This window comes from Nonomuraea sp. NPDC005692 (genome assembly GCF_040631115.1).
Classification (GTDB): Bacteria; Actinomycetota; Actinomycetes; order Streptosporangiales; family Streptosporangiaceae; genus Nonomuraea.
Map to the genome: position 1 here is coordinate 1 of NZ_JBEXYU010000011.1, position 226,329 is coordinate 226,329.

Consider the following 226,329-nt stretch of genomic DNA (forward strand, 5'->3'; position numbering starts at 1 on the left):
TCAAAACCCACAGCCACTACGACCAAGCAACCGCCTGGTCACACCACGACTACGACCTCACCGCTTGACACTCAACGTCCAGGGATGTCTGACCCCGGCTCCCACCGCCTGGCCCTGGCTTCACCGGCTGGCCCTGGCCTCACCGGCGTGCGGCAAAGGACAGCGGGGGCCGGTCCGTCACCGCGGACCAAGCCCCCGCCACCGACCCGCCGACTCAGGCCAGCGTGTCCCTGATCTTGATCTGACCCGCGTCGATCACGAACTTCTGATTGTTGTTGTTGGCCTGACACTGCCACTGGTAGATCCGGACCCCGTTACCGCGGTCGTTGGTGACATCGACACACATCGGCCGCGACGTCCCCAGAGTGTCCTTGATCTTGATCTGACCCGCGTCGATCACGAACTTCTGATTGTTGTTATTGGCCTGACACTGCCACTGGTAGATCCGGACCCCGTTGCCACGGTCGTTGGTGACATCGACACACATCGGCCGCGACGTCCCCAGAGTGTCCTTGATCTTGATCTGACCCGCGTCGATCACGAACTTCTGATTGTTGTTGTTGCTCTGGCACTGCCACTGGTAGATCCGGACCCCGTTGCCACGGTCGTTGGTGACGTCGATGCACATGGGGTTCGGAGCGGAAGCCGCAGCGGGCAGGACGAGGCCCGCACTGACGGTGGCGACGAGGACGGCTCCAGACAGAAGGCGACGAACCAGCATGAGTGTCCCTCCGAGGGTGCGTTGAACAGGGCTCATGCACCATGTCGCAACTCACGGTGTTCGATCAATCACCATCTGTTTACAGTTCCCTTCCCTCCCGGCATGCACAAGGAGGCGCTCACTCCGGCCGGCCGCCGATGGCGAGACCGACGAGCTTGGCGAGGAAACGATCGACCTGCTCCTCCAGCGGCGGCCACGGCAGGTCGGGCTGGTTGACCCGCATCGACACGGCCCCGTGCACCGCCGCCCGCAGATCCAGCGAGACCACAGCGGCGTCGTCGTCCGGTGCGAGCCCGGCGTCGATGCACCGCTGCACCGCGGCGGTGGTGCGCTCGGCCAGCTCCTGCTTGAACGACATGGCCACCCGCTGGTTGAGCGTGCTCTCGTGCAGCACCTTGTACAGGCCGGGGTGCTGCTGGACCCACCTGCCCAGCAGCAGCACGCGGGCGCGCAACTTCCCCGCCGGATCGGCGGCCCCGGTCTCGGCCTCATCGATGGCCGCCACGAGCTCGCCATGGAACCTCTCCAGGGCGGCCAGCACGAGCGCGTCCCGGTCGGCGAAATGGATGTACACCGAGGTCGCGGCGACGCCGACCTCACGTGCCACCGCGCGCATGGACAGGGCCTGGTCGTCGCCGAGCTCGTTCAGCAGGCGCAGAGCGGCGCCGATGACGTCGTCCCGCAGGCGCTCGCCCTGGCCCCGCGGATTGCGTCCCTGCCTGCCGCCGCGAGGGCCGGCCGGGGCGGAGGTGGTCTCGTCCATGAAGGTCCATTGTAGGCGGACGCCCGTTGCACTACAGTCGTAGCGCTACAGTCGTTCACATATGGAGGAGATCCATGGAGAACCAGGTGAAGGCGCTGGACTCGGTGTTCGCCGAGATGAGCGCCGCCACCGACCGCCTGCTCTGGGACGAGATCCCGGAGCTCACCAGGCGCGAGAAGCTCCTGCTGTGCCTCACCGCCGACGTCTGCCAGCAGACCCTCGGCCTGCCCTTCGAACAGCACGTGACGATGGCCGCCGGCTGCGGTCTGCCGGCCGACGACCTGCGCGAGATGCTGCGCTTCGTCGCCTACGACAGCGGATACCCCGCCGCCCTGACGGCCCTCGCCCGCCTGACCGAACTGGAACGGGAACACGCCCTGCCCACCCCCACCGGCCAGGGTCACGAGGTGAACGCCGACGGCACGGGCAGCCCGCTCCCGGAGGCGATGCGACAGGCCGTGGCCGCCCTGGACCGGCCGTTCAGCACCTACATGGACCTGCAGTCCCGCATGCGCGCCGGCATGCGGCGGGTGTCGACCAGGGAGCGCGCGTTCATCACGATGACCGTCGACGTGCTCTTCCAGACCCTGGAGGAGAGCTTCCGCGCCCACCTGACACGCGCCCTCGGCGCCGGCGCAACACCGGAGGAGGCCCGTGCCGTCGTACGGTTCTCCGCGCAGTTCGGCATGACCAAGGCCTGGCGCGCCATGCACGTGCTCGACGCCCTGCTCACCGAACTCGCCCCACAGGAGAGCCGCTCCCGCGCCTGACGCCGTTGCACACGCAGCAGCCCTCCGCGATCCCGCGGAGGGCTCCTGCGTGGGGGTGTCACGGAAGGGCCGGAGAACGAACGCGTAGGCTCGCCGCTGATCCGGCAGCATGCAGGGAGAGGTGCGATGACTTCTGGCTTCGCGGCAGGCGAGGAAGAGTGGCGAGCTCGTCTGGGGACACTCCGGCAGATCGTCCGCCAGGAGCTGGTCGCCCGGCAGTTGGCGGCCCACCTGCCGGACGCGGTGCCGCAGCGTGTTCTGGACGTGGGATGCGGCCAGGGAACCCAGCTGCTGCGGCTGGCGCGACGCGGACACGATGTGACAGGGCTGGACTCCTCGGCCGCACTGCTTGGTGATCTTCGGCGTGCTCTGGCCGACGAGCCGGAGGATGTCCGGGAGCGAGTGCGGCTGCTCCACGGCGACGCAGCGGATATCGCCACCTTGTTCCGGCCTGAGAGCTTCGATGTCGTGCTGTGCCACGGGGTTCTGATGTACTTCGCCGACCCTGGGCCGTTGCTGGACGATCTGGCGCGGCTGTTGCCCCCAGGGGGCATGCTGTCCCTGCTGGTCCGCAACGGCGATGCCTTGGCGATGCGGCCAGGTCTGCTCGGCGACTGGGCGACCGCGCAGCGAGCCTTCCAGGAACTCTCGTACGACAACCGCATCGGCGTCACGGCTCGCGCCGACCGCTTGGACGTCCTGACTGCCGCGCTCGCGGACCGGCGGCTGAAGGTGCGCGCCTGGTATGGCGTACGCGTGTTCACCGACACCGCGCCGGCCGACGCGGAGATCCCCGACGACCAGGTTCTGGCCGCGTTGCTGGACTGCGAGCAACAAGCCGGCGCCACAGATCCTTATCGACGCGTTGCGGCCTTGACCCACGTTTTCGCCGAGCGGGACTAGAGCCGATCGAGCGTCCTGGGATCGACGCTCAAGCCTTCAATCTTCGGCGATCAGTGAACCTGGGGCCGCGGTGCGCCGGCGCCCCTGCCTCAGTCTCCGATCCCTGATCACCGCAAGCACAAGGAGGTGAGCCAACAGGCCGTCCCGCCCACGAGGCCCACCGCTGATGTTGCGGCCACGATCACGCGCTGCGGCATGGTCAGGGCATCGAACCACGACCTCTTCTGATCAACTGGCTCCACGGGCTCACTGTCCCACAAGGGGCCATAAGCGACCACCCACATCGCGACGCCGTCCTGCGACGGGATCCTTGGTCACCCGGTCAGACACGCAGAAGCCCCCCGCGATCTTGCGGAGGGCTTCTGACCTGGAGCCGCCTTGGGGATTCGAACCCCAGACCCCTTCATTACGAGTGAAGTGCTCTGGCCGACTGAGCTAAGGCGGCGTGCCTGTACGGCTTGCAAGAGTCTACAGGAGATCGAAGGGTTCTTGCTCCTCCCGATCACCGGATCCCCGGACAGATCGCGCCATCCTTCGGCGGCACCCCCTCCACGAGATACCGGTCCACGGCGTCGTCCACACACGGGGAGCCGTTCCCGTACGCGGTGTGCCCGTCGCCGTCGTAGCTCAGCAGCACGCCGGACCGCAGCTCCCCCGCCAGCGCCCGGGCCCACCCGTACGGCGTCGCCGGGTCCCGTTTCGTACCGATGACCAGAATCGGAGGAGCCCCGGCGGCGGTCAGGCGATGCGGCGCGAAGATGGGCCGGGCCGGCCAGAACGCACACGGCAGGGACGACCACACGATGTACGGCCCGAACCGGGGCGCCTTCCTGGACGCCTCCGCCGCATCCTCCGCGAAGGCCGCAGCCGTCGCCGGATACGGACCGTCGACGCAGTTCACCGCCAGATTGGCCGCCAGTTGGTTGGAGTACGTGCCGTCGTCCTGCCTGCCCGCGAGCTGGTCGGCGTTGCGCAGCAGCAGTGAGCCGTCGCCGTTCAGCGCCCGGCGTAGCGCCTCGGTGAGTTCCGGCCAGGAGGCACGGTCGTAGAGCGGCGTCAGCGCTCCGAGGGTGGCCAGCGCCTCGGTGACCCGCCGGCCGCCGCCGCCTTCCAGGGGCCGGGCGTCCGCATGGTGGATCAGGGCCCCGACCTCGTCCATCGCCTGCTCGGCGGTCCGGCCGGCGAACGGGCAGTCGCGATCGCCCAGGCAGTCCTCGACGTACGCGCGCAGCGCCTCCTCGAACCCCACGGCCTGCTCGGTGTTCACCAGCACCCGCGAGTCGGCCGGGTCGAGGGCGCCGTCCAGCGCGAGTGCACGCACCTTGCCGGGAAACAGGTCGGCATAGACGGCCCCGAGAAAGGTGCCGTACGACTTGCCGAGATAGGTCAGCTTCTGGTCGCCCAGGGCCTGGCGCAGCAGGTCCAGGTCGCGGGCCACGTCCACGGTGCCCAGGTGGGGCAGGAGCCGGCCGGAGCGCTTCTGGCAGCCGGCCGCGAACCGCCGCGCCGCGGCCTCCAGAGCACTCCGTTCCTCAAGGGTGTCGGGGGTGGTGTCCATGGCGACGAACGCGTCGAGCCCTTCGTCGTCGAGGCAGTCGACCGGCGCCGACCGGCCCACCCCGCGGGGATCGAACCCGACGATGTCGAACCGCTCCCGCACCTTCTCGCCCACGACCAGCCGGGCGGCCCTGGCGTACTCGACCCCGGACGCCCCCGGCCCACCCGGGTTCACCACCAGCGAGCCGATCCGGTCACCCGTCGCGGGCAGCCGGACGACCGCCAGCTCAAGCCGCTCGCCGTCGGGCCTGCCGTGGTCGAGCGGCACCCGCAACGTCCCGCACTGGAACCCGTCCCCACAGTCGGACCAGCCGAGCCCCCGCACCACCCGCTCCTCCGGACGGCCACACCCGCCGGCGAGAAGCAGCACCGGCACCGCGGCCCCGGCCACGACGCGACGCAGCCACCGCACCCGCATCCCCGCGGCCCCGTACCGCGAGGGACCCGGCACGGTCAGCGGGGCTCCCCACGAGCGATGGTTGCGCACCACACCAGCCAACCACCTCCGGCGCGGACACACCCTTGGATGCCATCCGGCGTTGGCGGGACACACGGCGTCACCCCAGGTGACTTCCCGCGATACCAGGAGTTAGCCTGAAAAGGCTGCTCCGTCCCCCCGGTGACGGTCGCTCAGTCGACACGTCCGGAGGCAGTCGTCCGGTATGTCCGGCGAACAACGGAGGCATCGATGAACGGCTACCCGCACATCGCGGACCACGGCATGATCGGAGACCTGCAGACCGCCGCGCTCGTCTCCAGCGACGGCACCATCGACTGGTGGTGCACGCCCCGGTTCGACTCGCCGAGCCTGTTCGCGTCCATCCTCGACAGCGGGCGCGGGGGCCACTGCCGGCTGGCCGCCGACATGGAGGGAAGCGACGAAGCGACCGTACGGCAGCTCTACCTGCCGGACACCGCCATCCTCGTCACGCGGTTCATGGCTCCCGGCGGCGTCGGCGAGGTCGCCGACTTCATGGAACCGAACACCTCCAGCACTCCTTCCGGCCGGCACCGCCTGGTGCGGCTCGCCCGGGTGGTCCGCGGGAGCCTGCCCTTCGTCTTCGCCTGCCGTCCCCGCTTCGACTACGGGCGAGCACCGCACACCCTCGCCCTCGGCGACGCCGGATCGGCGATCTTCCAGGGCCCCGGCACGAACCTCCACCTGCAGGCCGTCGGCCCTGTCGCCCTGCGCCCTGACGACGAGGACGTCGTCGCCGACTTCACCCTCCAGGCCGGCCAGATAGCCGCGATCGTCCTGACCAGCTGCAGCGGCGACGACCAGGCCGTGCCGCCCGTGACCGCCGACGGGATACGCGACAGCTTCGAGGCCTGCCGCACCTTCTGGCACGATTGGCTGCGCGCGTCCCGGTACCGGGGTCGCTGGCGTGACATGGTGAACCGTTCGGCGATCACTCTCAAGCTGCTCACGTACGCACCCACCGGCGCCCCGATCGCCGCGGCCACGATGGGGCTGCCGGAGCAGATCGGCGGCGAGCGCAACTGGGACTACCGCTACACCTGGGTCCGCGACGCCTCGCTGTCCGTCCGGGCCCTGATCGACCTCGGCTTCGTCGAGGAGGCCCAGGCTTTCCGTACCTGGCTGCGTGAACGGCTCGCCGCCGGCCGCGCCTCCGGTGAACCGCTGCAGATCATGTACCGGATCGACGGGGATCCCCATCTGACCGAGGAAGTACTCGGCCATCTGGAGGGATACCGACAGTCCCGACCGGTACGGGCCGGAAACGCCGCCTCCGACCAGCTCCAGCTCGACATCTACGGTGAAGCCGCCGACGCCCTGGCCCAGGCCCAGGAGATCGGCGGCATCCGCGGCTGGCGAGCCTTCGCCGAGCTGCTCGACTGGCTGGCCGACTCCTGGGACCGTCCGGACGAAGGCATCTGGGAGACCCGCGGCGGGCGTCAGGAGTTCACCTACAGCCGGCTGATGACCTGGGTCGCCTTCGATCGGGGCATCCGGATGGCCACCACCTACTCGCGTCCCGCTGACCTGGTCCGCTGGATGAGTGTCCGGGACGCCGTCTTCAACCAGATCGTCGACCGCGGCTGGAGCCCTGATCGGCGGGCCTTCGTCCAGCACTACGGCACCGACGTGCTGGACGCCTCGCTGCTGCTCATGCCCCGGGTCGGATTCATCTCCCCCCGCGACCCGGCCTGGCTGAGCACCCTGGACGCCATCGACGAGGAGCTGGTCAGCGACAGCCTCGTCTACCGTTACGACCCCGCCGCGTCCCCCGACGGCCTGCGCGGATCGGAGGGAACGTTCAACCTGTGCAGTTTCCTCTACGTCGAGGCCCTGGCCCGCGCCGGACGGCTGCAGCAGGCCCGTTACGCCTTCGACAAGATGCTCACCTACGCCAACCACGTCGGCCTGTTCGCCGAGGAGATCGGCCCGTCAGGCACGCAGCTCGGCAATTTCCCGCAGGCGTTCACCCATCTGGCGCTCATCGCCGCGGCCATCGCCCTCGACGAACAACTCGACCGCGCCGAACCGGACGGGCGGTAGACCACACACGGCGTCCCGGGTCACCGGGGGTCGGCGGGGAGCCGGATCGAGGCGCCCAGCCCCACCAGGGCGAAGATCGCGAGAGCGATCATGGCGAGAGCATAGGACCGGTTCCCCTCGGCCAGCCCGGAGATGAGGATCGTGCCTGCGATCGCCGTGCCGAACGACGAGCCGAGATTGGACACGCTGCGCGACAACCCGGAGATCTCGCCCTGCTGTTCCTCGGGAAAGCTGGACTGCACGACGTTGACCGACGGCGTGAGCATCACGCCCACGCCCAGCCCGATCAGCAACAGCCCCGGCACGAAGGCGACGACCCGCGAAGACGCTCCGACCAGGGCGAGCAGGACGGCGATCCCGGTCACGGTCATGGCGAAACCCGCCGAGATCAGGTTCTTCTGGGAGTGCTTCTTGGTGAGCCGCTCCGCCGCCAGGGACGTCACCAGAACGCCCACGGTCGCCGCGGTGAAGACGACACCCGTCTGGATGGCGTTGTACCCGCGGACCTTCTGCAGGAAGACCGCGACGACGAAGGACGTCCCCATGAGGACCAGCCACTGCATGTTCTGGGTGACAAGGCCGAGATTGGACGTACGGTTGCGGAAGAGACGCGTCGTGAGCAACGGCTCCTTCCCGGCGCGTTCCCGGGCGCGGATGTGCAGGAAGAACCAGACCAGGAAGCCCGCTCCGACGACGAGGAACGCCGTCATCAGCACGGCGTTCCTGCTGGCCTGGAGAATCCCGAACACCACGAAGAACATGCCGACGGCCGACAGGACCGCGCCGGTGGTGTCGAAGGGCCGGGTCGGATCCGGCGGCACCGGGTCGGCGATCCGGCGGCTGAGAAAGACGATCACCGCGACCACCACCGCCTGGAAGACGAACGCGGCCCGCCAGGTGATCGCCGTCGCGATGAAACCGCCGATCAGCGGGCCCGCGGCCGCGCCGACACCCCCAAGCCCGCTGATCAGGCCGTAGGCCCGGGCCCGCGACCGCAGATCGTCGAAGGCCATCGTCGCGAGGATGTAGACGGGCGGGATCAGCAAGGCGGTCCCCACCCCTTCGAGAACCGAGTTGCCGAGGATCAGTACCGCGAGGTTGGGCGAGAACGCGCTGGTCAGAGCACCGATCCCGTACAGGATGAGCCCTGCGAGGAAGCATCTCTTGCGACCCCAGCGATCAGTCAGCTTGCTGCACGGGATCATGAGCACCGCCATGATCAACAGGAACAGCGTGATCGTGCTCTGCACGCCCTCCACCGTGGTGTTCAGGTCCCGGCCGATGTCGTTGATCATCACGTTCATGTTCGAGCCGGCGAAGCTGCAGATGAACTGGGCGAGGGCCAGCGGAGCCAGCGGGCTCTTCGAGAAGGCGGCCGAGCTCCCGGGGGCTGCGGGTCCGGTCATGGTCCACCCCGCCGTCGCGCTCGCGGAGCTCGATCGGTGGCGACGGGGTCGGCGCCTTCGCCGTACGAACCGGCGCCGCCCCTCTCAAGGACGGGATCGCCGCGGCACATCATCCACCTGTGCATGACCACCTCGATGTGAATCCGGCATGATTGCTCACCCTTCTCAGCCAGGCCGCCCCCACGTACTCAGCCAGGCCGTGCCCGTATTCAGTCAGGCCGCTCCCACGAGCGAGCGGTCGCGTCGGTGATCGGAGCGGCCGTTCCGGCGGGCGTCCCGGCGGGCGTCCCGTCAATGGTGGAACGCGGCCTTCAGCACCACGATCACCAGTCCGAGCAGCAGATTGATCACGCTGGTGACCAGGACCATGCGAGAAGAGGCGCCGATCCCCACGGCCGCCGCCGCCGACCAGCCGACCTGCCCGGCCACCGCGACCCCGAGCGCCAGCCAGGCGGTGCCCTGCGGTTCGAGGCCCAGCAGCGGCCCGACGGCCACGGCGACGGCCGGCGGAACGGCCGCCGTGACGATCGGCCACTCCTCGGCACAGGCCCGGCGGATATCGGCCACGCTCATGCTCTGGAAGACCGTACGGGCGCCGAACAGGCGGGCGTGGACGTGAGCGGCCCAGAACACCGTGCTGGTCCCCAGCAGCAAGATGATCATCTCCAGACGCGGGAAGTCGCCGAGCGACGCGGCGCCGGCCACCACCGAGGCGGCGAGCAGTGATCCGTAGACGGCACCGGCGTAGTCCCTGTGGGCACCATCGGCCGGCGACCGATGACCGTCGGCCGGATCGGGCACCTTCCCCATGACGACCTCTCTTGGTGGTGACCGGACCATCCCTGGACAAAGGCTGCTCAACCCTCACACCCGCAACGAAGCGGACGCGCTGCGCTCACGCAGCGGGGCAGGTGCGCCGTGCTCAGACAACGAGGCGGGTGCGCCGTGCTCACGCGGCGGGACTGGGCGCGTGGTCGCCATGCCGTCCGCGAGGCGCAGCCGTGCGCGCCGCAGATCCGTGGCGGTGGTGTGCGGCATTCCGTTCACCGGGCGCCGATCCCCTCCATCATCTCGCGCAGCTGCGCCTCCTCCTCACGGTTGAGCGAGGTCTGGATGACATGCCCGCCGTACGACTGGATCTCCGGGATGACCTTGTCCGGTGTACTCTGCACGACCAGGACGAACAGCGCGGCGGTGCCGGGTTCGAGCTTGCCGGCGAGTTCCCTCATGAACTCGTCGTTGACGCCCGCGTCGGTCATGGCTGCGGCGGCCGCTCCGGTGGCGGCGCCCATCGCCATGCCGAACAGGGGCACGAAGAACAACATCCCGATCAGGCCACCCCACAGCGCTCCACCGGCCGCCCCCATACCCGTCGTACCGCTGGTCTGGTGGAGCTTGATCGTCCCGTCGGCCCGGCGTTCGACGATGGCCACGTCCTCCATCGTGATCAGGTTCTGCCGTTGCAGGTCGGCCAGGCGGTCACGGACGGCGATGGCGGTGGGAAGGTCCGGATAGGAGATCGCGATGAGGTTGCTCATTGGGTTTCTTCCTCCTGATCGTTTGCATCGACGAGCAGATGCGGACGGCCCGGAAGCAGTGCGGGCCGCCGCCGGAACAGGTCTGCGACCAGCTTTCCAGGCAGATAGCCCACATACCTGGGACTCCCCGCAGAAGACCCGCAACGGCCGCATCACGACACATATGACGACATCTGAGGACAACGCCCTGCCAGGCCGCCGTCCATCTTCTGATCCCCTCTTCCCGATCGGGCGGCCACCGCGAGAAGGCAAAAGATTTCCCTGGGGCAAATCCGCACATTTCTCGAAACCAGACCTCGGCGCGCCGAGAAAGCACCCGGCAGGCAAATCGAAGCAGGGACTCTCTATGCACAACGTCGAGGGTGAGCAGCCCCGACTGTGGGGACCATCCACTTCGCCTACCTTCCGGCGAGGCGTGATGGAGGGACGTGGGCTGCCATGGGATGTTTGTTCGCGGTCTTCGCGGGTCTCTTTCCGCGACTTGCCGTCTTCATCATCTGGGTGGCGCGGCCCGCTCTGGTCAGCGCCGCTTTCGACACGTGGATCTGGCCTCTCCTCGGGCTGATCTTCCTGCCGTTCACCACGTTGATGTACGTGATCCTGTACGTCCCCGGCGTCGGGCTGCACGGAGCGGACTGGTTCTGGATCGCCGTATCGGTCGCGCTGGACCTCTTCCACTGGGTCGGCACCGCGACCCAACGTCGCCAGATCCCCGGCTATCCCCGCGGCTGACCGGCCACCGCCCGTACCGTCGCACATGACACCGGCCGGACGGCCCGCATCGGCCTCCGCTCGCCACCGCTGCCAGAACGATCGTCCGCCGGGTCCACGTCACTTCGGCGGCGGCGAGCCGGGGCCGCCCTTCGAAGACGCTCCCCCGTCTCCGCCCTTCGGTGGCGCCGATTCGGTGGCCATGGCCTCTCGCAGCTCCTGACGGGTGGCGAACGTGTCGATCAGCGACAGCAGCATGGCCACGATGGGGATGGCCAGCAGCGCGCCCATCGCACCGAACAGCGACGCCCCCGCGATCACGGCGGCGAAGGACACCCCGGGATGGATGTCCACCGCCCGCGAGCTGATCTTCGGCTCCAGCGTCAGGTTCTCCACCTGCTGGTACACGATGCCCCACGCCAGAGCGGCCAGACCGATCCAGGGACGTGACGAGACCAGTCCCACCACCACCGGCAGGGCAATGGAGATGTAGGTGCCGATGGTGGGCACGAGCTGGGCGACCAGCCCCGTCCACGCTCCGAGCGCCAGCCAGGAGGGCATGTCCAGCAGCCGGAACACCAGGGCCGACGCCGTGCCGTTGATGGCGGCCAGGATGAGCCGGGAGGAGACGTATCCACCGGTCTTGATCGTGGAGACGTCCCAGACGCTGATGAAGACCTGCTGGAGCCGTCCGGGCAGCAACTGCGCGAGCCAGCGGCGCAGCCTGGGCCCGTCGGCCGAGAAGTAGAACGTCAGCAGTGCCAGGGTGAACAGGTTGAACACCGTTCCGGTCACCGTGCCCAGCAGACCCAGCACCCCGCCGAGCGCGCCCTGCGCGTACTCGGCCGCCTGCTGCGGGGTGAGTTTGATGGACTTGAGAATGTCGGAGATCTCATAGCGGGTGCCGAGACGGGCGTTGACCCACTCGACGACGCTGCCGATCACTTCGGGCAGAGCCTTCAGCAGCACCGCGACCTGCTGCACGAACATGCTGCCGAACAGGATCATGAAGATCACGAAAGCCAGGATGAACAGCGTCATCACCAGCAGCGTCGCTCTGCCTCGGCGCATGTGCCGCGACATGCGCCGCACGGCGGGCTCCATGGCCAGAGAGAGGAACCACGACATCACCAGCATCGCGATCAACGCACCCGCGTCCGTGATCACGAACCGGACGAAGAACGCCACGGCGACGACGGCCGCCATGGCAAGCCCGGCACGCCAGACGTTGGCAGGTGAAAGCATCACCTGCACTGCGGGCCCGCCGTCGCTCGACTGCACCGGCTTCTTCATGACTCTCCAGAGATCTAGATCCCACCTCCGATGACCACGGTGAACGACGAGACCGCAGCGGACGACGAGTCCGACCTCAATCCGGGCGCACGGACCTCAACCCTCCGCGCGTTCGTCCCATGTAGCCTGCGGCCCGAGCTGCGTCATGCCTGGAAGTGACGCACCCAACGTACGACGACCAGCCGCTCCAGCCCTGCATCTACCACCCGACCGGCTTGTCCACCACCTCGCCCCCTGCTGAACGGCGCACCACACCAAACCCCCCGCCCACACCACCCCACCCAAAGCCCCCCACAACAGCCCCACCAAGGACGCACCTTCCCGAGTCCCCCGAGCCGAGCCCCCCTGAGACACCAGCCCGCACCAGCCCGCCCGGAAGCACCAACTCGCTGCAACCCCACCGGCGAGCCAGCCCCGACCAGCTCCAGCGACGCATCAGCCAACAACAACCCTGCCTGAGCAGCCCGCCGCAGGCCCCCGCGCGAAGCACCAGCCACGAAGCCCACGCGAAACGCCAGCCCTCCGACACCCACCCGAGACACCGGCCCGCAGTAGCCCGGCCAGCGGCGCCAGCCTCGAACAACCAGCGAGGCATCAGCCCACAGCAGCCCGCCCGAAGCGCCGCCTTTCGGCGCCTATCTGAGGCGTCAGCTTTCGGGTCCGCCCAAGGTGCGGAAGCCAGCCATCCGCCCCGCCTGCGCCCCCCTTGCTCCGGGCCGCCCCGGCATGGCCCGGGCCACCACAGTGAGCCTCATCAATGCGCCCGAGGCCGCACGAGGGCCGGAACGGAGCACCACAAGCCGTGCCTCTCGCGCTGTAGCCCCCACACGGCCTCTACGTGCCTTCGGGAAGGCAGACAGCCTGTTACCGGTCGCCCATGAGCACCAGAACGGGATGGGTGTCTAGACGTCCTCCCCGCCGGAAGGCTTGTGGCCGGGCGGTTCCTCCCGGCTGCCGTACATCGTGTCGTGCTGGATACGTGGCGAACACACCGACGCGGAAGGGCACGCACAGCGCCGTCCACCGTCGTCCAGGCGCACCGTCACCGTGTCGGCGGGGACGTTGTGCCCGGTCACGACCCCATCGCCCTGAGGCGTGCTCACCCGGCTTCCCGCGCGAGGCATCCTGTTCCGGCTCTCGACGTACAACGGGTGCTCGTACTTCAGGCAGCACATGAGCCGCCCACAAGCCCCCGCGATGCGCAACGGGTTGACCGGCAGGTCCTGGTCTTTGGCCATGCGCACGGACACGGGCTCGAAGTCCTTCAGGAACGTGGCGCAGCACAGGTCACGGCCGCAGGGACCGATGCCGCCCTGCAGCCGCGCCTCGTCCCTGGGACCGATCTGCCGCAGCTCGACCCTGGCCCGCAGGTTACGGGCCAGGTCGCGGACCAGGGCCCGGAAGTCGACCCGGTGAGGGGCCGAGAAGTAGACGGTGTAGACGTTGTCCTGGTCGAGATAGTCGATGCCGACGACCTTCATCGGCAGCGTGTGTCGTTTGATCAGCTTCTTGGACACGCTGCGGGCCTCGGCCCTGCGGCGTTTGTTGGACTCGTCACGCGAGAGGTGTTCCTCGCCCGCCGGCCCCTCGCACACGGGCAGACCGTCGATGTCCTCGCTCGTGTACTGCGGCGCCCACACACACTCCGCCACCTCGGGGCCCGAGTCGGTCGGCACCAGCACCTTGTCGCCGACCTTGAAGGTGTGCCCGCCCGGATCGAGGTAGTAGAGCCTCCCGTAGCGTGTGAAGCTCACGGCCATGATCATTCCCATGGGCTCGAGCTCGCCTCCCTGACGGCCTCGGGGGTTGTTACGGCCTACCGTTGCCACACTACGTGTGTCCGCCCGGTGAAAGTGAGGGGCGCCGAGCCCGATCTTGAATCAACCGCTCGTCTGGCAGTCCTGGCCCTTCGGCAGCGAGACCCGGTAGCGGGCCATGGCCAGAGCCGCGTCGATCAGACAACGGCGGTCGACGACGGATGCGACACCCCGTTGCTTCCTCAGGGTCTTGAGCAGCGCGCTCCAGTCACCGCGCTCCGACCTCATCTGCAACCGGTACGACTCCGGCATGTCCTCGACCTTGGTGGCGGCGAGCAGTGTCTTGTTGTCCTTGTAGCTGCGCTTGAAGTTCTCGTACGCCGTCGACCGATCCTCGAAGAAGAAGGACTTGACCTGCTTGGACGCGCGCAGGAGTGCGTCGATCTCGTCCTTCTGTTTGGTCGTGGCCCCCTTGCCCTCCTTCACGATCTTCTCGCCGTCCGCCGCGCGTTCGGCACCGCAGGCGGGCAGCGCCGAACCGTCGGCGCAGAGGAAGACGCTGATCTGAGCGTCGGATGCCGGAAGGGAAGCCGCAGAGGGCACCAAGTCGATGTCCTCGATCCCAGGGGTTGGGGCGAGTGCCTGCTTCACCCGCACCGGATCCGTGCCGGGCTCAAGCTGCAGCCGGAACGAAGCACGCAGGTCGTCGACCGTCACCGCGTCGAGCAACCGCTGATTGTGCGCGAAATCGCGCCGGAAGCTCTCGAAGGCTTCGGCTTGGTCCACATACATGAGCGAGGTGAGGCCGGGGACCTCCTCCGCCGCCTTTTGGATCGACTTCACCTGATCAAGCGTGACGCCATGCCCTTGACAGGACGGCGCCTTCCCGCTCGCCGACCTCGAACAGAGGAAGATCGACATCTCCAGCGCGTCGGCCTGACCGCCGGTGGGGCCGGTCAGCGTCGCCACATGCTCGTCACCTCGCACGCCCAGCCAGACGGCGGTCGTCGCCCCCGCGAGCACCACCGCCACGGCTGCGCTCACCAGCCGGAGATCCACCCGGCTCCGGCGCCGCTCGGGCGTGCGCAGCGGCTTGAGCGCGCCGGTGTCCACGGTCGCGCCGGCCTCGACGAGCGCGGCACGAAGTCTGTCTTCCATCGGGCTGTTCATGATTCCTCCCCAAGCGCCCGGCCGAGGGCAGCGAGCCCTCGCGCGATCGTGGACCTGGCCGTGCTCGCGTTGACGCCCATGGTCGCGGCGACCTCCTGGTCGGACAGGTCGAAGTAGTAGCGCAGGGTCAGCGCCTCACGCTGCCTGCGCGGCAGCTCCCGCAGGGCGAGCAGCACCTCCCGCCGCTCCTCGCCCAGCAGCGCGGCGCTCTCCGCCGACCAGACCGGCGGCTCGTAGGGCACCGCCCGCCGGAACACCGTCGCCCGTCTGCGCAGGACGGAACGGCACCCGTTGAGCACGGCGGAACGCACGTAGGCCAGCGCCTTGTCGGCATCGCGCAGACGGGCCCGGCCCGCGTGCGTCCGTGCGAACGCCTCCTGTACGACGTCTTCGGCGGTGGCCTGATCGCCGACCATGATCAGGGCAAGCCGCACGAGGCCCACATGATGCTCGGCGAAGATCGATGCCACATCGACCCGTTGCCGCGCCAGGGCCTGTTGTTGGGAGAGCAGTTCGACTTCCACGCTACAGAGACGCTTCGCGGGCTCACTTGCTGCTCCGGTCACCCAGCTATCTTTTCGCTCTCCTGAAAAGCGAGAAGGCGGAAGCCGCACACCGTCCGCACAGCCTCTCCCACCAGGTCACCCCTCGGACGGCACCGAACCCCGCACACCGCCACCAGCACAACGACGGCCCCGCATCGAGCCACCCAACAGGCGGCCCACCGACCTGATCGCCAGGCTCGACGCCACCACTACCGCAGGCCGCCCCCGAACGCAGGCCGCCGCAGCCAGGCCCCTGAGGCAAGCCACCCCAGGCGAAGCCTCAAGCAGCCACCACAGGCAGTGGCCGGGATCGGCTCAGGCCGCCCCGCGCAGCGACAACATCATCGCCTCCACCGCCATCTGCGGATTGACGTTGGCCCCCAGCCGCTCCCGGCACCGCATGATCGCGTCGATCCGCCGCAGTGTCTCCTCCGGCGTGGACGACCTGGCGAGCTGGTCGAGATCGAACCGGATGTCGTCGTTGGCCAGCTCCACCCCCGCCCCGAACTGCATGGCCAGCACGTCGCGGTAGAACGACACCAGCTCCAGCAGCGCGGCGTCGAGCGAATCGCGTTTGATGCGGGTGGCCCGGGACTTCTGCCGGTCCTCCAGCTCCTTGAGCGCGCCCGCCCCGCCGCGCACCAGCCCCCGGTTGAGCCCCTTGCCCGTGGACCCCTCGCCGTAGAGCTTGCGCAGCTCGGCCGTCTCGTTCTCGTTGAGCGCGGCCGTGGCCGCCGCGGCCTCTTCCTCTGCCGTCTTGACCAGGCGTTCGGCGGCGGACACGCACTCGCCCACCCCGGTCAGCGAGCGCGGGATGCCGAGCACGGCCTCCCGCCGGTGGCGGGCGCCCTCGTCGAGGGCCAGTGACCGCGCCCTGCTGATGTGTCCCTGCGCGGCACGGGCGGCGAACGCGGCGGTCTCCCACGGCACGCTGTCGCGCGTGGCCAGCACGTGCGCGACGGCCTCGGTGGACGGCGTGGTCAGCGTGACCTGGCGGCAGCGCGACCTGATGGTGATCATGAGGTCGTCGGGGGCCGGCGCGCACAGCAGCCAGACCGTGCGCGGCGGCGGCTCCTCGATGGCCTTGAGCAGGGCGTTGGCCGCCGACTCCGTGGCGCGGTCGGCGTCTTCGAACAGGATGACCCGCCAGCGGCCCTGAGTGGGGGCGCCCGCGGCCCGCAGGATGAGCTCGCGGGTCTGCTTGACGCTGTAGGACAGCCCCTCAGGACGTACGGACTCCAGGTCGGGGTGGGAGCCGATCAGCACCTGGTGGCACTGGTCGCAGTGGCCGCAACCGGCGTCGGGGCACAGCAGCGCGGCGGCGAAGGCGCGCGCGGCCTGCTCCCGGCCCGAGCCGGGCGGGCCGGTGAACAGCCAGGCGTGCGTCATGCCGGCGCCGCGACCGCCCTTGACGGCCTCGCCGGCCGCCGCAGCGGCCCGCGACAGCACGGAGATCGCCTGGTCCTGCCCGACGAGGTCATCGAAAACTGTCACGGCGTAAGGCTAGTCGCGGATGGCGGGCATCGTGCCCGTGGCGTCTTCGGACTCCCGGGGCACCGGGTCGGGCAGGATCTCGCGGATGCGGTCCTGGATCTGGCGGGTCAGCACCTCGGGCGGCATCGTGCCGTCGACCACGAGGTAGCGGCCGGGATCGGCGGCGGCCAGCGCGCGGAACTCCTTGCGCACCCGCTGGTGGAACTCCAAAGGCTCGGACTCGATGCGGTCGGCCGCTCCGCCCAGCCGGGTCAGCCCCACCTCGGGTGGCGTGTCGATGAGCACGGTCAGATGCGGCACGAGGCCGCCCGTCGCCCAAGCGTTGATCTTGGACACGTCTTCGGGATCGAGCGCCCGGCCGGCGCCCTGGTAGGCCAGTGACGAGTCGACGTAGCGGTCGCTGATCACCAGCGAGCCCCGGTAGAGCGCCGGGCGGATCACCTTCTCGACGTGCTCGGCCCGGTCGGCCGCGTAGAGCAGGGCCTCCGAACGGGCCGACAGACCTCGCTCGGCAGCGTCGAGCAGGATGGCCCGCAGCCGCATGCCGATCTTGGTGGAGCCGGGCTCCCGCGTCTGGACCACGTCGTAGCCCTGGTCGCGCAGCCAGATGGCGATCAGCCGCGACTGGGTCGTCTTGCCCGAGCCCTCGCCGCCCTCGAACGCCATGAACAGCCCCGGCACGTGCTCGGCCGGCTCGGCGGGGTAACGCTCGCCGCGCACCGCCGCGATCAGGTCGGCCGACAGCGAGACGCCCTGCCTGTCGTCCATGTGGCGCAACGCCAGGATCCCGACGGCCATCGCGAGCCCGCCGCCGATGACCAGCACCAGGTTGGTGCCGTCGAAGCGGTAGGCGATGGCGCCGAGGCCGAACTGGTGGGCGCCGAAGAGCGCCGCCAGCGGGTTGGCCACCGCCACCACGAGCAGCAGGGTGACCCGCGCCGTGGACTGCAGGAACGAGAACGTGCGCCCGCGCAGCGCGTCTTCGACCTCCAGCCCGATCAGGGTGTAGCCGATGATCCACGCGATGCCCGCGCACGCCCCGAGCAGCACGGTCAGCATGACCACGATCGGCAGGTTGTGGATCAGCGCGATGGCCACGAGCACCACCCCGGCCACGGTGATGGCCAGGCCGAACAGCCGCCGCCGCGACAACCCGTGCAGCAGCCTGAGGCCGACGAACATGCCCAGCGCCATGCCGACGAAGACCGCGCCGAACACGACGCCGTAGGCCGCGTCGCCGCCACCGAGGGCCACCACGTAGATCTTGGCCACGCCGACCACGGCCCCACCCGCGGCGAACGCGCCGAGCATGCCGATGATCAGGCCGCGCACGAGCCGGTTGCCGCCCACGAACCGCCAGCCCTCGACGACCTGCTTGAGCACCGAGGGCGTCGAGATCGCGCCGTCGCGCTTGGGGATGCCGCGCAACGTGAAGATCAGGAAGGCCGACACCAGGTAGGCCAGGGAGTTGACGATCAGCGCCGGAGCGGTCGGGTCCATGCCGTTCAGCAGCGGCAGGACGCTGCGCCCCATGTCGCCGACCAGGGACAGCGCGGCGAACAGCAGGGCCGCGATCGGCGCGCTGCCGTAGGTGACCAGCAGGTTGAGCCGGTTGGCGGACTCGAGCTGGTCCTTGGGCACCAGGTTGGGCACCGTGGCGTCCTTGGCCGGGACCCAGAACAGGTTGACGCACTCGACCAGGACGGTCGCGACGATCACCCACTGGTAGGTGCCGATGAGGGGGATCGACAACACGACCGCGAACCTGGCCAGGTCCGCGGTGAACATGGTCAGCCGCCGGTCGAACCGGTCGGCGAACACCCCGGCCAGCGGCCCGAGCAGCACCGCGGGCAACATCTTGGCGATGAACACGCCGCCCACGGCCAGCGACTGCATGCGGTAGTCGCCCTGGTTGAGGTTTCCGGCGAGGGCGGTCAGGGCCAGGAGGTTGAGCCAGTCGCCCAGACTGCACACCGACATGGCCGTCCAGAGACGGCGGAACGGCGCATGGGCCAGCACATGTGCAGCGCGCCTAGGGGCAGTCATGATTTCAGCGTATCCAGGTGTCGGCCGGACATGGGAAGGCAGGAGACAACGCGGAATTACCCGCTTGTCCGTGGCTGAGGGTATTACGTTCGCGGGTCGGCGTGCAGGTTACCCGTGTGGAATATGCCACCGAAAACATCGTCAATTCATTACTCCGGCCTCTTGCCTGATCTCCTCCACCAGAGGGAACCAGGCGGCGCGGACGGCGGCCGGCAGGGCCAGCTCGCCCCAGAGCTCGACGAGCAGCGCACCGTCGACGTGGTCGAGCAGGTCGGCGGGGCCGCCCTGGGTCAGCAGCGCCGAGTAGGCCGCCCGGCGCTGCTCGCGATCGGCCAGGTCGTAGACCCGGCCGCCGAACCGCAGGACGCCCAGCGCCGCGGCCACCGGCAGCCGCCTCAGACGGCTCGGGACGTGGAAGCTGCGCCCGCCCGCCGACTTCACGGCGAACTCGACCTTGGGCTCAAGGGCCAGCCGGAACCCGGCCGCGTCGAGGATGCGCCCGGCCGTCTCCAGCGTCGGCGACTTCCTGCCGTGCTCGTAGGCCGACAGCGTGGTGCGCGAGGTGCCGCTCCTGCTGGCCAGCGCCTTCTGGTTCATGCTCGCCGCGTGGCGCGCCTGCCTGAACAGCAGCCCGCCGCGCCTGGCCCAGAAGGCGACGTCGGGCGCGAGCGAAGCCGCCTGGCGCAACGCCCCTTCGGCCGGGGAGGACACCATGCTCACCTCCTGCGAGTATCCGGTCGGATACTACGCCAAGATGACACCACGTGGCGACCGTGTCGCGCAAAGTCAGGAGTGCAGCTCAAGCATAGTGATCTCCGGCGGCGCGCCGACGCGTACCGGCGGTCCCCAGAACCCCGCGCCCCTGGTGACGTACACCTGCACGCCGTCGATCGTGGCCAGACCCGACACGACGGGCTGCTGCAGGCCCACCACCAGGTTGAACGGCGCGATCTGGCCGCCGTGCGTGTGTCCCGACAGCTGCAGGTCGACGCCGAAGCCGGCCGCCTGGTCCACCTGTACGGGCTGGTGGGCGAGCAGCACGGTGGAGCGCCCAGGCGTCCGTCCGCCGAGCGCCTCGGCGAAGTCGGGCCCGTCGCCCACGGCCTCGCCGTTGAGGTCGTTCACCCCGGCCAGGTCCAGTACGGCGCCCTGGTGGCTGATCTCCACGCGCTCGTTACGCAACGAGCGAACGCCGAGCTGGTCGAGCTCCTCGATCCATTCCTGGGGGCCGTTCTGGGTGTAGTACTCGTGATTACCGGTCACGAAATATGCCCCGTAGCGGGACTCAAGGCTTTTGAGCGGCTTGGCGAGGGCACCCAACTGGGCCACGGACCCGTCCACCAGGTCGCCGACGATGGCCACCACGTCGGGACGCAGGCCGTTGATCATCCTGACGATGCGCTCGGTGTGGCCGACGCCCGTGAGCGGGCCCAGGTGGATGTCGCTCACCACGGCGAAGCGCAGGCCGTTCAGCCTCGGGTCGAGCTTGGGCAGCCGGACCCGCACCGGCTCCAGCACCGGGTCGCCCAGGGCGCTGGTCATGCCGTAACCGACCGTGCCGAGCGCGCCGACCCCGGCCACCGCCGCGGTGGTGCGTCCCAGGAAGAGCCGCCTGCTCATGGTCGGCGCGGGGGCGGACGCAACGGCGGGCTCAGTGGCAGGCCCAGTGGCAGGCCCAGTGGCAGGCTCGGACGGCGCGGGGGCGGACGCCACCGCCGGGACCGGCTCCTGCACCGGGCTCGCCACCGCCACCGCCCCGCGCTCGCCCCTGCGGATGAGCATCGACGCGACGGCCCGCGGCACCTCCAGCACGAGCAGGAAGACCACGAGGTAGAACATCAGCGCCACCCACAGGTAGCCCGGCCAGGCCAGCCAGTTGCCCAGCTCCATCCGCGTGCCCGCGAACGCGGCCACCACGAGCAGGACGAGCCCGACCAGGCCCCAGGTCAGCGCCTTGCGGGCGCGCCCGGGGCGGGTCGCGGAGCGCACCATCCGATGCCACAGATAAAAGTGCGCCCCCACGACGAGAGCGACGAAGACCAGCGCGATCACACGTCGATGCTACTTACGATTTGGCCGCCGGCTTCTTCGCGGTCGTCTTCTTCGCCGGGGCCTTCCGCGTGGTCTTCTTCGGCGCGGGCGCCCGATCGCGGCGCTCGGCCAGCAGCTCGGCGGCCCGTTCGATGGTGATGTCCTCGACCGTGTCACCCTTGCGCAGCGACGCGTTCGTCTCGCCGTCGGTCACGTAGGGGCCGAAACGCCCCTCCTTGACCACGACCGGCTTCTTCGACGCCGGATCGTCGCCCAGCTCCCGCAGCGGCGCCGCCGCGGCGGCCCGCCGCCCGCGCTGCTTGGGCTGCGCGAACAGCTCCTTGGCCTGCTCGATCGTGACCGTCAGCAGGTCCTCTTCCGAGGTGAGCGAGCGGGAGTCGGTGCCCTTCTTGATGTACGGCCCGAACTTCCCGTTGTGCGCCACGACCTCCTCGCCGTCGAGCTCGCCCACCACCCGGGGGATGGCCAGCAGCTTGAGGGCGTCGTCGAGGGTGATCGTGTCCAGGGACATCGTCTTGAACAGGGAGCTGGTGCGCGGCTTGGGGGCGTCTGCCTTCTTCGTCCGCTTCTTCGGCGTCTCGTCCTCGGCCGGCTCGGGCAGGATCTCCGTCACGTACGGCCCGTAGCGGCCGTCCTTGGCCACGACCATGTGCCCGCTCACGGGGTCGCGCCCCAGCTCGCGGTCGCCGGTCGGCCGCGAGAACAGCTCCTCGGCCTTCTCCGCCGTCAGCTCGTCGGGCGTGGTGTCCTCGGGCACGTTGACTCGCGCGCCGTCTCTGTCCAGGTACGGCCCATAACGCCCGACCCGCAGGACGATGTCCGTCCCCTTGATCGGGAACGAGCTGATCTCCTTGGCGTCGATGTCACCGAGGTCGGTGACCATCTCCTTCAGGCCCTCGTCGCCGTCGCCCGCGCCGTAGTAGAAGCGCTGCAGCTCGGGCACCCGCTCGGCGCGGTCGTTGGCGATGTCGTCGAGCACCTTCTCCATCTCGGCCGTGAAGTCGTAGTCGACCAGGTTGCCGAAATGCTGCTCAAGCAGGTTGACCACGGCGAAGGCCAGGAAGGACGGCACCAGCGCGGTACCCTTCTTGAACACGTAGCCGCGGTCGAGGATCGTGCCGATGATCGACGCGTACGTCGAGGGCCGCCCGATCTCGCGGTCTTCCATCTCCTTGACCAGCGAGGCCTCGGTGTAGCGGGCCGGCGGCTTGGTGGAGTGGGCGGCCACGTCGAGCCGCGACACGGTCAGCGCGTCGCCCTCGGCCAGGTTGGGCAGCCGCTTCTCGGAGTCGTCGCGGTCGGTCGAGGGGTCGTCGGCCCCCTCCACGTACGCCTTGAGGAACCCGTAGAAGGTGATCGTCCGGCCCGAGGCGCTGAACTCGACGTTCTCGCCGGCGGCCGAACTGCCGATCACCTTGACGCTGATCGACTCGCCGACCGCGTCCTTCATCTGCGAGGAGACGGTGCGCTGCCAGATCAGCTCGTAGAGGCGGTACATGTCGCCGGAGAGGTTGGCCTCGCCCGGCGTGCGGAACTCCTCGCCGGAGGGCCGGATCGCCTCGTGGGCCTCCTGCGCGCTCTTGACCTTGCTGGTGTAGACGCGCGGCTTGTCGGGTACGTACGCGGCGCCGTAGAGCTTGATGGCCTGCGAGCGGGCGGCCGCGATCGCGGTCTCCGACAGCGTGATGCTGTCGGTACGCATGTAGGTGATGAAACCACCCTCGTACAGCCGCTGGGCCACCTGCATCGTGTACTTGGCGGAGAAGCCCAGCTTCCGGCTGGCCTCCTGCTGCAATGTGGTCGTCCGGAACGGCGCGTACGGCTTGCGCGTGTACGGCTTGCGCTCGACGGACCTGACCGAGAACGACGTGCCCTGGAGCCGCCCGGCCAGCTCACCGGCGGCGGCCTCGGACAGGTGCAGCACGTCGGCCGTCTTGAGCTGCCCGGTGCTGGCGAAGTCGCGCCCCTGGGCCACCCTCTTGCCGTCGACCGAGGTCAGCGTCGCGGTGAAGTCACGCGGCCGCTCCTCGGGCTTGCCCGAGTCGAACAGCGCCTGCAGGTCCCAGTAGTGGGCGGAGGTGAACGCCATGCGCTCCCGCTCACGCTCCACCACCAGCCGCGTCGCCACCGACTGCACCCGGCCGGCCGACAGCCGCGGCTTGACCTTCTTCCACAGGACCGGGCTGACCTCGTAACCGTAGAGCCGGTCGAGGATGCGGCGGGTCTCCTGGGCGTCGACCAGGCGGAGGTTGAGGTCGCGCGGGTTCGCGACGGCGTCGCGGATCGCCTGCGGCGTGATCTCGTGGAACACCATGCGGTGGACGGGCACGGTCGGCTTGAGCACCTCGCGCAGGTGCCAGGCGATCGCCTCGCCCTCCCGGTCCTCGTCAGTGGCCAGGTAGAGTTCGTCAGCGCCCTTCAACAGCTGCCGCAGCTTGCTGACCTGCGCCTTTTTGTCGGGGTTGACGACGTACAGCGGCTCGAACTCGTGCTCGACGTTCACGCCAAGGCGCGCCCAGGACTCCTTCTTGAAGGCCTCGGGGATGTCGTCGGCCCGCTCCGGCAGGTCACGGATGTGGCCGATGCTGGACTCGACGGTGTAGCCGGCGCCGAGGTATTTCTCGATCGTCTTCGCCTTGGCGGGCGACTCGACGATCACCAGGCGTGTTCCGCCGGAGCTGCCGTTCTTGGCTGGCACGCTGCTTCCTACCTCACTGTTCGCTTGCAATCCCCCTGCCGGGAGTCGGCATAGATCTGAAAGGTAACCCGACTCGCGGAAATTTCCTTCCCCCGGGCTACCCACTAGCTTCCGGGTCCACCCACAAGCACGCAGAATAAGCCCCATCGAGCGGCATGGCGCCCTGACTCACCCTGGAGACTAATCGTTGTGCTCGACTACTCCTACATGGATATCTTCATTCCGCGCGACCTCACTCGCGAAGCCGCACGTCAACTGCTGACCGAACATGCAGAGTACGGCCAGTGGGAGCTCGCGCGGGTGCGGGTGCACCCCGACGGGAGCCGGCACGTACGGCTGCGACGCAAGGTCATCCGTGTCCGCAGCACGCTCTGAGCCTGGACATGGCTTTGCCCGCTCCGGGCCGCGCCCCCGGAACGGGCAAAGCATCTATCGCCTACCGCTCCCAGGCGGTGGAGCGGTAGCGGTATCTGTGGCTACCGACCTATGCCGTATATCTACTTACGGCCGAACCGGAACCGGCGGGCGGTCGCGAACAGCGTGGCCGAGGCGGCGAACATCGAGCCGAGCAGCAGCGCGAGCAGCGAGCTGGAGTTCATGCCGGTGAGACCGGCGGGCTGGGCGGCGCTCATCAGGCCCAGGTTGCCGACCGGCAGGCCGCCGGTGGCGGAGGTCACGGCGCCGCCGACCGGGGTGGAGGAGAGCAGGTCGGTGGCCGGGGAGAGCGGCGACGAGGGACGGGCCGGCCCCCTGCGCACGTTGTCGGACCTGTCGGCCATGTGACGCTTGCCGGGCCGGACGGGCACCCGCTTCTCCCAGGACCTGGCCGGCATGTCCACCTCGCCGGGCCTCGCCTGCGCCGGACCCTGCACCGGAGCCTGCGCCTGGCCGGGAAGGCCGGGCAGCTCGGGCAGGGCGGGCAGGCCCAGGGTCTTGGACGCGTCGTCCACGAGCGGCAGCGAGGACAGGCCGCCGCCGACCGGCAGGCCAGAGCCCTGGAGCTGCTGCGTCACGTTGCCGGGAACCGGCAGGCCGCCCGCCTTCGGCAGGCCGCCGACGTCGGGCAGCCCGGGCACGGCGCCGGTGCCGTTGACACCGTTGAGCGCCGGGACGGCGGGCACCGCGGGCAGGAGCCCGCTCTTGGCCGCCGCCTGGTGGCCGGTGGAACGCAGGAACTGGTTGTAGCCGCCGCCCGGGTTGCCCGGCTTGCCGACGTGCGAGCCGCCCAGGCAGCCCGCCGCGGCGTCGCCCAGCACGGCCACGGCGTTGCCGCAGACGTTGACCGGGGCCGTGATCGGCGCGATCGCCTGGTTGCCGCTCAGCACGCCCGAACGCCCGGAGGTCGTGTTGCCGCCGCCGCCCACACCGTTGTGCGGCCAGACGGCCGCGCCGCCCTTGCAGTGGGCGGTGGAGGCGCCGAGCACCGCGGCCGCGTTGCCGCAGACGTTGAGCGGGGCGGTGATCGGGGCCACGACCTGGTTGCCCGCCCCGACGCCCGACTGCCCGGAGGTGTGGTTGCCGCCGGCGCCCCGGCCGCCGTTCTTGACCGAGACGACGCCCCTGCACCCGGCGAACGCCTTGCCGAACGCGGCCACCGCGTTGCCGCAGACGTTGATCGGAGCCGTGATCGGCGCGATCGCCTGGTTGCCGCCCAGCACGCCCGAACGCCCGGAGGTGGTGTTGCCGCCCGCCCCCGAACCGGCGCGGGTGTTCAGCACCGTCGCGCCGCCCCGGCAGTTGGCCACCGCGTTGCCGACGGCGTTGCCGCAGGCCGTGATGGGCAGGGTGACTGGGGCGATCACCTGGTTGCCGCTGCCCGCGCCGTAACGCCCGTCGGTGTCGTTGCCCGTGGAGCCCGGCGCGGCCATGTGGTGCAGCCAGCCGCCACCGCCCGAGTTGGTCACGCTGGCGCCGCCCTGGCAGCCCGCGAACGCCCGCCCGAACACCGCCACCGCGTTCCCGCAGATGTTGATCGGCCCGTTGACCGGCGCGATCACCTGGTTGCCGCCCAGCGCGGAGGAGCGCCCGGACGTACGGTTGCCGCCCGCGTTGCCGACGCCGCTGTTGTGCACGGAGGCGCCGCCCTTGCAGCCCGCGGTCGCGTCGCCGAAGATGGCCAGCGCGTTGCCGCAGGCGTTGATCGGAGCCGTGATCGGCGCCGTGAGCTGGTTCCCGCCGATGAGGCTGGAGTCGCCCGAGGTCTGGTTGCCCCCGGCGCCGCCCTTGCCCTTGTTGTGGACGGTCGCGCCGCCCCGGCAGCCCGCGTCCGACTTGCCGAACAGGGAGACCGCGTTGCCGCAGGCGTTCAGCGGCGCGGTGATCGGCGCGTTGACCTGGTTGCCGCCCAGCACGCTGGAGTTTCCGGAGGTGCGGTTGGGGATGTCGCTCGGGCCGACGTTCTCGACCGAGGCACCGCCCTGGGAACCGGCGGACGACTGGCCGGCCGCGCCGACGGCGTTGCCGCTGATGTCGATGGGCAGGTTGATCGGCAGGTTGACCTGGTTGCCGCCGCCGACGGAGGAGTCTCCCGAGGTGTCGGCGATGGCCGCGCTGCTGCCGAACGACATGACCGCGACCGCCAGAAGGGCCGCAGGAGTAGATGCTTTAGCCCACGTACGCATGGTGAATGCTCCTAGTGGTTCTTGGGGGGATAGCTGAAACGGTTCGCGGGCAGCCGAGGCCGTGCGAGGTCGCACACAACGGTGGCCTCGGATTCGCGAACAGGTTGACTGACGTCTCACCCGCCGACGGAGGGGATCTGACCACGCTCCGCCGTCGCTCTCCGGACGGAACGTCCGGGGCGTGTTGAGATGGCGGGATCAGTCAGGTGAGAAGGAAGGGTCGTCCGCCGCTGTGCGGACGACGGGGGGCAGCACACGCGCCATGACGGCGGACTGGTACTGCAGCCGCGGGTCGACACCGGACCGCGCGACATCCCCCATACCGGGCCCGAACGGGCCGCTGCCACCACCGTTGGGCACCAGTCCATCGGTGTCCAAGATCTTTCCGGCGGAGGATGGTGGTGGCAGGCCAGGATCCTGCTGGCTGTTGAGACCGTCCACGGTGCGGCCCGCCATCGCCTCGGCGTTGTCCGACGCCGAGAGGTAGGCGGGGACCGAAAGCGGAGCGGGGGCCGCGTCGGCGGCTCCTGTGGTGGCCGCGGTGGCATCCGCGGCCGCCGGAGCGGCGGACATGGCTCCGAACACGACGGCGAGCAGCCATCCGGCCGCCACGAGGGCGCCCATCGTGACTGCCCGCACGACAACCCTGCGGGCACCGGCCGCGAACCGCGCCATCCGGTCGGCCCGCTCGGCGGTCGTGTCCTGCTCCGGGAGCGTCGTGGGCACGCGGCGCACAGCGAGGGACGACGCCCTCGACTGCCCGACCTTCGTGCGTGCCACGTGACCTCCCAGCTTCCGGAACCGGCCTCACGTCGTGAGGCCGGTCCGTGGACTCACCCCTCAACGATCTGTAACCGTAGCAGCACCCAAAGTTGCCGCAAGGGCTTTTCAGCAGAGACCCCGAAAATGGCCAAGGACACGCTGGCCCGCTTCACGGAACTCACCTGGGAGGGTCATCCGGACGGTCCGGCGGTGCCGGCGGCGAGCCGCAGGAGAGGCGGCGCCTCTCCCCTGTGCCGATACTTGGTATGACTCACCCCCCAGAGTTTGCTAACCTTACGGAGCCGACGCGAGATGACGGTCCCGCGTGCAGGCACCAAGTCCGGGTGGCGGAATAGGCAGACGCGCTAGCTTGAGGTGCTAGTGCCCAGTGATGGGCATGGGGGTTCAAGTCCCCCCTCGGACACTATGAAGGCCCTGAGAATGTGCAGGTCACAGGCTCGGGGCTTTTTCATTTCTGCCTCCAGAACGAGCCGTGATACTCCGCTGATACTTGTGGGCCTGAGCACGAGGGTTACGCGCTCTCGACCAGGGCCGCGAACCAGTCGGCGGCCTCTCGCTGATTGCCGGGCATGACATGAGCGTAGACCCGCAGAGTGATCGCGGGATCGGCGTGGCCGAGCCGCTCGGAGACCACCTTCACGGGCTTGCCGCCCATGAGGAGGATCGTGGCATGGGTGTGGCGGAGGTCGTGCACGCGGATGCGGGGCAGCGCCTCACGACCGGCCTTCTCGAAGGCCCTCGCGCAGCGCCCGAGCTGGTCCTGAAAACCGCGCGAGAACCGCTCGGGGTGCCGGTGGTTGCCCTCCTGGTCGCCGAAGACGAGCGCGTCGTCCCTGGCGAGCTGTAGTGCCATCCCGCCCCGCTCGCGCTTGTAGGCCCTGAGTAACGCGACGGTGGCCGAGTCAAGATCGACCACGCGGGGCTTGGCGGTCTTGGTGTCGCCCTCCTTCACGACGGCACCCTCCCCCTTGATCCGCACGACGCCCACCGACCGGCGGACGCTGATCGTCCCGGCCTCCAGGTCGACGTGCCGCCACCGCAGCGCGAGCAGCTCACCGCGGCGCATGCCGGTGTGCGCCAGGAGGTGCCAGGCGACGTGAAGGTGGCTGTGATCGCGCGACCAGGCCAGGAAGTCCTTGAGCTGGACAGTCGTCCAGGGGTGCATCTCGGGGGCCTTGGCCTGCTTGGCTGTGGGCGGCTTAGCCTTGTCCGCCGGGTTGCGGGCCAGCAGGCCGGCGTCCACGGCCTCCGACAGCGCGGCGCTCAGGATGGTGTGGACGTACCGGACGGTGCGAGCCGACAGCCCTTCGCCAGCCTTATGGTCCTTCCGGCCGCTCTCCTCCAGGTAGCGGTAGTGCGCGGTCAGCTTCGGCCCGGTGAGGGCCGCGAGGGTTGCTTTGCCGATGTCGTACGGCTTGAGGTGGAGCCGGATGTTCTTCTTGTAGCTCGCCAGGGTGGACGATTCGAGCCTGAGCCCAGCGACCCACTCGTCGAGGTAGGCCCCGAGGGTCTGCTTGCTGGGCTGGACGAACTCGCCCTTGTCCACCTTGCCGAGGGCCTCGCGCAGGGCCTTCTGCGCGTCCGTCTGAGTCAGCCACGGCTGGTTGTTCTCGTCGCGGCGCCGCAGGACCTGCTTGGCCGACCCGTCCGGCAGCGTGGCCATGAACTTGATGCCGTACCGTAACTGCCCCTTGGACAGCTTGTAGCTGAAGACCGACCCTTCCCCGGGCGATCGTCTCCGCTTGGTCGGACTGCTCACTCGATCTCCTCCGTTTCGTCATCCATCAACAGGTCGATGTGGTCCAGTTCGTCAGGCAGCGGCGGTATCGCCGTCCATCCGAGGCGGCGCAACTCCTTCCGGGTCCTGGCGATCTCGTATTCAAAATGGCCGGCCAGTTTGTCGTTGGCCTCCGCCGCTTCAAGGCGAGCACGACGGACGCCCTCGGTCTCCGCCTCCTTCGCGACCTGCCGCTGATGGGCGGCCAGCTTGACCGCTAGTCGCCGCTCGCTGATGTAGCGCTGGTTCTGGCGCAGCAGATCGAGTGGGCGTACCTCCTCACGCCAGACGAGTTCGTCCTTGCCCATGAGCTTTCTCGGCGAAGATGGGTTGCCTTCCTCACGCCGATACAGGGGCGCGCTGCCCACGAACCAGTCGAAGGCGTCCCATACCGTCGCATCGACGCCGGGCGCCATTTCGATCATCTCCGTCCGCCCCAAGGGGAACAGGAGCAGGATCGGGGGGACCCTCAGCACTCGCGCCAGAACCACGACCTCGGCCACGCTGACGGTGGGCCGCCGGCCGTTCTCGAAGTTGGCGAGCACCGACCGGGCGATGGGAAACCCCGCCTCTTCGCATGCATCGGCGAGCTGCTGCGCGCTCAGCCCCCGACGCTGCCGATGTCGGCGTACTTCCCCGGCGATCATGCGGGCCAGGTCGCCCGCCCACTCGTCTTGTGACACACAAGCACAATATGGCCCAAGTTGACATCCCGCAAGCGGCTCTGCATCATCATGATCGTGCATGACAACTTCCCTAAGACCTGTCACCTCGGAGCACAACGCTCGGAGGACTGGCTTACCTCGGCCGAATTGGCCTGTCTCGCCCGCGTATCCCTCAGCACGGTCCGCCGATGGGCACGCAACGGCATCGGTCCTCGGCCTCACCGCGTCGGGCCACGCCTGGTCCGGTACCACCGGCCGGAGGTGGAGACATGGCTGACCGGCACAAGCAAGAAGGGAGAGGGCGCATGACGATCGAGGAACTCGGCGACAAGCTGTTCGCCACCGTGCCCGAGGTCGGTCGCATTCTGCGTGCCGACGAGCGCACCATCCGGAAGGCCATCGGGGAGGGGCAGATCCCTGCCACCAAGGTCGGGGCGATCCACCGCGTTCCGGTCGCCTGGCTACGCGGTCAGGCCCTGCTCAACGCCCCTGAGATCGAAGTCGAGGTCATCAGCAGTGCAGCGTGACATAGAGAGAGGCGCCCCTCGCCACAAGGAGCGCCCCCAGAGTTCGGCAGCCTTCAGCAGCCCCGATCACCCCAGCGTACCCGTCGACGAGCTTCGCCGCCTGCTCAGCGACCTGGAGGAACAGCACCAGCGGGAGCGTGACGCCTTCCGGCAGGGGTACCTCCTCGGTTTCACCGCCGGCGAGGAGACTGGATACGGCCGCGCCGAGAACGACATGGCCGTCTACTGGGCCGCTATCGCCCGCAAGGTTCGTGCCACTGCCGACATGCCGTCCTACCGCGAACTCGAACTCGTCCGGTGGGACGGGCCGCGTGAACGGTTCCGCCAGGGCCGGCCGGGTGACCGCCCGCGCCGTCACGAGCGAGGTGTGGCATGAGCATGACTCCGGCAGAACTGGGCGCTGGAGACGCCGTACGGGCTGCCATTCTCGGGGATCCCGAACCGGCGAAGCCTCGGCGACTTCACGTCACCCGTGCCTCGCTGATCGAACCCGAACTTCTGGACTGGGCATGGCGCGACGGGGACGCTCATCGCATTCCGGCTGGCGCGCTCACTGTTGTCGCTGGCCGTGAAGGCACAGGCAAGAGTTCCTTCGGTATCTGGCTCGCGGCCTGCATCACCCGCGGGACTCTCCCCGGAACGTTCTACGGCACCCCGCGATCGGTGCTCTATGTCGCGGTCGAGGACTCGTGGGCGCACACCCTCGTCCCCCGCCTGATCGCGGCAGGAGCAGACCTGGACCTCGTGTATCGAGTCGAGGCGGTCGAGGCGGAGGGCGTCCACGGTACGGTCAGCCTGCCTCGCGACAACGAGGAACTGCGCGAAGTCATCGCCGAGCACGACGCCGCCCTCGTCGTCCTGGACCCCCTCATGTCGTTGATCGGGGGCGGGATCGACACCCACAAGGAACGCGACGTCCGCAAGGCGCTGGATCCACTTGCTCGTGTCGCCGACAAGACCGGCGCAGTCCTCCTCGGGATCGCACACTTCAACAAGAGCAGCGGGACCGACGCCTCCTCGCTGATCACAGGCTCTGGCGCCTTCAAGAACGTCGCCCGCGCGGTGTTCGGATTCGCCCGGGACCCTGACGACGGCACGCGAGTGATGACCCAGAGCAAGAACTCGCTCGGCGGTGAGGACGCCTTGCCGTCCCTGGCCTACGCCATCGAACAGGTGGAGATCGAAACCCGCAAAGGCCCCACGGGCGTGGGCCGCCTCGTCTTCAAGGGCGAGACGGATCGCAGCGTCTCGGAGATCCTCGGCCAATCGCTGAGCGGCGAGGAGCGCCAGGAGAAGATGACGGCGGTCGAGTTCCTGAAGGCCCGTCTGGCAGGCGGCCAGAAGGTCCCCACACGGGAGATCGAGGACGAGGCCACGCAGGCGCACGGTATAAGCCAGCGCACCCTCCACCGGGCGCGTCGGGCCCTCGGCGTCATCGCCGAGCAGATGCCCACCGGCCACAACCGCAAGCGCGAATGGTGGCTCTCCCTCCCTCAGGATGCCAACAGGTCAGACGCCTGACCTCGGCAGACTGCCAGATTGCCATTTCCCTCTACATCTACGGACGTTGGCAGCCTGGCAGTCTGCCGCCCCGCTTCACCGGATCACACAGTACGGAGGTTCTCGTCTTGACCACCGCGATGGCCGCCACCATCACAGGCGCCCAGCACGCCCTGGCTCTCCTCCTGGCCGAGTGGGGCCTGCCTGACTCGGAGCGGAAGGCTGCCGACGCCGTCACCATCCTCATGAGGTACGGGCTGCGCCCCACCGCTGCACGCCCGGCCCTGCCCGTCCCACGTACGCGAGACGCGGCCGATCCAGGCACCGCCCACCGGGGCGCTGCTCACGCTCGCCGACTGCTGGCCGCTCGCCGTCAGGAGTGCGAGTAATGGGCCGCCCCTCCAAGCTCACCCCGGAACTGCGTGACGAGCTGTGCCGGCACCTTGAGGCGGGCCACTTCCTCGGCACCGCCGCCGACCTGTGCGGCGTGGGCCGATCCACCGTCCACAGATGGATGGCCCGCGGGGAGGAAGAGGACGCGCCCCTCGAATACCGGGAGTTTCGGGAGGCCCTTACGCGCGCACGCGCGCGTGCCGCGGATGTCCTCGTGTCGGCCGCCTTCGCCGACGCCAAGGGCGGTGCGCTCATTCGGGAAGTCGTCCGGCCCGACGGGGCGGAGGAGCGGACATGGACACCTCCGAACGGGCGAGTCGCCCTCGAACTGCTCGCGCGTATGCACCCGGAGGAATGGCGCCCGGTGAAGGCGGTCGAAGTGTCCGGTCCACAGGGCGGGCCGGTGCAGGTGATCCCCGACCAAGCGATCATCGAGAACATCCGGGCGCGGGTCGCGATGTCGAAGGCCCGACGGCAGGCAGAAAAGCAGGAGAGGATCTGACCACCCTCTCGGACTTTTGCGAGGCGCCTACGCGCACGCGCGCGAGCGGAGGTCCCGGGCTGTGATCTGCAACGCAGCCTGATCGGGACCCCTGCAACATCTTCTGGCCGCATGTCGCCCGTAGCGGCTCAGACCTCCCACAGCTACACCGGGCCACCACTCGGAGACTTGGCCGTTCACGAGAAGCAGCCTGCCTCCCGCCGCGCTACGGGGGCAGGCTCAGCCGATCGCAGGTGTCTGGCCTCGGCTGGATGCGTCGGCGGTTTGGGATGTTGGCCGAAGTCCGGAGCACTGGGGAGGGCTATCGTAATTGGATCGCCCGTGCAGGGACGTACGGCGCCCGCTGTTCCATGGCGGGCGCGCCCGAAACTGGGCACCAGTAGGAGCCCTACGGCCTTCAGGTCGCCACCTCTGACGAGCAAGGACACCCCCAACCTATGGCAGTGACCCAGCAGGAGATCGAGAACCGCTTGTGGGATGCCGCCGACGAACTGCGCGTGGCGATGCCCGAGGCGCAGTACGCCTCCGTCATCTTCCCGCTGATGTTCTGGAAGTACCTGTCGGACACCTGGGAGCACCAGCACGAGCAGTTCCTGGCCGACAACGAGGGCCTGGACGACCTGTCCGCCGAGGAAGCCCACGAGATCGAGTACCGCGACTACCAGTCGTTCGAGATCCCGTTCATCTACCCCGGTACCGTCCAGCAGCGTCGCGCCTCCTGGACGTACATCCTCGCCACCATCACCCAGCCCGGCCTCGGCCAGCGCGTCCGCGCCTCCCTGCAGGCCATCGAGACGGCCAACCCTGACAAGTTCTCCCGCCTGTTCGGGTCCATGACCTGGACCTCCGAAGAGGTGCTGCCGGGGGAGGTGCTGGCGGCGGTAATGCAGACGATGGACCGCACCCCGAAGATGCACGAGGGCAACATGTCCCACGACGTCCTCGGTGGCGCGTACGAGTACCTGCTGAAGCGGTTCTCCGACGGGTCCGGCACCCGAGCCGGCCAGTTCTTCACGCCGCGCGAGGTCGTCGAGCTGATCGTCGAGGTCCTGGACCCCAAAAGCTACGAGTCGGTGTACGACCCGACCTGCGGATCGGGCGGCATGCTCATCGCCTCCGCGAATCTCCTGAAGGCCCACGGCGGGCGTGGCTACACCCTCAAGTTGTACGGGCAGGAGGCCGTACCGGACACTGCGGGTGTGGCCCGCATGAACCTCTTCATGCACAACCTCACCCAGTTCAAGGTCGAGGTCGGCGACACCCTGAAGGACCCACGCTTCAAGAAGCCGGACGGGTCCGTCGCGCAGTTCGACGTGATCGTCGCCAACCCCCCCTACAGCCTCAAGTGGAAGCCCTGGACCAATGACCCGCGCACCCTCGGCAGGGTCGCCCCACCGTCAACGGCGGACTGGGCGTTCGTGCAGCACATGATCGCCAGCATGGGCCCGAAGAAGGGACGCGCCGGCGTCGTCCTGCCGCATGGCGTCCTCTTCCGAGGTGGCCAGGAAGCCGCCATCCGCCAGCGCGTCCTGGACGACGACCTGCTCGAAGCAGTCATCGGCCTGCCTGCCAACCTCTTCTACAGCACCACCATCCCCACGGCGATCTTGGTGTTTCGCGCACCTGGCACCAAGGACCCGGAGCGGCAGGGCGGCGTGCTGTTCATCGACGCCTCCAAGCGGTTCACCAAGGCCAAGAACCGCAACATCCTCACCGACGCCGACATCGCCGACATCGTGACCGCCTACCACTCCAAGATGGACGCCGAAGGCAACCCGGTGGACCCCGACGGAGAAGGCGGACTCGCGGCGCGATTTGTTCCCACCGCAGAGATCGCGGCGAACGGGTACGACCTCAACATCGGGCGGTACATCAAGCAGGCCGCCGCCAAGCAGGAGGACCTTGGCACCCTCATCGACGCCTACAACATCGCCCGCGCCGAGCGCCAGAAGACCGAACAGCGCATGCTCGCCGTCCTCGCCGCCGCAGGGATCGAGGGCTTCGATGAGTGACGGCTATCCGCTTCGTCCGCTCGGAGAGGTGATGCGCCTCGACATCCAGCGCATCCCAATGATGCCGGCAACCACCTACCGTCTAGCCGGGGTCCTGAACGCAGGACAGGGGCTTGTCGCTAAAGGGGAACTCGACGGCGGAGACACAGAGTACTCAGCAATGAACGTGCTGCGCGTCGACCAGGTCGTGATGCGAAAGCTGACCGCGTGGGAAGGCCCGATCACCGTAGTACCTGCCGAGTTCGACGGATTCGTCGTCAGCAACGAATTCCCGACATTTACGCTTGGCCCAGAACTGGTGCCCGACTGGATGAGGCACGTCTGCCGCTCACCGCTATTGTGGGCAGAGATGAAGAACCGGGTGAGCGGGACAGTTCAACGGCGTAAGCGCCTCAACCCAGAGCAACTCTTGCAGATCGAACTCCCGATCCCGCCCCGCGAGGTACAAGCGAGGATCGTCGAGATCCTCGTCGCAGTGGACGCCCAGATCACCGCACTCGACGCCGAGGTCGAGGCCATCATGAAAGTCCGTACGGGCCTGGTCGGAAGGTCTGCCGATATCGGGCAGGTTCCCCTCGGAAGCCTGGGGGCTGTTTCGCAGGGGAAAGGGCTGCCGAAGGAGTTCCAGGGCAAGAAAACGGGCGACATTCCTTGGTACAAGATCGCCGATATGACCCGTCCGGGAAACGAGTTCGGCTACACCCTTGCTGATACGCGGCTTACCTCCTCGGAGGTGGCTGAACTTGGCGGTGTTGTGGTCGAGGCTGGCGCGGTGACATTCCCTAGGGTGGGGGCGGCAGTTCTCACCGAGAAGAAGCGGATCATGGACGCCCCCGGAGCGCTGGATGAGAACCACCTCATTATTACGCCCCGGGAAGGAACAAATTCGGAGTATCTGTTGGCGGTCATGGAAAGCTTCGCGCTCTCGGGCCTGGTCCGACCGGGCGCTGTCCCTTCGTTAAATATGGGCCTGATCCGTTCGACGAAGGTGCCTTGGAGTTGGGCGGAAAACCAGTCCCTCGGGGCTGTGCTAGGCGCGCTCCGAGCCCAATCTCGTGTGCTGTCGGCTGAGGCTGCCAGCCTTCGTACAACCCGGGCGGGGCTGCTGAGGGGGTTGGTGGATCGCACCATCGAGATTGAGTCCGCCGAAGTGGAGGTCTGAGCCGTGGCAAAGGGGATTCGGGAGCGTGAGTTCCAGAACCTGATGATCCAGTGGTCCCTCCCCATGGGCTGGGCCTTCACTGCGGGCAGGTCGCTGCCGCGTGAGACGACACAGACGGTGGTGGCCAGCTTATTGAGGGACGCCATCGTCCGGCTCAACCCTGGCGTGATCGGCGGCTTCGACGTGGATGCGGTGGTCGAGGAGATCGTCGCCACGGTCAACGCCGTCGAAGGCGGACTCGTGCGGGCCAACGAGCAGGTGCTGCGCCTGCTGCGCGGGCACAAGGAGTTCCGGGACGCCGACGGCGTGTGGCACACCCTGAAGGTCATCGACTTCGAGCACCCGACCGCCAACACGCTGGTCGTGTCGGACGAGGTGACCATCACTGTCCCCGGCAAGACCTCCCGCCGGTTCGACCTCGTGTACTGGGTCAATGGCCTGCCCCTGGTGGTGGTTGAGGTGAAGTCGCCGACCGCGAATTCAGGTTGGGCGGACGCCGCCCGCGAGATCAACGACGTCTACGCCGCCGAGTACCCGTGGTTCTTCACCCCCAACGTCTTCGCCGTCGCCTCCGACGGGCTGAAGCTGCGGTTCGGTGCCGCCGGCGCCCCCACGAACCTGTGGCAGCCCTTCCGGTCCACTGCCGACGACGAGAACCTGTCCGGGCAGGCCGACGTACAGCGCTCCGTCGAACTGCTGCTCAACCCGGCCACCGTCCTAGACATGCTGGCGAACTTCGCCTTGTTCGACACCTCCGGGGGCGGGGTGGACACGAAGTACCTGCCCCGCTACCCACAGATGGAAGCCGCCCACCTCATCCACGAGCGAGTCCTAGCTGGCGGCCAGAAGGGTCTGATCTGGCACCACCAAGGCAGCGGGAAGACGTTGCTGATGGTGTTCGCCGCCTCACTGCTGCTGGCCGACACCCGCACCGAATCACCCACGATCATCCTGCTCTCGGACCGGACCCAACTCGTCCGCCAGACCTCCGGGGTGTTCACCTCCGCCATGGGGAGCGCCTACTTCCACCAACCCGCCACCAGCCAGGAGCTGCGTGCCCTGCTGGCCGACGACGTGCGCGGCGTCATCTCCACGACCGTCCACAAGTTCGCCGACGCCGGCAAGAACCTGTCGACCCGGGACAACATCATCGTGCTGGTCGACGAGGCACACCGCACCCAGTCCGACAAGGCGAAGTCCCTGGCCGGGCAGATGCGCGCAGCGTTACCGCGCGCGAAGTTCTTCGGCATGACCGGCACCCCCGTCAGGAACCTCGCCACCGACACCTTCGCCCTCTTCGGCGAAGAGACCGACCCGGGCAGGGTGCTGCACCGGTACTCAGTGTCCCGGTCTCTGCTGGACGGGGCCACCGTTCCGGTCATGCTGGACCCGCACCCGGTTGCCTTCGATTTAGACGACCAGGCGTTGCAGGCTGAATTCGACCAGTTCGCCGACGACTTCGACCTCGACGATCCCGACCGTGAGCTCCTGTCCCGCAAGTTCGGGCGCCTCACCTCGGTGTTCGCCAACCCCGACCGCATCCACGCGGTCTGCCAGGACATCGTGGACCACTACTTGGCCGGCGCCTACCGCAACGGCCTCAAGGCCCAGGTCGTCGCCTACAATCGCGAGCTGGCCGTGGCCTACACAGACAAGATCAACGAGCTGCTGGCAGGCTTCGAGGCGTCACAGGTGCTCGCCGAGGTCGGCAAGCATAGCCGGATCACCGCCGAGGTGAACATCTCCGTCTCGGACGCCAAGGACGAAGACCCCGCCATGCGCCCGTTCCGCCTGTCGGAGGCCGAGGAAGAGGAGCAGAAGCGGCGGTTCCTCACCCCGGACGACCCGCTGTGCTTTCTGGTGGTGACCGCGAAGCTGATGACCGGGTTCGACGCCCCCAACGAGGGCGTCCTCTACCTGGACAAGCCGCTGAAGGCCCACACCCTCTTCCAGACGATCACCCGCCCGAACCGTACCTGGGTGTCCCCGACCGGGTTCGTAAAGACCTCCGGCGTGATCGTGGACTACATCGGGCTGGCCGAAGAGGTGCAGCGGGCCGTCGTCGATCCCACCTCGCCGGGCACCGGTAAGGGCGGGGGGTTCGTCACCGACCTGTCCGAGCTCGTCGCCGAGTTCCGCACCACCTTCGCCCGCATCGAAGACCTTCTCGTGGACGTGGACGGCCTGGACCTCACGGTCCACGGATACGAGTCCGTACGGGCCATCAACGCCTTCCTGGACGCCAACCCTGGCACCGCCGAAGTGTTCAGCAAGGACTACCGGCTGCTGGCCCGCCTGTACCCGCTCATCAGCACCGACAAGCGGGTGGCCAAGTACCGGGACGGTTTCGGGCTGTTCGGGTCCGTGTACACGACCCTGTTCAAGAAGTCCTCCGACGAGGAGAGGAAGGAGCGACTGGGTGAGCTGGGACCGATGGTCCTGGAGATCATCAACGCCCACGTCCACTCCTTCTCCGTGGTCGCCACCCGAGAGGAAGCCCTTGTCCTGGACGCGCAGGGCATCGCCATCCTCAAGGAACTGATGGCCCTTGTCCGGCCCAAGCCCGGCAGGGACGGCGAGGACAAAAGGCCGCCGTCCGCAGCGGAGATCTTGGACCACATCAAGGCCGCCCTCGAAAAGGGCGTCGAACCGGGCTCCGCGAAGTACACCGCCCTCGCAGAGCGGATCAAGCAGCTGCGGGACCGGATCATCCAGAACTCACAGGACGCCCTGGAGTTCCTGTCCGAGGCGCTCCGGATTGCTCGCGCCATCGTGAACGCTGGAAAGCACCCCGATGAAGCGGTCGTGCTGGACGACGACCACGTGGGCGTCCTGTCGCGGATCATCCACGACCACGCACCTCCCGGCCTCACCATTACGGAAAGGAACCTGGCCGAGGAGATCGACCAAGTGGTCACCCGCACCCTTGCCCGGTCATGGGACAACGCCGACGCCCGTAACCGCGGCGTCCGTCGCGCCACCGCCGCGGTCTTCCGCAAGTACCTGCTGAAGCCGGTGGGAGAGCCGTATGACTCCACCGTCGCCTACATCGAAGCCCACTATCTAGTCGACTGACGAACGAAGGCCCGGCAACCTGTGGCGACTGTCGGGCCTCGCCGCGCTGCTCGGGCCATGATCCATGGCGCTGGCGCAACCGATCTTCCGCTCGCTTCTGTTCGGATGGCCCCAGCGCTTCCCGCCCCCGGCGTCTCAGTCTCCGCCATCGCGCGGCATGGCCGCCGGCCGGGACAAGTCTCCCGTCGTTCACGGGTACGTCCGGGCGGCCGATAAGTAGCGTGACACCCGATGCGCGGCGTATGGCTCTGAGCCCGTTCAGGGCGGCCGTAAGCGCTGTGTGAGCTACCTGGGCAGGGGGAGGTGATCTTGCCTCTCTCCGTCGTTTCTGGTGGCGCTCACCTTGACGTAGCGGGCTACGCGGACGATGCCAGTGATATGGAAGCCGTCCGGCATCAGATCTTGGTCACCGGTCCATGAGCGGGCGGACGATCCAGGGTCGGGTAGGTAGGTGACGATGTGATCTACGAGATCGGCGGCCAGGAAAGGTGCGGCAAGGTCCAGTCCGCCGTCGAGGAGGAGACGCCGGACTCCGCCCGCGTGAAGTGCCTTCAGCAGTTCGTGCTGTCCGAGCCGGAGGGGATTGCCCGGGAGACGAATCATGCCGGGGCCGTGGCTCTGCGGAATCGCTTCCTCAAGGCGGCCATCGGCGCTCAGAACGACGTCGGCGGCAAGTAGCGACTCGTGCGAGGACGGGATGCGCTTGAGCGCGCTCGTCCGGCCCGCGGCGGTCTCGGTGTAGAGCCAGGTGACCACGGGCCGGCCGAGTGCCAGGGCAGTGTTCCACTGGCCGAGTACGAGCATCGCCTCCTCGGCGAGCACGTCGGTCTCCACGCTCACGCCCGCCTTGCGCAACTCGGCCACCCCACCATCGCCCCGCGAGGTGGGGTCGATGACGGCGATGACCACGCGGGCGATCCCGGCGTCGATGAGGAGTTGCCGACAGGCGGGCGCGTGTCCCACGTGGTTGCAGGGCTCCAGGGTGACCACGGCCGTTCCGCCCTTCGCCGCTGCCCCGGCGGCCAGCAGAGCATTCCCCTCGGCATGGGCTTCGCCCTTGCGGGCGTGGTAGCCCTCGCCGACAGGTTGGCCGGCGGCGTCCAGGATCACGCAGCCGACCGGGGGGTTGGGGCTGGTGGAGGCGAGGCCGTGGGCCGATAGCGCGATGGCGCGCCGCATGGCCTGGAGTTCGAGGTTGGAGGCCATCAGTTGGCCACCGCCTCGGCTAGGGCCAGCCGGAAGGCGGCCACGGCGGGGAGGCGCCGATGGGCGGCCAGCGAGCGTTCGACTGAGGTCAGCACGTTGATGATTCTCACCGAGCCGGCGGCGCGGGCGATGTCGAGCGCCTCGGCGGCCGTCGTGGCCGCCTGTTCGGGGTCACCCTGTCCGGCGTAGGCAGAGGCCAATCCCGCCAGGGCCACGCCGCGGTCCCGGCGGTACACCGACGGGAGGGCGGGCAGCGCGTGCTCGAAGGTGGCGACCGCGCGCTGCGGCTTCTTGAGCTCCAGCCAGCAGCGGGCGCGCTGCATCTCGACGTAGGCGGGCGTGCAGAACGACCCGTGTCCGCTTCGGGCGTCTCCATCGTCGTTGACCGGCGACGCGAGTTCGCGGGCCTGGTCCAGTAGCCGGTGGCAGGCCCGTTCCTCGCCGTCGAGGGCGTGGCCTTGGGCCTGCTGCTGCACGATCGCCGCACGCATCGGTGCCGGCAGGTGGCCGGACTGCCGGAGCGCAGAGGCGGCCAGGCCGAGGACATCACCGGCCCGGCGTCTACCCATGGCCTGCTGACTGCCGCGGAACATTGTCCACGCGATCATCTCGTCGTCGCCGATCTCATAAGCCCACATGGACGCGCGGTCGGTCCAGCGCTCGGCCTGCTCGACGTCTCCGGCGTCCTCGTACAGCCACGCCGCCGACTCGGCGTAGCGGGCCGCGAGGTTGAGGACCTGGACGCGATCGTGTCCACGAGCAGGCACCAGCAGATCCTCCAGGACGGTGATCTGCTCGCAGACGGCCGGAACGGTATGGCGAGGGCCGAGCAGGTTGTCGCGTTGGACGAGTAGATGCCACTGCTCGCGCAGGTGGTCGAGGACGTCGCCGTACTGCTCTTTGCCAGGTGTCGAGAGCGGTGCACGGCGCCGGAGCGACGTGACCGGCTTCGGGGCCTCGCCTCCGAACAGCTCGGCCTCAGTCAGGTCGAGGGCCTTGCAGAGCAGCACCCGGTAGATGGCGTTGGGCTGGTAGGCGCCCTTTTCCCAGAAGCGGATGTTCCGGCACAAGCTCGCGGTCTTGGGCAGCGGCAAGTCATCCCCGGCGGCCTGCCGCATCAGCCGGGCAAGGCCCTTGAGGCTGAGCAACCGCTCCAGCCTGGCCTGGCGGAGCCTTATCGCCCACTCGGGCAGCGCTTGATCGTCCATCCGTATGCACCTCGCCGCAGAGAGGGAGGGAAAGGGGCGGAAAGCCTTCCTCATGCTTCCCCTAGTCTCCCCTGCCGCCCGGGTGTCCCACCAGGCTGTGATGGTTCTGTGCCTGTCCGGCACCGGAGTCCGGTCCCGGGCAGACCGCGTCATCCGAGAACAGAACGATCGCCCGACGCCTGCCCGCCGAGGCAGGCCAGGAAGGTGACACCAGTGACGACCATTACCGGCGGCACGCTCAACGAGCTGTTCGCCAGCGCGGTGCGCCTGACCATCGACGGTGACAAGGTCAGCCCTCGGGGCATGGACACCCGCGAGCTGCTGGACGTGCGCCTACTGCTCGAAGAGCCTCGCGCACGGCTGCTGCATGCTCCGCCTGGTCGCGTGCTGAACACCGCGTTCGCCGTCGCCGAGACCGTCTGGATCCTGTCGGGGTCCGATGCGCCGTGGATCTATGAGTTCAACGGCCGGCTCCGGCAGTACGCCGAGGACGACGGCATCCTGCGCGGCGCCTACGGGCCGCGTATGCGCTGCTGGGACGGCTCGGTCGATCAGCTCGCCCTGGCGCTGTCCACACTTCAGGGCGACCCGGATTCGAGACGGGCCGTCATCCAGCTCTACGACCCGGCCCGTGACGCCGGCGGGCATCGGGACGTGCCCTGCACTCTGGGGTACCGTTTCCACCTCCGCCGCGGTCGCCTGCACATGGCGACCACCATGCGCAGCCAGGATCTGTGGACCGGCCTGCCCTACGACATCTTCGCGGCCACCACCCTGCACGAGCTGATGGCCGGCTGGCTGGGTGCCGAGCTGGGCGAGTACCACCACCACGTGGACTCGCTCCACGTGTACGAACGCGACGTGGACAAGGCGGTCGCCGTCCTCGATACGGCGGTCTCCACGCTCGGCAAGCTGCCCTCCCTGGAGACGCCGTGGGAGGGGTTCGACGCCCTGCTGGCCGATGTCCGGTCCGGCCGGACAGTCGATCATCCCGGCTGGGACATCATGGCCGCCGTGCTGGCCAGCTACCAGCAGTGGAAACGCGGCGACCGCGACGCCGCCGTACGCAGCGCCGAGGACGTCGGCGGCCTCCTCGGGGAGGGCCTGTGCGCCTGGTACGCCGTTCTGAAGAGCCGGTGATCTCTATGCCTCCCCATGTCGTCCTCGGCTTGTGCTCCTTCACGCACGACTCGGCCGCAGCCCTGCTCGTCGATGGCGAGCTGATCGGATTTGTCGAGGAGGAACGCCTGTCCGGGGTCAAGCACACCCGCGCTTACCCCGAGCGGGCGGTCGCCTGGCTGCTGTCCGAGGCGGGCATCAGCCCCGAGGAGGTGAACGCTGTCGCGTACAACTTCCACGGCCTCCACTACTTCAAGGCGGTTCCAGCAGCCTTCGGCCTGATTCTGGACGCCGCCACTCGTGGATTCGCGGCAAGGCGCGCGGCCAGCTTCGCCAAGGTGGGGTTTCGCACCGTTCGCCGCGTCCACGGGTTGAGGCGCCGCTTCCCCCATGCTCGTATCCGTCCGCTCCTTCACCACCGCACCCACCAGATGTACGCCTTCGCCGCCTCGGGCTGGGAGAGCGCGGCCGTCCTGGTCGTGGACAGCCTCGGTGAGGCCCAGACCACCACCATTGCGCTCGGACGTCAGCTACAGCCCGGCCGACCGGCCTTGCGCTCCCTCTACGAGCTGGCCGACCCGGCCTCACTCGGCTACGCCTACGGCGCTGTCACCGAGCACCTGGGCTGGCGCCGGGGCGACGAGGAGGGGACCGTGATGGCGCTGGCCGCGCTGGGTGAACCGGCCCGGTTCCGCGCTCTCTTCGCCGACATGATCCCCGTCACGCCGACCGGATTCTCCCTCAACCCGGCCTACTTCGCGCCCCGGGTGCTGTCGTCGTCCTTCGCCAGGCTGACACCCCGCTTCGCTGCCGAGACCTGTCCACGCCGCGCCGGGAATGCCCCGATCGGCCAAGTCCATCGGGACCTGGCCGTCGCGCTTCAGGAGCGGACCGAGCAGGTAATGCTGCATCTGGCTGGTCTGGCCAGGACACGTACCGGGATGAAGCGGTTGTGCCTCGGCGGTGGTGTCGCCACCAACTGCGTGTCCGTCGGCAAGATCGTGGAGTCGGGCCTCTTCGCCGAGGTGTTCGTGCCTCCGGCTCCAGGCGACGCGGGTACGGCGATCGGCGCAGCCGCCGCCGTCCACCTGGAGAGCGGGACAAGCCCTCTGACCGGCGTCGCGGGCGCGTGCTATCTCGGCCCCGCCTTTCCCGGCCAGATGCCAGAGGTTACAGGGTTCACGGAGCACCGGATCGACGGCGATGTCGCCGCGTTCTTGGCGGAGCGGCTGGCTGACGGTCAGATCGTCGGCCTGTTCCGGGGGCGGGTCGAGGCCGGGCCTCGCGCGCTCGGGAACCGGTCGATCCTGGCCTCGCCGCTGATCCCGGACGTGGTCGCGCGGCTGAACGACACCGTGAAGTTCCGCGAGCCCTTCCGCCCGTTCGCGCCCATGGTCACGGCCGAGCACGCCGCCGACTACTTCACCCTCGGCCAGGAGTCGCCGTTCATGTCGATGGCCTCGGGCGTGACCGAGCTTGCCCGCCGGCGGATTCCCGCCATCGTGCATGTCAACGGCACCGCTCGCGTCCAGACCATCACCGAGGACGGCAACCCCTTCATGCACGCCGTACTGACCGCCTTCGCCGGCCGTACCGGCATCCCCGTCCTGATCAACACCTCACTGAACGTCAAGGGCAAGCCCATCTGCGGCACACCGGTCATGGCGCTCAAGTGCCTGGCGGGCACCGGCCTGGACTCCCTGCTCCTGGAAGACAGGTGGATCACCCGATGAGGATCGGCTACAGCTTCTGGGGTTTTCTGGGGCCCGGCATCACCGACACTCCGGACGGTGGGCGGAGCCATCGACGCCCCTTCATCGACGCCATCCGCGCCGCCGGCCACGAGGTGGTCTTCCTCCAACGGAACCGTGACCTGGTCGAGGCCGGGGATCACATCGCCGACCGGTACGCGTTCGATGTCGGCCTGCCTCAGATCGACGTTCTCTTCGCCGAGTGGCGCTGGCCTATCCCCGGCCGCAACACGACTGCCTGCGACACACCTGGGCACACCTGCGATCTTCATCGACAGGCGGACCTGCTCGACCACTACACGTATTCTCGCGGCACGCCCACGATCGTCTGGGACAAGGATCGGAAGATCCCGCTGGACCACCCCCTGCGCCGACGCCACGGCGTGGTGGTCTGTGAGGCTGCGCTGCTCCCCTCCCTCGGGTCTCGCCCGCTGCTGTTCCCTCTGGACGATGCTCTCCTGGACGAGGCCGCCCCGGGGGTACTCGCCGCGCAGTCGCGCCCCATCCCGTTGGCCTACATCGGCAACCAGTACGACCGCGACCAGGCGTTCGACCACTACTTCGCCCCGGCCGCCGCCCGCCTGCCCCACCAGGTGGCCGGGAAGTGGCCCACCATCGGCCGCTGGCCCAAGGTGACCTTCCTCGGGAGGGTCCCCTTCAACGAAGTGGGCCGGATGTACGGCGAGAGCCTGGCGACGGTCCTGCTGCTCCCGGAGCGGTACGCGGCCGTGGGTCAAATGACGCAGCGGATCTTCGAGGCAGTTCTGGCCGGGTGCCTGCCCCTGGCACCGTCCGACATCGCCTGCGTCCACCGATTCGTGCCAGACGAGCTGATCGTCAACGACGGTCATGAGGTGCTCGCCGCGGTGCATCGGCTGCTGTCCATCGCCGGCACCGCCGCTCACGCCGACCTGATCTCAGCGTGTCTGGCCAAGCTCAACGTGTTCCGGCTCAGCCACCAACTCCGGATGGTGGAGGACATCTTGGCCGCCTTCGACTTCCTGCGCCCTCACACCGCCTGGAGGTGCCGATGAGCGCAACCTGCCATCTCGCCATTGCCGCTCTGACCAGGCCCGTTTCTACTATCGTGGAGCACCATGCAGATGAACCGGGTGGCCATCGTCGGGTCCGGCGGAAGCGGCAAATCCCACGTGGCCCGCGAACTCGGCCGTCTGCTCGATGCGCCGGTCACGCATCTCGACGCGGTCTACTACGACGACGAGTGGAACCCGCTGCCGCCGGAGAAGTTCGAGGCGGCCCAACGGGAGCTGATCGCGGCACCGCGCTGGGTCATCGACGGCAACTACAACTCCTCGCTGCACGTCCGGCTGGAAGCGTGCGACACCGTGGTGATGATGGACGTGCCCACCTGGGCCGCCCTGTGGGGAATCATCTCCCGCCAACTCCGGCACGGCGCCGGCCAGCACACCTCCGGCGTCTACAACCGCATCCACTGGGGCGTGATCACCTACGTGGCCACCTACCGGCGGCGCATGCGGCCCAAGGTGCTGGCGAAGATCCACGAACTCACCGCGGACAAGCAGGTGGTTTTCCTGACCAGCCGCGCCAGAACGCGCCGCTGGCTGGAGCAGGTGGCCGCCGGCCGCTGACCCCTCGTGGAGGTGTGGGCGGGTGGCGCCCATGACGCCGTCCGGAAACGCCTTCACCCACCCGGCCACCGCCTCGGGCCTGTACCAGGAGGAGTCACGCCTGGCTGCCCGTACCTCGGCCTTGCACCAGGCGAAGATCCAGGGACGGGCGGTCGCCGAGGTCATCGCCGACCTGGCCGCCGATCACCTGGCCGAACCCCGGCAGGCGATCGTTGCGGACCTGGGCTGTGGCCGCGGCACCAGTAGCCGAATCCTGGCCGAGCGCCTCCGGCCGCGCCGCCTACTGGCCATCGACACCTCACAGGCGATGCTCACGGCCGCCCGTGCTCGCGTCGCAGACTCCTCGACGAGGGTCACCTACCTCCGCGCCGACTTCCACCATCTGCCCCTCGGAGACGCCACCTGCACGATGGTGGTGGCCGCGTTCTGCCTCTACCACGCACCCGACCCGCGCCCCGTCATCGCCGAAATCGCCCGCGTTCTCGTCGAGGGCGGCATCGCCATCATGGTCACCAAGTCGGCCGACAGCTACCGGACCCTCGATCACCTGGTCGCCGCCGCAGGCATAGACGCCGGCGCGACCCGAAGGCCGAGCCTGTACGGGACCGCGCACAGCGGCAACCTGGCGGCTCTCACCGCGCCGATCCTCCCGATCGTGCACGTGGAGCACGAGGAACACCGGTTCGCCTTCGCCGGGCTGGACCACGTCGCCGCCTACCTTGCCACCACGCCCAAGTACGAGCTGCCGTCCGCCATGGCCACCGACCCGGACGCGATCGCCACGGCACTGCGCTCCCGCGTGATCGACGCCCCGGTCGTGGCCGCCTCCACCATCACTTACCTGATCGCCAGGCGGGGTGACGCGCCATGACCTTCAGCAAGCCGTACGCCACCCGGGAAGCCCTCGAACAGACCATCGCCCACCACGCATGGCTCAACGAATATGCAGGCCCGCTCCGACTCCCCGCCATCAGGACCGTGCGCGCGGACGGCATCGACTTCGCCTCGATCGAAGGCCGCCACGCCCGGTTCACCGACGCCCCGGCCGTGGCCACCGCCCTCGGCCGTGCCCACGCCGCCGCATGGAAGGGCGATCTGCACCGTGCGCTCCTCACCACCGCACACCCACTGGCCGATGGCCGTGAGCTGCCCGACTTCGTCTCGCCCCGCATCGAAGCTCTACGCAGGCACCGCGCCGCCGGGTTGGTCAACGCCCACCAGATGACCGCCGCCCAATCGCTCCTCGCCGCCAGCCCGGCCACCCCGGTCGCCTTCTACAAGGACACCAACCTGCGCAATGTCCTCATCACCGCTGATGGGCCCGTCATGGTGGATCTCGACGACCTCACCCTGGCGCCGTTCGGCTACGACCTCGCCAAGCTGCTGGTCACCTTGGCCATGACGTACGGGCCTCTCCCACCCGCGACCTTCACGACGTCCCTGGCCTGCTACAACCAGCCGCTCATCGACGCGGGCCTACCCGCAGTCCCCATCGGCCGGTTCCTCGGTCACGCCGAGCTGCACCACCTGCTCACCCTGCCCTACCTCGGCAGAAGCGGTTACCGGCATCCATGGCCGACCGTCCGCCCCCGACCAGAGGACCTGACGTGATCTCCACCGAACTCATCTTCACCCGCCACGGCGAGGCGCAATGCAATGTGGACGGCGTCGTCGGCGGCCCGCGTACCTGCACCGGGCTGACCGACCTCGGCCGACGGCAGATGGCCCTGACCGCTGCCCGCCTCTGCATCCACCATGACGCCGAACCGTTCACCCACGTGTACGCCGGACCCCGCCTGCGGCTCCGCGAGAGCGGCCGTATCCTGGCCGACGCCCTCGGCCTGCCGCTGCTCATCAGCAACCCTCTGGACGGCCCCGTCCACGGCGAGGCCGACGGCAAGCCGTGGCACGAGGTCAAGACCGCCTTCCGCGGCGGCCCGCACACTCATCCCGATCAGCCCTGGGCACCGGGCTCCGACACCTGGAACGGCTACCTCAAGCTCGCCGGCGCAGTCCTCGCCGACCTCATCCGCCACCACGAAGGCGACCGCGTCCTGTTCGTAGCACACGGCGAAACCGTGCTCGCCGCGCACACCCTCCTACTCGACCTCCGCCCCGGCCTGATGACCAGCTTCACCCTCGACCACGCCTCGATCACCCACTGGCAGCTCCACCGCAACCGGTTCGGCGACGAGCGGTGGATGCTGCTGCGCCACAACGACACCGCCCACCTGACCACGCCGGCCACCTCGTGAGCGGCACCGACCCCGAACTGTTGGCCATGGCCCGCCGGCACCTGGGGCCCGTCACGCCGCTTCCGCGCCTCGACCTGCCCTCACACCTCCAGGTCCTCACCACGAAGGACAGGCAGCGCTACATCCTCAAGCACCACCAGGCGCCCGACCGGTTCCATGCCGAAGTCCGCGCCTACTCCACCTGGGTCCCCGCCCTGAAGGAACACGCTCCAGACCTCATCCACGCCGACCCCGACACCCTTTCCCTGCTACTGACCGCCATCCCCGGGCAACGCGCCACGCAGCTCCCCGAGGACTCCCCCGCCGAACGTCGGGCACACCGCGACGCGGGCCACGTCCTGCGTCTCCTCCACCAAGCCTCGCCCGGCCCGCACACCGCGAACGACGTACCTGCCTACCTCGCTGAGCGCATGCGCTGGTGGGCCGCCCGCGCGCACCTGGCGGCCCTCATCACCTCCTCCGACCTTCACGTCCTGCACTCCTGGGCGGACGAGATGGCCGCAGAGACACTCGAGACCACGGTGTGCCACCTGGACTACCAGCCACGCAACTGGATCGTCAGAGACGCGGGACGGGTCGGCATCGTCGATTTCGAGCACACCCGCCTCGACGCCCGCATCCGCGACTTCGCCCGCCTCGAACACCGCTACTGGCGTCCGGCGCAGCACCTCCGCACGGCCTTCTTCGACGGCTACGGCCGCCCACTCGATTCCACCGAACACCAGCTCCTCGAACGCTTCCGCCTCCTGGAGGCGGTGACCGCACTGGTACGAGGCCACGAAGCGAACAACGCGGAACTCCTGACCCACGGCCGCACACTCATCGCCAGCATCCACCAACCACCTCAGAGGACCCCTATGCCCACGCCAGCCGCCGCCCACGAACCCCGCGTGTCACTTCCCCGGCGAGCCGTCGTCACCGGCGCCGCCGGTTTCATCGGCTCCCACCTGTGCCAGGCATTGCTCGCGCGAGGCGTGACCGTGATCGGTGTGGACCGCCGCGATCCCAGCAAGCACCTCAGCGCCGCCCACAACCTGGCCGACTTCCGTACTCACCCAGGCTTCGTTTTCGCCACCGGCGACCTGCGCACCTGTGCCATCGAACCCCTGCTGCTCGACGCCGACGTCGTCTTCCACCTGGCCGGCGTCCCAGGCGTCCAGCCCTCATGGGGAGCCGACTTCGACGACTACGTCGCCTCCAACATCTCGGCCACCCAGCGGCTCATGCACGCGGTGACGAGGCTGCGCATCCCGCGCCTCGTCGTCGCGTCCTCCTCCAGCATCTACGGCGCCCCCGACGGCGACCGTCCCAGCGCCGAAACCGATCACCCGCGCCCCGCCTCCCCGTACGCGGTGACCAAGCTCGCGGAGGAACAGCTCTGCCTCGCCCACGCGGCCCGATCGGACTGCGACACCACCGTGGTGGCCTTGCGGTACTTCACCGTCTACGGCCCGCGCCAGAGGGAGGACATGTTCGTCCAGCGTCTCCTGACCGCAGCCTCAACCGGTCTGACCCTCCAGATCTACGGGGACGGCAAGCAGCGCCGCGACTTCACCTACATCGACGACGCCATCAACGCGACCATCGCGGCAGGCACCGTCTACCTGCCCAACAGCGTGATCAACGTTGGGGCCGGCCGCACCATCAGTCTCAACGACGTCGTAGAACGAGCCCACCAGCTCACCGGCCAGCCCGTCAACGTCCGGTCCACCAGCGCACGTAGCGGGGATGTCTCTGTCACCTGCGCCGACGTGACGTCAGCGCGTCGGCTGCTCGGCTGGGCCCCGACCACCGACTTGGTCACCGGCATGGCCACGCAGCTCGACTGGATGGCCTCCAGCCGAAGCCCTTCCCCCATCGCGGCGGAGGCCGTCTGACGGCACCAGAAGCCACGGCGCGGGCAGACCAGCCCACGATCACACTCAGGCTGCCCGCGCCGTCCAGCCTGGTACCCACGTCAGGTACCACAGTCCGTCCCATGAGCGAAAGCTCGGGCACCTAATCGCAGAAGGACTGAATCCGTGACCGGGGAGCCGGAAAATCCCCGCGCGGCGGGCCATCCCGCCGCCCTACGCTTGTTTCATGTCAACCGCCACTAACTCCTCTTGGCGTCCGCTGCGCGAGCGCATGGCCGGCGTGACCGGCGAACGCGCCTTGGTCGAGGGAACGCCCGACTACCTTCTTGAGCCGCTGCGCGCCTGGCTCGGGCGGGCGAGGCACAACGTCTACTCTGACCTGGGAACGAGGCTGCCGCTACGACTCCGCCGCACAGACGTTTTCGTCGGTGACGGCGGCCGCCAGTTCGTGATGCTCGACGGCGAGGACCTTCTGGAAGCCATCGACGCCGCCATGGACCTCAACCACTATCTGTTCGAGCCGGGTGCGGATCCGGAGTCGAACCAGCGGTGGGCCGGGATGCTGGTCGAGCTCCGCATGATGCTGGAGGACGGTGGCTCGGCGTGGAAGCCGAAGGACGACTACAGCGGGCTTACCCGCCGCGTGGACGCGACCGTGACCGAGGCCGCTCGCGCGGCGATGAAGGCGGCGCCGCCGGATGCGTCCGCACATCTACGGCAGGCGTGGGATGCGGCCTACGGGTTCGCCCCGGACGCGACAAGGGCGTACAGCGAGGCGGTCAAGGCGGTGGAGGCCGTTGTGATCCCTCACACCATCCCCAATGATCAGGTGGCCACGCTCGGGAAGGCGATCAACCACATCAAGGACACCGCTGCGAAGTGGACCATCGCGGTCGACCAGTCGGGGACGCCCGCTCCGGCAGATGCGCTGCTCGCAATGCTGCGGCTAGTGTGGCACGGGCAGAGCGACCGGCACGCAGGCCCGAACACGGCCCCGGTAACGCTTGAGTCTGCGCAGACCGCGCTGCACGTCGCGGTGGCGCTGGTGCAGTGGTTCACGTCCGGCGCGGTCAAGAAAGCGCCGTGACTTGGCTGGCCACCTACTACGGGGACCGCGTACACCTGCCGGGCGGCGGCGTCAGTCAGGTACTCCAGGACCAGCCGCCGCTCCTCCGGTGGCAGCCATCAGCTCGACGAAGTTTCACCTTCGATGCCCGACACCCTCACTAGATCCTCCGACTCAGTAGAGGCTCGATCGGCGGACCCACCTTTCCAACGCGCAGCTCTAGCGGGTGCAGCCGCGAGATCTAGCGGCTTGGCTAGCGGAGAACATCCGTCTTGACCTGTGGCCTAGCGTTCTAGCGGCCCCATGCGAACGCCCCTGGAAGCGGCATCAGGGGCGTCCGGTGAGGTGATCGGCGCGCTAGGGCTGGGCCTTCCGCTTGCCGAACGCGTCGGCGATATCGGTCCGGGTGAAGCCCTTGCGGTTGCGGCCCTTGCCGGCGGTGTCACGGCCCCAGGTGTCCTCCGTCCGGACGCCGTACTCCTTCAGCCGAGCGGTCAGTGTGGCGGTCTTGGCGTCGTCCTCCAGCTCCGCCCATTGGCCGTAGGCGTCCGGCCGGAGTTCGGCCAGCCGGTCCACGACCGTGCTGTTCCAGACCTTCTGCTCCTTGGCCGTGGTCACGGTCAGGATGTCGGTCAGCAGGTCGTAGGAGACCCGCTGCGGCCCGTCGAGGCCGACCGCCTGCCCCGACAACGTCCCGGCCGCCTGGCGGAGTAGGAGGGCGCGCTCGGCGATCAGTTCGGAGGTGGGGCCGTCGAGGTAGGCGGAGCGGACGATGGCCGGGTCCTCGGCGATGCCGACGGCCCAGGAGATGCCTTTGTCGTTGAGGGTGAACATGGTGGCCTTGACCCCCGCCTGGTGCATGCCGGTGCCGAGGATCATGTCGTTCTCCTGCCAGCCCATCACCCGCAGGCAGATCCGGATGCCCGCGTTCGCGCTGATGGCCTTGGGCAGGCTGTCCTTGTCCGGGCGTTGGGTGGCCAGGATGAGGATGATCCCGAGGGCGGGGCCGCGCTTGATGATGGCGGTGGCGTACTTGGCGGCCTCCTCGCCGTACTCGTCGTCGGCGAACAGCTCCTGGCACTCGTCGATCGCCACCACCATCGGGTGCAGGCCGAGGTCGCGCCGCGCGGCCAGCTCGGGCGTGACCTTGAACTCGGGTGTCTGGTGGCGGGGCAGGCTGTCGATGACCTCGGCGCGCCGGTCCAGCTCGGCGTACACCTCGGCCAGCGAGGCGACGCAGGCGGCCTTGGCGGAGTCGGTGGCGCCCTTGGCGTAGTGGTGGGCCACCTTCTCCAGCGCGGACAGGTCGCCGGTGCCCTTGAGCTCGAACAGCCGCAGCTCGGCCAGCGGGTCCAGCGCGCAGGCCAGCAGCAGCACCCGCAGCGCGAACGTCTTGCCGTAGCGCGGCATCGAGCCGATCAGCACGTTGGCGAACATCAGCAGGATCGAGATCGGCCGACCGCGCTGGTCGTTGCCATACGGGACCGGCTCGAACAGGCTGACCTGCCCCGACTTGGCCAGCGGCCAGGCGGGCTGCCGGGCTTTGCGCATCTCCTGATCGCCCACCCACAGCACCAGACGGCCGGGATGCTCCTCCGAGACCGGCTCGGGCCACACGCACCCCAGAGCGCGGCGCAGCCCGGAGGCGAGCTTGTCGCGCTTGTCCAACACCTCCGCCACCGTCACGCCGAGCGGGAGATCGACCTCGGCCCGCCAGCCCGGCCCATCGCGCATGATCGGGGCGGGGAAGGTGATGCCGCGCCCGTTCTTGCCGAGCGCCTGGTTGATGGCCGAGACGCCGAGCGAGCCGAGCGCGTCCAGCACCTGGTCACTGGTCAGCTTGCGCACCCGGGTGGGGACGACCGCCCGGTCCAGCAGCGGCTGATCGGCGGGCGTTCCGAGTACGCCCGCCCCGGCGATGAGCACGCCGAGGATCGCCCAGTGCACCCAGGTGGGCGCGGCCACCGCAGCGAAGATGCCGACCAGGACCGCCGTGATCGCGCCGACGAGAAGCGTCCACAGGCGCGCCTTGACCCGGTCGTCACGCTGCCGCGACAGTGCCAGGTACTCCGCGGCCTCCTCCATCGTGGCCGCCGCCCGCCGCACCGGGCGGCCTTCCAGGTCGAATAGCCACCGCACCAGCGCCACCAGCAGCCGCCAGGCGCCGGCCGGGGAGCGGCCCGCGAGCTTGGCGGCGTACTTCGGGGTGCGCAGCGCGTGGTAGGCCAGCACGTAGCCGGTGTGCTCGGCCTGCCACTTGAGCACCTGCAAGGCATCCGCCCGCGACCGCAACCACAGCGGGACCAGTGGCTGCCGCTCCTGGCGGCGCGCTGCCAGCTCGGCGAGCAGGTCCGTCGGTTCGGGCCGGTGCGCCTGATCGACGAGAACCACGGTCCCCTCAAGGACGCTGTCGCCCTGCTCCGGGGCCTCCCGGGCCGCCTTCTCAGGCATGGGCTCGGCGGCGACGCGCACGTCCTCGTCCTGGAGAGCGACCACCATGCCGTCGCTCATTTCCTCCGTGGTAGTCATGCCCGCACCTCCGTCCGTGTGACCAGCGAGCCGAGGATCTCGGTATGCACGGCGAGCGCCTCGACGACGACCCGCGTCCCAACGACGGCGTGCCCGGCCAGACGGCACAGATCAGCCAGGATGAGCAGCACGACCACCACCAAGACACGCACCGCCATGAAGGCCGTGCGGCCCCATCCGGCGCGCCGCATGGCCGTCCACATCTGCCCGGCACTCCGGGCGTCCGCGCCCGCCTCACGGGTCGCGCACAGCAGGAACACGAACACGCCAATGGCGGGAATCAGGAAGCTCGTCATCACGCCGCCTCTGCCTGGCTCGCGCCGATCGGCTGCACGCCGCTGAGCGATGGCAGAGCGGCCTCGGGACCGGGTGCCTCGGCCGCCTTGGCTTCGGCGGCCTGTGCCCGCTCCTTGTCCACCTCGGCGATGATGTCCTCCGCCTCGCGCTGCTCCAGCCCCCACCGGTTCATCAGCGGGCGGCGGCCGATGCGCTGCCTGCCCTCGCCGAGGCTGTCGAGGTAGGCCAGCCGCGCCGCCTCGTACCGGTCGGTGGGCAGGACCGGCACCTCACGCTCCACCTCCACGACGGTCTCGATCGGCTGGCACATGTGCTCCTCCGCCGGGCCCTCGACCGACGGCCTGCGGGTGTTGCGGACGATCCACATCAGCAGCTCGTACGCACCCGCGAACGCCAGCGGCGCCAGAGCGCTGACCAGGCGTGATCCGAGCCCGCCGGACCAGCCGTGCGCCACGTTCGCTGCCAGGGTCACCGCGCCGCCCAGGGTGAGGGAGACCCAGGCGAGGACCGGCACACGGATCCGGCGGCGCGAGCAGTAGACCATCACCAACGACGCCATGACGATCACGCCGTCGGACATGGCCGGATAGAGGATGGCCATGTCGTGCCGCTCACCCAGGGCGATGGCCAGGCCGTAGAAGTGGTGGTACGAGACGTAGGCCGCCGCACCGGCGACAGCCAGCAGAACGGCCACCGCGAAACCGAGGATGACTCGATCTCCGAGACGGCCCGCACCAGTGTCCAAAGGGCGCTCAGCCACCGGCACGGCACGCGGACGACGGCGGCGGAAAGGGGCGGTGAAGGAACGCCGGATGCGCTTCGACGACATGTCGTCGGCTGGAATCGCTTCCTCGCCGATCGTGGGTGTGGAAGGGTGATGGCTCATGGCCTGGCTCCTGGTTTGGTCAGGTGGCTGGGTCGTAGGCCGGGGCCCGGTGTTAGAGTCACCGGCCCCCGGCCGCCTAACTGCCGCTGGGCACGCGGGCCAGCGGGGTCATCTCGTGAGACATGCGACTGGACGGTTCCCGGACCGATTGGGCACGCCGACCGATGGGGCGCGTACCGCTGAAGACTGGGACCTCGTACGGGCAGCGACGCCGAGTCGCCCTTCCGCCCTCATCGCGAGTTGAGGGTGCCTCAACGTGTGCTGGAGGCGCTCGCGTCCGATCCCCCGCGTGATACTCCGACTGATACCGCCGCCCTTGTCCCCGGATGTTCCCGGATGCCTCCGAGAAGATCAGAAACCGGCTTACCAGCAGCTCAAGATGGGTGCGGATGCCCGCCCATGTACCCCAGTGCCCCCATGATCCTGGGAGTTCAAGTCCCCCCTCGGACACACACCCCACACATGTGGAGGCACCGGTTCAACCGGGCCTCCACATTTTGCTTTCCGGGCAGTGATTCAGCCCGAGGTGCGGGCAGCCCGAGCCTGCGGACTCTCCTCTCCATGACGGCGATGCGCCGCGCCACCGTGAGCGCGCTCAGCTCGATTCCGCTGCAAGGCGGCGCATGGCCATTTCCCGTACGGAGGTACTCCGATCTTGGACATCAACGGTGGAGCCGAGGTCACGTTGCGGCTGCCGGACGCGATCGAGCTCTTCAGCGACCTGGAGGAGGTCGTCGTGTCGCTCGACCGGATCCGGTCGAGGATCGCCTTCGCCGACGCGAGCCCGCAGATCCTGGTGGACTACATGGTCGATCGGGAGCTGTTCCAGCGCCTGGCCAGGGCGCGCGGACTCGTCGGCGACGCGGTGGAAGCGGTGATCGGAGCAGCGAGGTTGGAGGAGATCGCCGAGGAGGGATACGTGTACCCCGGCGATCGCTGACCGTTCGGATCCAGGGCCAGTGGGACGCGGCGATGAGTTTCGTCGGTGGGGGTGGTCAGTATGGGGGTGACGAGGACTGCTGACGAGACCGACAACCGCCAGGCCGGCCGTGACGAGGTCAGGCCCGAGACCGATAGAGGTACCGTGTCCAGCCCACAACTCGAATCATCCACCGAGGGCGTGTCCGCCGGTTCGGGGCGTACGCCCGCCGTGATCCGGTTGCTGGTGTTGGCGACGTTCGTGGTCGTGCTCAACGAGACGATCATGATCAACGCGATCCCCCGGCTGATGGACGCCATGCACATCACCGAGCAGACCGCCCAGTGGCTCTCCACGGCCTTCATGCTGACCATGGCCGGGGTCATCCCGATCACCGGCTGGTTCCTGCAGCGGGTCACCACCCGGACGGCGTACACCACCGCCATGGGGCTGTTCCTGCTGGGCACGGCGCTGGCCGCGGTCGCGCCGGTGTTCGGGGTGCTGCTGGGGGCCCGGATCGTCCAGGCGTCCGGCACGGCCGTGATGATGCCGCTGCTGATGACCACGCTGATGCAGGTCGTGCCGGAGAAGGACCGCGGGCGGGTGATGGGCAACGTGACGCTGGCGATCTCCGTCGCCCCTGCCATGGGTCCGGCGATCTCCGGGGTGATCCTGCACTTCGGGTCGTGGCGGCTGCTGTTCGCGGTGGTGCTGCCGATCGCCGGGCTGATCACGTGGAGCGGCCTGCGGCAGCTCAGGAACACCGGCGAGCCCGAGGTCGGCACGATCGACTGGTTCAGCGTGGTGACGGCGGCGGCCGGTTTCGGCGGCCTGGTCTACGGGCTCAGCCGGTTCGAGGGCGGGGACGTGCGCGTCGCCGCCGCGATCACCGCGGCCGGGCTGGTCACCATCGCCGTCTTCGTGGTGCGCCAGCTCGTGCTGCAGAGGCGCGGCGCGCCGCTGATGGACCTGCGCACGTTGCGCCACCGTACGTACACGGTGGCGCTCGTCCTGATGTCGGTGGCCTTCATGGCGATGCTCGGCTCGATGATCCTGCTGCCTCTCTACCTGCAGAACGTCCGGGCGCTCAGCCCGCTGGAGACCGGGCTGCTGGTGATGCCGGGCGGCCTGGCGATGGGCCTGCTCGGCCCGGCCGTCGGCCGGTTGTTCGACAACCACGGCGGCCGGGTGCTGGTCATCCCCGGCGCGATCGGGATCATGCTCGCGCTGGCCGGGTTCACCCAGGTCACGATGACGATGCCCTACTGGCAGCTCCTCGGCCTGCACGCGCTGCTCATGGTGAGCCTGGCCGCGACCTTCACCCCGGTCTTCACGCTGGGCCTCGGGGCGGTCCCGCCGCACCTGTACCCGCACGGCAGCTCGATCCTGAGCACGCTGCAGCAGGTCGCCGCGGCGATCGGCACCGCGCTGGTGGTCACCGTGATGAGCGCGCGGGCCGACACCCTGCGGGCCGAGGGCCTCACGCAGGCACTGGCGACCCTCGGCGGCATGCGGCTGGCGTTCGTGGTGGGCGCGGTCCTGTCGGTGGCGGTGGTGGCGACCGCGCTGCTCCTGCCGTCCCGGGCGGAGCGCGTCGCCGAGCACTAGGGGCCGGTGGCGCCCAGGTAGGTGAGGACGGCGCGCACCCGGCGGTTGGTGTCGTCGTCGGCGGCGAGGCCGAGCTTGGCGAAGATCGTGGTCGTGTACTTGCTGATGGCGCCCTCGCTGAGGAACAGGCGGGCCGCGATCGCCGCGTTCGACAGGCCCTCGGCCATCAGTTCGAGCACCGAGCGTTCGCGTTCGGTGAGCGTGGCGAGGGGGTCGGCGTGGGCGGGGCGGCCGAGCAGCTTCGCGACCACCGTCGGGTCGAGCGCCGTGCCGCCGTCGGCGACGCGGGCGAGGGCGTCCATGAACTGGCCTGCGTCGAGTACGCGGTCCTTGAGCTGGTAGCCGACGCCGCCCTGGCCGTCGGCCAGCAGTTCGCGGGCGTAGAGCTGCTCCACGTGCTGGGAGAGGATCAACACGGGCAGGCCCGGCACCTCGCGGCGGGCGGCGAGCGCGGCCTGGAGCCCCTCGTCGGAGAAGGTCGGCGGCAGCCGTACGTCCACGATCGCCACGTCGGGACGGTTGCCGACCAGCGCTTCGAGCGCCGCGGGCCCGGAGTCGACGGCCGCGACGACGGTGTGCCCGTACGCCTGGACGAGACGGACGAGCCCGTCGCGGAGCAGGAAGAGATCCTCGGCTATGACAATTCGCACGGCACCGCCACTGAGACGCGGGTGGGACCCCCGAGGGGGCTGTCGATCTCCAGACGGCCGCCGAAGGCAGCCATCCGGCGCCTGACGCCGTCCAGCCCGGAGCCGGAGGACGCGGTGGCCCCGCCGGCGCCGTCGTCGGTGACGGTCGCGGTGAGTGTCCGCGCCTGCGGCTCGTAGCCGAGCTCGACGGTCACCTGGGTGGCACGGGCGTGTTTGGCCACGTTCGCCAGCAGCTCGGCGACGGCGAAGTAGACCGCGGACTCGACCGGACGCTCGGGCCGCGCGGGCACGGAACTGCGCACGGCGACCTCGACGGGCGCGTCGAGCGCCAGGGCCCGGACGGCGTCGACCAGGCCGCGCTCGGTGAGCACCGGCGGGTTGATGCCGCGGACCAGCGAGCGCAGCTCGGCCAGCGCCGCGATCGACGAGGCGCGGGCGTCGGCAAGGATGGCGCGGGCGGCGGCGGGGTCGGTCTCCAGGAGGTGTTCCGCGGCCTGCATCGACATGCCCATGCCGACCAGCCGCGCCTGGGCCCCGTCGTGCAGGCCGCGCTCGATGCGTTCGAGCTCGGCGGCCTGGGTCTGGGTCAGGTCGGCGCGCACGGCCTCCAGCTCGGCCACCCGCCGGCCGAGCCGCGAGTCCGGGATCGGGCCGAGGAACCGGCCGGCCAGGGGGCCGAGGACGCGCCACGCGAACGGCGCGGCGGCCAGCCCGGCGACGATCAGGGCGATGCCGGGGCCGCGGAAGCCGGGGACGAGCGTCAGGTAGGCGCCGCCGGCCAGGCCGACCAGCGGCAGGGCCGCGCCCGGCAGCACGGTCAGCCCGGCGAGCACGCACCACAGCCCGTCCCAGTGCAGCTGGGGGTCGTGGAAGCGGGCGTTCATCCGGGCGCGGCGGCGGGCCTCCCGTTCGGACGTGTGGTACTCCTCGCCGTCCCACCAGTGGCCGGTGGCCATGCGGGTGACCGGTGAGGGGGTGCGGTAGGCGACCTCGATGCGCAGGCCGAGCCAGCGCGCGGCGAGCCGGCGGGCGGCCTGGCTGAGGGTGCGGCTGGTCAGCGGGTGCACGACCCACAGGGTCACGGCGATCCACACGATCACCACCAGCGTCTCCCCCAGCAGCGCCAGGGCCACGACGAACGGGGGCGCGGTCAGGTTCGCCGACCAGGAGTAGGCCAGCTTGGCGCCGAAGTGGCCGACGACGACGCCGACGATCGGCATCAGGCAGGTCAGCAGGACCAGGACGGCCGAGCGGCAGAGGCCGAGCACGATCTCGACGCCCCAGCGCAGGGGCCCGCCCCTCGCGGGCGATCTCACCTGCCAGCGTCCTTCGGCACGGCGCCAATTGTGCCAGGGTGCACCTTTTGGTGACGTCCGGGCACCCCATCGGGCTGTCACGTCTGTCTTCTCCGGTTCCCGGGCGGTGCCGCCCGACCTGGGAGAACGTACGACTGAAGAGCCCTCCCCCGGTATCCCGCTACGCCCCCGTACGAAGTGGGCCCAGACCCACCGCGACGGCGACGGCGGCGCGGACGAACGCGGCCACGGCCGGTGAGCGGGACCCCTGCGGCCACCCCACGGCCAGCTCCGACGGCGACAGGTCGGCGACCTCCCGGTAGGCGATGCCCGGCCGGGGATGGCGCCGCGCCACCGAGACGGGGACGAACCAGACGGCGCTGCCCAGCTCCACCAGGTTGCAGATCTGGGCCAGGTCCAGGCCGGTGCGGCGCGGCCGGTGGCCGGGGAGGGGTTCGGCGCCGTCGCGCTCGGCGGGGGTGCCGTCGGGCAGCGGCCGGCCGGCCAGGTCGGCCATGGCCAGGACGGGCCGGGCGGCCAGCGGGTCGGCGGCCGACAGCGCGACCAGGCGGGGCTCGCTCAGCAGCGGCTCGGTGTCGAGGTCGCGGTGGTCGAAAGGGGTGGCCAGCAGTGCGACGTCGGCCCGGCCGTCGCGCAGGGCGGGGGCCTGCTCGTTGCGCCCGCCCAGCAGCAGCTCGACCGGGAGCGCGCCCTCCTCGTCGCGGTAGGCCGCGAGGATCCGCGGCAGCAGCCCGGCGTCGTAGTCGGCCTTGAGCGCCACCCGGAGCTCCGGCTCGGGACGGGCCGCGTGCCGGACCCGGCGGGCCGCCGCGGCGACCGCGTCGAGGGCGATCCTGGCGTCGCGCAGGAAGACCTCGCCCGGCGGGGTGAGCGTGACCTGCCGCGTGGTGCGCTCCAGCAGGCGCACGCCCAGCCGCCGTTCCAGCTCGCGGATCGCCCGGGACAGCGGGGGCTGCGCCATGCCCAGCCGCTCGGCGGCCCGCCCGAAGTGCAGCTCCTCGGCCACGGCCATGAAGTAGCGGAGCTCGCGGACCTCCAGGTCATTCATATCCGCAGGGTATCAATGGTGATCGGATCGGTCCTTCAGGTTCGCCGCCGGGCTCGGTTGACTGGCCGTGCCCCCCAGCACGACATCCCCGATTCCTCCTGGAGTTTTCCTTGATCGTCATCACCACGCCCACCGGCCGGATCGGCCGGCAGGTTCTCGACCTCGTCCTGGCCACGGACGAGCCGGTCCGCGTCGTCGTGCGGGACCCGGCCCGTCTGCCTGCGCCCGTGCGCGAGCGGGTGGAGGTCGTGCCGGGTTCGCACGGCGACGCCCGCGTCGTCGAGGAGGCGTTCGCGGGCGCCGACGCCGTGTTCTGGGTCGTTCCGCCCAATCCGCGGGCCGCTAGCCTCGACGCCGCCTACCTGGACTTCAGCCGTCCGGCCTGCGAGGCGTTCGTGCGCCGCGGGGTCGGCCGGGTCGTCGGGGTCTCGGCCCTGGGCCGCGGCCTGCCGCTGAACGCCGGTCTCGTGACGGCCTCCCTGGCCATGGACGACCTGATCGCCGGCACGGGCGTGCACTACCGGGCCCTGACGCTGCCTTCGTTCATGGACAACCTGCTCGAGCAGGCGGCGGTGATCAGGGACCAGGGCGTGTTCTTCTCGCCGATCCACGGTGACCTGAAGGCCCCCGCCTGCGCCACCCGCGACATCGCGGCGGTGGCCGCCGGGCTGCTGCTCGACCGCGACTGGACCGGGCGGGCCGACGTCCCGGTGCTCGGTCCGGAGGATCTGTCGGGCGAGGACATGGCGCGGATCATGTCCGAGGTGCTGGGACGGCCGGTCGCCCTGCGGCACGTGCCGGTGGCGGCGTTCAGGGCCATGATGGCCGAGCAGGGCAGGTCGGAGGCGATGGCCCAGGGGATGGCCGACATGATGGAGGCCAAGAACCAGGGCCTGGACAACGCCGAGCCGCGCACCCCGCACGCCACCACGCCCACCGGTTTCCGCCAGTGGTGCGAGGACGAGCTGCGGCCGGCCGTCCTGGGCTGAGCGGTCCCTTGTGTGCGGCTCCGGTGCGGCGTAGCGTGACTGATGACCAGATTTCATATCTAGTCATGAGGTGTAGCGCATGGTGGAAAGGGCGGACCGGATCCTCGACGCCGCGGGCGAGCTGCTCCTGCGTCACGGCTACCGGAGGGTCACCGTCGACGACATCGCGGGCCGCGCCGGGGTGGGCAAGGGCACCATCTACCTGCACTGGCGGACCAAGAACGAGCTGTTCGAGGCGCTGCTGCTGCGGGAGTCCATCGAGGTCCTGGAGGAGTTCGCGGCGCTGCTGCGGCACGATCCCGCCCAGGTGCTGCCGCATCGTTTCTCGCGGGCGGCCTTCGTCTCCATGAGCCGCAGGCCGTTGCTCCGGGCGCTGTTCACGACCGACATCGAGCTGCTGGGCAAACTGGTCAAGCACCCGCTGCGCAGCCACGACGCCCTCGCGGCCGAGCGGTTCCAGCGGGTGGCCGAGCGGTACGGCCTGCTCAGGTCCGACATGCCGCACCCCCGGTACACGTGGAGCGCCGCGTCCACGGGGTTCTACCTGCTCGACGGCATCGACACCGTCGGGACGGAGCTGAGCGTGGAGGAGCAGGCGGACGCGCTCGCCTTCACCGTGCGCCACGCCTTCGAGCCCGCCGTGCAGCCGTCCGCCGAGGTTCTGGAGGCGGCGGCGGCGGAGTTCATCGCAATTCTCGAGGAACTGATCCCGCCCTACCGAAAGTGGATCTACGACTAAGGAGAGGCGATGTCCGACATCGTCGAACGGTACAACATCTCCAAGCAGCACTTCTGGCTGCATGGGCCGCGATCGGGCCCGTCCGTCGAGTACGACGCCGCCGCCGGGATGTACAACGTCCACGGCTACCAGGAAGTGCACGACGTCTTCGCCGACCCCGTCACGTTCTCCTCCGACACCATGCGGCTGATCCCCAAGGGGCTGCTGCCGGAGGGCGACGACTTCTCGATGAAGGGGTTCATCACCCAGATCGACCCGCCGGAGCACGGCAAGCTGCGCAAGCTGGTCAGCAGCGCGTTCACCCGCAAGGTCGTCGCGGACCTCGAACCGCGGATCGCCGAGCTCACCCACGAGCTGCTCGACGCGACCGACGGCCGCGACCGCCTGGAGCTGGTGGCCGACCTGGCCTACCCGCTCCCCGTCATCGTCATCGCCGAGCTGCTGGGGGTGCCGAGCAGCGACCGGGCCCTGTTCAGGCAGTGGGCCGACGGGCTGTTCCAGCGCGATGCCAAGGTCTCGCTCGCCGAGCCGGTGGAGAACCAGAGCGCGAACGTGGCGAACACCCTCAAACCATGGCGGGAGATGACGCACTACCTCGCCGGGCACGCCGCGGAGCGCCGCGCGCGGCCCCGCGCCGACCTGCTCACCAAGCTGGTCGAGGCCGAGGTGGACGGCGAGCGCCTGCCCGACGACCAGGTCGTCAACTTCGCGATCCTGCTGCTGCTCGCCGGGCACATCACCACGACGATGCTGCTCGGCAACACCGTGGTGTGCCTGGACGCCTTCCCCGAGCAGCAGGACAAGGTACGGGCCGACCGCTCCACCGTGCCGGCCGTGATCGAGGAGTCGTTGCGGCTCTTCACCCCGTTCGCCGGGCTGGCCCGGTCGACCACCCGCGAGGTCGAGCTGGGCGGGGTGACGATCCCGGCCGACAAGATGGTCATGCTCTGGCTCGGCGCGGCCAACCGGGACCCCAGGCAGTTCCCCGACCCCGACGTCTTCGACGCCGGCCGCGACCCCAACCCGCATCTCGCCTTCGGCCGGGGCATCCACTTCTGCCTGGGCGCTCCCCTGGCCCGGCTGGAAGGACGGGTGGCGCTGAACATCCTGCTCGACCGGGTCGGCGTCCTGCGCACCGATCCCGGCGACCCGGTGGTCTTCATGCCCACGCCGACCATGACGGGGGTGAACCGGCTTCCGCTCGTGCGGTGACCCGCCGCTCCGCGGCCGGGGGTGAACCGGTTCCCGCCCTCGTCAAGGGCGGGTCCAGGTCGCGGCAAAGCGCCGCGCGTCGCCGTGGGCGTCCCGTCCTGTGGGGGCCAAGGTGGCTTGTTCACCTTCGTCGCACCACAAGAGGGGACGATCCTGGCTATGAGCGGCAAGCAGCGGAAACTGGAGCTGAGCGTGCCGCAGATCGCGGGGAGCGCCCTGGCCGCGGTCACCGCCGCGGTCGCGGCCTCCTACCTCGGGACGGCGGGGACGGTGATCGGCGCCGCGATGATGAGCGTGGCCAGCACCGTCATCGCCGACGTCTACACGCATTACCTCAAGCGCACGGGCGACAGGGTGAAGCGGCGCACGGCGGTCGCCCTGCGCGGGAGAAGGCCGCGGTGGGCCAGGGTGGGCGGGGCCGCGGCCCTGGTGTTCACCGTCAGCATGGGGAGCATCGTGATCTACGAGGTCATCGTGGACCGCACGGTGGCCGACCAGGTCGCCGGACGGGCCCCGGACGAGGCCGGCAAGGCTCCCGGCCGCAAGGACCGCCGGGACGGGCGGGCGGCCGGCGAGCCGCGGCACGAACGTCCCGCGACCCGGCCGCCGAGCCCGACGCCGTCACCCGGGCCGTCCACCGGCCCGGCCGCGACACCCACGCCGTCCGTGCCGGCCACGGTCACGCCGACGCCCACGCCGGGCGGGACGGGCTCGGCCGGCCCCTCCCCCACGGCCACGCCGGAGGCCACCCCCTCGGACCCGGCCCCCACCGCCCTGCCCTCGCCGACCGACAGGGACCCGGGCGAGCCGGCCGACCCGAACTTCGGCGACCTCCTCTTCCGCTGACCCGAGTGTCAGGCGGCCGCCGGCGGGCGGTGCGCCGAGCAGTGGATCCCAAGTGGCTTCCAAGTAGGCGTTCCTAGGCTGGCCGGGACTTGAGTGGAGAGGCAGGTAAGCCATGGGGGTGGCGGGCGACGGTTCCAGGCGGGGGGCGCCGGCCTTGAACGATCCGTACGGCACGACGCGCCCGGCCCCGCGCCACGCGGCACCCCAGACGCGGGACCGGCGGGACGCGCAGGGCATCTACCGGGAGGAGGCGTTGCGGCACCGGGCGATGTCGCGGGTCACCCGGATGCCGCCGGTGATCAGCACCCCGTCGTTCCTCGCGCTGTGGCTGCTGGTGGCCGTGCTCCTCGTCACCGGCCTCCTGCTGACCATGGTCGCGGTCGAGGCGGTCGCCTGATGTTCCGCCGCCTGCCCGTACTGCTCCAGAACACCGACACCGAGTGCGGCGCGGCCTGCCTGGCCATGGTGCTGTGCCATCACGGGCAGCGCACCACGCTCCACCAGGTCGCCGAGCGGCTCCAGGTCGGCAGGGACGGCCTGAGCGCCAAGGCCGTCGTGGACGGCGCCCGCGACCACGGCCTCAAGGCCCGCGCCTTCTCCCTGGCCCCCGAGGACCTGGCCCGCGTGCCGCTCCCCGCCGTCGCGCACTGGGAGTTCAACCACTTCATCGTGGTCGAACGCTGGTCCCCCGACCGCGTGGACGTCGTCGACCCCGGGCACGGCCGCCGCAGGCTGACGCCGGAGGAGTTCGGGGCCGGGTTCACCGGCGTGCTGCTGGTGTTCGAGCCGGGCGAGGGGTTCCGGCGCGGCACGACCTCGGCGGCCGGGGCCTGGCGCAGGGAGTTCGTCCGGACGCTGTTCCGGCGGCGCAGGGGGCTGCTCGCGCAGCTCATCGCGGCCTCGTTGCTGCTGCAGGTGCTCGGGCTCGCGCTGCCGATGTTCTCGCAGCTCCTCCTGGACTCCATCGTGCCCAGGCGGGCGGTGGACGTGCTGTCCCTGCTGGGCGTCTCCGTGCTGCTCGCGGGGGCGGCCCAGCTGGTGATCGGGTACCTGCGGGCGGCGCTGCTCGTCGCCGTACGGGCCCGTGCCGACCAGGAGCTCACCGAGAGCCTGGTCGGCCATCTGGTGACGTTGCCGTACCGGTACTTCCAGCAGCGCGGCAAGGGCGACCTGGTGACCAGGGCGGGCAGCGTCTCGACGCTCGGCGACATCCTCACCGGGCAGGTCGTGGCGGCGCTGCTGGACGGCCCGCTGGCCGTGGGCTACCTGGTGCTGGTCTACCTCTGGGACCCGGTGTTCGGGCTGGCGCTGACCGGGCTGGCCGTGCTGCAGACGGTCCTGCTGCTGGCCACGACGAGCCGGATCGCCACGCTGACCCGGCAGGAGCTGACGGCGCTGTCGGCGTCCCAGACCAGTTTGATCCAGACGATCACCGGCATCGAGACGCTGAAGGCGTCGGGCGCCGAGAAGCGGGCCGTGGACCAGTGGTCGTCCCACTTCGCCAGGCAGCTCAGCGCGGACGTGCGGGCCGGGCTGACCAGGGGGCTGCTGGAGTCGGCGCTGGCCGCGATCCGGGTGACGGCGCCGCTCGGGCTGCTGTGGCTGGGCGCCTGGCGGGTGCTCGACGGGCAGCTCACGGTGGGCGCGCTGGTGGCGCTGAACGCCATCGCGCTCGGCGCGCTGACCCCGCTCGGCTCGCTGATGACCGGGCTGCAGAGCCTGCAGCAGGCGGGCGCGCACTTCGACCGGCTGTCCGACATCCTGGCCTCGGAGCCTGAGCCGAGCAACGGCATCGAGGTGCTGCGGCTGCGAGGCGCGGTCGAGCTGCGCGGGGTCAGTTTCCGCCACGACCCGCGCGCCCCCTGGACCGTGCGCGACGTCTCGGTCTCCGTCCGCCCTGGTCAGAAGGTCGCCCTGGTGGGTGCGTCCGGCTCGGGCAAGAGCACGCTGGCCCGGCTGCTGCTCGCGCTGCACACGCCCGTGCTCGGCGAGATCCGTTACGACGGCGTCCCGGCCGCCGAGCTGAACCTGCGCACGCTGCGCCGCCAGTTCGGCGTGGTCACCCAGGACCCGTCCCTGTTCAGCGGCTCGATCAGGGAGAACATCGCGCTGAACGAGCCGGGCGCGTCCCTGGAGCGGGTGGTCGCCGCGGCCCGCCTGGCGGCGCTGCACGACGAGATCATGGACATGCCCATGGGGTACGAGACGATGCTCACCGACGGCGGCGGCCTGTCGGGCGGGCAGCGGCAGCGGCTCGCCCTGGCCCGCGCCGTCCTGTCGCGCCCGAAGGTCCTGCTGCTCGACGAGGCCACCAGCAACCTCGACAGCGCCACGGAGGCGGTCATCGAGGCCAACCTGAGCCGGCTCGTCCAGACCAGGATCGTGATCGCCCACCGGCTCAGCACGGTCAGGGACGCCGACCTGATCCTCGTGATCGACGCCGGCCGGGTGGTGCAACGCGGCACCCACGACGAGCTGACGGCCATGGGCGGCAAGTACGCCGAGCTGGTCGCCGCCCAGGCCGTGCTCTCCTGACCGTCACGACAGCCGGACGGTCACCGTCACCGAAGCGCCCTCCAGGCCGGCCGTCGGCCCGAAGGTGAGCGCCAGCCGGTCGCCCGTCCTCGCCCCCGCGAGCGGCGGGTCGCCGCGCAGCACACCGGCGACCGGCCGGTCCCAGGTCACGGTCAGCCCGTCCAGGTCGCGCCTGGGATCGGCCACGGTCACGGTGGCCGTGCCCGCGGCGTGCTCCCTGACCAGCACGGCGCAGGGCCCGGAGGCGGAGAGCGGGCCGGCGGCGCCCGCGTTCCAGAAGGCGGCCGCGGTGACGCCCAGCGCGTCCACCCGGACGGCCTGCCGCCGCGCGGTGTTGACGAGCACGCGGGCCCACCCGGGATCGGCGGCCCTGGCGACCGTGCGCTCGCGGCTCGCGCCCGGCAGGAGCAGGTAGACGTAGCCGGCCTGGTCGGGGTCGACGCCGTGGTCGAGCCAGAGCGTGACGTAGTCGCGGTCGCCGCGCCGTCCGCGCCGCTGATCCCCGCGCCGAGGCAGACCACCGCGTCGTCGAGGAAGAACCACGACTTGAACGCCTCCATCGTGCTGTCGAGGCCATTGAGGTGCTGGCCGACGACGGCGTACGTGCCGTCCGTGGCGCCGCCGACCCAGCGGCCGGGCGGGCAGGTGTCGCCCCAGGCCGGGCCCGCGCCGTCGGGCAGCCGCCGGGTCGAGACGGTCGTGCCGGGCAGCCGGTAGGGGTCGACGGTCGTCCAGAACGAGTCGGAGTACTGGTCGGCGTGGCCGCCGGCCCACCAGTAGAGCATGCCGGAGCCGGTGTGCCAGCCCCGCAGGTTCTCGCCGTTGCCGTGCTCGTAGTGGCCGATGGTGGCGGAGGCCATGCTGAGCGCCGCGCACCAGCCCGGCCTGCGGTGCACGGCCCGCGCGCTCATCGGGAACAGCCGGTGGCCGACGGGCTCCGGCGCGGCGGGCACGGCATCGTCGGCCAGGGCGGCGGTCAGGCGGGCGTGGAAGGCCGGGTCGGCCTCGTCCGACATGGGCCGGCACGTCCGGCGTACCGCCCAGCCCTTGACCATCGCCTGCCAGCGGGCCCGGTCGGCGGCCGGGGCCACCTCGCCGAGCAGCAGGATCGCGGCGGCCAGCTCGCGGCCCCTGTCGTGGTCGCCGAACGGCTTCCTGCCGATCCCCCTGCCGCGCACCAGGTCCATGCAGAACCCGTCGTGCACGAACGGCGCGAACGACCGCTCCACCATGGCGAACACGGTCGGGTCCACCACCTCCCACGGCGTGCCGCGCAGCACCGCGAACAGCGTCGCCAGCCCGGTGAGCAGCGTCACCCCGTAGGCCCCTTGGTAGGGCACGGTCGAGTGCTGGACGAACGACCCGTCCCGGTAGAAACCATCGCCCTCGGAGACTGTGCGGAACACCGGGGCGAGCGCCGAGACCGCCAGCGCCGCCTTGCCGGGGTCGGCCCTGAGCATGGCGCGCAGCAACATCACCACGCACAGGTCCACCCGGTTGGCGGCGGTGCTGGTGCCGCTGTAGTCGCCGAGGCGGCTCTCGGGCACGAAGTGGTCGACCGCGTCCCGCAGCGCGGCGCTGCGCCGCTCGTCCAGGTGCGGCCCGACCAGCACGGCCGCGTCGAGCAGCGCCTTCGGCACGCCGATCTCCCAGTGCCACCAGTTGCCCGCCGGGTCGGCGCCGTCGGCGTAGACGTGGCGGCGGTAGTGGTCGATCCCGGCGGCGACAGCGGCGGCCAGGGTCGCGTCGCCGGTCAGCCCCGTCCCCGGCAGCGCGTACGCGCGGGCCATGGCCAGCAGCCGCCGCGGCGTCGCGGCGAACGACGGGAACGGCTGGTCCGCCCAGAGCGACGTGCCCGTGTACGCCATGGCCGCGCGGTGCCGGGCCGCCCGCCGCCCCATCTCGGCCAGCCGCGTCCGGTACGGCTCCGCGCCCGCGTCGAACCCCGACCCCGCCGTCACCTCCCGCCACCGGCGGCGCAGCCTGACGAAGGAGTCGTCGGGCGTGTGGGCGGGCTCGGACCGGGCGAGCGCCCCCGCCACGGCGGCCACGGCGACCGCGCCCGCCTGGAGGAGGAGTCGCCTGGACGGCCGGTGCACGCCTCGATTATGACCCCGGCACCCCCACCGAGCGCCCGTGGGCGGTCAGACCTCCAGCAGGGTCTTGCCGTTCACCGCGCGGGCCTCGATCGCCGCGTGCGCCTCGGCCGCCCGCTCCAGCGGGAACGTGCGCCCGACGACCGCCTTGAGCCGCCCGGCCGCCGCCTCGGCGAGCGCGCGCACGGTCCGCTCGTTCCCGTCCTGGCCCAGGGTCGCCAGTTGCTCCAGGCCGATCACGGTGACGCCGCGGCGGTCGGCCTCCGCCGGATCGACGGTCGTGGCGCTGCCGCTGGACGCGCCGTGCACGGAGAACCGCCCGCCGCGCGCGGTCACCTCGAACGCCTGGCGGCCGAGCTCGCCGCCCACACCGTCGAAGACCACGTCGGGGCCGCGCCCGCCAGTCGCGTCGAGCACCTCCTTGGTCCAGCCGGGACGCGAGTAGTCGACGGTGGCCTCGGCGCCGAGCCCGGCGACCACCGCCAGCTTGGCCGCGCCGCCCGCCGCCCCGACCACCCGCGCGCCGGCCCCGCGCGCGAGCTGCACGAGCAGGCTGCCGAGCCCACCGGCGGCGGCCTGGACGAGCACCCATTCGCCGGGCCGGATCGCGGCGTTCGCGAACAGGCCCACGGCCGTGTTGCCGTCGACGAGCAGCGCCGTGGCGTCGGCCAGCGCGAGCCCGTCCGGCACCTCGATCAGGTCCGCGGCCCTGGCCACGACCAGTTCGGCGTTCCCGCCGCCGAAGCCCGGCGTACGGGTCACCACCCGCCGCCCCACCAGCCCGGCATCGACGTCATCGCCCACGGAGAGCACGAGCCCGCCGACGCCCGCACCCGGCACGTACGGCAGCTCCGGCAGCGGTGGCCCCGGCGTGAACCCCCGCCTGAGCTGCGTCTCGATGAAATTGATCTCGGCGAAGCCGACCCGCACCACGACCTCGCCCGGCCCGGCCACCGGATCCGGGACGTTCCGCGTCTCCAGCACCTCGGGCCCGCCGAACCTCGTCACCTGCACCACTCTCATGACCACTCCTCATCCGGAACGACTCCACGCCCAGCGTGCAACCTCAAGACGACTTGAGGTCAACTCGTCAGCCCGGCGCCCGCCCGCTTGACGGTCCTGATGATCGGCGCGGTCTCGATGTGCCGGATGGCGGGCAGCGCGCCAAGGCTGTCGGTGAGGTAGCGGTAGAAGGCGGTGTCGTCGCGGCACACCACGTTGGCCGCCAGGTTCGTCGGGCCCGTGGTCGCCCCGGCGAAGGCGACCTCCGGGTGCTCGGCCAGCGCCCGGCCGGTCGCGTCGAGGTCGGCGGGCGGCACCGACATCCACAGCTGGGCCTCGACCCGGTAGTCCAGCAGCCGGGGCAGCACGTCCATGTCGAAGAACAGGGCGCCGGCCGCGCAGAGCTGGTCCATCCGCCGCCGGACCGTGGACTCCGACCAGCCGGTCACCGCCGCCAGGTCGGCGTGGCTGGTGCGGCCGTCACGGGACAGCTCGGCCAGCAGCGCGTCGTCGCCGGGGCCGAGCGTCACGTCCTCGCCGGTGTCGCGGGGGCCGTGCACGCGGCCGGCCCGCAGGTGGGCGACCTGGTCGGCGGAGAGCGCGGCGAGCCCGGCCCAGCCGATGCGGCCGCCGACGAACATGTGCAGGGTCCGGTGCGCCGACACCGCGAGCACCCGGTTGGTCCTGGCCAGCTTGGTCAGCAGCAGCGGCTCGCGTTCCCGGTCGAGGCGCTGGATGGCGCCGCAGGAGATCTCGGTGCCGCCGGACAGCAGGTGCACCCAGAACGTGTCGGGCCGCCGTCCGAGGGCCTCGGCGATCGAGGCGCCGGCGTCGGGCGTGCAGCGCAACCGGATGGCCCACGACTGGTGGCCGAGCCGCTGCCGGTCCACCACGCCGACGACCCGGACCGTGCCGCTGGAGCGCAGCCGCCGGTAGCGGCGGGCCACGCGCTGGTCGGACACCCCCAGCACCTCGGCGATCCGGCTGAACGAGGCCCGCCCGTCCACCTGCAACGCGTGCAGCAGCCCGCGGTCGACCTCGTCGAGCGTGACGTTTTCCACCAGACGAGGCTACACAGCGCGGAAAACCGGCAGAACGGCCTCGACGGCTAGGGTTATCCCCCGTCCGGGCCGGACCCTTGCCGCCATGACCACGACACTGACCCGTACGAGCTGGTGGCCGCTGGCCGCCGCCTGCCTGGGCGCCTTCATGCTCCTGGTGGACGTGACCATCGTCATGGTGGCCCTGCCCGGCATCACCGCCGACCTGAAGATGTCCTTCACCGACGCCCAATGGCTCCTGGACGGCTACGCCCTGGCCCTGGCCGCGCTGCTGCTGGCGGCCGGCTCGGTCGCCGACCACGCCGGGCGGCGCAAGGTGTACCTGATCGCCCTCGGCGTGTTCGCGCTCGCCTCCCTGGCCTGCGGCCTCGCGCCCACCGGGGGCCTGCTGCTGGCGGCCCGCGTGCTGCAGGGGGCGGGCGGCGCCGCCATGATGGCCACGACGCTGGCCCTGATCAGCGCCACCTACCACGGCCGGGAGCGCGGCATCGCGTTCGGCGTGTGGGGCGGCGTGAACGGGGCCGCCGCGGCGCTCGCCCCCGTGCTCGGCGGGCTGCTCACCGAGCACCTGCACTGGCGGGCCGTCTTCCTGGTGAACCTGCCCATCAGCCTGGCCGCCGCCTGGATGACCTGGCGCACGGTCGGCGAGTCCCGCCTGCCGGGCGGGGGCCGGCTGGACCGGGCCGGGATGGGCACGTTCACCCTGGCGGCGGGCGCGCTCACGTACGGGCTGATCGAGGCCGGCCCGAACGGCTGGACGTCGGCGCGCACGCTGGTGCCGCTCGCGGTGGCGGTGGTCGCGTTCGCCGCGTTCGTGCTGGTGGAGTCGCGCGGCGCGCATCCCATGGTGGACCTGCGGCTGTTCGCGAACCCGGCGTTCAGCGGGATCATGGCGGGGGCCGGGCTGCTCATGCCGGCCGCGTTCGCCTGCCTGGCCTTCACCTCGCTGTGGTTGCAGCAGGCCGGCGGGCTGGGCCTCGGGCCGGTCCAGGCCGGGCTGGCGCTGACGCCGATGGCCGGCACCTCGCTGGTCGTCTCGGTCGCCGCCGCCCGCCTGCTCCCCCGGCTGACGGCACGTGCCGCGGTCGGCGGCGGGCTGCTGCTGATCGCCGCAGGCGCGCTCCTGCAGGGCATGCTCGACGAGCACTCCACCTGGACGGCGCTCGCGCCGGGCCTGGTGGTGACCGGGATCGGCGTCGGCCTGGCCATCCCGGCGCTCAGCTCGGCCGCCATGGCGCACGTCCCGCCGCACCGGGCCGGGATGGCGGCGGGCGCGGTCAACACCGTCAGGCAGCTCGGGTACGCCCTCGGCATCGCCGCGTTCGGCATCCTGTTCCAGGACGGCATGACCGGGCCGGGCTCGTTCCCCTCGGCGCTGAACGCCGTCTACCTGGCCGCCGCGGTCACCGGGCTGTTCGCCGGCCTGCTGGTGCTGGCCGCCGTCCGGCCCGCGCGGTCAGCGTGAGCGGGGCAGCGGCTCGCGGGCCAGCCAGGTGAGGGCGGCCAGCAGGTGCACCCGCCACCAGTAGCCGTCGTGGCCGCCGATCCACGCCTCGCACCGGTGGGCCACGCCCGCCCCGGCCAGGCGGGCGGCCAGCGAGCGCGCGCAGTCGAGCAGGGCCGGTTCGAGCGTGCCCGCCGCCAGGTAGCGGGGCACCCGTACGGAGGTGTCGAGCAGCTGCGGCAGCAGGTTGGGGCTGAGGGCGACCGCCGCGGCGATCCTGCCGGGGCACCGGTCGGCGGCGGTCAGCGCGAAGCCGGCGCCGTCGGAGAAGCCGGCGCTGATCACGTGACTCGCCTCGGGGAAGCCGGGCAGGACCTCGCCGACGACGAAGGCCAGGTGCGCCGCGAAGCGCCGCGGGTCGGCGTAGGGCAGGTACTCCCTGGCCCGCCCGTCCGGGTACGGCCCCGGCGCGTCGGCGGCGTGCGGGCCGGCCAGGATCAGCGGCGGCAGCGTGCCGGCCAGGATCGCCGGCTCCAGCACCCGGGCGTGCGACTCGGCGGCCTGCCCGTCGGCCAGCAGGCACAGGGGCATCGGCCGGATCGGACCGGGCGGCCGGTAGACGGTGATCGCGCGGCGCTCCCCCAGGTGGACGCTGCTGATCTCGCGGGTGACCAGCGTGCCGGCGAGCCGGGCGGCCGTCGCGGGGGCCTGGGCGGCGCGGGAGCCGTGCCAGATGCGCTCCACCGGCCGGCCGCCGGGAGGCACCGCGGTGACGCCGATCACGGCCCGGTCCAGGTGCCGTACGCGCAGGGACAGCTCCCACAGGTCGGCCGCCCCCTTGACCGGCCACATCGGGAACCGCACGCCCGAGACGAGCTGCGCGTTCGGCCCCTGCCAGAGCACGTGCAGCACGTCGTCGTCCTCGCCCCAGACGGCCAGCGGCCCGCCGGTCAGCATGGGCCGCAGCTCGGCCAGGGCACGCCGCCGCCACACGCGCGCGAAGTGCACGCCGTCGGGCAGCTCGTGGGCGTAGCGGCGCCTGGCCCGGCGGCGGTTGCCCCGCAGCAGCGCCTGGTTGCGCTGGGCGAGCGTCTCGCGGCCGGCGGCGGCGCGTTCCTCGTCCGTCACGCCGGCCTCGCCGAAGGCGACCTTGTCACCGTGGAACTCGATGGTCTGCACGGCGAGCCGATCACCTGGGGGCATACCTGTACCAAAGCCTGCCGGCCCGCCCGGCGCAAGAATCCCAGGTCAGTGGACGCGGCTCCGGATCAGCCGGTCGAGCAGGCCGTGCACCTGGGCGGGTGACAGGGCGGCGCCCTGGCGCAGGCACTCGGCCAGCTCGGCGGCGGGCAGCGCGTGCCGGATCAGCTGCTCCCGCTCGGCGCCGTCGGCCGGGTCCAGCTCCGGCGGCGAGAAGCCGACCCGGGCCCCGACCGCCTCGACCGCGCCGAGCAGGCGGGCGCCGTCCCGCGGCAGCCCGCCCGCGGTGAGCACCCCGGCCAGGGTGTGGGCCATGACCAGCCAGGACGTGACGTCCTTGTCCTCGTCGAGCATGCGCAGGATCGGCAGCCCGGACGCCAGCGGCCGGTCGGTACGGCCGCTCAGCAGGTCGATCTTCATCAGCAGCCAGGTCGAGGAGGCGGTGACGAAGCGGTGTCCCGTCCTGGTGGCCACCTCGATCGACCGGGTCAGCCACCCGGCCGCCTCGCCCGTCTCCCGGGCGAACACCAGCAGCATGCCGAGCACCATCAGCGCCTCGGCGTGCAGCCACTCCATGCCGGCCACCTCGGCCAGGTCGAGCGCGGCACGGGCGTCGGCCAGGGCGTTCGGCGCCCCGCACAGGCCGCCGAAGAGCGCGCGGTAGGTGAGGGCGCGCCCCTCGGCGACCAGGTCGTCGGCCAGGCGGGCCATCTCGGCCGCCTCCCTGGCCCGCCGGCTCGCGGCGGGGAAGTCACCGGCCAGGTAGTGCAGGCCGGCCATGCCGATCAGCGCCTGGGAGCGCACGCCGGGCTCGGCGTCGGGGTAGAGCTCCATGGCCGCCGACAGGCTGGCCAGCCCCTCGGCGACGTGGCCCCTGCGGTACCAGAACCACGACAGCAGGCCGGTGAGCCGCAGCGCGTACCCGCCGTCGCCGGCCAGCATCGCCGAGGTGAACGCGGCCCGGTGCTCGGCCTGGTCGGCGAGGAGCACCTCCATCGCGGCGGTCGCCCCCTCGCCGCGGATCCTGGCGTCGGCGGCCTCGGCTCGGCCCAGCACCCAGGCGCGATGCGCGGCCTGGGCCTCGGCCAGCTCGGCCGGGTCCTGCCGGGCGCGGGCGAACTCCTTGATCGTCTCCAGCAGCCGGTAGCGACGCGGCGAGGTGCCGGGCTCGACGGCGACCAGCGACTTGCGCACCAGCGCGCCCAGGCCGCCCAGGACCGGCCGCCCGCACACCGCGGCCGCGGCGTCCAGGTCGAAGCCGGAGGCGAACGCGCCGAGCCGGTGGAACAGCTCGCGCTCGGCGGGTTCGAGCAGGTCGTAGCTCCACTCCACGGTACGGGCGAGCGTGCGGTGCCGCCGCGGGCCGGCGCCGTCGGTGAGGACGCTGAACCTGTCGTCCATCGAGGTGAGGATCTGCTCGACCGACAACATGCGGCACTGCCCGGCGGCCAGCTCGACCGCCAGGGGCAGCCCGTCGAGCCCCAGGCAGAGGCGTTCGGCGTTGGCCAGCTCCGCGGGTGTCGGCTCCCAGCCGGGCGCGGCGGCCCTGGCCCGGCTCAGGAACAGGTCGCGGGCGTCCGCCGTGGACAGCGGCGGCACGTCGTACAGGGCCTCGCCCGGCACGCCGAGCGTCTCGCGGCTGGTGGCGAGCACGCGTACGCCGCCCGCCCCGGCCAGCAGCTCCGACACCGTGTCGCGGACGGCAGCCACGAGGTGCTCGCAGTTGTCGATCACCAGCAGCGGGCTCCGGCCGCGCAGCGCGTACGCCAGGCGTTGCCCGGTGACCGGCCCGGTGAGCCCGAGCACCTGGGCGATGGCCCCGGCCACCAGCGAAGGGTCGGCCAGCCCGGCCAGCTCGACCAGCCACGGCCCGTCGGCGTCGTCCCTGGCCCGCGCGGTCTCCAGCGCCAGCCTGGTCTTGCCGATGCCGCCCGGCCCGCTGAGCGTGACCAGCCGGTGCTCGGCGAGCAGCGCGGCCACCTGCTCGACCTCGGCCGCCCGGCCGACCAACGCGGTCACGGGGAAGGGCAGGTTACCGCCGCGTTCCGGCAGCGGCGCGGCGACGCCGGGGCGCAGCCCGTCGTCCTGGGCCAGCACCGCCGCCTCCAGCTCGCGCAGCCCCGGCCCCGGGTCGATGCCCAGCTCCTCGGCCAGCACGCGGCGGGCGGAGCGCAGCGCGGCCAGCGCGTCGCCCTGGCGGCCCGACCGGTACAGGGCCAGCACCAGCAGCTCCCAGCCGCGCTCGCTCATGGGCTGCTCGGCGGTGAGCTTCTCCAGCTCCGGCACCACGGCCGCGTGCCGCCCGAGCGCGAGCTGCGCGGCGTACAGGCTCTCCCGCGCCGACAGGAACAGACCCTGGAGCCGCGCGATCTCCGGCACGGCGAAGGCCGCGCCCGCGAACTCCCCGTACGGCTGCCCGCCCCACAACTCCACGGCCTCGCTCAGCACGGCCAGCGCCGAGCTGTGGTCGCCCGACTCCAGCAGGAGCTGCCCTTCCGCGACCTTGCGGGCGAACCGCTCGGCGTCCACGGCGTCGGGCTCGACGCGCAGCGTGTAGCCGTTGCCGACGCGGGCCAGCACGCTCTGCGGCGACCGGCTGGTCCGGCCGGGTTCGAGGGCCTTGCGCAGCCTGGTGATGTAGGAGTGCAGGGTGGGCATCGAGGCGGGCTCGCCCTCGTCCCAGGCGGCGTCGAGCACGCGTTCCGCCGAGACCACCTGCCCGCGCGCCGCGACCAGCACGGCGAGCACCGCGCGCTGTCTCGGGCCGCCGAGCGCGACCTCCACCCCGTCGATCTCGGCCACGATGGGCCCCAGCACCTTGACGCGCAGCGCCACTTTCCACCTCGGTTCAGCGGCCCGGGCCACCCCGGGTCAAGGAAGCTTAAATGAGGTTTGGCACCGATTGCTGCTTTGTTACGACTTGACTTATTCGTCATCTCCCCAGTTCGGAGCCAGGTTCCTGGCGATCCGGATGTCGTCGTTGCTCGTGCCGGCGGGCACCATGGGCCACACCATCGCGTCCCGGTGAGTCGATCAGGCGGCCCTTGTCATCCGCTGGTGGCCAGTTGCAGGTGCTTGCGGCCGGGCCCCCGGCGGGCCTCGGCCGCCCGGTCCCGCCACCAGGTCAGGCCATTGCGGGCGGCCAGCCGTTCGAGCTCGGTCAGGTGCCGGAGCGCGCTCTCGTGCCGGCCGGTCGCCTCGGCCAGCAGCGCGAGATGCCAGTCCACCGGCCCCACCCAGGCGCAGGCCGACAGGACGGTGATCCGGCCGCCGAAGGGCAGCAGCGCCTCGTAGAGCACGCGGCACTCGTGCACCCGGCCGAGCGCCGCCGCGGCGGCGGCCCGCAGGCACAGGGTGGACGGGCGCGACCGGTCGAGAAGCGGCTGGCCGTTCAGCTTGCGGGCCTCGTCCATGCGGCCCTGGGCGTGCAGGTGGAGGGTACGCGCGGCCTGGTCGAGGGCGTGGTTCGCGCCGCTCAGGACATCGATGAGCGGCCCTGCGGCGGCCATCGTGCCCCGGTGGTAGGCCAGGGCCAGGCGGCCGGCGGTCACGGCGCGGGTGGCGTGCCAGATGCCGAGGCCGGTCGCCTGGTCGGCGGCATCGGCGTACAGGTCGTCCGCCTCGTCGAAGTGGCCGCCGAGCACCAGCCGGCCCGCCCGCCACAGCGTGTGCTGGAAGCGCGGCCAGGGCAGCGGGAGCCGGTCGAGCAGGTCGTCGCAGCGGGCCGCGGCCAGGTCGGCGCCGGTGACGTCGAAGAGCTCCATCCGGTTGTGGGTGTCCATCATGTTCGCGAGCAGCTGGTAGGCCGGCTCGCCGTCCGCCAGCTCGTGCAGCTCGGCGGCCAGGTCCGTCAGCTCGTGCACGTGCAGGGGACGCGGCAGCGACAGGTGCCTGGCGTTGAGCGCGCGCATCAGCAGCCGCCGGTCACCCAGCCGCCGGGCCATGGCCACGGCCTGCGCGGACAGCCCATGGGCCCGCGGGTCGCCGGAGGCGTCGTAGAGCTCCTGGGCCAGCCCGGCCAGCAGCATCGCGCGCTCTGCGCCGTCCGGTTCGGGCAGCTCGCGCAGCGCGTCCTCGAAGCGGCGGACGAGCAGCGGGTCGGCCGCGCCGTACGGGTCGCGCAGCGTCCAGATCGACGGCGTGTCGAACGAGGTCAGCGCCCGGACCCGGAGCGCCGCTCCCCCGTCCGCGATGCGGTCGGCCGCCCGCACGGCCTGGTCCCTGACCCGGCGGGCCCTGGCCGGCTCGCCCGCCGCGAGCAGCGCGCGCACCTGCCGCAGCAGCAGCTCCACGTGCTCGGCCGGGTCGCCGCCGCAGGCGTCGTGCGCGGTCACCGCGTGCCCCAGCCAGGACGCGGACTCGGCGTAGCCCAGGCGCAGCTCGGCCTGCTCGGCCGCGGCCCGCGCCCACCGCACCGCCTCCCCGTACGCCACCGGCCCGGCCTGCACGGCGTGATGGGCGATCACCTCGACGTCGGTCGCCGGGCGGGCGGACAGGGCGGCGGCGAGGTCGCGGTGCAGCGCGGCCTTGCGCAGCGGCGGCAGGTCCCTGACGAGCGCCTCGCGCACCAGGTCGTGCACGAACGCCAGCCGCCCGCCGGCCCGCGCCGCCAGCAGGCCGCCGCGCACGGCCCGGTCGAGCGGCCCGTACGCCTCCTCCCCCGCGACCCGGGCCACCACGGCCGGGTCGAACTCCCGGCCGGCCAGCGCCGCGACCGCGAGCACGTCCGTGACCCCGGCGAGCGCGTCCAGCCGCAGCCGGACCAGCTCGGTCACCGCTTCGGGCACCCCGTCCACATCCGGGTTCCGAGCAAGCAGCCTGATGCTCTCGCGCAGGAAGAACGGGTTGCCGCCGGTGCGGTCGGCCATCCTGGCGCACGACTCGTCGTCCAGCTCGACGCCGAGATCGGCCGCGATGGCGCGGACCGCCTCGGGGCCGACGCCGGTCAGGCGCAGCCGCGACAGGTCGTAGCGGACCAGCCGCCCGAGCACGTCGCCGGTCCCGGTGCGGAAGGCCGCGACCAGCGTGACCGCGCCGCCGCGCAGCAGCATGACCAGGTGCCTGAGCAGGTCGAGCGAGGCGGGGTCGGCCCATTGGAGGTCGTCCAGGACGATGACGAGCGGCTGGGCGCGTGAGGCCGTGACCAGCCACCGGGCGGCGGCCTGGTTCCGGCGCGACAACAACGCCTCGGCCGGGCCCCCGCCGTCCGGCGGCGCTTCGGGGCGGGCGTCGAGGAGGCCGGACAGGGGCTCGCGGTCCGGCGGCGGGCAGTGCGGCTCCAGCGCCTGGAACACCTGCGTCCACGGCCACAGCGCGGGCGTGCCCTCGGCGTCGTGGCAGCGTCCACGGAGCACGAGCCGGCCGAGCCGCGCGCAGTGCTCGCCGAACGCCTCCAGCAGCCGCGTCTTCCCGATCCCCGGCTCACCGCTGACCTCGGCGACCGCGAGCCCGGCGGGCGCGGCCCGCTCGGCCACCGCCACCAGCTCGGCGAGCTGGGCCGCCCGCCCGTGCGGGATGTCCAGCGGGCGTGGCGCGGCCACCAGCGCCGGGGTGTCGTCCACCGGCGCGAGCGAGCCGGCCTGGCGCAGGATGTCCGACTCCAGTGACCGCAGCTCTGGTCCGGGATCCAGGCCGAGCTCGTCGGACAGCCGCCTGGCCGCCGTGCGCAGCACGGCCAGCGCCTCGGCCTGACGCCCGGTGCGGTACAGGGACAGCGCGAGCAGGCACCACAGGCGCTCGCGCAGCGGGTTGGCGACGGTCTCGGCCTCCAGCTCGGTGATCAGCGCCTGGGGGCGGCCCAGGTCGAGCAGCGCGCGGGCCCGCCGCTCGACCGCGACCAGGCGCAGCTCGCGCAGGCGGCTCACCTCGATGATCGCCCACGGCTCGTCCTGGAACTCCTCGTACGGCGAGCCGCGCCACAGCCCGAGCGCCTCCTCCAGGCAGGCCAGCGCCTCCTCGGCCGACCGGAACTCGGCCCGGTTCACCAGCTCGGCGAACCGGAGCGCGTCCACGTCGCCGGCGGCCAGCAGGTAGCCGGGCGGGCGGGCGATCAGCGTCCTGGGCCGGGCGCGCGGCCCTCGGTCCGGCTCGATCGCGCGGCGCAGGTTGGAGACGTAGGAGTGCAGGGTGGGCAGGGCGCTGGGCGGGGGGGCGTCGCCGTACAGGTCGTCGATCAGCGTCTCGGCGGGGACCACGGCCCCCTGCGCGACCAGCAGCCGGGCCAGCACGGCTCGCGGACGGGGGCCGCCGAGACCGACCGCGCCCCCGTCGGCGTCGCGGACCTCCAGCGGCCCCAGAACTCGGAATTCCACGTTGTCCCACTCATCGGCTTCGTCCTAATTGATCACAGTATGGTCGGGCCGACTTGAAGGAGACTGGAACCCTCTACGTGCCCGCCCTGATCGGCACGACGTTGCCGGGCCCGCCGCGGCGTGGCAGCGCGAACCAGGTGGCCTTGCCGACCAGGTCGGGATGGGTCAGGTAACGCTGGGGATGGCAGCCGTAGAAGCCGTCGGAGAGCCGGGCGACGATGCGCAGCCCCCGTCCGTGCTCGGCGGACGGGTCGGGGACCGAGGGGGCGGGCAGGGGCGGGCCGGCGTCCACGACGACGCACATGACCTCCTTGGCGTCCACGTGGAGGAGCAGCTCGTAGGGGCCCTCGCCGTACATGAACGCGTTGGTGACCAGCTCGCTCACCATGAGGACGGCGTCGTCCACGACGTCGTCGTGCAGGTCGAGCCCGGACAGCTCGTCCCGGATGATCGACCGGGCGTGGCCGACGGTCCGGGCGTCCGGGCGCAACGGCCATACGTACTGCATCCGGCTCCGCCGGGCCGACCGCAGCCTGGACATGGCCTCTCCATCCTGGGAAGGGCGGCGACGAATGCTCGTTTCAGTCAACACGAGACCTGCCTCCGAGTTGTCGGACATGCGGCTGTCCAAACCTGTACGCACGGAACGGCCATTCGGGTCGAACGTTTTCCGAGAAATCCTGACTTTCTTCGCAGCTCGACATGTCCTCCCAGGTCAGCGGGTACGGACAGGGCCATGAGCAGTCCTGACGAGAGCACCCCCGCAACCGACACCACGCCGCTCCTCGACGCGGCCAGGCGTCCGGCCGAACGTCCGGGTGAGCGCCCGGCCGGGCGTCCGGACGAGGCGGGGAAGATCGTGGCCGAGCACAAGCCCGCCGGGCAGGCGGCGCTGGAACAGGCCCTGTCGCAGGCGGGCATACACCTGGAGGACCTGACCGGCGAGACGCCCGACCGGCCGCGCGGCTAGGACCGGCCAGGCCCGGGGCGAGCGCCCCGGAACCGGCCAGGCCCGGGGCTACGGGCGGCCGATGCCCGCGCCCACCTCCTCGATGAGGTCGTCGACCCGCCTGGCCAGCTCCACGTCGAGGGCCGTCACCGCGCCCACGGAGACGGTCCTGACCACGATGGCCAGGCCGCCCTCGGTGTCCTGGAGCTGGGGCTGCCGGCCGTGGGTGACCTTGAGCCGGTCGAGCGCGCGGCGGACGGCACGCAGGTTCTCCCGCGGCAGGGCGATCTCCCGGCGCAGCGCCGAGCGGTCGCCGCTCCACAGCGGCAGGGTGGCGAGGGCCGCGGCGATCTCGCCGGCGGTGAGCGGGGCGGCGTGCCCCTTGGGGCCGGTGATGCCGCCGCCGCTGTCCGGCGGGTCGAACAGGGGGCGTACCTGCTCGGGGATATGCAGCCGGGCGACCAGCTCGGGATCCTGCTCGGCGACGGCGGCCAGCACGGCCTGGGCCCTGATCCTGGCCTGCTCGGGCGGACGGCGGCCGAGCAGCGCCGCCTGCCGGACGAAGCCCTCCTCGGTGCCGTCGTTGCGCGGATGGTCCATGGGGAAGTCGTCGGTCAGCTCGGGCGGCAGGGCGTCGATGAGCTCGCGCCGGTCGTCGTCGTCGAGTGTGCGGGCGAGCGTGGTCAGCGTGGCCTCCGCCGCCGCTCTGGCCGGGCCGGCGCCCAGGCCCGTCATGCGGCCGATGGACGCCAAGAGTGCACGATATTCCATGATTCGTCCCCCGATCCGAACCTTCAGGCTCCCCGTGCCCAGGTCAGAGGTGTCGACACCTCCACACGACCTGCGGGGTGAGGGGCACGTCGGTGAGGCGTCCGGCCAGCTCGGGCATGGCGGCGGCGACCGCGTTGCCGATGGCGGCGGGAGGGCCGATCGTGCCCGCCTCACCCGCCCCCTTCATGCCGCCCGGGGTGAGCGGTGAGGGGGTCTCCAGCAGCACGACCTCGATGTCGGGCACCTCGCGGGTGGTCGGCAGCAGGTACTCGGCGAGCGGCTGCCCCTCCTCGGTGTGGACGATCTCCTCGGTCAGCGCCATGCCGATGCTCTGCGCGACCCCGCCGCGGATCTGGCCCTCGACCAGGGACGGGTTGACCAGCGTCCCGGCGTCGTTCACCACCCAGTAGCGCTCCACCTCGACCGCGCCGGTCTCGGGGTCCACCGCGACGGCGGCGGCGTGCGCGCCGTAGGCGAAGGTGTAGGCGGCCGGATCGTAGCTGACCCGCTCCTCCAGGCCCGGCGTGACGCCTTCCGGCAGGTCCCAGGCCCGCCAGGCGGACGTGGCCAGCTCCCGCAGCGACACCGACGCCCGCGGGTCGCCCTTGACGCGCACGGACTCCTCGGCGATCTCCAGGTCGCCGGGCGCCGCCTCCAGCCGGTGGGCGGCGATGGCCAGCAGCTTGTCCCGCAGCCGGGCGGCGGCCTGGACGAGCGCCCCGCCGCCGACCGCGAGCGACCGGCTGGCGATCGACCCGATCGACGAGTACGGCGTCGCCGCCGTGTCCCCCAGCACCACCCGCACCCGCTCGATCGGCACCCCCATCCGGTCGGCCGCCACCTGGGCCAGCGCGGTCTCGATGCCCTGCCCGATCGAGACCACCCCGGACGACACCACCACCGACGCGTCCGGCTCCATCCGCAGCACCGCCGTCTCGTAACCGCCCGCCTGGATGCCCGACGCCTTCATCTCCATCGACGGGCCAAGGCCGGTGGTCTCGACGTGGCAGGAGTAGCCCACGCCGCGAAGGCGGCCGTCGTCCACGCCGGTGACCGGGGTGACCAGGTCACGCAGGGTGCGCAGGGCCCGGGGGTAGTCGCCGGAGTCGTACTGCTGGTAGACCCGGCTCGTGCAGGGCAGCTCGTCCGGCGCCAGCATGTTGCGCAGCCGCAGCTCGACCGGGTCGAGGCCGAGCCTCCGGGCCGCCTCGTCGATCAGGCGCTCCCTGGTCCAGGTGCACTCGGGCTGCCCGAAGCCGCGGTAGGAGCCGGTCGGGGTGGTGTTGGTGACCACCCCGCGCACGCGTACGCCCACCCGCTCGAACCGGTACGGCCCCGGCAACAGGGTGGCCGAGACCGCGAAGGGCGAGATGCCCACGTTCGAGGGATGGGCGCCGAGGTCGCCGAGGATGTCGGCGTGCAGGGCGACGAACCGGCCCGCGCCGTCGAGCGCCAGCCTGGCCCGGTGGACGGCGGCCCGCGCGGGCAGGGTCGCCGACAGCCGGTCGCCGGGCGACTCGGTCCAGCTCACCGGGCGGCCCGTCCGCATCGCGGCCAGGCAGACGAGCGCCTCGTCGGGGTAGACGTGCTCCTTGCCGCCGAACCCGCCGCCGGTGTCCCGGCTGATCACGCGTACCCGGTCGTGGACGAGCCCGAACGCGTCGGCCAGGTGCTCGCGCACGTGGTGCGGGGCCTGGGAGGAGATGTGCACGGTCAGCTCGTCGTCGGCGTAGGAGGCCACGACGCCGCGCGGCTCGATGGGATGCGGCGAGATCCGGCCCATCCTGAACGTCATCTCGACGACGTGCTCGGCGGATTCGACGAACTCCGCGCAGTCGGCGTCGCCGAGCAGGAAGTCGGTGACCAGGTTCGTGCCCCACTCGGGGTAGAGCAGCGGCGCGTCCTCGTCGAGGGCGCGTTCCGCGCCGACGGTCGCGGGCGACTGGTCGAGCTCCAGGTCCAGCAGGTCCGCGGCGTCCCGGGCGGCGGCGGGGGTGCCGGCCACGACGACGGCGAGCGGCTGGCCGGCGTACCTGATCGTGTCGTCGAGCACCCGGTAGGAGGCCGACCGCTGGCCGGGGGCGAGGGTGACGCAGGGCAGCCGCAGCCCCGAGGCGTCGGCGGGGGTGATGACGTCGATCACCCCCTCGACCGTCCAGGCCGCCTTGGCGTCGCAGCCGAGGAGCCGTCCGTGCGCGACGGGGCTGCGCACCACCACCGCGTACGCCATGCCAGGCAGGCGTACGTTGCCGACGTATCTCCCCTTTCCGGTCAGCAGTCTGGCGTCTTCCCTGCGAGGCGTCCGCGCGCCGACATAGCCCATGGGCCGATTGTGCGCGCCGCGAGGCGTGCGGTCCATATACGAACTCGCCGGGCGGCAGGCGGGAAAGACCAGGTCAGCGAGGGTATCGATGCAGACTTTTCTTCCATATCCGGATTTCACGGCCAGTGCCGGGGTCCTGGACGCGCTGCGGCTGGGCAAGCAGCGGGTGGAGGCCCTGCAGGTGTTGCGCGCCCTGACCGTCCCCGGCTACGGCTGGCGCCACCACCCCGCCGTCAAGATGTGGGCCGGCTACGAGGAGGCCCTCGTGCGCTACGGGCTCGACGTGTGCGACCGCTGGTGCTCGACCGGCCGGGCCGACACCTGCGCGGCCACGATGTCCGTCGAGCTGGGCCGCGCCTGCGGCACCCCCGTCATCCGCACCCAGCACGAGCTGGCGGCGGCCGGCGAGCTGCCGCCCTGGCTCGGCGACGACGCCTTCCACCGCAGCCACCGCTCCGCCCTGCTGCGCAAGGACCCCGGCCACTACCGCCCGCTCTTCGGCGACGAGCCCGACGACCTCGAATACGTCTGGCCCGCCTCCGGCCGCCCGCCCGCCTGCCTACCGGCCTGACCCCGCTCCGGCGCCGACGCGCGCACCCGTGAGAAGGGACTCTGCGTGCCGCGTCGCCGTGGCGGCGCCGAAGGCGACGAGCCGCACCAGGTCCTCGTCCGTCGTCGTGGCCCCGCGCCAGGCGGCGACGTCCGCGTCGGTGACCCGGTAGGGAGCCAGGGCGGCGAGCAGCGCGAGCCGAGCTCCCGGCCGTTCCTCGTCGGGCACGCCCGTCAGCGGGCCCGACAGCCGGTCGCCGCCCATCGGCGGGTGCTCGCCGTCCCAGGCCGCGACCGCCGCGGTGACGGCCGTCCGCGCCGCCTCGCCGAGCAGGTCCCCGCCCGTCCCCGCGACGGCCATGAGCGTGGCGTACGCCGTGCCGACCGGCGTGCCGGCCGCCCAGGCGGGCTCGGCCGAGGAGGGCAGGCCGTCCAGCACGTCCAGGCCCGCCCCGGGCGGCAGCTCCCTGCGTACCGTCCGGGACATGGCCCGGCCGCCCACGCTGCGCACCAGGCGCGACTTCTGCAGGTTGCCCGGCAGCAGGTTCTCGGTGAGCAGGGACGAGGCGATCCGGTTGACGAAGTGGAAGGTCAGCGCGGTGCCGACGTACGCGGGCGCCTGGTCCGCGGGGAAGGGGGCGGGCACGCGCCGGTCCTTGGCCCACCGCAGCAGCGCGGCGTGCCCGGGATCCGCCGGCACGCCCCCGGCCGCGACGGTCTCGGCCAGCCGGTGGTCGCCGGTGGCGTGCAGCAGCGTCGTGTGCGCGGCCACGCAGAACGGGCACCGGTTGGCCAGTGACACCCCCAGCGCCACCACCTCCCTGCCGGTCCTGGACCCCGGCCCGGCCAGCAGCGACTCCCGCAGCAGCGCCCAGGTCCCGGCCAGCACGGCGGGGGCGGGCGACAACGTCAGGAAGACCGCCATGCGGGCCATGCCGAAGTCGTCGGCCAGGCGCGCGTAGACCTGGGCCACCCGGCCCGTGGCGTCCTGCGGCCGGACGGGCGTGACGTAGCGGAACTGGCCTGCGGCCGTCGGCGTCGTGTTCATGGCCGCCATGGTGGGGCGCGGGCAGGGCCGGAGTCGTCCTGCCCGGGATGACTCCCGCGGCTACGGCGCGGGGCGCAGAGGCGGGTGGCGTACGACGGCGGGAGTAGTGCCCCATTCCGCCCACGTGAGGACGATTATCGACACATCAGGCTCTACTGTGCTTGGCATGAGCTTGCGATGGCACCCCGCCGTCATGGACGTGGCGCTCGCGGCGGTGGTGGCCGTGCTGCTGACGGCGACCGTGGTGGCCACGCCGGACGCGGGGCCCGCGGACTACGCCGCCGTGCTCGCCGGGTCGCTCGCGCTCGTCGCCTGGCGGCGGGCGCCGATCCCGGCGCTGCTGGTCACCACGCTGTGCATGCTGGTCTACTCCGCGCACGCGCAGCCCGGCCCGCCGGCCGCCTTCCCCGTGATGGTGACCGTGTTCGCCACGGTCAGGGCCGGTCACCGGGCGCTCGCGGCGGTGGCGGGCGCGGTGTTCCTGGGCGGGACCCTGGCGGTCAACCTGGCCACCCCCGACGGGCAGACCGCGCAGGAGATCGTGCAGAAGACGACGCTGCTGCTCGGCTGGTTCCTGGCGGCCGGGGTGACCGCGACCGTGACCCGGCACCGGCAGGCGTACCTTCTGCAGGTCGAACAGCGGGCCGCCGAGGCCGAGCGGACCCGCGAGGAGGCGGCGCTGCGCCGGGCGGGCGAGGAGCGGCTGCGCATCGCCAGGGAGCTGCACGACTCGCTCACCCACACCATCTCGGTCATCAAGGTGCAGGCGGGCGTGGCCGTGCACCTCGCGCGCAAGCGCGGCGAGGAGGTGCCGGCGGCGCTGCTGGCCATCCAGGAGGCCAGCGGCGAGGCCATGCGCGAGCTGCGCGCCACGCTGGAGGTGCTGCGCGAGGACGACGACGCCCCCGCGGCCAGCGGCCTCGACCGGCTCACCCACCTGGTCGAACGGGCCCGCTCGACCGGCGTCCCGGCCACGGTGACGGTCACCGGCGACCGCCGCGACCTGCCGGCCGAGGTCGACCGGGCGGCCTACCGGATCGTCCAGGAGGCGCTGACCAACGTCTCCAAGCACGCCGGGCCCGCCACCGCCTCGGTACGCGTCGACTACGGCAAGGAGGAGCTGATCGTGCAGGTGGACGACGACGGCCGCGCGAACGGCGGCCCCTGCGACCCCGGCGTGGGCCTGCTGGGCATGCGCGAGCGGGTCACGGCGCTCGGCGGGCGGCTGGCGACCGGGCCGCGTCCCGAGGGCGGGTTCACCGTACGCGCCGAGCTGCCGCTGCAGGAGGCCCGGTGATCCGCGTGCTGCTGGTGGACGACCAGGCCCTGATCCGTGGCGGCTTCCGCGCCCTGCTGGAGGCCGAGGACGACATCGAGGTCGTCGCCGAGGCCGCCAACGGGGAGCAGGCGGTCGCCCTCGCCCTGGAACACCGCCCCGACGTGGCGCTCGTGGACGTGCAGATGCCCGTCATGGACGGCATCGAGGCCACCAGGCGGATCGCCGCCGACGACCGCCTGACCGAGGTCCACGTGGTGATCCTGACCAACTACGGCCTGGACGAGTACGTCTTCCACGCCCTGCGCGCCGGCGCGAGCGGCTTCCTGGTCAAGGACACCGAGCCCGCGGACCTGCTCCAGGGCGTCAGGGTGGCCGCCCGCGGCGACGCCCTGCTCTCCCCCGCCATCACCCGCCGCCTGATCGGCGAGTACGTCGCCCGCCGCCCCGAACCCGAACCCCAGGGCCTGGACGTGCTCACCAACCGCGAACGCGAGGTGACCGCCCTGGTCGCCCGCGGCATGTCCAACGACGAGATCGCCGCCCAGATGGTGATCAGCCCGACCACCGCCAAGACGCACGTCAGCCGGGCGATGACCAAGCTGCACGCCCGCGACCGCGCCCAGCTCGTGGTCTTCGCCTACGAGTCCGGCCTGGTGACGCCGCGCGAGCGCTGACCCGAGGCTTGACCGTCAAGGAACGCGGTCCCTCCGCATACCCGTCCCGGACTGAGTACACTCGGGCACGTTCAACGGCCGAGACTTGTACGGCGAGGCTCTTGGCCCGGGGCGGTGGCCCCTCGGCCCCCGTCCCTCTGGAGTCACGTGAGCAGCGGGCTTGTCGATGCTCCGCCCTCCAGCGACCCCGGCGCTCCCAAGCGGCGCCGCCGGCGCTGGCTACGCTGGGTGATCGCGATCGCGGTCGCCGTCGTCCTCCTGGTCGCCGGCGTGGCCGTCGGCGTCACCGCCAAACTCAGCGGCAACCTCAAGCGCTCCACGGTCACCAAGGAGGACCTCGGCGAGACGCGGCCGCCGAAGGTCGCCACCTCGGCGATGAACGTCCTGATCGTGGGCTCCGACCAGCGCGACGGCAAGAACGCCAGGTACGGCCGCCGCATCGCGGGCGAGCGCACCGACACGATCATGCTGGCGCACGTGTCGTCCAAGCGGGACAACGCCATGGTGATCAGCTTCCCGCGCGACTCGCTGGTCCAGCTGCCCGCCTGCCGGGCCACGGGCGGCCTGCCCGGCCAGCAGCCGCACCTCGGCATGATCAACGAGTCGTTCAACTCCGGGGGCATCGCCTGCACCTGGAAGACGATCGAGTCGCTCACCCGCATCCACATCGACCACTTCGTGAAGGTGGACTTCACCGGCTTCAAGAGCATGGTCAACGCCGTGGGCGGCGTCGAGGTCTGCCTGCCCTCTCCGGTGAACGACAAGAAGGCCCTGCTCCACCTGCCCGCCGGGCGGCAGACGCTCAACGGCGAGCAGGCGCTCGGCTACGTCCGCGCCCGCTACAGCCTCGGCGACGGCTCCGACATCGGGCGCATCCAGCGGCAGCAGATGTTCATCGCCTCGATGCTCAAGAAGGTGATGAGCGGCGAAACGCTCGCCGACCCGTCCAAGCTGTTCGGCTTCCTCGACGCCGGCACCCGGTCGGTGACCGTCGACGACGACCTGTCGGTGGGCGTCATGAAGGATCTCGCCACCAGCCTCCAGGGCCTCAACGCCGGGCAGATCCGGTTCATCACCACCCCCTGGCACTACTCGCTGACCCAGCCGGGCCGGGTCGAGTGGGTGCAGCCGCAGGCGGGCCGGCTGTTCCAGATCGTCGCCAGAGACCAGAGCGTCCAGGGCGTCAAGGGCGGGCAGGCCAAGGTGGGGCGGTCGAAGATCCAGATCGAGCTGCGCAACGGCACCTACCGCGGCGGCCTCGGCACGCAGGTGGCCGCCTTCCTGGAGCAGCGCGGCTACCACATCAGCAAGATCGGCGACACGGCCAGGAAGCCCCAGCCGAAGACCACGCTGCTCTACGGCCCCAACGCCGAGACGCGGGTGCCCACGCTCACCAACGACCTGCTCGCCGCCACGCCCAAGCTGGTCGCCGGCGCCCGGACGAACCACCTGGTGCTGGTGATCGGCGACGACTGGAAGGGACTCAAGCCGCTGCGCGCCGACGACACCGAGGCGATCAAGGGCTTCGACGCCACCCACGACACCTGCGCGGCCTGACCCGGCGTCACCCCGGCTCGGCTCAGCTCGGCTTACAGGGCGTCGGCGAGGCCGCCCCCGTCGATGGCGGTGAACCCGGCGTCCTCGATGAGCGGCACCACGGCCTTCTTGGCGGACTCGTCGTCGCCCCAGTAGGGCATGTCGGCCCGCGGGCCGCCCCGCTGGCCGGCCGTGCCCAGGTCCAGCAGCTCGTTGGGGTACTTGGTGTTGAACGTGCGCACCAGCCGCACCTCGGGGCCGAGCACGTGCTGCTGGTACTGCGGGCTGGTGAGCCCGTCCGGCACGGCCACCACCGCCTCGGCGCCGTCGAGCCGGGTGATCGGGTTGCTGGGGTCGATGACGATCTTGCCGCCCAGCGCCGCGCCCAGCTCCTCGACCACGGTCGGGAACGCCTCCCACCACACCGCCATGACGACGACCTCGCCGAAGCGCGCCGCCTCGATCGGCGAGCCGCCGCCCGCCTGCCCCTCGGCGGCGGCCGCGGCCTCCTCGGCGAGGGCCAGCCGGGCGTCGCTGAAGAGCACGTCGTGACCGGCCGCCGCGAGCAGCCGGCCGAGCGGTGCGCCGAGCCGGCCCGAACCCACGATTCCTACGCGCATGTCTCGATCTCCTTGTCGGCCCGATCGCCACCTGCCCATCGGCCTTCCCCGCATGCCTGGCTTTGCGCCTGCGCAGCGAGACCTTTGCCCGCCGGTGATCCCTACACTCTTCGTCCATGAACGATCCCGACGTCCACGAACTGCGCAGGGGCAGTGCCGAGCGGGCGCACCTGCGTGCGCGGGGGCCCGAGCTGCCGCAGGTGACCGACCTGACCGGGCCGCGCGGGCTGCCGCTGCGGCACTACCGGCCCGCGCCGGAGCGGCGGCCGCTGGTGGTGTACGTGCACGGCGGCGCATGGGTGTTCTGCGACCTGGACACGCACGACCGGATCTGCCGCCTGCTGGCCCGCGAGTGCGGGGTGGAGGTGCTGGCCGTGGACTACCGGCTGGCGCCCGAGCACCCGTACCCGGCGGCCGTCGAGGACGTCGTGGCCGTGCTGCGCGAGGCCCGTCCGGTCGCGGTGGCCGGGGACAGCGCGGGCGGCTACCTGGCCACGATGGCCTGCCTGGAGCTGCGGGACGCGGGTGACCCGCCGCCCGCCGCCCAGATCCTGATCTGCCCCAACACCGACCTCACGCTCTCCCGGCCCAGCGTGCGGGAGAAGGGCACCGGTCACGGCCTCGACGAGAGCTTCCTCGCCTGGGCGGTGCGGCAGTGGGCGCCCGATCCTGCGCGGCGCGCCGACCCGAGGCTGAGCCCGCTGCTCGTGCCCGACCTGAGCGGGATGCCCGCCACGCTGGTGGTCACCGCCGAGCACGACGCCCTCAGGGACGAGGGCGAGGCGTACGCCCGCCGGCTGGCCGAGGCGGGCGTGCCGGTCACGTGCCGCAGGGAGCCCGGCCTCACGCACGGTTTCCAGCAGAACACCGACCCGGTGTCGCAGGCCGCCACCGGCCGCCTGCTCGCCGACGCGCGCCGCCTGCTCGAAGCGGTGACGGGCTAGCCCGCCGGCCACGGCGGCCCGGCCCTGGCCCTGCGGCACGCCGCCGAGCGGGCACGGGAACACCGCCTGGAACTCGTGGCGACCGGTCAGGTGCCGGAGGCCAGGCGGCCCGAGAACGTCGCGGACGCCCCCGCGAAGCCGGCGCGCGTCATTGCGCGCGCTCGGACTCCTGCTCGGACGCCGTAGACGGGTACATCTCCTCGCGCGGCGTGTCCGCGCCCAGCTCCTCGCGCAGCCGGTCGTAGTCGATGTTGTGGTTGGCGTACTTCAGCTGGCGAGCGACCTTCGTCTGCTTCGCCTTGGCTCTTCCTCGGCCCATGGCTACTCCCTAGTCCCCGCTGTCATGCTATCCAACAACATGGTGACTTGAAGAATTATGCAACTGCGCTCGATTAGTCTTGCAATATGCACGTGGAGGTCCACCAGGCCAAGGCCGACTTCTTCAGGACGCTCGGCCACCCCGCTCGCATCAGAGTGTTGGAGCTACTCCAGGAAGGTCCACTGCCCGTCAGGGACCTGCTGGCCCAGATCGACATCGAGGCGTCGAGCCTCTCACAGCAGCTGGCGGTCCTGCGCAGGGCCGGGATCGTTAGCGCAATCCGCGAAGGCAGCACGGTGGTCTACACCCTGGCCACTCCCGAGCTGGCAGACCTGCTCGGAGCCGCCCGCCGCATCCTCGCCGACATGCTGGCCGACCAGGGGGAGCTCCTGGCCGAGCTGCGGGCGGAGGTCACTTAGCGGCGGCCTCGGCGCGGCGCCTGACCACCTTCGGGTAGCGGGCGGTGAAGACGGCGGGGACGACGAACGAGAGCACCTTGATCGCGATGACGGCCATGGTGGCGTGGGGGGCCGCGGCCAGCACGAACGTCAGCGAGACGGCGGCGAGCGTGAACGCCACCGCCCACGCCGTCGTGATCACCACGTTGACGCGGCGGAACGCCGGGGTCTCCCAGATCTCCTTCGGCGCCATCGTGCGCGCGATGCCCAGCGTGAACGGCTTGCCGATGGCCAGCGAGCCCCAGGCGGTGCCGGCCAGCCAGACATTGACCAGCGCGGGCCCGTACGGCGTGAGCGGCGAGTGCGGGGCCGCCAGGGAGAGCACCGTGAGCAGGGCGAAGAAGGCGGCGGCGCTCGTCTCGATCACGATCTCGTCCCAGGCCCGGCCGGACCGGCGGTCGATGGCCACGAGGGCGAGGGCGATCACGAGGCCGGTGATGGCGCCCCAGCGCCACTCGTCGCCGGTGGCGATGACCGCGTAGACGACCCAGGGGAGGAAACCGAGCAGACCGCGCATCGCGCAACTCCTTTGACATTCCTAAGTAGACATGTCGAATGTAGAACCTCCTGTGGAGATATGTCAATATAGGAATATGAGCTTGAGACACGCCGTGCTTGGTCTGCTCGCCGAGGGGCCGGCCAGCGGCTACGACCTGCTGAAGACCTTCGACGTCTCGTTGTCCAACGTCTGGCCGGCCACGCAGAGCCAGCTCTACGCCGAGCTCGGCAAGCTGGCCGACGTCGGTCTCGTGAGCGTCGCGGCCGAGGGCCCCCGTGGGCGCAAGGAGTACGCGATCACCCAGGAGGGCCGGGCCGAGCTGCGCCGCTGGATCACCGATGTCGAGCCGGTCAGGGTCGGGCGCAGCGACATGCTGCTGCGCGTGTTCTTCCTCGGCCAGGTCGATCCCGAGCAGGCCCGCACGTACCTGCGCCGCCAGGCCGAGATGGTGGGCAAGCAGCTGGAGCACATGGAGGCCATCAAGGGCTTCGTCGAGAGCGGCCAGGACAACCTGTCGGTCTACGGCCGGCTCGCCCTGGAGTACGGGCTGCGGCTCGGCGCCGTCCAGAAGGCGTGGGCCGAGTGGGCCGAGGAACAGATCCGTTAGGCTCGCACCCATGGTCTCCGAGCTGTTCGATCCGAAGATGTGGCAGGTCGTCGAGGGCTTCGACTTCACCGACATCACCTACCACCGGGCCCTCGACCAGGGCACGGTGCGGGTCGCGTTCAACCGGCCCGAAGTGCGCAACGCCTTCAGGCCCCAGACGGTCGACGAGCTCTACCGGGCGCTCGACCACGCCAGGCAGGCCACCGACGTCGGCTGCGTGCTGCTCACGGGCAACGGTCCCTCGCCCAAGGACGGCGGATGGGCCTTCTGCTCCGGCGGCGACCAGCGCATCAGGGGCAAAGACGGCTACCAGTACGCCGACGGCACCCCCGCCACCGGGCGCCTGCACATCCTGGAGGTGCAGCGCCTGATCCGCTTCATGCCCAAGATCGTGATCTGCGTGGTGCCCGGCTGGGCAGCAGGCGGCGGGCACAGCCTCCACGTCGTGGCCGACCTCACCCTGGCCAGCGCCGAGCACGCCCGCTTCAAGCAGACCGACGCCGACGTGGCCAGCTTCGACGGCGGCTTCGGCTCGGCCTACCTGGCGCGTCAGGTCGGGCAGAAGTTCGCCCGCGAGATCTTCTTCCTGGGCGACACCTACAGCGCGGCCGACGCCCACCGCATGGGCATGGTCAACGCCGTCGTCCCGCACGCGGAGCTGGAGGCCACGGCGCTGGAGTGGGCGCGCAAGGTCAACGGCAAGTCGCCCACCGCACAGCGCATGCTGAAGTTCGCCTTCAACATGATCGACGACGGGCTCGTCGGGCAGCAGGTGTTCGCGGGCGAGGCGACGCGGCTGGCGTACATGACGGACGAGGCGGCCGAGGGGCGCGACTCCTTCCTGGAGAAGCGGGCACCCGACTGGTCGCCCTTCCCCTGGCACTTCTAGCCGCGGGCGCCCCTGCCGGAGGCAGACTGGGGCGATGAGGATCATGGTTCCCGAGGCGTTGACCGCATCGCATGTGAAGATCGACGGCGAGCGGGGGCGGGCCTGGTCGGCCGGCCTGCCCGCGCTGGCCGAGCGTTACCTGGAGGAGTGGGGGCTGCGGCTGGACGAGGGCCGCCCCATGCACGGCGTGGTCTCCCTCGTGCTGCCCGTCGTACGGCAGGACGGCACCAGGGCGGCGCTCAAGCTCCAGCCCGTCACCGACGAGAACGCCACCGAGGCGCCCGGCCTGCGCACGTGGGCCGGGAAGGGGTCGGTCCTGCTGCTGGACGACGACCCCGAGACCGGCACCCTGCTGCTGGAACGCCTCGACTCCGACCGCCCGCTGTCGGCCGTCCCGGACGACACCGAGGCGCTGAAGATCCTGACCGAGTTGCTGGGCCGGTTGACCGCCTTCCCGGCCCCGCCGGGGCTGCGCCGGTTGGGCGACATCGCCGCGCAGATGCTGGCCGACGTCGACCGCGCGACGGCCGCGCTGCCCCGCGAGCAGGACAGGTTCTGGCTGCGCTGGTGCGCCGACGCGGTCGCCGAACTCGTCGCCGAGCCGGGCGACCGGCTGCTGCACTGGGACCTGCACTACGACAACGTGCTGGCCGCCGAGCGGGAGCCGTGGCTGGCCATCGACCCCAAGCCGCTGGCCGGCGACCCCGGCTTCGACCTGTGGCCCGCCCTGGACAACCGCTGGGACGCCGTCGTCGCCACCGGCGACCCGATCAAGGGCGTGCTGCGGCGGTTCGACCTGATGGTGGATGGATTGGGCCTCGACCCGGCCAGGGCGGCCGGCTGGACCCTCGGCCGGCTCCTGCAGAACGCCCTCTGGGACGTCGAGGACGGCGAGCACGAGCTCAACGAGATCGCCCTGGTGATCGCCGAAGCCATGCGCCACCGCCAGTGACGGGTCACCGCCAGTAGGCGGGATATCTGCGGTCCGGCAGCGCCCTTCCGAGCACCACCCCCGTGGCGATCACCACGACGCTCGCGACGAGGACCGGGTCGAGCAGGTACACCGGGTCGGGGGCGGTGAGCCCGATCAGCGCCGCCGTGGCCCCGGCCGGCGGGTGGGGGGCCCGCAGCAGCAACATCGGGGCCGTGGAGAGCGCCGCCGCGGCGACCGCCGTCCACACCGAGGGGCCGGTGAGGGCGGTGAGCGCCAGGGCGAGGGCGGTGGCGCTCAGGTGGCCGAGGAGGATGCTGCGCGGCTGGGCGAACGGCGCGGCGGGCGCCAGGGCCACGATCCCGGCGGTGGCGGCGAACGGCAGCGCGAACAGCTCCATGCCGGTGAGGGAGGTCAGCAGGGCCAGTAACGACAGTCCGGCCAGCGCCGCCGCGGTGGCCAGGGCCACCGCCCTGCCGGACGGCCGGGCGGGCGCCCCCGATCTCCCGGCCCACCCCCACCTCCGGTAGGGCGGCGGCCCGGCCGTCGGGACCGCCGCGAGCCCGTGGGGGGCGGGCGCGCGGCGGGGGCCAAGGGATCGGTGCGCGTGGGCGGCCGCGGCGGACAAGCCGGTGCGGGCCGTGGTGTTCCCGCGGCGGCGGGGCTGGGCCATCGGAGGCTCCCGTCAGTCGGAGAGGCGGCGGAGGAAGTCGCGGACCAGCGCCGCGATCTGCGGGCCGCGCGTCTCCAGGGCGAAGTGGCCCGCGTCCAGGAGCTGGATCTGCACGCGCTTGGTGTCCCGGTCGAAGGCGAGGGCGCCGTCGGGGCCGAAGATCTCGTCGTGCCGCCCCCACACGGCCAGCACCGGCGTCTGGTTGGTACGCAGGTACTCCTGCCACTCCGGGTACCGGCCCAGGTTGCGGCCGTAGTCCACGAAGAGGGCGAGCTGGACGGCGTGGTTGCCGGGCCGGTCGAGCCGGGCCTGGTCGAGGACCGCCTTGTCCGGGTTGACCAGGCCGGCGTCACGGACGCCGTGCGTGTACTGCCAGTGGGTGGCCTCGGGCGTGAGCAGGCCGAGCAGCGCGGAGGTGTTCTCCTCGGACGGGTCGGCCCACGCCTTGCGCAGCGGCTCCCAGAAGGGCGTCAGACCCTCCTCGTACGCGTTGCCGTTCTGGGTGACGATGCCGGTGACGCGGTCCGGATGGCGGACGGCGAGGCGGAAGCCGACCGGGGCGCCGTAGTCGTGCACGTAGAGGGCGTACCTGGTGAGGCCGAGGGTGTCGAGCAGCTGGTCGACGACGTCGGCCAGGTGGTCGAAGGTGTAGTCCCACTCGTCGGCGGCGGGGGCCGAGCTGTGGCCGAATCCGGGGTAGTCGGGCGCGATCAGGTGGAACTCGTCGGCCAGCTCGGCGATCAGCTCCTGGTAGGCCACCGACGAGGTCGGGAACCCGTGCAGCAGCACCAGCGTGGGCGCCGAGGGGTCACCCGCCTCCCGGTAGAACACGTCGAGGCCGTCGATCACAGCGGTGCGGTACTGAACAGTCATGTCAACACTCTTCCTAACCGGCTAAATCCGTTTTGCTGGTTAAGTGATAGCATGGCGAGAGTTAACCAGTCAAATCGCTTTGAGGGGTTAGAGGCAGTGAGGATACGGCCGCTCCGCGACGAGCCCTTGGCTCTGGACCTGGTGGACACCGTGTGGGTGGACCAGGGCGCCCTCTTGGACCAGTTCGACGACCTGGAAGGCGTGCGCGCCTGGCTCGGCGACCACGGCCTGCCGGGCGCGGACGATCTGGAACGGGTGCGCGACCGCCTCGTCCTGGCACGGGACGCGCTGCGTGGGCTGCTCGAAGGACGTGGGCACGACCGGCTCAACGCGGTGCTCGACGAGGGCGCGACCAGACCGCAGTTGGACGACGACGGGCCGCGCGACACGGTCGTGGTGAGCGATCCGGCCTGGGAGGCGGCCTGGACGGCGGCCGCCGCCGTCGTCCCCCTGCTGCGCGAACGTCCCGAACGGCTGCGCAAGTGCGCGAACCCGGCCTGCGTCCTGTGGTTCCTCGACGTGAGCAAGAACGGCAGCCGCAGGTGGTGCTCGATGGAGGTGTGCGGCAACCGCGCGAAGGCGGGCCGGTTCAACCAGCGCCACAAGAACGCCGGCTGAACCGGCCCGCCCGGAATGCGAGGGGCCGGGAGGGCTCAGTCCGTCACCAGGACGACCTTCCCCCGGCCGTGACCGGTCTCGATCTCGCGGTGGGCGTCGGCGGCCTCCTCCAGCCGGTACGTCCGCCGCACCGGGAAGGCGAAGCGGCCCTCGGCGTACAGGGCGGCGTACCGGCCGAGCCGTTCGGCCGTGCGCTCGCCCTGGACGAGCTTGACGCCCAGCTCGGCCGCCCGGCCGTGCTCGACCAGCGTGACGATGCGCCCCCGGTCGGCGACCAGGTCGAGCGAGACCTCCAGGGCGTGGCCGCCGGCGCCGTCGAGTGCCGCCTGCACACCGCCGGGGGCGAGCGCGCGCACCCGGTCGGCGAGCCCGTCACCGTAGGCGACCGGGATCGCGCCGAGGTCGCGCAGGTGGTCGTGGTTGACCTCGCGGGCGGTGCCGATCACCGTGGCCCCGCGCATGCGGGCGATCTGCACGGCCGCCGTGCCCACGGACCCGGCCGCGCCGTGCACGAGCAGGGTCTCGCCGGCGCCGACCGCCAGGGCGTCGAGTGCCAGCTCGGCCGTCTGCACACCGGAGGTCAGCCCGCCGGCCACCTCCCAGGGCGTCCCGGCGGGCTTGGGAGCCACGTCGGCCGCCGGGACCACGATGTACTCGGCGTAGGCGAACAGGCGCGAGAACCCCAGCACCTCGTCCCCGGCCGACACCCCGGTGACCCCGTCGCCCACCTGGTCGACCACGCCGGCGAACTCGTTGCCCGGGATGCGCGGCCAGGGCACCTCCCCCATGTACGGCGGCAGCCACCCCGCCCGTACGGCCGCGTCGAACGGCTGCACGCCGGCCGCCCGCACGCGGACGCGCACCTGTCCTGGGCCCGCCTGCGGCGCGGGCACCTCCATCACCTTCAGCACCTCGGGGCCGCCCGGCTCGGCGAACGCCGCCGCCCTCATCACGTCAGTCATGTCATCGAGCGTGCTACCTCAACCGCCCTTGAGGTCAAGTCGGCTAACTTTCGATATGAAGTCGGGAACTTTCCGCTTTAGTCGCGCTTTATATGTATATAGTCCGACAGGACACACCGGGGGATGGGGCAAACCGAGGGCTGATGGCCGAGTTCTTCCACGCCGCTCTGGGCTTTCCGACCGTCATTTTCACTTTCCTCCTCGCGGCGGTCCTGGCTTATTGGCTGGCCGTCATCGCGGGCCTGTTGGACCTCGACCACGACGCGCCATGGCTGGGGCTCGGGGGCGTCCCCGCCGGGATCGTGATCTCACTGCTGGTCGCGGTCGCCTGGCTGTTGAGTCTGGTCGGCAGCCAGGTGCTGCCGGACGCCGCGCTGGCCGCCGTGCCCTTCGCCGCGGCGGGAGGCGGCTGGCTCGCCACGCGCGCCCTGATCGGGCCGCTGCGCAGGGCGTTCCAGGACGGCGGCCAGCACTCGCGCGGCGACCTCGTGGGCCGCCCGTGCGTCATCCGCACCGGGGCCGCCACCCCCGACTTCGGCCAGGCCGAGGTGACCGCCGAGGACGGCTCGACCGCCGTCGTCCAGGTCCGGACGACCGGACGGGACCGCCTGGGCCGCGGCGACAAAGCACTCATCTTCGAATACGACAAAGACGGCGAATTCTTCTGGGTCATGCCCTACGAAAGCGAGATCTGATGGACGTCATCTCCACGGGCTTCGGCGTATTTCTCGCCGTCGTCCTGGTCATCGTGATTGGCCTGCTCGTCATCATCGGCCGCCTTTTCCGCAAGGTGGAACAGGGCAAGGCGCTGATCGTGTCGAAGGTCAACAAGGTGGACGTGACGTTCACCGGCGCCATCGTGCTGCCGGTCGTCCACAAGGCCGAGACCATGGACATCTCGGTGAAGACCATCGAGATCACGCGTACCGGCCGTGAGGGGCTGATCTGCCGGGACAACATCAGGGCCGACATCAAGATCACGTTCTTCGTCCGGGTGAACAAGACCGCCGAGGACGTCATCAAGGTCGCCCAGGCCATCGGCACCGCGCGGGCCAGCGACGAGAACACCCTCCAGGAGCTGTTCAGCGCCAAGTTCTCCGAGGCGCTGAAGACGGCCGGCAAGCAGCTCGACTTCGTCGACCTCTACACCAAGCGGGACGAGTTCCGCGACGAGATCATCCGGCTCATCGGCACCGACCTGAACGGCTACAGCCTCGAGGACGCCGCCATCGACTACCTGGAGCAGACCGCGCTCACCCAGCTCGACTCCAGCAACATCCTGGACGCGCAGGGCATCAGGAAGATCACCGAGCTGACCGCGCTGGAGCACGTACGGACCAACGAGTTCCAGCGGGCCGAGGAGAAGGAGATCACCCGCCAGAACGTGGACGCCCGCGAGGCCATCCTGGAGCTCCAGCGCCGCCAGACCGACGCCGAGCTCAAGCAGCGTCGCGAGATCGAGACCGTCAAGGCCCGCGAGGAGGCGGAGATCGCCCGCGTGCAGGCCGAGGAGCGGCTGCGCGCCCAGACGGCCGGCATCAAGACCGACGAGCAGATCGGCGTGCAGCGGGAGAACCAGGCCCGCGAGGTGGCGGTCGCCGAGAAGAACCGCGAGCGGGTGATCGCGATCGAGAGCGAGCGCATCGAGAAGGACCGCCTGCTGGAGGTCATCGCCCGCGAGCGGGAGACCGAGCTGTCGCGCATCGCCAAGGACAAGGAGGTCGAGACCGAGAAGCGGTCGATCGCCGAGGTCATCCGGGAGCGCATCGCGGTCGACAAGACGGTGGCCGAGCAGGAGGAGAGCATCAAGCGGCTGCGCGTGGTCGAGGAGGCCGAGCGCACCCGCCAGCAGGTGATCATCGCGGCCGAGGCCGAGGCGCAGGAGAACCTGGTCAAGGACATCAAGGCGGCCGAGGCCGCGGAGGCGGCCTCGAAGTTCAGGGCCCGCGAGGAGCTGGTGCTGGCCGAGGCCCGGCAGCAGGCCGCCGAGCTGGAGGCACGGGCCAAGATCCGGCTCGCGGAGGGCGTGCAGGCCGAGTCCGCCGCGGCCGGGCTGGCGCAGGTGCAGGTCAAGGAGCGCGACGCGGACGCCATCGAGAAGGTCGGCCGCGCGGAGGCCCTGTCCCTGGGCGAGAAGCTGCGGGCCGAGGCCGAGGGCGCGCGGGCCATGGCGCTGATCGAGGGCGACCGGCTCAAGGCGCAGGCCGAGGGCGAGCAGGCCATGGCGCTGGCCGGCGCCACCGCGATCGGCGAGAAGCTGAAGGCCGAGGCCGAGGGCCTGACCCAGAAGGCCGCCGCGATGGCCGCCCTGGACGAGGCCAGCCGGGGCCACGAGGAGTACCGCCTGCGCCTGGAGGCCGACAAGGAGATCAGGCTCAAGCACATCGACGTCACCCGCCAGGTGGCCGAGTCGCAGGCCAGTGTGCTGGCGGCGGGCCTGGCCAAGGCCAACATCGACATCGTCGGCGGCGACACGATGTTCTTCGACAAGGTGGTCGGCTCGATCACCACGGGCAAGGCGGTGGACGGCTTCGTCGGCCACTCGAACGTGGCCGGGGCCCTCGCGGCGCCGTACCTCAACGGGACGGCCAGCCTGGCGGCGGACATCGCGAGCGTGGTCGGCGGGGTGCGCACCGAGGACATCAAGAACCTGACCGTCTCGGCCCTGCTCATGCGGCTCATCCAGGACGGCGGCCCGCAGTCGTCGGCGCTCGGCGAACTGCTGGACACCGCGCGCCGGCTGGGCGTGGCCGACTCCCCCGTGGCCGCGCTGGCGGCGGCGAAGGGCTGACGTGAGCACCACCGAGCTGGAAGCCGGGACCTACGAGGTTCTCCGGAACCGCCTCCAGTCGCAGGCCAAGGCCCTCGCGGTCGCGACGGAGGAGATCAACGGGCAGCGGCTGCGCGTCTTCGGCGGCGCGGAGCTGCGCCTGCTCGGCACCGAGCGGATCAGGACCGAGAACAACTGCGTCCCGAGGGACATCGTCTCGCTGGGCGAGGTGATGTTGTTCGGCTACAACGTCTTCATCGGGCTCAAGCCCGAGACGACCGTGGCCGACGTGTTCGCCGTGCACCGCTTCACCAGGGACGGGGACGCGTTCACGTTCGAGACCGGGAAGCTGGAGACGCTGGAGGAGCCGGCGTTCAGGAAGGACTTCGCGGAGCTGTACCGGTACTACAAGGAGACCAGGCTCCAGCAGCTGCGGCGGGTCGAGGGCAAGCTGCTGGCGGTGTTCCGGACGGGCCCGGCGGACACGCGGGTGCTCAGGTGGACGGTCAGCAACGGCGGTGTCCCGAAATATCTGGATAACAGGGGGGAGCGGGACCACGTCTTTCCCCCGTCCCACGACTTCGAATGGACGCCGGCCACCCGCGACGACCACGTGCTCGGCCGCCATCCGCACATCTCCATCCAGGGCGAGGTCTTCGTCGAGACGATCGGCGGCGACCTCACCATCAAGGTCGAGAACAACACCGAGACCGGCGCGGGCGTCTACACCGAGCCGGTCACCGAACGCCTCCAGTCGCTGGCCGACGCCGACGTCGAGTACGCCCGGGTCGGGCCGCTCGTCCTCATGCGGATCAGGCCGTACAAGGAGCCGGACTGGCGGCATCTGGTGTTCAACACCCGCACCAAGGCGGTGACCAGGCTCGACGGCATCGGCCAGTCCTGCCAGCGGCTGCCCGAGGACCAAGGGCTGATCTTCCCGGGCGGCTACTACCTGGCCACCGGGATCAGCAAGACCTTCGACACGGACGTGACGGACCTGGAGTTCGAGCGGGTCGTGCGCTCGCCCAACGGCGAGGACGTCCTGTACGTCTTCCACGCCCGGGGCGACGGCCGCTCGCTGCTGCTGCCGTACAACGTGATCAGGAAGGAGGTGGCCAACCCCATCGTCTGCCACGGGTACTCCCTGTTCGACGACGGCACGATGGTGGTCTTCCGCGCCCTCTCCGAGGAGCCGACCCGGGTCCACCCGATGCAGGTGTGGCAGACGCCGTACGTGTCCGACACCTACGCCGCCGCCCAGCCCGCCGGGACCGGGCCGCTGGAGCGCATCGGCAACGCCGAGCTGGTGCGCGGCATCTCCGACTGCCTGTCCGTGGCCCGCATGGTCGAGGAGATGGCGGCCTCGCAGGCCACGTTCGAGGCGCTGATCGCCGCCTGCACCCGCGCCGCCGACTCCTACCACTGGCTCGGCGAGCACGGGCTCGCCGCGCCGCTCGCCGACGTGCGCGCCACCGCCGAACAGGTGCTCGACGAGTACGAGAACGTCGAGCAGCTCACCCGCCAGGCCGCCGACACCCTGGCGGCGGCCGCCGAGGAGACCGCCCACCTGGTACGCCAGGCCGCCGCCGACACCCCCGCCACCGCCGACGCCTGGGTCACCACGCTGGCCGGCCTGCGCAGGCAGCAGGGCCGCCTGGTGACCCTGCGCGACGTCCGCTACCTGGACCTCGCCCGCCTGGACGAGCTGTCCGCCGCCCTGACCGCGGAGCTGGCCGCGACCGGCAGGCGCGCGGTCGCCTTCCTGGAGGGCGCGCAGGCGTTCACCGCCTACCACGCGGCGGTCGAACGGCTGGCCGCCGACGCCGCCGCGATCGCGACCGTGGCCGAGGCCGCGCCCGTCGCCGACCGGCTGGCCGAGCAGGCGGAGGGCCTGGAGGTGGTGACGGAGGTCGTCGGCTCGCTGGAGATCGCCGACGCCACGGTCCGCACGTCGATCCTGGGCCGGATCGCCGAGGTGCTGGCCGGGGTGAACCGGGCGCGGGCCGTGCTGGACGGGCGGCGCCGCGAGCTGCTGGGCTCGGAGGGCCGCGCGGCCTTCGCCGCCGAGTTCGCCCTGTTCGGGCAGGCCGTCTCGGGCGCGCTGGCGATGGCCGACACGCCGGACAAGTGCGACGAGCAGCTCGGCCGCCTGATGCTCCAGGTGGAGAACCTGGAGGCGCGGTTCGGCGAGTTCGACGACTTCGCCGCCCAGCTCGCGGGCAAGCGGGACGAGGTCTACGAGGCGTTCTCGGCCAGGAAGCAGACCCAGCTCGACGGCCTGGCCCGGCGGGCCGACCGGGTCTTCGCCTCGGCCGAGCGCATCCTGGGCAGCGTGACCAGGCGGCTGGCGTCGCTGGGGTCGATGGACGAGGTCAACACGTACTTCGCCACCGATCCGATGGTCGGCCGGGTCCGTACGGCGGCGGCCGAGCTGCGTTCCTTGGGCGACGCCGTCCGGGCCGAGGAGCTGGACGGCCGGGTCAAGGCGGCCCAGCAGGAGGCCGGCCGCGCCCTGCGGGACCGGCTGGACCTGTTCACCGACGGCGGCGAGACGCTGCGCCTCGGCCGTCATCTGTTCGCCGTCAACACCCAGCCGATCGACCTGACGCTGGTCCCGCACGACGGCGAGATGCACTTCGCGATCACGGGCACCGACTACCGCGCGCCCGTGCCGGCGTCGTTCGCCGACACGCGGCCGTTCTGGGAGCAGTTGCTGGTGTCGGAGACGCCGGAGATGTACCGGGCCGAGCACCTGGCCGCCTCGCTCCTGGAGTCCGCAGGGCCCGGCGCTCCCCTGGCCGACCTGGTACGCCAGGCCGCCGAGCAGCGCTACGACGAGGGCTACGAGCGTGGCGTGCACGACCACGACGCGATCCTCGTCCTGGAAAGCCTGGTCCGCCTGCGCGAGGGCGCCGGCCTGCTGCGCTATCCGTCCGAGGCCCGCGCGGCGGCGCAGCTCTTCTGGGCCTTCGGCACGGACGAGGTTTCACGTAAAACATTGGCCACCAGGGCCGCCTCCCTGATCCGCGCCCGCGCGGTCTTCGGCCGGACGCCCGCCCTGGAAGAGCTGGCCACCGAGCTCGGCACCCGGATCGCCGCCTTCTCCCCCGGCCAGGACACCGGTGAGAACACGGCCGCGCTGGCCGGCGAGTACCTGGTCGAGGAGCTGGGCGCGACGCCGTCCGGCTTCGTGACCGGCAAGGCGGCGCGCGACGTCCTCGACGGCTTCAGGCAGGCGCTCGGCCCGGCCAGGACCCGCGAGTTCGAGGAGGAGCTGGCCGCGCTCCCCCTGCCCGAGCGGCTGCAGCTCGCCCACGCCTGGATCGGTGCCTACCGCCAGGGCCCCGAGGTGGCCGAGGCCGTCGCCGTGCTCCTGTGCGACCTGCCCCGCCACGACTCCGGCGCGGCCGTCGAGGAGACCGTCGAGGGACTGCTCGGCGCGCATCCGCGGGTGCAGGACCGCAGGCTGCGGGTCAGGCTCGACGAGCTGCTGACCAGGGCACGCGCCTTCAGGCAGGACCGGGTCCCGGCCTACCGGGCCTACCAGCGCCGCCGCAACGAGCTGATCGAGCAGGAACGCCGCCGGCTGCGCCTGGAGGAGTACCGGCCCAAGGTCATGAGCGCGTTCGTCCGCAACCGGCTGCTGGACGAGGTCTACCTGCCGCTGATCGGCGACAACCTGGCCAAGCAGCTCGGCGCGGCGGGCGCGGGCAAGCGCACCGACCAGATGGGCCTGCTGCTGCTCATCTCACCGCCCGGCTACGGCAAGACCACGCTGATGGAGTACGTCGCCAGCCGCCTCGGCCTGGTCTTCGTCAAGGTGAACGGCCCGGCGCTCGGCCACGGCGTCACCTCGCTCGACCCGGCCGACGCGCCAGACGCCACGGCCAGGCAGGAGGTCGAGAAGATCTCCTTCGCGCTGGAGAGCGGCAACAACACCCTGCTCTACCTGGACGACATCCAGCACACCTCGCCCGAGCTGCTGCAGAAGTTCATCTCGCTGTGCGACGCCCAGCGCCGCATCGAGGGCGTCTGGAACGGCCGGACCCGCACGTACGACCTGCGCGGGAAGCGCTTCGCGGTGTGCATGGCGGGCAACCCGTACACCGAGTCCGGGCAGCGCTTCCGCATCCCGGACATGCTGGCCAACCGTGCCGACGTGTGGAACCTGGGCGACGTGCTCTCCGGCAGGGACGAGCTGTTCGCGCTGAGCTACGTGGACAACGCGCTGACCTCCAACCCGGTGCTGGCCCCCCTGTCGGGCCGCGACCGGGCCGACGTCGAGCTCCTGGTACGCCTGGCCAAGGGCGACCCGGCCGTCCGGCCTGACCAGCTCAGGCACCCGTACGGCAAGGCCGAGCTGGAGCAGGTGCTCGGCGTGCTGGGCAAGCTGGTGCGGGCGCAGGAGGTGGTGCTGGCCAACAACGCGGCCTACATCGCGTCGGCGTCCCAGGCGGAGGCGTCCAGGACCGAGCCGCCGTACCGGTTGCAGGGGTCGTACCGGAACATGAACAAGCTGGCCGAGCGCATCGTGCCCGCCATGAACGACGAGGAGCTGGAGGCGGTGATCGACGACCACTACCTGGGCGAGGCGCAGACCCTCACCCAGGACGCCGAGGCCAACCTGCTCAAGCTGGCCGAGCTGCGCGGCCGCCTCACCCCCGCCCAGGCGGCGCGCTGGGCGGAGATCAAGGCGGCCTTCCTCAGGGCCAGGGCGCTCGGCGGATCCGGCGACGACCCGATGACCAGAGCCGTGGGCGCCCTCGGCCTCCTCGCCGACCGGGTGAGCGAGGTGGGCACGGCCATCAGGGAGTCGGACCGCTGAGCCCGGCCGTCAGCAGGTCCGGCCGGTGAGGGTGGCGGGTGCGAGCTCCAGGTGGGTGCCGGTGAAGGCGGCGCGCAGGCGGCGGTCGTGGGTGACGACCACCAGCGCCCCCTCGTAGTGGGCCAGCGCCTCCTCTAGCTGCTCCACCAGCATCGGCGACAGGTGGTTGGTCGGCTCGTCGAGCAGCAGCAGGTCCACCGGGTCGGTGACCAGGCGGGCCAGCTCGACCCGGCGGCGCTGCCCGAACGAGAGGTCGGCCAGCCGCCGCCGCAGGTCGTCCGGCCGGAACAGGCCCAGGCCGAGCAGCCGGTCGGCGTGCTCGTCGGGGCTGCCCGGCCGTCCCTCGGCGAAGGCCGCGAGGACGGTACGGTCCAGCCGGGCCGCCCGTTCCTCCTGGCGGAGCAGACCGGCCCGCCCGGTCCGGCGTACGGTCCCCGCGTCGGGACGCAGCTCGCCGGCGAGCACCCGCATGAGCGTGGTCTTGCCCGCGCCGTTCGGCCCGGTGACGAGCAGCCGCTCCCCCCGCCGTACGGCGAGCCCGTCGATCCGCAGCCGCCCCGACACCCGCACCCCGTCGAGCACGACCACCATGGGCCGCTGCCCCGTCCCGCACACGTCGTCCTGGGGCCGTTCCGGCAGGCGCACGTCGGCGGGCGGCGGGGGTGTGATGGTGGCGGTGAAGCGGAGCGGCACGGGAGGCGGCGGGACCGGGTGCTCTTCGAGCCATCGCATCCGCGCGTGCGACTGCCGGACGCGCCCGGCGGCGCCGTGCGTACGCGACCGCGCCCGCCACGCGCCGGTGCCCATCCCGGCCTTCGCCATCACGCGCGGGACGGCCGCCAGCCGCCCCGCGTTGGCCGCCACCAGCCCGGCGTGCCGGGCCAGCTCGGACCGCCACTCCTCGTGGGCCCGCACATGCGCGGCCCGTTCGGCGGCCTTGGCCGCGAGGTAGCCCGAATAGCCGTCGCCGTAGCGGCGCACCCGCCCGTCGGAGACCTCCAGGATCACCGTGGTGACCCGGTCGAGGAACGCGCGGTCGTGGCTGATCGCGACGACCGTGCCGCGGTGCTCGCGCAGGTGCTGTTCGAGCCAGGCGACGGCCTGGTCGTCCAGGTCGTTGGTCGGCTCGTCGAGCAGCAGCAGCTCGGGCGCGGCGGCCAGCGTCGCGGCCAGGGCGAGCCTGGACCGCTCGCCGCCCGACATCGTCGCGACCGGGCGGTCCCGGTCCAGGCCGGGCAGGCCCAGGCCGTGCAGCGCGACGTCCACCCGGGTGTCGGCCTCGTAGCCGCCGCGCGCCTCGAACTCGGCGACGGCGGCGGCGTAGGCGTCCAGGTCGGTGCCGGCGAGCGCGCGCATGCGCGCCTCGATCTCGCGCACCTCGGCCAGGGCCAGATCGACGACGTCGGCCACGGTCGCGTGCGGCGGCAGCTCCAGCGACTGCGGCAGGTGCCCCACGCCGCCGGGCGCGACCACGGTCAGCTCGCCGTTGTCCGGACGCTCGACGCCCGCCATGAGCCTGAGCAGCGTGGACTTGCCCGAGCCGTTGTCGCCGATGACCCCGGCCTTCTCGCCGGGCCGGACGGTGAGCGACACACGGTCCAGGACGATCCGGGTGTCGTAACGCTTGGTGATCTCGTTCAGCGCCAATTGGGCAGCGGTACGCATAGAGGCTCCACCTCCTTGTCTCAACGCGGATATGACCGGTACGAGGCGCGGCGGAGCGGTCGGCTCAACGCGTGTGCGCCTCGGGCGTGAGAATCACAGGAAGCAGTAACCCATATCGGCCGACACCGTAGCCCATAAGCGGACTTATGTACAGCCCCTTATTCGGCTATTCGGCGCGCAGCTCGGTGGTGGCCGCCCGTTGCAGGGCCGTGGAGCGCCGGAGGAAGTCGACGATCAGGGCCAGCTCGTCGTCGGTGTAGCGGTCGTACAGGCCGGACATCGCGGCCACGAACGGCTCGAACAGCTCGCCGAAGCCGGCCAGCCGCTCCCAGTTGATCTCGACGATGACCCGGCGCCGGTCTTTGGTGTCGCGGACCCTGCGGACCAGCCATTTGGCCTCCAGCCGGTCGATCAGCCCGCTAACGGAGGCCGGGGCGAGGCCCGTGTGCTGGGACAGCTCCCCCGCGGTCAGCGGCCCGTGGCGTTGGAGCAGGTCGAGGGTCTTCTCCTCGGTCATCCCCAGGCCCAGCCGCTCGCCCATGGCGCTGTGGTACATGACCGCGGCGTTGCTGCTCTCCCGGCCTGCCTCGACCAGTTCGTCCAACAATTTCTTTCGATGCTCCGAAATATCTCTGGACATCCCGCCACCTCTGCTCATATATTTCGTTCGGCCGAACGAAAGGATACCAGCATGAAGGCTCTGATCATAGGCTGCGGGATCGGCGGGCCCGTCACGGCGATGGCCCTGCAGGCGGCCGGCATCGACGCCGAGATCCACGAGGCGTACCCGCGGGGCGCCGAGAACGTCGGCTCGTTCCTCAACCTCGCCTCCAACGGCCTGGCCGCCCTGCGCGTGCTCGGCGTCCACCGCGAAGTGCTGTCGTCGGCCATCCCCACGCCGCGCATGGTCATGTGGAGCGGCACCGGCAAGCGCCTCGGCGAGGTGGCCAACGGCCTGCGCCTCGACGACGGCACGGTCAGCCACACCGTGCTCCGCTCCGACCTCTACGGCACCCTGCGCGACGAGGCCGCCCGGCGCGGCGTCCCCATCGCGTACGGCCGGCGCCTGGTCTCCTACGACGACACCGGCGACCAGGTCGTGGCGACCTTCGAGGACGGCACCTCGGCCACCGGCGACCTGCTGATCGCCTGCGACGGCGTGCACTCGCGCACCCGTTCACTGCTCGACCCCGGCGCGCCCGGCCCGCGCTACAGCGGCCTGTACAGCTTCGGCGGCATCGTCAGGAACACCGGAAACGACGGCTTCGACGGGTTCGGCGGGTTCGGCGGCGAGCCCGGGGTCTACAACATGGTCTTCGGCAAGCGGGCCTTCTTCGGCTGCACGGTGACCGAGTCGGGCGACACGTGGTGGTTCGCGAACCTGCCCAGGCGGTTCGGCGACGTGCCCGCGGACTGGCGGCCCGTCCTGGCGGCGGCGTTCGAGGGGGACGCGAACCCGTCGGCCGACCTCGTCCGCCGCGGCCCCGTGGGCCCGGCGCTGCCGGTGTACGACCTGCCGCCGGTGCCCGTCTGGCACCGGGGCCGTGTCCTGCTCACCGGGGACGCCGCCCACGCCACCTCGCCCAGCTCCGGCCAGGGCGCCTCGCTGGCCGTCGAGGACGCGGTCGTGCTGGCCAGGTGCCTGCGCGAGGCGAAGGGTCATCGCGCGGCGTTCGAGCGGTTCGAGGCCGAGCGGCGGCCCAGGGTCGAGCGGGTGGTGGCCTACTCCAGGACGATCAGCAACAGCAAGGCCGCGGGCCCGGTCGCCCGGGTCTTCCGCGACCTGATGCTGCCGATGTTCCTGAAGCGGAGCGCGAGCCAGGAGTCACTGGCCTGGATGTACCGCCACCAGGTCGGCCTGTGACACCGCGGCGGCGGAGGCGGGCAGCAGCGGCAGCCGCACGTCCGGCGTCGGGATCAGGCCCCTGGCGTGCAGGACGCCCTTGATCACGGTCGGGTTGGGCTCGGCGAAGAGCGCGCGGGAGACCTGGGCCAGCCGGTGCCCGAGCGGGCGCGCGGTGGCCACGTCACCGGCCAGCCAGGCGTCGACCAGCTCGACGAAGCTCCTGGTCAGCACGTGCGCCGAGGCCAGGATGCCGCCGGAGGCGCCGAGCGCGAGCAGCGGCGAGACGAACGCGTCGTCGCCGCCCAGCACCTCGAAGCCGTCGGGCAGGTCCGCGAGCAGGTCCACCGTGTCCTGGTCGATGCCGCCGGCGGCGTACTTGACGCCCGCGACGTTCGGATGCTCCCCGATCGCCCGCAGCGTCGCGGCGCCCACGGCCTGCCCGGTCCGGTAGGGGATGTGGTAGATCACCAGCGGCACCGGTGACGCCTCGGCCAGCGCCTCGAAGTGCGCGATCACGCCGCGCTCGCCGGGCCGCAGGAAGTACGGCACGGTCACCAGGGCCGCGTCCACCCCGGCGGGCAGCTCGCGCAGCGCCGCGGCGGTCGTGCGGGTGTCGTTCCCGGTCACGCCGACGGTCAGCAGCGCCCGGCGCTCCGCGCACACGCGTACGCAGGTCTCGACCACCAGGGCCCGCTCCTCGGGGTCGAGGGCGGCCACCTCGGCCGTCGTCCCCAGCGCCACCAGACCGGCCGCGCCCTCGTCCAGCATCTGCCGGGCGAGCTTCTCGACCGCGTCGGCGGCCACCTCCCCCGACGACGTGAACGGCGTGACCAGCGGTACGTGGATTCCTCTCAGCATGCTTCGAGCCTGCCGCCCGCAGACCTGTTAGGTCCAGTTCGGATTTCTTCGTTCAAGCTTAAGATGGACTTATGCTCGATCCTCGCAAGCTCCACCTGCTCCGCGAGCTGGCCAGGCGCGGCACGATCACCGCCGTGGCCGAGGCGGTCACGTTCACCCCTTCGGCGGTCTCGCAGCAGCTCAGCGCCCTGGAACGGGAGGCGGGCGTGCCGCTGCTGGAACGCACCGGGCGCACGGTCACGCTCACCCCGGCCGGGCTGCTGCTGGTCGAGCACGCGCAGGCCGTCCTGGAACAGCTCGAACGCGCCTCGGCCGCGCTCGCCGCCGCCCGGGGCGGGCCGTCGGGGCCCCTGCGGATCGGCGCGTTCCCGACGGCCACCCGCGTGCTGCTGCCGCCCGCGCTCGCCCGCCTGGCCGCGGACTGTCCGGGGCTCGAGCCGATGGTGGCCGAGATCGACCCCGCCGACGTCTCGGCGGCGCTGCGGGCGGGCGAGCTCGACGTCGCCCTCGTGCACGAGTACGACTTCGTGCCCCCGGTCACCGACGCCTCCATCGAGACCGAGCCGCTGTTCACCGAGCCGATGTACCTGACCGACCGCGCCCGCGTCCTCGACGCCCGCGACGACCCGTGGATCATGAGCAAGCCGGGCACGCTCTGCCACACCATGGCGATCAGGGCCTGCCAGGCGGCCGGGTTCGAGCCTCGGGTCCGGCACCACATCGACGACTTCGACACCGTGCTCGCCTTCGCCGCCGCGGGTCAGGGCGTCGCGCTCGTGCCCAGGCTGGCGGCGCTGACCCCGCCGGACGGCGTCTCGCTGACCCGCCTGCCCCTGAGCCGCCGCACGCGGGCCGCCTTCCGCCGCGGCTACGGCGACCACCCGGCGGTCCGCGCGGCCGTCGCCGCCTTCCACACGGCCGCCACCACCCTCCCCCTCTGACGTCCGTACCCGCCGGTCCTCCGGGCTAAGGGGCGGGCCTGCCGAGCAGGCCCTCGGCGAGGGCGGCGAAGCTGCGAGCGAGCCGCGCGCTGTCCCCCGCCCGCAACCGGCTCGCGATCGGCTCCATGTGCAGGGACCCGAGCAGCAGGTGCGCGATCTCGTCCGCGTCCACGTCGGGCCGCCCCTCGGTGATCAGCGCGGTGACGTGCCGGTGCCAGCCGGCGTAGATCGGGTTGGTCTCGCGGGGTTCGGACCTGCTGGTCGCGACCGCGTGCTCGTGCGCCGCCACCAGGTTGCCGTTGCGCGCCGCCAGCTCGGCCACCGCGCCCAGGAAGGCGACCAGCCGCTCGACGGGCGGCGCTCCGGGGCCGAGCGGCGGCGGGCCCTCGGCCACCGCCTTGTCCAGCTCGCGGGCCCGCTCGCTCATGAGCTCCCGCATCAGACCCGTACGGCTGCCGAACCGGTGGAACACCGTGCCCTTGCCCACGCCGGCGGCCACCGCCACACGCTCGACGGAGACCTGGTCGGGCGGGTGGCGGCGCAGCAGTTCCTCCGCCGCCCGCAGGATCGCCCGCCTGTTGCGCGCGGCGTCGGCCCGCTCTTGACGTTCCATCCGGTCATTGTTGCCCATGGACAAACTTGACCAGCGGTCCATATATTAACTGGACCAATGGTTCAGATGCAGACGGGAACAACCATGCGTGCCATCCAGCTCGACGCGACCGGCGGCCCCGAGACCCTGCGGCCGGTGGACCTGCCCCGCCCGCGCCCCGAGGCGGGCCAGGTCCTCGTCCGCGCGCAGGCGATCGGCGTCAGCTACGCCGAGACGCAGATCCGCTCGGGCGCGCTGCCGTTCCCGCTGCCGCTGCCCGTCGTGCTCGGCGCGGAGGCGGTCGGCGAGGTCGTCGAGACGGGCGAGGGCGTGGACGGCGGCCTGCTCGGCACCGTACGCGTGGGGGTGACCGGCGGCCTCGGCGCCTACGCCGAGTACGTGGCCATGCCCGCCGCCATGACCTGCCCCGTACCCGAGGCCGTGACGCCCCTGGATGCCCTGGCCGGGGCCGCGCCCGGCGCGATCGCCCTCGCCCTGCTGCACCGGGCGCGGCTCGGCGGCGAGGAGACCGTGCTGGTCGAGGCGGGCACCAGCGCGGTCGGCGGCTACGTGGTGGCGCACGCCAAGGAGTTCGGGGCGGCCCGGGTGATCGCCACCGCGGGCTCGCCGGCCAAGCGGCAGCGGACCCTCGATCTCGGCGCCGACCAGGCCCTGGACCACGGCGACCCGGGCTGGCCGGACGCGCTGCCGGACATCGACGTGGCCTTCGAGTCGATCGGCGGCGTGTCGGCCCGGCGGGTGCTCGACCGGCTCGCGCCCGGCACCGGGCGGATGTTGTTCTACGGCATGCTGAGCGGCGAGCCCGCCGCCGTCACGGCCGCCGACCTGATGGACCGGGGCGTGACCGTCATCGGCTGCAGCGGCCCCGGCTGGGCCGGCCAGGTGTTCGGCACGCACTATCCCGAGATGCTGGCCCGGCTCGGCTCAGGACGCAGCCGGGCCGTCGTCCACGAGACCCTGCCGCTGGCCGAGGCGGCCGAGGCCCACCGCCTCCTGGAGTCGCGCGCGGTCACGGGCCGCGTCCTGCTGGTCCCCTGAGCGGCTCAGCGGTCGAGGACGGCGTCCAGCACGGCCGTGGCGCTGACCTGCTCCGCGTTGTAGTCGCCGGCCGTCACCGCGACGACCAGCTCCTCGCCGGCCAGCACGAGCAGCCGCTGGCCGCCGTTCCCGATGGCCTCGGTCCACGGCCGGTCGCCGGTGTTCACGTACCACTGGTAGCCGTAGCGGAAGTCGCCGTCGATGACGACGCGGGGCCGCGTCATCTCGCGCACCCACTGCTCGGGGACGATGCCCAGCCCGCCGCCGAGCACCAGCCGCCCGAGCGCGGCCAGGTCGAGGGGCCGCAGCCGCAGCCCGGCCGCGGCCATCGCCACGCCGTCCGTGCCCTTGACCCACTCGGTCCGGGTGATCCCGAGCGGCTCGAACAGCGCCTTCGCGGCGTACTCCGCCAGCGGTACGCCGGCGCCCCGCTCGATGAGCCCGCCGAGCAGGGCCGAGGCGCCGCCGCAGTACCGCCATCGCTTCCCGGCCTCCTCGACCACGGGACGCTCCAGGATGAACCGGTACCGGTCAGGAGCGAGCTCCATCGCGATCTCGCTGTTGGCCGGGCTCGTGTACGGCAGGTCCTCGTTCCAGTCGATCCCGAGCGTCATGGTGAGCGCGTGCCCGACGGTGAGGTGCGCCCGGCCCGGATCGGCCACCAGGTCCGGATATTCGGGGAACTGCTCCACCAGCCTCGCGTCCGGCGGCGGCACCAGCCCGTCGCGCAGGGCCACGCCGTACAGCAGCGCGACCACGCTCTTGGTGACCGACCGCACGTCGTGCGGCGTGTCGCGGTCGAACACGACGTGCCGGGGCTCCTCGGTGATCCGCTGGTCGACGCCCGCGCCGTAGTGCTCGACGACGACCTCGCCGCCTCGCATGACCACGACCGCGTGCAGATTGGGTGCCGTGCCGGCGTTCAGTACCGCCTCGACCCGCTCCGCCATTCCCATGATGACCTCCTAAGCCCGGGGGACATCCTGTCGTACCGGCCCACACGATGTCAGGGTCAAGGGCTGAGAACGTCCTCAGCGTCTCTCAGGAGCGGCACAGCGGCGCGGGAGCAGGCTTGGTCCCATGGAGCAACTCGTGAACAGCCCCGCCGTCAGCCAAGGTCTGCGCAGGGTCGAGGCCAGGATCAGGCGGCTCAGCGGCTCGTCCGCGCTGCCGGGGATCAACGCGGGCGCCGGGCGGATCGTCAGCGCCGGAGGCAAACGGTTGCGTCCGGCGCTGACGCTGGCGACCTCGCTCGCCCTCGGCAAGGCCCCCGACCGCCGGGTGATCACGGCCGCCGCGTGCGTCGAACTGATCCACGCCGGCTCGCTCGTGCACGACGACCTCATGGACCGGGCGACCGAGCGGCGCGGCACCCGTACGCTCAATGCCGAGCTGGGCGAGGGCAAGGCTCTGGTGATCGGCGACTTCATGCTGGCCAGGGCGGGTCTGGCGGCCATCACCGCGGTGTCCAGGCCGGTCGCCGAGGTGCTCGCGGCCACCGTGGTGGAGCTGGCCGAGGGCCAGTACCTGGAGACGAGCGACCTGTTCAACCCGGCCAGGACCAGGGAGAGCGCGCTGCGTTCGATCACCGGCAAGACCGCCGCGCTGTTCCGGGCCGGCTGCCTGGTGGCGGCCGTCTGCGCGCGGGCCTCCGCCGAGGACCGGGCGCGCGTGTCGGCGTACGGCGAGAAGTTCGGGCTGATCTTCCAGGTGCTGGACGACCTGCTCGACCTGACCGCCTCCAGCGCCCAGCTCGGCAAGCCGGCCGGCAACGACCTGCGGCAGGGCGTCTACAGCCTGCCGCTGCTCCTGTCGGGCACCGACCTCGGCGACCTGCTCGGCCGCGACATGAGCGACGAACAGGTGGACGAGGCGCTGCGCCGGCTGCGCGCGGGCGACCTGGTGGCCAACACGCTGGAGTTCTGCCGCGGCCTGGCCTCGGACGCCCTGGCCGCCCTGCCGGTGATCCACGACAAGGAGATCGCGACCCTCCTGTACGGCCTCCCGACGGCCTACATCGACCACGTCGCGGAGGTGTCGTCGCAGTTGACGGGCGTCAGTTGAGATTTGTTGGAACAATTGGTAGGAATCGCTCCCACAACCCGGCGAATCGCGCTAATACTGGAGTCACGCACTACAGGAGCGCACATGCGAAAGATCCCCCCTCGCATGATGATCCGGGACGACGGGCTTGAGGCCAGTCACTTCCTCCAGCTCGCCGCCGTGGACTTCACCGGCATCTACGCGGTCCACCTGGCCGCGAAGGAAGAACGACTGAAGATGACCAGGCTCGCCATGAGCCTGTTGTCGGGGCCGTTCCTGGCGGCCATCGCCCTGACCAGCGCCAAGGTGGTGGACCCGCAGAGCCTCACGGAGTGGCAGCGCGTGCCGTGGTACCTGTTCGCCCTGGTCACGGCGTTCGGGGTGCTCAGCGTGCTGCCGTTCCTGCGGCTGATCGAGGCGGTCGGCGCGCACGCCAGGACGGCCCGCGCGATCAACAACTTCCGCCTGCTGTACGCCTCCAGGCTCAAGGACCGGCTCGGCTGGAGCCCGAACCTGCCGATCGACCCCCGCTTCCCGGAGACGTACGCGCCACTGGCCTGGCCCGGGATCAACGTGACGACGCTGGCGCTGGCGAACTCGACCTATCTGACGGTGGGCCTCACGGGCCTGTGCGGGCAGGCGCCCAACCTGCCCCTGCTCGCCTTGGGCATCCTCCTCGTCACGCTGGTCCACTACGCCGTCTACTACGTGCGCTGCAACGTGACCAGGCGGCGCCGGCTCCCGCGCGACCCTTACGAGTTCCCGGATCAGGAGACCTGAATGCCCGGCCCTGCGTTATGGGCGTCATGTGGGGAGGCGTGGATGTGGATGATGCGACATGTCTGGACGGCGGGCACGCTCGCCGACGACGACCGCGGCCCCGTGATCGAGGCCCCGTCCGTGCTGTTCGAGATCGCCGAGGTAAGGGGCGACGACCCGATCATCGCACGGTACGGCGACACGGAGCGGCTGGCCCTGTACAGCAGGAAGTTCAGCGAGGACGTGATCGTGCCGCCGTTCAAGTACAGCTACGGCGCCCGGATCAGGGGGCAGCTCACCTGGGCCGCCGACCTGCTGCGGGTCAAGCCGTACAGCAAGAGCGCGTGGATCTCGCTGACCATCCCCGGCGAGCCGTACGACGCGGTGCCCTGCCTGATCGGCGTGGCGTTCCGGATCCGGGACGGCGCGCTCGCCATGACCGCGACCTTCCGCTCCCAGAACGCCTTCACCAGCTACCTCAACTACCTGCCGCTCGCCGAGGTGCACGCGACCATGGCCCGCGACCTGGAACTGGACCGCGGGCCGATGCGGGTGTTCGTGGACGTGCCGCATCTGTACCTGGCCGACAGCACCCAGGTGCTGCGCGTCATGCGGCCCGCGCGGCGGTGAGCGGCGCGGCGATCTCCTCCAGGCCCTTGCGCTCGGCCTTGACCCCGAAGGCCAGCTCGACCAGCCCCGCGACGATCATCACGATCGCGCCGATCGAGAACGCCAGCGCCGTGTCGCCCGGCGCGCCGCTCTCGACCAGCGAGGCGAACACGAGCGGCCCGGCGATGCCGCCGGCGGCCGTGCCGATGGCGAAGAAGAACGCGATCGCCATCGCTCTGGTCTCCATGGGGAAGATCTCGCTCACCGTCAGGTACGCCGCGCTGGCCCCCGCCGAGGCCACGAAGAGCACCACCGACCAGCAGAGGGTCAGCGTCATCGCGGTCAGCGCGCCCTGGTTGAACAGCCAGGCGGTGCCGAGCAGCAGCACCCCGGAGCCGATGTAGGTCGCCGAGATCATGGGCACCCGGCCGACGGTGTCGAAGAGCCTGCCGAGCAGCAGCGGGCCGAGGAAGTTGCCGACCGCGATGATCGCGAAGTAGTAGCCCGTGTGCGAGTCGATCTTGAAGAACGTGGTCAGGATCTGGGCGTACCCGAAGGTGATCGCGTTGTAGAGGAACGCCTGGCCGATGAAGAGCGACAACCCGAGGACCGTGCGCTTGGGGTAGAGCGCGACCATCGTGTGCGCGATCTTCAGGAAGCCGATCGACTTACGCTGGTGGATGGTCATCGACTGGCGCGGCTCGGGCAGGTCCCGGCCGATCTGGCGTTCGATGTCGTCCACGATCTGCTCGGCCTCGCGGTCCCGGCCGTGGATGAACAGCCAGCGCGGGCTCTCCGGGACGTTCCTGCGGACCAGGAGGATGGCCAGGCCGAGCACCACGCCCAGCCCGAACGCCACCCGCCAGCCGATGTTGACCGGCAGGTCGTTCAGCAGCGGCACGGTCAGCAGGGCGCCGCCCGCCGCGCCGAGCCAGTAGCTGCCGTTGATGATGATGTCGATGCGTCCCCGGTGCCGGCTCGGGATCAGCTCGTCGATCGCCGAGTTGATGGCCGCGTACTCGCCGCCGATGCCGAAACCGGTCATGAAGCGGAACAGGAAGAACCACCAGGCGTCGAAGGACAGGGCGGTCATCAGCGTCGCCGCGAGGTAGACCACGAGCGTCAGCAGGAACAGCTTCTTCCTGCCGAACCTGTCGGTCAGCCAGCCGAAGAACAGCGCCCCCACGCAGGCCCCGGCCACGTAGAGGGCCGCGGCGAGGCCGGCCACCTGCGCCTGGGTGATGTCCAGGCCGCTGCCGGGCTTGGCGAGCTGCCCGGACAGGTTTCCGACGATGGTGACCTCTAACCCGTCGAGCACCCATACCGTGCCGAGACCGATGACGATCATCCAGTGCCAGCGGGACCACGGCAGCCGGTCCAGCCGTGCGGGCACCTTGGTAGTTACCGTGCCGGTTTCCACGTCGCTCATAAGGGCATCTGGGTACCCGGTAAACGGACGGCAAACGTTCCCTACAAGGCAGGTTTTCTGGCCTCGACCAGGGTGGTGCCGAACCAGGGGCCGCCGTACCAAAGGCGGGCGCCGAGGTCGCGCCGGCGGATGTCGATCACGCCCAGGTCGCGCAGGACGTCCTCGTAGTCGGGCGCGTACCGGAAGTCCGCGATCAGCATGAGCCCGCCGGGCCGCAGCACGCGATGGGCCTCCCTGACCGCTCTTTCGCGGCCCTCGGCGGAGGGGACGTTGTGGATCGCCAGGCTCGACACGATGACGTCGAACGCGCCGTCCTCGAACGGCAGGTCGCGCATGTCGCCCGTGACCAGGTCGACCCGGTCGGCGACGCCTTCGGCCGCGGCATTGGCCAGGGTGACGGCCGCGGCGTTGCCCGACTGGTCCTTCGAGCTCCACAGGTCGACGCCGGCAGCCCGTCCGGAGTGGAGCCGGGCGGCGGCGGTCAGCAGCACCGCGCCGCGCCCGCAGCCGAGGTCGAGCACCCGTTCATCGCCTTCGAGCGGCTCCAGCAGCTCGGCCCAGACGGCGAACTTGCCCCGGCGCGTGGTGTAGAGGTAGCTGGCCGCGCTGGCCAGCGTGTAGAGCCCGCCGAAGGCGAAGGCGATCCCGGCGGCGGGGATGTCCAGCATGAAGGAGACCGCCGCGAGAGCCAGCGGGACGATCGCCCCGAAGATCAGTCCGCCGAGGGCCCACGGCGCGTCGAATCCGTAGCTACCGTGTCGAGTGCTCACTCTCACGTTATATCTCAAGTGGGTCTTGACCGGGAATTGAGCAAACACTTCCCCTTCACCCTCAATTGGCCCGCAACGCAATAACTATGGTGACTTGGATGGGCTGGCATTGGGGGTTTGACCAGGCATGACAGGGAAACAACGCGAATTCGGCCTAGGAGCGAGCATCGCGCTGACGGTCGCGTCGGCCGCGCTCTGGGGGGTGGCGCACCTGGCCACCCACCGTCACCGGATGGGCATCGCCCTCATGGCAGCCTACGTGCTGATGCTGGGCGGCGTCCTGACGGTGTTCACGGCGTTCAGCACCCGCCTGCTGTCGCTGGCGGTCCAGCCCGGCTGGCTCACGGTGCTCACCGTGGCGCTGGTCGGGATCGCGCTCGCGTGGACCGCCGTGATCATCCGGTCGTTCCTGCTGGTCCGTCCCGAGTCCTCCGACACCGCCGGACGTTTCCTGACCACCACGCTCGCGGCCGCCCTCTGCGCGCTCGTCCTGGCGCCCACCGCGTACGCCACCCGCATGGCCTACCTGTCCCGCGACGTCGTCAGCCACGTCTTCGCCACCACCACCAGCAGCGCCCCCGTCGTCGCCCAGGACCCGTGGAACGGCGCGGAGCGCGTCAACTTCCTGCTGATCGGCGCGGACGCCGCCCCCGGCCGGCCCGGCGTGCGCACCGACAGCATGACCGTGGCCAGCGTGGACACCGAGACCGGCGCCACCACCCTGTTCGGCCTGCCGCGCAACCTGCAGAGGGTCCAGCTCCCGCACGGCCCGGCCAGGAGCCGCTTCCCCTTCGGCTTCACCGGCGACGGCCCCAGCACCCCCGGCCTGCTCAACGAGATCTTCCAGTACGCCGAGGACCACCCGGAGATGGTCCCCGGCGTGTCCAAGGGCAAGCGCGGCCCGTCGCTGCTCAAGCGCACCGTCAGCGACATCCTCGGCATCCCGGTCACCTACTACGCCATGGTCGACATGAAGGGCTTCGCCGAGATCATCGACGCGATGGGCGGCGTCCGGGTCACCGTCAAGGACCCCATCGTGTACGGCAAGTACCGCGAGGGCCTGCTGCCCGCGGGCACCCGCAAACTGTCGGGCGAGGAGGCCCTCTGGTACGGCCGGTCCCGCACCGACAGCGACGACTACGTGCGCATGGGCCGCCAGAAGTGCCTGCTCAACGCGGTCGCCAAGCAGGCCGATCCGATGACCGTGCTCAAGAGCTTCGAGAAGCTGGCCGCGGCCACCAAGCGGGCCATCTCCAGCGACGTGCCCCAGGACCTGCTGCCCGCCCTGATCGAGCTGTCGGACAAGGTGAAGGACACCAGGATCCGGAGCCTCAGCTTCGTCCCGCCGCTGATCAGCACCGTCACGCCCGACTGGTACCTGATCAGGCGCAAGGTCTCCGAGACCCTGGACGAGCGCCCCGCCAACCGGTCGGCGAGCGCGCACCACTCCGCCGCCCCGACCCAGAACCCGGAGACCCCGGTCAACCTGGACGCCGCCTGCGGCTGAACCTCACCTTTCCGACAGCCATCACCCGAGTACGGAGTGTGGCATGATGGTGCGCGGGCCCAACGGAAACGATTTTCATCGTCATTTCAGGAGCGCACGTGAGAGTGGCATTCGTCGGCAAGGGCGGCAGCGGGAAGACGACGATCTCGGCGCTGTTCGCGCGGCACGTGGCGGCCCAGGGCGACCCGGTGGTCGTCATGGACGCCGACATCAACCAGCACCTGGCCCTGGTGCTCGGCCTCGACGCCCAGCCCGAGCCGCTCGGGGCCCACCTCACCGAGATCAAAGACCTGCTGCGCGGCGACAACCCGCGCATCGCCTCGGCCGAGACCATGGTCAAGACCACCCCGCCGGGCCGCGGTTCGCGCCTGCTGCGCTTCGACGACCTGGCCGCGCTCGACTACGCCGTGACCACCCCTCATGGCCTGCGCCTGCTGGCCACGGGCCCGTTCAACGACGACGACCTCGGCGTGGCCTGCTACCACTCGAAGGTCGGGGCGGTGGAGCTGCTGCTCAACCACCTGGTCGACGGCCAGGGCGAATACGTCGTGGTCGACATGACCGCCGGCTCCGACTCCTTCGCCTCGGGGCTGTTCACCCGGTTCGACCTGACCTTCCTCGTCGCCGAGCCGACCAGGCAGGGCGTGAGCGTCTACCAGCAGTACCGCGACCACGCCGCCAAGTACGACGTCGCGCTCGCCGTGATCGGCAACAAGGTCCACGGCCCGTCCGACGTGGAGTTCCTCCGCGCGCACGTGGGCGACGACCTGCTGACCTGGATGGAGCACTCCTCGGCGGTGCGCGCCATGGAGCAGGGCCGCCACTTCACGCTCGACGATCTGGAGCCGGCCAACACCGACGCGCTCGCCGTCCTGCGCAAGACCCTCGACGCGCAGGAGAAGGACTGGCCGCGCTTCGGCCGCCAGACCGCGGAGTTCCACCTGCGCAACGCCCGCGCGTGGGCCAACGCCCGCACGGGAGCCGACCTGGCCGAGCAGATCGATCCTGACTTCGTCTACGGCCCCTAAACCGCACCTCCAGGCATCTGGAGCTACCCCCTTCTCCCACATAACGTCAGATTCGATCCCCTTCGAGAGGAGACAGCATGTCGCTGACCGTCCCGAACGATCTGCTGGACCAGGCCCGAGCCGGAGACGTGGACGACGCCGCGTTCGTCGCCTGCGTCCGCGACTCACTCCCCTACGCGTGGTCGCTGATCAGTGAGCTGGTCACCGAGCGCGCGCAGAGCGGAGCCGAGTTCGCCGACAACCAGGTGCCACCGCCGTCCGAGGAGGCCCGCGGCCAGCTCCTGCGGTGTCTGGCGAGCGACGCGATGCGCGGCGCGCTCGAACGCCACTTCGGCGTACGGCTGGCCTTCCAGAACTGCCACCGGGTCGCCGTCTTCGACCCGTCGGCCACCAAGGCCCTCGACGAGTTCGTCACCCCGCGGGCCCAGATCCTCAACCAGAAACCGGAGCTGGTCGACTGCTGAACCCACGGGCGAGCCGGGCCGTCCCGGCTCGCCCCCCGGCCTCGTCTCCGCGGCCTCAGCTCCGCAGCAGGGGCAGGACCTCCGCGCCGATGCGGCGCACGTCCTCCAGGGCCCGCCGGTGGTCGCCGATGCCCTCCACGGTCAGGATCACGTGCTCGATCCCGGTGCTGTCGGCCGTGCGCAGCAGCACCTCGGCACAGTGGGCGGGCGAGCCCACCGGATGGATGCGCGTCAGCAGGTCGACGTAGGCGGTGACGTCCCGCGAGGGGCGCGGCCGGCCGTCCACCGGCACGTAGCCGGCCAGCCCGGGGCCCAGCCACGCGGGCATCGACTCCTTCAGCTCCCGGACGGCCGCCTCGGTGGAGTCGGCCACGTGGGCCACCCCGGCCGCCATGTGCCCCGCCGGGCTCCCGCCGCCCGCCACGTGCTCGACGACCAGCAGGGCCTTGTCCCGGTCGCCGATGTGCATGCCGAGCAACATCGGCAGCCCGCGCTCGGCCGCCAGCGCCACCGTCGAGCCCGACGTGCACGCCACCACGGGCCGCAGCCTGGCCCCCGGCACCAGGGCGACCTCCCTGAACCGGAAGAACTCCCCCGCGGCCGCCACCGGCCCCTCGGACAGGGCCTCGACCAGCAGGTCGAGCGACTCGGCGAACCCCCGCTCGAACCGGTCGAGCCCGGTGCCGAACACCTCCAGGTCGACCCACGGGCCGCCCCTGCCGACGCCGGGCGTGAACCGCCCGCCCGACAGGTGGTGGAGCATGGCCGCCTGTTCGGCCAGCGCCACGGGATGCTGCGAGGACAACACGCTCACCGCCGTGCCGAGCCCGATCCGGCTGGTCCGCCCCGCCGCCACGGCGGCCAGCGTGACCGCCGACGGGCACACGCCGTAGGACATGAAGTGGTGCTCGGCGATCCAGGCGTCGTGGAACCCGGCCGCCTCGGCGGCCTCGATCAGCTCCACCGAGTTCCGCAGGACCTGCCCTGGGTCCTGGCCGGGAAAGCAGGCCGCGATGACGAAGATCCCGATCCGCACTCCCCCGATCCTACGGCTCAGCCGAACAGCGCGGCCTGCCCTTCACCCACGAGCGGATCCCTGACCTGCTTCAGATGCCGCCATTGCGGCAGGTCGTCCAGGTAGGACCAGGAGAGCCGGTGGTGCGGTGTGGGGCCGAGCCGGGCCAGGGCTTCCTGGTGCGCGGGCGAGGGGTATCCGGCGTTCTCCGCGAAGCCGTACTCGTCATGCCCGATCGTCCCCATGTAGGCGTCCCGCCGCACCTTGGCGAGGACCGAGGCCGCGGCGACCGAGACGCTGGCCGCGTCGCCCTTGATCTCCAGGCGGACCGGCCAGGGGGCGCCGATGTAGTCGTGCTTGCCGTCGAGGATCACGGCGTCGGGGCGCACCGGCAGGGCTTCGAGCGCCCGGCGGGCGGCCCTGCGCAGCGCCTCGGTCATGCCGACGGCGTCGATCTCGGCGTGGTCGGCCTCGCCGAACCCGATGCCGGCCGCCCACGCGGTCAGCTGGTCGGCGAGCGGGCCACGTTTGGCGGCCGAGACCTGCTTGGAGTCGGTCAGGCCGGGCGGCGGCGCGGACAGGTCGGTCACGACGGCGCAGACCGTCACCGGCCCCGCCCACGCGCCCCTGCCCACCTCGTCGACGCCCGCGACCGTGCGGGTGCTCGGCATGGACAGCAGGAGCTGCTCGATCTCGTACGTCGGCGCCATGGGCAGACGCTACCGCTCGGCCGGGGTCACCGGCTCCAGATCGCCGGCGATGTACCGGGCGGCCACGTGGATCGCCCGCAACGTCACCGACACCGACGGCCGGTGCACGCTGGACCTGCGGGCGACCGCGTGCACGTCACGGCCGACCGGGTTGCCGGGGAACTCCCTGACCGACAACCCGCGCACCCCGGCGGCCAGCGCGAGCGCGGGCACCGCCGCGATGCCGATGCCCTTGGCGACGAGGGAGAGGATCGTCCCGAGACCTTCGAACTCCCAGGGCGTCGGCCGGGTGCCGCCGACGTCCACGAACAGCCGGTCGACGGCCAGGCGCGAGGGCTCGCCGTCGGGGGTGGCCATCCACGGCTCGTCGCGCAGCTCGCGCAGGTCGAGCGGCACTCCGGGGTCGGCCAGCCGGTGCCTGCGCGGCACGACGAGCACGATGGGGTCGCGCAGCAGGGGGAAGACCCGCAGGCTCTCGCTCTCGCGGACCGAACCGTACCAGTCGTCGACGAGGGCGATGTCCACCTCGCCCGACTGGACCTCCCGCATGCCCCGTCCCGACCTGCTCTGGCCCAGGCGGAGCGTCAGCTCGGTGTGGCGGCGCAGCGAACGCGCGAGCGCCGGCGCGAATGCCACGGCCGCTGTGGGGAAGGCGGTGACGACGACGCGCCCCGAAGGGGTGCCCGCATGGGCGGAGAGGTCGGACTCGGCCTCCTCGACCATTGACAGGATGCGTTCGGCGTGCTGGACGAGCCGGCGTCCGGCGTCGGTCAGCTCCGCGCTGCGCGCGGTTCTGTCGATCAGCGCGGTGCCGGTCTCCCGTTCGAGCGCCGCGAGCTGCTGGGAGACGGCCGAGGGGCTGTAGCCCAGTGACTCGGCGGCGGCCGCGATGCTGCCCCGGCGAGCGAACTCACAGATCAGCGCCAAACGCCGGAATTCGAGCATCAGACTTCCTTACGCCTACCCACAAAAAGCCTCGCTTGTACTGATGCCTTCATACAACCACCCTGGGAACGTGACAAACATGACCGTGACCTTGTCCGCCACCTTGGCGGCGAACGAAGACATCGAACGAAGACGGCGCGCCGGGGAACGCGTGCTGCACCTGGCCTTCGGCGAGGCCGGTCTGCCCGTGCACCCGGCGCTGCGCGACAAGCTGGCCGCCGCTTCCGAGCGCAACGGCTACGGGCCGGTCGCGGGCGCGTCCGGGCTCCGGGCCGCGGCAGCGGGCTACTGGACACGACGGGGGCTCCTGACCGACCCCGAGCTGGTCGTCTGCGGACCTGGCAGCAAGTCGCTGCTGTACGGCCTGCTCCTGGCGATCGGCGGCGACATCGTCCTGCCCATGCCGAGCTGGGTCAGCTACGCCGCGCAGGCCGATCTGGTGGGCTCCCGTCCGATCCTGGTGCCCGCACCGCCAGGAGAGGGCGGGGTGCCCGACCCCGACCTGGTCGTCGCGGCGGTCCGCCGGGCCCGTTCGGAGGGCAGGACGGTCAGCTCCCTGCTGGTCACGCTGCCCGACAACCCGACCGGCCGGCTGGCCACGCCGGAGACCGTCGCCCGCCTGGCGGCCGTGGCGCGCGAGCTGGACCTGATCGTGATCTCCGACGAGATCTACCGCGACCTGGTCCACGATGAGTCGGCCGACTACACCTCGCCGGCCGACCTCGCGCCCGAGCGCACGATCATCACCACCGGGCTCAGCAAGAGCCTGGCGCTCGGCGGATGGCGGATCGGCGTGGCCCGGCTGCCGGAGGGCGCGCACGGGCTGCGTACCCGGCTGCTGGCGGTGGCCAGCGAGATCTGGTCGGCGCCGGCCGCTCCCGTCCAGGAGGCCGCGTCCTACGCCTTCGACGAGCCGCACGAGCTGACCGACCGGGTCGCGGGCAGCCGGAGGTTGCACGGCATCGTGGCGCGGGCCGTCCACGAGCGCTTCACGGAGATCGGCGCCTCGGTGCCGCGACCTCAGGGAGGCTTCTACCTCTATCCCGACCTGAGCCACCTCAGGCTCGGCGGCTCCGCCGAGATCACCCGGATCCTGCTGGACGAGCACGGCATCGGCGTCCTTCCCGGACACGCCTTCGGCGACGACCCGACGGCCGCCCGGGTACGCGTGGCGGTGAGCCTGCTCTACGGCGACACGCCCGAAGAGCGACTTACCGCCCTGAACAGCACCGATCCCCTTCAATTGCCATGGATCGCAGCAAATCTGAACCATCTGTCCATGGGCCTGAAGGAGCTCGCCCTGGTCCGTCACGGCGTCGTGGGTGAACGTCACCCGGCGCTGGTGCCGGCGCCATGTCACGGTTAGGCGAATCTTTCCCCAAGAGCTGGTTTACCACCTACCAAATCAGCCCTCTGACCTGCGGAAACACCGCACATCCAGAAACCCGGGAAAGATGGCTCCGAGAGCCTGGTTACGCGCGCGCCGCGCGAGCCTCATCATGTGCTCATGCCCGCTCTTGTCACCTTGTCCGGGCGCTCCGTGCGCCTGGAACCTCTCAGCCACGCGGTGATCGACGATCTCGTCGCCGCGGCGAGTGAAGACCGCTCCACTTACGCCTTCACTCGCGTCCCGGACGGCCGGGACGAGATGGTCTCCTATGTGGAGGCCGCCATGGCTGAGCAGGCGGAGGGCCGCACGCTGCCCTTCGCCATCCGGTGGCTGAACACCGACCGCGTGGTCGGTGCCACCCGTCTCATGCACCTGGAGTATTGGCAGGGCCCCATGCCCTGGCCTCCGGGTACACGCGGTGCGGTGGGCGACATCCCGTCCGTGGCGGACATCGGTTACACCTGGCTGGGCGCCTGCGCCCAGGGCACCGGCGTCAACCGGGAGAGCAAGTTCCTCATGCTCTCACTCGCCTTCGAGACCTGGAACGTCCACCGCATCACACTCAAGGCAGATGTCAGGAACGTCCGATCCCGGGCCGCCATCGAGGCCCTCGGCGCACACTTCGACGGGGTGCGGCGAGCGGATAGCCGAGGCGCCGACAACACGGTCCGAGATACGGCCTTCTACTCGATCCTGAACTCCGAATGGCCGCTCGTCCGAGAACGGCTGGCCATGCGGCTCGGACTGGTAGAGGCAGCGTAGGAACATCGGCAACGGCCCCGCCCATACTTTTCCGGGCGGGGCCTGTATTTTTCTGCGTCCCCATCGGCTCTACATGACACGCCCCCGTGTCGGTGCGCCATGTACGGCCTGCCATCAGCATGCGGAGGCACGGTCAACACCTGATCAAAGGCGGATCAACGGTTCGTTCCGGCGATCAGCCCAGTTCTAGGTGGTAAGCGGTACTGGATCTATCATTTGGTCACAAATCGTTCCATTGCCCAGGAGACAGACGGCATGGCTGGTCAGAGCGTTGAGGGCGGGCTGTGGTTCGCCGTGCTCGGTCCCGTCCGCGCGTGGCGCGAGGGGCAGGAACTCGACCTGGGCACCCCGCTGCAACGCTCGATCCTCGGCATGCTGCTCCTGCGGGAGGGCCGCGCGGTCACCCCCGCCGAGATGATCGACGCCGTGTGGGGCGAGGACGCGCCGCCCCGCGCCCTGGGCGCGCTGCGCACGTACGTCTCCCGCCTGCGCACGGTGCTCGAACCCGACCGGCCCGCCCGCTCCCGTCCCGAGCTGCTGACCTCCATCGGCCGGGGCTACGCGCTGCGCCTGCCCGACGACGCGCTCGACCTGACCCGCTTCGAACGCGGCATCGCCGAGGCCGAGGCCGCCCGCAAGTCCGGCCGGCTCTCCGCCGCCGCCGAGGGCATGCGGGCCGCGCTGACCCTGTTCGAGGGCGAGCCGCTGGCCGGAGCCGTCGGCCCGTACGCCGAGCACCAGCGCGACCGCCTGGCCGAACGCCGCGTCAGCGTCATCGAGACGCTCATGGACCTCGACCTGGAGCTGGGCGAGCACGCCGCGGTCGTGTCCGAGCTGATCGCGCTCACCGCCGAGCACCCCCTGCGCGAACGGCTGCGCGCCCAGCTCATGCTGGCCTACTACCGGTGCGGACGGCAGGGCGACGCACTCAACGTGTTCACCGAGACCCGCGAGGCGCTGATCGACGAGCTGGGCATCGAGCCCGGCAGCGAGCTGACCGCGCTCCACCAGCGCATCCTGGCCGCCGACCCGGCGCTCACCCACGTGCCGCCGCCCGCCGCCCCGGCCGAGCAGGCCGCCGGCGAGCTCGAGGCCGAGGAGGAGCCGCCCGCGCTCGAACTGCCCCGTCCGGCGCAGCTCCCGGCCGCGGTCAACGACTTCACCGGGCGCAAGGAGGTGGCCGTCCGCGTCCACACCCTGCTGTCCTCGCAGTCGTCGGCCGAGGGCGTGCCGGTGGTGGCGTTGTGCGGCATCGGCGGCGTCGGCAAGACCACGCTGGCCGTCCACGTGGCGCACGCGGCCGACGACCTGTTCCCCGACGGCCAGCTCTACGCCGACCTGCGCGGCCACAGCGACGAGGTGACCGCTCCCGAGTCGGCGCTCGGCGGCTTCCTGCGCGCGCTCGGCATCCCGCCGGACGTCATCCCCGACGGCCTGGCCGAACGTTCGGCGCTCTACCGCTCGCTGCTGTCCGACCGGCGCATCCTCGTGCTGCTGGACAACGCCCGCGACGCCGACCAGGTCAGCCCGCTGCTGCCGGGCTCGCCGGGCTGCGCCACGATCGTCACCAGCCGGGCCAAGCTGGCCGACCTGCCCGCGGCCCGGCTGATCGACCTCGACGTCATGGAGCCGGACGAGGCGCTGTCGCTGTTCTCCTCCGTGGCCGGGCCCGAGCGGGTGGCCGCCGAGCACGGCGCCGCCATGGACGTGGTCGCCGCCTGCGGTTTCCTGCCGCTGGCCGTCCGGATCGTGGCCGCGCGGCTGGCCGCCCGCCCCTCCTGGACGGTCGCCTCGCTGGTGCCCAGGCTGGCCGACGAGCAGCGCCGCCTCGACGAGCTGCGCGTGGGCAACCTGGCCGTCGAGGCCACCTTCGCCCTCGGCTACGGCCAGCTCGAACCCGCCCAGGCCCGCGCCTTCCGCCTGCTGTCCCTGCCGAAGGGCCCCGACATCTCGATCGGGGCCGCCGCGGCCGTCCTGGCGATGAACATGTACGAGGCCGAGGAGCTGCTGGAGTCGCTGGTCGACATGAGCCTCCTGGAGGCCACCGCGCCCGGCCGCTACCGCTTCCACGACCTGCTCAGGCTGTTCGCCAGGCGCGTCCTGGACAAGACCGAGCGTCCCGAGGACAAGACGCTGGCGCTGCGCCGGCTGCTCGGCTTCTACCTGGCCTCGTCCCGGTCCGCCCACCGGCTGGCCTACGAGGGCAGCATGATCCCCGACAACCTGGCCGTGGTCGGCAGCGGGCTCACCTTCACCACCGTCGACGAAGCCGTGGCCTGGCTGATCTCCGAGGGCGACTCGCTGTTCGCGGCCATCAACCAGGCCGCGACCACGTCCACCGCCGGCGAGCAGCTCCTGCCCGCCGCCGACATGCTGGTGGCCATGGAACCGCTGCTGGAGGCCGGTACCCACACCCGCGAGTTCGACCAGGGCACCCGCGCGGTGCTCGCCGCCGCGCTGGGCCTCGCCGACGAGGCGAGCGAGCTGCGCTCCCGGTACGTGCTGGGCCGGGTGCTGTTCGCCGGCAACCAGCTCTCGGAGTCCGAGACCCACTTCCGCCGCGTCTACGAGCTCTCCGACACCCGCGACGAGAAGATCGTCACCGGCGAGGTGCTCAACGCGCTGGCCGTCGTCGTCGGCCGGCAGCGCCGCCACACCGAGGCCCTCACCCTGTTCGACGCCGCCTCCCGCTACTACCGCGAGAACGGCGTCCCCGCCGGCGAGGCCCTGGTGCTCAGCTACTCGGCCCGCGACCACCTGGGCCTCGGCCACGCCGAGGACGCCATCGCCGCGGCGGAGAAGGGCCTGGCCATCTTCACCGAGATCGGCAGCGGCGCCGGCACCGCCCGCGCCCGCTACCACCTGGGCATCGTGCTCAGCCGGGTCGGCCGGCTCACCGAGGCGGTGCACCACCACGCCGAGTGCCTGGCCTTCTTCCGCTCCAGCAAGCAGCGGGTCTGGGAGCAACGCGTGTGCTCCCGGCTGGCCGAGACGTTCATCGCCGCCGGGCGCTACCCCGACGCCGTACGCCACGCCGAGCAGGCACTCATGGTCTCCCGCGAGATCGGCCACCCCTACGGCGAGGCGCTGTCGCTCACCGTGCTCGGCCGGGCACTACGCGGACTGGGCAGCGTCGCGCGGAGCCTCGACTGCCTCAGGCAGGCCTACGACGTCTTCACCAGGCTCGGCGCCCCCGAGGCCGGTGACCTGAAGCTTCTGCTGGACGGCTTCGCCGTCGAACGGTCCGTCGTCGAGTCCTGAGTACAGCTCGTCGTCCAGACGTGTCATCCACACATGGTTGATCAAGGCTGTCCTTAGTCAATGCCGATGGCAGCCCGGCCGGTCATCCTGACCGCCACGCGTCGCCAGGGGGCCCGGTCATCCGGATGCTTCGCGTGACGGCTAGCCGCCTCACACAGACGACCGGCCGGACTCGACGCGGACCTTCGAACCCCCCAGGCCCGCGTCTCGGTCAGAAGCCTCCACCCGCGTGGTCAACGTCGGATCAACGGTGAATCAAAGCAGGAAATAACCCTCGGCGATGAGCGGCCGGACCGCGTCGGCGTTGGGGATCTCGCCGTCGCCGACCAGCTCGGCGATCACGTTGAGCAGCGGCCCGAGCGCCAGCTCGCCGTCGCACACGCCGGCCAGGGCGGCCTCGACGGTGCCGACCTCCCTGCTGCGCCGCAGCCCCTGCGTCTGGCGCAGCACGATGCGGATCGGGTCCTCGGCGCCGGGCAGGCCGACGCGTTCGTCGAGCACCCCTTCGGCCGTGCGCAGCAGCGCCGCGTCGAGGTCGGCGGCGCGGTGGGCGGCGGCGATGGAGTCGAGCACGTCGTCGACGTAGTCGCCGACCGGGAGGGCCACCTGGTGGGGCAGGTGCTCCACGCGCACGACCGGGTCGAGGGTGCCCGAGTTGCGCATGGTGATCCAGCCGAAGCCGATGCCCTCGACCTTGCGCTCGTCGAACCAGGCCAGCCACCGGTCGTAGTGGTCGGTGTAGCCCTTGGTGCCCTGCTCGGCCGCGTCCTTGAGCCACAGCTCGACGTATTCGGCCGGGTCCTGCACGTCACGCTGGACGACCCAGGCGTCGCAGCCGGTCTCGCGCAGCCAGCCGCCGACCCGGTCGTGCCAGTCTTCGCCCTCGACGTGGAGCCAGTTGGCCAGGAAGTGGGCCTGCCCGCCGGGCGCGAGGTGGCGCGGGGTGCGCCGGACCAGGTCGCGGCAGAAGTCGTCGGCGTCGCCGCCGGACTCGCGGTAGGTCAGCGTGCGCTCGGCCCCGGGGGCGATGACGAACGGCGGGTTGCTGACGACCAGGTCGAACAGCTCGCCCTCGACCGGCTCGAACATCGACCCCACCCGCGCGTCGACGCCGGTCACGCCGGACAGCTCCCAGCTCAGCCGGGCCAGCTCGACGGCACGCGGATTGAGGTCGGTGGCCACCACCTGCTCGGCCCGCCCGTCCAGGTGGAGCACCTGGACGCCGCAGCCCGTGCCGAGGTCGAGCGCGCGCGTGACGGGCCGGCGGCTGACGAGCTGGGCCAGGTTGGCCGAGGCGCCCCCGGCCCCCACGACGTGGTCGGCCCGCAACGCCGGGTCGCCGGGCCGGACCTTGCGGTCGGAGACCACGTAGCCGCCGGTCTCCCACGGCTGGAGGTGCACGGTCGCCCTGATCAGGTCGCCGTCGGCGGACACCAGCCCCGACTCCAGGACCGCGGCCGGCACGGATCTGGCCGGCACCGGCACGCCGAGCCACCAGAGCCTGATCAGGGTGCCCAGCGGGTCGCCGTCGGCGGTCGCCCGCAGGGCGGGGACGAGCTCCTCCCGCGCCAGGGCCGAGGCCGCCATGGCGCCGAGCCGGTCGCGGACGCCGTCGATCGTGTAGCCGGTTTCGAGAAGGTGATGGCGCAGTCGTTCCACGGGCACCATCCTTTCACCAGCCACCGACAGTGCTCATACTGTTACTTACACACCCAAGCGTTCTGCAAGCCATGGACAAGTGGGTGGCGGTATCTCTAGGGGTGCAAGACGCCGTACCGAGGAGCCCGCCCCCATGCTGATCCCCTGCTTGGCCTGCGAGTCGCGATTCGGGCCCGACGAGTACTTCAACGCCTGCTCCGACTACAACCGGGGCCTGGACCTGGTCTCGTGGACCTGCCCGCGCTGCGGCAACCGCGACGACCTGCGGGTGCTGCCCGGCGAGCTGGGGTTCGGCTACCCCTCGCGGGGCAGGTTCGACGTGCACGACCGGCTGCGCGTGCCCGGTCTGCGCAGGCAGCGCGGCGACCTGCGGCTGGACATCTCCCTCGACCGCTCCCGCTGGCAGGTCAGGACGCGGATCCGGCAACCGGCCTGACGGGCGCGTACGCGTACGCGGGCGGCTCGCCCCGCAGCAACCGCGCGATGTCCTCCACCAGCGCCTCCGCCAGCTCCTCCAGGCTCTCCCCGGTGGCCTCGGCCAGTCTGGGCGTGAGCACCACGTTCGGCAGCCTGGTCAGCGGGTGGGCCGGATCGAGCCATTCGCCCTCGAAGTGGTCGAGCCCGGCGCCGCCCACCTGGCCCTGGCGCAGCGCGTCCACCAGGGCGGTCAGGTCGTGCAGGGCGCCGCGCGAGGTGTTGAGGTAGATGGCGCCCTGGCGCATCGCGCCGAACTCGCTGTAGCCGAACAGGCCCCTCGTGTCCGGGGTCAGCGGCACGTGCAGCGACACCACGTCGGCCTCCGCCAGCAGCGCGGGCAGGGTGTGCGTGGCCTCGGGGACGAACGGGTCGCAGGTGACCACCCGCATGCCCAGCCCCTGGCAGCGCCAGCGCATGGCCCGGCCGACCCGGCCGAGGCCGACGATGCCGAACGTGCGTCCGGTGAGCCGTCTGCCGCGGTGGCGCTGGGCGGGAGGCACCCTGCCGCGGTGGGCGCGGCCCCTGCGCACCTCGCGGTCGGCGGTGACGATGTTCCTGCTGACCGCGAACAGCAGCGCGAGCGTCAGCTCGGCCACCGCCTCCGGGTCGCGGTCGGGGGCGTGCAGGACGGTGACCCCGCGTTCGGCGGCCAGGCGCAGGTCAACCCCCGTGGGGGCGCCCAGGCTGGCCACGATGTCGATGTGGAGTCCGAGTACCGAGGTGCGAACCTGGTCGCCGTCGGTGATGAGCACGTTCGCGCCGGTCTCGATGACCAGGTCGGCGAGCTGCTCGTCGGTGAAGCCGACGCTCGGCCGGGGAGGAGCCTCGGCCACGTCGGCGACCTCGCCCAGACGGGCGAGCGCGCTCTCCGGCAGGTCGGGCAGCACGAGAGCCCGAGGTCTTCTCACATTTGGACAATAACACCACAGACGGTACTCAGATCATTGCTCCCCGCGCTGGCGGAGACTCTGCCAGGCCGCCTCGCCCAGGCCCTTGATCTCTTCCTCCGTCGGGGTGTGCGCCCCGGCGAACCACAGGCGGCACATCTCCTGCGCCGGCCCGAGCCACAGGACGTAGCACATGGTGGCGTGGACGGGCTGGAGCTGCCCGTTCTTCATGTGCGGCTTCCACCAGTCGGAGACCTGGCGGAAGAACGCGCGCCTGGCCTCGGCCACCTCGGCGCCGCCCGGCTCGTGCTTGCGCGGCGGGCGCTCGCTGACCAGGATCCTGGCCCGCTCGGGGTGCTCGCCGGCCCAGCGCATGTGGAAGGCGACCACGGCCTCGATGCCGGCGCGGGCGTCGTCGTGCTGGACCAGCTCGGCGAGGAACTCCTGCTGGTAGGCGTCGAGGATCTCGGCGTAGAGGACGCCGTAGACATGCTCTTTGCTGGCGAAGTGGTGGTAGAAGCTGCCGACGCTTACACCGCTCTCCTCGCGCAGACTGGCCAGCGTGGTGGCCGAGACACCGTCCTGGCTGAAGCGGCGGAGGGCGCCCTCGATGATGCGGGTGCGGCCGTCGCGTCCGTTCTTGACACTCTTCACACTGTCAATGGTGTGCTACCAGAACCTTGTTCCGCAAATACTCCGGCCAGATCGATCATAGCGGTCACCTCGACCGTCCCGGACGCGACCTTCATCTCGGCGTCCGGCCACAGCCTGCGGATGAGCCTGAGCACCCGCCGGTTCTCGCCCAGCACGTCCATCCCGACCGTACGCGCCCCCCGCACGGCGGCCCTGAGCAGCAACGTGTCGACGAGGCGCGGGCCGAGCCCGTTCCCCTGCCAGCGGTCGGCCACGACGACGGCCACCTCCACGTCGGCGCAGCCGCCCCGGTAGCTCATGGCGTGCCCGACGATCTCGTCCCCGGCGGTGACGACGAGCGCGTCGCGGCGTTCGTCCAGGGTCAGCAGGGTGCGTACGAGGTGCGCGGCCGGGACGGCCAGGCCGGTGAAGAACCGCAGCGTCTGGGTGTGCAGCGACAACCCCGTCAGGAAGCGTCTGATCCGTTCCTCGTCGTCCGGGCGGACCGGACGGATCTGGGTTCCGTGCATAGACTCAGCCTGCTCCTCGGAGCTGAGTCTGTCAATTGAACTCAGATATAATGCCGAGATGAACGTGCCGTTCCGATTGGGCTTCCGGGTGGACAACTGCTCGATCGAGCGCACCCTGGACATCGTCGGGGAGAAGTGGACCTTCCTGGTGCTGCGCGAGGCGTTCAGCGGCGTGCGCAGGTTCGCCGACATGCAGGCGGTCACCGGCGCCCCCCGCCAGGTGCTCAGCGCGCGCCTGGCCCGGCTGGTCGACGAGGGCCTGCTGCGCAAGGAGCCCTACCGCGAGCCCGGCCAGCGCCAGCGCGACGAATACCGGCTGACCGACAAGGGCCGCGACCTCTATCCGCTGCTCGTCGCGCTCATGCACTGGGGCGACAAATACCTGGCCGACGAGGAGGGCCCGCCGGTCCTGCTCACCCACCGCGACTGCGGCGCCCCCATCGAGCTGCACTTCCGCTGCGCCGAGGGCCACGACGTGGCCGGGCCGCGCGAGGTCACGCCGGTGCCCGGCCCGGGCCCCGGGCTGCGCAGCGTCTAGCGGGCGAGCCGCGTGAGGGAGCACCCGCCCCGGTGCCTAACCTTGAAGGCGTGTACCGGTTCCTGCTGACGCCCCGGTGGCTGGCGCTCCACGTCGTGGTGCTCCTGGTCATCCCCGCCTTCGTGTTCCTGGGCAGGTGGCAGTTCGGGCGTTTCGAGGAGCGGTCCGACAACAAGGACAGGGTGACCGCCAACATCGAGGCCGCCGCCGTCCCGCTCGACCGGCTCGCGGCCCCCGGCCGGCAGGTCGGCGAGGGCGACCGTTACCGCACGGTCGTCGCGTCCGGCACGTACGACACGTCCCACGGCCTGCTCGTCCGCCGCCGCCCGCACGAGGGCCGCAACGGCTTCTACGTCCTTACCCCGCTCGTCACCGGCGACGGCTCCGCGGTGATCGTCAACCGCGGCTGGATCCCGGCCGCCGCCAGCGCCGACGCGGCTCCCCAGGTCCCCGCCCCGCCCACCGGACAGGTAACTGTCACCGGGCGGCTACGTCAGAGCGAGACGGAAGACTCCACCGGCATCCGCGAGCGGTCCGGGCTGCCCGATGGCCAGGTGCTGCTGATCGACGCGGCCAAGATCGGGCAGCGCATGCCGTACCGGCTGGTGGGCGGCTATGTCGAGCTCACCGGGCAGCAGCCGCCGGCCGCTTCCGCGCCCGCTCTGGTGCCCGCCCCCGACGTCGGCTCCGGCGGCGGCCTCAACCTGGCCTACGGGGTCCAGTGGTGGCTGTTCATCGGCATCGCGATCGGCGGCTGGATCCTGCTGATCCGGCGCGAGGTGGCCGAGCGGAAGTCCGGGAGACCCGCCGACGGGTCCGTGGCGACCCAGGAGGCGGAAACCGCCGCCAATTAAGGTGTGGAGGGTGATCCGCCACATTGAGTTCACCAATCTCCGCAACTTTCGTGACGTAGGTGGATATGCCACCGAGGACGGGCGCACCGTCCGGTGGCAGCGGCTCTACCGGGCCGACTCCCTGGGCTGGCTGGCCGGCGACGACCTGCGGGCCTTCCACGCGCTGCGCGTGCGCACCGTGATCGACCTGCGGCAGCCCGCCGAGGTCGAGCGGGCCGGCCGGGTGCCGGAGACCGAGGGGCTGCGCTACCGGAACCTGCCGATCGAGGGCCGGCCCTGGGACATCGCCCAGTTCAGCGAGGAGATCGGCGTCGAGCGCTACCTCGCCGACCGGTACCTGGAGGTGACCGAGGACGGCGTGGAGAACCTGCGCGCCGCCGTGGAGACGGTCGCCGTCGCGGACAACGCGCCGGTCGTCATCCACTGCGCGGTGGGCAAGGACCGCACCGGCCTGCTCACCGCGCTGATCCTCTCGCTCACCGGCGTCGCCGAGGACGACATCATCGCCGACTACGCCCTGACCGGCCTGGCGACCGAGCGCTTCATCGCCGACCAGCGCACGAGGCATCCGGACGCCCCGCTGTGGCCGGGGTTCGGCCGGGCCCCCGCCCAGGCCATGCGCCTGTTCCTGGACGACCTGATCGACCGGCACGGCTCCGTCGAGGGCTACGTCACCGGCGTGCTCCAGGTCGACCGGGCCACCATCGCGGAACTTCGCGAAAATCTCCTGACTGATTCGATCTCCCGCGGGTAGAAGGCGCCGGGGTCCGCAAGGGGCAGCATCCTCAAGGACCCCACAAGCCCGGGATCGCCCCCATCCCCCTCCAGGCGGTCCCGGGTACGAATGCATGGATACCCAACGGATACGTCGCAGCTTGTTCGACGTTATGCCGTCGTCGTACGGTTACCTGCGTGACTACGCCGCTGCTCCCCGACCCTGACCCCCGGCGGCGCGACTATGTGATCATCTCTGCCGACGATCACCTGATCGAGCCTCCTGACCTCTTCGAGGACAGGCTCCCGGAGAAATACGCCGACGTCGCGCCCAAGGTCGTGGAGACGGACGCCGGTCACCAGGTCTGGCGCTACGGCGGGGCCACGTACCCGTGCGCGGGCATCGACGTGGGCGCCGGGCTGCCACGCGAGCAGTGGACCCTGGATCCGGTCAGGTTCGAGCAGATGCGTCCCGGCTGCCACGACATCGAGGCCCGCGTCCAGGACATGGACGTCGCCGGTATCTGGGCCGCGCTGTGCTTCCCCGGCATGCTGGCCGGCCAGGCGGGCATGCCGTTCGCCAGGACCCGCGATCAGGAGCTCGGCCTCGCCCTGGTCAAGGCGTGGAACGACTGGCACATCGACGTCTGGGCCGGCACCTACCCCGAGCGGATCATCGGCCTGCAACTGCCCTGGCTGCCCGATCCCGACGTCGCCGCCAAGGAGATCAGGGCCAACGCCGCCCGCGGCTTCAAGGCCGTGGTCTTCCCCGAGTTCCCGACCAGGCTCAGGCTGCCGTCGATCCACACCGGCCACTGGGACCCGTTCTTCGCCGCCTGCGAGGAGACCGGCACGGTCGTGGCCCTGCACACCGGCGACTCCTCCTGGTCGCCCGTGCCCTCGCCCGACACGCCCATCGAGGCGATCACCACGCTGATGCCCACCAGCGCCATGTTCGCCTGCGCCGACTGGCTCTGGTCGGGCCTGCCGCTGCGCTTCCCCGGGCTGCGCATCCTCATCGTCGAGGGCGGGGTCGGCTGGCTGCCGATGCTGGCCGAGCGCGCCGACTACGCGCTCGACCACCCGGTCGCGGGCGAGGCCGCCTGGGACGGCGGCCTCAAGCCCAGCGAGGTGCTGCGCCGCAACTTCTTCTTCGGCACGCTCGACGACCACGCGCTGTCCGGCGTGCGCCTGGCGGTCGGGCTCGACCACGTGCTGCAGGAGAGCGGTTACCCGCACTCCGACTCGACCTGGCCCGACACCCAGAAGGCCGTGGCCGCGAACCTCGGCGCGCTGCCGCCCGCCGACATCGCCAGGGTCGCCTACGGCAACGCCGCCCGCCTGTTCGGGCACCCGCTGCCCTCGCGCGCCTGGTTGCGGATGGAGGAGATCTAACCCTCGTCCTCGACCAGCCTGGCCTGGATGATCCTGCGCTCGTGCTCGACGTAGCGACCGCTCTCGCCGAGCAGCGAGGCGATCAGCCACAGGAACACGCCGAAGTCGTCGGCCACCCCGATGAGCACCAGGAAGTCGGGGATGACGTCGACCGGCGACAGGATGTAGACCACGCCGAGCGCCATCAGGGCGAGCTTGCCCTTGCCCATGCCTTCGTAGCGGCCGCGGGTGACCGCGCCGATCATGCGCGGGATCGCCCGCACCCTGGTCAACATCCCCGGCGTGCCAGGCTTGGTCACCTCGCGGTACGTCCGCCACGCCGCCGCTGCCCGTGCTGCCTTCGCCATCATGAGGATCCTCCTACCCCCGGCTTCTCACGACATAACGCGTCAGCCGGGTGAGGGGTTCCTGACGATCAGCGCATGGCGGCGTGCTCGAACGGCCTGACCTGCTCGATCTGCGCGGCCACCCGGATCAGCAGATCCTCCCGGCCGGCCGCCGCCACGAGCTGCACGCCGACCGGCATGCCCGCCGCGTTCCTGTGCAGCGGCAGCGAGACGGCGGGCTGGCCGGTCGCGTTGATCGGTGAGGTGTAGGCCACCACCTGCGCGGTCCTGCCGAAGGCGGTGCTGAGGTCGGTGGGCGGGATCCAGCCGAGCGGGAACGGCGCCGCTCCCGACGACGGCATCAGCAGCAGGTCGTTGCCCTCGGCCCACCAGGAGGCCATGCGGCGGCGGAAGCCGTCCACCCACTGGGTGGCCAGGATGTGGTCGGCCGCGCTGTTGGCGCGGGCGGCGGTGACCATGGCCGCGTTGCGCGGTTCGAGCTCGTGCAGCTCCACCGGCCTGCCGCGGGCCGCGCCCAGGCTCACGACGTGCGCGGCGAGGTTGTTGGCGACGATCGCGCCGAAATGCCGGGCGAACTCCGGCTCGGCGAGCGCCGGCGGGCCGCCCGGGGCCACCTCGTGACCGAGGCTCTCCAGCAGCGCCGCCGCCCGGGTGACGGCCTCGGCCAGGGCGGGCTCGGCGGGCACGTCCGGCCTGGGGTGGGCGGTCAGGAAGCCGACGCGCAGCCGTCCTGGGTCGGCGTGCAGTTCGGCGGTCAGGGGGCCGGGCAGCGCGGGGGCGTCGTAGGGGTCGCCCGGCTCGTAGCCGGAGACCGCGTCGAGCGCGGCCGCCGTGTCCCGCACGGTCCTGCTCACGAAGCCGGGGCAGGAGAAGCCGCTCCAGCCCTCGCCCATGGACGGGCCGAGGCTCAGCCGGCCGCGCGTCGGCTTGAGCCCCACCAGGCCGCACAGCGAGGCCGGGACGCGGATCGAGCCGCCGCCGTCGCTCGCCGTGGCCAGCGCGACCATGCCCGCGGCCACCGCCGCCGCCGACCCGCCGCTCGACCCGCCCGCCGAGTACGCCGGGTCGTAGGGGTTGCGGGTGGGGCCGTACGCCACCGGCTCGGTCGTGATCGTGCTGCCGAACTCGGGGGTGTTCGTCCGGCCCAGCAGCACGAAACCGGCCCGGCGCAGGCGGACGACGCCGTGGCCGTCCAGGGCGCCGTCGAGGTCGTCGCGGACCCGTGAGCCCGCGGCGTACGGCTCGCCGGCCTGCCGCCAGCCCAGGTCCTTCAGCAGGATCGGCACGCCGCGGAAGGGCGCGTCCGCCGGGAGGTCGTCGATCTCGGCCAGTGCCCGCTCGAACCGCCGGTGGACGACGGCGTTGAGCTCGCCGTCGTGGGCCTCGACGGCGGCGATGGCGGCCTCGGCCAGCTCGCGGGCCGACACCTGTCCGTCCCTGACCGCCTGGGCCTGGCCGACGGCGTCGAGCCGCAGCACGTCGTCCATCAGCCCTCCCGGACCGGGGCCAGGTCGCGCACGGCCTGCTCGATCGGCACCTCGCCGCCGGGGATGGGCGCGAGCACCGGCGTGTCGAGCCCGTTGTCGACGTACCGGCGGATCCTGGCCCGGCAGGTGGCGGCGTCGCCGTGCACGACGAGGGCGTCGACCACCTCGTCGGGGATGGCCTTGAGCGCGGCCTGGCGGTCGCCCGCCGCCCACGCCTCGTGCATGGGACGCAGCACCTCGCCCCGGCCCAGCCAGTCGTGGAAGGCGGCGTAGGCGGGCACGGTCAGGTAGCTCGCCAGCATCCACCTGGCCATCTCGCGCACCTTGTCGGCGTCCTCGCTCACGCAGACGAACAGGCGGGCGATCAGCTCGGTGTCCGGGCCGATCTCGGCGCGCACCTTGGGCACGTCCTCGGGGGCCAGCCAGTTGGTGATCGCGCCGTCGGCCTCCTCGGCGGCCAGGCGCAACATCCGGGGCCGGAGGGCGGCCAGCACGATCTTGGGGGCGGTCTTCGGCGCCCGTTCCAGCTTGAAGCCCTTGATCTCGAACGTCTCGTACCGCTCGGAGACCTTCTCCCCCGCCAGCGCCCTCCTCAGGAAGCGCAGCGTGTCGCGGGTGCGGGCGTACGGCTTGGCGAACTCCACGGCGTTCCACCGCTCGACGATCGCCGGCGAGGAGGACCCGATGCCGAGCACGAACCGGCCGGGGGCCAGGTCGGCCAGGGTGGCCGCGGACATGGCCAGCAACCCCGGCCCCCGCGTGGAGACCGGGACGATCGCGCTCCCGAGCCTCATACCCGGAGCCCACTGCGTGGCCATCGCCAGCGGGACGAACCCGTCGTTCCCGTTGACCTCGGCCGACCAGGCGTCGGTGTAGCCGAGGCCCGGCAGCTCCGCGATCAGCTCCTGCGACCTGGCCAGGGAACGGTCGTAGAAGGGGATGGTCATGCCCCAGTTCGGCGTCATTCATGGCCTCCGGTTCGGCGACGGTGAGCCGACCATACCAAGCGGCCATACCAAGCGGTATGTCATCGCAAGGAGCCCCCTAGGCCCGCAATTCGTGCACCGCCGCGATGAAGTCCTTCGTTATCCCCTGCAACCCGGGCAGATGCGACAGCCCCACCAGCCGGTCCACCAGCGGCACCGTGACCTCGATCAGCCGGTACGTCCGCGCGCACCCCGGCGAGGTGTCGTGCACCCAGAACAGCACCATGCCCATCGACAACAACCACAGCAGCTCGGGCAGCTCCGCCCGCAACTCCGCGTTCATCCGGTCCTTCGACCCCTCGACCACCTCGCGGTAGATCCCGATGGACGCCTCCCGCGCCGGCGACGACTGCGCGCTGAACGGGCTCAGCGGGTTCGTCGGCTCGGCCGCGTGCTTGAAGAACTTCACCGCGAACTCGTGGTACGGCTCCGACACGCGCACCCACTCGCGCAGCACCCCGCTCAGCCGCGCGGCGAACGACCTCTCCGTGGCCAGGAACTCCCGGCAGGCCTGCTCGTGCTCGGCCTGCGCACGGTCGTAGTAGGCCTGGATCAGCGCCTCCTTGCTCTCGAAGTAGTAGTAGGCGTTGCCCACTGACACCCCTGCCTCGGCGGCGATGGCACGCATGGTCGTCGCGTCGAAGCCACGCTCACGGAACAGTCGCAAGGCCGTCTCGACGATGACCTCTCGGGTGCTCTCCGATCCTCTGTTTCGGGCTTCGGACACGTTCGTCACTTTACGTCTTGAAAGCGCGGTGGGTCATGGAGTGGCACGGTGATCGCCGCCACAGGGCAAAGATGACTATGAGACATGAGTTATCTCCTGGGAATGGTGGGATTGTCGTTTCAGGCGGAAGGGCTCTTTTCCGCGAAAAGGCATCGACATGTGGATACGTGGAACAGCGCGCACCTTCGTGGTGGCGCTCCTCGGCATTCAGATCACCATAATCGCGCTGGCGTCGGCCGCTTCCGCCGCCTCCCACCCATCAGGTGGAGAGCGGGTTCAGGCGCCAACACCGTTCAACCGTCCTGACGAGACCGGGGGGATGCTCGACCTGTCCCTGTGGTTCCCGGAGGGGATCGACGGACCGTGGACGAACATCCGGCAGGCCGCCGTCGAGGCGGCCCTGGCGGAGACATACCAGGTCGAGCACCACCAGGCGGACCCCGCGGCCGCCAAGTCGCAGCTGTCGAAGGAGGATTCCGAGGAGACGGAGGACGCCTGGGCCGAGGCCGAGGAGGCGTTCGCCGAGCAGTCGGACATGCAGGACCGCGCCGAGCGCTCAGAAGCCGTCACGAGGCCCGCGAGCGTCGAGGAGGCGATGACGCCCCGGAGCCGGCCGCAGAGGTCGCAGCAGCGATCTCAGCTTGATCTGGCCCGTGTGCTGCCCAGGCAGGCCGCCATGCACATGACCCACGCCCTGGCCGCCCGCTGGCTGAAGAGCTCGGGCCTGCGCACGAAGTCGTCGGGCCACTGTACGAGCCGCCACATGCACCACTGCACCTCGCTCGACTCCGTAAGGGCCGGCACGATCGCCCGGATCATCGACCTCAAGCATGACAGCGGCTGCCCGGTCATGGTGACCGGCGGCACCGAGGCGGGCCACGCGCCCGGCCAGTACAGCCACGGAAACGGCTACAAGCTCGACATCACGCACAACGCGTGCATCGACCGCTACATCACCAGGCACCACCGCAAGACGGGCGTCCGCGGCGACGGTGCCGCGCTCTACCGCTCCGCCACCGGAACCGTCTTCGCCAACGAGAGCAGCCACTGGGACATCCTCTTCCGGTGACAGGCCCGCCCGCGGGAGGACACGACTCCCCGGGAAGCGCGAATCGCCGGGGAACGCGACTCTTCCGGGACGACAGAACCGTCCGGGAAAACGCGAAGGACGCCGCACCATGGCACGGCGTCCCCACGGAGTCGGCCGGGCTACAGCTCGGAGGCCACCAGCTCGGCGATCTCAGCCGCGTTGAGCGCGGCACCCTTGCGCAGGTTGTCGCCGCAGACGAACAGGTCGAGCGTGTTCGGGAAGTCGATCGCCTGGCGGACGCGGCCCACGTAGGTCGGGTCGTTGCCGACCACCTCGAGCGGCGTCGGGTAGACGCCGTTGGCCGGGTCGTCCATCAGCACCACCGTCGGCGCCGCCGAGAGCACGCGGTGGGCGTCCTCGACCGTGATCTCACGCTCGAAGCGGGCGTGCACGGCCAGCGAGTGAGTGGTGATCACCGGCACGCGGACGCAGGTCGCCGAGACCTTCAGGTCGGGGATGCCGAGGATCTTGCGCGACTCGTTGCGCAGCTTGAGCTCCTCGGACGCCCAGCCGCCGTCCTTGTACGAGCCCGCCCACGGCACCACGTTGAACGCGATCGGCGCCGGGAACGGCGACTCGTCGGGCAGCTTGCCGGCCAGCGCCTTGCGCACGTCGCCGGCCGTCTGGCCGAGCGAACGGTCGCCGGCCAGGGCCTCGACCTCGTCGTAGAGCCGGGCCGAGCCCGCCACGCCCGCGCCCGACACCGCCTGGTAGGAGGCGACGACGAGCTCCTTGAGCACGTACTCGGCGTGCAGCGCGCCCATGGCCGCCATCATCGACAGCGTGGTGCAGTTGGGGGTCGAGATGATGTTCCTGGGCCGCTCGCGCGCGTCGAGCGGGTTGACCTCGGGCACCACCAGCGGAACGTCGGGCTCCATGCGGAACGTGCCGGACTTGTCGATCGCGATCGCGCCGCGCTCGGCCGCGATCGGCACCCACACGGCCGACACCTCGTCGGGCACGTCGAAGATGGCGATGTCGATGCCGTCGAAGACCTCGGGCGCGAGCGCCTGGACCACGACGTCCTCGCCGCGCACGCTCAGCACCTTGCCCGCCGAGCGCGGGGAGGCGACGAGACGGATCTCGCCCCAGATGTCCTCCCGGGTGGACACGATGTCCCGCATGACGGTGCCCACGGCGCCGGTGGCGCCGATCAGGGCGAGATTGGGCCTGCTCATCGTCCGCTACCTCCGTACACCACTGCTTCGACCTGGTCGGCGTCGAGATCGAAGGCACGGTGGGCGGCCGCCACGGCCGCGTCGACACCGTCCTGCTCGACGATCACCGAGATGCGGATCTCCGAGGTGGAGATCATCTCGATGTTGACCCCCGCGTCGGCGAGGGCCGCGAAGAACGTCGCCGTGACGCCGGGGTGCGAGCGCATGCCCGCGCCGATCAGCGACACCTTCCCGATCTGGTCGTCGAAGAGCAGCGACTCGTAGCCGATGCGGCCCTGGATCTTCTTCAGCGCGGTCAGCGCCACCTGGCTGTCGGCCGTGGGCAGCGTGAAGGAGATGTCCGTGCGGCCCGTGGCCGCGGCCGAGACGTTCTGGACGATCATGTCGATGTTGATCTCGGCGTCGGCCAGCGTTTTGAAGATCGAGGCAGCCTCGCCGACCTTGTCGGGGACCCCGACAACAGTGATCTTGGCCTCGCTCCGGTCGTGCGCGACGCCGGAGATGATCGGCTGCTCCATCTCGGTTCCTTCGGTGTAAGGGTCGGAGACGACCCACGTGCCTTCCGTGGTGCTGAACGAGCTGCGTACGTGGATCGGCAGGTCGAACCGCCGAGCGTACTCGACGCAGCGCAGATGCAGGATCTTCGCGCCGCAGGCCGCCATCTCCATCATCTCGTCGTACGAGATCTTGGGGATCTTGCGGGCGACGGGCACGATGCGGGGGTCGGCCGTGAAGATGCCGTCGACGTCGGTGTAGATCTCGCAGACGTCGGCCTCCAGGGCCGCCGCGAGCGCGACCGCGGTGGTGTCGGAGCCACCGCGGCCCAGCGTGGTGATGTCCTTGGTGTCCTGCGAGACGCCCTGGAACCCGGCCACGATCGCGATGTGACCCTGGTCGAGCGCCTCACGGATGCGGCCCGGCGTCACGTCGATGATGCGCGCCTTGCCGTGGGTGGAGTCGGTGATCACGCCGGCCTGCGAGCCGGTGAACGAGCGCGCCTCGTGGCCGAGGTTGGCGATCGCCATGGCCAGCAGAGCCATCGAGATGCGCTCTCCGGAGGTCAGCAACATGTCGAGCTCGCGGCCCGGAGGCAGCGGCGACACCTGCTCGGCCAGGTCGAGCAGCTCATCCGTCGTGTCACCCATCGCAGAGACGATCACGACCACGTCGTTGCCGGTTTTTTTCGTCGCGACGATCCGCTGCGCGACCCGCTTGATGCAGGACGCGTCGGCGACGGACGAACCACCGTACTTTTGCACAACGAGCGCCACGAGAGTCTCCCGGTCTGGACTGTGAACTGCCAGTCTACTGGGGGCCTCTTATGGGCCTGATGGTTCATACCACTATGTGGATGATCATCACACTGTGGTGGCTTCCTCCGCCACGTCGAGCCGCGAGTGCGCGGCGAGGGCCTGCAACGCGCGCATCGCCGCGCCCGCGTGGTTGCCCCAGGTGTTGAAGTAGGAGTACTGCCACCACCACAACGCCTCGTGCGGACGGCCCGCGTGGAAGTGACGCAGCCCGTGGATGAGGTCGGCGGCCACCGCGGTCAGGTCGTCCGACAGCCGGTACGGCGTGACCGACGTGTCCTTGTACGGGTCGAACACCTCGGCGTAGTCGTCGACCGCCTCCAGCCGCTCGGCCAGCGCCGTGCGCACGCCGTCGATGTCGGGGTCCTCGCTCATCGGCGGCTCGTAGTTGCCCGACAGGATCACGTCGCGGTTGGCGCCGAGCTTGGCGCCGGCCAGGCTCACCTGCGCGACCTCCACCAGGAGCAGCGACCAGATCGCGTCGCCGCCCTCACCGCCGGCGACCCTGGTCAGGCCGTCGACGTAGTTCTGTGCGTGCGCGGCGATCTCTTCGGCGAGCACATCCCACATATCAGACATCCAGGAGCCTCCGTCCTTCGAAAGCACGGCCCAGGGTCACCTCGTCGGCGTACTCGAGGTCACCGCCCACCGGCAGGCCGCTGGCGAGTCGTGTCACTTTGATGCCCATCGGCTTGACCAGACGGGCGAGGTAGGTAGCGGTCGCCTCGCCTTCGAGGTTGGGGTCGGTGGCGAGGATGAGCTCGGTGACGCGCCCGTCGGCCAGGCGCGTCATGAGCTCGCGGATGCGCAGGTCGTCGGGGCCGATGCCGTCGATCGGGCTGATCGCGCCGCCGAGCACGTGGTACGTGCCGCGGTACTCGCGCGTCTTCTCGATCGCCACGACGTCCTTCGACTCCTCGACCACGCAGATGACGTGCGTGTCGCGCCGCGGGTCACGGCAGATGCGGCACTCCTCCTCGGCGGCCACGTTGCCGCACACCCGGCAGAAGCGCACCTTGTCCTTGACTTCGAGCAGCGCGTGCGCCAGCCGCCTGACGTCGGCCGGATCGGCCGCCAGCAGGTGGAACGCGATGCGCTGCGCGCTCTTGGGACCGACGCCGGGCAGCATGCCGAGCTCGTCGATCAGGTTCTGGACGACCCCTTCGTACATGCCTAGAACCCTGGCAGCTGTCCGAGTCCGCCGCCGCCCAGACCTTGGGCGAGCGGGCCGAGCTTCTCCTGCTGCAGGTCGGCGGCGGCACGCACCGCGTCGCGGACGGCCGCGATCACCAGGTCGGCGATCGTGTCGGCGGTGTCCTGCGGGTCGGTCGCGTCGATCACGCTCGGGTCGATCTTGAGTTCGAGCAGCTCACCTGAGCCGTTGACGACGGCCGTGACCATGCCGCCGCCCGACGAGCCCTCGATCTGCGCGTCGTTGAGCTCCTGCTGGGCGCTCACAAGCTGCTGCTGCATGAGCTGAGCCTGCTCCAGCAGCTGCTGCAGGTTGACATCCCCTGGGTTCACCGTCGTGCGCTCCTCGTGGCTCCGGTTCTTGACTGCCACGAGCCTACGGTGTTTGGGCGGCGTCATGTACTGGGAGGGCTCCCCATGTTTCCCTCCAGGCATTCGTCATGGACCTTTGTCATGGCCGGATCTCGGCCCCCCTCCAGTGTCCGAGACCCGGCCATCACGTCGGACGGAGCGGCCGCACCACGCCGACGCGTGTTTCGGAACGGTAGTGCGCCCAACGTTGCACACACGTTGCGTTCATTCAATCACCCTACGCAATCCCCCTGAACAGCTTGCACATATCGCCGCCAGGACGGATGCTCGTTGTTGACTACTTGGAGTGACCGATGAGTTACGGCCATCTCGATGCGTACTCCCGCCTTCTACGCGGAGCACACGAAGCGGCGGCTACGGGGCAGACCTCGTCCGATTCGCCCCGCACCCTGATCACGGCCTCGTGGCGGCGATCGCTCGCGGCGGGGATCGACCCGGATGGCCGGAGCGCCCCTTTGGTCTGCGAGTCCTCCGACGTCGTCGACATCCGCGAGGCTCATCCGCTGCGGCCGCTGCTGCCCCTGCTCGCCCAGACGCTCTCCGGCCTGGCCGACGAGGCCGACCACGTCATGATCGTCACAGACCGTGACGGGCGAGTGCTCTGGCGTGAGGGCAAAGGCGGCATCCTGCGCGATGCGGACCAGGTGGGCCTGGCAGACGGCCATCACTGGGGCGAGTACATGGCCGGCACCAACGGCATCGGCACCGCGCTCGCCACCGGCCGGCCGGTCCACGTCTACTCCGAGGAACACCTGATGCGGGTGCTGCACGTCTGGTCGTGCAGCGCGGCGCCGATCAGCGATCCGGAGACGGGCAACGTCATCGGCTGCGTCGACGTCAGCGGCATCGCGCGGTCCCTGCACCCGGCGACGGTCGCCCTGGTCGGCGCGACGGCCAAGCTCGCCGAGTCGCAGCTCGCCGTACAGATGCACGAGCGCGACGAACGCCTGCGCCGCCGCTACGAGTCGCTGCGCAACCGGGGCGGCATCCTGCTGTCGCCCACGGGCCGGGTCATCTCGGGCGATCCCATGGGCCGGCTCGGCGCCCGGCTCCCCCTGTCCGGCCAGCGCATGATCCTGCGGGACGGGAGCGTCGCCTTCCTCGAGCCCTTCTGCGACGGCTACCTGCTGCGCGACACCCCGTCCGCGACGCCGCCCACCCTGCGCCTGACCTGCCTCGGGGAGGGCACCCCTACGGCCGACCTGGGCGAGCGCCCGCGTCCGCTCTCACTGCGCCACGCCGAGATCCTCGCCCTCCTCGCCCTGCACCCCCAGGGTCTGTCGGCCGACCAGCTCTCGTTCCACCTGTACGGCGACGACGGCAACCCGGTGACCATCCGGGCCGAGATCCATCGGCTGCGCGGTCAGCTCGGGGAGGTGCTGGCGGCGAAGCCGTACCGGCTGGTCTGCCCGGTCGAGGCGGACTTCCTCGGCATCCGGCGGCTCCTCGCCTCGGGCGACACCGCCGCGCTGGCCCGCGCCTACCCCGGGCCGCTCCTGCCGCGCTCGGAGTCGCCGGACATCCGGCGCGAACGCGAGGAGCTCGAAGCCCAGGTACGCGCGTGCCTCCTGCGCCACGGCTCGCCCGACGACCTGTGGACCTACGCCCAGACCCCCAACGGCCGCGACGACTACCAGATCCTGGAACGCCTGTCGGCCCTTCCGCCGACGGACCCCCGCTCGGCCGCCGCCCGCGCCCGCCTCTTCCCCTGACCCCGCTCGGGCCGGAGGGAGCCTTCGGTCAGGTGTGGTCGATCTCGCCGATGACCTGGGCGCCGAGTTCGCGTTGCAGCAGGGCCATGCCGGAGACCGCGTCGACGTCGGCGTCGGCGTCGTTCAGCGGGTCGACCTCGTCGGCGTCGGCGGCCTTGTCACGGCCCGGGATCGCGCTCGGCCACGCCGCCGTGCCACCCGCGCGCGACGCCGGGGTACGCGGACCCGCCTGAGCGGCCGCCTTGGCGGCCGACCGCGCGGCGGCCAGCCCCGCTCCGACCGGCGCGGCGGCGGGCTGCCGGGCGGTCACCGTCTGGGTGGGGTCGGGGCTCGGCGGAGAACCGGGGCTGAGGTCGTCGGGCGCGTCGGGCCACGACTCGTCGGTGGTCGGGCGCGCGGCCTCGGTGGCCGGGTGCGCTGACGCGGCGGCCGGAGGTTGGCCGGGGTCCTGGGAGCCCTGGTCGTCCTGGGAGCCGCCGTGCGAGCCGGACCGCCCCTGGGAGGTCGCCTGGACGCCCGTCCCGCCCTGCGGGCTGGTCGTCGCCTGGGCCGCGGCCGGGGCCGCCTGCGGGGCGGGGTTGCCGGGGCCGCCCGACGGCGGCTGCTGGCGTGCGGGGCCGCGGGTGGCCTGGGGCGCCGGAGAGCCGCCGACCACCGCCTCGACCCGCCAGGTGCCGCCGAGCACGTCACCGAGCGCGGTCGCCACGACGGCGTCCTTGCCGCCGCCCGTGAAGTTCTTCATCGCGCCGACCTGGCTGAACCCGAGCGTGACCAGGTTGCCTTCGACGCCCACGACCTGGGCGTTCGTACTGACGTTGGCCCAGACCACGATGCTGCGCTGCTTGAGCGCGGCCAGCACGGCGGGCCACTGCTGCTGCATGCCGCCCGCCCCGCCCGCGACCGGGCCTGCCGCCGCGGGAGCCTGAGCGGCGGAAGCCTGGGCGACGGGCGCCGGTGCGGGCGCGTCGGAGACCGGAGCCGCCGCCGAACCGGGACGTACGGGCTCGGGCCAGTCGTCGGCCCCTCCGCCCGCCGGCCCCTGACCACTGGCGGAGCCGTTGCTCCCACCGGCCGTCGCAGGCTGCGGAACCGCCGCGTCGCCGCCGACCGGCACCGCCGTACCGACGGAGACAGCCGGGGGCGCGGCGGGAACGTGCACGTCGTGGCCGCCGCCCGGGGCGGCCGGACGCGGGATCGTCACCGCGCCCGCCCTGGAGGCCATCTGGGCGACCGTGCCGCCGCGCTCCAGGCGTTCGAGCCGGGCGAGCAGGGACGCCTCGCCCTGCGAGGCGCCCGGCAGCAGGACGCGCGCGCACATCAGTTCGAGCAGCAGCCGCGGCGAGGTGGCGCCGCGCATCTCGGTGAGCCCCGCGTTGAAGATCTCGGCCGCGCGGGTGAGCTCGGCGGGCCCCATCGAGGACGCCTGCCCCACCAGCCGCTCCAGCTCGTCGGCGGGACGGTCGAGCAGCCCGCTGGACGCCGCCTCGGGCACGTTGGCCAGGATCACCAGGTCGCGGAAGCGCTCCAGCAGGTCGGAGGCGAAGCGGCGCGGGTCGTGGCCGCCCTCGATCACCCGGTTGACCGCCTGGAACACCTGGCCGCCGTCTCGCGCGGCGAACGCGTTGACGACCTCGTCGAGCAGGTCGCCGTCGGTGTAGCCGAGCAGGGAGACGGCCTTGGCGTAGGTGATGCCGTCCTCCTCGGCCCCGGCGAGGAGCTGGTCGAGGATGGAGAGCGAGTCACGGGCCGAGCCGGCGCCCGCGCGGACGACCAGCGGCAGGGCGGGCGGCTCGAAGGGCACGCTCTCGGAGGTGAGGATCTCCTCCAGCAGCGCCTTGAGCGTCGCCGGCGGCATCAGCCTGAACGGATAGTGGTGCGTACGCGACTTGATGGTGCCGATGACCTTTTCCGGCTCGGTCGTCGCGAAGATGAACTTCAGGTGCGGCGGAGGCTCCTCGACGAGCTTGAGCAGCGCGTTGAAACCCTCGCGGGTCACCATGTGCGCCTCGTCGATGATGTAGATCTTGTAGCGCGCCGACACGGGCGCGAAGAAGGCACGTTCGCGCAGGTCACGCGCGTCGTCGACACCACCGTGGGAGGCCGCGTCGATCTCGATGACGTCGAGGTGGCCGGGGCCGGTCGGGGCGAGCGCCACACACGACTCGCAGGTGCCGCAGGGGTCGGGCGTCGGGCCCTGCTCGCAGTTGAGAGAGCGGGCGAGAATGCGCGCGCTGGAGGTCTTGCCACATCCGCGGGGGCCGCTGAACAGGTACGCGTGGTTGATGCGGCCCGTACGCAACGCCTGTCGCAGCGGATCTGTGACGTGTTCCTGACCCTTGACCTCGGCGAAGGTCCCGGGTCGGTACTTGCGGTAAAGCGCAAGGCTCATGCGACCATCCCGCCTGCGAGGGGGCTCTCAACGAAGAGACCCCCCGCACACCCGCCAGAGCCCGCTTATCCTTGCTGCCTTCCGGCCCTGGGGAGGTTCACAGGATGACGCCGCGCGAGGGGTCCCTGGACAGTCTAACCGGCCTCAGCAGTGCTCGCTCCACCGTTCGGGGTTGAGCATGTCCTGGAAAAATCGCGGTCACCACAGTGCTGGAAGTCCGGTAAGCTCGTCGGCGGAGGATTCGCCTAGTGGCCGAGGGCGCACGCTTGGAAAGCGTGTATAGGGCAACCTATCAGGGGTTCAAATCCCCTATCCTCCGCCAGTCCAGAAGGGCCATGCCAGGTCAACGGCATGGCCCTTCTGCTTTTCCAGCCTCAGCCGTCCCCTGACGAGGGGCCGGGAGATCGCGGGCATGCGGCCATCTTCGGGTCATCGGCAATCACCAGGACGCGCGACGCGATGAACCGTGAGGGGCCGTGAAGACGAATCGGGGGATCGCCGAACAACGGGTGTTCCGATGCAACCGCCTGAAAGGCCAGCATGCATGCCACCTCCCCCGAACCCGGCGCCGACCAGCCAGGACACCGACGCCCAGGTGATTGCGGCGTCGCGGCGTGATCCGGATCGTTTCGGCGCCGTCTTCGATCGCTACTTCGCATCCATCCACCGCTATGTCCACCTGCGCCTGGGCGAGTCGGCCGCGGACGATCTCGCCGCGGAGACCTTTCTGCGCGCCTTCCGCGACCGGGACCGCTTCGACCTGACCTGCCCCAGCGCCCGCCCCTGGCTGTACGGCATCGTCTCCAACCTGGTCGCCGAGCACCATCGCAGCGAGGCGCGCAGATACCGGGCGCTGGCCAGAAGCGCCGACGCCACCGCGGAGGTCGCCAGTCACGACGAACGCGTGGCGCAACGGGTCTCCGCGGCGGTCATGCAGCCGCTGCTGGCCGCAGGGCTCGCCCGGCTCTCGGCCGGGGACAGGGACGTCCTGCTGCTGGTCGCCTGCGCCCAGCTCGGCTACGACGAGGTGGCCGAAGCTCTCGGCATACCTCAGGGAACGGTGGGCTCACGTCTCAACCGCGCCCGCAAGAAGCTCCGCAAGATCATCGGTCCCGCCGTGGAGGCACCGTGACGGACGAACTCGAAGTGATCAAGGCCCACCACGACAGCCTGCCCGGACCCGCGCCCGAGGTGACCGCCCGTGCATGGGTGCTGGTGGCCGAAGAGATCGACGCGGAGCGCGCCGGCGGTGGTCGACGTCAGCCGACGGGGACACGTCAGCGGCCGGCTCGCGGCTTCCTGAGCGGCCGACTGGCGCTGAGGGCCGGCGTGGCCGTGGGTCTGGCGGCGGCGGTGACCGCGGCACTGGTCATGGTGCGTGGCGGTGACGACGCGGCTCCGTTCGGGGCCACTCCGGCCGGCGCCGCCGAGCTGCTCAGGCATGCGGCCTCGGCCGCGGCGCAGGAGGACGTACGGCCCGGGCCGGGGCAGTACTTCTACGTCGATCAGAAGGTCGTGCAGTTCGCCAGTGGCTCCGAAGGCGAGTACACCCAGGAACTGCGCCGAGAGATATGGATGCCCGCCGGGGATCCCGGCACGGCCGCCCTGACGCGCTCGACGTACGGGCCGACACGCGTCATCAGCGGACGGAAGCCGGAGCACGTGCAGTCGCCGGGAACAGTGGAGTACGAGCGCGCGGGACAGTGTCCCAAGGGCTCCCTGGGCCTGCCTCCGCAGGCCGCCGATCTTCCCGCCGATCCCGACGGGATGCTGGCGAAGATCCGCCAGGGCGCGGCGGCGTTCGTCCGGTCCGACCAGCTCAGACGAGGAGAGACGGACCTGGGCCAGGACGAGATCGACATGCGGGTCGAGAAGGTCATCGCGAGCCAGTTGCTCAAGCTGGCGGAGACCCCGCTCATCCCCTCCCGGACCAGGGCCACGGTCTTCGGCGCGCTGTCGAAGCTGCCGACCGTGACCGTCGTCCCCGACCTCACCGACACCGCCGGACGACACGGGGTGGGTGCCTCGCTCAAGTCGGAGAGCCCCGGCGGCTGGGAGCGTGGGGAGCTCATCTTCGAGCCGGCCACGTACCGGTTCCTCGGGTACCGGAGCTGGATCGGCCGGCCGGAGGGCGGACAGGTCAAGGAGATCCCGAGCGACAGCATGGCGGTGATGACGGTGAAGGTCGTCGACTCCATGCCGGAGGTTCCGAAGAACGCCGGAGCGCCGATGTTCTGCTGACGCGCTCACGGGCCCTCGGACGCCTCGACCGGCAGGTCTTCTATGGTCCGGTTCATGGAGGAGCTGTTCGGCAGCGCCGCGCCCTACTACGCCAGGTACCGCCCTGGCCACGGGCAGGCGGCGACAGAGCACCTGGCGAAGACGTTCGGCGCGGACAGCCGGGTGCTGGATCTCGGCTGCGGGCCGGGGACGATCGCGATCCCCCTGGCCCGGCGGACGAGGGCCGTGCTCGCCGTGGATCCGGCGCGGGAGATGCTCGCGGAGGGCAGGCGGCTGGCCGGAGGCGTCGCGAACATCGTCTGACTGCGTGGTGACTCGACCGATCTGCGGGCGTTGCCGCCGTTCGATCACGTGGTGATGGGGCGGTCCTTCCACTGGATGGACCGCCGGTCCGTACTGGTGGAGCTGGACGGGCTGCTGCCGCCCGGCGGCGCGGTGGCGCTGGTCGGCCCCGCGAGGCAGCAGGGTGAGCCGTGGCAGCCGGACGCGCAACCGTGGCAGCCGATCGAGAGGCGGGTGTGCGAGGAGTTCGGCCTCGACATCCACGCCGCCGCCCGTTCGTTCCACGCCACCGGCGAGCACCACAGCGGCGTGCTCGCCGGCTCACCCTTCGGCAGCCTGGAGTCCCGGGTGTTCAGCCGACGGCTGACGTGGGACGTGGACGGTCTGATCGGGCTCCAGCTCTCCTACTCCTACAGCTCGCCCGCCAGGCTCGGCGACCGGCTGCCCGCCTTCGTCGAAGCGCTGCGACGGGCGCTGCTCGCCGACAATCCCGCGGGCCGGTGGGAGCAGCGGCTGACGACCGAGGTGCTGGTCGCCAGGCGACCGGGGCGCTGAACCGGTCGTGTCAGGCGGTCAGCGAGTCGTGCAGGGCGTCGAGGCCGTCCCGGAAGATGGTGGTGAACAGGGCGACCGCCTCACTGTCACTCACCCCCGCCGGGGTGAAAGAGCCGGACCACTGCACCTCGCAGGCGTCCTCGCGGCCGGGGATCGAGTGCACGCGCAGGCTGGAGAGGTAGCCGGTGACCGGGAAGGGCGCTTCGATGATGGAGTAGGTGTAGTGGCGCTCGGTCTCGCTGCGTGGAGGCGGGCAGCACGCGGCTGACCGAGGTCGATGCCATGGTCGTTCTCCTGTGGTGGCGGGCACGGGGCTCAGGCGCCGCCAGGAAGGGGCGCGTCGGGGCTGACCAGGCCGAGGGCGCGCAGCTCCTGCCAGAACGTGGCTGAGACACCGCCAGGTGGCCGAGACACTGAATCCCGACGACGGATCCTGACGGCCGGCCGCCGCGTGGAGGATATGGAGTGATCACGCTCCTCCCCGACCCGAAGGACGCGCCCGTGGCCCGCATGCTCCGCCACCTCGACGAAGAGCTCTACGTGCAGTACGGACAGCTCTGCCTCTACGGCGGCACCGAGTGCCCGGAGTTCACCGACGAGGAGTCGGAGAGCTACCACGCGAACGTCACCGTCCATCTGGAGGCCTGGGACGACGAGCCACCGGAGCCGGGCCCCGACTGGCGGGCGATCGAGCGGGCCGGCGGTTTCACGGCCGTGACCGGAGTCGTTCAGGTGGGCGTCATGGACGGCACCGGCGCTGATTTCCTGATCGGCCCGCCCTTGTTCGACTACGGCCTGACCGTGCACGTCCACGCCGTGGAGATCCTGCGATGGCTGTTCCGGTTCTGGCCGATCCGTGATGTCTTCGACCCGCTCGTGCACATGAGGCCCACGCAACTGGACGGGGCCGCGTCCCCGCTGGAGCACCGCCGGGTGCCCGTTCCCGTCACGACGGCCGGGCAGTGGGCGGCGATGCGGCCGGACAGGTTCCGGCCCTCGCAGGAGAGCGTGCGGTGGACGGCCACGCCACAAACGTTCTTCGACACCGATCCGGTCGCCCGCATGTTCCGCCTGACTCAGGAGGGCCCGGTCTCCCGTGCGCTGAACCCCGATCACGCGCCCACCTTTCCCCACGACGAGCCTCACCTGCTGGGCAGAGACCCGGGCGACACCTACCGGATGTGGCGCTGGGAGCGGCAGACCGCCGATGGCCGCCCGCCGGACGGCAACCTTCTGACGGGCCGGATCATGCACGTCCGGGACGTCCACAACGGCCGGATCCTCGCGTCGGGCATCGTGACGATGCTCGGCTCGATGGACGGGCACCCCCACGTCAGGGACGCCGAACCCCACGAGGCCGCCCGGGTCCTGTGCTCGGAGCAGACCTGGCCGGGCTGACGCGGACAGGAGCGCGGACGGAAGGGGTGGCGAGAGCTGGAATCGTCAGGATATCTTGACGGTTATGACTTTGAGCACTGCCGATCTTCCCGGGCACGAGGGGTTCGTCGCGCCCGTTCTGCCCGACGGCGAGCTGGCCTCGTCCTCCAGCGCCTTCACCAGGACGTTCGTCGGATACCAGGCCGCCTGTTCGTGCGGATGGACCGATCGGCGGCGGTATCCGGCGACGCCGGAGGGGGCCAAGGAGGCGGAGTACCGGTGGTGGAGCAGGCACACGCCGCCGCTGCTCGCCGCCGCCCCGCCCGGCTGGCTGGTGACCAGGTCGAACCTGCTGTGCGAGCAGGTCGTCAAGCTCGCGGCCGACCGGCCGCTGGCCGCGCTCACCCTGCTGTCCCAGGTGGAGAGCTGGCAGCGGACGCTGCTCGACCAGGCCGTCGCCGGGGCGCGGGACAACGGCGCCTCCTGGGCGGAGATCGGGGAGGCCATGGGGATCTCCAAGCAGGCGGCCCACGAGCGTTTCAGGGCCCAGGTGAGCCAGTAGCGCCCGTTCAGGCCGGTACGAGCGCCTTGGAGCGGTCGGCGACCATCCGTACGGCGAAGATGCCGAGCACGGTGCCCATCGCGTACCGCTGCACCCGCAGCCACACCGGACGGCGGGCGAGGAAGGCGGCGAGGCCGCCGGCCGAGATCGCGATCAGTGCGTTGACCAGCGTGCCGATCGCGATCTGCACCGAGCCGAGCGCGAGGCTCTGCAGCAGCACGTGCCCCATGGCGGGGTCGATGAACTGCGGCAGCAGCGACAGGTACAGGATCGCGATCTTCGGGTTCAGCAGGCAGGTGAACAGCCCCATGGCGAACAGTTTCCGCGGCCTCTCGACCGCCAGCTCGCGCGGCTGGAAGACCGAGGCGCCGCCCGGCCTGACCGCGTTCCAGGCCATCCAGAGCAGGTACGCGGCCCCGGCCAGCTTCAGCGCCGTGTAGGCCACCGGCACGTACGCGAACACGGCCGTCAGCCCGAGGCACGTCGCCGTCAGGTACGCCATGAACCCCAGCGCGACGCCGACGAGCGAGATCAGCCCGGCACGACGCCCCTGGCTGATCGAGCGGGAGACCAGATAGATCATGTTCGGTCCGGGCGTCAGAACCATGCCCAGGGACACCAGCGCGATCCCCACCAAGCCACCCGTCATGGCGGCAGATTAGCTGACAAGTCGCAGAAAATCCCAGTCCCATACATTGCCTTGCGTAATCACCCGACTACGGGGGATGACACAGGGCATGCAGTTCGACGATGACGCGCCCCTCGACCCCTCACAGGTCGAGGACGTCCGGGCCTCCGGCTCCCAGCCCGGCCGGGGCGGTGGCGGCTGGGGCGGGATGCCGGGCGGCGGCTGCATGTTGCCCATCGGCGGCCGTGGCGGCGGCTGCCTGCTGCTGGTCCTGGCGGTGGCCGGGCTGTTCCTGTTCAAGCTCGCCCCCACGCCGTTCAGCGGCGACGAGGGCGGCGAGCAGGGCGGCGGACGCTACCCGAGCGCCCCCGGCCAGCTCTCCCCCAGCGGCAACCTGGCCGAACGCTGCCGTACGGGCGCCGACGCCGACCAGGCGGAGGACTGCCGGATCGTCGGCACGGTGAACAGCATCCAGTCCTACTGGCGGCAGGAGTTCAAGGAACGCGACAAGCAGTACACGCCGGCCAAGACCGTGCTGTTCTCGCGGGCCGTGAACACCGGCTGCGGCCCCGCCGACTCGGCCGTGGGCCCGTTCTACTGCCCGCCCGACCGCAAGGTCTACCTGGACCTGGCCTTCTTCGACACGCTCCAGCGCGACTTCGGCGCCGAGGGCGGCCCGTTCGCCCAGGCGTACGTGGTCGCCCACGAGTACGGCCACCACGTCCAGAACCTGCTCGGCACCATGGACAAGGTCGGCAACAACAGCAGGCCGGGCGCCGGCAGCGCGTCCGTGCGCCTGGAGCTGCAGGCCGACTGCTACGCCGGCGTCTGGGCGCACAACGCGGTCAAGACGGGCTTCTACCGCGAGCCGTTCACGCAGGCCGACATCAACCAGGCCCTCGACGCCGCCGCGGCGGTCGGCGACGACAGCATCCAGCGCCGCTCGCAGGGCCGCGTCACGCCCGACGCGTTCACCCACGGCACCTCGCAGCAACGCGAGAAGTGGTTCAGCGTCGGGTACGACAGCGGCCTCCCGGACAGATGTGACACCTTCTCGAATGGCATCTAGGCGCCCTCCTGGGGAAGTCCTCTAGCGGGCAGCACCCAGAAGGGACGTCAGATATGGATTTCAAGGACGACGTCAACCTCGACTCGTCGCAGGTCGAGGACGTCGGCGGTCGCGGTGGCGGCGGGTTCTCGGGCGGCGGCTTCCCCGGCGGCATGGTCCTCGGGGGCGGCGGCATCGTCGGCCTGATCGCCTTAGTGCTGGTCTTCGTGCTCAACAACCTGGGCGGCGGGGACGGCGGCGGCGAGCCGGCGCAGAAGCAACCCCCGGCCAAACTCGCCGAGGAGTGCAAGACGGGCAAGGACGCCGACCAGTCGGAGAAGTGCCGCGTCGTGGGCGTGGTCAACAGCATCCAGGACTACTGGAAGCAGGAGATCTCCGACTACCGGCCGTCGAAGACGGTCCTGTACTCCGGCAGCCTCCGTACCGGCTGCGGCGCGGCCAGCTCCGCCGTCGGGCCGTTCTACTGCCCGAGCGACCAGCGCGTCTACCTCGACCTGAGCTTCTTCGACCAGCTCCACAGCCAGTTCGGCGCCAAGGGCGGCCCCTTCGCCCAGGCGTACGTGATCGCCCACGAATACGGCCATCACGTCCAGGACCTGCGCGGCGCCCTCCAGTCGGACACCGGCAGCTCGGTCCCCGTCGAGCTCCAGGCCGACTGTTACGCGGGCGTCTGGGCGCACAACGCCGTCCGCACCGGCTTCTACGAAAAGCCGTTCACCCAGACGGAAATCGCCGAGGCCCTGGACGCCGCGGCCGCCGTGGGCGACGACAGAATCCAGCAACGCACGAGCGGCAGAATCGATCCCGAATCGTTTACCCACGGCTCGTCCGAGCAACGCGTCAACGCCTTCCAGCGCGGCTACCAAAACGGCCGGCCGGGCGACTGTGAACAGTCTGAGCTGGGCCGATAGCCCCCGACAACGCAGCAGCTCGAATTCTCTCCTAAAATGAGGTGGGTGATCTTCAAGCTCGTCGGCGACGGACGCCCTTATCCCGAACACGGTCTGACGAACCGAGAGTGGGCGCAGATCCCTCCCAGGCAGGTCCGGCTCGACTCGTTGATCACCACGAAGGCCATGCTGGACCTGCACTCGTTGCTCGCCGCCGACTCCACTTTCTACGGCGACCTGTTCCCGCACGTGGTGCAGTGGCAGGGCGAGCTCTATCTGGAGGACGGCCTCCACCGGGCCCTGCGCGCGGCCCTGCACCAACGGTCGATCCTGCACGCCAGGGTCCTGGATCTGCCCAACTGAAACGCGCCGAAAAAGGGAGCCGCCATTCGCGGCTCCCTTTTTCATGTGTCAACCTGATCGACGTGCCGTGTGTCACGTCCGCGTCTTTCAACATCGTTCGGAGAATGCCGTGTCGTATCCACCGCCACACGGGTCGTGGCCACCACCCGGATACGGTCCGCCGCCCTACTACTCGCAGCCGCCGGCGCACGAGTACGTCGAGGAGCCCGAGCCGCTCGACAATCGCAACCTGATCGTGCTGCTGGCCATCGGGCTGCCGCTGCTGCTTTTGAGCGCCTGCGGCGCGCTGTTCTTCGTCCTGACCGACGACGGCCGCCCGGAGGCCCGCGTCGGGGAGACGGTCCAGACGCAGGTCGTCGAGGACAGCCCGCCGGACATCCAGCTCAACCTGAATCCGCCGGCCGACGGGCCCACCCAGCAGCCCTGAGGGCAAAAGAAAAGGGCCTCCGAGGTCGTCGGAGGCCCGATGGCGGTGGTGGTGGGATTTGAACCCACGGATGAGTTGCCCCATCACACGCTTTCGAGGCGTGCGCCCTCGGCCACTAGGCGACACCACCGCGGACGAGCTTACCGGATTCTCCGAGTAGCGAAGAACTCCTTCAGGACGGCAGAGCATTCTCCGGCCAAGACGCCCATGACGACCTCGGGCCGATGGTTGAGCCTCCGGTCGCGTACGACGTCCCAGAGCGAGCCCACGGCGCCGGCCTTCGCGTCGACGGCGCCGTACACGATCCGGTCGACCCGGGCGAGCACGGACGCGCCGGCGCACATCGTGCACGGCTCCAGCGTGACCACCAGCGTGCAGCCGCTCAGCCGCCACTGCCCGCGCAGCGCGGCGGCCCGCCTGAGCGCGAGCACCTCGGCGTGCGCGGTGGGATCGGCGGCGGACTCGCGGTCGTTGCCCGCCGCGGCCAGCACCTCGCCGAGCGGGCCGAGCACGACGGCGCCGACGGGGATCTCGCCCCTGCCGCCGGCCGCGACGGCCTCGGCCAGGGCCAGGCGCATCGCTTCCTCGTGGGTCAACGCAACCGGTCGAGCTCGTCGGCGAACGACAGCCGTTCGGCGATCACCGAGAGGATGTCGGCGGGCAGCAGGCCCTCCTCCATGCTCAGCTCCAGCAGCTCCTCCGAGCTCACGCCGAGGTCGCTGAGCAGCTCGAAGTCACCGGCGGGACGCACGCCGAGCCCGTTGCCCTCCTTGTCGGGGGCCGCGCCGGCGAACTCGGCGAACAACTCGCCCATGCTGTTGGAGGTGATCGCGTGCACGTCCGACAGGAACACCCGGGGCTCGTCCTCGCCGCGGTAGCGGGCGATCGCGAACCATTCGTCCTCGACCTCGACGCAGAGCAGGGCCAGCTCGTCGCCCGTCAGGCCCAGGGTCTCGATGACGGCGTCACCGAAGTCGTCGACGATCTCCGCGTCCCGCAGATCGACCTCTGCGCCGGTCCAGCCATCAGAAGTCCTGACAAAAGCCGCAGAGAAGGTGTTGGACGCCATGCCCGCACTCCAGGGGGGTCAGCCGAAGACCGATTCGATGGCACGCTCGAACGGCTCGGAGAAGCCGAGCCGCGCGGCGATGCTGGACAGCACATCTTCGGGGAGGAGATCGATGTCGCCGGAGAGGATGCCCAGCTCCATCTCGTCCAATCCGAGATCGGCGAAGATCGACAGATCTCCCGCCGGCAGCACGGTCTCCTCGTCCTGGAGGATCTCGTCGAGCTCCTCCTCGTCGGGGACCGGCACGTCGAGGTAGTGCAGCACCTGGCGGGCGAGCGGGAAGTCCCAGGAGGCGGCGATGTCGGACAGGAAGACGTCGACGCGGTCGCCGAGCACGCGCAGCGCCACGAAGAACTCGTCGCCGACGGCGATCAGGCCGATGGTGCCGCTCTCGCTCGGCTGCTGCCTGAGGGCCTGGATCAGGCCCTGGAGGTCGGACGTGAGCGTGACGGGCAGCAGCTCAGCGTGCCACCGCTCGTCCTCGCGGTAAATCACTATGGCGAAGTCGAGCGCATCTTCGTCTGTCATCGCCATCCCCACCCGAGCCTCTGACACGACAGGTTCGCACCAGACCCCAATCGTTCCAGAACAGGCCACGCGGCGTGTGCTTCTCCGACCAAATTGTGATCAAAACCAAAGGCCCGGGATGCCACCACTCCGTCCACCGGATACCGTTGGCCTCTATGGAAACCCTCGTCGTCGACCATCCGCTCGTGGCCCACAAGCTCACCACGCTGCGCGATGTCCGCACCGACTCGCCGACCTTCCGCAGGCTCGCGGACGAGCTGGTGACGCTGCTGGCGTACGAGGCGACGCGCGACGTCCGGGTCACCGACGTGACCGTCCAGACCCCGGTCTCCCCCGCCCACGGGGTGCGCCTGGCCAAGCCCCAGCCGCTGGTCGTGCCCATTCTGCGCGCCGGGCTCGGCATGCTCGACGGCATGACCCGGCTGCTGCCCACCGCCGAGGTCGGCTTCCTCGGCATGATCCGCAACGAGTCCACCCTCCAGGCCGAGACGTACGCCACCCGCCTGCCCGACGACCTGTCCGGGCGTCAGTGCTTCGTCGTCGACCCGATGCTCGCCACCGGCGGCACGCTCGCCGCGGCCGTGCAGTTCCTGTTCGACCGGGGCGCGGTCGACGTCACGGCCATCTGCCTGCTGGCCGCCCCCGAGGGTCTGGCGTACATGGACAAGGTGTTCGCCAACTCGGGCAAGCCCATCCGCGTGGTCACCGCCGCCCTCGACGAGCGGCTCAACGAGAGCGGCTACATCGTCCCGGGCCTCGGCGACGCCGGCGACCGCCTCTACGGCGTGGTCTGACCCTTCCATCGGCTCCCCTTCTCCTTACGCTGGGTCGTCACTTCGTTACATACTGTGGTTGGGTGGGTACGAAGAGACAGGAAGGGAACTTCCGCATGCGCGTGGGGGAAGCACGATGAGCGACATGCCCGGTGCCGAGGAGTCCTCGTGAACGAGCGAGCGACCGGCAACAGCAGTGCCCCGTCTCATGCGACCGGCACAGGAGGGCGCATGAGCGAGCACACCGAGGCCGACCCGACCCCGTACGCGGAGGTCGAGGCCGCGCTGCGCGACGAGTTCGCCGGCGTGCATTCCTCCACCACCGTAACGCGCTGTGTGGAAGCAGCGCACTACGGCGCGCTGGAGGTAACCGGCTATGCGCATCCGAGCCTTGTGGAGCGCATCGCCCGGAAGCACCTTCACGTCCTGGCGCTGGTCGCCAGCGAACGTGGCTAAGCAAGATCAAAACTAACCCGCCAAGTTACCTTTACCCCGGCTACCGGGTGGGTAATGTATACGGCGGGTGGAGTGGGTTAGTGGCACGGAGGCGACAGTGCAGGTCAAAAAAGTCCTCACATACAGTGGGATCGCATTTGTGGCGTACTACCTGTTCGCACGACCAGCTGATGCCGCAGACGCGGTGAAGGGGGCGTTCGACACAGTGTTCAACGCGGCCGACTCTCTGGCCCAATTTGTGAACAACCTCGCATGAGACTGGTGACCCACGGGGACTCTGCTCCGTCGTCGGTCAACCGCTACCTCCTCCCCAATGAACAACAGGTCATCATGGTGCGGCGTCATCCCGCCGTGCTGCTGCGTCCGGTCGCCGAGGTCTTCGGCGGCCTGATCATCGCCGGGCTCCTCAGCAAGTTCTTCGGTGGAGGGGAGTCCGGCGGCACGGCGCTCGTCGTGGTGTGGTGGCTGTGGCTGCTGCTGCTCGTGCGTTTCGTGTGGAAAGTCGCGGAGTGGTCGGTCGATTACTTTGTGGTGACGTCCAAGCGGATGTTGCTCACCACGGGGTTGATCACGCGCAAGGTCGCGATGATGCCGCTCGGCAAGGTCACCGACATGAGCTTCCAGCGATCTCTCCTGGGCCGCATGCTCGGTTACGGCGAGTTCATCCTCGAGTCCGCTGGTCAGGACCAGGCTCTGTCAACGGTCGAGTACATTCCGTATCCGGAGACCCTCTACCTGGAGGTCTGCCAGATGCTTTTCCCCAGCAAGGACGAGAGCGACGATTAATCTCCGCGTGGCAAATTCTTCACGCGGGGATACCAGATTCGGCTACTTCATGCAATCATTGCGTGTTGTTGACCCTTCCCCGCCTTGAGAGATGAGATGCCGAGTCAGGGAACCATCGGTGACCGCGTCCGTGGACTGCGGCTGAACAGGCGGATGTCCCAGGCCCAGTTGGCCGGACCCGACCTGTCTGACAGTTATGTCTCGCTCATCGAGTCGGGCAAGCGTACGCCGACTCCTGTCGTGGCCCGCCTCCTCGCCGAGCGGCTGGGATGCACCACCGAGTTCCTCCTGCACGGCATCGAGCCGCGACAGCGCATCGACACCGAGCTGGGTCTTCGCCATGCCGAGCTTGAGCTGCAGCACGGCGACCCCGCGGTGGCGGCCGACCGCTTCACGGAGATCGTGAAGGCGGCCGACGAGGAGAACGCCATGCTCACCGCGCACGCCCGCTTCGGCCGGGCCCGTGCGCTGGAGGTCCAGGGGCGTCTCGGTCAGGCCGTCGAGGCGTTCGAACGGCTGCGCAGGGAGGCCGCCGCGCATCCCGAGCGCCTGGCCGACCTGCCGCTCACGATCGCGCTGAGCCGCTGCTACCAACGGGCCGGCGACCGGCTGAGGGCCCGTGACCTGGCCGCGTCCGCGCTGGAGCAGGCCGAGCGGCTGTCCATCTCGCAGGGCGAGATCGCGGTCGACCTGGCCACCGCTCTGGTCGAGGCGCGCAGCGAGCGTCAGGGCGACTCCCCCGAGCTCGAGTACGTCAAGCGGGTGCTGGACAACAGCGGCGTTCCTGAAGTTATGGACCGTTCCGAGGAGATCCACGCCCTGTGGCAGGCGAGCTCCGCCGCCGCCGCCGGCGAGGACTCCGCGCTGGCCGTGCGCCTGGCCGACGACGCCATCATGGCGGGCCGTCAGTCCCGGCTCGCGCTGCAGCTCGCGCGGGCGGCCATGCACTGGTCCAGGCTGGTCACCGCGCCGCTCGACGAGGCCGAGCGGCTGGCCGCCGCGGCGTCGCGCGCCTTCGCGTCCTCCCCCGGCAGCGTCCGCGAGCACGGCGAGAGCCTGGTCGCGCACGCTCGGGTGCGGCTGCGGGCGGGCGACCAGGCGGGTGCCGCCGAGCTGGCCACCGCGGCGCTGGGGCTGGCCCACGACGGTTCGGGCACCACGCCGGCCGAGGCGAACCTCGTGCTCGCCACGGTCGCGCTCGACCTCGACGGCAGTGCCACGACGCAGCTGCGCACCGCGCACGAGATGCTCGACTCGCTCGACCGTCCGGTGTTCGGGTCCGACAGGCAGGCCGCCCGCTGCTGGCGCGAGCTGGGTGACCTCTATGGCAGGGTCGGGGAAAGAGCACAGCAGACCGCCGCATATCGTAAAGCCCTTGAAGCTGCCGGAGTTCGCTCCGCGTTGGCAGGGGTGACGGTCGAGGCCACGGTCGCGCACTGAACCTCCGGGAGCTCCAGATTTGGACTTTTGAGTCTGGAATAATTAGGGTCGACCAGTCATTGACTCATAGGATGATTGGTTTCCCCGGAGGAGGCGGACTGTGAGTCTGCGTACGGCGCAGCGGGCTTCGCTCGTCGACCAGGTGATCGATCAGCTCAAGGAGCAGATCACCTCAGGGTCGTGGCAGATGAACGGCAAGATCCCCACCGAGACCGTGCTCGCCGAGCAGCTCGGAGTGGGACGCAACACCGTTCGCGAGGCCGTGCGCGCGTTGACGCACGCCGGGCTGCTCGAGTGCCGTCAGGGGGACGGCACTTACGTCCGGGCGACCAGCGAGCTGTCCGGGGCGATGCTGCGCCGGCTGCGCCAGGCCGAGCAGCTGGAGATCCTTGAGGTGCGGCGCGCGCTGGAGGTCGAGTCCGCCCGGCTGGCCGCGACCCGCCGCACCGACGAGGACATCCGCCGCATCGAGGCCGCGCTGGCCGAACGCGACCGCGCCTGGGAGCTGGACGACCCCGACTTCTTCGTCGAGGCCGACCTCGCCTTCCACATGGCGGTCGCGCACGCCACCCACAACCTCGTGCTCATCGACCTCTACGAGGACTTCTCGGCGGCCCTGCGGGCCAGCATCACGGCCGCGGGCACGTCGTTCAACAAGAGCTACATCCCGCACGACGCCATCGCCCGCGCCATCGCGGCCGGCGACGCCACCGCGGCCGAGCGGGCCGGGCACGCCTGCATGGAGCACATCCTCATCGCCCTCACCGACTCCTGACCGGCCCTCAGGCGGCGGGGCGCAGCTCGGCCGCATGGTCCTTGGCGAACTCGGCGAAGGTGCGGCCCGGGCGCCCGGTCACGTCGGTGAAGGCCGTCGTCGTGAAGTCCCCCCAGTTCGCGGTGTACGCCGTGAGGTACTCCCTGGTGACGGCCGCGTCCCATTCGCGCAGGCCGGCGTCGATCATCGAGCGGTAGGCGTCGTCGGGGGCGACGGGCTGGTAGGCGATCGGCGTGCCGTAGACGTCGGTCAGGGCGGTGGCCGCCTCCCCCATCGAGATGCTGGCCGGGCCGGTGAGCGTGTAGGTGCGGCCCTTGTGGGAGGCCGGGTCGCGCAGCACCGCGGCGGCGAAGTCGCCGATGTCGCGGACGTCGATCAGCCCGATCCGGCCCTCGCCCGTGCCGCCGTAGAGGGTGTCGCCGGCGACCGAGCCGAACAGGTTCTGCATGAAGAAGGCCGGGCGGATGACGGTCCAGTCGAGGCCCGAGGCGGCCAGCTCGACGTCCGACAGGGCATGCAGGCGGCCGTTGCGCGTGGGGGCGTCGTGAGCGGCTCCGATGGCCGACAGGCGCACGACGTGACGCACCCCCGCCTTCCGGGCCGCCCAGAGGGCGTTCATGCTCGCATGGGGCGCCTGGGGGCCCATGGCGGTCAGCAGCCACAGGGTGTCGACCCCCTCGAAGGCGGCGTCGAGCGTGGCGGGCTGGTCGAGGTCGCCGACGGCCACCTCGACGCCCTCGGGGGCCTTGGCCGCGTCACGCACCAGGACGCGCACGTCGCTCAGGTCGCCCAGCGACTTCAGCACGGCCCCGGAGACGGTGCCGGTGGCACCGGTGATCAGGATGGTCATCGCAATGTCCCTTCTTCTGCGGAGATCAACTCGTCGATCAGGTCGAAGAACTTCTGGATACCGGGCAGGTTCGCGCCCTTGGCACGGGAGGCGGCGAAGTCGTCGCCCGAGCGCCAGTCGACGACGTCCAGCCATTCGTCGTCGGACAGGCGGACCAGCCGGGCGCCGAGGAAGCCGGCGCGGTCGGCCGTGAAGTCGGCGAGCATGCCCGGACGGGCCGCCAGCAACTGGTCGGCGCGTTCCGGGGACACTCTGAATCTGGTGAGTTCCACCGTCGTGGTCATGGCACGACGATATAGTAAGAATCAGTGACAGTCAAAATCAGTGACTAATTGGAGGGCCGACACGTGCGCAGGAGTCATCGCAAGCAGGACGAACCAGATCTCGGGGTCCTGGCGGGGCGCACGCTCTTCGCCCTGCAGCGCGACCTGTTCGCCAAGCTGGCCGAGCAGGGGCATCCGGGGCTGCGGCCGCGGCACGGCGCCGTGCTGGCCTACCTGGACGAGGAGGGCAGCAGGGCGACCGACCTGGCCGCGCAGTCGGGGCAGCACAAGCAGGTGATCGGCACGCTGGTGGACGAGCTGGTCGCGCTCGGCTACGTGGAGCGGCAGCCCGACCCCGCGGACCGGCGGGCCAAGCTGATCGTGCCGACGGACAGGGCGCTGGACCACATGGCGAGGTCGGACGCGATCATCGCCGAGATGGAGGCCGCGCACGCACGGGCCGTGGGCGAGCAGGCGTACGCGGAGTTCAAGAGGGTCTTCAAGCTGGTCGCCGAGCGGCAGACGGGCACGGCGGAGTGACGGCCGCTCAGGTCAGGCGCAGCGACATGACCAGGTAGCGGAAGGCGGGCTGGGCGTCGCCCGGCACGTCCTGGATGAGGGCGGGCCTGGTCGGCGACTCCATGTTGATCCTGGCCAGCTCGCTCTCGATGCCGGTCAGGCCGTCGAGCAGGAACTGCGACTGGAAGGCGATCTGGATGTCGTCGCCGCGCAGCTCGCAGGGGACCACCTCGGTGCCGCGCCCGATGTCGCCGCCGCCCGCCTGGATCAGCACCTGGCCCTGCGAGAACGACAGCCGGATCGCGGTGTTGCGCTCGGCCACCAGGGCCACCCGCTTGATCGCGTTGACGAACGGCGTCACCGCGACGTCGGCCCTGATCGACCAGTCGGAGGTCAGCCTGGCCCGGTAGTCGATGAACTGCTCGTCGAGCAGGCGCACGGTGGTGCTGCGGCCGACGCTCTCGAACCCGGCCACGCCGTCGCCCATCGCGACCGACACCTCGCCGCCGCGCAGTGACTTGGCCACCTCGACCAGCACCTTCGCCGGCACCATGGCCGAGACGGCGACGTCGGGCGCGGCCGGACGCCAGGTGAAGTCGCGGGCGGCGATGCGGTAGCGGTCGGTGGAGGCCATCGCCACGGACTCGCCCTCGATGTCGACCCGGATGCCGGTGAGCATCGGCAGCGTGTCGTCGCGGCTGGCGGCGGGCGCGACCTGGCTCACGGCGGAGGCGAACACGCCGCCGCCGATCGCGCCGATGCTCGGGGGCATCGTCGGCAGGGCCGGGAAGTCCTCGACCGGCATCGTGATCAGCCCGAACTCGGCGCTTCCGCAGGTCAGCACGGCCTCGGCACCTTCGGTGACGATCTCGACGTCTTCGGCCGGCAGGCTGCGGCTGATCTCGGCGAGCAGGCGGCCGGGGATGAGCACGCTCCCGGGCTCGGCCACGTCGGCGTCGACCAGGGCGCGCGCGGAGACGTCGTAGTCGAAGGCGGACAGGGTCAGCTCGTCGCCCGCCTCCAGCAGCAACCCGGAAAGTACGGGCACCACCGGGCGGCTGGGCAGGACTCTGGCGGCCCATGCCACCGCATCTGCCAGTACATCGCGGTTAACCCGGATCTTCACGAGGATCCACCCTTTCGTCGCGCCGTGCCTCTATGAAAATAGCCGCTCCCACCGACAACTCCGGCTGTGTCCGGGCACGGCTGGGCACCCTGTGCACGATGGGCCTGGTGGGACCGGAAGGGCGGTCAGGCGCGGCTGTTCAGGTAGGCGAGCACGGCGAGGACGCGGCGGTTGTCGTCGTCGGAGGGGGCCAGGCCGAGCTTGGCGAAGATGCCGGCCGTGTGCTTGGCGACAGCGCTCTCGCTGAGGAAGAGCCGCTGGGAGATCGCGGCGTTGGAGCGGCCCTCCGCCATGGCCTCCAGCACCTCGCGCTCGCGGGGCGTGAGCGCGGCCAGCGGCTCGTTCCTGGCGTTGCTGGCCAGCAGCTTGGCGATCACCTCGGGGTCCATCGCCGTGCCGCCTTCCGCCACCCTGCGCACGGCGTCGACGAACTGCTCCGCGTTGAACACCCGGTCCTTCAGCAGGTAGCCGATGCCGCCCGAGCCGTCGGCCAGCAGCTCGCGGGCGTAGAGCTGCTCGACGTGCTGCGACAGCACCAGCACGGGCAGCCCCGGCAGCTGCGCGCGGGCGGCCAGCGCGGCCTGGAGGCCCTCGTCGGTAAACGTGGGCGGCAGCCGTACGTCGACCACCGAGACGTCGGGACGCAGCTCCAGCAGGCCCTTCAGCAGCTCCGGGCCGCTCTCCACGGCGGCGACGACCGTGAAGCCGTGCGCCTGCAGCAGATGGACCAGGCCGTCCCTGAGCAGGTAGAGGTCTTCGGCGACGAGCACCCGCTTCATCAGCACGACCCCAGGCCGCCGACGCGGCCGAGTACGAGGCTTCTGTTGTGGACGAGCCGGATGCGCATGGCCGCAATGTACATGAGGGTCCCGAGGGCGATGTTGGCCACGATCATCGGCCACTGCAGGGGCTCGGGCAGGTAGAGGGCGAGGAACCAGCTCCGCTCGTCGATGTGGAACGCCTTGAAGATGGCCGTGACGAGGCCCTGCGGGAAGAGCGGGCACCAGGCCGTGCCGTACAGGACGGCGATCGTGGCGGCCTTCTTGGGGGGCAGCTTCGCCTGGTCCGCCTGGTCGGGGAGGACGTGCGGGATGTCCAGGACGACGGTGGTGGGGCCGCCCGGCGGGCTGTGCAGGGCGAGCACGCCGTCGAAGGCGGCCAGGCGGCGTTCGATGCCGGTCAGGCCGCTGCCCCTGGCCGGGTCGGCGCCGCCCATGCCGTCGTCGCTGACGGTGACGCGCAGGGCCGCGCCGTTGACGCTGATGTCGATGGCCACCGACTCGGCGCCGCTGTGCCGGGCGGCGTTGGCGAGCAGTTCGCTGATCGCGAAGTAGGCCGCCGCCTCCACCGGGGGTTCCAGGCGGTGGGGCAGCTCGACGTCCACCTTGACGCGCAGCGGGCTGTCCATGGCCAGGGCGCGCACGGCGTCGGCGAGGCCGCGTTCGGCCAGCACCGGCGGGTGGATGCCGCGGATGACGGTACGCAGCTCGGTCAGGGTCTCGGCGGAGGCGTCCCTGGTCTTGGCCAGCAGGGCCTTGGCGGCGGCCGGGTTGTCGTCGATGAGCTGCTCGACCGCGCCCAGCGTCATGCCGATGGCCACCAGCCGGGCCTGGGTGCCGTCGTGCAGGTCGCGTTCGATCCTGCGCATCTCGGCGGCCTGGGAGTCGGCGGCGAGGTTGCGCACCTGCCTGAGATGGGTGACCTGGAAGGCCAGGCGGCTGGCGGAGGTGGCGCCGAGCAGGAGGCGGACCATGAGGGCGTACAGCCGCAGGCCGCGCGCCGGGAGCAGGACGAACAGCGGCAGCAGGCCGATCTTGACGATCGGGTCGAGCGTCAGCCAGAGCGTGTCGCGCCAGGTCGCCGGGTCGGTGAGCAGCCACTTGAACCGGTCGTTCCAGGCCGGCATGCGCGGCGACTTGTACAGCGTGCGGTCGACGCGGTAGAGGCCGTCGGCCATGGGGACCGGCGGGGGCGGCTCGGGCAGGTAGGGGGCCTCGATCTCGACGCCGGTCCAGGCGCGCAGCAGGTGGCGGTGGCGCTCGGCCGTCCGTCTGACCAGCCTGGCCTGCCACGGGAAGAAGAAGACCATCCCCAGCGCGAACGACAGCGTGATCATGGCGCCGGCCAGGGGGATCAGCGCCACCTCGACCAGCAGCAGCGCGAACAAGACCGCGACCTGCCCGAACCGTTGAAGCATGCTCCCAGTCTGCGCCAACATCCCCGCCGGGGACATTGCACCTAGATACACCCTTGCCCGGCATCTACCGAGATTCCCCGGAGAACCCGCAGCTCCTAGCGTCGATGCCATGAAGGTGATCGAAGTGCGGAACCTGCGCAAGCAGTATCCGAACCACCTCGCGGTGGACGACGTGTCTTTCGAGGTCGCCGAGGGCGAGATCTTCGGCATCCTCGGCCCCAACGGCGCCGGCAAGACCACGACCGTGGAGTGCGTGGCGGGCATGCGCGCCACGGACGGCGGCACCGTACGCGTGGCGGGCCTGGACCCGCGGCGCGACCGGGACGAGCTGCGCCAGGTGCTCGGCATGCAGCTGCAGAGCGCCGCGCTGCCGGAGAAGATCAAGGTGCGGGAGGCCCTGGACCTGTACGCCTCCTTCTACCCCGACCCGGCCGACTGGCGGCAACTGCTCGAACACGTCGGCCTGGCGCACAAGCGGGACGCCTCCTTCAAGAGCCTCTCCGGCGGCCAGCGGCAGCGGCTGTCGGTCGCGCTGGCGCTGGTGGGCCGGCCGCGGGTGGCGGTGCTGGACGAGCTGACCACCGGACTCGACCCGCAGGCCCGCAGGGACACCTGGGAGCTGATCGAGCAGGTACGCGAATCGGGCGTGACGATCGTGCTGGTCACCCACTTCATGGAGGAGGCCGAGCGGCTCTGCGACCGGCTCGCGCTCATCGACGCCGGCAAGGTGGTGGCCACCGACACGCCCACGGGGCTGATCGCCCAGGTGGGGGCCGAGCAGCACGTACGGTTCCGCCCCTCCGGCCCGCTGGACGACGCCGTGCTGCTGGCGCTGCCCGAGGTGCGCGAGGTCGTCCGGCACGGCGGGCAGGTCTCGGTGTCCGGCACCGGCAACCTCGCCCACGTGGTCACGCTGGCCCTGGCCCAGCACCAGATCATCCCCGCCGACCTGCGCATCGAGCAGGCGACCCTGGACGACGCGTTCCTAGCGCTCACCGGAAGGAAGTTGTCATGACGAAGATCCTGCTCGTGGAGGCCAAGCTGCACCTGCGCGACTGGCCGTTCATGATCTTCACCATCGGGTTGCCGGTCGGTCTGCTACTGGTGCTGGGGCTCAGCGTGCCGGACATGACCAAGCCCGACACCTCCGGGCTGCGGTCGGTGGACGCCCACATGCCGGCCATGATGACCCTGCTCGCGCTGCTGACGCTGGCCTGCAGCGTGCTGCCCACCGTGCTGGCCGGCTACCGGGAGCAGGGCGTGCTCAGGCGCATGTCCACCACGCCGGTGCATCCAGGACGGCTGCTGACCGTCCAGCTCCTGATCAACCTGACCGTCGGGGCCGTGTCCACGGCCGTGCTGATCGTGGCCGGGATGGCGGCGTTCGGGACGTCGGCGCCCAGGCAGTGGCTCGGGTTCGTGCTGGTCTTCCTGCTCGGCACCGCCGCGCTGATGGCCATCGGCCTGGTGATCGCGGCGCTGGCGCCCAACGGGAAGGCGGCCTCGGGGATCGGGTCGGCGGTGATGTTCCCGCTGATGTTCGTCGGGGGCATGTGGCTGCCGCGCGAGATGATGCCGGACGCCCTGCGCAAGGTCAGCGACTTCTCCGTGGCCGGGCCGTTCGCCCAGGCGCTCAAGGACACCTGGGCGGGCCAGAGCCCCCAGCTCCTGCACCTGGTGGTGATGGCCGCGGGGCTGGCGGTGTTCGGGGGCCTGGCCGTGCGGCTGTTCCGGTGGGAGTAGGGACCTCAGCGGCGGGCCCAGACCGGGCGGGCGCCGGTGACGTTGGTCATCAGGGAGTAGAGCGAAGAGGAGGAGGCGATGAACAGCCGATTCCTCTTCAGCCCGCCGAACACCAGGTTCGCCGTGAACTCCGGCAGCCTGAGCCGGCCGATCAGGGTGCCGTCGGGGTCGAAGCAGAGCAGCGCCTTGCCCGCCGCGGCCCAGACGCGGCCGGTGTCGTCGAGGCGCATGCCGTCGAAGTTGTCGGCCTGGGTGCCCTCGGCGAAGACCCTGCCGCCCGACAGCGTGCCGTCCTCGCGCACCTCGAAGACGCGCAGGTGCCTGGCCCTGGTGTCGGCGACGTACAGGAGCTTCTCGTCGAGGGAGAAGGCCAGGCCGTTGGGGCGGACGAAGTCGTCGGCCACCACGCGCACCTCGCCGGTCACCGGGTCGGCGCGGTAGACGTGGCAGCCGTCGATCTCCTGCTCGGCCACGACGCCCTCGTAGTTGCTGGTGATGCCGTACGGGGGGTCGGTGAACCAGACGGAGCCGTCGGAGCGCACGACCGCGTCGTTGGGGCTGTTGAGGCGCTTGCCCTGCCAGCGGTCGGCGATGACGGTGATCGAGCCGTCGGGCTCGGTGCGGGTGACGCGGCGGTTGCCCTGCTCGCACGAGATCAACCGGCCCTCGCGGTCGAGGGTATTGCCGTTGGTGTAGCCGGACGGCTGCCGGAACGGGCCGACGGCGCCGCTCATCTCGTCCCAGCGCAGCATGCGCTCGTTGGGGATGTCGCTCCAGACCAGGAAGCGACCGGCCGGGAAGTAGACCGGGCCCTCGGCCCAACGGGTGCCCGTGTAGAGGCGTTCGATCCGGTCGTCGCCGCCGATCGTGGCGAAACGCTCGTCCAGAACCTCGAACTCGGTGGGGATCGTGTCCATGGCGGTCACCATACGGCATTCAACCATTGACACATTTCACCAGATAGCATTCGGTTGTGGATGAGATCGACAGGACATTGGTCGGGCTGCTGCTGGAGGACGCGACGCAGTCGTACGCCGCGCTCGGCAAGGCGGTGGGGCTGTCCAGCGGGGCCGCGCACGAACGCGTACGCAAGCTGCGCGAGCGCGGCGTGATCAGGCGCACCACCATCGAGGTGGACCAGGACGCCCTCGGCCGCACGGTGACCGCCTACGTGCTGGTGGACGGCGCGAGCTGGATGGGCGACAGCGCCGGCCTGCTGGCGCGGATCCCCGCCGTCGAGGAGGCCCACGTCATCGCCGGGCCCGCGTCGCTGCTGCTCAAGGTGCGCACGTCCAGCACCAAGGAGCTCCAGGACGTCCTGCGCCAGATCTTCGAGGTGGACGGCGTGACCGGCACCCAGACGGTCGTCGTGCTGGAGACGTTCTTCGAACGAAGCCTCAAGTAAGCTTCAGGTATGGTCGCCTGGAACAGCAGAGAACTGACGGTCGGACAGCTCGCCGAGCGCAGCGGCGTGGCCGTCTCCGCGCTGCACTTCTACGAGACCAAGGGGCTCATCGCCAGCCGCCGCACGGCCGGCAACCAGCGCCGCTACCACCGCGACACGCTGCGCAGGGTCGCCTTCATCCGGCTCTCGCAACGCCTCGGCATCCCCCTCGCGACCATCAAGGACGCGCTGTCCGAGCTGCCCGACGGGCGTACCCCCAACCGGGAGGACTGGGCCAGGCTGTCGGCCGCCTGGCGCGGCGAGCTCGACGACCGCATCGAGCAGCTTCAGCGGCTGCGCGACGACCTCACCGACTGCATCGGCTGCGGCTGCCTGTCACTCGACCGGTGCCCGGTGGCCAACCCCCGCGACCGGCTCGGCGAGGAGGGACCGGGCGCCCGTCGCATGGACACCCGGCTGTCCCCGCCCAAGGTCTGCTGCGTCACGCCTTCGGCTGCGCAACCGGCGGAACGATGAGCGTCGGCCGGTGGGCGTGGTGCAGCACATGGTTGGACACGCTGCCGAGCAGCACCGACCTGACCCCCGCCAGACCACGCGAACCGGTCACGATGAGCGAGGCGTCCACCTCGTCGGCCACGTCGACGATCGTCTTCCAGATCGACTCGTTGTCGGCGACCGCGCGGTAGCTCACCTCGGGCAGCCCGGCGGCCGTGGCCAGCTCGGCGCCTTCCTTGGCGTAGTACTCGGCCTGGGCCTGCCCCTCGGTCTCGGTCTCGGGGGAGATCGCCCCCGCCGCCATCGGGTGCTTCCTGATCTGTACGAGCAGCGGCTCCCACACGGTGACGACGACGGTCGGCTGGGCGGCCAGATGCTTGGCGGCGAACTCGATGGCGCTGCGCGAGTCGGCCGAGCCGTCGTAGGCGATCAGGATGGTCATGGCGTTCTCCCCTTTGCTTCAGTCATCGGGTAAAGCGCCCTGATGATCGATCGCCATCCCTTCCGCGCTGTCTGGTTTGTCACACCTTGACCAGGCTTACCTGGTTAGTGCTGGGCCATGTCCACGAAACGGCTGTAATGCCCCTGGAAGGCCACGGTCACCGTGGCGGTGGGGCCGTTACGGTGCTTGGCCACGATCAGGTCGGCCTCACCGGCCCGGGGCGACTCCCGCTCGTAGGCGTCCTCGCGATGCAACAGGATGACCATGTCGGCGTCCTGCTCGATGGATCCCGATTCGCGAAGGTCGCTGACCGCGGGGCGCTTGTCCGTGCGCTGTTCGGGGCCTCGGTTGAGCTGGGAGATGGCGATGACCGGCACCTCCAGCTCCTTGGCCAGCAGCTTGATCGCACGGGAGATCTCCGAGACCTCGTTCTGGCGGCTCTCGGTCTTCTTCGGCGAGCTCATGAGCTGGAGGTAGTCGATGACCACGAAGCGCAGGTCGTTGCGCTGTTTGAGCCGCCGGCACTTGGCCCGGATCTCCATCATCGACATGTTGGGCGAGTCGTCGATGAACAGCGGCGCCTCGGCGACCTCGCTCATCCTGCGCGCGAGGCGGGTCCAGTCGTCGTCGCCCATCATGCCCGAGCGCATCGCGTGCAGGGCGACCCTGGCCTCGGCGGACAGCAGACGCATGGTGATCTCGTTGCGGGACATCTCCAGCGAGAAGATGACGGTGGTCATCCCATGCTTGATCGCCGCAGAACGTGCGAAATCCAGACCAAGGGTGCTTTTGCCGATGGCCGGGCGGGCGGCCACGACGATCATCTGGCCTGGGTGGAGGCCGTTGGTGAGCTGGTCGAGGTCCTGGAAGCCGGTCGGGACGCCGACCATCTGGCCGCCGCGGCTGCCGATGGCCTCCAGCTCGTCGAGGGCGCCCGGCATGATGTCGGCCAGCGGCGCGTAGTCTTCCGACGTGCGGCGCTCGGTGACCTTGTAGATCTCCGCCTGGGCGCGGTCGACGAGGTCGTCGACCTCTTCGTTCTGGCCGCCGTAGCCGAAGGAGACGATGCGGGTGCCGGCCTCGATGAGGCGGCGCAGGATCGCCTGCTCGCGCACGATCTTGGCGTAGTAGCCGGCGTTGGCGGCCGTGGGGACGACCGCCGTGAGCGTGTGGAGGTAGGCGGCGCCGCCCACCCGGGCCATCTCGCCGCGCTTCTGCAGCTCGTCGAAGACGGTGACGGCGTCGGCGGGCTCGCCGCGGCCGTAGAGGTCGGTGATGACGTCGTAGACCATCTGGTGGGCGGGCCGGTAGAAGTCGTCGGACCGCAGGATCTCGACGACGTCGGCGATGGCGTCCTTCGACAGCAGCATGCCGCCGAGCACCGACTGCTCCGCCTCGATGTTGTGTGGCGGGGTGCGCTCGAAACCGGGGCCTCCGCCGCCCTCTTCGTCAATGCTCACCGCGCCCCCTCGAACAACCTTGCAGGCGGTCGCACCACCCCCACTTGTAGCCGACCGGTGTGACAGTTTCGCTGGTTCGGCGCGCGAGGGCAACGCGGCCTGTGGACAACGCTGTGGGCGAGCTGTGCACTATCGCGCCCAGGGTGTGAAAGCTCTGTGGACGAGCCTGGGGATAACTCTTTCGGATATGCACCGATCATCGTCTGACCTGGGCAAACAGTGTCCACCGACTGTGGAGGAAAGAAAGTTGGCCCGACACGCCGTGTAATGGCCATAATAGACAAATGCCCATTACACCCCAGGACCGGGAGATTCTGCGGCTCGCGCTGCCGGCGTTCGGCGCGCTGGTCGCCGAGCCGCTCTTCCTGCTCGCCGACTACGCCATCGTCGGCCACGCCCTCGGCACCACGGCCGTGGGGGCGCTGGGCGTGGCGGGGGCCGTCCTGGCGACGCTGGTGAACCTCTGCGTCTTCCTGGCGTACGGCACGACGGCGTCCGTGGCGCGGCAGAGCGGCGCCGGCAACCACGCGCGGGCCATGCGCAACGGCGTGGACGGCATCTGGCTCGCCCTGTCCATCGGCGTCATGCTCATCGCCCTGGGCTGGCCGCTCGCGCCGGCCATGGTGGACCTGTTCGGAGCCGGCCCCGACCAGGCCGCGCTGGCCGTGACGTACCTGCGGATCAGCCTGCTCGGCGCGCCCGGCATGCTGGTCGTGCTGGCGGGCACCGGGGTGCTGCGCGGCCTCCAGGACACCGTCACGCCGCTGGTGGTGGCCGTGGGCTCGTTCGCGCTGAACGCGGCGCTGAACGCCTGGTTCGTGCTGGGGCTGCATTGGGGCATCGCCGGTTCTGCCTGGGGCACCACGCTGGCCCAGACGCTGGGCGCGGCCGTCTACCTGGTCGTGGTGGTCAGGGGCGCGCGACGGCTCGGCACGCCGCTCGTGCCCGACCTGGCGGGCGTCCGGCAGGCCGGTACGGCCGGTCTGGCCCTGCTCGTCCGTACGGTGTGCCTGCGGATCGTGCTCATCGTGGGCACGGTGGTCGCCACCAGGATGGGCCAGGCCCAGCTGGCCGCGTACGCCATCGCCGGCCAGGTGTGGAACCTGATGGCCTTCGCCCTGGACGCGATCGCGATCGCCGGCCAGGCCATCACCGGACGCTCGCTGGGCGCCGGGGACACGGTCGCCACCAGGGCCGCGACCAGGCGGATGATGCAGTGGGGCCTGTGGTCGGGCCTGGCGCTCGGCGTGGCGGTCGTGGCGGCCAGGCCGCTGCTGCCCGGCCTGTTCGGCGCCGACCCCGCCGTGACCGGCGAGCTCCTGGCCGTGTTGTGGCCGGTCGCGCTGTTCCAGCCGATCTGCGGGGTGGTGTTCGTGCTCGACGGCGTGCTCATCGGCGCGGGCGACCAGCGCTACCTGGCCTGGGCCGGGGTGTGGACGACGCTGGCGTACCTGCCCGCGGCGTTCATGGCCGCCGGGTTCGGCGTGGTCGCGCTCTGGTGCGCGCTCGGGGTGTGGATGATCGCCCGGTTGATCACCCTCGGACGGCGTGCGGCCGGCACGGCCTGGCTGGTGACCGGCGCGTAGCCGATCCGACCAGCCGCGTTACCGCTTCGGACGCCCACAGGCCGGGTCACCGTAATCGTCCTGTGCTTGCCGTTGTCCAAGTGGTGAGACAGAGTGGGCGAGTTCCCTGAGCGGGGTGTTCCGTGTCCACGATTCTTCGACGACTGCCACCGTCAGAGGCGACCGGGTTACGCACCGGCGCCCGGCACAGCCTGTCCGAGGTCTACCGCCCGGCCGACCTCGTCGTTCTCGGTCTCGGCGTGATCATCGGCGCCGGCATCTTCAGCATCGCCGGCGAGCAGGCCCACACCATGGCCGGTCCCGGTGTGATCCTCTCATTCATGATCGCCGGCATCGCGTGCCTGCTCGCCTGCCTGTGCTACGCCGAGCTGTCGTCCACGATGCCGACGTCGGGCAGCGCCTACACCTTCACGTACGTCATCTTCGGCGAGGTCTGGGCCTGGATCATCGGCTGGGCGCTGATCCTGGAGCTGCAGTTCGCCGCCGCGGTGGTGGCCAGGGCGTGGGCGTCCATCGCGGTCAAGGCGGTCGCCGACTTCGGCGTACGGGTGCCGCAAGGCGTGGACGACGTGCTCGTCCTGGTCATCCTGGTGCTGCTCACGGGCATCGTGGCCCTCGGCGCGCGGGTGGGGCTGCGGGCGCTGTGGATCATGGTGTCGGCCAAGCTGCTGGCCATCGGGGCGGTCATCGTCGTGGGCCTGACCCACATCGACGTGGCCAACTACGGCGACTTCTACGTCGAGCCCAAGACCCTGCCCGGCCGTCCGCAGACCATCATCGAGCTCTTCGCCGGGCACGGCCTGGCCTTCGGCTGGTTCGGCGTCTTCGCCGCGGCCTCGGCGATCGCGTTCGCCTACATCGGCTTCGACATCGTCGCGACCTCGGCCGAGGAGAGCGTGAACGCGCCGAAGTCCGTGCCCAAGGGCATGATCCGCAGCCTGGTGATCGCCACGGTCATCTATCTGGCGGTCGCGCTGGTCATGGTGGGCATGGTCTCGTACACGAAGATCAGCGGGGACGCGCCGCTGTCCAGCGCGTTCCGTGCCGTGGGCGTGGACTGGATGGTGCACGTCATCGACGCGGGGGCGGTGCTCGGGCTGACGACCGTGATCCTGGTGCTGATCGTGGGTCAGACGCGGGTGCTGTTCTCGATGGCCCGCGACGGGCTGATCCCGCGCGGCCTGGCCACGGTCAGCCGCAAGTACCACACCCCGTCGCGGGTGACGCTGGTGATCGGGTTCGTCGCGATCGTGCTGGCCGAGTTCGTCCCGGTGCTCACCATGCAGGAACTGGTCGTCATCGGGACATTGTTCGCGTTCCTGTTCGTGGCGGCGGGGGTGATCGTGATGCGGCGGCGCATGCCGCACCTGGAACGCGGCTTCCGCGTGCCGCTCTCGCCGCTGCTGCCCGCTCTCTCGCTGGTCGCCACGCTGTGGCTGATGCTCAACCTGCGGCTGCTCACCTGGGCGTGGTTCGTCCTGTGGATGGCCTTCGGCCTGCTGGTCTACCTTCTGTACGGCCGCCGCCACAGCCTGCTCGCCACCCCGCGGGAGGCCCCGGTCGAACCCGGCCGGGGCCGCCACCGCCGCTAGAGGCGTCCGGATTCGAGCACGCTGCGCAGGAACTCCCTGGTCCGCGGCTGCTCCGGCGAGGCGAAGATCTTCTCCGGCGGGCCCTTCTCCACCAGCACCCCGCCGTCGAGGAAGCACACGGTGTCGGAGATGTCGCGGCAGAAGCTCATCTCGTGGGTCGTGAGGATCATCGTCATGCCCGTCTCCTTGAGCTCCTTGATGATCCCCAGCACCTCCACCACCAGCTGGGGGTCGAGCGCCGAGGTGACCTCGTCCAGCAACATCAGCCGCGGCTGCATGGCCAGCGCCCGGATGACCGCCACCCGCTGCTGCTGCCCGCCCGAGAGCTGGTCGGGGTACGCGCCGGCCTTGGCCGCCAGCCCGAATCTGGTCAGCAGCTCGTGCGCCTGCTCCTCGGCCTGTTCCTTGGACGTCTTGAGCACCCGCCGGGGCGCGAGCGTGATGTTGTCGAGCACGCTCATGTGCGGGAACAGGTTGAACGCCTGGAACACGATGCCGAGCCGCTTGCGCACGTCGTCGACGTCCACGCGGGGGTCGGTGATCTCCTGGCCGTCGAGGTGGATGGCGCCGTCGTCCACGGTCTCCAGCAGGTTCACGCAGCGCAGGAGGGTGGACTTGCCCGACCCGGACGCGCCGATCAGGCTGACGACCTCGTGCGCGCGCACCTCCAGGTCGATGCCGCGCAGCACGCTGTGGCCGTGGAAGTTCTTCCACACCCCTTCGATGGTCAGCAGGCTCATGCGCCACGCCTCCTGCGCGTACGGGCGGCCAGGTGGTCGGTGAACCTGGCCATCGGGATCGTGAGCAGGATGAACACCAGCGAGGCGACCAGGTAGGGGGTGTAGTTGAACTTGTCCTGGACGATGATCTGGGCCTGCCTGAGCGCCTCCAGCGGCCCGATGGTGGCCACCAGCGCGGTGTCCTTCTGCAGCGAGACGAAGTCGTTGAGCAGCGGCGGCACGACCCGGCGGGTGGCCTGCGGGAGCACCACGAACCGCATGGCCTTGACGTGGCTCAGGCCCAGCGAGCGGGCGGCGGCTACCTGGCTCGGATGCACCGACTCGATGCCGGAGCGGAACACCTCGGCCACGTACGCGCCGTACGACAGCGTCAGCGCGATCACGCCCAGCGTCGCCAGGTCGGTCGGGATGCCCTGCAACCGCAGCGCGGGCAGCCCGAACCCGACGAGGTAGATGACCAGGATCGTCGGCACGCCGCGGAAGACGTCGGTGTACAGCGTGGCCAGGGCCCTGATCGGGAAGAACGCGGGCGCGGTGATGCCCCTGGCCAGCGCCACCAGCAGCCCGACGATCAGGATCAGCGGCTCGGCGATCAGGAACATCTTGACGTTGAGCAGGAACCCTTCCAGCACCTTGGGCAACGCGGCGACGAACCACCCGGGCGAGAAGAACGCCTCCCGGACCCGGGGCCAGCCGGGCGAGTTCGTGGCCAGGACGGCGACCAGGACGATGAACACGATCGTCGAGGCCGTCGCGATCGAGGCCGAGCGGCGCGCCCGCGACCTGCGGACACGCTCGCGCTCAAGCTGCCGTTGCGAGGGGACGTGCTCGCTCACGGGCTTACTGGTCGGGCTCACGACAGTTCGGGCGCGCCCGCCGCCGAGCCCAGCCACTCCTGCTCGATCTTGGCCAGCTCACCCTTCGACTTCAGCGAGTCGACGGCCTTGTCGACGCAGGGCTTGAGCGCGCTGCCCTTCTCCATGACCAGGCCGAACTCCTCCGGGGTGCCGCCCGTCGAGCTGAACTGGCCGACGATCTTGGAGTTCTCCACCTGGGCGGCCGTCACGTAGAACGCGGTGGGCAGGTCGACGGCGATCGCGTCCACCTGCTTGTTCTTCAGCGCGTTCACGGCGTCGACCTGGTCGTTGTAGACGTTGGGCTCGGCGGTCGGCTTGACGACGTCCCTGACACCGGCCAGCGACGTCGTGCCCACCTGGACGCCGAACTTGGCGTCCTTGAGCTCGGCCAGGCTCTTGGCCTCGGCGAACTTGCTGCCCTTGATCGCCACGACGGCCTGCTTGACCGTGTAGTAGCCCTTGCTGAAGTCGACCACCTTGGCGCGGTCGGGGTTGATCGAGACCTGGTTGACGTCGAAGTCGAACTGCTTGGCCCCGGGCGCGAACGCGGAGTCGAACTTGACCGTGCTCCACTCCACCTCGGTCCGGTCGAAGCCGAGCTCACCGGCCACCGCGAACGCCACCGCGCTCTCGAACCCCTGGCCGTTGCTCGGGTCGTCGTCCTTGAACCACGGCTCGTAGGCCGGCTTGTCGGTGCCGACGGTCAGCTTGCCGCCGTTGACGAGCTTGAGCTGGTCTTTGGCGCAGGCGTCGGCCGCCGCGGAGCCGGTCGCCGCGGCACCGGTCGCCGTGGGGGCCGGTTGGTCGGCCGGGGCACATGCGACGGCCCCTACCGCGAGCACACCGATCGCGAGCAGCATCGTGGAACGGGCCATGGCAGAGCCTCCAGGGGGAAACACACACAAAGAACGCAGGCATTCTACGCGGCCCCATCAGGAATCAAGTGCGCAGGTCACCAGGCCAGCCGGTGCCGCGGGGGAACGCGTCGCGGCGGCACACCCGTGAAGGCGCCCGGCCCCCGAACCGGCCACAACCACGCGAGGCCGGGCAACGGGCCCGGAACGCGAAAAAGCCCCCCTCCTGGCGGAGGGGGGCTTGATCAGAGCTCGTCAGCCGGCCACGACGTCGACGTCGACGGACGCCGAAACCTCGGGGTGGAGCTTGACGGTGATCTTGTGCGACCCGACGCTCTTGATCGGGTTGCGGATCTCGATGCGACGGCGGTCGAGGATCGGGCCACCGGCGGCCTTGACGGCGTCGGCGATGTCGCCCGTGGTGATCGAGCCGAACAGCCGGCCCGACTCGCCCGCGCGGGTGGACAGCCGCACGCGCAGGGCGCCGAGCTGGCCGGCGACCTCCTTGGCGGTGCCGAGGTCGCGGATCTCGCGAGCGTCGCGAGCCTTCTTGATGGTCTCGATCTGGCGCTCGGCGCCACGCGTCCAGCGCATGGCGTAGCCGCGCGGGATGAGGTAGTTACGGCCGTAGCCGTCCTTGACCTCGACGACGTCGCCAGGGGCGCCGAGGCCGGAGACCTCGTTGGTGAGGATGAGCTTCATGTCGACAGACCTCCTTAGCGCGCGGTGCTCGTGTAAGGCAGCAGAGCCACCTCACGGGCGTTCTTGATCGCGGTCGCCACGTCGCGCTGGTGCTGGGTGCAGTTGCCCGTCACCCGGCGCGCACGGATCTTGCCGCGGTCGGAGATGAACTTCCGCAGCAGCGCCGTGTCCTTGTAGTCGACGTATGAGATCTTGTCGTGGCAGAACAGGCAAACCTTCTTCTTGGGCTTGCGCAGTGCCGGCTTAGCCATCGTGGTGCTCCTCTCAGAGCCCCGCTTTTCGGGCGGGAATGGACTCGGGCTTGTGGACAGGTGTTAGAAAGGCGGTTCGTCGCTGAAGTCGTTGCCGCCGCCGAAGCCGCCGCCCTGGTTGCCGCCGCCGCCACCACCGAAGCCGCCGCCACCGCCGCCGCCCTGGTAGCCGCCGCCCTGGGGCGGGGCGGGCGAGGCAGAGGCCCACGGGTCGTCGGCGGGACCGCCGCCGAAGCCGCCGCCACCGCCGCCACCCTGACGGGTGGTGCGGTTGACCTTGGCCGTGGCGTTGCGCAGGGACGGGCCGACCTCGTCGACCTCGACCTCATAGACCGTGCGCTTCTCGCCTTCCTTGGTCTCGTAAGACCGTTGCTTGAGCCGCCCCTGCACGATGACCCGCATGCCGCGCTGGAGGCTCTCGGCGGCGTTCTCAGCCGCCTGCCGCCACACGTTGCAGGTCAGGAAGAGGCTTTCGCCATCCTTCCACTCGTTGGTCTGGCGATCCATGAACCGCGGAGTGGACGCGATGCGGAATCGAGCCACCGCTTGACCCGTCGGGGTGAAGCGCAGCTCCGGGTCGTCGACAAGGTTGCCGACGATGGTGATTACGGTGTCGCCTGCTGCCATGGCTAGCGCTCGCCTTCCTGCACGCCTTCGCTTGGGTTACGGCTCAGAGTACGGGTGCTCTCCGACAAAAAGCCGGTGGTCGTCAACAAGAAACCCGCTCGTTGAGCCGCCTCCCGGAGGGGCGGCCCGCTTCGCGGCTTTCTTGTGGCTAGTGCACGTCCGGGCGCAGGACCTTGGTGCGCAGGATGCCCTCGTTGAGGTTCATCTGGCGGTCGAGCTCCTTGACCGTCGCGGGCTCCGCGGACAGGTCGATGACGGCGTAGATGCCTTCCGACTTCTTGTCGATGTCGTAGGCGAGACGGCGACGGCCCCAGACGTCGACCTTCTCCACGGTGCCGCCGTCGTTGCGGACCACGGTGAGGAACTGGTCGAGGGACGGCGCGACAGTGCGCTCATCGAGCGAAGGGTCCAGAATGACCATTACTTCGTAACGACGCATGCGGGACTCCAACCTCCTCTGGACTTTTGCGGTCACGACACTCTGCCGTGACAGGAGGACGCTGACGTCAGGCCGCGGCGCCCCATTTCGGCGCCCCGGGGCGATGGGTCACCCATCACAACGCAGCGCTGCCCAGGTTACCAGCCACGAGTAGGTGGGAAGGCCTGTAGGAAACCCAAGGGGGTGGCGGCTGTGCCACATGTGCTTCATCCCTCAGAGAGGGAGCGGTTCAAGCTCACGCTCAACACCGACGGACGCTCTCACCCGGTGGAGAACGGCCTGGCGGTCGCGACACTGGTGTGCGGGCTCGTGGCATTCGTCGCCGCGTTCTTCCCCGCCGCCCACGTGATCTCGTCCTGGATCGGCACGCTCGGTTTCGGGACCGGCCTCTACTCGCAGTACATCTCGGTGACCACGCCGCAGCGCTCGGTCAACATCGTGGGCCTGGTGGCCTCGTTCGTGGGGGCCGTGCTCGGCATCGCCCACGGCGGCTTCCTGCCCCACCCTTGACGGGCCCCGCACACGGCGAACGGCCCCGGTGACGCCGGGGCCGTCGGGTATATGTGACTCACCTGCCGATGTGCAGGTCGATGCCGAGCAGCACCAGGAACCAGAGGAACACCGCGAGCAGAGCCTCGGCGACGTCCCGGAGGAGACCCGGGGTGATGTAGTCGTAGATCCAGGCGACGTAGATTCCGACGATCACGTAGACCAATAAGATCAGCGCCCGCAGCCGCCAGCGTGTCATGTGCGCTCTCCTCGGGGGTAGGGGGTGCCGGGCGTCTTCCCGGAGGCGGTTCCGCCAAACGGATAAGCTCCTTGACATGGTGCGTATCGGAGCTCACGTCGACCAGGACGACCCCGCCGCTCACGCCGAACGGGTCGGGGCGGAGGTCGTGCAGTTCTTCCTCGGCGACCCGCAGGGCTACGCCAAACCGGTGCTGCCGGACAAGCCGGTCGAGGGCGTCGACGTCTACATCCACGCCCCTTACCTGATCAACGTCGCCACGACGAACAACCGCATCAGGATCCCCAGCCGCAAGCTGCTCGAACAGCACCTCAAGGCGGCCGCGGGGCTCGGCGCCAAGGGCCTGGTCGTGCACGGCGGCCACGTCAACAAGAGCGACGACCCGCAGGTGGGCTTCGACAACTGGCGCAAGGTGTTCGAGCGCATGGAGTGCCCGATCCCCGTGCTCATCGAGAACACCGCGGGCGGCGGCAACGCCATGGCCCGCAAGCTGGAGCGCATCGCCCGTCTGTGGGACGCGCTCGACGGCTTCGACGTGGGCTTCTGTCTCGACACCTGTCACGCGCACGCGGGCGGCGAGGAGCTGGTCGACCTGGTCGAGCGGGTCAAGGCGATCACCGGTCGCATCGACCTCGTCCACTGCAACGACTCGCGCGACGACTTCGACTCCGGCGCCGACCGGCACGCCAACCTGGGCCAGGGGAAGATCGACCCCGAGCTGATCCTGGCGGTCTGCCGCGCGGCGGGCGCCCCGGTCGTGGTGGAGACGCCGGGCGAGGGCCAGGCCGACGACATCGCGTTCCTGCGCAAGAACCTCTGAACGTCTCCCGACCGAAAACACACAGCCTGTGGATAACTTCCCTGGATTACCGAGGCGAAGAAACGGGTAGAGACTTCAGCCCGCCCAGGCGCCCGTGAGGAAGCGGGCCGCGTTCAGGTACATGAGCGGCCCGCAGATCATCGCGTACAGCACGATCACCCAGGGCTTCCTGGTCGCCACCTTGGCGACCAGGATCCACAGCGGGAACCACAACAACAGCGAACGCGGGATCGACAGGTAGTACGCCGAGGTCATCAGCGCCGCCGCCTGCAACCCGCAGTAGACGGCCTCGCTCCACCTGCGCAGCGCCAGCAGCCACACCAGCACGCCCACCGCCAGCACGGCCCCGGCGATCTCCATGCGGAAGGCCACCGCGAAGTCGTCGGTGCCCATGGCCGAGTTCCACGTCGTGCGCCACGCCTCCCAGGGCCAGACGAAGTCGCGTCCCCAGCCGGCCTCCTGGGCGTGCTTCCACGCCAGCCAGTCGCCCGACCGCCGGTAGTGGTAGAAGGAGTACGCCGCCAGCGGAAGGAACGGCACCGCCAGCCATCCGGCCCGCCGCCACGACTCCCTGCTCCTGACGAACTCCACCACCAGCGCGACCGCCAGGAACAAGCCGGTGATCCGCACGCACGACGCCCCCGCCGCCAGCAGGACGGCCTGCGGCCAGCGTCCGAGCCGGGCGGCCAGCCACGCGGGGATCGCGAAGGCCAGGAACAGCGACTCGCTGTAGCCCGCCGACAGGAACACGGCCATCGGGAACAGCAGCAGCGCCAGCACCGCCATCCAGCCGGTCGCGCCCTCGAACTCGGCCAGCCTGGCCAGCGCGACCATCGCCACCGCCCCGGCGGCCAGCGAGATCAGCAATCCGCAGATCGCCCAGTCGGGCACCACGAGATGCAGCGCCCGCAGCACGACCGGCAGGCCGGGGAAGAACGCGGGCAGGCCGTCGTCGCGTGGTTTGCCCGGTTCGCCGTCGTACCCGTACTGGGCGATCGTGACGAACAGGCCGGCGTCCCATTGACGCCACTTGCCGGCGTACTCGGCCAGGGTCAGGCCGAGCAGCGTCGACAGCAGGAGCCCGGCCCGCGATCCGAGCCACAGCAGCAGCGCGTCCCGAGCGGCCGAGCGGGTGATCATCTTGTCTTCAGCACGAACCGGTCGGGGGCGTCGTCGAACACCCCGCCTGCCTGGTCGTCGACGCCGGCCTGGCGCACCACGTCCCGTTCAGGACGCAGGATGTCACGGACGACGAACGCCATCATGATGCCGATGGTGATGACCCGTCCCCAGACGGCGGTGAAGTAGGTGTCGTCCCCGATGCCCAGGTCGTCCCTGCTGAGCGGGGACTGGGCGAGCAGGTAGAGCCAGATCGCCGCGAAGTACCAGACCTCGGCGAGCTGCCACAACGCCAGCGGCTTCCACCTGGGCCTGGCCAGCACCGCGAACGGCACCAGCCACAACACGAACTGCGGCGACCACACCTTGTTCGTCATCATGAACGCGGCCAGGGCGAGGAAGCAGAGCTGCGCCAGCCGGGGCCGGCGCGGCGCGGTGAGCGCGAGCACGGCGATGCCCAGGCAGAGCACGGCGAGCGTCACCATGCCGAGCGTGCTGACGTCGCCCTCGCCCAGGATCCCCCAGCCCTTGCGCTGGAAGAACAGCCACGGCGAGCCCCAGTCGATGCCGCGTTCCTGGGAGAAGACGTAGAACCGGCGCCAGCCGTCCCAGGCGAAGACCATGAAGGGCACGTTCACCACGAGCCAGGCCGCCGCGGCCGACCCCAGCGTCACCAGGAACGGCCGCCAGCGCGCGGTCCGCAGCGTGAGCAGGAACAGCGCGCCGAGGAACATCAGCGGGTAGAACTTGGTCGCGATCGCCAGCCCGAGCAGCACGCCCGCGAGCACCTGCCGCCTGCGCGCCCAGGCCAGCAGCATGCCCATCGACAGCGCGCCGGCGACCAGGTCCCAGTTGATGTACGCGGCCAGGATCACGGCGGGCGAGATCGCGTACCACAAGGCGTCCCACCGGCGGGTGGGCCCGGCCACCGCCGCCATCAGCAGGACGCCGGCCACCAGGCAGATGCCGAGCAGCAGGACCGTCAGGTCGTAGAACCGGACGGCCTGCGCGACCTGGTCGAGCTCCAGCTTCCGCGAGATCCAGGCGATGACCTGCATCACCTCGCCGAGCACCACGGGGTACTCGACCTGCTTGTCGAACGGCACGTCGGCGAAGTACGGGTTCTGGGTCGCCAGCTGCCGGTCGAAGTACAGCGGGTAGATGTCGGTGTAACAGAAGTTCGTGTACGTCTGGACCTGGTCGTTCCATCCGCCGGTCCGGCACGGCAGCCGCACGACGTAGCCGAGCACGGCCCCCAGAGCGGCGATCAGCCCCAGGGGCAGGTACGGCACGGCACGCGCCGCCAGCGGGACGCGTGCCTCGGTCGTGGTCACCACTCCTCGTGTCGGGCGCTCATCTGCGAGGTTCCCGTCGGCCGGGAGTCGGGCACCTTGCCGCCTCCGCCGCCGCTCAGGATGCCGTGGTCGTCGGCCTCGGGGATGCCGGTGTCGCCCTGCGAGTCGTCGGTGACGTCACCGCTGTCGTCGTTGCACGGCGCGACCAGGCAGTTCTGCTCGCTGCCGTCGTCGAAGGGGTTGTCCCCGCCGTCGTCGAACGGGTTCGTGGCGGTCGGCGTCGGCGTCGGCGTCGGGCGCTCCACGATGTTCTCCGGCAGGCCGATGTCGGCCTTCTGCGGGAACTGCTCGATCGGCTTGCCCTCGTGCGCGGCGAGCATGAAGCGCCGCCAGGTCGCGGTGGGCGGGCCGGCGCCCTCGAAGCCGAGCGGGGCCTCCACGGCCGTGGTGTACGGGTTGTTCGGGCCGTACTTCTTGCTCGGCTTCTTCTCGTTGGGGACGACGGGACAGTTGGAGTGCCGGGGCTGAACGACCTTGCGGGTCTTGGTCACGCACTGCTCGCGGTAGAACCCCACAGCAGTGGAGATCTGCGGCGTGTAACCGACGAACCAGGCTTCCTTCTCGTTGTTGTTGGTGCCGGTCTTGCCGGCCGCGGGCCGGTTGCCGAGCCCCTGGCCACGGGCGGTGCCGCTCCTCAGCACCTCCTGCATGGCGGTCGTCGCGTCGGCGGCCACCTCCGCGTCGATGACCCTGGACGAGGTCCGCTGCTCGGGGTAGACGACCTGGCCGTTGAGCTTGACGTCCTGGACCACGTGGTACTTGGTGTACTTGCCGCCGTTGGCGAAGATCGAGTACCCGGCGGCCTGCTCGACCGGCGTCACCAGGGCGCTGCCGATGGCGAACTGGAACTGGTGGTCCTTGACGTCCTGGTCCATGCGCCCCTTGTCGAACCCGGCGTTCTCCACGAGCTCCTTCACCTCGTCGAGCTTCCCGGGCAGCTTGTACGCCATCGACACGTACGCGGTGTTGACCGACTCGGCCGTGGCCTTGACCACGTCGACGGCCTGGCCGACGTTGTGGCTGTTGCGGAAGCCGCCGTCCTGCTGGCCGGGGATGACCTTCGGCACGGTCTGGTTGCCCGGCACGTAGCTCTTGAGCGAGTAGCCGGCCTGCAGCCAGGCCGCCAGCACGTACGGCTTGAACGCGGACGCGGCCTGCTTCTCGGCGTCGAAGGGCTCGTTGAACGGGTCGGTGATGAAGTTCGAGCCGCCGTAGAAGGCCAGGACTCGGCCGTTCCGCGGGTCGACGGCGGCCAGACCGGCGTGGAACTCCTTCGACATGTTCGCCGTCGTGGCCTCGACCGCCGTCTTGGCGGCCTTCATGAGCTTCTCGTCGAAGGTCGAGGTGATCTGGTAGCCGCCGCTCCTGACCATGTCAGGGGTGAGCTTGCGCTGCTTCAGCTCCTCCAGCACCTGCGTGATCATGTAGCCGCGCAGGCCCGCGTAAACTTCCTTGATCTCGCCCTTGTAGACCTTGGGGAACTTGGCCTTCGCCGGCAGGTCGCCGTACTTCTGGGGCCACTGCTCGGCCATGTACTTGATGGTCGTGCTCCACCGTTCGCGCAGGCCGGGGTCGTCGGGGCCCCAGCTCGGGCGCTGGATGCGGGCGGCCAGGTAGGCGCCCTGCTCGGGGGTCAGGTCCTTGGCGTGCACGCTCTTGCCGAAGTACGCCTGCGAGGCGGCCTCGACACCGTATGCGAGGCCGAAGTTCACGGTGTTGAGGTAGCGGGCGAGGATGTCTTCCTTGCTCAGCGTCTGGTTGAGCTTGACCGCGACGAAGATCTCCTTGAGCTTGCGCTTGACGGAGACCTCCTGGCTGAGGCCGTCGTAGTAGCCGCGGGCCATCTGCTGGGTGATGGTCGAGGCGCCCTGGAGCTGCTGGCCGGTCGCGGTCATCCACACCGAACGGGCCATGCCCGAGATGGAGACGCCGGAGTCCTCGTAGAACGTCTTGTTCTCGATGGCGACCGTGGCGTCCTTGACCGTTTCCGCCATCTTGTCGATGGTGACGGTCTGCCGGGGCACGCCGAGCTTGGCGAGGACCTTGCCGTTGCGGTAGTAGAGCGTGCTCTGCTGCGCCACCGCCGACGCCTGCGTGCCCTCGGGCACCGGCGTGAGGTTGTACGCGACCATGATCATGCCGAAGATGCCGGCCGCCAGCACGACCACGCTGGCCACGACGATCTTCCAGCTCGGCACGAACCGGCGCCAGCCGCTGCGCTTCCTGCCCGGCGGGCCGGGCGGCTCGGGCGGCTCGCCCTGCCCGCTCGCCCGGCGCGAGCGCCTGGGCGGCGCGTCGCTGACCATCGTCTCCTGGTTGCTCATCGACCGCGTGTCCTGCCGCGCCCGGGAGCGGCTGCGCGGCATCGGCTCCTCGCGCCCCTGGGGCGCCCCGTTCTGGGGCTGCGGCCCGGAGGCGGGGTCGCCGTACGGCTGCGCGGACATCGCACCCGTCTGCTCGTACGCGGCTTCAGGACGACGCTGCTGCTGCGAAGCACCCCAATCGGAATCGCCGGTTTGGGGAGGAGAACCTGGGGGCACAGAACGGGATGAGTTGGAGCGACGGCGCCTTCCCGGGCGGGCCGTCCCCTCATTCATGCTGTTACTCACACGTCCTCGCATCGTCGTCGGATAAAAACGGCGTATGGGCGTGAGGTGACTCGCCGCCCTCGGTGTTCACGGTTGGCCGACGAGGTCTGGCGGTCCGTTGCCGAGGACGAACGAGACCGTCAGGTGGTTCCAGGAACAACCTTGGCAGACCTCGACGACGTACACCCGGAACTCATCGTAATCATGGGCCATTTCGACAAGCTCTGACGTGGCCTTTGCCTGACCGGCATGCCGTCCCAGCGAATCGCCGAAGACATAGGTCACGTTGGTGACGTTCTCCCTCTCGCACACCGGGCAGAGACGTTCGGTCGGTTCGCCGAACACGCGGGCCGCGCGAAGGAGGTACGGCTGTGCGTCACAGAGGTCCCCGCGCGAGGCACGGCCCACCTCCAGGGAACGGACCGCTGCCCGCTTGGCGAGGCCGTAGTCCACCACCCTCCGCTGTGACCACATGAGCGCCAGACTACGGCGTTTTACCGAATCATCCCAACGGCTTGGCAAATCCTTTGATTGCGGCCTTATAGCGAATCGACGTATCCTCTGGATGTATCGACTCGATACATCGACGCGAGAGGGGGCGGTTCCAGTGGCCAGCGGACAAGGCAGAGTTCTGGAGCTAGCCGTGCTCGGGTCGCTGCACGAACAGCCGCTACACGGCTATGAGCTGCGCAAACGGCTCAACGCCCTGTTGGGCATGTTCCGTGCGTTCTCCTATGGATCGCTGTACCCCTGTCTGCGATCACTACTGGCCCAGGGCCTCATCGTGGAGGAGCAGCCCGCTCCCGCCACGATGGTCGGCGGCCGGTCGAAAATCGTCTACAAGCTCACCGCGGAGGGCAAGGAACGCCTCCAGGAGCTGCTGACCCAGGCCGGCCCGTCAGCCTGGGAGGACGAGAGCTTCGGTGTGCACTTCGCCTTCTTCAGGCACACGGAGGCCGAGGTGCGCCTGCGCATCCTCGAAGGCCGCCGCAGCCGCCTGGAGGAGCGCCTCGACAGCGTGCGCACGGCGCTGGCCCGTACCAGGGAGCGGCTCGACAGCTACACGCTCGAGCTGCAGCGCCATGGGCTCGAGTCGGTCGAACGCGAGGTGCGTTGGCTGAACGAGCTGATCGCCACGGAGCGGCGGGCCTCGGAAGGGCCCGAGAGAGATACCACGTCAACTGATGAGTAAGGGAGCGAGTGCGATGGGTTCGGTTCGCGTGGCCATTGTCGGTGTCGGCAACTGCGCGTCTTCGCTGGTCCAGGGCGTCCACTACTACAAGGATGCGGACCCGGCCGCGCGAGTGCCGGGCCTGATGCACGTGAAGTTCGGTGAGTACCACGTGGGTGACGTCGAGTTCGTCGCCGCCTTCGACGTGGACGCCAAGAAGGTCGGCCGCGACCTTTCCGAGGCGATCGTCGCCAGCGAGAACAACACCGTGAAGATCACGGATGTGCCGCCGACCGGGGTGACCGTACTGCGCGGCCACACCTTCGACGGTCTGGGCGAGTTCTACCGCGAGATCATCGAGGAGTCCGACGAGGAACCCGTCGACGTGGTCAAGGTGCTCCGCGACAACCAGGTCGACGTGCTGGTGTCGTACCTGCCGGTGGGCTCGGAGGAGGCCGACCGCTTCTACGCGCAGTGCGCCATCGACGCCAAGGTGGCGTTCGTCAACGCGCTGCCGGTCTTCATCGCCTCCGACCCCGAGTGGGCCGAGAAGTTCACCGAGGCCGGGGTGCCGATCGTCGGCGACGACATCAAGTCGCAGGTCGGCGCCACCATCACGCACCGCGTGCTGGCCAAGCTGTTCGAGGACCGCGGTGTCGAGCTGCTGCGCACGTACCAGCTCAACTTCGGCGGCAACATGGACTTCATGAACATGCTGGAGCGCAGCCGGCTCCAGTCGAAGAAGATCTCCAAGACGCAGTCGGTCACCTCGCAGATCCCGCACGAGATGGGCAAGGCCGACGTGCACATCGGCCCGTCGGACCACGTGCCGTGGCTCGACGACCGCAAGTGGGCGTACGTGCGCCTGGAGGGCCGCTCGTTCGGCGACACCCCGCTGAACCTGGAGTACAAGCTGGAGGTCTGGGACTCCCCCAACTCGGCCGGCATCATCATCGACGCCGTGCGCGCGGCCAAGATCGCCCTCGACCGGGGCATCGGCGGCCCGATCCTGTCGGCGTCGTCGTACTTCATGAAGTCGCCGCCGGAGCAGTACTCCGACGACGAGGCCCGCGAGTACGTCGAGAAGTTCATCAAGGGTGAGGTCGAGCGCTGACCTGTGGGCCCCTCGCGGCCGCGGCTCAGCCGCGCGCGGCGGGGGGCAGTTCGTCGTCGGGGGCCGGACGCCAGGTCATCGGGTCGGCGCCCAGCTCGCTGAGCAGCGGCACCTGCTCCCTGCACCACGGCGAGATCGCCAGCAGGCCGCTGCGCACGCCCTCGGCGAACTCCTTCCACGGCATCCAGCGCACCTCCCCCACCTCGTCGGGGTTGGGCGCCACCGGGGCGTCGACCGTGACGCGGTAGACCGGGCACAGCTCGTGCTCGACGATGCCGTTGCCCATGACGGCGCGGTAGGAGAAGCCGGGCAGCATGAGATCGGCGCCGCCGGCGTGCAGGCCCAGCTCGTAGGAGAGCCTGCGGATGACCGCCCGGCCGAGCGGCTCGCCCGGCAGCGGGTGGCCGCAGCAGCTGTTGGTCCAGACGCCGGGCCAGGTGATCTTGTGGCTGGCCCGCCTGGTGAGCAGCACGCGGCCTTCGGGGTCGAAGACGTAGCTGGAGAAGGCTAGATGGAGCGGGGTCTCCCGGCCGTGCACCGACGTCTTGGGCGCGGTGCCGAGCGCGTGCCCCTCGCGGTCGACCAGCACAACGTGTTCCTCAGTGGTCACGCTTTGAAGCGTACGAGATCGTCATGCGCGTTCGGAACCCGCCCGGCCACCTCCGGCGCATCCTATGCCGCGGTGCGCCCGGCTAGGCTGACGGGGTGTCATTCGTCGCCGATCTCCGCGTCGTCCTCCAGGGCCGTGACTTCCGACGGCTGTTCAGCACGCGGCTGGTCTCCCAGTTCTCCGACGGGATCTTCCAGTTCGGCGTCACGAACTTCGCCTTCTTCAGCCCGGAGAAGCAGACGACCGCCCTGGCGGTGGCCGCCGGCCTGGCCGTGCTGTTCCTGCCGTACAGCGTGCTCGGGCCGTTCGTCGGGGTGTTCATCGACCGGTGGTCGCGGCGGCAGATCCTGGTCGTCGCGCCGTTCGTGCGCGGTGGGCTGCTGCTGGTCGCGGCGGCGCTGGTCGCCTCCGACGTGCCCGACCCCGTCTTCTACACGGCCGCGCTCGGCGTGCTCGGGGTCAACCGGTTCTTCCTGGCCGCGCTCGGCGCCTCGCTGCCGCACGTGGTGCCGTCCGACCGGCTGATGGCGGCCAACGCGGTGACGCCGACCTGCGGCACCGTGGTCACGTTCGTCGGCGTGGGCGTCGGGTTCCTGCTGCGCGAGGTGTTCGGCGACAGCGACCGGGGCATCGGGCTGCTGCTGGTCGTGTCCGGCGTGATGTTCGGGCTGAGCGCCCTGGTCGCCCGCACGATGGACCGCGCGCTGCTCGGGCCGTCCTACGACCCCGATCAACCCCAGGCCCGCGAGGCCCTGCGCAACGTGGTCGCGGGCCTGGTCGACGGCGCCCGCCACCTGGCGCATCGCCGCGACGCCGCCGCGACCATGGGCGCGATGGCCGCCCACCGCTTCCTGTACGGCATGGCCACCGCCCTCGGCATCATCCTGTACCGCTACTACTTCACCGACGGCGATCCCGACGCCGCCCTGCGCGGCATCGGCCTGGTGGTGGCCGCCTCCGGCTTCGGCTACTTCCTCGCGGTGATCATCACCCCGTACGCGACCGAGCGGTTCGGGATCGGCCTCTGGGTGGTCATCGCGCTGTCCTCGGCCGGCGTGCTGGCGGGCGCGCTCGTCCTGCCGTTCCAGACGTGGGGGCTGCCGATCGCCGGCTTCGTGCTGGGCGTGGCCGGGCAGAGCGTCAAGATCTGCGCCGACACGACCGTCCAGCGCGACGTCGAGGACGCCTACCTCGGCCGTGCCTTCTCGCTCTACGACATGCTCTTCAACGGCATGTACGTGCTGGCCGCCGCGCTCTCGGCCGCGATCCTGCCGCCCAACGGCAAGTCGTACCTGGCCGTCGTGATCATCACGGTCGGCTACCCCCTCGCGGGGCTGGCCTACCGGATGGTCACGACGTCGTCGTCACGCTCCCAGGCCGTGTGACCTCGCCCAGTCGAGCAGCGCCTGGGTGGCCGCCTCCTTGCCGAGCACGCCCTTGTCCAGCCTGAGGTCGAGCAGGAACTTGTACGCCTGGCCAACCACGGGCCCAGGGCCCACGCCGAGGACGGCCTGGATCTCGTTGCCGTCGAGCTCGGGCCGCATCTTGGCCAGCTCCTCCTCCTCGGCGAGCCGGGCGATGCGCTCTTCGAGCTGGTCGTAGGTGCGCGACAGCGCCGCCGCCTTGCGCTTGTTGCGGGTGGTGCAGTCGGCCCTGGTCAGCTTGTGCAGGCGGCCGAGCAGGTGGCCGGCGTCGCGCACGTAGCGGCGCACGGCGCTGTCGGTCCACTCCCCCGTGCCGTAGCCGTGGAAGCGCAGGTGGAGCTCGACCAGCTGGGAGACGTCGGCCACGACGTCCTTGGGGAACCTCAGCTCGGTCATGCGCTTCTTGGTCATCTGCGCGCCGACGACCTCGTGGTGGTGGAACGACACCCGCCCGCCGGCCTCGTGGCGCCGGGTCTTGGGCTTGCCGATGTCGTGCATGATCGCGGCCCAGCGCAGGATCCGGTCGGGCTTGCCGTCCTCCTCCTGGGCGATGGCCTGGTCGAGGACGGTCAGGCTGTGCTCGTAGACGTCTTTGTGCCGGTGGTGCTCGTCGATCTCCAGGCGCAGCTTGGGCAGCTCGGGCAGCACGTGCGCGGCCAGGCCCGTCTCCACCAGCAGGCGCAGGCCCTCGCGCGGGTTGGCGCCGCAGAGCAGCTTGTCGAGCTCGTCGCGGATGCGCTCTGCCGAGACGATCTCGATGCGCTCGGCCATCGCGGTCATCGCCGCCAGGGCGGCCCGGTCGACGCCGAAGCCGAGCTGGGAGGCGAACCGGGCGGCCCTGAGCATGCGCAGCGGGTCGTCGGCGAACGAACGCTCGGGGGTGCCGGGCGTGCGCAGCCGCTTGGCGCGCAGGTCGTCGAGACCGCCGTAGGGGTCGACGAACTCGTGGCCGGGCAGGCGCACCGCCATCGCGTTGACCGCGAAGTCGCGCCGCTCCAGGTCGGCCTCCAGCGTCTCGCCGTAGGCGACCTCGGGCTTGCGCGACTTGGGGTCGTAGGACTCGCTCCGGTACGTGGTGATCTCGATCAGCCAGTTGCCCTTGCGCAGGCCGACGGTGCCGAAGTCGATGCCGATCGTCCACACGGAGTCGGCCCAGTCCCTGACGACGTCGAGCACCCTGTGGGGGTTGGCGTCGGTGGTCAGGTCGAGGTCGTTGCCGACGCGGCCCAGCAGGATGTCGCGCACGGGCCCGCCGACGAGGGCCAGCTCGTGGCCGTGGTCGGCGAACAGGCGGCCGAGCTCGTCGGCCACCGGTGCGATCTTGCGGAACAGGTCGTGCATCGCCCGCTGCTGGCTTTCGGTCATTGTTGAGTCGGACAAACCCTGTCGGTCCTTCGATTCCGGAACATATCCCCCGAGCCACATCAGGTCCGGGTTACCTTCGGTCTGGGGACCGTCGGGGGCCATGGAACAGGGCGAGACGGAGGAGGACTTCATGAAGGACGCCCTCGCGATCCACCGCTGGCTCCTCGCACACCAGGTCCATCATGAGATCGTACGCCTTCCGCGCCCCATGACTTGCGCGGAGGAACTGCCGGAGACGGTCTCCGCGGAGCCCGGGCGGTGCGTCGTGGTCACCGTGTTCGACGTCGCCACCAGGATCGGCAGCGAGGTCGTCGTCGCCGTCGTGTCCACCGCGGCGGCCCCGCCCCAGCCCGGCGTCGTCGGGGGCCTGCTGGGCGCCCGCCAGGTGCGGCCGGCCCCGGCCTTCCTGGTCAACTCGGCCACCGACTACACCGACGGGCTCGTCTGCCCGCTGCTGCTGCCGGAGTCGCTGCCGGTGCTCATCGACGACCGGCTCGTCGCCGACGACATGGCGGTCTTCACGGCCACCGGCGAACGGCACACCGCACTCTGTCTTCGTGCGCTCGACCTGCTGAACCTCCTCACCGGCAAGACCGTCGACCTGCGTACGCCCCGACCACGGGGAACACGCGAGGCGGTCGCGCCGCGGCACTGAACCCGTACCATTGCGGGCGTGCGCCGTCGTACCCCAGCTCTGGCATGCGTGTGATCCGTAAGGTCGCGCTGCTCGCCGTGATGTCCGTCGCGTCGCTCGCCCCCATGGTGGCGGCGGCGCCGAACTCTGCTGCCACGGTGGAGGCGGCGCGGGAGACGCTCTCGGTCTCCATCACGTCGATCACGCCACAGGTGACGAGCAGCCCGACCGACGAGATCAAGTTCACCGGCACGGTCCGCAACGACACCGGAACCGCGCTCGGCCCCCTCCGCGTACGCCTGCGCTACACGAGCGAACGTTTCTACGACCGCGCCTCCATGGCGGCGTACCAGACCGACCAGAACAACGCCACGCTGCCCGGCAACGTCTCCCGCACCTCGGCCATGGACATCCCGGCCCTGGCCGTCGGCGGACAGGCCACCTGGACGTTCACGGCGACCCCGATCCAGCTCGGCTACCGCGCGTTCGGCGTCTACCGGATCGCCGTCGACGTCTCCCAGAACGAAGTGCCGATCACGGCGCAGCGCACGTTCCTCACCTATGCCCCGCCCACCACGCCGAAGCTGCCGCGCAACAAGCTGGCCGTCGCCCTGCCCGTCATCGACCAGCCCCACCGGGGCTCCGACGAGACGTTGTTCGTCGACGACAAGCTGAGCCAGTCGCTCAGCGGCAAGGGCCGCCTGGCCGACCTGGCCCGCATCGCGCAGACGGCGCCGAAGAAGGTCACCTGGTTCGTCGAGCCGTCGCTGCTCGACGACCTGAAGGCGATGACCAAGGGCTACCACGTCAAGACCAAAGACGGCACCGAAGGCAAACCGGCCAACGACACCGCCGGCACCTGGCTGTCCACCATGAGCACGGCGCTGGCCGCCTCCCCCGTCATCGCCACCCCCTACGGCGACCCCGACGTGGCGGCCCTGGCCCACCAGGGGCTCGACGCGCAGCCCGGCCGGGCGATCGAGCTCGGCGGCCAGACCGCCAGGGCGCTGCTCAACCGCAACGCGCAGACCTCGATCAACTGGCCGCCCGCGGGCGTGCTCGACGCCGACGCGCTCGACCTGCTCTCGGTCAGCCCCGGCAAGGTCTCCACCGTCCTGCTCAACTCCACCAACCTGCCGCCGCAGCCGCCCGTCAGCCACACGCCCGACGCCGCCGCCACGCTCGACACCGTCGCCGGCCCGGTCAAGGCGCTGGTCGCCGACGCCGAGCTGAGCCGGCTGTTCGAGCCGACCGCGCCCACGACGGTGCTGCTCAGCACGCAGCGCTTCATCGCCGAGACCGCGATGATCGCCGCCGAGACCGGGCAGGTCGAGCCGCGGTCGCTGGTCGTCGCGCCGTCGCGCCGCTGGGACCCCAACCCGACGCTGGTCACCAGCCTGCTGAAGACCGCGGACAAGCTGCCGTGGCTGTCGATGACCACCCTCGACTCGATCAAGCCGAGCAAGACGGCCACGCCGCGGGCCGGGCTCACCTACACCGACCAGGACCGCAAGGAGGAGCTGAGCGCCAAGTACCTGGCCCCCGTCAAGGAGGTCGCCACGCAGGCGCAGCTCACCGCCTCGGTCACCGGGACCAAGGCGCCCTCGGCCTTCGACGCCGCGGTGCTCAGGCTCACCTCGTCGGCCTGGCGCAACAACACCCGCGCCGGCCGCGCGGTGACCAAGCTCGTCGGCACGGCCGTCGACGAGCGGATCGACAAGATCCAGATCACCGACGCGCCGCGCACGCTCGCCGGCAGCAACGGTGTGGTGCCCATCAGCGTGAAGAACTCGCTGGACAAGCCCGTCACGCTGCACATCGACGTCAAGTCCAACGACCGCGGGCGGCTGCAGATCCAGCCTCCGCCGCCGGAGCCGCTGGTGATCGGCGGCAACCAGAGCGGCACGCTCCAGGTCTACATGACCGCCACCACCAGCGGCGACGCCACCGTCACCGTGCAACTGCGCACGATCGACGGCCTGCCCTACGGCAAGCCGCAGCGCCTGACCATCCGCACCACCGGCTACACCGGCATCGCCCTGGTCATCGTGGGCGCCGCGCTGACGGTGATGCTCGCCGCCGTCGTGACGCGGATCCTGCGCCGCCGGTCGGAGCGACGGCTCGCGCGAGCGGGCAAATCCCGGGAGAGTGAGACCGTATGAGCCGCATGCTGCGGGCCAGCGCCATCATGGCGGCGGGCACGATGGTGTCCAGGGTCACCGGGTTCGCCCGCACGATGGTGCTGGCCTACGCCATCGGCACCGCGGCGCTGGGCGACTCCTACAACGCGGCCTACGCGATCCCGTACAGCATCCTCGACCTGCTGCTGCTCGGCGTGCTGAGCAGCGTCGTGGTGCCGATGATCGTCCGGGCGCAGCAGCACGACGCCGACGGCGGCCGCGCCTACGAGCAGCGCCTGCTGACGCTGGCCACCGCCGTGCTGGTCGTGGTGGCCGTGCTCGCCGTGCTGGGCGCGCCGCTGCTCATCGACCTCTACACCGACTGGGACCGCGGCAGCATCAAGTTCGAGACCGGGGTCATGCTGGCCCGGTTCATCCTGCCGCAGCTCGCCTTCTTCGGGATCGGCGCGGTCGCCGGCGCCATCCTGAACACCCGCGACCGCTACGGCGCTCCCATGTGGGCGCCGGTGCTCAACAACCTGGTCGTCATCTGCGTGTTCGTGGCCTACGCCGTGGTCGGCAGCGGGTCCGACATCGAGGCGGTCACCACCGGCGACCTCGCGCTGCTCGGTCTCGGCACCACGGCGGGCATCGTCGCCCAGGCGGTGGTGCTGATCGTCGCGCTCAAGCGGGTGGGGTTCTCGTTCGTGCCGCGTTTCGACGTGCGCAACGCCCGGCTGGGCGAGATGGGCAGGGCCGGAGTCTGGACCATCGGCTACGTGGTGGTCACCCAGCTCGGGTTCATGCTGACGACCAACCTGGCCAGCTCGGCGGGCAACGAGGTGGCCGGCCACGGCATCAGCCCGTACACGCTGGCGTTCCAGCTCTTCCAGCTCCCGTACGGGATCATCGGGGTGTCGGTGATCACGGCGATGCTGCCCCGGATGAGCCGGGCGGTGGGCGAGGGCCGGCTCGACGACGTGCGCACCGAGTTCGGGTCGAGCGTGCGGCTCATCTGCTCGCTCATGGTGCCGGTCTCGCTGCTGCTGATGGTGCTCGGCCCGGCGATCACCGTGCCGATCTACGGCCACGGCGCCAACAGCGTCGCCGACGCCGTCTACATCGGGAACGTGCTGCAGGTCTACGGCCTCGCGCTGGTGCCGTTCGCGGTGTTCCAGCTCCTGCTGCGGGTGTTCTACAGCTTCGGCGACACCCGTACGCCGGTGTTCGTGGGGGCCGGCACGACCGCGGTCAACGCGCTGCTCATGGTGATCTTCTTCGTGCTGCTGCCCGCCCGCTACGCGGTGATGGGCCTGGCGCTGGCGTACGCCGTCGCGTACGGGCTGGGCGCGGTCCTGGCCTGGACGCTGGCCAGCCGCCGCGTCCAGGGCCTGGGCGGCTGGACCATCGGCACGGCGCTGACCAGGATGTACCTGGCCTCGCTGCCCACCGCCGTGCTGGGGCTGCTCACGGTCTGGGTGGTCACTCAGCTGTTCGGCGGTCTCGGTTTCGTCAACTCGCTGATTGTCCTGGCCGTGGGTGGTGGGCTGGGACTGTTGCTCTATCTCGCCGTCGCCCACAGGATGCGCATAGCGGAGGTCAACTCACTCGTTGGTATGGTCGCCAGACGCGTAGGTCGGTAGTAATTGGGAAATCCGGCATATGGACGGACTTGACCACGACGGCTGACGAGTTTCCCGCTGGCAAAGAACGCGGGCGGAATCGACTCGGCACTACCATGGTGCCCGACACGCGCGAATGGAAGCAGGAGGGGCGTGGGCGGATCCACCCGGCATAGCGTGCCTACGTGGGACACCACCACGCAGGTGAGTCGAGTCATGAGCACGCCCGATCGGCCTAGCGGAGAGAGCCTGTGAGCACGTCGGCCGTGGAACCCGGCACCCGACTGGCCGAACGCTTCCGGCTGGAGGACCGCGTCACCGAGTCCGACGGCGCGACCCTGTGGAAGGCGATCGACGAGATCCTCGCGCGCCCGGTGGCGGTGCACACGTTCGGCCCCGACTTCCCGCGCGTGCACGAGGTCGTCACCGCCGCCCGTGCCGCGAGCCGACTCACCGACCCGCGCCTGACGCAGGTGTTCGACGCCGGCGAGGACGACAAGCACTCCTACGTGGTCAGCGAGTGGGTCACCGGCGAGACGCTGACCGACCTGCTCGCCGCCGGCCCGCTGGAGCCCGAGCGCGCGGCCGGCCTGGTGGCCGAGGCCGCCGAGGCGCTGGCGCACGCCCACGAGGCCAAGCTCTACCACCTGTGCCTGCGCCCGTCCCACCTGGTCTGGACGACGGGCAACACGGTCAAGGTGCTCGGCGTGGCCGTCGACGCCGCGCTGTCCGGGCTCACCACCGACCAGCCCGCCCTCGACGACGCCGAGGGGCTGGGCAGGCTGCTGTACGCCGGCCTGACCGGCCACTGGCCCGGCGACGAGGAGGAGGGCGGCCTGCCCGCCGCTCCCATGATCGACGGGCACTTCTGCTCGCCGCGACAGGTCACCGCCGGCGTCCCGAACTATCTGGACACCGTCACCGTCCGCGCCTGCCTTCCCGAGTCGCGCAAGGGCCAGGGCGCGCTGGTGAGCCCGTCCGAGGTCGCCGAGGCGCTGGCCGACGTGGCGCGGCCCATGCCGATCGCCATCTCCTACCCCTCGACGCCGGCGGTCGCCTCCGCCTCGCACACCGAGGGCCTCGACATCGCCCACCGGCAGCAGCGCACCATGCCGCCCCCGCCGCCGGTGCCGCGCCGGCCGCCCAGCCAGGGCGGCGGCAGCGTGCTCAACCGGGTGCTGATGACGCTGGTGGTGCTGCTGGTCATCGCCGCCGTGGGCGTCGGCGCCTGGACGATCGGCCGCAGCCTCGGCAGCCCCGCCACCCCCGAGGCGTCGGTCAGCCCGACCACCGGCAAGTCCTCCGCCTCGGCCTCGGCCCAGGCCGTCAAGCCGGACAAGGCCAAGGGCTTCGACCCCCTCGGCGACGACGGCGACGAGAAGTCCGACATCGCCGAGCTGGCCATCGACGGCAAGCCCAGCACGGCCTGGACGACCCAGAGCTACGGCAACGCCGAGCTGGGGAACCTCAAGAAGGGCGTCGGCCTGCTGCTCGACATGGGCAAGTCCATGCAGATCAGCGACGTGGTGGCCACGCTGGCCAAGGCCGACGGCGCGAGCGTCGAGCTGAAGGTCGGCGACTCCCCCGAGCTCGGCTCGCTCAAGACCGTGGCGACCGAGAAGAGCGCCTCGGGCAAGACCACCCTGACCCCCGAGGACCCGGCAACCGGTCGGTACGTTTTGATCTGGTTTACGCGCGTTCCGGCAGATGCGGGCCAGTTTCGTGGCACCATCTATGAAGTAGTGGTGCATTCTCCCGGATCGGCATAAATCAGGAATCTCTCTTGTGAACTCCCCACCCGAGACACCCTCACCAGCGGAGCGGCCGGCGATCACAGACGCCGAGCTGCTGACCGCGCACATCAACGGGGATCCACACGCGTTCAGCGAGATCGTCAAAAGGCACCGTGACCGCATGTGGGCGGTGGCGCTGCGTACTCTCGGTGACCCTGACGAGGCGGCGGACGCCGTTCAGGACGCGTTCGTCTCCGCATATCGCAAGGCCGCCTCGTTCCGTGGCGAGGCGGCGGTCACCACCTGGCTCCACCGCATCGTCGTCAACGCCTGCCTCGACCGGATGCGGCGCAAGTCCGTCCGTCCGGTGGCCGACGACGAACTGATCGAGGCCGCCGAGCGGGACAGCCCGCTCCCCGACCAGACCGTCGAGCGCGAGGTCTCGATGGAGGTTTCGGCCGCTCTGAAACTGCTGCCCGCCGACCAGCGAGCGGCGCTCGTGCTCGTGGACATGATGGGCTATTCGGTCGAAGACGCAGCTCAGGTGCTACAGGTGCCGAGCGGCACCGTGAAGAGCAGATGCGCACGGGGTCGCGCGAAACTTGCCCCAATTCTTTCGCATCTGCGGAACCGTTCGGACCTCAATCGCGTCTCATCCGCGAAGGGAGCAGAACTTCGTGACGGGTGATACGCACTACGATCTTGAGGTCCTGGCCGAGCTGGCAGAGGATCTCTTGGACGCCGCGACGGCACGCCGGGTCCGCGAGCATCTCGCGGTCTGCGACCCCTGTGGGGAGCTGCTGGCAGACCTTGCGGCGGTTCGCGAGGTGCTCGCGGCGACCCCAACACCGGCCATGCCGATGGGCGTCGCACTGCGCATCGACAAGGCGCTGGCCGCCGAGGCGGAGTCCCGCCGCGGGGGTGTCGACCTCGTGGAAGCACCAGACTGGGACAGGCTCATGCGGGACTCCCCGTGGGAGCAGCCGGCGGCGGAGATCCCCGAGCCGGTACGTCTCGGGGTGGTCTCCGACGACGGCACCATCGTCCCGGCCCGGACCAGGTCGGCACGGCGGCGCAGGTGGGCCATGCCCGCCGTGGCGGCGTCGGCGGCGGCCGCGGTGGTGGTCGGCACGCTGGCGCTCTCGGGCGGGTTGCTGGCCGGCGGGAGCGAGCCGGGCGGTTCGTCCGGGCCCACGGTGGCGCAGCCCGCGACACCGTCGAAGCCCCACCAGCGGGCCAGGGCCTACGCGCTGACCGACAGCAACTACAACTACAGCGACCGGGAGCTGCGCCAGCCGCTGCTCGGGTACTTCGGCGCCGCTCCGGCCCTCGAAGGCCCCACGGACACCGCCAGGGTCGACCGATGCGTCGGCAAGGTGGCCGCCCGTTCGAAGCTGAAGACGTTCGCGGTCGACCAGGGCCAGTACAACGGTCAGGAGGCGCTGATCGTGGCCTCCTGGAAGGACCAGGCCGCCAAGAAGCTGCGCATCGACATCGTCGACCCGTTCAATTGCAAGAACCTGCGCAAGCCCACATTGGGCCGCTGGTAATCGAAAGCCCACGTCAGAGCCCGCTTCGGCGGGCTCTTTCGTTTTGCGGGCAGGGCCGGGAATCAGCGCGGCCTAGGATCTGTTGAGCCCGAAGCAAACAGCAGACGAGGAAGGCGTGGGAGCGTTGAGCGACGTTCGTAACGTGATCATCATTGGGTCGGGCCCTGCGGGCTACACCGCGGCCGTCTACTCCGCGCGCGCCGAACTCAAGCCGCTGGTCTTCGAGGGCTCCGTGACGGCGGGCGGTGCGCTCATGAACACCACCGACGTGGAGAACTTCCCCGGGTTCCCCGACGGCATCATGGGCCCCGATCTGATGGACAACCTGCGCAAGCAGGCCGAGCGCTTCGGCGCCGAGCTGGTGGCCGACGACGTGGTCGAGGTCGACCTGGAGGCCAACCCCAAGGTCGTCAAGACCCACACCGACACCTACTACGCCAAGTCGGTGATCCTGACCATGGGCTCGGGCTACCGCGAGCTCGGCCTGGAGAACGAGAAGCGCCTGTCCGGCCACGGCGTGTCCTGGTGCGCCACCTGCGACGGCTTCTTCTTCCGCAACAAGGACATCGTGGTCGTGGGCGGTGGCGACACCGCCATGGAGGAGGCGACGTTCCTGACCCGGTTCGGGCGCATGGTGACGGTCGTCCACCGGCGTGGTGAGCTGCGCGCCAGCAAGATCATGCAGGAGCGCGCGTTCGCCAACGAGAAGATCCGTTTCGTCTGGGACTCCGAGGTCGTCGACGTGCTCGGCGACACCAAGGTCGAGGCGGTCAAGCTGCGTAACGTCAAGACCGGCGAGGAGTGCGAGCTGGCGACCGACGCGCTGTTCCTGGCCATCGGTCACGACCCGCGCACCGACCTGGTCAAGGGCCAGATCGAGCTCGACGAGAACGGGTACATCAAGGTCGCCTCGCCGTCGACCGCCACCAACATCGACGGCGTGTTCGCGGCCGGCGACGTCGTCGACCACACCTACCGCCAGGCCATCACCGCGGCCGGCACCGGCTGTGCCGCCTCGCTCGACTCCGAGCGCTGGCTCGCCAACAACGAGAAGTAAGGAGCGCACCGTGAAGGCAGTTACCGACGCCACGTTCGAGACCGAGGTCCTCAAGAGCGACAAGCCCGTGCTGGTCGACTTCTGGGCCGAGTGGTGCGGCCCGTGCCGTCAGGTCGCGCCCATCCTCCAGGAGATCGCGAACGAGCACGGCGACAAGCTCGAGATCGTCAAGCTGAACATCGACGAGAACCCCGAGGTTCCCCGCCAGTACGGCGTGCTCCAGATCCCCACGATGAACGTCTACAAGGGTGGCGAGGTCGTGAAGCAGATCATCGGCGCCAAGCCGAAGGCCATGCTGCTGCGCGAGCTCGACGGCATCATCTAGTCGCCCTCATGTGAAGGCCCCCTGCGGCGATGCCCGCGGGGGGCTTTCGTTTGCCCTTCTTCGGCCCCCAAGAGCCGTCAGACGGGACGAAGGGCGCGCTCCGGGCTCATGGACCCCAGAAGCCGTTCGAGGGCCACCTCGACGTCCTCACGCCACGAGATGGCGCTCTTCAGCTCCAAACGCAGGCGCGGAAACCGCAAATGCGGTCGAACCGTCTTAAAACCCACAGAAAGCAAGTATTCAGCAGGAACTACACAACTAGGCTCTTCCCACTTCAGGTCGCCGAACGCCTCAATGGCCTTCACCCCGCGCCGGGTCAGATCCTTCGCCACGCCCTGAATCAGCATCCGGCCCAGCCCGCCGCCCGAGAACTCGGGGATGATGTGGGCCGTCATCAGCAGCACCGCGTCGGCGCTCACCGGCGAGGTGGGGAAGGCCAGCGAACGCGGGCTGTAGAGCGGCGGGCTGTAGAGGACGAACCCGGCCGGAACCCCGTCGACGTAGGCGATTTTCCCGCAGCTGCCCCACTCCAGCAGGGTGCCCGAGATCCAGGCCTCCTTCTCCAGCCCGGAGTCGCCGGAGTGCACGGCGCGCTCGCCACTGACGGGATCGAGCTCCCAGAACACGCACCGCCGGCAGCGGCGTGGCAGATCTTCGAGATTGTCCAGGGTTATGTTGACCAGCCGGCGCGACAACTACGGCCCCTATCGTCGACCCAGAAAAGCGCGCGAAAACCGCGTCCGTTGGTGGCATGGTAGCTCAGTGAAGATGGAGCCAGCGGATACCACGACGGTCGAGCCCGGTCACGAAGGACATGTCCGACTGGCGTAATCTGGTATTTCGGTCCGATATGACACCTAGGAGGTGGGCCGTGACGGAAGAGCAGGATCACGGTCAGACACCCGCGACCCAAGGGTCGCGCATCGACGCCTACGTCGATCGGTACGCCGCGCGAGCTACCGGGATGGTCGCCTCCGAGATCCGAGCTCTCTTCGCCGTCGCGTCGAGACCCGAGGTGGTCTCGCTCGCCGGCGGCATGCCGTACGTCACGGCGCTCCCCCTCGACATGGTCGGCGAGCTGGTCTCCGACCTGGTCACCACGCGCGGCACGGTCGCGCTGCAGTACGGTTCCGGCCAGGGTGATCCGCACCTGCGCGAGCAGATCTGCGAGGTCATGCGGCTGGAGGGGATCGAGGCCGGGGCGAACGACGTCGTCGTCACCGTCGGTTCACAGCAGGCGCTCGACCTGATCACCCGGATCTTCATCGACCCGGGCGACGTCGTGCTCGCCGAAGGCCCGTCGTACGTAGGGGCCCTGGGGACGTTCTCCGCCTACCAGGCCAAAGTGGTTCACATCGCCATGGACGATCAGGGCATCGTGCCCGAATCGCTGGCGCAGACCATCTACGCGCTGGAGACCGCCGGAGCGCCCGTCAAGTTCCTCTACACGATCCCGACCTTCCAGAACCCGGCCGGCGTCACGCTCAACCTGGCCAGGCGGCAGCAGGTGCTCGACATCTGCCAGCGTGCCGGCATCCTCATCATCGAGGACAACCCGTACGGGCTGCTCGGCTTCGACGGCGAGCCCATGCGCGCCCTGCGCGCCGACAACCCCGACGGCGTGGTCTACCTGGGGTCGTTCTCCAAGACGCTCGCCCCCGGCTTCCGCGTCGGCTGGGCGCTCGCGCCGCACGCCATCCGCGACAAGCTGATCCTGGCCATGGAGTCGGCCGTGCTGTCGCACTCGGTGTTCACGCAGCTCGCCGTGGGCCAATTCCTGGCCACGCAGCCGTGGCGGGAGCAGATCAAGTCCTTCAAGGAGCTCTACCGCGAGCGGCGCGACTCCATGCTGGACTCCCTGGAGGCCCTGATGCCGCCCGAGGTCACCTGGACCCGTCCGGCCGGCGGCTTCTTCGTCTGGGCGACCCTGCCCGAAGGGCTCGACTCCAAGGCGATCCTGCCGCGGGCCGTGGCCGAGCGGGTGGCGTTCGTGCCCGGCACCGGGTTCTTCTCCGACGGCAGCGGCGCCCGGCACATGCGACTGTCCTACTGCTTCCCCGAGCCCGACCGCATCCGCGAGGGCGTCCGGCGCCTGTCCGGGGTGATCGAGCAGGAGATGCAGCTCCGGGACATGTTCGGCACCGGCTCCGGTCCCGAGCGGGCCGGCGTCGACACTCCGGGGCCCGAACTGGCCTAGCTTCCTCGGTACGGCCGGCGCTCCCCGGGGACGGGGACGCCGGCCGTACTCGTGTGCGGGCCTCACCTACACCATTCGCCGCCAGCCGCCGGTACGGTTGGACGCGTACGATCAGCGGAGGAGATGTGATGAGCGATCTGGGCCACGTGCTCGTGCTGGCCGGGGGCCTCTCCTATGAGCGGGAGGTGTCCCTGCGCTCCGGCCGCCGGGTGAGCGAGGTGCTGCGCGCCACGGGCATCGACGTGGAGGCCCGCGACACCGACGCCTCCCTCGTGCCCGCCATCCTCGCCGACCCGCCCGAGGCGGTGTTCGTCACCCTCCACGGCGGCGCGGGCGAGGACGGCGCGATCCGTTCCGTGCTCGAACTCCTCGACGTGCCCTACGTCGGCGCCGGCCCCGACGCCTGCCGCGTGGCCTTCGACAAGCCCACCGCCAAGGCCGTCGTACGCTCGGTCGGCCTGCGCACCCCCGAGTCCGTCACCCTCCCCAGGGAGACCTTCCACGACCTCGGCGCCACGGTCGTGCTCGGCCGCATCATCGACCGTCTCGGCCTCCCCCTGTTCGTCAAGCCCGCCCGCGGCGGCTCGGCGCTCGGCGCGTCCATCGTCCGCACGGCCGAAGAGCTGCCCGCCGCCATGGTCGGCTGCTTCGCCTACGGCGACACCGCCCTCATCGAGCGGTACGTCGAGGGCGTCGAGGTGTCGGTCTCGGTCGTCGACCTCGGTGAGGGGCCCGTGGCGCTGCCGGCCGTGGAGATCGTCCCCGACGCCGGCGTCTACGACTACGCCGCCCGCTACACCGCCGGGCACACCGAGTTCTTCGCCCCCGCCCGCCTCTCCGCGGCCGCCGCCGACGCCTGCGCCCGGATGGCCGTGACGGCGCACACGGCGTTGGGGCTGCGGGACATCTCCCGTACCGACCTGATCGTGGACGCGGCCGACGACCCGCACTTCCTGGAGGTCAACGTGGCGCCGGGGATGACGGAGACATCGCTGCTGCCGATGGCCGCGGAGGCAGCGGGACGCGACCTCGGCGACCTCTGCCGCACCCTCCTCCAAAACGCCGCCCACCGCCCCCGCCCCTAACCCCCCTCTCCTCGCCCCTCTTCCCCGCGGCGGCTCCTCTCCACCGCCGCGCGCCAGCTCTTCACGTCCCCGCGCGGCGACTCTTCTCTTCCGCCGCGCGGGCGCTGCTCTCTTGTTCACCGCGCGCCGCCGCCTGTTGTCCACCCCGCGAGGGCTCCCCCTTGTCCGCCGGGCGACGATCACTCTCGTCCCTCACGCTGCTGCTGCTCTCTTGTCCCTTGTGCGGCGACTCCCCTTGTCCATCACACGACAGCCTCCTCATCCACCACGCAGCCACCGCTCACGCCCCATCGCGTGGCTGCTGCGCCCATGTCCCCCGCGCGACGACTCCCGATATCCGCCGCACGACAGCCCCCTCATCCGCCAGGCGACCACCGCTCCTGTCCCTCACACGACCGCTGCCCCCTTGTCCCTCATGCGGCGACTCCTCTTGTTCGCCAGGCGACCACCGCTCTCTTCCGCGGCGCGGCCGCCTTCGTGCACCGCGTGGTGCTGTCCCTGTCCCCCGCGGCGACTCCCCTCGTCCACCACACGACAGCCCTCTTGTCCGCCAGGCGGCGACTGTTTGCGTCCCGCCACGTGGCTGCTGCCCCTCGTCTACCGCGTGGCTGCTCCCTTCTCCGCGCGGCCAGCCCCCTCTTCTGCAGCGATAGCTCCTCCATTCCTCCGTGCGGCAACTCCTGCACTTCCCCCGCGTGGGCCCGCCCCCCTCCCGTCTCGCCCTCCGAATCCGGCCCTGTTTCCTCGCCTCCCCTCTCCGCTCCTTCCTCCGTCTCCCGCTTGAGACGAGCTCCTGTCTCCTCACGCACCCACTTTCGAAGCCGGCCTCCCCTCCCTTGCAGGGTGCCTCTCGCAGCGCGTCACCCACCTCTCCGCCAGAGCCCTGCAACCAACGCCTCTCCTGGTCCCACCTCCTCAGCGCGTTCCTCCTACGTCCCTCGCTCCCCGCGTCCCGGCGCGCTCCCCTGGCCGCTGCTCTCCACCGCTCCCCCAGCCGAGTGCCTCGCCCACCGGATGTCCTTCAGCGTGCCTCTCCTCGACCGCCTGTCACTGACCGCCTTCAGCGCACTTCTCTCTCGGGACGTCTCCCACGGCGCGTCACCGCTTCTCCCGCAGCAGGAATTTCCTCCACGCCGTTCATCAGCGCCTCTCCTTGGCCGTCCATGACTGACCGCTTTCGGCGCCCCTCCCTTAAGACCTCCACCCGCAGCACGCCACCGCTTCTCCTCCAGCGCGCCTCGCTCATGGTTACTGGTCATCAGCGCTCCCGCCCGCCATCCGTCACTGAGCAGTTCTCCCCGACACCTCGACACCTCGCCGCCGCGTCCGCTTCAGCGAGGCTCTCCTCGGCCGTCCCTCGGCGAGGCCTCTTCAGCGCGTGTCCTCTCCAACGCCTTCGGACTCATGGCCCGGCGTTTCCCATCGCGCCCGCCATCCCGTGCGCCGAACTGACGGCGCCTTCTTGAAGGCTTGCTTCCCTTGCGCTCTGCGGCGCCGGAACCGCATGCCTCGGTGTCACCGACCTTCCCCCTCCCCACCGGTCGCCGCCTGATGGGCGGCCCCTCCTCCTTTCGATGCCTCGGCTGGTTGCAGTCGCTTCACCCATGAACAGCGGCCGTGGACCCGCCAGACCCCGCCGACCGCTCCGCCGCCATCCATCGCTATGCCGCAAAGGCGGCCCGGTCGCAACCGCACCGTCCCACAGCCCTGACAACGGCCACCGTTTGAAGCATCAGCGCAACGCCGGCGAGAAGCACCACCGCCAACGCCCACGAGGGAACTGCGAGAACCACCATCGGCGCCCCCGCCCCTCCCAACCTCCCGCCCAAGCACCTTGCATAGCCTTACGGTGTGCCGATCAATCCCGCCCACCCAAAGAGCTTCGCCAGCGACAACCACGCAGGCGTGCACCCCGACATCCTCAACGCCATGACCGTCGCCAACCAGGGAGACGCTCCCGCCTACGGCGACGACACCTGGACCTCAACCTTCGAGCGCAAAATCAAGGAAACGTTCGGCCCCACAGCGGAAGGCTTCGCCGTACTCAACGGAGCCGGTGCCAACATGGTCGGCCTGGCCCTCATGCTCGGCCGCTACGACGCCATCCTCTGCGCCGACACCGCCCACATCGCCACCCACGAAACGGGCGCCACGGAACGCCTCCTGGGCGTGAAGCTCCGAACCATCCCCACCCCGCAGGGCAAGCTCCACCCGGACGACATCAAGGCCCACCTCCACCTCATCGGCCAGCACCACGAGCCCCAACCGACGGTCGTCTCCATCTCCCAGGTGACCGAGTTGGGCACCTGCTACTCCCCCACCGAGATCGCCGCCCTGGCCGAAACGGCCCACGCCTCCGGCCTACGCCTCCACGTGGACGGTGCCCGCCTCGCCAACGCCGCCGCCCACCTGAACTGCTCCCTGAAAGCCATCACCACGGACGCAGGCGTGGACGTCTTCAGCTTCGGCGGCACCAAAAACGGCGCCATGGCTGCCGAAGCGGTGGTCGTCCTGGACCCGTCCTTGACGGACGCAGTCCCCTACCTCCGCCGCCAGTCACTCCAGCTGGCCTCCAAGATGCGCTTCATCTCAGCCCAGCTCTCCGCTCTCCTGACCGACGACCTGTGGCGCCGCAACGCCTCCCACGCCAACCAGATGGCACGCCGCCTGGCGGACGGCCTCGCGGACGTACCCGGCGTCACCCTCACCCACCCCGTGGAGTCCAACGCCGTCTTCGCCACCCTCCCCCACGCCACCTCAGAATCCCTCCTACAGGACTACCTCTTCCACTACTGGGACGAGACCGCAGGCACGGTCCGCTGGATGACCGCCTTCGACACCACCGAAGAGCACGTGGACGACTTCCTGGCCGCCCTCCACAAAGCAGCCACCCCCTGACCTCCGGCCCCGTTTCACGTGAAACACCGCCTCCGACCACGCTCCTCCGACTGGGAGTCCCGCAGGCGTTTCACGTGAAACACGGCCACTCGCCGCTCCAGGAGCGCCGTTCGATGTAGAACCCGCCAAAGGTCCCGCCAGGCGCGGACGCGAGGCGTGGGGCCCGAGACGCGGGGCGTGAGGAGCGGGGCGTAGGGCGCGGAGGCGCGGGGCGTGGGGCGCGGGCGTGAGGGGTAGGGCGCGGGGTACGGGGCGTGGGGTGCGGGGCGTGGCCAGCCGAACCGCCTGATGCCAGCTCGAGAAGGGGCCGTGGCTAAACGAGAACCTCCCCGCGCGACCATCAGCACGCTACTTCGAGAACGAAGCCGCCGAGCAATCACCACGCGGCACTGAGCGAGCTGGGGGCCTAGGAAACCGGTCGAGCCGGTCGAGGCGGAAGCCGGGTGAGCTGGAGAGCCGGTCGAGGCGGAGAGCCGACCGAACTGGAGACCTGGGCGAGCTGTAGCGAGCTGGAGAGAGCCCCAAGGCCGCAGCCCGGCCAGCCATCGCGCTCGCCACACATGCCGCACCCCCGACGCGACACAGTGCACAGGCCCACCGCGACACTGCGGACACGCCCACAAGACGAAGCGAGACCGGACGCAGACGAACAGAAGAGCAGGCGAACAGAAGAGCAGGCGAACAGAAGAGAGAAGGGAAGAGAAGAGGAGGAGGAAAGAGTCGAGGAAGCGGTTTCACGTGAAAGAGCGAGTGGTTTCACGTGAAACAGGCGAGGTCAGTCCTCGCGCTCCCGCATCGCCCGTGCCGCCTCAGGCGCCATCGTCCCGATGATGCGCTCAAGGTCGTCGATCGTCGCGAACTCCACCACGATCCGCCCCTTACGCCGCCCCAAGTCGACCTTGACCTTCGTCTCGAAGTGGTCGGAGAGCCGGTCCGCCAGATGGGTCAGACCAGGAGCCGTAGGCTTGGGCACCTGCCGCTCCCGCGGCGCCTTCTGCGCAGCCTTCGCGCTGCCCATGGCGACGATCTCCTCCACCGCCCTCACGGACAGCAGCTCCGCCACGATGCGCTTGGCCAACTCGACCTGCTCCTCCGCACTGCTCAGGCCAAGCAGGGCGCGAGCGTGCCCGGCGCTGATGGTGCCGGCGGCCACGCGGAGCTGAACCTCCGGCGGGAGGTTCAGCAGCCGGAGCGTGTTGGTGATGTGAGATCGAGAGCGCCCCACCTTGCTGGCCAGCTGCTCGTGGGTCGCCTGGAAGTCGTCCAGCAACTGCTGGTAGGCGGCCGCCTCTTCCAGGGCGTTCAGCTGCTCGCGCTGGAGGTTCTCGATGAGCGCGTCCCGGAGGAGGTCGGTGTCCTGGGTGTTCCGGACGATCGCCGGGACCGGGTCGAGACCGACCTGCTGGCACGCCCGCCAGCGCCGCTCCCCCATGATCAGCTCATACTGGCCGCCCCCCACGGAGCGCACCACGATCGGCTGCAGAAGGCCGACCTCGCGGATGGAGTCGGCGAGCTCCTGGAGGCGCTCGTCGTCGAACACCTCACGCGGCTGACGCGGGTTGGGCACGATCGCGGTCAGCGCGACCTCTCTGAAGTACGCTCCAGCGATCGGCTTCGGACCTGCCTCGACCGTGGAACCGTTCGAGGGAGCGGGCGCCGCACCCGGGCCGTCAACGATGGGTCCGGTCGGAATGAGTGCCCCGAGTCCCTTGCCCAATCCCCGCCGCTGCTGACTCACTGCGTCTCCTCATCCAGCCGGTCGATTCCGGTCACTCCAGGAGAGGTTACCGTTGCGGGCCCAGCGGGGTGCCCCCACGCCACACACAGTCCTGTGGGATTTACGCCGACACGGTTACAAATCTGCCCAACTCACGACTCGCGCCGAACGAGACCACCTACCGCCGACGTTCACCGGGTCCAAGCAGGAGCAGGCACACCGGAGCGCGGGCTACGCCCTCAAGCCGTACCTCTGAGACCCGCGAGCGACCAGAGGTCAGGCCACGGTGGCGCGGTGGGCGATCTCGCGGGCCGCGTCCATGTACGCCATCGCCCCGCTCGACCCCGGATCGTACGTCATGACCGACTGCCCATAGCTGGGTGCCTCCGACAGCCGGACGCTGCGCGGGATGACCGTCTTCAGCACCGTCTCCCCGAAGTGCGACCGCACCTCGTCGGCGACCTGCGAAGCCAGCCGGGTACGCCCGTCGTACATCGTCAGGACGATCGTGGAGAGCCGCAGAGCCGGGTTGAGGTGAGCCTTGATGAGGTCGACGTTCCTGAGGAGCTGCCCCAGGCCCTCCAGCGCGTAGTACTCGCACTGGATCGGGATCATGACCTCTTCGGCGGCGACCAGGGCGTTGACCGTCAGCAGGCCGAGGGACGGCGGGCAGTCGATGACGATGTAGTCGAACTCCTCCTCGTACGCCGCCAGCGCCCGCCGGAGCCGGGCCTCCCGCGCCACCAGGGAGACGAGCTCGATCTCCGCGCCGGCCAGGTCGATCGTGGCGGGCGCGCAGTAGAGGTTCGGCATCTCGGGGACCTGCTTGACGATCTCCACCATGGGCAGATCGTCGACGAGCACCTGGTAGACATCCGGTACGTCACCGCGATGCTCAGTGGCCAGAGCCGTCGAGGCGTTGCCCTGCGGGTCGAGGTCCACCACGAGGACGCGCTGGCCGTGCATCGACAGGGCCGCGGCAATGTTCACCGAAGTGGTGGTCTTGCCGACGCCGCCCTTCTGGTTGGCGACCGCGATCACTCTGCATTTCGCCGGCCGCGGCCAGGAGTTGTCGCCGTCGCCGCTGGTGCCGCCCCTCTGGGTGGCGGCCGGCTGCTCGACGGCTGGCTGGGTGGCGGCCGGTTGGGTGGCGGCAGGTGTTTCACGTGAAACCACTGAACTGAGCGCCTCTCGTACCAACGGCGAATCACCGGGGTTCAGGGGGGTCTGGGTCACGTTGGCCATCCTTTCAACCAGTGGTGTGCCGGTGCCGGGAATTTGCTGTTGCGACACGCCCATTTCGGGCCATCCAACCCCGGTTGGGCTCTCGGACCGACGGCTGTCCGGCCAGCCAAGACCGCAAGACGCGACTGGCACAACCGTCACCTCCTTCGTCGCCGCCTGGCTCGCTCCGGCGCGCGACCCGCTACCACCCGAACCAATGTTGCAGGCGGCTCGACCTTACCGTGCCCGACGGTCACAAGCTCGGCCGTTCGGGCCCCGCAGGCCCGCAATTGGGACTCCGCCTCGGCGAGCTCGCCGGCGGCTCGCTCCCCCTTCATGGCTATCAGTTCGCCGCCCTCGCGCAGAAGAGGCATGGCCCATTTCAGCAGCCGGTCGAGCGGCGCGACCGCCCGAGCACTGGCGACGTCGAACTCCCGCTCCCCCGCCAGATCCTCGGCCCGCCCGCGCAGCACCTCGACGTTGTCCAGCTTGAGCGCCTCGACGCACTCCTCCAGGAACACCGTACGGCGAAGCAACGGCTCCAGCAGCGTGACCTCGATGTCCTGGCGGACGATGGCCAGCACCAGCCCCGGCAGGCCCGCCCCGGAGCCGATGTCCACCAGCCGCACCTCCGGCGGCACGGCCTCGGCGACCACGGCGCAGTTGAGCAGGTGGCGATCCCAGATACGCGGCACCTCACGCGGCCCCAGCAGTCCCCGGACGACGCCCGGGCCCGCCAGCAGCGCGGCGAACGCGTTCGCGCGATCCCATGCCTCCCCGGCGAAGACGTCCCGCGCTATGTCCGGCGGCGCCGGAAGCTCTTCGCTCACTGGATGCTGGCCCTTTCTCGGTCTCAGGTGGTGTTCGTACTCAGGTTGCCTGCTCGGCGATGATGCCGGTGGGCTTTCGACGGTGGATGTCTCGACGTTCTAGGGGCGGTGTCCACCCAAGGCTAGATGTGAGATCACACTGGAAGACTAGCGGGCTGGCATGTGGGTGACGGTCGAGCACGCCGCCGCGTACCCCTCCCGATCCACCCTTGACACCAACCCCCCCATAAACGACATAAAGCGTATATCGCCCGATAGCACCACTCGGAGTCGCTTTCCGGATGAATGCCAAGGCCAGCGCACAAAACCGCACGCTCCCCCACTAACAGCGCCGAACCTAAACGCCAGCGCACGAAGACGCCGGAAAACGCTCCAACAACAAGGAACAGGGATCGATGCGCGCAAGCATGGAGGCCAGCCCGCAAACCCGCTAGTGGCCCACTAAGGCCCCGCATCCCATACGTACAGCTATAGATACGGAAACGGCCGCCCATCAGCGCACCCAAGCGCCGACAGACGGCCGAACCGACTCACCATGCACGTATCAGGCGGGAAGGACCACCACGTACCGCTGCGGCTCCTCACCCTCGGACTCGCTGCGCAGCCCGGCGGCCGCCACCGCGTCGTGGACGATCTTCCGCTCGAACGGCGTCATAGGGTGCAGCGCCTTCGGCTCACCCTTCTCCTTGACCTGGATCGCGACCTCGGTGCCGAGCTTGCTCAGCTCGGCCCGGCGCCGCTCGCGGTAGCCGGCGACGTCGAGCATGAGCCGCGAACGCTCCCCGGTCTGCCGGTGGACGGCCAGCCGGGTCAGCTCCTGCAGCGCCTCCAGGACCTCTCCCGCGGGCCCCACCAGCTCGTTGCCCTTGAGCCCCACGACGGAGACCATGGCGCGGTCGCCCTCGACATCCATGTCGATGTCGCCGTCGATGTCGGCGATGTCGAGAAGGCCCTCGACGTAGTCGGCAGCGATCTCGCCTTCCTGCTCAAGCGCGTTGAGATCAGGAGCCTTCTCCTGCTCGGCCTCGGTCATCGCCGGCCTCTCCTTCGTGTTCAAGACTTCTTGCTGCCGGTGCGCTTGCTGCGGGACTGGCGGCTGGGCTGCTGCCTAATGATCTTAGGCTCCGGGGCGGCGGGAGGGGCCTCCTCTTCCGGAGTGGTCTTGCGCATCTTGGCCACAAGGCCGGGCTTGGGCGTCACGGGGATGGCGTTGCCCTTGGCGTCGAACTGCGGCATCGGGTGCCGGCTGTAGAACCAGTGCTGCTGGCCCAGAGTCCACAGGTTGGTGGTGACCCAGTAGAGGATCAGGCCCAGCGGGAAGTTGAGGCTGAAGAAGGCGAACAGCGGCGAGATGTACATCAGGATCTTCTGCTGCTGCGCCATGGGGTTGTCCGGCATCTGCGCCATCGAGCGGGTCACGCTCTGCCGGACGGTGAGGAACGTGGTCAGCGAGCTGATCGCCACGAAGAAGCCGATGACGACCTTCTGGGCGATGTCAGGGGCCTCGAAGAACGTGGCGGGCAGGGGAGCGTTGATGATCAGCGCGTGCTTGGCGCTGTCGACCAGTTCCTGCGACATGCCGAACTTGGCCTGGTCGGCGGCGATGGCCCGCAGCACGGTGAACATCGAGATGAAGATCGGGAACTGCGCCACGACGGGGAGGCAGCCACCGAGGGGGTTGGCGCCCGCACCCTGGTACAGCGCCATGACCTCCTGGTTCATGCGCTGCTTGTCGTTCTTGTAGCGCTTGCGGAGCTCCTGGACCTTCGGTGCCAGCTCCTGCATCTTCCGCGACGACCGCATCTGCTTGAGGAACAGCGGGAAGATGAGGATCCGCATGCAGACGGTCAGCGTGACGATGGTCAGCGCCCAGGTCAACCCGCTGTTGGGGTCGAGGAAAGTGCTGTAGACCTGGTGGATCCAGGTGATGACTTGGGCGACGGCCGTGTACAGCCAATTGAGCCAGGACAGCTCCACCGAGCTAGCTCCCTTGCGTTTCGTGGGACCGGACCGGGCGTGGGGGCACCGGGTCTATACCTCCGGGATGGAATGGGTGGCACCGCCCGATGCGCCGGACAGTCAGCCATGTGCCGCGCAATGCCCCATGTACGGCAATCGCCTCGAGCCCATACGCGCTGCACGACGGGTAGAACCGGCAGCGTGGACCGAGCATCGGGCTGATGAAGGCCCGGTAGAACCGAATGGGGATGATCAGCGCCCGGGCGGCGAGGCCCGGCATCCCTTGCGGCTGCTCCGTCATCTGTGTCCACCCGTCGAGGACTCGCGCCGCCTGAGCAAACGATCCAGCGCGGCGTCGAGATCGGCGGCCAGTTGCTCGACGCACGCGGACGCGGCCGGTGGATTGGCGCGTACCACCAGCAGGCTACCTCGCGGCAGCCGGTCGAGACGGTCGCGCATCAGGTGTCGGAGCCGTCGTTTGACCTTGTTCCGGGTCACCGCGCCACCAACGGCCTTGCTCACCACGAAACCAACCAGAGGTGTCTCTTCCCCAGAAAAGTTGAGATGCACCACCAGAGTGGGGCGTCCGGCGCGTTTGCCACGCCGGACGGCCGCTTCGAACTCGTCCCCGCGCCGCATGCGGGATTGACGGGACAGCACCGTATACGCCTAACGCCCGTCGGCGAGGTACACCGACGGGCCGGACTTCGGGCGCGGGTCGATCAGGCCGACAGCTTCTCGCGGCCCTTGCGGCGGCGGGCGGCGAGGATGGCGCGACCGGCCCGGGTGCGCATCCGCAGCCGGAAGCCGTGGGTCTTCGCGCGGCGACGGTTGTTCGGCTGGAAAGTACGCTTGCTCACGGGTGGGCTCCAGGCTTGAAGGTGCGCCCAGGGGCGCTTATACACACATGGCTGGCCTGCCGTGGGAGCGAGGGCACGCGAAATAGCCGTCGCGTGGCAAGCCGACCGTCGTACGTTACGGGCCAACGGCGTCTCAGGTCAAACTGAACGGGTTATCCACTGATCCACAGGCGACTTTTCCACCGCCGGGCCCACGTCCACAGTTTGTGCATCCAGGTGCCACTACGCTGTGGACAACGTCTTGAACACAGCTGTGCACATGGATACTGTCGGCCCTTCTGGACCACCGGAAACACCGTGCACAGCCTGTGGATCTCCTGTGGAGGACCTGGGTACGAAGCCCTGCCGCCACGCTGTGGACGAAGGGGTCGCCGACCGCTCGGGGCGGCCACGGTCATGTGGATAAACGATCGCGGGGGGCCGCGAGAGGAAGGAGGGGAGCCGCACCATGAGTGGTGTCGACCTCGGCACGGTATGGGCGAGGGCCCTGGGCAACTTCCTCAACGAGAACGTGCCCATCCAGCAGCGCACCTGGCTGTCGATGGTCCGTCCGATCGCTCTCGCGGACGACACGATCGTGCTCGGCGTCCCCAACGACTTCCTCAAGGACCTCATCGAGGGCAAGTTGCGCCCGCTGGTGGCCCACGCGCTGTCCCAGGAACTCGGGATGACGATGCGGCTGGCCGTGATGATCGACACCACGGCTCCCGAGCAGCCTTTGCCGGACGCCCATCAACAGCCTGTGAATGTGCCTTATCCCCAGAGTGTGGATAGCCAGCCGCGTTACACACAGCCGGTGCAACCCCAGCACTACCAGGCATCCGAGCCCCCGCAGTTCTATTCTCCACAGCCTGAGCAGCCTCCGGCGTCCACCGAATATCCACAGCCTTCGTTCTCTTTTGAACAGGTGCAGCCGTACACACCGCCTGTGGAGAAAGCGCCGGAGCCGGCGCCGAATCGGTGGGAAGCGAAGAGCAACAAGCCGAGCGAGCCGGCCCGGCTCAACCAGAAGTACACATTTGAGACATTCGTCATCGGTGCCAGCAACCGGTTCGCGCACGCCGCGGCCGTGGCGGTGGCCGAATCCCCCGCGAAGGCGTACAACCCGCTCTTCATTTACGGCGACTCCGGCCTGGGGAAGACGCACCTGCTGCACGCGATCGGGCATTACGCGCAGAGCCTGTACGACGGCGCCCGGGTGAGGTACGTGAGCTCGGAGGAGTTCACCAACGACTTCATCAACAGCATCCGCGACCACAAGGCCGACGGCTTCCGCGGCCGCTACCGGGCGATCGACATCCTGCTTGTGGACGACATCCAGTTCCTGGAGGGCAAGGAGCAGACGCAGGAGGAGTTCTTCCACACCTTCAACACCCTGCACAACGCCAACAAGCAGATCGTCATCTCCAGCGACCGCGCGCCCAAGCAGCTCATCACGCTGGAGGACCGGCTGCGCAACCGGTTCGAGTGGGGCCTGATCACCGACGTCCAGCCGCCCGAGCTGGAGACCCGCATCGCGATCCTGCGGAAGAAGGCCATCCAGGAGGGCCTGGCCGCGCCGCCCGAGGTGCTGGAGTACATCGCGAGCCGGATCTCCACCAACATCCGCGAGCTGGAGGGCGCCCTGATCAGGGTGACCGCGTTCGCCAGCCTCAACAGGCAGGGTGTGGACCTTCAGCTCGCCGAGGTCGTGCTGAAGGACCTGATCACCTCGGAGTCCGACACCGAGATCACGATCGCGGCCATCATGACCGAGACCGCCAACTACTTCGGCATCAGCATCGAAGACCTGTGCGGCACCTCGCGCAGCCGCGCGCTCGTCAACGCCCGGCAGATCGCCATGTACCTGGCGCGCGAGCTGACCGAGCTGTCGCTGCCGAAGATCGGCCAGCAGTTCGGCGGCCGCGACCACACCACCGTGATGCACGCCGAGCGCAAGATCCGGTCGCTCATCGCCGAGCGCAGGTCGATGTACAACCAGGTCAACGAGCTGACAATGCGTATCAAACAGAGCAAGCGTGGATCTTGATGGTCGTACACAGCCTGTGGAAAACACTGTGGACCAGCGGAAACGCGAAAACGGCGCGTCGGTACGACCACCAATGCCGGGAAAAATCCACCCACAAGGGCTGGGGACGAATCTGGGGACATCCTGAGGAGAACCTGGGGATGACTCGTGGATAACGTGTGGACGGCCTGTGAACAGTCGATCTGGGACTCCAGAAGGCCCCCTCTTACCCCGTGGACAACCTGTGGAAACCTCGTGGATAACCGGTGGATGAACACACCATGATCTGGGGACGGCCTGTGGGCGACGAAACTTCATCCCCAGGCGGCGAAGTTTCCCCCAGGCGTCACCCACACCCTCGGTGGATGAAAACAGGGGCACTGAGCTGCGAGAACTTCAGTTGTCCACAGTTCCCACAGCCCCTAGTGTGATGACCTCTTATCTCTCTTACTAAGAAAATCAAAGACCCATAGAGGGGTTCTCCCCGAACCGCGGTGCGGGAGAGTGAACACTTGAATCAACGACGAACCCAGGAGGCTGATCACCGTGATGTTCCGAATCGAGCGAGACGTCCTCGCTGAGGCGGTGGCATGGACGGCACGCAGTCTCCCGGCGCGCCCGTCGGTGCCCGTGCTCGCCGGCATGCGGCTGGAGGTGACGGAGGGCCAGCAGCTCAAGCTGTCGGGGTTCGACTACGAGGTCTCCGCCGAGGTCACGCTCGAACTCCACACCGGTGAGGCGGGGGTCGTCCTGGTCTCGGGCAAGCTGCTCGCCGAGATCACGCGCGCGCTTCCCGCACAGCCTGTGGACCTCGTGGTGGAGGGCGCCAAGGCCGTCGTCACGTGCGGCAGCGCGCGGTTCACCCTGCTGACCATGCCTGTGGAGGACTACCCGTCGCTCCCGGCCATGCCGCCGGCCGCCGGGCGGGTGGGCAGCGACGTGTTCGCCTCCGCCGTCAGCCAGGTCGCCGTCGCGGCGGGTCGTGACGACACGCTGCCGATGCTCACGGGCGTGCGCATGGAGATCGAGGGCGACACCGTCACCCTCGCCGCCACCGACCGCTATCGGCTCGCCGTGCGCGAGCTGAAGTGGCAGCCGGGCCAGCCGGACTTCGCCGCGATCGCGATGATCCCCGGCAAGACGCTCGCCGACACTGCCAAGGCCCTCGGCACCACCGGCGCCGAGGTGGAGATCGCGCTCAGCTCGGCCGGCGGCACCGGCGAGGGCATGATCGGCTTCTCCAGCGCGGGCCGGCGCACGACGACGCGGCTGCTCGACCCCGAGTTCCCCAAGTACCGCTCGCTGCTGCCCACGGAGTTCTCCGCGCGCGCCGACCTGTCCACAGGCCCGTTCGTCGAGGCGGTCAAGCGCGTGGCCCTGGTCGCCGAGCGCAACACCCCCGTGCGCCTGGCGTTCAAGAGCGGCGAGGTCGTGCTCGAGGCCGGCAGCGGCGACGAGGCGCAGGCCGTCGAGGCACTGCCTGTGGATTACGAGGGCGAGGAGATGAACATCGCCTTCAACCACCAGTTCCTGCTTGAGGGGTTGGGGGCCATAGACTCCGACATCGCGCGCCTGCAGATGACGACCTCGACCAAGCCCGCCATCCTCACCGGAGGCAAGCCTGTGGACGAAGGCGCAGGTACGGACTACCGTTACCTGATCATGCCCATCCGCCTGTCGGGCTGATCCCGTCATCGGGGATGATGGAAGCCTGACAAGGGGGTAGAGGAGCGTCATGCAGATCGGCATGGTGGGACTGGGCAAGATGGGCGGCAACATGGCCGAGCGGCTTCGCCGCGGCGGCCATGAGGTGGTCGGTTACGACCGCGACCCCGGCATCAGCGACGTGGCCAGCCTGAAGGAGCTGGTCGAACGGCTGTCCGCGCCGCGCGCGGTCTGGGTCATGGTTCCCGCGGGCAAGCCCACCCAGCAGACGGTCGACGAGCTCGGCGAGCTGCTCGACGAGGGCGACATCGTCGTCGACGGCGGTAATTCACACTATGTGGACGACCAGAAGCACGCCGCCGAGCTGCGCGAGAAGGGCATCGGCTTCGTCGACTGCGGCGTGAGCGGCGGCGTGTGGGGGCTCCAGAACGGCTACGCCCTCATGTGCGGCGGCGAGCAGGCCGACGTCGACCGGCTCATGCCGATCTTCGAGACGCTCAAGCCCGAGGGCGAGGACGGCTTCGTCCACGCCGGTGACGTCGGTGCGGGCCACTTCGCGAAGATGGTCCACAACGGCATCGAGTACGGCATGATGCAGGCGTTCGCGGAGGGCTGGGAGCTTCTGGAGGCGTCCGACGTCGTCAAGGACGTCAGGGGCTCCTTCAGCAGCTGGCGCACCGGCACCGTCATCCGCTCCTGGCTGCTCGACCTGATGGTGCGGGCGCTCGACGACGACGAGCACCTCGACCAGCTCCGCGGTTACGCCCAGGACTCCGGCGAGGGCCGCTGGACGGTCCAGGCGGCCGTCGACCACGCCGTGCCGCTGCCGGTGATCACCGCCGCCCTCTACGCGCGGTTCGCCTCGCGCCAGGACGACTCCCCCGCGATGAAGGTCGTCGCCGCGCTGCGCAACCAGTTCGGCGGCCACGCGATCACCTCGACCGAGGGCAGCACCGGCAAGGGCGCAGACTCGCCCGGCGCCGACGTGACCCCGCCGCGCGAAGCCGAGTAGGTCCGGCCGGGCGTCCACAGGCCGTCCGGGGAAGCCCGAGGTTTTCCACAGGACGGCAAGCCGGTGACACGGGCGGCCCCCGCGGCGGACTAACCTTCGTGGGGTGCATGTCGCCCACCTCTCGCTGACCGACTTCAGGTCCTACGCGTCCGTGGAGCTCGGTCTGGAACCGGGCGTCACGGCTCTCGTCGGGCCCAACGGCCAGGGCAAGACCAACCTGGTCGAGGCCCTCGGCTATGTCGCGACGCACTCCAGTCACCGCGTGGCCAACGACGCGCCGCTGGTGCGCCAGGGGGCCGCGCGGGCCATCGTGCGCTGCGCCGTCCACAGGGACGACCGGCGGGCGCTGGTGGAGCTGGAGATCAACCCGGGGAAGGCCAACCGGGCGCGGCTCAACCGCTCCCCCGTGTCCAGGCCGCGCGACGTCATCGGGCTGCTGCGCACGGTGCTGTTCGCGCCGGAGGACCTGGCGCTGTCCAAGGGCGACCCGTCGGAGCGCCGCCGTTTCCTCGACGACCTGCTCGTGGCCAGGGCCCCGCGGTTCGCCGGGGTCCGGGCCGACTACGACCGGGTGCTCAAGCAGCGCGGCGCGCTGCTGCGCACGGCCGCGCAGGCCCGCAGGGGCAGCAGGAGCGCCCGGCGGGCCGAGAGTGACACCGCGTTCACCGCCGCGGGCGCCGGCGACGTCCTGAGCACGCTGGAGGTGTGGGACGCCCACCTCGCCAGGCACGGCGCGGAGCTGTTGCGGGCGCGGCTGGAACTCATCGAGGCGCTGCGCCCGCTGGTGGCCGGGGCCTACGCCGCGCTGGCCCCCACGAGCGCCCCCGCGACGCTGGCCTACCGCAGCACGTTGTCCACAGGTGGGGACGGCGCGGAGGACGAAGTCGCCGGTGAGCGGGGATCTCCCGATGCGCAGACGTTATCCACAGACTTGGGGAAAACCCTTGAACAGCAGCTCCGCGACCGGCTGTCGGAGGTCCGCCAGGCCGAGCTGGAACGGGGCGTCACCCTCGTCGGCCCACACCGCGACGACCTGATCCTGGGCCTCGGCGACCTGCCCGCCCGCGGTTACGCCAGCCACGGCGAGTCGTGGTCGTTCGCGCTGGCGCTGCGGCTGGCCGCCTACGACCTGCTGCGGGCCGACGGCGGCGACCCGGTGCTGATCCTCGACGACGTGTTCGCCGAGCTCGACAGCCAGCGCCGGCGCAGGCTGGCCGAGATCGTCGCGCCGGCCGAACAGGTGCTGATCACCGCCGCCGTGCCCGACGACGTGCCGAAGGAGCTGGCGGGGGCCCGTTTCGACGTCGCTGAGGGGAGCGTGACCCGTGTCCGATGAGCAGCACAACGCGGCGGCCAGGGGGGCCGCCATGGCGAGGGAGAAGCTCGCGCAGGCGAAGGCCGACGCGGCCAAGCGCGGCCAGCTCCCGCGCCGCGAGCCCAGGCGCAAGGCCGGCCCGCGCAGGGAGGCCGGCGATCCCCAGCTGTTCGGCCGGGCCATCGCCGACCTGCTGGCCGACCGCGGCTGGGAGCGCTCGGCGGCCGTCGGGGCGGTGTTCGGCCGGTGGAAGGAGATCGTCGGCCCCGACCTGGCCGCCCACACCCGGCCGGAGTCCTTCGACGAGGGCGAGGTGCTCATCGCGGCCGATTCCACGGCCTGGGCGACGCAGGTCAGGCTGCTTGCGCGCACCCTCATCCGCAGGCTCAACGAGGAGCTGGGTGACGGTTCCGTGACAAAGGTCAAGGTCAGGGGGCCGCAGAACGCACCCCGGCCCGCGGGGGGTTTGCGGGTGACCGGAAGCAGGGGCCCCGGCGACACCTATGGTTAGGCGCCGAGGGCGATCAGACAGCCGCAGACGCGATAGGCCCCCTTTCCGAAGGGGGGATGCTTGAGTGGGGGGCAAATCGAGCTAGGGAGCATCACAGGCGCGTGTATTGCCACCACGGGCTCCGGGAAGCGGTAGAATGAAAAAGGATTCCGGACACGTCCGCTTGCGTGTCACCCCGGCAGCAAGCCGACTCCCCCGGGTGACCGCGCATCGGGGCACTCACGACGGTGACGGGCACGGTAGGGGCAGCATGAAGTTGATGGCCTCCCCCGCCGCGTGTCCGCGGCAGGAGGATTTCGCAGTTGTCCTACGACGCTAGCTCAATCACCGTACTCGAAGGACTTGAGGCGGTTCGCAAACGCCCGGGTATGTATATCGGCTCCACCGGTGAGCGCGGCCTGCACCACCTCGTCTACGAGATCGTGGACAACGCGGTGGACGAGGCGCTGGCCGGTTTCGCCACCAGGATCGACATCACGCTGCTGGCCGACGGCGGCGTGCGCGTCGTCGACAACGGCCGCGGCATCCCCACGGGCATCCACCCTGTGGAGAAGCGCTCGGCCGTCGAGGTCGTGCTGACCACGCTCCACGCGGGCGGCAAGTTCGACAGCCAGTCCTACGCGGTCTCCGGCGGCCTGCACGGCGTCGGCTCGGCCGTCGTCAACGCGCTGTCCACCGCCATGGACGTCGAGGTCAAGCAGAACGGCCACTACTGGCGGCTGAACCTCGTCAACTCCAAGGCGCTGGCCCCGCTGGCCAAGGGCGAGGAGACCGACGAGACCGGCACCACGATCACGTTCTGGCCCGATCCCGAGATCTTCGAGACCACCACCTGGAACTACGAGACGCTCTCGCGCCGCTTCCAGGAGATGGCCTTCCTCAACAAGGGCCTGACGATCACGCTCGCCGACGAGCGTCCCGACCACGTCAACGGCGAGCCCCGCACGGTCGAATACCACTACGAGGGCGGCCTGGCCGACTTCGTCAAGCACCTCAACGCCAAGAAGGAGCCGGCGCACGCGTCGATCGTCGCCTTCGAGGAGGAGGGCGACGGCATCGCGGTGGAGATCGCGATGCAGTGGAACAACTCCTACGCGGAGTCGGTGTACACCTTCGCCAACACGATCAACACCGCCGAGGGCGGCACCCACGAGGAGGGCTTCCGCGCGGCGCTGACGTCCATCGTCAACCGCTACGCGCGCGAGCAGAAGTTCCTCAAGGAGGGCAAGGACGACAACCTCTCCGGCGAGGACGTCCGCGAGGGCCTGACCGCGATCATCTCGGTCAAGCTGTCCGACCCGCAGTTCGAGGGCCAGACCAAGACCAAGCTGGGCAACACCGAGGCCAAGTCGTTCGTGCAGAAGGCCTGCAACGACCACCTGCGCGACTGGTTCGAGCGCAACCCCGGCGAGGCCAAGGACATCATCAACAAGTCGCTCCAGGCCAGCCGCGCCCGCCTGGCGGCCCGCCAGGCCCGCGACCTGACCCGGCGCAAGTCGCTCCTGGAGTCCGGCAGCGGCCTTCCCGGCAAGCTGGCCGACTGCCAGTGGAACGACCCGGAGAAGTGCGAGCTGTTCATCGTCGAGGGCGACTCGGCCGGCGGCTCGGCCAAGGGCGGCCGCGACTCGCGCTTCCAGGCGATCCTGCCCATCCGCGGCAAGATCCTCAACGTGGAGAAGGCGCGGATCGACAAGGTCCTGAAGAACAACGAGGTCCAGGCGCTCATCACCGCCCTCGGCACCGGCGTGCACGACGAGTTCGACATCGCCAAGCTGCGTTACCACAAGGTGATCCTGATGGCCGACGCCGACGTCGACGGCCAGCACATCAACACCCTGCTGCTGACGCTGCTGTTCAGGTTCATGCGGCCGCTGATCGAGGCCGGACACGTCTACCTGTCGTGCCCGCCGCTCTACAAGATCAAGTGGGACCGGAAGGGCGAGGACGCCTCCTACGCCTACTCCGACTCCGAGCGCGACGCCGTCATCAACGACGGCATCGCGCAGGGCAAGGCCGACCCGCGGCCGCGCGACAACGTCCAGCGCTTCAAGGGCCTCGGCGAGATGAACGCCGGCCAGCTCTGGGAGACCACCATGAACCCGGCGACGCGACTGCTGCGCCTGGTCACGCTCGACGACGCGGCCCAGGCCGACGACCTGTTCAGCGTGCTCATGGGCGAGGACGTCGAAGCGCGGCGCGACTTCATCATCCGCAACGCGCGCGACGTTCGCTTCCTCGACGTTTAAGAAGGACCTGAACCTGTGACGGACGTGAACACCACTCCCCCGGCTGAGCGCATCGAGCCGGTGGACATCCAGTCGGAGATGCAGCGCAGCTACATGGACTACGCGATGTCCGTCATCGTGTCCAGGGCGCTGCCTGATGTGCGCGACGGTCTCAAGCCGGTGCACCGGCGGGTGCTCTACGCGATGTACGACGGTGGCTACCGTCCCGACCGCGGCTACTTCAAGTGCGCCCGCGTCGTCGGCGACGTGATGGGCACCTACCACCCCCACGGCGACACCTCGATCTACGACGCCCTGGTCCGCCTGGCCCAGCCGTGGTCGCTGCGCTATCCCCTGGTCGACGGGCAGGGCAACTTCGGCTCGCCGGGCAACGACCCGGCGGCCGCGATGCGGTACACCGAGTGCAAGCTCGCGCCCATCGCCATGGAGATGCTGCGCGACATCGACAAGGACACCGTCGACTTCCGCCCCAACTACGACGGCAAGTCGCAGGAGCCCGACGTCCTGCCGGCGCGGTTCCCGCAGCTGCTGGTCAACGGCTCGGGCGGCATCGCGGTCGGCATGGCCACCAACATCCCGCCGCACAACCTGCGCGAGGTCTCGGCCGCGGTCCGGTGGTACCTGGAGAACCCGGAGACCGACGACGAGGAGCTGCTGGAAGCCTCGATCAGGCTGGTCAAGGGGCCCGACTTCCCGACCAAGGCGCTGATCGTCGGACGCCGGGGCATCGAGGACGCGTACCGCACCGGGCGCGGCTCGATCACCATGCGCGCGGTGGTCGAGGTCGAGGAGGACAAGGGGCGGCAGGCGCTCGTCGTCACCGAGCTGCCGTACCAGGTCAACCCGGACAACCTGGCGCTGAAGATCGCCGAGCTGGTGCGCGAGGGCAAGCTCTCGGGCATCGCCGACGTACGCGACGAGAGCTCCTCGCGGGTCGGGCAGCGCCTGGTGATCGTGCTCAAGCGCGACGCGGTCGCCAAGGTCGTGCTCAACAACCTGTACAAGCACACCCAGCTCCAGGACACCTTCGGCGCCAACATGCTGGCGCTGGTCGACGGCGTGCCGCGCACGCTGCGGCTCGACCAGTTCATCCGCCACTACGTGGCCCACCAGGTCGAGGTCATCGTCCGCCGGACGCGTTACCTGCTGCGCAAGGCCGAGGAGCGCGCCCACATCCTGCGCGGGCTGCTGAGGGCCCTTGAGCGGCTCGACGACGTCATCGCCCTCATCCGGGCCTCGGAGTCGGCCTCGCACGCCCAGCAGGGCCTCATGGGGCTCCTGGAGATCGACGAGATCCAGGCTCAGGCCATCCTGGACATGCAGCTGCGCAAGCTGGCCGCCCTGGAGCGGCAGGCCATCCAGGACGAGTACGACGGCCTGATGGCCCAGATCGCCGAGTACAACTCGATCCTGGCCAGCGAGGCCCGCCAGCGCGAGATCATCGGCGACGAGCTGGCCGAGGTCGTCAACCGCTACGGCGACGAGCGCAAGACCGAGATCATCGCCTACGACGGCGACATGTCGATCGAGGACCTCATCGCCGAGGAGGAGATCGTCGTCACGATCACCCGCGGCGGTTATGCCAAGCGCACCCGTACCGACCTCTACCGGGCGCAGAAGCGGGGCGGCAAGGGCGTTCGCGGCGCCCAGCTGCGCCAGGACGACATCGTCGACCACTTCTTCGTCACCACGACGCACCACTGGCTGCTGTTCTTCACGAACAAGGGCCGGGTGTACCGGGTCAAGGCGTACGAGCTGCCTGATGCCGGGCGTGACGCCCGTGGCATGCATCTCGCGAACCTTTTGGCCATGCAGCCCGACGAAACAGTCATGGAAGTTCTCGACCTCCGCGACTACGACGTCGCCCCCTACCTGGTGCTCGCCACGCGCAGCGGCCTGGTCAAGAAGACACGCCTGTCCGAGTACGACTCCCCCAGGTCGGGCGGTCTGATCGCGATCAACCTGCGTGAGGACGACGAGGTCATCGGCGCCCGTCTGGTCTCCGAGACCGACGATCTGCTGCTCGTCTCCAAGGGCGCGCAGTCGATCAGGTTCACCGCCTCCGACGAGGCATTGCGGCCCATGGGCCGCGCGACCAGCGGTGTCATCGG

General features: G+C 70.4%; 213 protein-coding genes, 4 tRNA genes and 1 other RNA gene (1 of these 218 only partly in view). 111 read left to right on the forward strand and 107 right to left on the reverse strand.

Annotated elements, in window-relative coordinates; translation table 11 throughout:
• Window positions 1–214: 214 nt before the first annotated feature.
• Both ABZ459_RS23115 and ABZ459_RS23120 read right to left on the reverse strand, forming a co-directional pair.
• A complete protein-coding gene (locus ABZ459_RS23115; RefSeq protein ID WP_357973528.1) occupies window positions 215–721 on the reverse strand; it encodes an RICIN domain-containing protein in 507 nt (168 codons plus the stop codon).
• 118 nt (window positions 722–839) lie between these two features.
• Window positions 840–1,484, reverse strand: a complete 645-nt coding sequence (locus ABZ459_RS23120) for a TetR/AcrR family transcriptional regulator (RefSeq protein ID WP_357973531.1) — start codon at window positions 1,482–1,484, stop codon at window positions 840–842.
• A 74-nt stretch (window positions 1,485–1,558) separates the two neighbouring features.
• Between ABZ459_RS23120 and ABZ459_RS23125 the strand changes: the two genes are divergently transcribed.
• Window positions 1,559–2,254 carry a carboxymuconolactone decarboxylase family protein gene (locus ABZ459_RS23125; protein ID WP_357973533.1) on the forward strand — a complete coding sequence of 232 codons (696 nt, stop codon included), beginning with the start codon at window positions 1,559–1,561 and terminating at the stop codon, window positions 2,252–2,254.
• A gap of 126 nt (window positions 2,255–2,380) precedes the next feature.
• Window positions 2,381–3,157: a methyltransferase domain-containing protein gene (locus tag ABZ459_RS23130; RefSeq protein WP_357973536.1), complete on the forward strand. Its 777-nt coding sequence runs from the start codon at window positions 2,381–2,383 to the stop codon at window positions 3,155–3,157.
• A gap of 368 nt (window positions 3,158–3,525) precedes the next feature.
• On the opposite strand, the gene ABZ459_RS23135 is transcribed toward ABZ459_RS23130, so the two are convergent.
• Together ABZ459_RS23135 and ABZ459_RS23140 are read right to left on the reverse strand one after the other, a co-directional pair.
• Window positions 3,526–3,602 (reverse strand) — tRNA-Thr (locus ABZ459_RS23135).
• Between the two features lie 57 nt (window positions 3,603–3,659).
• Window positions 3,660–5,204, reverse strand: a complete 1,545-nt coding sequence (locus ABZ459_RS23140) for an alpha/beta hydrolase (protein ID WP_357973539.1) — start codon at window positions 5,202–5,204, stop codon at window positions 3,660–3,662.
• Between the two features lie 198 nt (window positions 5,205–5,402).
• Between ABZ459_RS23140 and ABZ459_RS23145 the strand changes: the two genes are divergently transcribed.
• Window positions 5,403–7,235, forward strand: coding sequence for a glycoside hydrolase family 15 protein (locus ABZ459_RS23145; RefSeq protein ID WP_357973542.1), 1,833 nt, complete (start codon window positions 5,403–5,405; stop codon window positions 7,233–7,235).
• Between the two features lie 20 nt (window positions 7,236–7,255).
• Here ABZ459_RS23145 and ABZ459_RS23150 read toward each other — a convergent pair whose 3' ends face one another.
• From ABZ459_RS23150 to ABZ459_RS23160, 3 genes are all read right to left on the reverse strand, one after another.
• On the reverse strand, window positions 7,256–8,641 hold the full coding sequence (locus ABZ459_RS23150) for an MFS transporter (RefSeq protein ID WP_357973545.1): 1,386 nt from the start codon (window positions 8,639–8,641) through the stop codon (window positions 7,256–7,258).
• Between the two features lie 291 nt (window positions 8,642–8,932).
• Entirely contained in the window at window positions 8,933–9,451 is a 519-nt protein-coding gene (locus ABZ459_RS23155; protein WP_357973548.1) for a hypothetical protein, read from the reverse strand.
• Between the two features lie 233 nt (window positions 9,452–9,684).
• Window positions 9,685–10,179 carry a DUF1269 domain-containing protein gene (locus ABZ459_RS23160; protein WP_357973551.1) on the reverse strand — a complete coding sequence of 165 codons (495 nt, stop codon included), beginning with the start codon at window positions 10,177–10,179 and terminating at the stop codon, window positions 9,685–9,687.
• A gap of 447 nt (window positions 10,180–10,626) precedes the next feature.
• Between ABZ459_RS23160 and ABZ459_RS23165 the strand changes: the two genes are divergently transcribed.
• A complete protein-coding gene (locus ABZ459_RS23165; protein WP_357973553.1) occupies window positions 10,627–10,911 on the forward strand; it encodes a hypothetical protein in 285 nt (94 codons plus the stop codon).
• Between the two features lie 99 nt (window positions 10,912–11,010).
• Here ABZ459_RS23165 and ABZ459_RS23170 read toward each other — a convergent pair whose 3' ends face one another.
• The 9 genes from ABZ459_RS23170 to topA form a co-directional block, all read right to left on the reverse strand.
• Window positions 11,011–12,183: an AI-2E family transporter gene (locus ABZ459_RS23170; RefSeq protein WP_357973556.1), complete on the reverse strand. Its 1,173-nt coding sequence runs from the start codon at window positions 12,181–12,183 to the stop codon at window positions 11,011–11,013.
• Between the two features lie 902 nt (window positions 12,184–13,085).
• On the reverse strand, window positions 13,086–13,943 hold the full coding sequence (ricT, locus tag ABZ459_RS23175; RefSeq protein WP_357973559.1) for a regulatory iron-sulfur-containing complex subunit RicT: 858 nt from the start codon (window positions 13,941–13,943) through the stop codon (window positions 13,086–13,088).
• Window positions 13,944–14,063: 120 nt separating this feature from the next.
• Window positions 14,064–15,110, reverse strand: coding sequence for a permease-like cell division protein FtsX (locus tag ABZ459_RS23180; RefSeq protein WP_357973562.1), 1,047 nt, complete (start codon window positions 15,108–15,110; stop codon window positions 14,064–14,066).
• Entirely contained in the window at window positions 15,107–15,634 is a 528-nt protein-coding gene (locus ABZ459_RS23185) for a SigE family RNA polymerase sigma factor (protein ID WP_357973565.1), read from the reverse strand. The genes ABZ459_RS23180 and ABZ459_RS23185 overlap by 4 nt, the downstream gene beginning before the upstream one ends.
• Before the next feature lie 336 nt (window positions 15,635–15,970).
• Entirely contained in the window at window positions 15,971–17,149 is a 1,179-nt protein-coding gene (locus ABZ459_RS23190) for a DNA polymerase III subunit delta' (protein WP_357973568.1), read from the reverse strand.
• Between the two features lie 9 nt (window positions 17,150–17,158).
• On the reverse strand, window positions 17,159–19,195 hold the full coding sequence (gene tmk, locus ABZ459_RS23195) for a dTMP kinase (RefSeq protein ID WP_357973571.1): 2,037 nt from the start codon (window positions 19,193–19,195) through the stop codon (window positions 17,159–17,161).
• A 141-nt stretch (window positions 19,196–19,336) separates the two neighbouring features.
• The gene (locus ABZ459_RS23200) at window positions 19,337–19,909 is read right to left on the reverse strand and encodes a helix-turn-helix transcriptional regulator (protein ID WP_357973574.1); all 573 of its coding nucleotides are present in this window, start codon (window positions 19,907–19,909) and stop codon (window positions 19,337–19,339) included.
• A 72-nt stretch (window positions 19,910–19,981) separates the two neighbouring features.
• Window positions 19,982–21,247 (reverse strand): metallophosphoesterase, encoded by a 1,266-nt coding sequence (locus tag ABZ459_RS23205; protein WP_357973577.1) that lies wholly within the window; start codon window positions 21,245–21,247, stop codon window positions 19,982–19,984.
• Between the two features lie 13 nt (window positions 21,248–21,260).
• Entirely contained in the window at window positions 21,261–23,945 is a 2,685-nt protein-coding gene (gene topA / locus ABZ459_RS23210) for a type I DNA topoisomerase (RefSeq protein WP_357973580.1), read from the reverse strand.
• Window positions 23,946–24,134: 189 nt separating this feature from the next.
• Here topA and ABZ459_RS23215 point away from each other — a divergent pair, with 189 nt between their 5' ends.
• Window positions 24,135–24,320 (forward strand): DUF5703 family protein, encoded by a 186-nt coding sequence (locus tag ABZ459_RS23215; RefSeq protein WP_125641854.1) that lies wholly within the window; start codon window positions 24,135–24,137, stop codon window positions 24,318–24,320.
• Between the two features lie 122 nt (window positions 24,321–24,442).
• Here the strand turns inward: ABZ459_RS23215 and ABZ459_RS23220 are convergent, their stop codons facing one another.
• Together ABZ459_RS23220 and ABZ459_RS23225 are read right to left on the reverse strand one after the other, a co-directional pair.
• A complete protein-coding gene (locus ABZ459_RS23220; protein ID WP_357973583.1) occupies window positions 24,443–26,566 on the reverse strand; it encodes a chaplin family protein in 2,124 nt (707 codons plus the stop codon).
• Between the two features lie 198 nt (window positions 26,567–26,764).
• Complete coding sequence (locus ABZ459_RS23225; protein WP_357973586.1) at window positions 26,765–27,292, reverse strand: hypothetical protein; 528 nt, start codon at window positions 27,290–27,292, stop codon at window positions 26,765–26,767.
• Window positions 27,293–27,666: 374 nt separating this feature from the next.
• Here ABZ459_RS23225 and ABZ459_RS23230 point away from each other — a divergent pair.
• A tRNA-Leu gene (locus ABZ459_RS23230) sits at window positions 27,667–27,752 on the forward strand.
• Window positions 27,753–27,860: 108 nt separating this feature from the next.
• On the opposite strand, the gene ABZ459_RS23235 is transcribed toward ABZ459_RS23230, so the two are convergent.
• Window positions 27,861–29,108, reverse strand: a complete 1,248-nt coding sequence (locus ABZ459_RS23235; protein WP_357973589.1) for a site-specific integrase — start codon at window positions 29,106–29,108, stop codon at window positions 27,861–27,863.
• Window positions 29,105–29,809 (reverse strand): helix-turn-helix transcriptional regulator, encoded by a 705-nt coding sequence (locus ABZ459_RS23240; RefSeq protein ID WP_357973592.1) that lies wholly within the window; start codon window positions 29,807–29,809, stop codon window positions 29,105–29,107. The genes ABZ459_RS23235 and ABZ459_RS23240 overlap by 4 nt, the downstream gene beginning before the upstream one ends.
• A 51-nt stretch (window positions 29,810–29,860) precedes the next feature.
• On the opposite strand from ABZ459_RS23240, the gene ABZ459_RS23245 reads away from it, so the two are divergent.
• The 8 genes from ABZ459_RS23245 (at window position 29,861) to ABZ459_RS23280 (ending at window position 38,962) form a co-directional block, all read left to right on the forward strand.
• Window positions 29,861–30,100: a helix-turn-helix domain-containing protein gene (locus tag ABZ459_RS23245; RefSeq protein WP_357974229.1), complete on the forward strand. Its 240-nt coding sequence runs from the start codon at window positions 29,861–29,863 to the stop codon at window positions 30,098–30,100.
• Window positions 30,097–30,318 carry a helix-turn-helix domain-containing protein gene (locus ABZ459_RS23250; protein WP_357973595.1) on the forward strand — a complete coding sequence of 74 codons (222 nt, stop codon included), beginning with the start codon at window positions 30,097–30,099 and terminating at the stop codon, window positions 30,316–30,318. The genes ABZ459_RS23245 and ABZ459_RS23250 overlap by 4 nt, the downstream gene beginning before the upstream one ends.
• On the forward strand, window positions 30,308–30,694 hold the full coding sequence (locus tag ABZ459_RS23255; protein WP_357973598.1) for a hypothetical protein: 387 nt from the start codon (window positions 30,308–30,310) through the stop codon (window positions 30,692–30,694). Before ABZ459_RS23250 ends, ABZ459_RS23255 begins: the two co-directional genes overlap by 11 nt.
• Window positions 30,691–31,839, forward strand: coding sequence for an AAA family ATPase (locus ABZ459_RS23260; protein ID WP_357973600.1), 1,149 nt, complete (start codon window positions 30,691–30,693; stop codon window positions 31,837–31,839). Before ABZ459_RS23255 ends, ABZ459_RS23260 begins: the two co-directional genes overlap by 4 nt.
• 367 nt (window positions 31,840–32,206) lie before the next feature.
• The gene (locus ABZ459_RS23265; RefSeq protein WP_357973603.1) at window positions 32,207–32,713 is read left to right on the forward strand and encodes a hypothetical protein; all 507 of its coding nucleotides are present in this window, start codon (window positions 32,207–32,209) and stop codon (window positions 32,711–32,713) included.
• 437 nt (window positions 32,714–33,150) lie between these two features.
• Window positions 33,151–34,725, forward strand: a complete 1,575-nt coding sequence (locus tag ABZ459_RS23270; RefSeq protein WP_357973606.1) for a class I SAM-dependent DNA methyltransferase — start codon at window positions 33,151–33,153, stop codon at window positions 34,723–34,725.
• The gene (locus tag ABZ459_RS23275; protein ID WP_357973608.1) at window positions 34,718–35,887 is read left to right on the forward strand and encodes a restriction endonuclease subunit S; all 1,170 of its coding nucleotides are present in this window, start codon (window positions 34,718–34,720) and stop codon (window positions 35,885–35,887) included. Before ABZ459_RS23270 ends, ABZ459_RS23275 begins: the two co-directional genes overlap by 8 nt.
• 3 nt (window positions 35,888–35,890) lie before the next feature.
• A complete protein-coding gene (locus tag ABZ459_RS23280; protein ID WP_357973611.1) occupies window positions 35,891–38,962 on the forward strand; it encodes an HsdR family type I site-specific deoxyribonuclease in 3,072 nt (1,023 codons plus the stop codon).
• Window positions 38,963–39,247: 285 nt separating this feature from the next.
• On the opposite strand, the gene ribD is transcribed toward ABZ459_RS23280, so the two are convergent.
• The gene (gene ribD, locus ABZ459_RS23285; protein WP_357973613.1) at window positions 39,248–40,168 is read right to left on the reverse strand and encodes a bifunctional diaminohydroxyphosphoribosylaminopyrimidine deaminase/5-amino-6-(5-phosphoribosylamino)uracil reductase RibD; all 921 of its coding nucleotides are present in this window, start codon (window positions 40,166–40,168) and stop codon (window positions 39,248–39,250) included.
• A complete protein-coding gene (locus tag ABZ459_RS23290) occupies window positions 40,168–41,376 on the reverse strand; it encodes a hypothetical protein (protein WP_357973616.1) in 1,209 nt (402 codons plus the stop codon). Before ABZ459_RS23290 ends, ribD begins: the two co-directional genes overlap by 1 nt.
• A gap of 213 nt (window positions 41,377–41,589) precedes the next feature.
• On the opposite strand from ABZ459_RS23290, the gene ABZ459_RS23295 reads away from it, so the two are divergent.
• From ABZ459_RS23295 to ABZ459_RS23335, 9 genes are all read left to right on the forward strand, one after another.
• Window positions 41,590–42,516: a thymidylate synthase gene (locus tag ABZ459_RS23295; RefSeq protein WP_357973619.1), complete on the forward strand. Its 927-nt coding sequence runs from the start codon at window positions 41,590–41,592 to the stop codon at window positions 42,514–42,516.
• A 5-nt stretch (window positions 42,517–42,521) separates the two neighbouring features.
• Window positions 42,522–44,228 carry a carbamoyltransferase C-terminal domain-containing protein gene (locus tag ABZ459_RS23300; RefSeq protein WP_357973622.1) on the forward strand — a complete coding sequence of 569 codons (1,707 nt, stop codon included), beginning with the start codon at window positions 42,522–42,524 and terminating at the stop codon, window positions 44,226–44,228.
• Window positions 44,225–45,280, forward strand: a complete 1,056-nt coding sequence (locus tag ABZ459_RS23305; RefSeq protein ID WP_357973625.1) for a hypothetical protein — start codon at window positions 44,225–44,227, stop codon at window positions 45,278–45,280. The genes ABZ459_RS23300 and ABZ459_RS23305 overlap by 4 nt, the downstream gene beginning before the upstream one ends.
• Window positions 45,281–45,343: 63 nt before the next feature.
• A complete protein-coding gene (locus tag ABZ459_RS23310; protein ID WP_357973628.1) occupies window positions 45,344–45,856 on the forward strand; it encodes a topology modulation protein in 513 nt (170 codons plus the stop codon).
• 31 nt (window positions 45,857–45,887) lie between these two features.
• Window positions 45,888–46,727: a class I SAM-dependent methyltransferase gene (locus tag ABZ459_RS23315; RefSeq protein WP_357973631.1), complete on the forward strand. Its 840-nt coding sequence runs from the start codon at window positions 45,888–45,890 to the stop codon at window positions 46,725–46,727.
• Window positions 46,724–47,467, forward strand: coding sequence for a phosphotransferase (locus ABZ459_RS23320; RefSeq protein ID WP_357973634.1), 744 nt, complete (start codon window positions 46,724–46,726; stop codon window positions 47,465–47,467). Before ABZ459_RS23315 ends, ABZ459_RS23320 begins: the two co-directional genes overlap by 4 nt.
• The gene (locus tag ABZ459_RS23325) at window positions 47,464–48,111 is read left to right on the forward strand and encodes a histidine phosphatase family protein (RefSeq protein ID WP_357973637.1); all 648 of its coding nucleotides are present in this window, start codon (window positions 47,464–47,466) and stop codon (window positions 48,109–48,111) included. Before ABZ459_RS23320 ends, ABZ459_RS23325 begins: the two co-directional genes overlap by 4 nt.
• A 26-nt stretch (window positions 48,112–48,137) precedes the next feature.
• On the forward strand, window positions 48,138–49,988 hold the full coding sequence (locus ABZ459_RS23330) for an NAD-dependent epimerase/dehydratase family protein (protein ID WP_357973640.1): 1,851 nt from the start codon (window positions 48,138–48,140) through the stop codon (window positions 49,986–49,988).
• Between the two features lie 205 nt (window positions 49,989–50,193).
• Window positions 50,194–51,054 carry a hypothetical protein gene (locus tag ABZ459_RS23335; RefSeq protein WP_357973643.1) on the forward strand — a complete coding sequence of 287 codons (861 nt, stop codon included), beginning with the start codon at window positions 50,194–50,196 and terminating at the stop codon, window positions 51,052–51,054.
• 336 nt (window positions 51,055–51,390) lie between these two features.
• Here ABZ459_RS23335 and ABZ459_RS23340 read toward each other — a convergent pair whose 3' ends face one another.
• Genes ABZ459_RS23340 through ABZ459_RS23350 form a run of 3 tightly spaced genes read right to left on the reverse strand, consistent with a single transcriptional unit; the run spans window position 51,391 to window position 54,553 of the window.
• Window positions 51,391–53,562 (reverse strand): DUF3631 domain-containing protein, encoded by a 2,172-nt coding sequence (locus ABZ459_RS23340; RefSeq protein WP_357973646.1) that lies wholly within the window; start codon window positions 53,560–53,562, stop codon window positions 51,391–51,393.
• On the reverse strand, window positions 53,559–53,858 hold the full coding sequence (locus ABZ459_RS23345; protein ID WP_357973649.1) for a hypothetical protein: 300 nt from the start codon (window positions 53,856–53,858) through the stop codon (window positions 53,559–53,561). The genes ABZ459_RS23340 and ABZ459_RS23345 overlap by 4 nt, the downstream gene beginning before the upstream one ends.
• A complete protein-coding gene (locus ABZ459_RS23350) occupies window positions 53,858–54,553 on the reverse strand; it encodes a DUF2637 domain-containing protein (protein ID WP_357973652.1) in 696 nt (231 codons plus the stop codon). Before ABZ459_RS23350 ends, ABZ459_RS23345 begins: the two co-directional genes overlap by 1 nt.
• 847 nt (window positions 54,554–55,400) lie before the next feature.
• Here ABZ459_RS23350 and ABZ459_RS23355 point away from each other — a divergent pair.
• Window positions 55,401–55,685, forward strand: a complete 285-nt coding sequence (locus ABZ459_RS23355; RefSeq protein ID WP_357973655.1) for a hypothetical protein — start codon at window positions 55,401–55,403, stop codon at window positions 55,683–55,685.
• A gap of 144 nt (window positions 55,686–55,829) precedes the next feature.
• Window positions 55,830–57,272, forward strand: a complete 1,443-nt coding sequence (locus tag ABZ459_RS23360; RefSeq protein ID WP_357973658.1) for an MDR family MFS transporter — start codon at window positions 55,830–55,832, stop codon at window positions 57,270–57,272.
• On the opposite strand, the gene ABZ459_RS23365 is transcribed toward ABZ459_RS23360, so the two are convergent.
• The 3 genes from ABZ459_RS23365 to ABZ459_RS23375 all read right to left on the reverse strand — a co-directional run bounded on the left by ABZ459_RS23365 (window position 57,269) and on the right by ABZ459_RS23375 (window position 60,286).
• Window positions 57,269–57,922, reverse strand: coding sequence for a response regulator transcription factor (locus tag ABZ459_RS23365; protein WP_357973661.1), 654 nt, complete (start codon window positions 57,920–57,922; stop codon window positions 57,269–57,271). The two genes, ABZ459_RS23360 and ABZ459_RS23365, sit on opposite strands and share 4 nt — an antisense overlap.
• Window positions 57,907–59,238 carry a histidine kinase gene (locus tag ABZ459_RS23370; protein ID WP_357973664.1) on the reverse strand — a complete coding sequence of 444 codons (1,332 nt, stop codon included), beginning with the start codon at window positions 59,236–59,238 and terminating at the stop codon, window positions 57,907–57,909. The genes ABZ459_RS23365 and ABZ459_RS23370 overlap by 16 nt, the downstream gene beginning before the upstream one ends.
• Before the next feature lie 160 nt (window positions 59,239–59,398).
• Window positions 59,399–60,286, reverse strand: a complete 888-nt coding sequence (locus tag ABZ459_RS23375; protein WP_357973667.1) for a LysR substrate-binding domain-containing protein — start codon at window positions 60,284–60,286, stop codon at window positions 59,399–59,401.
• 110 nt (window positions 60,287–60,396) lie between these two features.
• Between ABZ459_RS23375 and ABZ459_RS23380 the strand changes: the two genes are divergently transcribed.
• From ABZ459_RS23380 to ABZ459_RS23405, 6 genes are all read left to right on the forward strand, one after another.
• Window positions 60,397–61,275, forward strand: a complete 879-nt coding sequence (locus ABZ459_RS23380; protein WP_357973670.1) for an NAD(P)H-binding protein — start codon at window positions 60,397–60,399, stop codon at window positions 61,273–61,275.
• Between the two features lie 79 nt (window positions 61,276–61,354).
• Entirely contained in the window at window positions 61,355–62,014 is a 660-nt protein-coding gene (locus tag ABZ459_RS23385) for a helix-turn-helix domain-containing protein (protein ID WP_357973673.1), read from the forward strand.
• A 9-nt stretch (window positions 62,015–62,023) separates the two neighbouring features.
• Window positions 62,024–63,226 carry a cytochrome P450 gene (locus tag ABZ459_RS23390; protein ID WP_357973676.1) on the forward strand — a complete coding sequence of 401 codons (1,203 nt, stop codon included), beginning with the start codon at window positions 62,024–62,026 and terminating at the stop codon, window positions 63,224–63,226.
• 159 nt (window positions 63,227–63,385) lie between these two features.
• The gene (locus ABZ459_RS23395; protein ID WP_357973679.1) at window positions 63,386–64,072 is read left to right on the forward strand and encodes a hypothetical protein; all 687 of its coding nucleotides are present in this window, start codon (window positions 63,386–63,388) and stop codon (window positions 64,070–64,072) included.
• A 154-nt stretch (window positions 64,073–64,226) separates the two neighbouring features.
• Complete coding sequence (locus tag ABZ459_RS23400) at window positions 64,227–64,469, forward strand: hypothetical protein (protein ID WP_357973682.1); 243 nt, start codon at window positions 64,227–64,229, stop codon at window positions 64,467–64,469.
• Window positions 64,469–66,607, forward strand: a complete 2,139-nt coding sequence (locus ABZ459_RS23405; protein WP_357973685.1) for a peptidase domain-containing ABC transporter — start codon at window positions 64,469–64,471, stop codon at window positions 66,605–66,607. Before ABZ459_RS23400 ends, ABZ459_RS23405 begins: the two co-directional genes overlap by 1 nt.
• Window positions 66,608–66,610: 3 nt before the next feature.
• Here ABZ459_RS23405 and ABZ459_RS23410 read toward each other — a convergent pair whose 3' ends face one another.
• The 4 genes from ABZ459_RS23410 to ABZ459_RS23425 are packed head-to-tail and all read right to left on the reverse strand — an operon-like array spanning window position 66,611 to window position 70,766.
• Window positions 66,611–66,907: a polysaccharide lyase beta-sandwich domain-containing protein gene (locus ABZ459_RS23410; RefSeq protein ID WP_357974232.1), complete on the reverse strand. Its 297-nt coding sequence runs from the start codon at window positions 66,905–66,907 to the stop codon at window positions 66,611–66,613.
• Window positions 66,796–68,706 carry a polysaccharide lyase 8 family protein gene (locus ABZ459_RS23415; RefSeq protein ID WP_357973688.1) on the reverse strand — a complete coding sequence of 637 codons (1,911 nt, stop codon included), beginning with the start codon at window positions 68,704–68,706 and terminating at the stop codon, window positions 66,796–66,798. The genes ABZ459_RS23410 and ABZ459_RS23415 overlap by 112 nt, the downstream gene beginning before the upstream one ends.
• A gap of 45 nt (window positions 68,707–68,751) precedes the next feature.
• A complete protein-coding gene (locus tag ABZ459_RS23420) occupies window positions 68,752–69,726 on the reverse strand; it encodes a zinc-binding dehydrogenase (RefSeq protein ID WP_357973692.1) in 975 nt (324 codons plus the stop codon).
• Window positions 69,727–69,785: 59 nt separating this feature from the next.
• Window positions 69,786–70,766 carry an Lrp/AsnC family transcriptional regulator gene (locus ABZ459_RS23425; protein ID WP_357973696.1) on the reverse strand — a complete coding sequence of 327 codons (981 nt, stop codon included), beginning with the start codon at window positions 70,764–70,766 and terminating at the stop codon, window positions 69,786–69,788.
• Window positions 70,767–70,851: 85 nt separating this feature from the next.
• Here ABZ459_RS23425 and ABZ459_RS23430 point away from each other — a divergent pair, with 85 nt between their 5' ends.
• Entirely contained in the window at window positions 70,852–72,231 is a 1,380-nt protein-coding gene (locus ABZ459_RS23430; protein ID WP_357973699.1) for an MFS transporter, read from the forward strand.
• Here the strand turns inward: ABZ459_RS23430 and ABZ459_RS23435 are convergent.
• The 4 genes from ABZ459_RS23435 to ABZ459_RS23450 all read right to left on the reverse strand — a co-directional run bounded on the left by ABZ459_RS23435 (window position 72,223) and on the right by ABZ459_RS23450 (window position 80,262).
• A complete protein-coding gene (locus ABZ459_RS23435; RefSeq protein ID WP_357973702.1) occupies window positions 72,223–73,413 on the reverse strand; it encodes a hypothetical protein in 1,191 nt (396 codons plus the stop codon). The two genes, ABZ459_RS23430 and ABZ459_RS23435, sit on opposite strands and share 9 nt — an antisense overlap.
• A gap of 45 nt (window positions 73,414–73,458) precedes the next feature.
• On the reverse strand, window positions 73,459–76,245 hold the full coding sequence (locus ABZ459_RS23440; RefSeq protein WP_357973705.1) for a BTAD domain-containing putative transcriptional regulator: 2,787 nt from the start codon (window positions 76,243–76,245) through the stop codon (window positions 73,459–73,461).
• Window positions 76,246–76,457: 212 nt separating this feature from the next.
• Window positions 76,458–79,721, reverse strand: coding sequence for a BTAD domain-containing putative transcriptional regulator (locus tag ABZ459_RS23445; protein WP_357973708.1), 3,264 nt, complete (start codon window positions 79,719–79,721; stop codon window positions 76,458–76,460).
• Window positions 79,722–79,794: 73 nt separating this feature from the next.
• The gene (locus ABZ459_RS23450; protein WP_357973711.1) at window positions 79,795–80,262 is read right to left on the reverse strand and encodes an ATP-binding protein; all 468 of its coding nucleotides are present in this window, start codon (window positions 80,260–80,262) and stop codon (window positions 79,795–79,797) included.
• 195 nt (window positions 80,263–80,457) lie between these two features.
• Between ABZ459_RS23450 and ABZ459_RS23455 the strand changes: the two genes are divergently transcribed.
• A complete protein-coding gene (locus ABZ459_RS23455) occupies window positions 80,458–80,691 on the forward strand; it encodes a hypothetical protein (RefSeq protein ID WP_357973714.1) in 234 nt (77 codons plus the stop codon).
• A 48-nt stretch (window positions 80,692–80,739) separates the two neighbouring features.
• Here ABZ459_RS23455 and ABZ459_RS23460 read toward each other — a convergent pair whose 3' ends face one another.
• Window positions 80,740–81,423: a DUF2267 domain-containing protein gene (locus ABZ459_RS23460; RefSeq protein ID WP_357973717.1), complete on the reverse strand. Its 684-nt coding sequence runs from the start codon at window positions 81,421–81,423 to the stop codon at window positions 80,740–80,742.
• 61 nt (window positions 81,424–81,484) lie between these two features.
• Window positions 81,485–83,764, reverse strand: a complete 2,280-nt coding sequence (locus ABZ459_RS23465) for a xanthine dehydrogenase family protein molybdopterin-binding subunit (RefSeq protein ID WP_357973720.1) — start codon at window positions 83,762–83,764, stop codon at window positions 81,485–81,487.
• Between the two features lie 88 nt (window positions 83,765–83,852).
• On the opposite strand from ABZ459_RS23465, the gene ABZ459_RS23470 reads away from it, so the two are divergent.
• Window positions 83,853–84,335, forward strand: a complete 483-nt coding sequence (locus ABZ459_RS23470; RefSeq protein WP_357973723.1) for an MSMEG_6728 family protein — start codon at window positions 83,853–83,855, stop codon at window positions 84,333–84,335.
• Here ABZ459_RS23470 and ABZ459_RS23475 read toward each other — a convergent pair.
• Window positions 84,324–85,361: a carboxymuconolactone decarboxylase family protein gene (locus ABZ459_RS23475; RefSeq protein WP_357973726.1), complete on the reverse strand. Its 1,038-nt coding sequence runs from the start codon at window positions 85,359–85,361 to the stop codon at window positions 84,324–84,326. The genes ABZ459_RS23470 and ABZ459_RS23475 overlap by 12 nt on opposite strands.
• Window positions 85,362–85,527: 166 nt before the next feature.
• Here ABZ459_RS23475 and ABZ459_RS23480 point away from each other — a divergent pair, with 166 nt between their 5' ends.
• From ABZ459_RS23480 to ABZ459_RS23490, 3 genes are all read left to right on the forward strand, one after another.
• Window positions 85,528–86,658 carry a sensor histidine kinase gene (locus ABZ459_RS23480; protein WP_357973729.1) on the forward strand — a complete coding sequence of 377 codons (1,131 nt, stop codon included), beginning with the start codon at window positions 85,528–85,530 and terminating at the stop codon, window positions 86,656–86,658.
• A complete protein-coding gene (locus ABZ459_RS23485; RefSeq protein ID WP_357973732.1) occupies window positions 86,655–87,314 on the forward strand; it encodes a response regulator transcription factor in 660 nt (219 codons plus the stop codon). Before ABZ459_RS23480 ends, ABZ459_RS23485 begins: the two co-directional genes overlap by 4 nt.
• Before the next feature lie 147 nt (window positions 87,315–87,461).
• Window positions 87,462–88,871: an LCP family protein gene (locus ABZ459_RS23490; protein ID WP_357973735.1), complete on the forward strand. Its 1,410-nt coding sequence runs from the start codon at window positions 87,462–87,464 to the stop codon at window positions 88,869–88,871.
• 32 nt (window positions 88,872–88,903) lie between these two features.
• Here the strand turns inward: ABZ459_RS23490 and ABZ459_RS23495 are convergent, their stop codons facing one another.
• Entirely contained in the window at window positions 88,904–89,470 is a 567-nt protein-coding gene (locus ABZ459_RS23495; protein WP_357973738.1) for an NAD(P)-binding domain-containing protein, read from the reverse strand.
• Window positions 89,471–89,586: 116 nt separating this feature from the next.
• Here ABZ459_RS23495 and ABZ459_RS23500 point away from each other — a divergent pair, with 116 nt between their 5' ends.
• Window positions 89,587–90,414, forward strand: a complete 828-nt coding sequence (locus ABZ459_RS23500; RefSeq protein WP_357973741.1) for an alpha/beta hydrolase — start codon at window positions 89,587–89,589, stop codon at window positions 90,412–90,414.
• Between the two features lie 148 nt (window positions 90,415–90,562).
• On the opposite strand, the gene ABZ459_RS23505 is transcribed toward ABZ459_RS23500, so the two are convergent.
• Window positions 90,563–90,733, reverse strand: coding sequence for a DUF3073 domain-containing protein (locus ABZ459_RS23505; RefSeq protein ID WP_357973744.1), 171 nt, complete (start codon window positions 90,731–90,733; stop codon window positions 90,563–90,565).
• Window positions 90,734–90,819: 86 nt separating this feature from the next.
• Between ABZ459_RS23505 and ABZ459_RS23510 the strand changes: the two genes are divergently transcribed.
• Window positions 90,820–91,152, forward strand: a complete 333-nt coding sequence (locus ABZ459_RS23510; protein ID WP_357973747.1) for a metalloregulator ArsR/SmtB family transcription factor — start codon at window positions 90,820–90,822, stop codon at window positions 91,150–91,152.
• On the opposite strand, the gene ABZ459_RS23515 is transcribed toward ABZ459_RS23510, so the two are convergent.
• The gene (locus ABZ459_RS23515; protein ID WP_357973750.1) at window positions 91,145–91,708 is read right to left on the reverse strand and encodes a hypothetical protein; all 564 of its coding nucleotides are present in this window, start codon (window positions 91,706–91,708) and stop codon (window positions 91,145–91,147) included. The genes ABZ459_RS23510 and ABZ459_RS23515 overlap by 8 nt on opposite strands.
• Window positions 91,709–91,784: 76 nt before the next feature.
• Here ABZ459_RS23515 and ABZ459_RS23520 point away from each other — a divergent pair, with 76 nt between their 5' ends.
• From ABZ459_RS23520 to ABZ459_RS23530, 3 genes are read left to right on the forward strand one after another with little or no spacing between them, the layout of a single operon-like run.
• A complete protein-coding gene (locus ABZ459_RS23520; RefSeq protein WP_357973753.1) occupies window positions 91,785–92,297 on the forward strand; it encodes a PadR family transcriptional regulator in 513 nt (170 codons plus the stop codon).
• A 10-nt stretch (window positions 92,298–92,307) separates the two neighbouring features.
• Window positions 92,308–93,186 carry a 1,4-dihydroxy-2-naphthoyl-CoA synthase gene (locus ABZ459_RS23525; RefSeq protein WP_352366206.1) on the forward strand — a complete coding sequence of 293 codons (879 nt, stop codon included), beginning with the start codon at window positions 92,308–92,310 and terminating at the stop codon, window positions 93,184–93,186.
• A gap of 34 nt (window positions 93,187–93,220) precedes the next feature.
• A complete protein-coding gene (locus ABZ459_RS23530; RefSeq protein WP_357973757.1) occupies window positions 93,221–94,138 on the forward strand; it encodes an aminoglycoside phosphotransferase family protein in 918 nt (305 codons plus the stop codon).
• 4 nt (window positions 94,139–94,142) lie between these two features.
• On the opposite strand, the gene ABZ459_RS23535 is transcribed toward ABZ459_RS23530, so the two are convergent.
• On the reverse strand, window positions 94,143–94,790 hold the full coding sequence (locus tag ABZ459_RS23535) for an HPP family protein (protein WP_357973760.1): 648 nt from the start codon (window positions 94,788–94,790) through the stop codon (window positions 94,143–94,145).
• Between the two features lie 12 nt (window positions 94,791–94,802).
• Entirely contained in the window at window positions 94,803–95,663 is an 861-nt protein-coding gene (locus ABZ459_RS23540; protein WP_357973763.1) for an alpha/beta hydrolase, read from the reverse strand.
• A gap of 96 nt (window positions 95,664–95,759) precedes the next feature.
• On the opposite strand from ABZ459_RS23540, the gene ABZ459_RS23545 reads away from it, so the two are divergent.
• Window positions 95,760–96,281, forward strand: coding sequence for a CGNR zinc finger domain-containing protein (locus ABZ459_RS23545; protein ID WP_357973767.1), 522 nt, complete (start codon window positions 95,760–95,762; stop codon window positions 96,279–96,281).
• Between the two features lie 35 nt (window positions 96,282–96,316).
• On the opposite strand, the gene ABZ459_RS23550 is transcribed toward ABZ459_RS23545, so the two are convergent.
• Window positions 96,317–97,231, reverse strand: coding sequence for an NADP-dependent oxidoreductase (locus tag ABZ459_RS23550; RefSeq protein WP_357974235.1), 915 nt, complete (start codon window positions 97,229–97,231; stop codon window positions 96,317–96,319).
• 155 nt (window positions 97,232–97,386) lie between these two features.
• Between ABZ459_RS23550 and ABZ459_RS23555 the strand changes: the two genes are divergently transcribed.
• The 3 genes from ABZ459_RS23555 to ABZ459_RS23565 are packed head-to-tail and all read left to right on the forward strand — an operon-like array spanning window position 97,387 to window position 104,838.
• Window positions 97,387–97,938 (forward strand): hypothetical protein, encoded by a 552-nt coding sequence (locus tag ABZ459_RS23555; RefSeq protein ID WP_357973770.1) that lies wholly within the window; start codon window positions 97,387–97,389, stop codon window positions 97,936–97,938.
• Window positions 97,938–100,034, forward strand: coding sequence for a flotillin family protein (locus ABZ459_RS23560; RefSeq protein ID WP_357973773.1), 2,097 nt, complete (start codon window positions 97,938–97,940; stop codon window positions 100,032–100,034). Before ABZ459_RS23555 ends, ABZ459_RS23560 begins: the two co-directional genes overlap by 1 nt.
• A gap of 1 nt (window position 100,035) precedes the next feature.
• Window positions 100,036–104,838, forward strand: coding sequence for a DNA repair ATPase (locus tag ABZ459_RS23565; protein WP_357973776.1), 4,803 nt, complete (start codon window positions 100,036–100,038; stop codon window positions 104,836–104,838).
• 9 nt (window positions 104,839–104,847) lie between these two features.
• Here the strand turns inward: ABZ459_RS23565 and ABZ459_RS23570 are convergent, their stop codons facing one another.
• The gene (locus ABZ459_RS23570; protein ID WP_357973779.1) at window positions 104,848–106,503 is read right to left on the reverse strand and encodes an ABC-F family ATP-binding cassette domain-containing protein; all 1,656 of its coding nucleotides are present in this window, start codon (window positions 106,501–106,503) and stop codon (window positions 104,848–104,850) included.
• Window positions 106,504–106,669: 166 nt separating this feature from the next.
• Window positions 106,670–107,110 carry a MarR family transcriptional regulator gene (locus ABZ459_RS23575; RefSeq protein WP_357973782.1) on the reverse strand — a complete coding sequence of 147 codons (441 nt, stop codon included), beginning with the start codon at window positions 107,108–107,110 and terminating at the stop codon, window positions 106,670–106,672.
• Between the two features lie 84 nt (window positions 107,111–107,194).
• Here ABZ459_RS23575 and ABZ459_RS23580 point away from each other — a divergent pair, with 84 nt between their 5' ends.
• Entirely contained in the window at window positions 107,195–108,367 is a 1,173-nt protein-coding gene (locus tag ABZ459_RS23580; protein ID WP_357973785.1) for an NAD(P)/FAD-dependent oxidoreductase, read from the forward strand.
• On the opposite strand, the gene dapA is transcribed toward ABZ459_RS23580, so the two are convergent.
• Window positions 108,329–109,207: a 4-hydroxy-tetrahydrodipicolinate synthase gene (gene dapA, locus ABZ459_RS23585; RefSeq protein WP_357973788.1), complete on the reverse strand. Its 879-nt coding sequence runs from the start codon at window positions 109,205–109,207 to the stop codon at window positions 108,329–108,331. The two genes, ABZ459_RS23580 and dapA, sit on opposite strands and share 39 nt — an antisense overlap.
• A 71-nt stretch (window positions 109,208–109,278) precedes the next feature.
• On the opposite strand from dapA, the gene ABZ459_RS23590 reads away from it, so the two are divergent.
• Entirely contained in the window at window positions 109,279–110,148 is an 870-nt protein-coding gene (locus ABZ459_RS23590; RefSeq protein WP_357973791.1) for a LysR family transcriptional regulator, read from the forward strand.
• Between the two features lie 25 nt (window positions 110,149–110,173).
• Here the strand turns inward: ABZ459_RS23590 and ABZ459_RS23595 are convergent, their stop codons facing one another.
• Window positions 110,174–110,761 (reverse strand): helix-turn-helix domain-containing protein, encoded by a 588-nt coding sequence (locus ABZ459_RS23595; protein WP_357973794.1) that lies wholly within the window; start codon window positions 110,759–110,761, stop codon window positions 110,174–110,176.
• A gap of 84 nt (window positions 110,762–110,845) precedes the next feature.
• Between ABZ459_RS23595 and ABZ459_RS23600 the strand changes: the two genes are divergently transcribed.
• Window positions 110,846–111,799, forward strand: coding sequence for a zinc-binding dehydrogenase (locus ABZ459_RS23600; protein WP_357973797.1), 954 nt, complete (start codon window positions 110,846–110,848; stop codon window positions 111,797–111,799).
• A gap of 5 nt (window positions 111,800–111,804) precedes the next feature.
• On the opposite strand, the gene ABZ459_RS23605 is transcribed toward ABZ459_RS23600, so the two are convergent.
• The gene (locus ABZ459_RS23605; protein WP_357973800.1) at window positions 111,805–112,755 is read right to left on the reverse strand and encodes a serine hydrolase; all 951 of its coding nucleotides are present in this window, start codon (window positions 112,753–112,755) and stop codon (window positions 111,805–111,807) included.
• A 124-nt stretch (window positions 112,756–112,879) separates the two neighbouring features.
• Between ABZ459_RS23605 and ABZ459_RS23610 the strand changes: the two genes are divergently transcribed.
• The 3 genes from ABZ459_RS23610 (at window position 112,880) to ABZ459_RS23620 (ending at window position 115,231) form a co-directional block, all read left to right on the forward strand.
• Window positions 112,880–113,863 (forward strand): polyprenyl synthetase family protein, encoded by a 984-nt coding sequence (locus tag ABZ459_RS23610; protein WP_357973803.1) that lies wholly within the window; start codon window positions 112,880–112,882, stop codon window positions 113,861–113,863.
• Between the two features lie 84 nt (window positions 113,864–113,947).
• Window positions 113,948–114,622 (forward strand): hypothetical protein, encoded by a 675-nt coding sequence (locus ABZ459_RS23615; protein WP_357973806.1) that lies wholly within the window; start codon window positions 113,948–113,950, stop codon window positions 114,620–114,622.
• Window positions 114,623–114,670: 48 nt separating this feature from the next.
• Entirely contained in the window at window positions 114,671–115,231 is a 561-nt protein-coding gene (locus tag ABZ459_RS23620; RefSeq protein ID WP_357973808.1) for a hypothetical protein, read from the forward strand.
• Here ABZ459_RS23620 and ABZ459_RS23625 read toward each other — a convergent pair.
• Entirely contained in the window at window positions 115,209–116,639 is a 1,431-nt protein-coding gene (locus ABZ459_RS23625) for an MFS transporter (RefSeq protein ID WP_357973811.1), read from the reverse strand. The genes ABZ459_RS23620 and ABZ459_RS23625 overlap by 23 nt on opposite strands.
• A gap of 41 nt (window positions 116,640–116,680) precedes the next feature.
• A complete protein-coding gene (locus ABZ459_RS23630; RefSeq protein ID WP_357973814.1) occupies window positions 116,681–117,409 on the reverse strand; it encodes a class I SAM-dependent methyltransferase in 729 nt (242 codons plus the stop codon).
• Window positions 117,410–117,536: 127 nt separating this feature from the next.
• On the opposite strand from ABZ459_RS23630, the gene ABZ459_RS23635 reads away from it, so the two are divergent.
• The 3 genes from ABZ459_RS23635 to ABZ459_RS23645 all read left to right on the forward strand — a co-directional run bounded on the left by ABZ459_RS23635 (window position 117,537) and on the right by ABZ459_RS23645 (window position 120,408).
• Entirely contained in the window at window positions 117,537–118,916 is a 1,380-nt protein-coding gene (locus tag ABZ459_RS23635; RefSeq protein ID WP_357973817.1) for an LCP family protein, read from the forward strand.
• A gap of 98 nt (window positions 118,917–119,014) precedes the next feature.
• The gene (locus tag ABZ459_RS23640) at window positions 119,015–119,944 is read left to right on the forward strand and encodes an ATP-binding protein (protein ID WP_357973820.1); all 930 of its coding nucleotides are present in this window, start codon (window positions 119,015–119,017) and stop codon (window positions 119,942–119,944) included.
• 77 nt (window positions 119,945–120,021) lie between these two features.
• Window positions 120,022–120,408: an SCO5389 family protein gene (locus ABZ459_RS23645; RefSeq protein ID WP_125640462.1), complete on the forward strand. Its 387-nt coding sequence runs from the start codon at window positions 120,022–120,024 to the stop codon at window positions 120,406–120,408.
• A gap of 55 nt (window positions 120,409–120,463) precedes the next feature.
• Here ABZ459_RS23645 and ABZ459_RS23650 read toward each other — a convergent pair whose 3' ends face one another.
• From ABZ459_RS23650 to ABZ459_RS23660, 3 genes are read right to left on the reverse strand one after another with little or no spacing between them, the layout of a single operon-like run.
• Entirely contained in the window at window positions 120,464–121,444 is a 981-nt protein-coding gene (locus tag ABZ459_RS23650; protein ID WP_357973823.1) for an LLM class flavin-dependent oxidoreductase, read from the reverse strand.
• A gap of 17 nt (window positions 121,445–121,461) precedes the next feature.
• On the reverse strand, window positions 121,462–122,133 hold the full coding sequence (locus tag ABZ459_RS23655; protein ID WP_357973826.1) for a ribonuclease HII: 672 nt from the start codon (window positions 122,131–122,133) through the stop codon (window positions 121,462–121,464).
• A 9-nt stretch (window positions 122,134–122,142) separates the two neighbouring features.
• Window positions 122,143–123,078, reverse strand: a complete 936-nt coding sequence (locus ABZ459_RS23660) for a LysR family transcriptional regulator (protein ID WP_357973829.1) — start codon at window positions 123,076–123,078, stop codon at window positions 122,143–122,145.
• A gap of 79 nt (window positions 123,079–123,157) precedes the next feature.
• Between ABZ459_RS23660 and ABZ459_RS23665 the strand changes: the two genes are divergently transcribed.
• The 3 genes from ABZ459_RS23665 to ABZ459_RS23675 all read left to right on the forward strand — a co-directional run bounded on the left by ABZ459_RS23665 (window position 123,158) and on the right by ABZ459_RS23675 (window position 128,491).
• Window positions 123,158–124,444 (forward strand): pyridoxal phosphate-dependent aminotransferase, encoded by a 1,287-nt coding sequence (locus tag ABZ459_RS23665; protein WP_357973832.1) that lies wholly within the window; start codon window positions 123,158–123,160, stop codon window positions 124,442–124,444.
• Between the two features lie 141 nt (window positions 124,445–124,585).
• A complete protein-coding gene (locus ABZ459_RS23670) occupies window positions 124,586–125,230 on the forward strand; it encodes a GNAT family protein (protein ID WP_352318377.1) in 645 nt (214 codons plus the stop codon).
• A gap of 255 nt (window positions 125,231–125,485) precedes the next feature.
• Window positions 125,486–128,491: a BTAD domain-containing putative transcriptional regulator gene (locus tag ABZ459_RS23675; RefSeq protein ID WP_357973835.1), complete on the forward strand. Its 3,006-nt coding sequence runs from the start codon at window positions 125,486–125,488 to the stop codon at window positions 128,489–128,491.
• Window positions 128,492–128,746: 255 nt separating this feature from the next.
• Here the strand turns inward: ABZ459_RS23675 and ABZ459_RS23680 are convergent, their stop codons facing one another.
• Window positions 128,747–130,159: a class I SAM-dependent methyltransferase gene (locus ABZ459_RS23680; protein ID WP_357973838.1), complete on the reverse strand. Its 1,413-nt coding sequence runs from the start codon at window positions 130,157–130,159 to the stop codon at window positions 128,747–128,749.
• Window positions 130,160–130,283: 124 nt separating this feature from the next.
• Between ABZ459_RS23680 and ABZ459_RS23685 the strand changes: the two genes are divergently transcribed.
• The gene (locus tag ABZ459_RS23685) at window positions 130,284–130,586 is read left to right on the forward strand and encodes a hypothetical protein (protein WP_352318383.1); all 303 of its coding nucleotides are present in this window, start codon (window positions 130,284–130,286) and stop codon (window positions 130,584–130,586) included.
• On the opposite strand, the gene ABZ459_RS23690 is transcribed toward ABZ459_RS23685, so the two are convergent.
• Genes ABZ459_RS23690 through ABZ459_RS23700 form a run of 3 tightly spaced genes read right to left on the reverse strand, consistent with a single transcriptional unit; the run spans window position 130,558 to window position 132,677 of the window.
• Complete coding sequence (locus tag ABZ459_RS23690) at window positions 130,558–131,535, reverse strand: NAD(P)-dependent oxidoreductase (protein ID WP_357973841.1); 978 nt, start codon at window positions 131,533–131,535, stop codon at window positions 130,558–130,560. The genes ABZ459_RS23685 and ABZ459_RS23690 overlap by 29 nt on opposite strands.
• 33 nt (window positions 131,536–131,568) lie before the next feature.
• On the reverse strand, window positions 131,569–132,168 hold the full coding sequence (locus ABZ459_RS23695; RefSeq protein ID WP_357973844.1) for a TetR/AcrR family transcriptional regulator: 600 nt from the start codon (window positions 132,166–132,168) through the stop codon (window positions 131,569–131,571).
• Complete coding sequence (locus ABZ459_RS23700; protein ID WP_357973847.1) at window positions 132,165–132,677, reverse strand: GNAT family N-acetyltransferase; 513 nt, start codon at window positions 132,675–132,677, stop codon at window positions 132,165–132,167. The genes ABZ459_RS23695 and ABZ459_RS23700 overlap by 4 nt, the downstream gene beginning before the upstream one ends.
• Before the next feature lie 58 nt (window positions 132,678–132,735).
• Between ABZ459_RS23700 and ABZ459_RS23705 the strand changes: the two genes are divergently transcribed.
• The 4 genes from ABZ459_RS23705 (at window position 132,736) to ABZ459_RS23720 (ending at window position 136,178) form a co-directional block, all read left to right on the forward strand.
• Window positions 132,736–133,215 (forward strand): helix-turn-helix domain-containing protein, encoded by a 480-nt coding sequence (locus ABZ459_RS23705; protein WP_357973849.1) that lies wholly within the window; start codon window positions 132,736–132,738, stop codon window positions 133,213–133,215.
• 32 nt (window positions 133,216–133,247) lie between these two features.
• Window positions 133,248–134,069 carry an SURF1 family protein gene (locus ABZ459_RS23710; protein ID WP_357973852.1) on the forward strand — a complete coding sequence of 274 codons (822 nt, stop codon included), beginning with the start codon at window positions 133,248–133,250 and terminating at the stop codon, window positions 134,067–134,069.
• Between the two features lie 10 nt (window positions 134,070–134,079).
• Window positions 134,080–134,823 (forward strand): tyrosine-protein phosphatase, encoded by a 744-nt coding sequence (locus tag ABZ459_RS23715; RefSeq protein WP_357973855.1) that lies wholly within the window; start codon window positions 134,080–134,082, stop codon window positions 134,821–134,823.
• A 158-nt stretch (window positions 134,824–134,981) separates the two neighbouring features.
• Window positions 134,982–136,178, forward strand: coding sequence for an amidohydrolase family protein (locus tag ABZ459_RS23720; RefSeq protein ID WP_352318397.1), 1,197 nt, complete (start codon window positions 134,982–134,984; stop codon window positions 136,176–136,178).
• On the opposite strand, the gene ABZ459_RS23725 is transcribed toward ABZ459_RS23720, so the two are convergent.
• From ABZ459_RS23725 to ABZ459_RS23740, 4 genes are all read right to left on the reverse strand, one after another.
• Window positions 136,175–136,528, reverse strand: coding sequence for a YkvA family protein (locus ABZ459_RS23725; protein WP_357973858.1), 354 nt, complete (start codon window positions 136,526–136,528; stop codon window positions 136,175–136,177). The genes ABZ459_RS23720 and ABZ459_RS23725 overlap by 4 nt on opposite strands.
• Before the next feature lie 65 nt (window positions 136,529–136,593).
• Window positions 136,594–138,012, reverse strand: coding sequence for an amidase (locus ABZ459_RS23730; RefSeq protein ID WP_357973861.1), 1,419 nt, complete (start codon window positions 138,010–138,012; stop codon window positions 136,594–136,596).
• Window positions 138,012–138,977 (reverse strand): LLM class F420-dependent oxidoreductase, encoded by a 966-nt coding sequence (locus ABZ459_RS23735; protein WP_357973864.1) that lies wholly within the window; start codon window positions 138,975–138,977, stop codon window positions 138,012–138,014. Before ABZ459_RS23735 ends, ABZ459_RS23730 begins: the two co-directional genes overlap by 1 nt.
• 79 nt (window positions 138,978–139,056) lie before the next feature.
• On the reverse strand, window positions 139,057–139,725 hold the full coding sequence (locus tag ABZ459_RS23740) for a TetR family transcriptional regulator (RefSeq protein WP_357973867.1): 669 nt from the start codon (window positions 139,723–139,725) through the stop codon (window positions 139,057–139,059).
• Window positions 139,726–140,044: 319 nt separating this feature from the next.
• Here ABZ459_RS23740 and ABZ459_RS23745 point away from each other — a divergent pair, with 319 nt between their 5' ends.
• Window positions 140,045–140,794 carry a hypothetical protein gene (locus ABZ459_RS23745; RefSeq protein ID WP_357973870.1) on the forward strand — a complete coding sequence of 250 codons (750 nt, stop codon included), beginning with the start codon at window positions 140,045–140,047 and terminating at the stop codon, window positions 140,792–140,794.
• 140 nt (window positions 140,795–140,934) lie between these two features.
• On the opposite strand, the gene ABZ459_RS23750 is transcribed toward ABZ459_RS23745, so the two are convergent.
• The 5 genes from ABZ459_RS23750 to ABZ459_RS23770 all read right to left on the reverse strand — a co-directional run bounded on the left by ABZ459_RS23750 (window position 140,935) and on the right by ABZ459_RS23770 (window position 144,827).
• Window positions 140,935–141,993, reverse strand: a complete 1,059-nt coding sequence (locus ABZ459_RS23750) for an aspartate-semialdehyde dehydrogenase (RefSeq protein ID WP_357973873.1) — start codon at window positions 141,991–141,993, stop codon at window positions 140,935–140,937.
• The gene (locus ABZ459_RS23755; protein ID WP_352318411.1) at window positions 141,990–143,264 is read right to left on the reverse strand and encodes an aspartate kinase; all 1,275 of its coding nucleotides are present in this window, start codon (window positions 143,262–143,264) and stop codon (window positions 141,990–141,992) included. Before ABZ459_RS23755 ends, ABZ459_RS23750 begins: the two co-directional genes overlap by 4 nt.
• An 87-nt stretch (window positions 143,265–143,351) precedes the next feature.
• On the reverse strand, window positions 143,352–143,882 hold the full coding sequence (locus tag ABZ459_RS23760; RefSeq protein ID WP_352362187.1) for a DUF5063 domain-containing protein: 531 nt from the start codon (window positions 143,880–143,882) through the stop codon (window positions 143,352–143,354).
• Window positions 143,875–144,474: a recombination mediator RecR gene (gene recR / locus ABZ459_RS23765; protein WP_352362189.1), complete on the reverse strand. Its 600-nt coding sequence runs from the start codon at window positions 144,472–144,474 to the stop codon at window positions 143,875–143,877. The genes ABZ459_RS23760 and recR overlap by 8 nt, the downstream gene beginning before the upstream one ends.
• Window positions 144,475–144,476: 2 nt before the next feature.
• On the reverse strand, window positions 144,477–144,827 hold the full coding sequence (locus tag ABZ459_RS23770) for a YbaB/EbfC family nucleoid-associated protein (protein WP_357974238.1): 351 nt from the start codon (window positions 144,825–144,827) through the stop codon (window positions 144,477–144,479).
• A gap of 494 nt (window positions 144,828–145,321) precedes the next feature.
• Between ABZ459_RS23770 and ABZ459_RS23775 the strand changes: the two genes are divergently transcribed.
• Window positions 145,322–146,578 carry a GAF domain-containing protein gene (locus tag ABZ459_RS23775; RefSeq protein WP_357973878.1) on the forward strand — a complete coding sequence of 419 codons (1,257 nt, stop codon included), beginning with the start codon at window positions 145,322–145,324 and terminating at the stop codon, window positions 146,576–146,578.
• Between the two features lie 28 nt (window positions 146,579–146,606).
• Here ABZ459_RS23775 and ABZ459_RS23780 read toward each other — a convergent pair whose 3' ends face one another.
• Window positions 146,607–148,967 carry a DNA polymerase III subunit gamma and tau gene (locus tag ABZ459_RS23780; protein ID WP_357973881.1) on the reverse strand — a complete coding sequence of 787 codons (2,361 nt, stop codon included), beginning with the start codon at window positions 148,965–148,967 and terminating at the stop codon, window positions 146,607–146,609.
• 31 nt (window positions 148,968–148,998) lie between these two features.
• Window positions 148,999–149,094, reverse strand: an RNA gene (gene ffs / locus ABZ459_RS23785) — signal recognition particle sRNA small type.
• A 107-nt stretch (window positions 149,095–149,201) separates the two neighbouring features.
• On the opposite strand from ffs, the gene ABZ459_RS23790 reads away from it, so the two are divergent.
• The 5 genes from ABZ459_RS23790 (at window position 149,202) to ABZ459_RS23810 (ending at window position 152,045) form a co-directional block, all read left to right on the forward strand.
• Window positions 149,202–149,289 (forward strand) — tRNA-Ser (locus ABZ459_RS23790).
• Window positions 149,290–149,511: 222 nt separating this feature from the next.
• The gene (locus tag ABZ459_RS23795; protein WP_357973884.1) at window positions 149,512–150,099 is read left to right on the forward strand and encodes an RNA polymerase sigma factor; all 588 of its coding nucleotides are present in this window, start codon (window positions 149,512–149,514) and stop codon (window positions 150,097–150,099) included.
• Window positions 150,096–151,208: a CU044_5270 family protein gene (locus tag ABZ459_RS23800; protein WP_357973887.1), complete on the forward strand. Its 1,113-nt coding sequence runs from the start codon at window positions 150,096–150,098 to the stop codon at window positions 151,206–151,208. The genes ABZ459_RS23795 and ABZ459_RS23800 overlap by 4 nt, the downstream gene beginning before the upstream one ends.
• 54 nt (window positions 151,209–151,262) lie before the next feature.
• On the forward strand, window positions 151,263–151,511 hold the full coding sequence (locus ABZ459_RS23805; protein ID WP_357973890.1) for a class I SAM-dependent methyltransferase: 249 nt from the start codon (window positions 151,263–151,265) through the stop codon (window positions 151,509–151,511).
• A 51-nt stretch (window positions 151,512–151,562) separates the two neighbouring features.
• Window positions 151,563–152,045 carry a hypothetical protein gene (locus ABZ459_RS23810; protein ID WP_357973893.1) on the forward strand — a complete coding sequence of 161 codons (483 nt, stop codon included), beginning with the start codon at window positions 151,563–151,565 and terminating at the stop codon, window positions 152,043–152,045.
• A 10-nt stretch (window positions 152,046–152,055) separates the two neighbouring features.
• On the opposite strand, the gene ABZ459_RS23815 is transcribed toward ABZ459_RS23810, so the two are convergent.
• A complete protein-coding gene (locus tag ABZ459_RS23815; protein ID WP_357973896.1) occupies window positions 152,056–152,355 on the reverse strand; it encodes an SRPBCC family protein in 300 nt (99 codons plus the stop codon).
• Between the two features lie 155 nt (window positions 152,356–152,510).
• On the opposite strand from ABZ459_RS23815, the gene ABZ459_RS23820 reads away from it, so the two are divergent.
• Together ABZ459_RS23820 and ABZ459_RS23825 are read left to right on the forward strand one after the other, a co-directional pair.
• A complete protein-coding gene (locus ABZ459_RS23820; RefSeq protein ID WP_357973899.1) occupies window positions 152,511–153,443 on the forward strand; it encodes a hypothetical protein in 933 nt (310 codons plus the stop codon).
• 64 nt (window positions 153,444–153,507) lie between these two features.
• On the forward strand, window positions 153,508–153,984 hold the full coding sequence (locus ABZ459_RS23825) for a hypothetical protein (RefSeq protein WP_357973902.1): 477 nt from the start codon (window positions 153,508–153,510) through the stop codon (window positions 153,982–153,984).
• Between the two features lie 7 nt (window positions 153,985–153,991).
• Here ABZ459_RS23825 and ABZ459_RS23830 read toward each other — a convergent pair whose 3' ends face one another.
• Window positions 153,992–154,633: a LysE family translocator gene (locus ABZ459_RS23830; RefSeq protein WP_357973905.1), complete on the reverse strand. Its 642-nt coding sequence runs from the start codon at window positions 154,631–154,633 to the stop codon at window positions 153,992–153,994.
• Window positions 154,634–154,721: 88 nt separating this feature from the next.
• On the opposite strand from ABZ459_RS23830, the gene ABZ459_RS23835 reads away from it, so the two are divergent.
• The 4 genes from ABZ459_RS23835 (at window position 154,722) to ABZ459_RS23850 (ending at window position 157,361) form a co-directional block, all read left to right on the forward strand.
• Complete coding sequence (locus ABZ459_RS23835) at window positions 154,722–155,681, forward strand: neutral zinc metallopeptidase (protein WP_357973908.1); 960 nt, start codon at window positions 154,722–154,724, stop codon at window positions 155,679–155,681.
• A 53-nt stretch (window positions 155,682–155,734) separates the two neighbouring features.
• Window positions 155,735–156,592, forward strand: coding sequence for a neutral zinc metallopeptidase (locus tag ABZ459_RS23840; RefSeq protein ID WP_357973910.1), 858 nt, complete (start codon window positions 155,735–155,737; stop codon window positions 156,590–156,592).
• 45 nt (window positions 156,593–156,637) lie between these two features.
• A complete protein-coding gene (locus tag ABZ459_RS23845) occupies window positions 156,638–156,934 on the forward strand; it encodes a type II toxin-antitoxin system VapB family antitoxin (protein WP_352318431.1) in 297 nt (98 codons plus the stop codon).
• A gap of 109 nt (window positions 156,935–157,043) precedes the next feature.
• A complete protein-coding gene (locus ABZ459_RS23850; protein ID WP_357973912.1) occupies window positions 157,044–157,361 on the forward strand; it encodes a hypothetical protein in 318 nt (105 codons plus the stop codon).
• A 40-nt stretch (window positions 157,362–157,401) separates the two neighbouring features.
• Here the strand turns inward: ABZ459_RS23850 and ABZ459_RS23855 are convergent.
• From ABZ459_RS23855 to ABZ459_RS23870, 4 genes are all read right to left on the reverse strand, one after another.
• Window positions 157,402–157,491: transfer RNA gene (locus tag ABZ459_RS23855), tRNA-Ser, on the reverse strand.
• Between the two features lie 10 nt (window positions 157,492–157,501).
• A complete protein-coding gene (gene tadA, locus ABZ459_RS23860) occupies window positions 157,502–157,957 on the reverse strand; it encodes a tRNA adenosine(34) deaminase TadA (protein ID WP_357973914.1) in 456 nt (151 codons plus the stop codon).
• On the reverse strand, window positions 157,954–158,430 hold the full coding sequence (locus ABZ459_RS23865) for a tRNA adenosine deaminase-associated protein (RefSeq protein WP_357973916.1): 477 nt from the start codon (window positions 158,428–158,430) through the stop codon (window positions 157,954–157,956). Before ABZ459_RS23865 ends, tadA begins: the two co-directional genes overlap by 4 nt.
• Before the next feature lie 18 nt (window positions 158,431–158,448).
• On the reverse strand, window positions 158,449–158,958 hold the full coding sequence (locus ABZ459_RS23870; RefSeq protein WP_357973918.1) for a tRNA adenosine deaminase-associated protein: 510 nt from the start codon (window positions 158,956–158,958) through the stop codon (window positions 158,449–158,451).
• A gap of 155 nt (window positions 158,959–159,113) precedes the next feature.
• On the opposite strand from ABZ459_RS23870, the gene upp reads away from it, so the two are divergent.
• The 5 genes from upp to ABZ459_RS23895 all read left to right on the forward strand — a co-directional run bounded on the left by upp (window position 159,114) and on the right by ABZ459_RS23895 (window position 163,188).
• Entirely contained in the window at window positions 159,114–159,752 is a 639-nt protein-coding gene (upp, locus tag ABZ459_RS23875; protein ID WP_357973920.1) for a uracil phosphoribosyltransferase, read from the forward strand.
• Between the two features lie 210 nt (window positions 159,753–159,962).
• Window positions 159,963–160,187 (forward strand): hypothetical protein, encoded by a 225-nt coding sequence (locus ABZ459_RS23880; RefSeq protein ID WP_352318442.1) that lies wholly within the window; start codon window positions 159,963–159,965, stop codon window positions 160,185–160,187.
• A gap of 252 nt (window positions 160,188–160,439) precedes the next feature.
• Entirely contained in the window at window positions 160,440–160,973 is a 534-nt protein-coding gene (locus ABZ459_RS23885) for a PH domain-containing protein (protein WP_357973922.1), read from the forward strand.
• A 96-nt stretch (window positions 160,974–161,069) separates the two neighbouring features.
• Window positions 161,070–162,413: a helix-turn-helix transcriptional regulator gene (locus ABZ459_RS23890; protein ID WP_357973924.1), complete on the forward strand. Its 1,344-nt coding sequence runs from the start codon at window positions 161,070–161,072 to the stop codon at window positions 162,411–162,413.
• Between the two features lie 100 nt (window positions 162,414–162,513).
• A complete protein-coding gene (locus ABZ459_RS23895) occupies window positions 162,514–163,188 on the forward strand; it encodes a FadR/GntR family transcriptional regulator (protein ID WP_352318450.1) in 675 nt (224 codons plus the stop codon).
• 7 nt (window positions 163,189–163,195) lie between these two features.
• Here ABZ459_RS23895 and ABZ459_RS23900 read toward each other — a convergent pair whose 3' ends face one another.
• Together ABZ459_RS23900 and ABZ459_RS23905 are read right to left on the reverse strand one after the other, a co-directional pair.
• Window positions 163,196–164,038, reverse strand: a complete 843-nt coding sequence (locus ABZ459_RS23900) for an SDR family oxidoreductase (RefSeq protein WP_357973926.1) — start codon at window positions 164,036–164,038, stop codon at window positions 163,196–163,198.
• A complete protein-coding gene (locus ABZ459_RS23905) occupies window positions 164,035–164,322 on the reverse strand; it encodes an antibiotic biosynthesis monooxygenase (protein WP_357973929.1) in 288 nt (95 codons plus the stop codon). Before ABZ459_RS23905 ends, ABZ459_RS23900 begins: the two co-directional genes overlap by 4 nt.
• Window positions 164,323–164,385: 63 nt before the next feature.
• On the opposite strand from ABZ459_RS23905, the gene ABZ459_RS23910 reads away from it, so the two are divergent.
• The gene (locus tag ABZ459_RS23910; protein WP_357973933.1) at window positions 164,386–164,841 is read left to right on the forward strand and encodes a helix-turn-helix domain-containing protein; all 456 of its coding nucleotides are present in this window, start codon (window positions 164,386–164,388) and stop codon (window positions 164,839–164,841) included.
• Between the two features lie 7 nt (window positions 164,842–164,848).
• Here ABZ459_RS23910 and dnaN (ABZ459_RS23915) read toward each other — a convergent pair whose 3' ends face one another.
• The 3 genes from dnaN (ABZ459_RS23915) to ABZ459_RS23925 form a co-directional block, all read right to left on the reverse strand.
• Complete coding sequence (dnaN, locus tag ABZ459_RS23915; protein ID WP_357973936.1) at window positions 164,849–165,946, reverse strand: DNA polymerase III subunit beta; 1,098 nt, start codon at window positions 165,944–165,946, stop codon at window positions 164,849–164,851.
• 125 nt (window positions 165,947–166,071) lie between these two features.
• A complete protein-coding gene (locus ABZ459_RS23920) occupies window positions 166,072–166,725 on the reverse strand; it encodes a response regulator transcription factor (RefSeq protein WP_357973939.1) in 654 nt (217 codons plus the stop codon).
• On the reverse strand, window positions 166,725–168,143 hold the full coding sequence (locus ABZ459_RS23925; RefSeq protein ID WP_357973942.1) for a histidine kinase: 1,419 nt from the start codon (window positions 168,141–168,143) through the stop codon (window positions 166,725–166,727). The genes ABZ459_RS23920 and ABZ459_RS23925 overlap by 1 nt, the downstream gene beginning before the upstream one ends.
• 109 nt (window positions 168,144–168,252) lie before the next feature.
• Here ABZ459_RS23925 and ABZ459_RS23930 point away from each other — a divergent pair, with 109 nt between their 5' ends.
• Window positions 168,253–169,158 carry an ABC transporter ATP-binding protein gene (locus ABZ459_RS23930; protein ID WP_357973945.1) on the forward strand — a complete coding sequence of 302 codons (906 nt, stop codon included), beginning with the start codon at window positions 168,253–168,255 and terminating at the stop codon, window positions 169,156–169,158.
• A complete protein-coding gene (locus ABZ459_RS23935) occupies window positions 169,155–169,886 on the forward strand; it encodes an ABC transporter permease (RefSeq protein WP_357973948.1) in 732 nt (243 codons plus the stop codon). Before ABZ459_RS23930 ends, ABZ459_RS23935 begins: the two co-directional genes overlap by 4 nt.
• A 5-nt stretch (window positions 169,887–169,891) precedes the next feature.
• Here the strand turns inward: ABZ459_RS23935 and ABZ459_RS23940 are convergent, their stop codons facing one another.
• Window positions 169,892–170,803 (reverse strand): SMP-30/gluconolactonase/LRE family protein, encoded by a 912-nt coding sequence (locus ABZ459_RS23940; protein WP_357973951.1) that lies wholly within the window; start codon window positions 170,801–170,803, stop codon window positions 169,892–169,894.
• 56 nt (window positions 170,804–170,859) lie between these two features.
• Here ABZ459_RS23940 and ABZ459_RS23945 point away from each other — a divergent pair, with 56 nt between their 5' ends.
• Together ABZ459_RS23945 and soxR are read left to right on the forward strand one after the other, a co-directional pair.
• Entirely contained in the window at window positions 170,860–171,291 is a 432-nt protein-coding gene (locus ABZ459_RS23945) for an Lrp/AsnC family transcriptional regulator (RefSeq protein ID WP_357973954.1), read from the forward strand.
• A gap of 9 nt (window positions 171,292–171,300) precedes the next feature.
• Window positions 171,301–171,807 (forward strand): redox-sensitive transcriptional activator SoxR, encoded by a 507-nt coding sequence (soxR, locus tag ABZ459_RS23950; RefSeq protein ID WP_352362238.1) that lies wholly within the window; start codon window positions 171,301–171,303, stop codon window positions 171,805–171,807.
• On the opposite strand, the gene ABZ459_RS23955 is transcribed toward soxR, so the two are convergent.
• Window positions 171,773–172,228, reverse strand: a complete 456-nt coding sequence (locus ABZ459_RS23955; RefSeq protein ID WP_357973958.1) for a universal stress protein — start codon at window positions 172,226–172,228, stop codon at window positions 171,773–171,775. The two genes, soxR and ABZ459_RS23955, sit on opposite strands and share 35 nt — an antisense overlap.
• 104 nt (window positions 172,229–172,332) lie before the next feature.
• Window positions 172,333–173,688 (reverse strand): replicative DNA helicase, encoded by a 1,356-nt coding sequence (gene dnaB, locus ABZ459_RS23960; protein WP_357973961.1) that lies wholly within the window; start codon window positions 173,686–173,688, stop codon window positions 172,333–172,335.
• A 284-nt stretch (window positions 173,689–173,972) separates the two neighbouring features.
• Between dnaB and ABZ459_RS23965 the strand changes: the two genes are divergently transcribed.
• Window positions 173,973–175,274, forward strand: a complete 1,302-nt coding sequence (locus ABZ459_RS23965) for an MATE family efflux transporter (RefSeq protein WP_357973964.1) — start codon at window positions 173,973–173,975, stop codon at window positions 175,272–175,274.
• A gap of 122 nt (window positions 175,275–175,396) precedes the next feature.
• Window positions 175,397–176,866 carry an amino acid permease gene (locus ABZ459_RS23970; RefSeq protein ID WP_357973967.1) on the forward strand — a complete coding sequence of 490 codons (1,470 nt, stop codon included), beginning with the start codon at window positions 175,397–175,399 and terminating at the stop codon, window positions 176,864–176,866.
• Here the strand turns inward: ABZ459_RS23970 and ABZ459_RS23975 are convergent.
• The 7 genes from ABZ459_RS23975 to rpsF all read right to left on the reverse strand — a co-directional run bounded on the left by ABZ459_RS23975 (window position 176,863) and on the right by rpsF (window position 181,336).
• On the reverse strand, window positions 176,863–177,606 hold the full coding sequence (locus ABZ459_RS23975) for an amino acid ABC transporter ATP-binding protein (protein WP_357973970.1): 744 nt from the start codon (window positions 177,604–177,606) through the stop codon (window positions 176,863–176,865). The genes ABZ459_RS23970 and ABZ459_RS23975 overlap by 4 nt on opposite strands.
• The gene (locus ABZ459_RS23980; RefSeq protein WP_357973973.1) at window positions 177,603–178,442 is read right to left on the reverse strand and encodes an amino acid ABC transporter permease; all 840 of its coding nucleotides are present in this window, start codon (window positions 178,440–178,442) and stop codon (window positions 177,603–177,605) included. The genes ABZ459_RS23975 and ABZ459_RS23980 overlap by 4 nt, the downstream gene beginning before the upstream one ends.
• A 17-nt stretch (window positions 178,443–178,459) precedes the next feature.
• Window positions 178,460–179,338: an ABC transporter substrate-binding protein gene (locus ABZ459_RS23985; RefSeq protein ID WP_357973976.1), complete on the reverse strand. Its 879-nt coding sequence runs from the start codon at window positions 179,336–179,338 to the stop codon at window positions 178,460–178,462.
• 234 nt (window positions 179,339–179,572) lie between these two features.
• Entirely contained in the window at window positions 179,573–180,019 is a 447-nt protein-coding gene (gene rplI, locus ABZ459_RS23990) for a 50S ribosomal protein L9 (RefSeq protein ID WP_352322940.1), read from the reverse strand.
• A 14-nt stretch (window positions 180,020–180,033) separates the two neighbouring features.
• Complete coding sequence (rpsR, locus tag ABZ459_RS23995) at window positions 180,034–180,270, reverse strand: 30S ribosomal protein S18 (protein ID WP_020543048.1); 237 nt, start codon at window positions 180,268–180,270, stop codon at window positions 180,034–180,036.
• A gap of 63 nt (window positions 180,271–180,333) precedes the next feature.
• Window positions 180,334–180,897, reverse strand: coding sequence for a single-stranded DNA-binding protein (locus ABZ459_RS24000; RefSeq protein ID WP_357973979.1), 564 nt, complete (start codon window positions 180,895–180,897; stop codon window positions 180,334–180,336).
• Between the two features lie 148 nt (window positions 180,898–181,045).
• Window positions 181,046–181,336: a 30S ribosomal protein S6 gene (gene rpsF / locus ABZ459_RS24005; RefSeq protein ID WP_026214314.1), complete on the reverse strand. Its 291-nt coding sequence runs from the start codon at window positions 181,334–181,336 to the stop codon at window positions 181,046–181,048.
• 192 nt (window positions 181,337–181,528) lie between these two features.
• On the opposite strand from rpsF, the gene ABZ459_RS24010 reads away from it, so the two are divergent.
• Complete coding sequence (locus ABZ459_RS24010) at window positions 181,529–181,846, forward strand: hypothetical protein (RefSeq protein WP_357973982.1); 318 nt, start codon at window positions 181,529–181,531, stop codon at window positions 181,844–181,846.
• Window positions 181,847–181,904: 58 nt separating this feature from the next.
• On the opposite strand, the gene ABZ459_RS24015 is transcribed toward ABZ459_RS24010, so the two are convergent.
• Complete coding sequence (locus ABZ459_RS24015; RefSeq protein WP_357973985.1) at window positions 181,905–182,084, reverse strand: hypothetical protein; 180 nt, start codon at window positions 182,082–182,084, stop codon at window positions 181,905–181,907.
• A gap of 76 nt (window positions 182,085–182,160) precedes the next feature.
• On the opposite strand from ABZ459_RS24015, the gene ABZ459_RS24020 reads away from it, so the two are divergent.
• On the forward strand, window positions 182,161–182,904 hold the full coding sequence (locus ABZ459_RS24020) for a deoxyribonuclease IV (RefSeq protein WP_357973988.1): 744 nt from the start codon (window positions 182,161–182,163) through the stop codon (window positions 182,902–182,904).
• A 75-nt stretch (window positions 182,905–182,979) separates the two neighbouring features.
• Here ABZ459_RS24020 and ABZ459_RS24025 read toward each other — a convergent pair whose 3' ends face one another.
• The 4 genes from ABZ459_RS24025 to ABZ459_RS24040 all read right to left on the reverse strand — a co-directional run bounded on the left by ABZ459_RS24025 (window position 182,980) and on the right by ABZ459_RS24040 (window position 188,440).
• Window positions 182,980–184,044, reverse strand: a complete 1,065-nt coding sequence (locus ABZ459_RS24025) for a mannosyltransferase family protein (protein WP_357973991.1) — start codon at window positions 184,042–184,044, stop codon at window positions 182,980–182,982.
• Window positions 184,041–185,357 carry a glycosyltransferase 87 family protein gene (locus ABZ459_RS24030; protein WP_357973994.1) on the reverse strand — a complete coding sequence of 439 codons (1,317 nt, stop codon included), beginning with the start codon at window positions 185,355–185,357 and terminating at the stop codon, window positions 184,041–184,043. Before ABZ459_RS24030 ends, ABZ459_RS24025 begins: the two co-directional genes overlap by 4 nt.
• A complete protein-coding gene (locus tag ABZ459_RS24035; protein WP_357973997.1) occupies window positions 185,354–187,822 on the reverse strand; it encodes a transglycosylase domain-containing protein in 2,469 nt (822 codons plus the stop codon). The genes ABZ459_RS24030 and ABZ459_RS24035 overlap by 4 nt, the downstream gene beginning before the upstream one ends.
• A gap of 231 nt (window positions 187,823–188,053) precedes the next feature.
• On the reverse strand, window positions 188,054–188,440 hold the full coding sequence (locus ABZ459_RS24040; RefSeq protein ID WP_352322948.1) for a DUF5318 family protein: 387 nt from the start codon (window positions 188,438–188,440) through the stop codon (window positions 188,054–188,056).
• 133 nt (window positions 188,441–188,573) lie between these two features.
• On the opposite strand from ABZ459_RS24040, the gene ABZ459_RS24045 reads away from it, so the two are divergent.
• Together ABZ459_RS24045 and ABZ459_RS24050 are read left to right on the forward strand one after the other, a co-directional pair.
• Window positions 188,574–189,158: a PadR family transcriptional regulator gene (locus ABZ459_RS24045; RefSeq protein WP_125640646.1), complete on the forward strand. Its 585-nt coding sequence runs from the start codon at window positions 188,574–188,576 to the stop codon at window positions 189,156–189,158.
• A gap of 13 nt (window positions 189,159–189,171) precedes the next feature.
• Window positions 189,172–190,251 (forward strand): inositol-3-phosphate synthase, encoded by a 1,080-nt coding sequence (locus ABZ459_RS24050; RefSeq protein ID WP_357974001.1) that lies wholly within the window; start codon window positions 189,172–189,174, stop codon window positions 190,249–190,251.
• Window positions 190,252–190,276: 25 nt separating this feature from the next.
• Here ABZ459_RS24050 and idi read toward each other — a convergent pair whose 3' ends face one another.
• The gene (idi, locus tag ABZ459_RS24055; protein WP_357974004.1) at window positions 190,277–190,861 is read right to left on the reverse strand and encodes an isopentenyl-diphosphate Delta-isomerase; all 585 of its coding nucleotides are present in this window, start codon (window positions 190,859–190,861) and stop codon (window positions 190,277–190,279) included.
• Between the two features lie 95 nt (window positions 190,862–190,956).
• Between idi and ABZ459_RS24060 the strand changes: the two genes are divergently transcribed.
• Window positions 190,957–192,246, forward strand: coding sequence for an MFS transporter (locus ABZ459_RS24060; RefSeq protein WP_357974007.1), 1,290 nt, complete (start codon window positions 190,957–190,959; stop codon window positions 192,244–192,246).
• On the opposite strand, the gene ABZ459_RS24065 is transcribed toward ABZ459_RS24060, so the two are convergent.
• A complete protein-coding gene (locus ABZ459_RS24065; RefSeq protein ID WP_357974010.1) occupies window positions 192,226–193,650 on the reverse strand; it encodes a CCA tRNA nucleotidyltransferase in 1,425 nt (474 codons plus the stop codon). The two genes, ABZ459_RS24060 and ABZ459_RS24065, sit on opposite strands and share 21 nt — an antisense overlap.
• Before the next feature lie 130 nt (window positions 193,651–193,780).
• Between ABZ459_RS24065 and ABZ459_RS24070 the strand changes: the two genes are divergently transcribed.
• From ABZ459_RS24070 to trxA, 8 genes are all read left to right on the forward strand, one after another.
• The gene (locus tag ABZ459_RS24070) at window positions 193,781–194,305 is read left to right on the forward strand and encodes a YbaK/EbsC family protein (RefSeq protein WP_357974014.1); all 525 of its coding nucleotides are present in this window, start codon (window positions 193,781–193,783) and stop codon (window positions 194,303–194,305) included.
• A 44-nt stretch (window positions 194,306–194,349) separates the two neighbouring features.
• Window positions 194,350–196,446, forward strand: a complete 2,097-nt coding sequence (locus ABZ459_RS24075; RefSeq protein WP_357974017.1) for a DUF6049 family protein — start codon at window positions 194,350–194,352, stop codon at window positions 196,444–196,446.
• A complete protein-coding gene (gene murJ, locus ABZ459_RS24080) occupies window positions 196,443–198,047 on the forward strand; it encodes a murein biosynthesis integral membrane protein MurJ (protein ID WP_357974020.1) in 1,605 nt (534 codons plus the stop codon). The genes ABZ459_RS24075 and murJ overlap by 4 nt, the downstream gene beginning before the upstream one ends.
• A 230-nt stretch (window positions 198,048–198,277) precedes the next feature.
• A complete protein-coding gene (locus ABZ459_RS24085) occupies window positions 198,278–199,795 on the forward strand; it encodes a protein kinase family protein (protein WP_357974023.1) in 1,518 nt (505 codons plus the stop codon).
• Window positions 199,796–199,811: 16 nt separating this feature from the next.
• On the forward strand, window positions 199,812–200,447 hold the full coding sequence (gene sigM / locus ABZ459_RS24090; protein WP_352322958.1) for an RNA polymerase sigma factor SigM: 636 nt from the start codon (window positions 199,812–199,814) through the stop codon (window positions 200,445–200,447).
• Window positions 200,437–201,309, forward strand: coding sequence for a zf-HC2 domain-containing protein (locus tag ABZ459_RS24095; RefSeq protein ID WP_357974026.1), 873 nt, complete (start codon window positions 200,437–200,439; stop codon window positions 201,307–201,309). The genes sigM and ABZ459_RS24095 overlap by 11 nt, the downstream gene beginning before the upstream one ends.
• Before the next feature lie 124 nt (window positions 201,310–201,433).
• The gene (trxB, locus tag ABZ459_RS24100; protein ID WP_357974029.1) at window positions 201,434–202,366 is read left to right on the forward strand and encodes a thioredoxin-disulfide reductase; all 933 of its coding nucleotides are present in this window, start codon (window positions 201,434–201,436) and stop codon (window positions 202,364–202,366) included.
• 10 nt (window positions 202,367–202,376) lie between these two features.
• On the forward strand, window positions 202,377–202,691 hold the full coding sequence (gene trxA, locus ABZ459_RS24105) for a thioredoxin (RefSeq protein ID WP_352322961.1): 315 nt from the start codon (window positions 202,377–202,379) through the stop codon (window positions 202,689–202,691).
• Between the two features lie 77 nt (window positions 202,692–202,768).
• Here the strand turns inward: trxA and ABZ459_RS24110 are convergent, their stop codons facing one another.
• Window positions 202,769–203,386 (reverse strand): GNAT family N-acetyltransferase, encoded by a 618-nt coding sequence (locus tag ABZ459_RS24110; RefSeq protein WP_357693328.1) that lies wholly within the window; start codon window positions 203,384–203,386, stop codon window positions 202,769–202,771.
• 269 nt (window positions 203,387–203,655) lie between these two features.
• On the opposite strand from ABZ459_RS24110, the gene ABZ459_RS24115 reads away from it, so the two are divergent.
• From ABZ459_RS24115 to ABZ459_RS24125, 3 genes are all read left to right on the forward strand, one after another.
• Window positions 203,656–204,888, forward strand: a complete 1,233-nt coding sequence (locus ABZ459_RS24115) for a PLP-dependent aminotransferase family protein (RefSeq protein ID WP_352362288.1) — start codon at window positions 203,656–203,658, stop codon at window positions 204,886–204,888.
• Window positions 204,889–205,016: 128 nt separating this feature from the next.
• Complete coding sequence (locus ABZ459_RS24120; protein WP_357974032.1) at window positions 205,017–205,973, forward strand: D-alanine--D-alanine ligase; 957 nt, start codon at window positions 205,017–205,019, stop codon at window positions 205,971–205,973.
• Between the two features lie 1,851 nt (window positions 205,974–207,824).
• The gene (locus ABZ459_RS24125) at window positions 207,825–208,871 is read left to right on the forward strand and encodes a low specificity L-threonine aldolase (RefSeq protein WP_357974035.1); all 1,047 of its coding nucleotides are present in this window, start codon (window positions 207,825–207,827) and stop codon (window positions 208,869–208,871) included.
• A gap of 775 nt (window positions 208,872–209,646) precedes the next feature.
• Here the strand turns inward: ABZ459_RS24125 and ABZ459_RS24130 are convergent.
• The 8 genes from ABZ459_RS24130 to rpmH all read right to left on the reverse strand — a co-directional run bounded on the left by ABZ459_RS24130 (window position 209,647) and on the right by rpmH (window position 215,461).
• Window positions 209,647–210,609, reverse strand: a complete 963-nt coding sequence (locus tag ABZ459_RS24130; protein ID WP_357974038.1) for a ParB/RepB/Spo0J family partition protein — start codon at window positions 210,607–210,609, stop codon at window positions 209,647–209,649.
• Between the two features lie 255 nt (window positions 210,610–210,864).
• Window positions 210,865–211,764, reverse strand: a complete 900-nt coding sequence (locus ABZ459_RS24135) for a ParA family protein (protein ID WP_357974041.1) — start codon at window positions 211,762–211,764, stop codon at window positions 210,865–210,867.
• A gap of 206 nt (window positions 211,765–211,970) precedes the next feature.
• Entirely contained in the window at window positions 211,971–212,642 is a 672-nt protein-coding gene (gene rsmG, locus ABZ459_RS24140) for a 16S rRNA (guanine(527)-N(7))-methyltransferase RsmG (protein ID WP_352322967.1), read from the reverse strand.
• 544 nt (window positions 212,643–213,186) lie between these two features.
• A complete protein-coding gene (locus ABZ459_RS24145) occupies window positions 213,187–213,675 on the reverse strand; it encodes a R3H domain-containing nucleic acid-binding protein (protein ID WP_357974044.1) in 489 nt (162 codons plus the stop codon).
• A 20-nt stretch (window positions 213,676–213,695) separates the two neighbouring features.
• On the reverse strand, window positions 213,696–214,619 hold the full coding sequence (yidC, locus tag ABZ459_RS24150; protein ID WP_357974047.1) for a membrane protein insertase YidC: 924 nt from the start codon (window positions 214,617–214,619) through the stop codon (window positions 213,696–213,698).
• 4 nt (window positions 214,620–214,623) lie between these two features.
• Window positions 214,624–214,881, reverse strand: a complete 258-nt coding sequence (gene yidD, locus ABZ459_RS24155) for a membrane protein insertion efficiency factor YidD (RefSeq protein WP_352322972.1) — start codon at window positions 214,879–214,881, stop codon at window positions 214,624–214,626.
• 17 nt (window positions 214,882–214,898) lie between these two features.
• The gene (gene rnpA, locus ABZ459_RS24160; RefSeq protein WP_357974050.1) at window positions 214,899–215,261 is read right to left on the reverse strand and encodes a ribonuclease P protein component; all 363 of its coding nucleotides are present in this window, start codon (window positions 215,259–215,261) and stop codon (window positions 214,899–214,901) included.
• A gap of 62 nt (window positions 215,262–215,323) precedes the next feature.
• On the reverse strand, window positions 215,324–215,461 hold the full coding sequence (rpmH, locus tag ABZ459_RS24165; RefSeq protein ID WP_043614899.1) for a 50S ribosomal protein L34: 138 nt from the start codon (window positions 215,459–215,461) through the stop codon (window positions 215,324–215,326).
• A gap of 448 nt (window positions 215,462–215,909) precedes the next feature.
• On the opposite strand from rpmH, the gene dnaA reads away from it, so the two are divergent.
• The 7 genes from dnaA to gyrA form a co-directional block, all read left to right on the forward strand.
• Entirely contained in the window at window positions 215,910–217,490 is a 1,581-nt protein-coding gene (gene dnaA, locus ABZ459_RS24170) for a chromosomal replication initiator protein DnaA (RefSeq protein WP_357974053.1), read from the forward strand.
• A 525-nt stretch (window positions 217,491–218,015) separates the two neighbouring features.
• The gene (dnaN, locus tag ABZ459_RS24175; protein ID WP_357974056.1) at window positions 218,016–219,155 is read left to right on the forward strand and encodes a DNA polymerase III subunit beta; all 1,140 of its coding nucleotides are present in this window, start codon (window positions 218,016–218,018) and stop codon (window positions 219,153–219,155) included.
• A 49-nt stretch (window positions 219,156–219,204) separates the two neighbouring features.
• Complete coding sequence (gene gnd / locus ABZ459_RS24180; RefSeq protein WP_357974059.1) at window positions 219,205–220,146, forward strand: phosphogluconate dehydrogenase (NAD(+)-dependent, decarboxylating); 942 nt, start codon at window positions 219,205–219,207, stop codon at window positions 220,144–220,146.
• Window positions 220,147–220,249: 103 nt separating this feature from the next.
• Window positions 220,250–221,482 (forward strand): DNA replication/repair protein RecF, encoded by a 1,233-nt coding sequence (gene recF / locus ABZ459_RS24185; RefSeq protein WP_357974062.1) that lies wholly within the window; start codon window positions 220,250–220,252, stop codon window positions 221,480–221,482.
• Window positions 221,472–221,972: a DciA family protein gene (locus ABZ459_RS24190; protein WP_357974065.1), complete on the forward strand. Its 501-nt coding sequence runs from the start codon at window positions 221,472–221,474 to the stop codon at window positions 221,970–221,972. Before recF ends, ABZ459_RS24190 begins: the two co-directional genes overlap by 11 nt.
• 302 nt (window positions 221,973–222,274) lie before the next feature.
• A complete protein-coding gene (gyrB, locus tag ABZ459_RS24195; RefSeq protein WP_357974068.1) occupies window positions 222,275–224,218 on the forward strand; it encodes a DNA topoisomerase (ATP-hydrolyzing) subunit B in 1,944 nt (647 codons plus the stop codon).
• 15 nt (window positions 224,219–224,233) lie between these two features.
• On the forward strand, window positions 224,234–226,329 hold the 5' portion of the coding sequence (gyrA, locus tag ABZ459_RS24200; RefSeq protein ID WP_357974071.1) for a DNA gyrase subunit A. It continues 403 nt past the right edge of the window; the window shows 2,096 of its 2,499 coding nt (coding positions 1–2,096); the start codon lies at window positions 224,234–224,236; its stop codon lies off the right edge, out of view.

Bases quoted from the DNA above. Each gene is read 5' to 3' on its own strand.
- ABZ459_RS23265 (WP_357973603.1), top strand. From the start codon at position 32,207: ATGGGCCGCCCCTCCAAGCTCACCCCGGAACTGCGTGACGAGCTGTGC.
- ABZ459_RS23470 (WP_357973723.1), top strand. From the start codon at position 83,853: ATGCAGACTTTTCTTCCATATCCGGATTTCACGGCCAGTGCCGGGGTC.
- ABZ459_RS23260 (WP_357973600.1), top strand. From the start codon at position 30,691: ATGAGCATGACTCCGGCAGAACTGGGCGCTGGAGACGCCGTACGGGCT.
- ABZ459_RS23680 (WP_357973838.1), bottom strand. From the start codon at position 130,159: ATGGTGCCCGTGGAACGACTGCGCCATCACCTTCTCGAAACCGGCTAC.
- ABZ459_RS24020 (WP_357973988.1), top strand. From the start codon at position 182,161: ATGGTGCGTATCGGAGCTCACGTCGACCAGGACGACCCCGCCGCTCAC.
- ABZ459_RS23340 (WP_357973646.1), bottom strand. From the start codon at position 53,562: ATGACTACCACGGAGGAAATGAGCGACGGCATGGTGGTCGCTCTCCAG.
- ABZ459_RS23335 (WP_357973643.1), top strand. From the start codon at position 50,194: ATGTCAACCGCCACTAACTCCTCTTGGCGTCCGCTGCGCGAGCGCATG.
- ABZ459_RS23450 (WP_357973711.1), bottom strand. From the start codon at position 80,262: ATGTCCAGGCTGCGGTCGGCCCGGCGGAGCCGGATGCAGTACGTATGG.
- dapA (WP_357973788.1), bottom strand. From the start codon at position 109,207: ATGCTGAGAGGAATCCACGTACCGCTGGTCACGCCGTTCACGTCGTCG.
- dnaA (WP_357974053.1), top strand. From the start codon at position 215,910: ATGAGTGGTGTCGACCTCGGCACGGTATGGGCGAGGGCCCTGGGCAAC.
- ABZ459_RS23705 (WP_357973849.1), top strand. From the start codon at position 132,736: ATGAACGTGCCGTTCCGATTGGGCTTCCGGGTGGACAACTGCTCGATC.
- ABZ459_RS23595 (WP_357973794.1), bottom strand. From the start codon at position 110,761: ATGGAACGTCAAGAGCGGGCCGACGCCGCGCGCAACAGGCGGGCGATC.
- ABZ459_RS23530 (WP_357973757.1), top strand. From the start codon at position 93,221: ATGAGGATCATGGTTCCCGAGGCGTTGACCGCATCGCATGTGAAGATC.
- ABZ459_RS23885 (WP_357973922.1), top strand. From the start codon at position 160,440: ATGAGACTGGTGACCCACGGGGACTCTGCTCCGTCGTCGGTCAACCGC.
- ABZ459_RS23315 (WP_357973631.1), top strand. From the start codon at position 45,888: ATGACGCCGTCCGGAAACGCCTTCACCCACCCGGCCACCGCCTCGGGC.
- upp (WP_357973920.1), top strand. From the start codon at position 159,114: ATGGAAACCCTCGTCGTCGACCATCCGCTCGTGGCCCACAAGCTCACC.
- ABZ459_RS23510 (WP_357973747.1), top strand. From the start codon at position 90,820: ATGCACGTGGAGGTCCACCAGGCCAAGGCCGACTTCTTCAGGACGCTC.
- murJ (WP_357974020.1), top strand. From the start codon at position 196,443: ATGAGCCGCATGCTGCGGGCCAGCGCCATCATGGCGGCGGGCACGATG.
- ABZ459_RS23155 (WP_357973548.1), bottom strand. From the start codon at position 9,451: ATGGGGAAGGTGCCCGATCCGGCCGACGGTCATCGGTCGCCGGCCGAT.
- ABZ459_RS23940 (WP_357973951.1), bottom strand. From the start codon at position 170,803: ATGGACACGATCCCCACCGAGTTCGAGGTTCTGGACGAGCGTTTCGCC.
- ABZ459_RS23305 (WP_357973625.1), top strand. From the start codon at position 44,225: ATGAGGATCGGCTACAGCTTCTGGGGTTTTCTGGGGCCCGGCATCACC.
- ABZ459_RS23645 (WP_125640462.1), top strand. From the start codon at position 120,022: ATGTCGCTGACCGTCCCGAACGATCTGCTGGACCAGGCCCGAGCCGGA.
- ABZ459_RS23150 (WP_357973545.1), bottom strand. From the start codon at position 8,641: ATGACCGGACCCGCAGCCCCCGGGAGCTCGGCCGCCTTCTCGAAGAGC.
- ABZ459_RS23835 (WP_357973908.1), top strand. From the start codon at position 154,722: ATGCAGTTCGACGATGACGCGCCCCTCGACCCCTCACAGGTCGAGGAC.
- ABZ459_RS24120 (WP_357974032.1), top strand. From the start codon at position 205,017: ATGAGCGATCTGGGCCACGTGCTCGTGCTGGCCGGGGGCCTCTCCTAT.
- ABZ459_RS23905 (WP_357973929.1), bottom strand. From the start codon at position 164,322: ATGACCACGACGGTGGAACTCACCAGATTCAGAGTGTCCCCGGAACGC.
- ABZ459_RS23900 (WP_357973926.1), bottom strand. From the start codon at position 164,038: ATGACCATCCTGATCACCGGTGCCACCGGCACCGTCTCCGGGGCCGTG.
- ABZ459_RS23120 (WP_357973531.1), bottom strand. From the start codon at position 1,484: ATGGACGAGACCACCTCCGCCCCGGCCGGCCCTCGCGGCGGCAGGCAG.
- ABZ459_RS24000 (WP_357973979.1), bottom strand. From the start codon at position 180,897: ATGGCAGCAGGCGACACCGTAATCACCATCGTCGGCAACCTTGTCGAC.
- ABZ459_RS23465 (WP_357973720.1), bottom strand. From the start codon at position 83,764: ATGGGCTATGTCGGCGCGCGGACGCCTCGCAGGGAAGACGCCAGACTG.
- ABZ459_RS23125 (WP_357973533.1), top strand. From the start codon at position 1,559: ATGGAGAACCAGGTGAAGGCGCTGGACTCGGTGTTCGCCGAGATGAGC.
- ABZ459_RS23375 (WP_357973667.1), bottom strand. From the start codon at position 60,286: ATGAATGACCTGGAGGTCCGCGAGCTCCGCTACTTCATGGCCGTGGCC.
- ABZ459_RS23965 (WP_357973964.1), top strand. From the start codon at position 173,973: ATGCCCATTACACCCCAGGACCGGGAGATTCTGCGGCTCGCGCTGCCG.
- ABZ459_RS23625 (WP_357973811.1), bottom strand. From the start codon at position 116,639: ATGAGCGACGTGGAAACCGGCACGGTAACTACCAAGGTGCCCGCACGG.
- ABZ459_RS23290 (WP_357973616.1), bottom strand. From the start codon at position 41,376: ATGGACGATCAAGCGCTGCCCGAGTGGGCGATAAGGCTCCGCCAGGCC.
- ABZ459_RS23600 (WP_357973797.1), top strand. From the start codon at position 110,846: ATGCGTGCCATCCAGCTCGACGCGACCGGCGGCCCCGAGACCCTGCGG.
- ABZ459_RS23665 (WP_357973832.1), top strand. From the start codon at position 123,158: ATGACCGTGACCTTGTCCGCCACCTTGGCGGCGAACGAAGACATCGAA.
- ABZ459_RS23750 (WP_357973873.1), bottom strand. From the start codon at position 141,993: ATGAGCAGGCCCAATCTCGCCCTGATCGGCGCCACCGGCGCCGTGGGC.
- ABZ459_RS24015 (WP_357973985.1), bottom strand. From the start codon at position 182,084: ATGACACGCTGGCGGCTGCGGGCGCTGATCTTATTGGTCTACGTGATC.
- recR (WP_352362189.1), bottom strand. From the start codon at position 144,474: ATGTACGAAGGGGTCGTCCAGAACCTGATCGACGAGCTCGGCATGCTG.
- ABZ459_RS23525 (WP_352366206.1), top strand. From the start codon at position 92,308: ATGGTCTCCGAGCTGTTCGATCCGAAGATGTGGCAGGTCGTCGAGGGC.
- ABZ459_RS23245 (WP_357974229.1), top strand. From the start codon at position 29,861: ATGATCGTGCATGACAACTTCCCTAAGACCTGTCACCTCGGAGCACAA.
- ABZ459_RS23390 (WP_357973676.1), top strand. From the start codon at position 62,024: ATGTCCGACATCGTCGAACGGTACAACATCTCCAAGCAGCACTTCTGG.
- ABZ459_RS23535 (WP_357973760.1), bottom strand. From the start codon at position 94,790: ATGGCCCAGCCCCGCCGCCGCGGGAACACCACGGCCCGCACCGGCTTG.
- soxR (WP_352362238.1), top strand. From the start codon at position 171,301: ATGGTCGCCTGGAACAGCAGAGAACTGACGGTCGGACAGCTCGCCGAG.
- ABZ459_RS23865 (WP_357973916.1), bottom strand. From the start codon at position 158,430: ATGGCGTCCAACACCTTCTCTGCGGCTTTTGTCAGGACTTCTGATGGC.
- ABZ459_RS23615 (WP_357973806.1), top strand. From the start codon at position 113,948: ATGCGAAAGATCCCCCCTCGCATGATGATCCGGGACGACGGGCTTGAG.
- ABZ459_RS23635 (WP_357973817.1), top strand. From the start codon at position 117,537: ATGACAGGGAAACAACGCGAATTCGGCCTAGGAGCGAGCATCGCGCTG.
- ABZ459_RS23660 (WP_357973829.1), bottom strand. From the start codon at position 123,078: ATGCTCGAATTCCGGCGTTTGGCGCTGATCTGTGAGTTCGCTCGCCGG.
- ABZ459_RS23700 (WP_357973847.1), bottom strand. From the start codon at position 132,677: ATGCACGGAACCCAGATCCGTCCGGTCCGCCCGGACGACGAGGAACGG.
- ABZ459_RS23170 (WP_357973556.1), bottom strand. From the start codon at position 12,183: ATGAAGAAGCCGGTGCAGTCGAGCGACGGCGGGCCCGCAGTGCAGGTG.
- ABZ459_RS23270 (WP_357973606.1), top strand. From the start codon at position 33,151: ATGGCAGTGACCCAGCAGGAGATCGAGAACCGCTTGTGGGATGCCGCC.
- ABZ459_RS24145 (WP_357974044.1), bottom strand. From the start codon at position 213,675: ATGACCGAGGCCGAGCAGGAGAAGGCTCCTGATCTCAACGCGCTTGAG.
- ABZ459_RS23395 (WP_357973679.1), top strand. From the start codon at position 63,386: ATGAGCGGCAAGCAGCGGAAACTGGAGCTGAGCGTGCCGCAGATCGCG.
- ABZ459_RS23890 (WP_357973924.1), top strand. From the start codon at position 161,070: ATGCCGAGTCAGGGAACCATCGGTGACCGCGTCCGTGGACTGCGGCTG.
- ABZ459_RS23430 (WP_357973699.1), top strand. From the start codon at position 70,852: ATGACCACGACACTGACCCGTACGAGCTGGTGGCCGCTGGCCGCCGCC.
- ABZ459_RS23550 (WP_357974235.1), bottom strand. From the start codon at position 97,231: ATGAGGGCGGCGGCGTTCGCCGAGCCGGGCGGCCCCGAGGTGCTGAAG.
- ABZ459_RS23180 (WP_357973562.1), bottom strand. From the start codon at position 15,110: ATGAACAGCCCGATGGAAGACAGACTTCGTGCCGCGCTCGTCGAGGCC.
- ABZ459_RS23520 (WP_357973753.1), top strand. From the start codon at position 91,785: ATGAGCTTGAGACACGCCGTGCTTGGTCTGCTCGCCGAGGGGCCGGCC.
- ABZ459_RS23605 (WP_357973800.1), bottom strand. From the start codon at position 112,755: ATGGGAATGGCGGAGCGGGTCGAGGCGGTACTGAACGCCGGCACGGCA.
- ABZ459_RS23935 (WP_357973948.1), top strand. From the start codon at position 169,155: ATGACGAAGATCCTGCTCGTGGAGGCCAAGCTGCACCTGCGCGACTGG.
- ABZ459_RS24040 (WP_352322948.1), bottom strand. From the start codon at position 188,440: ATGTGGTCACAGCGGAGGGTGGTGGACTACGGCCTCGCCAAGCGGGCA.
- ABZ459_RS23590 (WP_357973791.1), top strand. From the start codon at position 109,279: ATGCTCGATCCTCGCAAGCTCCACCTGCTCCGCGAGCTGGCCAGGCGC.
- ABZ459_RS23115 (WP_357973528.1), bottom strand. From the start codon at position 721: ATGCTGGTTCGTCGCCTTCTGTCTGGAGCCGTCCTCGTCGCCACCGTC.
- ABZ459_RS23480 (WP_357973729.1), top strand. From the start codon at position 85,528: ATGAGCTTGCGATGGCACCCCGCCGTCATGGACGTGGCGCTCGCGGCG.
- ABZ459_RS23250 (WP_357973595.1), top strand. From the start codon at position 30,097: ATGACGATCGAGGAACTCGGCGACAAGCTGTTCGCCACCGTGCCCGAG.
- ABZ459_RS23620 (WP_357973808.1), top strand. From the start codon at position 114,671: ATGATGCGACATGTCTGGACGGCGGGCACGCTCGCCGACGACGACCGC.
- ABZ459_RS23220 (WP_357973583.1), bottom strand. From the start codon at position 26,566: ATGCGTACGTGGGCTAAAGCATCTACTCCTGCGGCCCTTCTGGCGGTC.
- ABZ459_RS23275 (WP_357973608.1), top strand. From the start codon at position 34,718: ATGAGTGACGGCTATCCGCTTCGTCCGCTCGGAGAGGTGATGCGCCTC.
- ABZ459_RS23310 (WP_357973628.1), top strand. From the start codon at position 45,344: ATGCAGATGAACCGGGTGGCCATCGTCGGGTCCGGCGGAAGCGGCAAA.
- ABZ459_RS23555 (WP_357973770.1), top strand. From the start codon at position 97,387: ATGGCCGAGTTCTTCCACGCCGCTCTGGGCTTTCCGACCGTCATTTTC.
- ABZ459_RS23405 (WP_357973685.1), top strand. From the start codon at position 64,469: ATGTTCCGCCGCCTGCCCGTACTGCTCCAGAACACCGACACCGAGTGC.
- ABZ459_RS23760 (WP_352362187.1), bottom strand. From the start codon at position 143,882: ATGTCTGATATGTGGGATGTGCTCGCCGAAGAGATCGCCGCGCACGCA.
- ABZ459_RS23475 (WP_357973726.1), bottom strand. From the start codon at position 85,361: ATGAACACGACGCCGACGGCCGCAGGCCAGTTCCGCTACGTCACGCCC.
- ABZ459_RS23685 (WP_352318383.1), top strand. From the start codon at position 130,284: ATGCTGATCCCCTGCTTGGCCTGCGAGTCGCGATTCGGGCCCGACGAG.
- rpsF (WP_026214314.1), bottom strand. From the start codon at position 181,336: ATGCGTCGTTACGAAGTAATGGTCATTCTGGACCCTTCGCTCGATGAG.
- ABZ459_RS23385 (WP_357973673.1), top strand. From the start codon at position 61,355: ATGGTGGAAAGGGCGGACCGGATCCTCGACGCCGCGGGCGAGCTGCTC.
- ABZ459_RS24075 (WP_357974017.1), top strand. From the start codon at position 194,350: ATGCGTGTGATCCGTAAGGTCGCGCTGCTCGCCGTGATGTCCGTCGCG.
- ABZ459_RS23985 (WP_357973976.1), bottom strand. From the start codon at position 179,338: ATGGCCCGTTCCACGATGCTGCTCGCGATCGGTGTGCTCGCGGTAGGG.
- ABZ459_RS23320 (WP_357973634.1), top strand. From the start codon at position 46,724: ATGACCTTCAGCAAGCCGTACGCCACCCGGGAAGCCCTCGAACAGACC.
- ABZ459_RS23500 (WP_357973741.1), top strand. From the start codon at position 89,587: ATGAACGATCCCGACGTCCACGAACTGCGCAGGGGCAGTGCCGAGCGG.
- ABZ459_RS23580 (WP_357973785.1), top strand. From the start codon at position 107,195: ATGAAGGCTCTGATCATAGGCTGCGGGATCGGCGGGCCCGTCACGGCG.
- ABZ459_RS24115 (WP_352362288.1), top strand. From the start codon at position 203,656: ATGGTCGCCTCCGAGATCCGAGCTCTCTTCGCCGTCGCGTCGAGACCC.
- ABZ459_RS23515 (WP_357973750.1), bottom strand. From the start codon at position 91,708: ATGCGCGGTCTGCTCGGTTTCCTCCCCTGGGTCGTCTACGCGGTCATC.
- rplI (WP_352322940.1), bottom strand. From the start codon at position 180,019: ATGAAGCTCATCCTCACCAACGAGGTCTCCGGCCTCGGCGCCCCTGGC.
- gnd (WP_357974059.1), top strand. From the start codon at position 219,205: ATGCAGATCGGCATGGTGGGACTGGGCAAGATGGGCGGCAACATGGCC.
- ABZ459_RS23930 (WP_357973945.1), top strand. From the start codon at position 168,253: ATGAAGGTGATCGAAGTGCGGAACCTGCGCAAGCAGTATCCGAACCAC.
- ABZ459_RS23300 (WP_357973622.1), top strand. From the start codon at position 42,522: ATGCCTCCCCATGTCGTCCTCGGCTTGTGCTCCTTCACGCACGACTCG.
- ABZ459_RS23130 (WP_357973536.1), top strand. From the start codon at position 2,381: ATGACTTCTGGCTTCGCGGCAGGCGAGGAAGAGTGGCGAGCTCGTCTG.
- ABZ459_RS23610 (WP_357973803.1), top strand. From the start codon at position 112,880: ATGGAGCAACTCGTGAACAGCCCCGCCGTCAGCCAAGGTCTGCGCAGG.
- ABZ459_RS23670 (WP_352318377.1), top strand. From the start codon at position 124,586: ATGCCCGCTCTTGTCACCTTGTCCGGGCGCTCCGTGCGCCTGGAACCT.
- ABZ459_RS23455 (WP_357973714.1), top strand. From the start codon at position 80,458: ATGAGCAGTCCTGACGAGAGCACCCCCGCAACCGACACCACGCCGCTC.
- rpsR (WP_020543048.1), bottom strand. From the start codon at position 180,270: ATGGCTAAGCCGGCACTGCGCAAGCCCAAGAAGAAGGTTTGCCTGTTC.
- ABZ459_RS23675 (WP_357973835.1), top strand. From the start codon at position 125,486: ATGGCTGGTCAGAGCGTTGAGGGCGGGCTGTGGTTCGCCGTGCTCGGT.
- ABZ459_RS23725 (WP_357973858.1), bottom strand. From the start codon at position 136,528: ATGATGGCGAAGGCAGCACGGGCAGCGGCGGCGTGGCGGACGTACCGC.
- ABZ459_RS23805 (WP_357973890.1), top strand. From the start codon at position 151,263: ATGGAGGAGCTGTTCGGCAGCGCCGCGCCCTACTACGCCAGGTACCGC.
- ABZ459_RS23955 (WP_357973958.1), bottom strand. From the start codon at position 172,228: ATGACCATCCTGATCGCCTACGACGGCTCGGCCGACTCGCGCAGCGCC.
- ABZ459_RS23870 (WP_357973918.1), bottom strand. From the start codon at position 158,958: ATGACAGACGAAGATGCGCTCGACTTCGCCATAGTGATTTACCGCGAG.
- ABZ459_RS23420 (WP_357973692.1), bottom strand. From the start codon at position 69,726: ATGAGAGTGGTGCAGGTGACGAGGTTCGGCGGGCCCGAGGTGCTGGAG.
- ABZ459_RS23975 (WP_357973970.1), bottom strand. From the start codon at position 177,606: ATGAGCCTGCTGACCATCGAAGGGGTGTGGAAGAACTTCCACGGCCAC.
- ABZ459_RS23505 (WP_357973744.1), bottom strand. From the start codon at position 90,733: ATGGGCCGAGGAAGAGCCAAGGCGAAGCAGACGAAGGTCGCTCGCCAG.
- ABZ459_RS23200 (WP_357973574.1), bottom strand. From the start codon at position 19,909: ATGGTGTCCTCCCCGGCCGAAGGGGCGTTGCGCCAGGCGGCTTCGCTC.
- yidD (WP_352322972.1), bottom strand. From the start codon at position 214,881: ATGCCGGGCCTCGCCGCCCGGGCGCTGATCATCCCCATTCGGTTCTAC.
- ABZ459_RS23795 (WP_357973884.1), top strand. From the start codon at position 149,512: ATGCCACCTCCCCCGAACCCGGCGCCGACCAGCCAGGACACCGACGCC.
- ABZ459_RS24025 (WP_357973991.1), bottom strand. From the start codon at position 184,044: ATGATCACCCGCTCGGCCGCTCGGGACGCGCTGCTGCTGTGGCTCGGA.
- ABZ459_RS23560 (WP_357973773.1), top strand. From the start codon at position 97,938: ATGGACGTCATCTCCACGGGCTTCGGCGTATTTCTCGCCGTCGTCCTG.
- ABZ459_RS23345 (WP_357973649.1), bottom strand. From the start codon at position 53,858: ATGACGAGCTTCCTGATTCCCGCCATTGGCGTGTTCGTGTTCCTGCTG.
- ABZ459_RS24065 (WP_357974010.1), bottom strand. From the start codon at position 193,650: ATGACCGAAAGCCAGCAGCGGGCGATGCACGACCTGTTCCGCAAGATC.
- ABZ459_RS23330 (WP_357973640.1), top strand. From the start codon at position 48,138: ATGGCCCGCCGGCACCTGGGGCCCGTCACGCCGCTTCCGCGCCTCGAC.
- ABZ459_RS23540 (WP_357973763.1), bottom strand. From the start codon at position 95,663: ATGACTGTTCAGTACCGCACCGCTGTGATCGACGGCCTCGACGTGTTC.
- ribD (WP_357973613.1), bottom strand. From the start codon at position 40,168: ATGGCCTCCAACCTCGAACTCCAGGCCATGCGGCGCGCCATCGCGCTA.
- ABZ459_RS23825 (WP_357973902.1), top strand. From the start codon at position 153,508: ATGACTTTGAGCACTGCCGATCTTCCCGGGCACGAGGGGTTCGTCGCG.
- ABZ459_RS23655 (WP_357973826.1), bottom strand. From the start codon at position 122,133: ATGGCGCCGACGTACGAGATCGAGCAGCTCCTGCTGTCCATGCCGAGC.
- ricT (WP_357973559.1), bottom strand. From the start codon at position 13,943: ATGGCCGTGAGCTTCACACGCTACGGGAGGCTCTACTACCTCGATCCG.
- ABZ459_RS23570 (WP_357973779.1), bottom strand. From the start codon at position 106,503: ATGCGTACCGCTGCCCAATTGGCGCTGAACGAGATCACCAAGCGTTAC.
- ABZ459_RS24050 (WP_357974001.1), top strand. From the start codon at position 189,172: ATGGGTTCGGTTCGCGTGGCCATTGTCGGTGTCGGCAACTGCGCGTCT.
- ABZ459_RS23880 (WP_352318442.1), top strand. From the start codon at position 159,963: ATGAGCGAGCACACCGAGGCCGACCCGACCCCGTACGCGGAGGTCGAG.
- ABZ459_RS23920 (WP_357973939.1), bottom strand. From the start codon at position 166,725: ATGAAGCGGGTGCTCGTCGCCGAAGACCTCTACCTGCTCAGGGACGGC.
- ABZ459_RS23735 (WP_357973864.1), bottom strand. From the start codon at position 138,977: ATGACGCCGAACTGGGGCATGACCATCCCCTTCTACGACCGTTCCCTG.
- ABZ459_RS23840 (WP_357973910.1), top strand. From the start codon at position 155,735: ATGGATTTCAAGGACGACGTCAACCTCGACTCGTCGCAGGTCGAGGAC.
- ABZ459_RS23435 (WP_357973702.1), bottom strand. From the start codon at position 73,413: ATGCCCCCAGGTGATCGGCTCGCCGTGCAGACCATCGAGTTCCACGGT.
- ABZ459_RS23745 (WP_357973870.1), top strand. From the start codon at position 140,045: ATGCTCGACCTGTCCCTGTGGTTCCCGGAGGGGATCGACGGACCGTGG.
- ABZ459_RS23495 (WP_357973738.1), bottom strand. From the start codon at position 89,470: ATGCGCGTAGGAATCGTGGGTTCGGGCCGGCTCGGCGCACCGCTCGGC.
- ABZ459_RS23925 (WP_357973942.1), bottom strand. From the start codon at position 168,143: ATGCTTCAACGGTTCGGGCAGGTCGCGGTCTTGTTCGCGCTGCTGCTG.
- ABZ459_RS23780 (WP_357973881.1), bottom strand. From the start codon at position 148,967: ATGAGCCTTGCGCTTTACCGCAAGTACCGACCCGGGACCTTCGCCGAG.
- ABZ459_RS23830 (WP_357973905.1), bottom strand. From the start codon at position 154,633: ATGACGGGTGGCTTGGTGGGGATCGCGCTGGTGTCCCTGGGCATGGTT.
- ABZ459_RS23145 (WP_357973542.1), top strand. From the start codon at position 5,403: ATGAACGGCTACCCGCACATCGCGGACCACGGCATGATCGGAGACCTG.
- ABZ459_RS23730 (WP_357973861.1), bottom strand. From the start codon at position 138,012: ATGGACGACGTGCTGCGGCTCGACGCCGTCGGCCAGGCCCAGGCGGTC.
- ABZ459_RS24035 (WP_357973997.1), bottom strand. From the start codon at position 187,822: ATGTCCGCGCAGCCGTACGGCGACCCCGCCTCCGGGCCGCAGCCCCAG.
- ABZ459_RS23160 (WP_357973551.1), bottom strand. From the start codon at position 10,179: ATGAGCAACCTCATCGCGATCTCCTATCCGGACCTTCCCACCGCCATC.
- tmk (WP_357973571.1), bottom strand. From the start codon at position 19,195: ATGACTGCCCCTAGGCGCGCTGCACATGTGCTGGCCCATGCGCCGTTC.
- ABZ459_RS24070 (WP_357974014.1), top strand. From the start codon at position 193,781: ATGAAGGACGCCCTCGCGATCCACCGCTGGCTCCTCGCACACCAGGTC.